At 66.1% G+C, this 223629-nt stretch carries 223 protein-coding genes and 6 pseudogenes (1 of these 229 only partly in view); 133 read left to right on the forward strand and 96 right to left on the reverse strand.

The genetic code is table 11. The features are described 5' to 3' along the window. The 5 genes and pseudogenes from J2X37_RS07475 to J2X37_RS07495 form a co-directional block, all read left to right on the forward strand. Window positions 1–150 (forward strand): annotated as a pseudogene (locus J2X37_RS07475) (phosphotransferase family protein); the annotation flags it as partial. Continuing rightward, window positions 147–938: an enoyl-CoA hydratase-related protein gene (locus J2X37_RS07480; protein ID WP_310019584.1), complete on the forward strand. Its 792-nt coding sequence runs from the start codon at window positions 147–149 to the stop codon at window positions 936–938. The pseudogene J2X37_RS07475 and the gene J2X37_RS07480, both read left to right, overlap by 4 nt. 2 nt (window positions 939–940) lie before the next feature. After that, window positions 941–2101, forward strand: a complete 1161-nt coding sequence (locus J2X37_RS07485; RefSeq protein WP_310019587.1) for an acetyl-CoA C-acetyltransferase — start codon at window positions 941–943, stop codon at window positions 2099–2101. After that, window positions 2101–3081 (forward strand): nitronate monooxygenase family protein, encoded by a 981-nt coding sequence (locus J2X37_RS07490; protein WP_310019590.1) that lies wholly within the window; start codon window positions 2101–2103, stop codon window positions 3079–3081. The genes J2X37_RS07485 and J2X37_RS07490 overlap by 1 nt, the downstream gene beginning before the upstream one ends. Before the next feature lie 3 nt (window positions 3082–3084). After that, window positions 3085–4167 carry a CaiB/BaiF CoA-transferase family protein gene (locus tag J2X37_RS07495; RefSeq protein WP_310019593.1) on the forward strand — a complete coding sequence of 361 codons (1083 nt, stop codon included), beginning with the start codon at window positions 3085–3087 and terminating at the stop codon, window positions 4165–4167. 1 nt (window position 4168) lies between these two features. Here J2X37_RS07495 and J2X37_RS07500 read toward each other — a convergent pair whose 3' ends face one another. From J2X37_RS07500 to J2X37_RS07530, 7 genes are all read right to left on the reverse strand, one after another. Beyond that, window positions 4169–4585, reverse strand: a complete 417-nt coding sequence (locus J2X37_RS07500; RefSeq protein ID WP_310019595.1) for a hypothetical protein — start codon at window positions 4583–4585, stop codon at window positions 4169–4171. After that, window positions 4582–5607, reverse strand: a complete 1026-nt coding sequence (locus J2X37_RS07505; RefSeq protein ID WP_310019597.1) for a phosphotransferase family protein — start codon at window positions 5605–5607, stop codon at window positions 4582–4584. Before J2X37_RS07505 ends, J2X37_RS07500 begins: the two co-directional genes overlap by 4 nt. Before the next feature lie 11 nt (window positions 5608–5618). Continuing rightward, a complete protein-coding gene (locus tag J2X37_RS07510; protein ID WP_310019599.1) occupies window positions 5619–6680 on the reverse strand; it encodes a zinc-binding dehydrogenase in 1062 nt (353 codons plus the stop codon). A gap of 123 nt (window positions 6681–6803) precedes the next feature. Continuing rightward, window positions 6804–7556: a LuxR C-terminal-related transcriptional regulator gene (locus J2X37_RS07515; protein ID WP_310019601.1), complete on the reverse strand. Its 753-nt coding sequence runs from the start codon at window positions 7554–7556 to the stop codon at window positions 6804–6806. Between the two features lie 124 nt (window positions 7557–7680). Next, window positions 7681–7974 carry a hypothetical protein gene (locus J2X37_RS07520; protein ID WP_310019603.1) on the reverse strand — a complete coding sequence of 98 codons (294 nt, stop codon included), beginning with the start codon at window positions 7972–7974 and terminating at the stop codon, window positions 7681–7683. Between the two features lie 13 nt (window positions 7975–7987). Continuing rightward, window positions 7988–9895, reverse strand: coding sequence for a hypothetical protein (locus tag J2X37_RS07525; protein WP_310019605.1), 1908 nt, complete (start codon window positions 9893–9895; stop codon window positions 7988–7990). 142 nt (window positions 9896–10037) lie between these two features. After that, window positions 10038–12455, reverse strand: coding sequence for a TonB-dependent receptor domain-containing protein (locus J2X37_RS07530; protein ID WP_310019607.1), 2418 nt, complete (start codon window positions 12453–12455; stop codon window positions 10038–10040). 364 nt (window positions 12456–12819) lie between these two features. Here J2X37_RS07530 and J2X37_RS07535 point away from each other — a divergent pair, with 364 nt between their 5' ends. From J2X37_RS07535 to J2X37_RS07580, 10 genes are all read left to right on the forward strand, one after another. Then, complete coding sequence (locus J2X37_RS07535; RefSeq protein ID WP_310019609.1) at window positions 12820–13515, forward strand: GntR family transcriptional regulator; 696 nt, start codon at window positions 12820–12822, stop codon at window positions 13513–13515. A gap of 329 nt (window positions 13516–13844) precedes the next feature. Beyond that, window positions 13845–15062: a hypothetical protein gene (locus J2X37_RS07540; RefSeq protein ID WP_310019611.1), complete on the forward strand. Its 1218-nt coding sequence runs from the start codon at window positions 13845–13847 to the stop codon at window positions 15060–15062. 4 nt (window positions 15063–15066) lie between these two features. After that, complete coding sequence (locus J2X37_RS07545) at window positions 15067–16044, forward strand: phosphotransferase family protein (RefSeq protein ID WP_310019613.1); 978 nt, start codon at window positions 15067–15069, stop codon at window positions 16042–16044. Window positions 16045–16265: 221 nt separating this feature from the next. Next, window positions 16266–17810, forward strand: coding sequence for a hypothetical protein (locus J2X37_RS07550; RefSeq protein WP_310019615.1), 1545 nt, complete (start codon window positions 16266–16268; stop codon window positions 17808–17810). Between the two features lie 2 nt (window positions 17811–17812). Next, the gene (accB, locus tag J2X37_RS07555) at window positions 17813–18298 is read left to right on the forward strand and encodes an acetyl-CoA carboxylase biotin carboxyl carrier protein (protein WP_310019618.1); all 486 of its coding nucleotides are present in this window, start codon (window positions 17813–17815) and stop codon (window positions 18296–18298) included. A 2-nt stretch (window positions 18299–18300) separates the two neighbouring features. Beyond that, a complete protein-coding gene (locus J2X37_RS07560) occupies window positions 18301–19659 on the forward strand; it encodes an acetyl-CoA carboxylase biotin carboxylase subunit (RefSeq protein WP_310019621.1) in 1359 nt (452 codons plus the stop codon). 3 nt (window positions 19660–19662) lie between these two features. Further along, window positions 19663–21120, forward strand: a complete 1458-nt coding sequence (locus tag J2X37_RS07565; protein ID WP_310019623.1) for a pyruvate carboxylase — start codon at window positions 19663–19665, stop codon at window positions 21118–21120. Window positions 21121–21151: 31 nt separating this feature from the next. Then, entirely contained in the window at window positions 21152–22699 is a 1548-nt protein-coding gene (locus J2X37_RS07570; protein ID WP_310019626.1) for an AMP-binding protein, read from the forward strand. After that, window positions 22696–23925: a thiolase family protein gene (locus J2X37_RS07575; protein ID WP_310019628.1), complete on the forward strand. Its 1230-nt coding sequence runs from the start codon at window positions 22696–22698 to the stop codon at window positions 23923–23925. The genes J2X37_RS07570 and J2X37_RS07575 overlap by 4 nt, the downstream gene beginning before the upstream one ends. Next, the gene (locus J2X37_RS07580) at window positions 23922–24527 is read left to right on the forward strand and encodes a DUF5134 domain-containing protein (RefSeq protein WP_310019630.1); all 606 of its coding nucleotides are present in this window, start codon (window positions 23922–23924) and stop codon (window positions 24525–24527) included. Before J2X37_RS07575 ends, J2X37_RS07580 begins: the two co-directional genes overlap by 4 nt. A gap of 9 nt (window positions 24528–24536) precedes the next feature. On the opposite strand, the gene surE is transcribed toward J2X37_RS07580, so the two are convergent. Continuing rightward, window positions 24537–25295 carry a 5'/3'-nucleotidase SurE gene (gene surE, locus J2X37_RS07585; protein WP_310019632.1) on the reverse strand — a complete coding sequence of 253 codons (759 nt, stop codon included), beginning with the start codon at window positions 25293–25295 and terminating at the stop codon, window positions 24537–24539. Window positions 25296–25480: 185 nt separating this feature from the next. On the opposite strand from surE, the gene J2X37_RS07590 reads away from it, so the two are divergent. The 6 genes from J2X37_RS07590 to J2X37_RS16535 are packed head-to-tail and all read left to right on the forward strand — an operon-like array spanning window position 25481 to window position 30019. Continuing rightward, the gene (locus J2X37_RS07590) at window positions 25481–26242 is read left to right on the forward strand and encodes a PEP-utilizing enzyme (protein ID WP_310019634.1); all 762 of its coding nucleotides are present in this window, start codon (window positions 25481–25483) and stop codon (window positions 26240–26242) included. After that, on the forward strand, window positions 26239–26850 hold the full coding sequence (locus tag J2X37_RS07595; RefSeq protein ID WP_310019636.1) for a hypothetical protein: 612 nt from the start codon (window positions 26239–26241) through the stop codon (window positions 26848–26850). The genes J2X37_RS07590 and J2X37_RS07595 overlap by 4 nt, the downstream gene beginning before the upstream one ends. A 6-nt stretch (window positions 26851–26856) precedes the next feature. Continuing rightward, window positions 26857–28584 carry a pyruvate, phosphate dikinase gene (locus J2X37_RS07600; protein ID WP_310019638.1) on the forward strand — a complete coding sequence of 576 codons (1728 nt, stop codon included), beginning with the start codon at window positions 26857–26859 and terminating at the stop codon, window positions 28582–28584. Beyond that, the gene (locus J2X37_RS07605) at window positions 28581–28979 is read left to right on the forward strand and encodes a biotin/lipoyl-containing protein (protein WP_310019640.1); all 399 of its coding nucleotides are present in this window, start codon (window positions 28581–28583) and stop codon (window positions 28977–28979) included. Before J2X37_RS07600 ends, J2X37_RS07605 begins: the two co-directional genes overlap by 4 nt. Window positions 28980–29002: 23 nt before the next feature. Then, entirely contained in the window at window positions 29003–29764 is a 762-nt protein-coding gene (locus J2X37_RS07610) for an SDR family oxidoreductase (protein WP_310019642.1), read from the forward strand. A gap of 51 nt (window positions 29765–29815) precedes the next feature. Then, entirely contained in the window at window positions 29816–30019 is a 204-nt protein-coding gene (locus J2X37_RS16535) for a transposase (RefSeq protein WP_404979603.1), read from the forward strand. A gap of 507 nt (window positions 30020–30526) precedes the next feature. Here the strand turns inward: J2X37_RS16535 and J2X37_RS07620 are convergent. Further along, complete coding sequence (locus tag J2X37_RS07620; RefSeq protein WP_310019644.1) at window positions 30527–30739, reverse strand: hypothetical protein; 213 nt, start codon at window positions 30737–30739, stop codon at window positions 30527–30529. 336 nt (window positions 30740–31075) lie between these two features. On the opposite strand from J2X37_RS07620, the gene gntA reads away from it, so the two are divergent. Both gntA and J2X37_RS07630 read left to right on the forward strand, forming a co-directional pair. After that, window positions 31076–31759, forward strand: a complete 684-nt coding sequence (gene gntA, locus J2X37_RS07625; RefSeq protein ID WP_310019646.1) for a guanitoxin biosynthesis heme-dependent pre-guanitoxin N-hydroxylase GntA — start codon at window positions 31076–31078, stop codon at window positions 31757–31759. After that, window positions 31756–32340, forward strand: coding sequence for an urea carboxylase-associated family protein (locus J2X37_RS07630; protein ID WP_310019648.1), 585 nt, complete (start codon window positions 31756–31758; stop codon window positions 32338–32340). Before gntA ends, J2X37_RS07630 begins: the two co-directional genes overlap by 4 nt. A 23-nt stretch (window positions 32341–32363) precedes the next feature. On the opposite strand, the gene J2X37_RS07635 is transcribed toward J2X37_RS07630, so the two are convergent. The 3 genes and pseudogenes from J2X37_RS07635 to J2X37_RS07645 form a co-directional block, all read right to left on the reverse strand. Continuing rightward, entirely contained in the window at window positions 32364–32639 is a 276-nt protein-coding gene (locus J2X37_RS07635) for a hypothetical protein (protein ID WP_310019650.1), read from the reverse strand. Between the two features lie 387 nt (window positions 32640–33026). Beyond that, window positions 33027–33774: pseudogene (arsH, locus tag J2X37_RS07640) on the reverse strand (arsenical resistance protein ArsH). Between the two features lie 16 nt (window positions 33775–33790). Further along, window positions 33791–34282: pseudogene (locus tag J2X37_RS07645) on the reverse strand (ArsB/NhaD family transporter); the annotation flags it as partial. 9 nt (window positions 34283–34291) lie between these two features. Here J2X37_RS07645 and J2X37_RS16540 point away from each other — a divergent pair. Next, window positions 34292–34375 (forward strand): annotated as a pseudogene (locus J2X37_RS16540) (IS5/IS1182 family transposase); the annotation flags it as partial. Between the two features lie 152 nt (window positions 34376–34527). Continuing rightward, window positions 34528–35007, forward strand: a complete 480-nt coding sequence (locus J2X37_RS07650) for a nuclear transport factor 2 family protein (protein ID WP_310019652.1) — start codon at window positions 34528–34530, stop codon at window positions 35005–35007. A gap of 229 nt (window positions 35008–35236) precedes the next feature. Here J2X37_RS07650 and J2X37_RS07655 read toward each other — a convergent pair whose 3' ends face one another. Then, window positions 35237–35902 (reverse strand): helix-turn-helix domain-containing protein, encoded by a 666-nt coding sequence (locus J2X37_RS07655; RefSeq protein ID WP_310019655.1) that lies wholly within the window; start codon window positions 35900–35902, stop codon window positions 35237–35239. A 189-nt stretch (window positions 35903–36091) separates the two neighbouring features. Here J2X37_RS07655 and J2X37_RS07660 point away from each other — a divergent pair, with 189 nt between their 5' ends. Beyond that, entirely contained in the window at window positions 36092–37453 is a 1362-nt protein-coding gene (locus J2X37_RS07660) for an aromatic ring-hydroxylating dioxygenase subunit alpha (protein WP_310019657.1), read from the forward strand. 104 nt (window positions 37454–37557) lie between these two features. Here the strand turns inward: J2X37_RS07660 and J2X37_RS07665 are convergent, their stop codons facing one another. Together J2X37_RS07665 and J2X37_RS07670 are read right to left on the reverse strand one after the other, a co-directional pair. Continuing rightward, the gene (locus J2X37_RS07665; protein WP_310019660.1) at window positions 37558–39786 is read right to left on the reverse strand and encodes a TonB-dependent receptor; all 2229 of its coding nucleotides are present in this window, start codon (window positions 39784–39786) and stop codon (window positions 37558–37560) included. A gap of 462 nt (window positions 39787–40248) precedes the next feature. After that, the gene (locus tag J2X37_RS07670; RefSeq protein ID WP_310019662.1) at window positions 40249–40614 is read right to left on the reverse strand and encodes an EthD domain-containing protein; all 366 of its coding nucleotides are present in this window, start codon (window positions 40612–40614) and stop codon (window positions 40249–40251) included. A gap of 324 nt (window positions 40615–40938) precedes the next feature. On the opposite strand from J2X37_RS07670, the gene J2X37_RS07675 reads away from it, so the two are divergent. After that, window positions 40939–41844, forward strand: a complete 906-nt coding sequence (locus tag J2X37_RS07675) for an MBL fold metallo-hydrolase (protein WP_310019664.1) — start codon at window positions 40939–40941, stop codon at window positions 41842–41844. A 7-nt stretch (window positions 41845–41851) separates the two neighbouring features. Here the strand turns inward: J2X37_RS07675 and J2X37_RS07680 are convergent, their stop codons facing one another. From J2X37_RS07680 to J2X37_RS07705, 6 genes are all read right to left on the reverse strand, one after another. Continuing rightward, window positions 41852–42199 (reverse strand): antibiotic biosynthesis monooxygenase, encoded by a 348-nt coding sequence (locus J2X37_RS07680; RefSeq protein WP_310019666.1) that lies wholly within the window; start codon window positions 42197–42199, stop codon window positions 41852–41854. Continuing rightward, complete coding sequence (locus J2X37_RS07685; RefSeq protein ID WP_310019668.1) at window positions 42196–43098, reverse strand: amidohydrolase family protein; 903 nt, start codon at window positions 43096–43098, stop codon at window positions 42196–42198. Before J2X37_RS07685 ends, J2X37_RS07680 begins: the two co-directional genes overlap by 4 nt. 2 nt (window positions 43099–43100) lie before the next feature. Further along, window positions 43101–43667, reverse strand: a complete 567-nt coding sequence (locus J2X37_RS07690) for a nuclear transport factor 2 family protein (protein WP_310019670.1) — start codon at window positions 43665–43667, stop codon at window positions 43101–43103. Continuing rightward, a complete protein-coding gene (locus tag J2X37_RS07695) occupies window positions 43664–44878 on the reverse strand; it encodes an aromatic ring-hydroxylating dioxygenase subunit alpha (RefSeq protein WP_310019673.1) in 1215 nt (404 codons plus the stop codon). Before J2X37_RS07695 ends, J2X37_RS07690 begins: the two co-directional genes overlap by 4 nt. A 120-nt stretch (window positions 44879–44998) precedes the next feature. Continuing rightward, complete coding sequence (locus tag J2X37_RS07700; RefSeq protein ID WP_310019675.1) at window positions 44999–46330, reverse strand: aromatic ring-hydroxylating dioxygenase subunit alpha; 1332 nt, start codon at window positions 46328–46330, stop codon at window positions 44999–45001. 303 nt (window positions 46331–46633) lie between these two features. Continuing rightward, a complete protein-coding gene (locus J2X37_RS07705) occupies window positions 46634–47272 on the reverse strand; it encodes a helix-turn-helix transcriptional regulator (RefSeq protein ID WP_310019677.1) in 639 nt (212 codons plus the stop codon). Window positions 47273–48054: 782 nt separating this feature from the next. Between J2X37_RS07705 and J2X37_RS07710 the strand changes: the two genes are divergently transcribed. Next, window positions 48055–50457: a TonB-dependent receptor domain-containing protein gene (locus tag J2X37_RS07710; protein ID WP_310020336.1), complete on the forward strand. Its 2403-nt coding sequence runs from the start codon at window positions 48055–48057 to the stop codon at window positions 50455–50457. Window positions 50458–50498: 41 nt separating this feature from the next. On the opposite strand, the gene J2X37_RS07715 is transcribed toward J2X37_RS07710, so the two are convergent. Beyond that, window positions 50499–51887: an aromatic ring-hydroxylating dioxygenase subunit alpha gene (locus tag J2X37_RS07715; protein WP_310019679.1), complete on the reverse strand. Its 1389-nt coding sequence runs from the start codon at window positions 51885–51887 to the stop codon at window positions 50499–50501. Window positions 51888–51982: 95 nt separating this feature from the next. Between J2X37_RS07715 and J2X37_RS07720 the strand changes: the two genes are divergently transcribed. Beyond that, a complete protein-coding gene (locus J2X37_RS07720) occupies window positions 51983–52795 on the forward strand; it encodes an SDR family oxidoreductase (RefSeq protein WP_310019681.1) in 813 nt (270 codons plus the stop codon). A 16-nt stretch (window positions 52796–52811) separates the two neighbouring features. On the opposite strand, the gene J2X37_RS07725 is transcribed toward J2X37_RS07720, so the two are convergent. Beyond that, on the reverse strand, window positions 52812–54017 hold the full coding sequence (locus J2X37_RS07725) for an alpha-hydroxy acid oxidase (RefSeq protein WP_310019683.1): 1206 nt from the start codon (window positions 54015–54017) through the stop codon (window positions 52812–52814). 81 nt (window positions 54018–54098) lie between these two features. Between J2X37_RS07725 and J2X37_RS07730 the strand changes: the two genes are divergently transcribed. The 12 genes from J2X37_RS07730 to J2X37_RS07785 all read left to right on the forward strand — a co-directional run bounded on the left by J2X37_RS07730 (window position 54099) and on the right by J2X37_RS07785 (window position 65094). Continuing rightward, on the forward strand, window positions 54099–54893 hold the full coding sequence (locus J2X37_RS07730; protein ID WP_310019685.1) for an SDR family NAD(P)-dependent oxidoreductase: 795 nt from the start codon (window positions 54099–54101) through the stop codon (window positions 54891–54893). An 83-nt stretch (window positions 54894–54976) separates the two neighbouring features. Further along, window positions 54977–55735 (forward strand): SDR family oxidoreductase, encoded by a 759-nt coding sequence (locus tag J2X37_RS07735; RefSeq protein WP_310019687.1) that lies wholly within the window; start codon window positions 54977–54979, stop codon window positions 55733–55735. Between the two features lie 13 nt (window positions 55736–55748). Then, complete coding sequence (locus J2X37_RS07740) at window positions 55749–56087, forward strand: hypothetical protein (RefSeq protein WP_310019689.1); 339 nt, start codon at window positions 55749–55751, stop codon at window positions 56085–56087. A 53-nt stretch (window positions 56088–56140) separates the two neighbouring features. Then, a complete protein-coding gene (locus J2X37_RS07745; protein WP_310019691.1) occupies window positions 56141–57544 on the forward strand; it encodes an aromatic ring-hydroxylating dioxygenase subunit alpha in 1404 nt (467 codons plus the stop codon). A gap of 2 nt (window positions 57545–57546) precedes the next feature. Beyond that, window positions 57547–58242 (forward strand): SDR family oxidoreductase, encoded by a 696-nt coding sequence (locus J2X37_RS07750; RefSeq protein WP_310019695.1) that lies wholly within the window; start codon window positions 57547–57549, stop codon window positions 58240–58242. A 97-nt stretch (window positions 58243–58339) separates the two neighbouring features. Continuing rightward, the gene (locus tag J2X37_RS07755) at window positions 58340–58942 is read left to right on the forward strand and encodes a TetR/AcrR family transcriptional regulator (protein ID WP_310019697.1); all 603 of its coding nucleotides are present in this window, start codon (window positions 58340–58342) and stop codon (window positions 58940–58942) included. A 160-nt stretch (window positions 58943–59102) separates the two neighbouring features. After that, window positions 59103–59663, forward strand: coding sequence for a VOC family protein (locus J2X37_RS07760; RefSeq protein WP_310019700.1), 561 nt, complete (start codon window positions 59103–59105; stop codon window positions 59661–59663). 66 nt (window positions 59664–59729) lie between these two features. Then, window positions 59730–61688, forward strand: coding sequence for an FAD-dependent oxidoreductase (locus tag J2X37_RS07765; protein ID WP_310019702.1), 1959 nt, complete (start codon window positions 59730–59732; stop codon window positions 61686–61688). Window positions 61689–61772: 84 nt separating this feature from the next. Further along, the gene (locus tag J2X37_RS07770) at window positions 61773–62255 is read left to right on the forward strand and encodes a VOC family protein (protein WP_310019705.1); all 483 of its coding nucleotides are present in this window, start codon (window positions 61773–61775) and stop codon (window positions 62253–62255) included. 4 nt (window positions 62256–62259) lie between these two features. Continuing rightward, on the forward strand, window positions 62260–63117 hold the full coding sequence (locus tag J2X37_RS07775; protein WP_310019707.1) for a TIM barrel protein: 858 nt from the start codon (window positions 62260–62262) through the stop codon (window positions 63115–63117). Window positions 63118–63142: 25 nt separating this feature from the next. Then, entirely contained in the window at window positions 63143–63706 is a 564-nt protein-coding gene (locus J2X37_RS07780; protein ID WP_310019709.1) for a peroxidase-related enzyme, read from the forward strand. A gap of 155 nt (window positions 63707–63861) precedes the next feature. Continuing rightward, window positions 63862–65094 carry a cytochrome P450 gene (locus J2X37_RS07785; protein ID WP_310019711.1) on the forward strand — a complete coding sequence of 411 codons (1233 nt, stop codon included), beginning with the start codon at window positions 63862–63864 and terminating at the stop codon, window positions 65092–65094. Window positions 65095–65153: 59 nt separating this feature from the next. Here the strand turns inward: J2X37_RS07785 and J2X37_RS07790 are convergent. After that, window positions 65154–65417 (reverse strand): annotated as a pseudogene (locus J2X37_RS07790) (transposase); the annotation flags it as partial. A gap of 241 nt (window positions 65418–65658) precedes the next feature. Between J2X37_RS07790 and J2X37_RS07795 the strand changes: the two are divergent. Further along, window positions 65659–67284: an MBL fold metallo-hydrolase gene (locus J2X37_RS07795; RefSeq protein ID WP_310019712.1), complete on the forward strand. Its 1626-nt coding sequence runs from the start codon at window positions 65659–65661 to the stop codon at window positions 67282–67284. Window positions 67285–67375: 91 nt separating this feature from the next. On the opposite strand, the gene J2X37_RS07800 is transcribed toward J2X37_RS07795, so the two are convergent. Further along, window positions 67376–67732: a hypothetical protein gene (locus J2X37_RS07800; RefSeq protein WP_310020370.1), complete on the reverse strand. Its 357-nt coding sequence runs from the start codon at window positions 67730–67732 to the stop codon at window positions 67376–67378. Here J2X37_RS07800 and J2X37_RS07805 point away from each other — a divergent pair. Further along, complete coding sequence (locus J2X37_RS07805) at window positions 67647–70061, forward strand: heavy metal translocating P-type ATPase (RefSeq protein ID WP_310020338.1); 2415 nt, start codon at window positions 67647–67649, stop codon at window positions 70059–70061. The genes J2X37_RS07800 and J2X37_RS07805 overlap by 86 nt on opposite strands. Before the next feature lie 39 nt (window positions 70062–70100). Next, on the forward strand, window positions 70101–70550 hold the full coding sequence (gene cueR / locus J2X37_RS07810) for a Cu(I)-responsive transcriptional regulator (RefSeq protein ID WP_310019714.1): 450 nt from the start codon (window positions 70101–70103) through the stop codon (window positions 70548–70550). Window positions 70551–70646: 96 nt separating this feature from the next. Here the strand turns inward: cueR and J2X37_RS07815 are convergent, their stop codons facing one another. Next, on the reverse strand, window positions 70647–71423 hold the full coding sequence (locus tag J2X37_RS07815) for a ferredoxin--NADP reductase (RefSeq protein WP_310019716.1): 777 nt from the start codon (window positions 71421–71423) through the stop codon (window positions 70647–70649). Window positions 71424–71514: 91 nt separating this feature from the next. Here J2X37_RS07815 and J2X37_RS07820 point away from each other — a divergent pair, with 91 nt between their 5' ends. The 5 genes from J2X37_RS07820 (at window position 71515) to J2X37_RS07840 (ending at window position 76832) form a co-directional block, all read left to right on the forward strand. Further along, window positions 71515–72420: a LysR substrate-binding domain-containing protein gene (locus J2X37_RS07820; protein ID WP_310019718.1), complete on the forward strand. Its 906-nt coding sequence runs from the start codon at window positions 71515–71517 to the stop codon at window positions 72418–72420. A 49-nt stretch (window positions 72421–72469) separates the two neighbouring features. Further along, the gene (locus J2X37_RS07825; protein ID WP_310019720.1) at window positions 72470–73627 is read left to right on the forward strand and encodes an alpha-hydroxy acid oxidase; all 1158 of its coding nucleotides are present in this window, start codon (window positions 72470–72472) and stop codon (window positions 73625–73627) included. Window positions 73628–73802: 175 nt separating this feature from the next. Continuing rightward, the gene (locus J2X37_RS07830; protein ID WP_310019722.1) at window positions 73803–75134 is read left to right on the forward strand and encodes an aromatic ring-hydroxylating dioxygenase subunit alpha; all 1332 of its coding nucleotides are present in this window, start codon (window positions 73803–73805) and stop codon (window positions 75132–75134) included. Window positions 75135–75485: 351 nt separating this feature from the next. Beyond that, window positions 75486–75671: a hypothetical protein gene (locus J2X37_RS07835; protein ID WP_310019725.1), complete on the forward strand. Its 186-nt coding sequence runs from the start codon at window positions 75486–75488 to the stop codon at window positions 75669–75671. A 66-nt stretch (window positions 75672–75737) separates the two neighbouring features. Beyond that, window positions 75738–76832, forward strand: a complete 1095-nt coding sequence (locus J2X37_RS07840) for an alkene reductase (RefSeq protein ID WP_310019728.1) — start codon at window positions 75738–75740, stop codon at window positions 76830–76832. A 60-nt stretch (window positions 76833–76892) separates the two neighbouring features. Here the strand turns inward: J2X37_RS07840 and J2X37_RS07845 are convergent, their stop codons facing one another. Continuing rightward, window positions 76893–77228 carry a hypothetical protein gene (locus tag J2X37_RS07845; RefSeq protein WP_310019729.1) on the reverse strand — a complete coding sequence of 112 codons (336 nt, stop codon included), beginning with the start codon at window positions 77226–77228 and terminating at the stop codon, window positions 76893–76895. A 97-nt stretch (window positions 77229–77325) separates the two neighbouring features. Here J2X37_RS07845 and J2X37_RS07850 point away from each other — a divergent pair, with 97 nt between their 5' ends. From J2X37_RS07850 to J2X37_RS07860, 3 genes are all read left to right on the forward strand, one after another. Further along, entirely contained in the window at window positions 77326–77823 is a 498-nt protein-coding gene (locus tag J2X37_RS07850) for a DUF6481 family protein (protein ID WP_310019731.1), read from the forward strand. A gap of 26 nt (window positions 77824–77849) precedes the next feature. Then, entirely contained in the window at window positions 77850–78521 is a 672-nt protein-coding gene (locus J2X37_RS07855; protein WP_310019733.1) for a spermidine synthase, read from the forward strand. Window positions 78522–78694: 173 nt separating this feature from the next. Next, window positions 78695–81016, forward strand: coding sequence for an FdhF/YdeP family oxidoreductase (locus J2X37_RS07860; RefSeq protein ID WP_310019735.1), 2322 nt, complete (start codon window positions 78695–78697; stop codon window positions 81014–81016). Here J2X37_RS07860 and J2X37_RS07865 read toward each other — a convergent pair. Together J2X37_RS07865 and ald are read right to left on the reverse strand one after the other, a co-directional pair. After that, window positions 81013–81870 (reverse strand): annotated as a pseudogene (locus J2X37_RS07865) (MipA/OmpV family protein). The gene J2X37_RS07860 and the pseudogene J2X37_RS07865 overlap by 4 nt on opposite strands. A gap of 174 nt (window positions 81871–82044) precedes the next feature. Next, window positions 82045–83157, reverse strand: a complete 1113-nt coding sequence (gene ald, locus J2X37_RS07870; protein ID WP_310019736.1) for an alanine dehydrogenase — start codon at window positions 83155–83157, stop codon at window positions 82045–82047. 128 nt (window positions 83158–83285) lie between these two features. Between ald and J2X37_RS07875 the strand changes: the two genes are divergently transcribed. Then, a complete protein-coding gene (locus J2X37_RS07875; protein ID WP_310019738.1) occupies window positions 83286–83792 on the forward strand; it encodes an Lrp/AsnC family transcriptional regulator in 507 nt (168 codons plus the stop codon). A gap of 32 nt (window positions 83793–83824) precedes the next feature. Here J2X37_RS07875 and J2X37_RS07880 read toward each other — a convergent pair whose 3' ends face one another. After that, window positions 83825–84430 carry a TlpA disulfide reductase family protein gene (locus J2X37_RS07880; protein ID WP_310019741.1) on the reverse strand — a complete coding sequence of 202 codons (606 nt, stop codon included), beginning with the start codon at window positions 84428–84430 and terminating at the stop codon, window positions 83825–83827. 43 nt (window positions 84431–84473) lie between these two features. Between J2X37_RS07880 and argH the strand changes: the two genes are divergently transcribed. From argH to J2X37_RS07900, 4 genes are read left to right on the forward strand one after another with little or no spacing between them, the layout of a single operon-like run. After that, window positions 84474–85868: an argininosuccinate lyase gene (gene argH / locus J2X37_RS07885; protein WP_310020340.1), complete on the forward strand. Its 1395-nt coding sequence runs from the start codon at window positions 84474–84476 to the stop codon at window positions 85866–85868. After that, complete coding sequence (locus tag J2X37_RS07890; RefSeq protein WP_310019743.1) at window positions 85865–86113, forward strand: hypothetical protein; 249 nt, start codon at window positions 85865–85867, stop codon at window positions 86111–86113. Before argH ends, J2X37_RS07890 begins: the two co-directional genes overlap by 4 nt. A gap of 18 nt (window positions 86114–86131) precedes the next feature. Next, window positions 86132–87388, forward strand: coding sequence for a diaminopimelate decarboxylase (gene lysA, locus J2X37_RS07895; RefSeq protein WP_310019745.1), 1257 nt, complete (start codon window positions 86132–86134; stop codon window positions 87386–87388). Between the two features lie 2 nt (window positions 87389–87390). After that, window positions 87391–88155: an NAD(P)-dependent oxidoreductase gene (locus tag J2X37_RS07900; protein ID WP_310019748.1), complete on the forward strand. Its 765-nt coding sequence runs from the start codon at window positions 87391–87393 to the stop codon at window positions 88153–88155. A gap of 277 nt (window positions 88156–88432) precedes the next feature. Here the strand turns inward: J2X37_RS07900 and ruvX are convergent, their stop codons facing one another. The 7 genes from ruvX to pyrE all read right to left on the reverse strand — a co-directional run bounded on the left by ruvX (window position 88433) and on the right by pyrE (window position 94080). Further along, a complete protein-coding gene (gene ruvX, locus J2X37_RS07905; protein ID WP_310019750.1) occupies window positions 88433–88906 on the reverse strand; it encodes a Holliday junction resolvase RuvX in 474 nt (157 codons plus the stop codon). Continuing rightward, on the reverse strand, window positions 88903–90126 hold the full coding sequence (locus J2X37_RS07910) for a DUF3089 domain-containing protein (protein WP_310019752.1): 1224 nt from the start codon (window positions 90124–90126) through the stop codon (window positions 88903–88905). Before J2X37_RS07910 ends, ruvX begins: the two co-directional genes overlap by 4 nt. After that, window positions 90126–91229, reverse strand: coding sequence for an AI-2E family transporter (locus J2X37_RS07915; RefSeq protein WP_310019755.1), 1104 nt, complete (start codon window positions 91227–91229; stop codon window positions 90126–90128). The genes J2X37_RS07910 and J2X37_RS07915 overlap by 1 nt, the downstream gene beginning before the upstream one ends. Next, window positions 91230–92153: a signal peptidase I gene (lepB, locus tag J2X37_RS07920; protein WP_310019757.1), complete on the reverse strand. Its 924-nt coding sequence runs from the start codon at window positions 92151–92153 to the stop codon at window positions 91230–91232. Window positions 92154–92161: 8 nt separating this feature from the next. After that, the gene (acpS, locus tag J2X37_RS07925; RefSeq protein ID WP_310019759.1) at window positions 92162–92587 is read right to left on the reverse strand and encodes a holo-ACP synthase; all 426 of its coding nucleotides are present in this window, start codon (window positions 92585–92587) and stop codon (window positions 92162–92164) included. Between the two features lie 128 nt (window positions 92588–92715). After that, window positions 92716–93486: a pyridoxine 5'-phosphate synthase gene (locus J2X37_RS07930; protein ID WP_310019761.1), complete on the reverse strand. Its 771-nt coding sequence runs from the start codon at window positions 93484–93486 to the stop codon at window positions 92716–92718. A 12-nt stretch (window positions 93487–93498) separates the two neighbouring features. Then, window positions 93499–94080: an orotate phosphoribosyltransferase gene (pyrE, locus tag J2X37_RS07935; protein WP_310019763.1), complete on the reverse strand. Its 582-nt coding sequence runs from the start codon at window positions 94078–94080 to the stop codon at window positions 93499–93501. Between the two features lie 282 nt (window positions 94081–94362). On the opposite strand from pyrE, the gene coxB reads away from it, so the two are divergent. From coxB to J2X37_RS08010, 15 genes are all read left to right on the forward strand, one after another. After that, window positions 94363–95394 carry a cytochrome c oxidase subunit II gene (gene coxB, locus J2X37_RS07940; protein ID WP_310019765.1) on the forward strand — a complete coding sequence of 344 codons (1032 nt, stop codon included), beginning with the start codon at window positions 94363–94365 and terminating at the stop codon, window positions 95392–95394. A 27-nt stretch (window positions 95395–95421) separates the two neighbouring features. Beyond that, window positions 95422–97116: a cytochrome c oxidase subunit I gene (ctaD, locus tag J2X37_RS07945; RefSeq protein ID WP_310019766.1), complete on the forward strand. Its 1695-nt coding sequence runs from the start codon at window positions 95422–95424 to the stop codon at window positions 97114–97116. Window positions 97117–97258: 142 nt separating this feature from the next. Continuing rightward, a complete protein-coding gene (locus J2X37_RS07950; RefSeq protein ID WP_404979604.1) occupies window positions 97259–98179 on the forward strand; it encodes a heme o synthase in 921 nt (306 codons plus the stop codon). Continuing rightward, window positions 98176–98340: a hypothetical protein gene (locus J2X37_RS07955; RefSeq protein WP_310019770.1), complete on the forward strand. Its 165-nt coding sequence runs from the start codon at window positions 98176–98178 to the stop codon at window positions 98338–98340. The genes J2X37_RS07950 and J2X37_RS07955 overlap by 4 nt, the downstream gene beginning before the upstream one ends. Next, on the forward strand, window positions 98337–98906 hold the full coding sequence (locus J2X37_RS07960) for a cytochrome c oxidase assembly protein (protein WP_404979605.1): 570 nt from the start codon (window positions 98337–98339) through the stop codon (window positions 98904–98906). The genes J2X37_RS07955 and J2X37_RS07960 overlap by 4 nt, the downstream gene beginning before the upstream one ends. Before the next feature lie 132 nt (window positions 98907–99038). Continuing rightward, entirely contained in the window at window positions 99039–99860 is an 822-nt protein-coding gene (locus tag J2X37_RS07965; protein WP_310019772.1) for a cytochrome c oxidase subunit 3, read from the forward strand. A 10-nt stretch (window positions 99861–99870) separates the two neighbouring features. Beyond that, window positions 99871–100308: a DUF983 domain-containing protein gene (locus J2X37_RS07970; protein ID WP_404979606.1), complete on the forward strand. Its 438-nt coding sequence runs from the start codon at window positions 99871–99873 to the stop codon at window positions 100306–100308. Then, a complete protein-coding gene (locus J2X37_RS07975; protein WP_310019774.1) occupies window positions 100305–100916 on the forward strand; it encodes an SURF1 family cytochrome oxidase biogenesis protein in 612 nt (203 codons plus the stop codon). The genes J2X37_RS07970 and J2X37_RS07975 overlap by 4 nt, the downstream gene beginning before the upstream one ends. Window positions 100917–100964: 48 nt before the next feature. Then, window positions 100965–102368 (forward strand): threonine synthase, encoded by a 1404-nt coding sequence (gene thrC / locus J2X37_RS07980; protein ID WP_310019777.1) that lies wholly within the window; start codon window positions 100965–100967, stop codon window positions 102366–102368. A gap of 7 nt (window positions 102369–102375) precedes the next feature. Then, a complete protein-coding gene (locus J2X37_RS07985; RefSeq protein WP_310019779.1) occupies window positions 102376–103275 on the forward strand; it encodes a class I SAM-dependent methyltransferase in 900 nt (299 codons plus the stop codon). Further along, window positions 103272–103643: a dihydroneopterin aldolase gene (locus J2X37_RS07990; protein WP_310019781.1), complete on the forward strand. Its 372-nt coding sequence runs from the start codon at window positions 103272–103274 to the stop codon at window positions 103641–103643. The genes J2X37_RS07985 and J2X37_RS07990 overlap by 4 nt, the downstream gene beginning before the upstream one ends. Then, window positions 103643–103966, forward strand: coding sequence for a Rossmann fold domain-containing protein (locus tag J2X37_RS07995; RefSeq protein WP_310019783.1), 324 nt, complete (start codon window positions 103643–103645; stop codon window positions 103964–103966). The genes J2X37_RS07990 and J2X37_RS07995 overlap by 1 nt, the downstream gene beginning before the upstream one ends. 19 nt (window positions 103967–103985) lie before the next feature. Next, entirely contained in the window at window positions 103986–104993 is a 1008-nt protein-coding gene (moaA, locus tag J2X37_RS08000) for a GTP 3',8-cyclase MoaA (RefSeq protein ID WP_310019785.1), read from the forward strand. Further along, window positions 104990–105235 carry a MoaD/ThiS family protein gene (locus J2X37_RS08005; protein WP_310019787.1) on the forward strand — a complete coding sequence of 82 codons (246 nt, stop codon included), beginning with the start codon at window positions 104990–104992 and terminating at the stop codon, window positions 105233–105235. The genes moaA and J2X37_RS08005 overlap by 4 nt, the downstream gene beginning before the upstream one ends. A 1-nt stretch (window position 105236) precedes the next feature. Continuing rightward, the gene (locus J2X37_RS08010; RefSeq protein WP_310019789.1) at window positions 105237–105692 is read left to right on the forward strand and encodes a molybdenum cofactor biosynthesis protein MoaE; all 456 of its coding nucleotides are present in this window, start codon (window positions 105237–105239) and stop codon (window positions 105690–105692) included. A 4-nt stretch (window positions 105693–105696) separates the two neighbouring features. Here the strand turns inward: J2X37_RS08010 and J2X37_RS08015 are convergent, their stop codons facing one another. Next, on the reverse strand, window positions 105697–106224 hold the full coding sequence (locus tag J2X37_RS08015; protein WP_310019792.1) for a hypothetical protein: 528 nt from the start codon (window positions 106222–106224) through the stop codon (window positions 105697–105699). A 258-nt stretch (window positions 106225–106482) separates the two neighbouring features. Here J2X37_RS08015 and rplU point away from each other — a divergent pair, with 258 nt between their 5' ends. The 3 genes from rplU to J2X37_RS08030 all read left to right on the forward strand — a co-directional run bounded on the left by rplU (window position 106483) and on the right by J2X37_RS08030 (window position 107744). Then, window positions 106483–106845, forward strand: coding sequence for a 50S ribosomal protein L21 (gene rplU, locus J2X37_RS08020; protein ID WP_404979607.1), 363 nt, complete (start codon window positions 106483–106485; stop codon window positions 106843–106845). Between the two features lie 34 nt (window positions 106846–106879). Next, window positions 106880–107149, forward strand: a complete 270-nt coding sequence (gene rpmA / locus J2X37_RS08025; protein WP_310019794.1) for a 50S ribosomal protein L27 — start codon at window positions 106880–106882, stop codon at window positions 107147–107149. Between the two features lie 226 nt (window positions 107150–107375). Then, window positions 107376–107744, forward strand: coding sequence for a hypothetical protein (locus tag J2X37_RS08030; RefSeq protein ID WP_310019796.1), 369 nt, complete (start codon window positions 107376–107378; stop codon window positions 107742–107744). On the opposite strand, the gene J2X37_RS08035 is transcribed toward J2X37_RS08030, so the two are convergent. Continuing rightward, the gene (locus tag J2X37_RS08035; protein ID WP_404979611.1) at window positions 107720–108574 is read right to left on the reverse strand and encodes a metal-dependent hydrolase; all 855 of its coding nucleotides are present in this window, start codon (window positions 108572–108574) and stop codon (window positions 107720–107722) included. The two genes, J2X37_RS08030 and J2X37_RS08035, sit on opposite strands and share 25 nt — an antisense overlap. Window positions 108575–108644: 70 nt before the next feature. On the opposite strand from J2X37_RS08035, the gene J2X37_RS08040 reads away from it, so the two are divergent. Then, the gene (locus J2X37_RS08040) at window positions 108645–109274 is read left to right on the forward strand and encodes a helix-turn-helix domain-containing protein (protein WP_310019800.1); all 630 of its coding nucleotides are present in this window, start codon (window positions 108645–108647) and stop codon (window positions 109272–109274) included. On the opposite strand, the gene J2X37_RS08045 is transcribed toward J2X37_RS08040, so the two are convergent. After that, a complete protein-coding gene (locus tag J2X37_RS08045) occupies window positions 109271–110047 on the reverse strand; it encodes a folate-binding protein (protein ID WP_310019802.1) in 777 nt (258 codons plus the stop codon). The two genes, J2X37_RS08040 and J2X37_RS08045, sit on opposite strands and share 4 nt — an antisense overlap. A gap of 44 nt (window positions 110048–110091) precedes the next feature. Here J2X37_RS08045 and J2X37_RS08050 point away from each other — a divergent pair, with 44 nt between their 5' ends. After that, window positions 110092–111420, forward strand: coding sequence for a dihydroorotase (locus tag J2X37_RS08050; RefSeq protein ID WP_310019804.1), 1329 nt, complete (start codon window positions 110092–110094; stop codon window positions 111418–111420). Between the two features lie 4 nt (window positions 111421–111424). On the opposite strand, the gene rarD is transcribed toward J2X37_RS08050, so the two are convergent. Next, on the reverse strand, window positions 111425–112327 hold the full coding sequence (rarD, locus tag J2X37_RS08055) for an EamA family transporter RarD (RefSeq protein WP_310019806.1): 903 nt from the start codon (window positions 112325–112327) through the stop codon (window positions 111425–111427). A 147-nt stretch (window positions 112328–112474) separates the two neighbouring features. On the opposite strand from rarD, the gene J2X37_RS08060 reads away from it, so the two are divergent. Further along, a complete protein-coding gene (locus J2X37_RS08060) occupies window positions 112475–112927 on the forward strand; it encodes a glycine zipper 2TM domain-containing protein (protein WP_310019807.1) in 453 nt (150 codons plus the stop codon). A 60-nt stretch (window positions 112928–112987) separates the two neighbouring features. On the opposite strand, the gene astD is transcribed toward J2X37_RS08060, so the two are convergent. Then, entirely contained in the window at window positions 112988–114391 is a 1404-nt protein-coding gene (astD, locus tag J2X37_RS08065) for a succinylglutamate-semialdehyde dehydrogenase (RefSeq protein ID WP_310019809.1), read from the reverse strand. Between the two features lie 54 nt (window positions 114392–114445). Then, the gene (locus J2X37_RS08070) at window positions 114446–115876 is read right to left on the reverse strand and encodes a protein adenylyltransferase SelO family protein (RefSeq protein ID WP_310019811.1); all 1431 of its coding nucleotides are present in this window, start codon (window positions 115874–115876) and stop codon (window positions 114446–114448) included. Window positions 115877–115958: 82 nt separating this feature from the next. Between J2X37_RS08070 and J2X37_RS08075 the strand changes: the two genes are divergently transcribed. The 4 genes from J2X37_RS08075 (at window position 115959) to J2X37_RS08090 (ending at window position 120370) form a co-directional block, all read left to right on the forward strand. Further along, window positions 115959–116894: an alpha/beta hydrolase gene (locus tag J2X37_RS08075; RefSeq protein ID WP_310019813.1), complete on the forward strand. Its 936-nt coding sequence runs from the start codon at window positions 115959–115961 to the stop codon at window positions 116892–116894. Window positions 116895–116906: 12 nt separating this feature from the next. Continuing rightward, complete coding sequence (locus J2X37_RS08080) at window positions 116907–118049, forward strand: hypothetical protein (RefSeq protein ID WP_310019815.1); 1143 nt, start codon at window positions 116907–116909, stop codon at window positions 118047–118049. 145 nt (window positions 118050–118194) lie between these two features. Next, window positions 118195–119004, forward strand: a complete 810-nt coding sequence (locus tag J2X37_RS08085) for a tetratricopeptide repeat protein (RefSeq protein ID WP_310019818.1) — start codon at window positions 118195–118197, stop codon at window positions 119002–119004. Between the two features lie 13 nt (window positions 119005–119017). Further along, complete coding sequence (locus J2X37_RS08090; protein WP_310019820.1) at window positions 119018–120370, forward strand: PQQ-binding-like beta-propeller repeat protein; 1353 nt, start codon at window positions 119018–119020, stop codon at window positions 120368–120370. A gap of 21 nt (window positions 120371–120391) precedes the next feature. Here the strand turns inward: J2X37_RS08090 and J2X37_RS08095 are convergent, their stop codons facing one another. From J2X37_RS08095 to J2X37_RS08110, 4 genes are read right to left on the reverse strand one after another with little or no spacing between them, the layout of a single operon-like run. After that, window positions 120392–120691 (reverse strand): putative quinol monooxygenase, encoded by a 300-nt coding sequence (locus J2X37_RS08095; protein ID WP_310019822.1) that lies wholly within the window; start codon window positions 120689–120691, stop codon window positions 120392–120394. Further along, window positions 120691–122064, reverse strand: coding sequence for a glutamate--cysteine ligase (locus J2X37_RS08100; RefSeq protein ID WP_310019824.1), 1374 nt, complete (start codon window positions 122062–122064; stop codon window positions 120691–120693). The genes J2X37_RS08095 and J2X37_RS08100 overlap by 1 nt, the downstream gene beginning before the upstream one ends. Before the next feature lie 43 nt (window positions 122065–122107). Beyond that, a complete protein-coding gene (locus J2X37_RS08105) occupies window positions 122108–122884 on the reverse strand; it encodes a 16S rRNA (uracil(1498)-N(3))-methyltransferase (protein WP_310019826.1) in 777 nt (258 codons plus the stop codon). Next, window positions 122884–123654, reverse strand: coding sequence for a class I SAM-dependent methyltransferase (locus tag J2X37_RS08110; RefSeq protein WP_310019829.1), 771 nt, complete (start codon window positions 123652–123654; stop codon window positions 122884–122886). Before J2X37_RS08110 ends, J2X37_RS08105 begins: the two co-directional genes overlap by 1 nt. A gap of 103 nt (window positions 123655–123757) precedes the next feature. On the opposite strand from J2X37_RS08110, the gene ubiA reads away from it, so the two are divergent. Both ubiA and J2X37_RS08120 read left to right on the forward strand, forming a co-directional pair. Beyond that, on the forward strand, window positions 123758–124666 hold the full coding sequence (gene ubiA / locus J2X37_RS08115; RefSeq protein ID WP_310019831.1) for a 4-hydroxybenzoate octaprenyltransferase: 909 nt from the start codon (window positions 123758–123760) through the stop codon (window positions 124664–124666). Between the two features lie 18 nt (window positions 124667–124684). Further along, complete coding sequence (locus tag J2X37_RS08120) at window positions 124685–125296, forward strand: SOS response-associated peptidase family protein (RefSeq protein ID WP_310019833.1); 612 nt, start codon at window positions 124685–124687, stop codon at window positions 125294–125296. Window positions 125297–125379: 83 nt separating this feature from the next. On the opposite strand, the gene J2X37_RS08125 is transcribed toward J2X37_RS08120, so the two are convergent. Next, window positions 125380–125757 carry a VOC family protein gene (locus tag J2X37_RS08125; protein ID WP_404979608.1) on the reverse strand — a complete coding sequence of 126 codons (378 nt, stop codon included), beginning with the start codon at window positions 125755–125757 and terminating at the stop codon, window positions 125380–125382. Window positions 125758–125884: 127 nt separating this feature from the next. Here J2X37_RS08125 and soxR point away from each other — a divergent pair, with 127 nt between their 5' ends. Continuing rightward, window positions 125885–126328: a redox-sensitive transcriptional activator SoxR gene (soxR, locus tag J2X37_RS08130; protein ID WP_310019835.1), complete on the forward strand. Its 444-nt coding sequence runs from the start codon at window positions 125885–125887 to the stop codon at window positions 126326–126328. 33 nt (window positions 126329–126361) lie between these two features. Here the strand turns inward: soxR and J2X37_RS08135 are convergent, their stop codons facing one another. From J2X37_RS08135 to J2X37_RS08150, 4 genes are all read right to left on the reverse strand, one after another. Next, window positions 126362–129787 (reverse strand): AAA family ATPase, encoded by a 3426-nt coding sequence (locus J2X37_RS08135; RefSeq protein ID WP_310019837.1) that lies wholly within the window; start codon window positions 129785–129787, stop codon window positions 126362–126364. Window positions 129788–129842: 55 nt separating this feature from the next. Then, window positions 129843–130634: a thioredoxin domain-containing protein gene (locus tag J2X37_RS08140; protein ID WP_310019839.1), complete on the reverse strand. Its 792-nt coding sequence runs from the start codon at window positions 130632–130634 to the stop codon at window positions 129843–129845. Window positions 130635–130742: 108 nt separating this feature from the next. Continuing rightward, a complete protein-coding gene (locus J2X37_RS08145) occupies window positions 130743–131435 on the reverse strand; it encodes a thioredoxin domain-containing protein (protein WP_310019841.1) in 693 nt (230 codons plus the stop codon). Between the two features lie 5 nt (window positions 131436–131440). Further along, entirely contained in the window at window positions 131441–132025 is a 585-nt protein-coding gene (locus J2X37_RS08150) for a DciA family protein (RefSeq protein WP_310019843.1), read from the reverse strand. Between the two features lie 18 nt (window positions 132026–132043). On the opposite strand from J2X37_RS08150, the gene J2X37_RS08155 reads away from it, so the two are divergent. Beyond that, window positions 132044–133090 carry an A/G-specific adenine glycosylase gene (locus J2X37_RS08155; protein WP_404979609.1) on the forward strand — a complete coding sequence of 349 codons (1047 nt, stop codon included), beginning with the start codon at window positions 132044–132046 and terminating at the stop codon, window positions 133088–133090. Between the two features lie 48 nt (window positions 133091–133138). Next, window positions 133139–134041, forward strand: a complete 903-nt coding sequence (gene nudC, locus J2X37_RS08160) for an NAD(+) diphosphatase (protein WP_310019848.1) — start codon at window positions 133139–133141, stop codon at window positions 134039–134041. Between the two features lie 4 nt (window positions 134042–134045). On the opposite strand, the gene J2X37_RS08165 is transcribed toward nudC, so the two are convergent. Together J2X37_RS08165 and mgtE are read right to left on the reverse strand one after the other, a co-directional pair. After that, entirely contained in the window at window positions 134046–134447 is a 402-nt protein-coding gene (locus J2X37_RS08165; RefSeq protein WP_310019851.1) for a DUF1489 family protein, read from the reverse strand. A gap of 40 nt (window positions 134448–134487) precedes the next feature. Beyond that, a complete protein-coding gene (mgtE, locus tag J2X37_RS08170; protein WP_310019854.1) occupies window positions 134488–135963 on the reverse strand; it encodes a magnesium transporter in 1476 nt (491 codons plus the stop codon). 305 nt (window positions 135964–136268) lie between these two features. Between mgtE and J2X37_RS08175 the strand changes: the two genes are divergently transcribed. Next, a complete protein-coding gene (locus tag J2X37_RS08175) occupies window positions 136269–136733 on the forward strand; it encodes a peptidylprolyl isomerase (RefSeq protein WP_310019857.1) in 465 nt (154 codons plus the stop codon). Window positions 136734–136774: 41 nt separating this feature from the next. Further along, on the forward strand, window positions 136775–137710 hold the full coding sequence (locus tag J2X37_RS08180; protein ID WP_310019859.1) for an alpha/beta hydrolase fold domain-containing protein: 936 nt from the start codon (window positions 136775–136777) through the stop codon (window positions 137708–137710). Here J2X37_RS08180 and J2X37_RS08185 read toward each other — a convergent pair. From J2X37_RS08185 to J2X37_RS08245, 13 genes are all read right to left on the reverse strand, one after another. Then, complete coding sequence (locus J2X37_RS08185; protein WP_310019862.1) at window positions 137707–138591, reverse strand: LysR substrate-binding domain-containing protein; 885 nt, start codon at window positions 138589–138591, stop codon at window positions 137707–137709. The two genes, J2X37_RS08180 and J2X37_RS08185, sit on opposite strands and share 4 nt — an antisense overlap. Then, the gene (locus tag J2X37_RS08190) at window positions 138591–139541 is read right to left on the reverse strand and encodes a hemolysin family protein (protein WP_310019864.1); all 951 of its coding nucleotides are present in this window, start codon (window positions 139539–139541) and stop codon (window positions 138591–138593) included. Before J2X37_RS08190 ends, J2X37_RS08185 begins: the two co-directional genes overlap by 1 nt. Before the next feature lie 59 nt (window positions 139542–139600). Continuing rightward, window positions 139601–140125 carry an rRNA maturation RNase YbeY gene (ybeY, locus tag J2X37_RS08195; RefSeq protein WP_310019868.1) on the reverse strand — a complete coding sequence of 175 codons (525 nt, stop codon included), beginning with the start codon at window positions 140123–140125 and terminating at the stop codon, window positions 139601–139603. Continuing rightward, complete coding sequence (locus tag J2X37_RS08200; RefSeq protein WP_310020348.1) at window positions 140122–141084, reverse strand: PhoH family protein; 963 nt, start codon at window positions 141082–141084, stop codon at window positions 140122–140124. Before J2X37_RS08200 ends, ybeY begins: the two co-directional genes overlap by 4 nt. 276 nt (window positions 141085–141360) lie before the next feature. Continuing rightward, window positions 141361–142260: a hypothetical protein gene (locus J2X37_RS08205; RefSeq protein ID WP_310019869.1), complete on the reverse strand. Its 900-nt coding sequence runs from the start codon at window positions 142258–142260 to the stop codon at window positions 141361–141363. Window positions 142261–142309: 49 nt separating this feature from the next. Then, window positions 142310–143650, reverse strand: coding sequence for a tRNA (N6-isopentenyl adenosine(37)-C2)-methylthiotransferase MiaB (gene miaB / locus J2X37_RS08210; protein ID WP_310019872.1), 1341 nt, complete (start codon window positions 143648–143650; stop codon window positions 142310–142312). Window positions 143651–143688: 38 nt separating this feature from the next. Continuing rightward, complete coding sequence (locus J2X37_RS08215) at window positions 143689–144411, reverse strand: hypothetical protein (RefSeq protein WP_310019874.1); 723 nt, start codon at window positions 144409–144411, stop codon at window positions 143689–143691. Continuing rightward, entirely contained in the window at window positions 144408–145130 is a 723-nt protein-coding gene (locus tag J2X37_RS08220) for a lysophospholipid acyltransferase family protein (protein WP_310019877.1), read from the reverse strand. The genes J2X37_RS08215 and J2X37_RS08220 overlap by 4 nt, the downstream gene beginning before the upstream one ends. Window positions 145131–145135: 5 nt before the next feature. Further along, on the reverse strand, window positions 145136–145555 hold the full coding sequence (locus tag J2X37_RS08225) for a Fur family transcriptional regulator (RefSeq protein WP_310019878.1): 420 nt from the start codon (window positions 145553–145555) through the stop codon (window positions 145136–145138). A gap of 160 nt (window positions 145556–145715) precedes the next feature. Continuing rightward, window positions 145716–146150, reverse strand: coding sequence for a MucR family transcriptional regulator (locus J2X37_RS08230; RefSeq protein WP_310019880.1), 435 nt, complete (start codon window positions 146148–146150; stop codon window positions 145716–145718). Window positions 146151–146360: 210 nt separating this feature from the next. Then, window positions 146361–146834 carry a GNAT family N-acetyltransferase gene (locus J2X37_RS08235; RefSeq protein WP_310019882.1) on the reverse strand — a complete coding sequence of 158 codons (474 nt, stop codon included), beginning with the start codon at window positions 146832–146834 and terminating at the stop codon, window positions 146361–146363. Continuing rightward, on the reverse strand, window positions 146831–147454 hold the full coding sequence (gene tsaB, locus J2X37_RS08240; protein ID WP_310019884.1) for a tRNA (adenosine(37)-N6)-threonylcarbamoyltransferase complex dimerization subunit type 1 TsaB: 624 nt from the start codon (window positions 147452–147454) through the stop codon (window positions 146831–146833). The genes J2X37_RS08235 and tsaB overlap by 4 nt, the downstream gene beginning before the upstream one ends. Before the next feature lie 42 nt (window positions 147455–147496). Continuing rightward, window positions 147497–148069, reverse strand: a complete 573-nt coding sequence (locus J2X37_RS08245) for a NifU family protein (protein ID WP_310019886.1) — start codon at window positions 148067–148069, stop codon at window positions 147497–147499. Window positions 148070–148219: 150 nt separating this feature from the next. On the opposite strand from J2X37_RS08245, the gene J2X37_RS08250 reads away from it, so the two are divergent. The 7 genes from J2X37_RS08250 to J2X37_RS08280 all read left to right on the forward strand — a co-directional run bounded on the left by J2X37_RS08250 (window position 148220) and on the right by J2X37_RS08280 (window position 157650). Beyond that, entirely contained in the window at window positions 148220–151153 is a 2934-nt protein-coding gene (locus J2X37_RS08250; protein ID WP_310019889.1) for an insulinase family protein, read from the forward strand. A gap of 171 nt (window positions 151154–151324) precedes the next feature. After that, window positions 151325–152698 (forward strand): class II 3-deoxy-7-phosphoheptulonate synthase, encoded by a 1374-nt coding sequence (locus J2X37_RS08255; RefSeq protein ID WP_310020350.1) that lies wholly within the window; start codon window positions 151325–151327, stop codon window positions 152696–152698. 79 nt (window positions 152699–152777) lie between these two features. Continuing rightward, window positions 152778–154046 (forward strand): ergothioneine biosynthesis protein EgtB, encoded by a 1269-nt coding sequence (gene egtB / locus J2X37_RS08260; protein WP_310019891.1) that lies wholly within the window; start codon window positions 152778–152780, stop codon window positions 154044–154046. A 14-nt stretch (window positions 154047–154060) separates the two neighbouring features. Further along, window positions 154061–155059, forward strand: a complete 999-nt coding sequence (egtD, locus tag J2X37_RS08265; RefSeq protein WP_310019894.1) for an L-histidine N(alpha)-methyltransferase — start codon at window positions 154061–154063, stop codon at window positions 155057–155059. Between the two features lie 157 nt (window positions 155060–155216). Beyond that, a complete protein-coding gene (locus tag J2X37_RS08270) occupies window positions 155217–156242 on the forward strand; it encodes an aspartate-semialdehyde dehydrogenase (protein WP_310019897.1) in 1026 nt (341 codons plus the stop codon). A gap of 13 nt (window positions 156243–156255) precedes the next feature. Further along, window positions 156256–156858, forward strand: a complete 603-nt coding sequence (locus J2X37_RS08275; RefSeq protein ID WP_310019899.1) for a hypothetical protein — start codon at window positions 156256–156258, stop codon at window positions 156856–156858. A gap of 42 nt (window positions 156859–156900) precedes the next feature. Continuing rightward, a complete protein-coding gene (locus J2X37_RS08280; protein WP_310019901.1) occupies window positions 156901–157650 on the forward strand; it encodes an alpha/beta hydrolase in 750 nt (249 codons plus the stop codon). Window positions 157651–157748: 98 nt separating this feature from the next. On the opposite strand, the gene J2X37_RS08285 is transcribed toward J2X37_RS08280, so the two are convergent. Genes J2X37_RS08285 through J2X37_RS08305 form a run of 5 tightly spaced genes read right to left on the reverse strand, consistent with a single transcriptional unit; the run spans window position 157749 to window position 164327 of the window. After that, window positions 157749–159188, reverse strand: coding sequence for an AMP nucleosidase (locus J2X37_RS08285; protein ID WP_310019903.1), 1440 nt, complete (start codon window positions 159186–159188; stop codon window positions 157749–157751). Between the two features lie 55 nt (window positions 159189–159243). Then, window positions 159244–159696: a MaoC family dehydratase gene (locus tag J2X37_RS08290; protein ID WP_310019905.1), complete on the reverse strand. Its 453-nt coding sequence runs from the start codon at window positions 159694–159696 to the stop codon at window positions 159244–159246. A 1-nt stretch (window position 159697) separates the two neighbouring features. After that, window positions 159698–161545 (reverse strand): biotin carboxylase N-terminal domain-containing protein, encoded by a 1848-nt coding sequence (locus J2X37_RS08295; RefSeq protein ID WP_310019908.1) that lies wholly within the window; start codon window positions 161543–161545, stop codon window positions 159698–159700. A gap of 14 nt (window positions 161546–161559) precedes the next feature. Further along, the gene (locus tag J2X37_RS08300) at window positions 161560–163161 is read right to left on the reverse strand and encodes a carboxyl transferase domain-containing protein (protein ID WP_310019910.1); all 1602 of its coding nucleotides are present in this window, start codon (window positions 163159–163161) and stop codon (window positions 161560–161562) included. Continuing rightward, window positions 163161–164327 (reverse strand): isovaleryl-CoA dehydrogenase, encoded by a 1167-nt coding sequence (locus tag J2X37_RS08305; RefSeq protein ID WP_310019912.1) that lies wholly within the window; start codon window positions 164325–164327, stop codon window positions 163161–163163. Before J2X37_RS08305 ends, J2X37_RS08300 begins: the two co-directional genes overlap by 1 nt. Window positions 164328–164419: 92 nt before the next feature. Between J2X37_RS08305 and J2X37_RS08310 the strand changes: the two genes are divergently transcribed. The 3 genes from J2X37_RS08310 to J2X37_RS08320 all read left to right on the forward strand — a co-directional run bounded on the left by J2X37_RS08310 (window position 164420) and on the right by J2X37_RS08320 (window position 166830). Further along, the gene (locus tag J2X37_RS08310; RefSeq protein WP_310019914.1) at window positions 164420–165295 is read left to right on the forward strand and encodes a LysR family transcriptional regulator; all 876 of its coding nucleotides are present in this window, start codon (window positions 164420–164422) and stop codon (window positions 165293–165295) included. A gap of 156 nt (window positions 165296–165451) precedes the next feature. Beyond that, on the forward strand, window positions 165452–165751 hold the full coding sequence (locus tag J2X37_RS08315; protein ID WP_310019916.1) for a putative quinol monooxygenase: 300 nt from the start codon (window positions 165452–165454) through the stop codon (window positions 165749–165751). Between the two features lie 29 nt (window positions 165752–165780). Beyond that, window positions 165781–166830 carry an NADP-dependent oxidoreductase gene (locus tag J2X37_RS08320; protein ID WP_310019919.1) on the forward strand — a complete coding sequence of 350 codons (1050 nt, stop codon included), beginning with the start codon at window positions 165781–165783 and terminating at the stop codon, window positions 166828–166830. A 79-nt stretch (window positions 166831–166909) separates the two neighbouring features. Here J2X37_RS08320 and rplI read toward each other — a convergent pair whose 3' ends face one another. From rplI to rpsF, 3 genes are read right to left on the reverse strand one after another with little or no spacing between them, the layout of a single operon-like run. After that, on the reverse strand, window positions 166910–167509 hold the full coding sequence (gene rplI, locus J2X37_RS08325) for a 50S ribosomal protein L9 (RefSeq protein WP_310019922.1): 600 nt from the start codon (window positions 167507–167509) through the stop codon (window positions 166910–166912). 12 nt (window positions 167510–167521) lie between these two features. Further along, a complete protein-coding gene (gene rpsR, locus J2X37_RS08330; protein WP_310019924.1) occupies window positions 167522–167746 on the reverse strand; it encodes a 30S ribosomal protein S18 in 225 nt (74 codons plus the stop codon). Beyond that, window positions 167746–168102, reverse strand: a complete 357-nt coding sequence (gene rpsF / locus J2X37_RS08335; protein ID WP_310019926.1) for a 30S ribosomal protein S6 — start codon at window positions 168100–168102, stop codon at window positions 167746–167748. The genes rpsR and rpsF overlap by 1 nt, the downstream gene beginning before the upstream one ends. Window positions 168103–168596: 494 nt before the next feature. Here rpsF and J2X37_RS08340 point away from each other — a divergent pair, with 494 nt between their 5' ends. Next, entirely contained in the window at window positions 168597–169046 is a 450-nt protein-coding gene (locus J2X37_RS08340; protein WP_310019927.1) for a hypothetical protein, read from the forward strand. A 57-nt stretch (window positions 169047–169103) separates the two neighbouring features. Here J2X37_RS08340 and J2X37_RS08345 read toward each other — a convergent pair whose 3' ends face one another. Continuing rightward, a complete protein-coding gene (locus tag J2X37_RS08345) occupies window positions 169104–170534 on the reverse strand; it encodes a glutamate ligase domain-containing protein (RefSeq protein WP_310019929.1) in 1431 nt (476 codons plus the stop codon). A gap of 65 nt (window positions 170535–170599) precedes the next feature. On the opposite strand from J2X37_RS08345, the gene J2X37_RS08350 reads away from it, so the two are divergent. The 7 genes from J2X37_RS08350 to J2X37_RS08380 all read left to right on the forward strand — a co-directional run bounded on the left by J2X37_RS08350 (window position 170600) and on the right by J2X37_RS08380 (window position 176172). Then, window positions 170600–171448, forward strand: a complete 849-nt coding sequence (locus tag J2X37_RS08350) for an LD-carboxypeptidase (protein WP_310019932.1) — start codon at window positions 170600–170602, stop codon at window positions 171446–171448. Window positions 171449–171487: 39 nt separating this feature from the next. After that, entirely contained in the window at window positions 171488–172018 is a 531-nt protein-coding gene (locus J2X37_RS08355) for a VOC family protein (protein WP_310019934.1), read from the forward strand. 69 nt (window positions 172019–172087) lie between these two features. Next, window positions 172088–173041 (forward strand): ACP S-malonyltransferase, encoded by a 954-nt coding sequence (locus J2X37_RS08360; RefSeq protein WP_310019937.1) that lies wholly within the window; start codon window positions 172088–172090, stop codon window positions 173039–173041. 26 nt (window positions 173042–173067) lie between these two features. Beyond that, the gene (fabG, locus tag J2X37_RS08365) at window positions 173068–173817 is read left to right on the forward strand and encodes a 3-oxoacyl-[acyl-carrier-protein] reductase (protein ID WP_310020352.1); all 750 of its coding nucleotides are present in this window, start codon (window positions 173068–173070) and stop codon (window positions 173815–173817) included. Window positions 173818–173846: 29 nt separating this feature from the next. Beyond that, complete coding sequence (locus J2X37_RS08370; RefSeq protein WP_310019939.1) at window positions 173847–174284, forward strand: VOC family protein; 438 nt, start codon at window positions 173847–173849, stop codon at window positions 174282–174284. 153 nt (window positions 174285–174437) lie between these two features. Beyond that, window positions 174438–175574, forward strand: coding sequence for a DNA polymerase III subunit beta (gene dnaN, locus J2X37_RS08375; protein ID WP_310019942.1), 1137 nt, complete (start codon window positions 174438–174440; stop codon window positions 175572–175574). 121 nt (window positions 175575–175695) lie between these two features. Beyond that, entirely contained in the window at window positions 175696–176172 is a 477-nt protein-coding gene (locus J2X37_RS08380) for a hypothetical protein (RefSeq protein WP_310019944.1), read from the forward strand. A gap of 13 nt (window positions 176173–176185) precedes the next feature. On the opposite strand, the gene J2X37_RS08385 is transcribed toward J2X37_RS08380, so the two are convergent. From J2X37_RS08385 to J2X37_RS08395, 3 genes are all read right to left on the reverse strand, one after another. After that, entirely contained in the window at window positions 176186–176674 is a 489-nt protein-coding gene (locus J2X37_RS08385; RefSeq protein ID WP_310019945.1) for a hypothetical protein, read from the reverse strand. A 161-nt stretch (window positions 176675–176835) separates the two neighbouring features. Then, window positions 176836–178152 (reverse strand): FAD-dependent oxidoreductase, encoded by a 1317-nt coding sequence (locus J2X37_RS08390; RefSeq protein ID WP_310020355.1) that lies wholly within the window; start codon window positions 178150–178152, stop codon window positions 176836–176838. A 76-nt stretch (window positions 178153–178228) separates the two neighbouring features. Continuing rightward, window positions 178229–179044 (reverse strand): alpha/beta fold hydrolase, encoded by an 816-nt coding sequence (locus J2X37_RS08395; RefSeq protein ID WP_310019947.1) that lies wholly within the window; start codon window positions 179042–179044, stop codon window positions 178229–178231. 209 nt (window positions 179045–179253) lie between these two features. Here J2X37_RS08395 and lepA point away from each other — a divergent pair, with 209 nt between their 5' ends. Then, complete coding sequence (gene lepA, locus J2X37_RS08400) at window positions 179254–181071, forward strand: translation elongation factor 4 (protein WP_310019949.1); 1818 nt, start codon at window positions 179254–179256, stop codon at window positions 181069–181071. Between the two features lie 211 nt (window positions 181072–181282). Then, entirely contained in the window at window positions 181283–181639 is a 357-nt protein-coding gene (locus tag J2X37_RS08405; protein WP_310019951.1) for a PilZ domain-containing protein, read from the forward strand. Between the two features lie 22 nt (window positions 181640–181661). On the opposite strand, the gene J2X37_RS08410 is transcribed toward J2X37_RS08405, so the two are convergent. Together J2X37_RS08410 and J2X37_RS08415 are read right to left on the reverse strand one after the other, a co-directional pair. Next, window positions 181662–182015 carry a YbaN family protein gene (locus J2X37_RS08410; protein ID WP_310020357.1) on the reverse strand — a complete coding sequence of 118 codons (354 nt, stop codon included), beginning with the start codon at window positions 182013–182015 and terminating at the stop codon, window positions 181662–181664. An 8-nt stretch (window positions 182016–182023) separates the two neighbouring features. Next, window positions 182024–184087 (reverse strand): transglycosylase domain-containing protein, encoded by a 2064-nt coding sequence (locus J2X37_RS08415; RefSeq protein WP_310019953.1) that lies wholly within the window; start codon window positions 184085–184087, stop codon window positions 182024–182026. A 149-nt stretch (window positions 184088–184236) separates the two neighbouring features. On the opposite strand from J2X37_RS08415, the gene J2X37_RS08420 reads away from it, so the two are divergent. From J2X37_RS08420 to J2X37_RS08435, 4 genes are all read left to right on the forward strand, one after another. Continuing rightward, window positions 184237–185055 carry an outer membrane protein assembly factor BamD gene (locus tag J2X37_RS08420; protein WP_310019955.1) on the forward strand — a complete coding sequence of 273 codons (819 nt, stop codon included), beginning with the start codon at window positions 184237–184239 and terminating at the stop codon, window positions 185053–185055. A 96-nt stretch (window positions 185056–185151) separates the two neighbouring features. Continuing rightward, complete coding sequence (locus J2X37_RS08425; protein ID WP_310019958.1) at window positions 185152–186369, forward strand: cytochrome P450; 1218 nt, start codon at window positions 185152–185154, stop codon at window positions 186367–186369. A 202-nt stretch (window positions 186370–186571) separates the two neighbouring features. Further along, complete coding sequence (locus tag J2X37_RS08430; protein ID WP_310019960.1) at window positions 186572–187375, forward strand: methyltransferase; 804 nt, start codon at window positions 186572–186574, stop codon at window positions 187373–187375. Between the two features lie 32 nt (window positions 187376–187407). Beyond that, window positions 187408–188226, forward strand: a complete 819-nt coding sequence (locus J2X37_RS08435; protein ID WP_310019961.1) for a transglutaminase-like cysteine peptidase — start codon at window positions 187408–187410, stop codon at window positions 188224–188226. A 22-nt stretch (window positions 188227–188248) separates the two neighbouring features. Here J2X37_RS08435 and J2X37_RS08440 read toward each other — a convergent pair whose 3' ends face one another. Together J2X37_RS08440 and J2X37_RS08445 are read right to left on the reverse strand one after the other, a co-directional pair. Next, window positions 188249–189349 carry a glycosyltransferase family 1 protein gene (locus J2X37_RS08440; protein WP_310019963.1) on the reverse strand — a complete coding sequence of 367 codons (1101 nt, stop codon included), beginning with the start codon at window positions 189347–189349 and terminating at the stop codon, window positions 188249–188251. Then, window positions 189346–190335 (reverse strand): UDP-2,3-diacylglucosamine diphosphatase, encoded by a 990-nt coding sequence (locus J2X37_RS08445; RefSeq protein ID WP_310019965.1) that lies wholly within the window; start codon window positions 190333–190335, stop codon window positions 189346–189348. The genes J2X37_RS08440 and J2X37_RS08445 overlap by 4 nt, the downstream gene beginning before the upstream one ends. 212 nt (window positions 190336–190547) lie before the next feature. Here J2X37_RS08445 and recN point away from each other — a divergent pair, with 212 nt between their 5' ends. After that, window positions 190548–192209, forward strand: coding sequence for a DNA repair protein RecN (gene recN / locus J2X37_RS08450; protein WP_310019968.1), 1662 nt, complete (start codon window positions 190548–190550; stop codon window positions 192207–192209). Here recN and J2X37_RS08455 read toward each other — a convergent pair. Continuing rightward, window positions 192206–192715 (reverse strand): DUF2165 family protein, encoded by a 510-nt coding sequence (locus J2X37_RS08455; protein ID WP_310019970.1) that lies wholly within the window; start codon window positions 192713–192715, stop codon window positions 192206–192208. The two genes, recN and J2X37_RS08455, sit on opposite strands and share 4 nt — an antisense overlap. A gap of 89 nt (window positions 192716–192804) precedes the next feature. On the opposite strand from J2X37_RS08455, the gene ligA reads away from it, so the two are divergent. After that, the gene (ligA, locus tag J2X37_RS08460) at window positions 192805–194868 is read left to right on the forward strand and encodes an NAD-dependent DNA ligase LigA (RefSeq protein WP_310020360.1); all 2064 of its coding nucleotides are present in this window, start codon (window positions 192805–192807) and stop codon (window positions 194866–194868) included. A 16-nt stretch (window positions 194869–194884) separates the two neighbouring features. Further along, window positions 194885–195469 carry a GNAT family N-acetyltransferase gene (locus tag J2X37_RS08465; protein ID WP_310019972.1) on the forward strand — a complete coding sequence of 195 codons (585 nt, stop codon included), beginning with the start codon at window positions 194885–194887 and terminating at the stop codon, window positions 195467–195469. 20 nt (window positions 195470–195489) lie between these two features. On the opposite strand, the gene J2X37_RS08470 is transcribed toward J2X37_RS08465, so the two are convergent. Genes J2X37_RS08470 through bla form a run of 4 tightly spaced genes read right to left on the reverse strand, consistent with a single transcriptional unit; the run spans window position 195490 to window position 198429 of the window. Then, window positions 195490–195861, reverse strand: coding sequence for a hypothetical protein (locus tag J2X37_RS08470; protein WP_310019974.1), 372 nt, complete (start codon window positions 195859–195861; stop codon window positions 195490–195492). A 44-nt stretch (window positions 195862–195905) separates the two neighbouring features. Continuing rightward, window positions 195906–196628 carry a TIGR02117 family protein gene (locus tag J2X37_RS08475; RefSeq protein WP_310019977.1) on the reverse strand — a complete coding sequence of 241 codons (723 nt, stop codon included), beginning with the start codon at window positions 196626–196628 and terminating at the stop codon, window positions 195906–195908. Continuing rightward, complete coding sequence (locus J2X37_RS08480; RefSeq protein ID WP_310019979.1) at window positions 196586–197506, reverse strand: 50S ribosomal protein L11 methyltransferase; 921 nt, start codon at window positions 197504–197506, stop codon at window positions 196586–196588. Before J2X37_RS08480 ends, J2X37_RS08475 begins: the two co-directional genes overlap by 43 nt. Beyond that, entirely contained in the window at window positions 197503–198429 is a 927-nt protein-coding gene (bla, locus tag J2X37_RS08485) for a subclass B3 metallo-beta-lactamase (protein WP_310019981.1), read from the reverse strand. The genes J2X37_RS08480 and bla overlap by 4 nt, the downstream gene beginning before the upstream one ends. A gap of 301 nt (window positions 198430–198730) precedes the next feature. Here bla and sdhC point away from each other — a divergent pair, with 301 nt between their 5' ends. From sdhC to creD, 7 genes are all read left to right on the forward strand, one after another. After that, window positions 198731–199120: a succinate dehydrogenase, cytochrome b556 subunit gene (gene sdhC, locus J2X37_RS08490; RefSeq protein ID WP_310019983.1), complete on the forward strand. Its 390-nt coding sequence runs from the start codon at window positions 198731–198733 to the stop codon at window positions 199118–199120. 12 nt (window positions 199121–199132) lie between these two features. Beyond that, window positions 199133–199510 carry a succinate dehydrogenase, hydrophobic membrane anchor protein gene (gene sdhD / locus J2X37_RS08495; RefSeq protein ID WP_310019985.1) on the forward strand — a complete coding sequence of 126 codons (378 nt, stop codon included), beginning with the start codon at window positions 199133–199135 and terminating at the stop codon, window positions 199508–199510. A 4-nt stretch (window positions 199511–199514) separates the two neighbouring features. Continuing rightward, complete coding sequence (gene sdhA, locus J2X37_RS08500) at window positions 199515–201335, forward strand: succinate dehydrogenase flavoprotein subunit (protein WP_310019987.1); 1821 nt, start codon at window positions 199515–199517, stop codon at window positions 201333–201335. Window positions 201336–201385: 50 nt separating this feature from the next. Next, entirely contained in the window at window positions 201386–202492 is a 1107-nt protein-coding gene (locus J2X37_RS08505; RefSeq protein ID WP_310019990.1) for a helix-turn-helix transcriptional regulator, read from the forward strand. A 385-nt stretch (window positions 202493–202877) separates the two neighbouring features. Continuing rightward, on the forward strand, window positions 202878–203273 hold the full coding sequence (locus J2X37_RS08510; RefSeq protein WP_310019992.1) for a BlaI/MecI/CopY family transcriptional regulator: 396 nt from the start codon (window positions 202878–202880) through the stop codon (window positions 203271–203273). After that, window positions 203270–204943, forward strand: a complete 1674-nt coding sequence (locus tag J2X37_RS08515; protein WP_310019994.1) for a M56 family metallopeptidase — start codon at window positions 203270–203272, stop codon at window positions 204941–204943. Before J2X37_RS08510 ends, J2X37_RS08515 begins: the two co-directional genes overlap by 4 nt. Window positions 204944–205047: 104 nt before the next feature. Continuing rightward, window positions 205048–206415 (forward strand): cell envelope integrity protein CreD, encoded by a 1368-nt coding sequence (creD, locus tag J2X37_RS08520; RefSeq protein WP_310019996.1) that lies wholly within the window; start codon window positions 205048–205050, stop codon window positions 206413–206415. An 11-nt stretch (window positions 206416–206426) separates the two neighbouring features. Here creD and J2X37_RS08525 read toward each other — a convergent pair whose 3' ends face one another. Both J2X37_RS08525 and J2X37_RS08530 read right to left on the reverse strand, forming a co-directional pair. Next, window positions 206427–206846, reverse strand: a complete 420-nt coding sequence (locus J2X37_RS08525; RefSeq protein WP_310019999.1) for a hypothetical protein — start codon at window positions 206844–206846, stop codon at window positions 206427–206429. 74 nt (window positions 206847–206920) lie between these two features. Next, on the reverse strand, window positions 206921–207775 hold the full coding sequence (locus J2X37_RS08530; RefSeq protein ID WP_310020001.1) for a neutral zinc metallopeptidase: 855 nt from the start codon (window positions 207773–207775) through the stop codon (window positions 206921–206923). Window positions 207776–207845: 70 nt separating this feature from the next. Here J2X37_RS08530 and J2X37_RS08535 point away from each other — a divergent pair, with 70 nt between their 5' ends. The 6 genes from J2X37_RS08535 (at window position 207846) to J2X37_RS08560 (ending at window position 213453) form a co-directional block, all read left to right on the forward strand. Then, window positions 207846–208631 (forward strand): 3-hydroxybutyrate dehydrogenase, encoded by a 786-nt coding sequence (locus J2X37_RS08535; RefSeq protein WP_310020003.1) that lies wholly within the window; start codon window positions 207846–207848, stop codon window positions 208629–208631. Window positions 208632–208696: 65 nt separating this feature from the next. Further along, window positions 208697–209797, forward strand: coding sequence for a M20/M25/M40 family metallo-hydrolase (locus J2X37_RS08540; RefSeq protein WP_310020005.1), 1101 nt, complete (start codon window positions 208697–208699; stop codon window positions 209795–209797). 68 nt (window positions 209798–209865) lie between these two features. Beyond that, entirely contained in the window at window positions 209866–211350 is a 1485-nt protein-coding gene (gene guaB / locus J2X37_RS08545) for an IMP dehydrogenase (protein WP_310020007.1), read from the forward strand. Beyond that, complete coding sequence (locus J2X37_RS08550; RefSeq protein ID WP_310020009.1) at window positions 211350–211682, forward strand: hypothetical protein; 333 nt, start codon at window positions 211350–211352, stop codon at window positions 211680–211682. The genes guaB and J2X37_RS08550 overlap by 1 nt, the downstream gene beginning before the upstream one ends. Then, a complete protein-coding gene (locus J2X37_RS08555; protein WP_310020011.1) occupies window positions 211679–212854 on the forward strand; it encodes an RsmB/NOP family class I SAM-dependent RNA methyltransferase in 1176 nt (391 codons plus the stop codon). The genes J2X37_RS08550 and J2X37_RS08555 overlap by 4 nt, the downstream gene beginning before the upstream one ends. Before the next feature lie 80 nt (window positions 212855–212934). After that, window positions 212935–213453, forward strand: coding sequence for a hypothetical protein (locus J2X37_RS08560; protein ID WP_310020013.1), 519 nt, complete (start codon window positions 212935–212937; stop codon window positions 213451–213453). 18 nt (window positions 213454–213471) lie between these two features. On the opposite strand, the gene J2X37_RS08565 is transcribed toward J2X37_RS08560, so the two are convergent. Beyond that, window positions 213472–213954, reverse strand: coding sequence for an RNA pyrophosphohydrolase (locus J2X37_RS08565; RefSeq protein WP_310020015.1), 483 nt, complete (start codon window positions 213952–213954; stop codon window positions 213472–213474). Between the two features lie 203 nt (window positions 213955–214157). On the opposite strand from J2X37_RS08565, the gene J2X37_RS08570 reads away from it, so the two are divergent. The 3 genes from J2X37_RS08570 to J2X37_RS08580 all read left to right on the forward strand — a co-directional run bounded on the left by J2X37_RS08570 (window position 214158) and on the right by J2X37_RS08580 (window position 218170). Next, window positions 214158–216086 (forward strand): 2-oxoacid:acceptor oxidoreductase subunit alpha, encoded by a 1929-nt coding sequence (locus J2X37_RS08570; RefSeq protein ID WP_310020017.1) that lies wholly within the window; start codon window positions 214158–214160, stop codon window positions 216084–216086. A 14-nt stretch (window positions 216087–216100) separates the two neighbouring features. Further along, window positions 216101–217135, forward strand: coding sequence for a 2-oxoacid:ferredoxin oxidoreductase subunit beta (locus J2X37_RS08575; protein WP_310020020.1), 1035 nt, complete (start codon window positions 216101–216103; stop codon window positions 217133–217135). A 72-nt stretch (window positions 217136–217207) separates the two neighbouring features. Continuing rightward, window positions 217208–218170 carry a metal-dependent hydrolase gene (locus J2X37_RS08580; RefSeq protein WP_310020022.1) on the forward strand — a complete coding sequence of 321 codons (963 nt, stop codon included), beginning with the start codon at window positions 217208–217210 and terminating at the stop codon, window positions 218168–218170. 15 nt (window positions 218171–218185) lie between these two features. On the opposite strand, the gene J2X37_RS08585 is transcribed toward J2X37_RS08580, so the two are convergent. Both J2X37_RS08585 and J2X37_RS08590 read right to left on the reverse strand, forming a co-directional pair. After that, on the reverse strand, window positions 218186–218941 hold the full coding sequence (locus tag J2X37_RS08585; RefSeq protein WP_310020024.1) for a phosphatase PAP2 family protein: 756 nt from the start codon (window positions 218939–218941) through the stop codon (window positions 218186–218188). Next, window positions 218934–219659, reverse strand: a complete 726-nt coding sequence (locus tag J2X37_RS08590; protein ID WP_310020026.1) for a phosphatase PAP2 family protein — start codon at window positions 219657–219659, stop codon at window positions 218934–218936. Before J2X37_RS08590 ends, J2X37_RS08585 begins: the two co-directional genes overlap by 8 nt. 82 nt (window positions 219660–219741) lie before the next feature. Here J2X37_RS08590 and J2X37_RS08595 point away from each other — a divergent pair, with 82 nt between their 5' ends. Then, window positions 219742–221118, forward strand: a complete 1377-nt coding sequence (locus J2X37_RS08595; protein WP_310020028.1) for a deoxyribodipyrimidine photo-lyase — start codon at window positions 219742–219744, stop codon at window positions 221116–221118. Window positions 221119–221217: 99 nt separating this feature from the next. Here J2X37_RS08595 and J2X37_RS08600 read toward each other — a convergent pair whose 3' ends face one another. The 3 genes from J2X37_RS08600 to purF form a co-directional block, all read right to left on the reverse strand. Further along, on the reverse strand, window positions 221218–221571 hold the full coding sequence (locus J2X37_RS08600; RefSeq protein WP_310020030.1) for a PilZ domain-containing protein: 354 nt from the start codon (window positions 221569–221571) through the stop codon (window positions 221218–221220). A 133-nt stretch (window positions 221572–221704) separates the two neighbouring features. Next, the gene (locus J2X37_RS08605; protein ID WP_310020032.1) at window positions 221705–222451 is read right to left on the reverse strand and encodes an SDR family NAD(P)-dependent oxidoreductase; all 747 of its coding nucleotides are present in this window, start codon (window positions 222449–222451) and stop codon (window positions 221705–221707) included. Continuing rightward, window positions 222451–223629, reverse strand: partial view of an amidophosphoribosyltransferase gene (purF, locus tag J2X37_RS08610; RefSeq protein ID WP_310020034.1) — the 3' portion only. Its footprint extends 300 nt past the window's final position; only the last 1179 of its 1479 coding nucleotides appear in the window; its start codon lies beyond the right edge, outside the window; it ends in the stop codon at window positions 222451–222453. Before purF ends, J2X37_RS08605 begins: the two co-directional genes overlap by 1 nt.

The raw sequence follows: 223629 nt of genomic DNA on the forward strand, positions 1-223629 counted from the left end.
TTCCAGTTCTTCCGGCTTGCCGCCATCTTCCACGGCATCAAGGGCCGCGTCATCCGCGGCACCGCCGCCAACGCCCAGGCTCAGGAGCGCGCCAACGCCTTCCCCCGCCTCGCAACTCTCGCCGCACAGGCCATGGAACGGTGTCGATGACCGACGCGCCCGTCCTCTTCGCGCATGACGGTGACATCGCGACGGTGACGCTGAACCGCCCGAATGCCGGCAACGCGCTGGACCGGGCGTCGGCCGAGGCCCTGCTCGACATCGCGATCCGCTGCGATCTCGATCCGGCAATCCGCTGCGTCGTGGTCAGGGGGGCGGGCAGGCTCTTCTGCGGCGGCGGCGATATCGCCGGGTTTCAAGAGGCGGGCGACGACATCGGCGCCTATCTCAGCAAGCTGGCCGGCGTCCTGCACATGGCCATCGCCCGCCTGATGCGCATGCCCAAGCCCATGCTGGTGGCCGTTCACGGGCCCGCGGCGGGTGCGGGGATGAGCCTGGCCCTTGCCGGCGACTACGTGATCGTCTCGAGATCGGCCAGTTTCAGCACGGCCTATGGCTCGATCGGATTGTCGGCTGACGGAGGCATGACCTGGCTTTTGCCGAGGCTGGTCGGCATGCGCCGGGCGCAGGACCTCTTGCTGACCAGCCGCAAGGTGGATGCCGAGGAAGCCGTGGCGCTGGGACTTGCGACGCGGCTTGTCGATGACGACGCATTCGACCGCGAGGTCGATGCCATGGCCCGCAAGCTGGGGGGCGGACCTGTCAACGCCTTCGCGCGCACCAGGTCGCTGCTGCTCGACAGCACGACCGAGAGCCTCGAGGGACAGCTCGAGCGCGAGGTGCGGATGCTCGCCCAATCGGGGCTCGATGCGGAAAGCAGGGAAGGGCTTGCCGCTTTCACGGACAAGCGCGAACCGCAGTTCAAGGGAGCAAGATGATCATGACCCAAGCCTACATCGTTGCCGCCGCACGCACGGCCGGCGGCCGCCGCAAGGGTGCGCTCGCCGGCGTGCACCCCGCCGATCTGGGCGCCACCGTGCTCGATGCGCTGGTGGCGCGATCGGGGATCGATCCCGCCGTGATCGACGACGTCATCATGGGCTGCGTCACGCAGGCGGGCGAACAGTCGTTCGCGTTCGGCCGCAATTGCGTGCTCGCCTCCTCGCTGCCCGACAGCGTTCCCGCCGTGACCATCGACCGGCAGTGCGGTTCCTCGCAGCAGGCCGTGCAGTTCGCGATGCAGGCGGTGATGTCGGGCACGCAGGACGTGGTGATCGCCGCCGGTACCGAGAGCATGACCCGCGTGCCGATGTTCTCCAACGCCGCGCTCCACGCCAAGGCTGGCATCGGCATCGGTCCGTTTCCGCCCTCGGTGCAGCAGCGCTACGGGGTCGAGACCTTCAGCCAGTTCGTCGGCGCGCAGATGATCGCCGACAAGTACGGCTTCAGCCGCGAGGACATGGACCGCTTCGCCCTTGCCAGCCACCGCAAGGCGGCCGCCGCGATCGAGGCGGGGGCTTTCGTGGACGAGATCGTGCCGGTCGAGACCGAGAACGGCACCTTCGCGCAGGACGAGGGCGTGCGGTTCGACGCGTCGCTGGAAAAGATCGGCTCGCTCGACCCCCTTGTCGAGGGCGGGTCGATCACCGCGGCCAACGCCAGCCAGGTCAGCGACGGATCTTCGGGCGTCCTGATCGTCAACGAAGGGGCGTTGAAACAATACGGCCTGACGCCGATCGCGCGCATCCTTCACGCATCGGTCAGCGCCGGCGATCCGGTCATTATGCTGGAGGAGCCGATTGCCGCGACGCGCAAGGCCCTCGCAAAGGCGGGCATGACGCTGGACGACATCGACCTGTTCGAGGTCAACGAGGCGTTCGCCTCGGTGCCGATGGCTTGGTTGCGGGCCACGGGCGCCGATCCGGCCAAGCTCAACGTCAACGGCGGCGCGATCGCGCTGGGCCATCCGCTGGGGGCGAGCGGGACCAAGCTGCTCACCACGATGATCCACGCGCTGAAGGCTCAGGGCGGACGCTATGGCCTGCAGACCATGTGCGAAGGCGGCGGCATCGCCAACGTCACCATCGTCGAGGCCATGTGATGGCCCTGAAGACGCGCATCACCGAGCTGCTGGGCATCGAGCATCCCGTCGTGCAGGGCGGGATGATGTGGGTAGGCCGGGCCGAGCTGGCGAGCGCGGTCTCGAATGCCGGCGGCCTCGGCATCCTGACCGCGCTGACCCAGCCGACACCGGACGATCTGCGCCGCGAGATCGACCGTTGCCGCGCCATGACCGACAAGCCGTTCGGGGTGAACCTGACCATCCTGCCCAGCGTCAGCCCGCCGCCCTATGCCGAATATCGCAAGGCGATCATCGACAGCGGCATCACCATCGTCGAGACCGCCGGCGGCAAGCCGCAGGAGCATGTGGACGATTTCAAGAGCCACGGCATCACCGTGCTGCATAAGTGCACGTCCGTGCGCCACGCTATCTCGGCGCAGCGGATGGGCGCGGACGTGATCTCCATCGACGGCTTCGAATGCGCCGGCCATCCGGGAGAGGACGACGTGCCGGGCCTCGTCCTGATTCCGGCCGCAGCCGACCGGATCACGGTGCCGATGCTGGCCAGCGGCGGCATCGGCGACGGGCGCGGGCTTGCCGCCGCGCTGGCGCTGGGCGCCGATGGCATCAACATGGGAACGCGATTCTGCGCCACGGTAGAGGCGCCGATCCACGACAATGTGAAGCAGTTCCTCGTCGCCAACGACGAGCGGGCCACCAACCTCATCTTCCGCAAGTTCCACAACACGGGCCGGGTCGCGAAGAACAGCGTCTCGGACGAAGTCGTGGCCATCTCCGCCGCGCCCGACGCCGAGTTCAAGGACATTCAGCCGCTGGTGTCCGGCGCGAAGGGCCGCGTGGCGCTGGAAACGGGCGACCTCGACGCGGGGCTCGTCTGGGCCGGGCAGATCCAGGGGTTGATCCACGACGTTCCGACCTGTGCCGAACTCGTCGCCCGCATCGTCGCCGATGCCGAGGCGATCATCCGCGCGCGGCTGTCGGGCATGCTGGCGGCCTGACCTGTGGCGGAGCGATCGGGACCGCTTGCAGGAATTCGCGTGGTCGAGTTCACCGGCATCGGGCCGGGTCCGCACGCGGCGATGATGCTCGCCGACATGGGGGCCGAAGTGCTGCGCATCGATCGCAAGGGCGGCAATGGCTGGCCCAACACGGTCAACGACCGGGGCCGCGCGGTGATTGTTCTGGACATTCGCAGCGACGAGGGGCGGGAAGCGTGCCTCGAGGTGCTGGATCGGGCCGACGTGCTGCTCGAGGGGTTCCGACCCGGCGTGATGGAGCGGCTCGGGCTGGGCCCGGACGTGGTTCTGGGGCGCAATCCGCGCATGATCTATGGCCGGATGACGGGCTGGGGCCAGGACGGACCGATGGCGCGGCAGGCAGGGCACGACATCAACTACATCGGCCTTTCGGGTGCGCTCGCCGCGATGGGCCGGCCAGGCGAAGCGGCACCAATCCCGCTCAACCTCGTCGGCGATTTCGGCGGCGGCTCGATGCTGCTGGCCTTCGGCATAGCCGCTGCCCTGTTCGAGAGGGAGCGGTCGGGCAAGGGGCAGGTGGTCGATGCCGCCATCGTCGACGGGGTCGGCACGCTGATGTCCTTTTTCGACGGGCTGCGCGACAACGGCACCCTGTCGATCGAGCGTGACCGCAACCTCCTTGGCGGGGCGGCGCCGTTCTACCGTTCGTACCTGTGCGCCTGCGGCGGCGAGATGAGCGTCGGCCCGCTCGAACCTGCCTTCTTCGCCGACATGATCCGCCTGCTGGACATGCCGGAGTTTGCCGACGGCCAGCATCCCGAACGCTGGGACGCGCTGGGCGACGCGTTGACCGCGAAGTTCGCCGGCGGAAGCCGCGCGCACTGGACCGCGCTCTTCGAAGGTTCGGATGCCTGCGTCTTTCCGGTCCTCACGCTCGACGAGGCCGTCGCCCACCCGCAGATCGGCGGGCGCGGCGCTTATGTCGATGTGGACGGCAAGCTCCAGGCCGCACCGGCGCCGCGTCTTTCGCGAACGCCTGGCCGGGCGGGCGGCGGGGCGACCGACGGGGCGGAATTGCTCGCGAGGTGGCGGGCCGGGCCCGGCTAGCTCAGAAGTTCGCCGAGGCGACGCGGCGCGTTTCCATCGTATCGCGCAAGACGGCCCAGATCTCGTCCTCGAGCGCCGCACCGCCCTCGTTTTCCTCGATCGCGGCGTGAAGATCGATGATCCGCGCACGCAGGACTTCGTTCGTGGCGGTCAGCGCCGAGACGCGCAGGTCCGACTGTTCGAGCGGCGCCGGTCCGGCCTCTCCGAGAAAGGCGGCGCACTTGCCAAGCAGGGCGTGCAGCGCCGCGTTTTCCGAATGGAGGCGCGAGGCCGCGACATCCCATTCGTCGGCCAGCATGTCGAGCATGGCGGCGGTCATCGCCGCGTTGCCCGCGCGAAAGTCGGTAAGGTGCGGAACGACATCGGTGCGCAGCATTCCGGCAAGGAAGCGGGTGGCGGCGGGAACGGCGGGCTTCATAGTTTTCCCATGAGTTCGAGGGCGGCACGGTCCTGCGCGTTGCGCAGCCACCAGGCGGCATAGGCGTGGATCACGGTCGGTTCGTCGACCGAAGACCAGGCGTGGACGCAGCTGTCCCAGATCGCCTGTCCCTTGACGCACATCGCCAGTTCCCACCAGCGCATGGCGTGCGGATCGACGGTGAGCCCACTGGCCGCTTCCCAGATGCGGATCGCCTCCTCGCGGGGCGCGACGCCGCTGCGCCGGTCGTCCTTCCCGAAGGAGAAGACGCGCGCCATGCTCCAGGCGAGGTCCTCTAGCGGGTCGCCCATGTGGGCCATTTCCCAGTCGAGCACGGCGATCAGCTTGCCCGCATCGTCGTAGAGGAAATTGCCCGCGCGGTAATCGCCGTGGACCATCGCCAGCTTCTGCGCGGGCGGGGGCGGGTTGCGCCGCAGCCAGCGGATGACGGCACGGATGATCGGTTCGGGGCCGACATCGTTGGCGTCGAGCTGGCCTTCCCAGTGATCGAGTTCCTGCATGGCCGTCGTGGCGGGCGTGGCGTGGGTCATGAACGAGAGGTCGAGATTCTCGCAAGGCACCGCGGCCAATCGGCCCAGCGTCGACCACATCTCGTCTGCGATGCGCGGCAGGCGATCGGCCCAGGCTGGCTCCTGCAACTGGTATTCGCTGTTGTGGAAGCCGCGCAGGTCTTCCGCCAGCGAGATCGCGCCGCCGAAATGCGCCGGGTCTTCTTCGAGCAGGATCATGCGCGGCACGGGAATGCCTTGGCCGTAGATGGCGCGATAGGATTCGTATTCGTGCCGCCGGTCGCTGTCGACATTGCTGAGCGGCGGATCGCGGCGCAGGATCACCCGTTCGCGATGCGCACCGTCGGCGTCGGTATAGGCAAGGTCGAAACGGAACGTTTCGCGCGAGGCGCCCATCGGCAGGCGTTCGAGGTTGCTGGCCGCCACGCCGCTCCAGTCGGGAAAGCGCGCGGCGAGGTAGCTGGAAAGCAGGTCTTCGGTAATCGTCTTCATGATGTGGTCCGTCAGGTCGGGGTGACGAGCAGCTTGACGTCGCCGCCGCCGCCCGACAGCGCGGCAAAGGCGCGGTCGACATCGGCCAGACCGACCTCGCCGGTGACCATCGGCGCCAGCGCCTCCGGCCGGTCGCAGACCATTGCGAAGGCGTCGGCGAAATCGGCCGGGCTGTAGGCGAAGACGAAGCGCACGCTCAGCGACTTCTGCAACAGGAAGGCAGGCTCGATCGGGTCGGTTTCCATGCAGGTGCCGACAGTCACGATCGTCGCGCCCACCGGGGCGGAGCGGGCGATGGCCATGGTCATGCCCGGCTTTCCGACGCAGTCGAACAGGACCGCGCGGTTTCGTTCCTTCGCCTCAGCCGCGCGGGCCATCGTGTCCGACAGGCCGATCGGCAGGCCTTGGCGGTCGAACCACTGGCCGGCGGCGGCCTCGTCGGGCGCGATCGCCATGTCGGCGCCCATGCGTTCGGCCATCGCGCGCCGCGCCGCGTTCGGCTCCACCGCCAGCACCGGGCCCAGGCCCAGCGCCTTCAAACGGGTGATGACGAACAGCCCCACCGGCCCGCAGCCATAGACGGCGATGGCGCAATCCCTGTTCGCGCCGCTTTCGGCCACGGCATGGACGGCAACCGACAGCGGCTCGGTCAGCGCGGCGATGTGGGTGGGAACGTGGTCGGGCACCGCCATGGCGGCATCGGCCTGCACGACCATGCGTTCGGCGAAGGCGCCGTTGTAGCGGTTCGAATACCCGACCAGCTCGACCCCCTGCGGCCCGGTGATGAAGGGAAGCGCGACGAGCCTCTGCCCTCGCACGAAGCCGCCGGAAGGCTCCAGCACCTCGCAGCAGAATTCGTGACCCATCACGACCGGTTTGTCAGGGTCCATGAAGCCACGGAAACCCGCACGGTGCAGCAGGTCGCACAGATGGCCCGAATGGTCCTTGGCATGAAGATCGCTGCCGCAGACCCCGCAAGCCAGCGGGCGGGTCAGCACCAGCCCTTCGGCCGGAACCGGCTCCGCTATATCGGCGAGAGCGAGCTTGCCCTCGGTCATCACCATTGCCTTCATCGACCCATCCCGTCTGGCGCGCTTTCGGCTGCCGTTCCAAGGGGAAAGAGTGGTCCGTCCGGTGCCCGGCGGACAGTGACGGGTTTCCGTTACTACCTTCCCCGCCGCGCCGGATCGGCCGGTCTATTGCCAGGTCGGGCGTTCCATCAACCGGGCCGTCATGGCGGTGCGATTGCGCACGTCGAGCTTGCGGTAGATGCTGCGCAAGTGGTTCTCGACCGTGAATTCGGAGATGCCGACGGTCCACGCGATCTGCTTGTTCTGCTTGCCGTCTCCGACCAGGAGAGCGATTTCGCGTTCACGAGGCGACAGGAGAGCCAGAGCGTCCTGCGCGCTGGCCTGGCAGGGGTTGAGCAGGTGATGCAGGACGTCGAAGCCGCCGCCGCTTTCCAGCACCCGCTGGAACAGTTCGCCGACCACCATCTGCGCGATCGCCCCGGTCTCGTGGGCCAGCCGCTCCATCGGAACGCGCGCGACGCGCTTGCCGACCGGCTTGCAATGCGCGCCGATCACCAGGAACAGGCCCGGCACGACCTGCTGCACCCATGCGCCGACGACGGCGACATCGTGGCTGGCGATGAAGCTGCGGTATTCGTGCGCATCGCCGGCAAGACGGGACAGGCGACGGTCGCCCCAGCGGATCAGGCTTCCGGTGCGATCGTTCGGCGCGACACCGCGGGTGAAGGGATCGTCGGCAAAGACCCGCCCGCTCATGTAGGCATCCTGCGCTTCCGGGCTGACGTTGTGGTGGTACAGGTAGCTCAGTTCGTCGCGGTCCCCGCCGGTGCGATCGCGGATGAAGATCGACATGGTGTCGAGGCCGCAATGATCGACCATGGCGAGACTGCGTGCTGCAATGTCGGTTGAAACCTCCATCGACGATCCTCTCCGCCCCGCATCGATGGGGCATGCCCTGCGCTTCGCTCTTTTTCTGGCGAAATCGTCAGACGATCTAAGCACTCTTACATGATCGACGCAAGGGCCTTGGCGTTCCCGGGCTTTACAGGCCGATCAGTTCGGCAAGACGCGGAACGCTGGATTCGCCGGTCGGATCAACCGACGCCGGGGCGTGCAGGGCACCCCCCGACCATGCGGCGACGAGGCCGGCCAGCAGCACGGTAACGACGACGGTCGACAAGGCCGGACCAGGCCCGCGTCCGCGCAAGTTGTCCACCAGGGTGGGGACCGCGCCATCGTATGGCCCGCGCCGCACCAAGCCCCAGTAGATGCCCCAGCGCCGCAGCACCGCGACCAGCCTCGCGTAGAGATATGCGGCGATGACGCAGCAGATCACGGCGGCGCTCCCGTCAGCCAGCCGGAAGGATCGTCAGGTCGCGACGTTCGGCCAGGGGAACGGAGAAGCGGGCCGTCCCGTCCAACCCGGCAACGAGTGTTTCGCCGGTCTGGATGACCCGATAGCCCTGTCCCGGGCGCAGTCGGCCCAGTCCGAGCTTTGCCTCGACCGGACCTTCGCCCGGCACGAGGACGAGATCGAGCCGCTGTCCATCGGACACCGCGCAGGTGACGACGACGTCGGGATAGGTCGCCTCTGTCAGCAGGGGGCCGGTGCGCCACTTCTCGGGCAGGCCGGTGTTGACCATGTCGCGCACCGTATTGGCGCGGGTCCAGCTGACCGCGTCGGCGACCCCGTCGCCGTACATCCGGTTCATCGTGCGGCGCGTGGCCTCGATCACCGGGTCGTCACCCATCTCCTGCGCCGCCCACAGGGTCATCGTCAGCGGGTTCAGTTCGGGCCACTGTTCGTAGGAGAAATTGGCCGGCTTGCGGGTGTCCCAGCCCAGCGGAAGCAGGTGGAAATCCAGTTCGCCCGCCTCGTTCACCCTGATGAAGTCGCGCTTCATGATCGCCCAGAGCCGCTCGGCCTCGTCGGGCGCATAGGGGGTCATGAAGCGGATGCCCCACGTCTCGCCGAAGAGGCCCGACAGGCTGGGCACGGTAAAGCCGAAGGTCGACGAGGTGCAGACGCGGATGCGCCCGTCGGGCAGCAGCATCTCGTCGCGCATCGTCTGGTCGAAGCGGTCGCCGATCTGGCCGATCATGTCCGTGCCGTGGCGCGCATCGTGCAGCGAAAGCGCGGTGCGGCCGACGAGATTGCACATCGAGTAGATCCAGCGCGGCTCGCACGGAAACCAGCCGTAGTCGTAGCGCTTGTAGTTCTTCACCACCTCGCGCAGCATCGTCTCGTGGTTGTATTCGGCGGCGGTATGCTCGTCGAACCGGAAGGTGAGGGAGCCCGGTTCGCTGAACGGCGAGGTGCCGCTCGACGTTTCGAACAGGCCCAGCGACACGCCGAGGAAGCCGGACAGCATGATGTTGTCGATCTCGACCGGGTTCTTGGAAACCTTGAGGTTGCCCCACAGGCTTTCCCAGTACCAGTAGTTCCAGGTCTTGCGGTCGATGTGCTTGCGGATCAGGTTTTCCTGCGCGGTGTTGAGATAGCCGTGGAACGCGGGAAGCTGGGTGTACTGGCCGAAGGCGAGGTTCCAGCTCATCGTGCAGATCTGGTAGCGCAGCGCGCCGTCCTGCCAGGTGTCGTTGAAGGCGAAGCCTTTCCATTCGTCCACCGGCTGCAGCGCGAGGTCGAGCATGCGGCGATATTCGCCGATCTGGCCCGCCGGCATTTCGGGCGACGCTTCGATCGGCGCCTTGCGCAGGACCGGTTCGATCTTGGCGATAGCAGCGTTGTGCTCGCTCGCGCGCCGGCGGGCAGCGGTGAACTTGCGCCGGCGATCGAGGGCAAGACCGGCATGCAGGCCGATGAAGGCGAGCGGGACGAGGTATTCCATCACCGGCAGGCCGCTGCCGCCTTCGATCCATGCGGCCGACAACAGGGCCGTGCCCACCAGCACGGCAGGCGGGCCAAGCACGACGCCGCGCGCCCACCAGATGAACATGATGACGGCAAAGACCGCGACCGACAGCGCGCCGAGCAGGATGCCCGCGAGACCGCCCGCGAAGAAGAACCCGCCGCCCGGCAGGACGATGCCGAGGCCGAAGGCCTTCCACTGGGCATTCATGCCCAGCACGACCGGCAGCATGCCGGCGATGAAGACCGCGGCCTGCATCAGGTAGAAACGGGCGAGGATCGATCGGGTGATCGGACCGTGCATGCGGCGTATGTCGGGAATGGGCGGGATGGCATCGACGATGCGAGCGCGCGCGATCGGTTGCACGTCCACGGGGGGTGCGGTCATCTGCGTTGCCAAGGCCATTCTCCCGAAAAACCGTTCATCTTCTGATGATTTCGTCAAACGATAGCAGGCGAGACCCTCCAATGCAAAAGCAAAGGGCGGCAGGGTCACCCGCCGCCCCGGAGAGAGCCATCCGTCCTGCGGTTCAGTACCGCCAGCTAACCTGCACGCCGTAAGTGCGCGGCATGCCGGTGAAGCGCGAGATCGAGGCAAGGTTGTCCTGCACGTTCGTCCAATAGAACGTATTCGTGACGTTGCGGACGTATCCGCCCACCCGGATCTTGTCGTCGTTGAAGCGTACGCCCGCCCGAAGGTCGAGGAGGGTATATGCCTTGATGACGTAGCGGTCGTCGGCCGTCACCGTGTCGGTGTCGGTGTTGCTGAGCGCGCTCGTCGTCTTGCTGTTGTAAGTGGCGGACGCGCCGACATATCCGTTGGCCGCCCCGATCGGGAATTCGTAGTTGATGTCGCCGATCGCGGTCAGGTCGGGCGCGTAGGGGAACTTCTGCCCGGCGAAGTCCCGTTCCACGCCCAGTGCGTCGAAGCCGGTGTATTCCTTGATCTTGGTGTCGATGTAGGTCGCACCCGCGCTGATGGTCAGGCCGTCGACGGGTCGCAGGTCGAGCTGGGCCTCGATGCCTTTCACCTCGCTCTTCGGGATCTGGACGAGCGCGTCCAGCGTCACGAAGACCGGATCGGGCTTGCGACCGCGCAGCTGCTTGTTCTTGTAGTCGTAATAGAACGCGGCAGCCGACAGGTTGAACAGGCCGTTGGCGAATGGCGCCTTGAAGCCGGCTTCGTAGGCGGTCACCGATTCCTGTTTGACCGGGGTGTAGCCGCTGTAGCTGGCGACAGACGCGGTCGGGAAGCTGCCCGACTTGTAGCCGCGCGAGACGCGAGCATAGAGCAGGGCGTTGGTGGCGGTCTTGTAGTTCAGACCCGCGTTCCACGAGATGTTGTTCTCGTCGAGTTCGTCGAACAGGGCGGGGCGGAATTGCTCGGGGAAATTCGGCGTGAAGGTCAGGCACTCGCCCTCCTGCACGTCGGTGCCGAAGATGAAGTTCCACCAGTAGGCGGTGCCGCCGCCGAAGTCGTTGGTGCAGCCTTCGAAGTCCCGCTTGCTTTCGGTGTAGCGGGCACCGGCCACGAGATCGAGACTGTCGGTCAGCGCGATCTCGGCGTTGCCGAAGACCGCGTAGTTCTTCACGTCCTGGTCGGAATAATTGAACGTCAGCTGCCCGCGGGGTGCGCCGGGGATGAAGTAGAGCGGGTTCGACGACGGACCCTGGCTGAAGTTGTAGAACAGCCGGTCGAAGGTCTTCGAACTGTCGTAGTTCGCGCCGAGGATGAAGTTGCCCCAGGCATAGTCGCCGGAGACCCGGACTTCCTGCGAGAAGGTCTTGATGTAACCGCTCGTGTTCGTGTCGACGGTGGCATAGATCGTGCCGTCGAAGTCCTGCACAGAATCCGTCTTGTAATCGGAGTAGGCGGTGATCGAGGTCAGGGTCAGCGCTTCGTTCAGATCCACGTCGATCCGCGCGCTGAGCTGGTAGAAGCGGTCGTCGCGCTGCAGCGGACGGCTTTCGGCGGTGCGCACCGAGTAGTCGCGCAGGCTGTAGTCCTCGGTCGCGTCGTACTGGCTGTAGTCGCGCAGGTTGCCGTAGCTCCAGTCGGCGGCGCGGGCGTTGCGCGGGGCGGGGGTGTAGTTGCGGAAGGCTTCGGCGTCGGGGCTGCTGCAGGTCGATGCGGTGTTGGTGCCGCAAGAATCCTCGATAAGCTGCGCCGCCTGGGTATCGCTCTTGTCCTTCCAACCGTTGGCATTGAGCATGACGCGGATCGCGCCGCCCTTGTCGAATTCGAGCTGCAGGCGGCCCTGCAGCTTGTCCTGCGAACCCAGCGTGTCGTCGCGGGTATAGCTGTACTGCCAGTCGTCGGACTGGATCGTGCGGGCCGACAGGCGGGCGTTGATGCCCTCTGCCAAGGGGCCCGAAATGAAGCCCTGCACATCGAGGGTGTTGAAACGCCCGAAGCTGAGGTCGACGCCCGCGTCGAACGTGTCGGTCGGCTTGTTGACGATGTAGTTGATCGCGCCGCCGGTGGTGTTCTGGCCGAACAGCGTGCCTTGCGGCCCCTTGAGCACTTCGACGCGCTGGATGTCGAAGGCGACACCGCGCGTCGTGGCACTGAAGGGAAGCGCGACTTCGTCGGTGTAAACCGCGACCGTCGGCGCCGCCGACAGCGTGGTTTCATAGAAACCGATGCCGCGCAGGGTATAGACCGGGGTGTTGAACGGCGAAGGCTGAACGGTGAGGCCCGGCACGATCTTGCCGAGGTCGGTCGGGGAATCGATGCCCTTCAGGGTCAGGTCCTCGCCCGACTGAACGGTGATCGAGAGGCCGACATCGTTGATGGCCTGCTCGCGCTTGTTCGCAGTGACGATGATCTCGTCGTAGCGGCCCGCCTGTGCGTCGCTTTCGGCAGCGGCATCCTGCGCCATGGCGGGCGCGGCCAGCATCGCAATCGCGGAAATCGCCGTGCACGCGAGCAGTCGATAGGTTTTCATCACCGATCCTCCCCTAATTCCGGGCGACGCGCGCAGATCGGCGCGGGTGCCGCCACGTACTGATCGTTCAAGTTGGAATGTCGGGGACAGCCCCCGCATCCTCTCTCCGCGAAGGCCGGCATATTTCTGGACGGTCCTTCGATCGAGGGGATAGGCCCAAATCGGGTCGCCCGTCAATATCGTCGGACGATTTTATCTCACTATCGCTGCACCCGCGCGGTCTGGTCAAGTCTTAAGCTGGCCACACTCGATACAAAAACGTTCGATGAAATCCGCGGGCGAGTTTGTTCATTGACCGGTGCAGGTGCATGAAGTTACTAGAAACGCGAAGCGACCGGCCAATCGGGTCGCCAGCGGGGATGCCGTGACACAAGTCCTGAAAGAGACCATCGACGCCGACACCGACAAGGGTTCGGCCAGCGACCGGGTAGCCGCCGCGATCGTCAAGGACATCAGGATGGGCCGGCTGGTTCCGGGTCAGCATCTTCTCGAACCCGAATTGACGGGCCGCCTGGGCATCAGCCGCGGTTCCCTTCGCGAGGCGCTGAAGCATCTCGCCGCCGACGGCATCGTCACGCTCAGTCGGTTTCGCGGGGCTTATATATCCACGCTCGACCGCAAAGCGGTCTACGACCTGCTCGACACGCTGGAGCCGCTGGCCCGATTGGCCGCGCGCAAGGCGGCGGAAAACAACCGCAGCGCCAAGATGTCGAAGGAACTGCGCAATTCGGCCATGCGGCTCGAGGAGTTGCAGGCATCGGGCAAGCGCGGCGATTACCTGACCGAACGGCGCTACTTCTATGACCTTCTGATCGAAATGGGCGGTAACGGCGAACTGGCGCGGGTCATCCCGCTGTCGCGCGCCGACCTTTTCCGCGCACAGGTCGAGACTCGTCAGAACGAGGCGCAGCGCCGCAAGCACGCCGAAGGGTATAGATTGATCGCCGAAGCGGTGACGGCGGGCAATGTCGGCGACGCGGATCGATTGATGGGCGAGCATTTCGCGGGAACGCGGGTGACCATGGACCAGTTGGCCGACGAGGTCTTCCCCGCCGCCTGAGCAGTGGCTGCGCAAAGCTCCGCTTCATCGAAAACCGAACAGCCCGGTCAGCGTAAAGGCCGGGCATTTTCGTGCGTGCCGCATGGTCGGTCCCGACTCGTGTTCGGCAGCGCAAGCGACTCGCGTTCGATTGCTTGCGTTCGAGACGATGCGGCGCTTCCGCGCATCAACCAACCCCGAATACCAAGTTCGCTCCAACGCCGCAGAAATCCGGCTTTGGCACTTCCAAAGGACATCACGCGCAATTTAGCTAGACGAAATCGTCCGACACATTTAAGCAGGCAGGCAAGAGGCGGCCGCCAGGCGGACCGCACCGATGGGAGAGCACCATGACTGTTTACAACGGGTTTGGCGGGAATCAGCCGATCAGGTTCATCCGCAACGAGATGGACGACATCGGCATGCTCACCGCGCTGGACGAGCTGCTGAACCACCAGATCGTCGATACCCACGCCACCGTCTCCACTTCGGAACAGAGCTGGACCGAGAAGATCTGGACTGCGATCGTGCGCAAGGACGGTACGATGGGCATCGATTTCGGCCTTGGCCGCTATCACAACCGCGGCGTGCTCGACGGTTGGGCGGCAGTGTCCCGCGGGTCTGAGCAGTGGACGGTGCGTGCCAATCGCGAACTGCGCGACGATCCCGGCTGCACCGAAGTCGGCCCGCTGCGCTACGAGATCATCGAGCCCCTGCGCAAGGTCCGCTACGTCTGCGAGAAGAACGACGCGCAGCCCATCGCCTTCGACATCACTTTCACCGCCGAAATGCCGCCGTTCTTCGAAAATCGCCACAAGCAGCGCGAGCGTGACGGTTTTCGCGTCGGGTCCGACGTGGTACGCTATCACCAGATCGGCGTGCCCAGCGGCTGGGTCGAGATCGAGGGCGAGCGGACCGAGATCAAGCCCGAGGAATGGACCGAATACCGCGACCATTCGTGGGGCACCCGCCTCGACGTCGGCGCGCACAATGCCGACGTGAAGCCCAGTTCCAACTTCGGCGACGTGAAGTTCGGCGAGGGCGAGTTCGTGCTGGTGTGGAGCCCGTTCATGCTGGTCCAGCCCAATGGCGAGAAGCACGCCTACCACTTTTACTACATGTCGAAGCAGGGCCGAATCTTCTACTCCTCGGGCTATCTCAACCGGCCCGACGGCACGCAGGAAACGGTAGCCCGCGTCACCCCCGAACTGCGCTACGACGACCGCACCCGGCGCCTGCTGGGCGGCAAGGTGCACTTCGACATGCTGCAAGGCGGCACCCGCACCGTCGACATCGAGGTCATGGGCACGTCGGGCGTCCACCTCGGTCCCGGCCTCTACCTTGGCTTCGACGGGCGCAAGCACGGTTCGTGGCACGGTCCGCTGACCATCGAGGGCGAATACTTCGGCGACACCATGGACCGCACCACGCTGGAGCGTATCCGCCAGCTGCGTGACTGTCCGATCCGGGTGACCGAGGGCGACGCGGTCGGCTACGGCATCATGGAGACTATCATCCATGGCGAGCACCCGGAACTCGGCCTGACCGCCGCGAACTCGCTGGTCTGATCCGGTGGCGCGCGATACGGAGCGGCTTGCCGCAGGGCTGCGCAGCTGGCTCGACCGGGGCGATGCGATCACCGGCGTCAGGGTGCTGTCCGCCGGCCATTCGAACGAAACCTATTTCGTCGAGGGCCTGAACGAGGTCCTGCGGATGCCGCCGTCGAAGGAAGGGCTGCTCCCTCCCTACGACATGGTACGCCAGCACGAGGTGATGTCCGCGGTGGCGGATCATTCCGCCGTACCGATGCCGCCGATGCTGGAACTGTGCACCGACCCCGATGTGCTCGGCGATCCGTTCTTCCTGATGGGCGCGGTTCCGGGCGAAGCGTTCGAATACGCCGTTCCCGAATGGCTCGCGTCCGATCCGGTGAACGGTGCGGACTCGGTCTGCCGGCAGTGGTTCGACGCGCTTGGCGAATTGCACAACATGGACCCGGCGCAGATGCCGCCGGGCGGACGCAGCGTACCCGGGGAAATCGCATACTGGCTCGACGTGGCACGCGGCAGCGAGGCAATGCCCTCGCTGATCGCGATCCTCGAGGATCTCGATCGCAATCCGCCGCGCACGACGGGGCCGGCAACGCCCGTCCACGGCGACCCCAAGCACGGCAATTGCCTGTGGTCGGACGGCAGGCTGACCGCCTTTCTCGACTGGGAAATGGCGCAGGTCAGCGAACCGATGCTCGATCTGGGCTACGTCCTGATGTTTCACGACCAGGGCGAGGCATCGCTGGCCGATGCCGGCTTCGACCTGCCCGGCTGGTGGTCCTGTGACCGCATGGTCGAGGAATGGGAAAAGCGCACCCGGCGCACCGCGGTCGACGTGATGCGCTACGCCGTGCTGGGCCAGGCCAAGGTCTCGGCCATCATCTCGGTCGGCGCTTTCCTGTTCCGTACCGGGCGCATCCAGGATCCCCGTTTTGAGGGGTTCGCCAAGGTTCTTCCGGCCTATGTCCGGTTGCTGGAACAACGGGCCGAACGCGCCTGAAATCGCTCCCCGCCCCTGCGGGCGGGGGGCCATTGACGGAAATCCACCAGATGCGCACCTGGCCAAATCCGGCCATGATCGCGTCGAAATCTGCACATTTTCGTCAGACGATTTTGATCTACCACCTATTGCGGGACGTGCCGGTTCTGGTATGACGAGACGAGACGACGACCGGGCGAAATGCACCGGCAACGGGATGGAAGAGAGGGTCTGGGTGCCGCATGCTTGATTATGTCCGCTTGTTGGAGGCGAACAACGCCATCCAGTCGATCGGCGACGACACCTACTGGCTGTGCGTCACCCGCACGGTGCAGGAATCGAAACTGTTCCCCGTGCCGTCCTACATGCTGCTGTCGTACCTGTGCTGCTACTACCGCTATCCCGAACTTCTGCGAAAAGTGGAGAGCAAGGTCCGCGCCGAGGAGCTCGGCGACCGCAGCCGCGCACTGGGCATGAAGCTCGGCAGCCTGCCGGGCTGGGGCCTGCCGACGTTCTACCTGCTGGGCCGCGAGATCCTCATCAACTTCGGCCTGCTGACCCCGGCGGACAATGCCGAAGACGTCGCCTATGTCATGGACTTCTGGCGCCGCTTCAAGCTCGCGCAGCAGCGAGAGGACGGGCACATCAACGCCCGCGAATTCGGCCAGCGGGTGCAACTGCTGCCCGAACACCGGATCAAGCGGTTCCACGCTGACCTGCACCGCTGCAAGGCGGGCGACCGGCTGCACGAACAGGCGCATGGGTTCCTGGCTGCGGTGTCGCAGTACGGATTTCTGGTGTCGTGCGAAAGCCGCTGCACGCTCAACAATTCGGGGCCGTACAAGCTGGGCGACGATCGCGAGATGATCGTGCGCGAATTCACCGACCTGTCGCGCGGCGACTATCCGTGGCTCGACGGCATCGCCGACGACATTCCGTTCAACAACCTGACCGTCACGATGGAAGCGACCGGCTGTCACTTCTACCTGATGGACGACTGGGGCAGCTTTGAAAGCCGCCCGGAATTCACCGCAGAGGCGGTCACCGGGGTCGGTCTCTACACCTCCGACGCGCTGTCCGACGGGTATGAACCGGTGGGCATGGGATCGGCCGAGGAACTGGCCGACACCTTCGAGAGCCTGACCGCGAAGATCCGCGCCGCCACGGTGGAGCTGTGGAAGAAGATGGCCGGCTGGTCGCGCGACCAGATGATGGACGCGGGCGCGCTGGTCTATTTCTCGCTGATCAAGGACTTCGCGCATCTCGCCGGGGTTTACGACGCCGACGACTGGATGAAGATCGACCCGCGCGCCGACCGTTTTCGTGCGCTGTTCAACGACCAGTTCGGGCGCGATTTCCTGGGCGAGATGGTGGGGCTGGTCAGCCTGCCCAGCCAGCGGCTGCACGACTATGCGATGATGCGCCATACGAACGAGCCGAAGCGCTACATCTCCCACATACCCTATTCGGTGCTCGATCGTCCGCCGCCGAGCGAAAAGCTGGAGCCGATCGGCGAAGGCGTCCTGCACATGCCGGAAAAGACGGGCGATTACCGCACGACGCAGGGGATGCTCTCGCTCCACGAATACAACCGCCGCGCCGCCGCGATGAGGCCGGTGCAGATGGAGCCGGACTTGCGCTTCACCTGCGACACGACGGTCAAGTGGGCGCCCGAGGGCGATTTTGCGGTGGAACGCATGGTGCGCGACGAATGGAAGAATTGCCCGGCGCTGAAGGACGCGCCGAGCACGATTACGCGCGACGAAATCGAACGGCGGAGGGGCTGAGCGTGGCCAAGGACAATTTCACCGATCTCGAACAGCTTCTGGCCGAGTTCGAGGCATCGGACCTGACCGAACTGCACGTCCGGCACGGGGATCTGGAAATCTTCCTGTCCAAGGACGCCGACGCGGCGGGCCTTGGCGGCGGGCCGGTGCAGGTTTCAACCGCGAAGGCTCCGGTCAAGGCAGGCAAGGCTGCGAACCCTTCGGCGGCAACCGCATCCGCGGCCCCGGCGGTGGAGATCCCCGAAGGTGCGGTTATCGTCCGCGCGCCCTATCTCGGCACCTTCTACCGCTCGCCCAAGCCCGGCGCGCCGTCCTATGTCGAGATCGGTCAGGACGTTTCCGACGAGACCGAGATGTGCCTTGTGGAGGTGATGAAGCTGTTCACCGCGGTCCGCGCCGGGTGCAGCGGCAAGGTGGCCGCGATCCTCGTCGACGATGGCGCGATGGTCTCGGCCGACCAGCCGCTCTTTGCCGTGATGCCGGCCTGACCATGGCCCTCAAGCGCGTCTTCGTCGCCAACCGGGGCGAAATCGGCCTGCGCATCGTGCGCGCCGCCCACGCCCAGAACATCGAGGCGGTCATCGGCGTGTCCGATGCCGACAAGGCCGGCCTCGGGGCCCGTGAAGCCGACCGCGCTGTCGTGCTCGGCCCCGGTCCCGCCGCGAAAAGCTACCTCGACGCCAAGCTTGTCGTGCAGGCCGCGCTCGCCACGGGCTGCGACGGGTTGCACCCCGGTTACGGCTTCCTGTCCGAACGTGCCAAACTTGCGCGTTTGTGCGCGCAGCACGGCATCGCCTTCGTCGGCCCTGAGGCGGACGTCATCGACGGGCTGGGCGACAAGCTGCGCGCCCGCGAAATGGCGCGCAAGGCGGGCGTGCCGCTGGTTCCCGGCACCGACGAGATCGCCAGCGCCGCCGATGCGGTGAAGGCGGCGGAACATGTCGGCTACCCGGTCCTGCTCAAGGCGTCGGCCGGCGGTGGCGGGCGCGGCATGGTGATCGCCCGCAACCCGGCAGAGGTCGAGGCGGGCTTCGCCAAGGCAAGCGCCGAGGCGCTGGCCGCGTTCGGCGACGGCACCCTCTTCATGGAACGCTTCGTGCCGGAGGCGCGGCACGTCGAAGTCCAGCTTATGGGCGACGGGCAGGGCGGCGTGCTCCACTTCGGCGAACGCGACTGTTCGGTCCAGCGCCGCTACCAGAAACTGGTCGAGGAAGCGCCTTGCGCGGCCATGCCCGACCACTTGCGCAAGCAGTTGCACAAGGCGGCCTGCGATCTTGCCGCCAGCGTCAAATATCGCAACGCCGGCACCGCCGAGTTCCTGTTCGATGTCGCGCGCGAGGAATTCTACTTCATCGAGGTCAACGCCCGCATCCAGGTCGAGCACCCGGTCAGCGAGATGATCTCGGGCGCAGATCTCGTGCAGGAACAGCTTCGCATCGCCGGTGGCGCGGCACCTAGCCTGACGCAGGACCAGATCGACCTCACCGGCCACGCCATCGAATGCCGCATCAACGCCGAGGACTGGCAGCGCGACTTCATGCCCGTTCCCGGCACCGTCACCCGCTGGCGACCGCCGTCGGGCGAGGGCGTCCGGCTCGACAGCCACATCTACGAGGGCGCGACGATCCCGCCATACTACGACAGCATGGTCGGCAAGCTCATCGTCCACGGCAAGGACCGCACGCAAGCGGTCGAGCGGCTGCAGAACGCGATCGCCGATTTCGAGGTGGAGGGCGTGCCGACGACGCTGCCGCTCCACGCCAAGATCGTCGCCCATCCCGATTTCATCGCCAATCGCATCCATACGCGGTGGCTCGAACAGACCGTCCTGTCGGACGGGACGGAGTAACCCATGGCCCATATCAAGTTCCTCGACGAGACCATGCGCGACGGTCAGCAGAGCCTGTGGGGCATGAAGATGCAGGCCGGGATGGCGCTGCCGGTCACCCCGATCATCGACCAGACCGGCTACGAGACGATCAGCCTGGCCGGTTCGTCGATCCACGAAGTGCTGATCAGGAAGTGCCAGGAGGATCCCTGGGCCAGCCTCGACATGCTGGTCGAATCGATGCCGGAAACGCCGATCCGCGCCGGTTGCCGGTCGAACGGCTCGGTGACCTTCGGTTTCACGCCCGACGCCCTGATGGACCTGTGGGTCGAACGCCTGTGCGTTCACGGCGTGCGCAGCTTCTGGCTCTACGACGTGCTCTTCAACATCGAAAAGATGCATCGGCTGGCCAGGATCGCGAAGGGTCACGGCTGCAAGGTGGCGGGCACGATGCTGTTCACCCTGTCGCCGGTTCACACCGACGAATACTACGCCGACAAGGCGGACAAGCTTTCGGCCCTGCCCGACGTGGACAGTCTCTTGCTCTACGACACCGGCGGCGTGCTCGACCGGGATCGCATCTCGAAACTGGTGCCCGCCATCGTCGCGAAATCGCGCGGTAAGCCGATCGAGATGCATGCCAACAACATGCTGGGCCAGTCGGCCAAGAGCTACATGGACGCGATCGAGTTCGGCGTGACCGTGCTGCACACCGCGGTGCGCCCGATGGCCAACGGGCCGTCGATCCCGTCGATCGAGATCATGACCAGGAACGTCGAGATGATGGGCCACACCCACAACATCGATGTCAGCAAGCTGAAGCCGGTGGCCGATCATTTCGAACGGGTCGGCAAGGCGGCGGGATTCCTCGTGAACCAGCACTTCGAGTACGACGTGACCGCGCTCAGGCACCAGATCCCGGGCGGCATGATGGGCACGCTGCGCACGCAGTTGAAGGAACAGGCCATGGAGGAGAAGCTCCCCGAGGTGCTGGCCGAAGTCGCCAAGGTGCGCCGCGAGCTGGGCTATCCCGGCATGGCGACCCCGTTCGCGCAGCTTGTCGGCACGCTGGCGGTGCTGAACATCGTGACCGGCAAGCGCTATTCGGTGATCCCCGACGAGGTGATCCAGTATGCCGCCGGTTTCTACGGCGATCCGGTGGCCCCCATCGATGAAAACGTGATGGACCAGATCATGTCGATGCCGCGGGCAAAGGAACTGGTCGCAAATCCGCCTGAACAGCCCGACGTTGCCGAACTGCGCCGCCGCCACGGCACGGGAGAGGACGACGACGAACTGATCCTGCGCGCGCTGGTGCCGGCATCCGACATCGAGCAGATGCGCAAGTCCGGCCCGCCCGCGCGCGACTATCCGATGCTGTCCTCGCCGGAACTGGAGCAGGTGTCGCGCCTGATGAAGATCGCGAAGACCCCGCTCGTCCAGCTCCGCTCGGAGCAGTTCGACCTCACCATGCGCCTGTGACCCGTGCGGTGCTGACGGGGCGGATGCTGCGATGCGGATGATCGACTTCTTCGACCGGGGTGCGCGCATTGCGGCGCATCGCCCTTGCCTCGTGACCGATGACGGCGCGCGCACTTACGCCGAAGTCGCCGCGCAGTCGCGGCGCATCGCCAACATGCTGGTTGCCGACGGCTTTGCCCCCGGTGCCCACGCCGCGGTGCTGAGCGGCAATGCCCCCGTCGCGTTCGAGGCGATCCTGGGCATCCTGCGCGCCGACGGGGTCTGGGCGATGGCCAATCATCGCGCCGGCGTGGCAGAGAACGCGTACCTGTTCGATCTGCTCGACATCGATACCGTGTTCGTCGCGCAGGAGGTGGCCGACCGGGTGCCGACCTTGCGCGAACAGTGCCCGCGCATCCGCCGTTTCATCGCGCTCGACGGGCCGGTGGACGGCTGCGACTACGAACTGGCGGTCCGCGCCACCGACGATGCGCCCGTGCGACAGCGGCGCGAAGGGCTGGACAGGGAGCTCGCCTTTCTCGCCAACACCGGCGGGACGACCGGGCGGTCGAAGGGCGTGATGCTGTCGAACGGCAACTGGCAGGCGCTCGTCTCCAGCCTCGTCGCGTCGATGCCGATGAAGGTCCCGCCGGTGAATTGCGTTGCCGCGCCGATGACCCATGCCGCCGGGCCGCTGGCGCTGGCCAGCATGGCGCTGGGCGGAACGGTGGTGGTGCTGCCCAGGTTCGAGCCCGAAGCGGTGCTGCGCGCGATCGAGGCACACCGCGTCACTTACATGTTCCTGCCGCCGACCGCGATCTACATGCTGCTCGACCACCCGGGGGTGGAGGACTTCGACCTCTCCAGCCTCGAATACATCTCTTACGCCGGGGCGCCGATGGCGCTCGAACGGCTGAAGCAGGCGATCCGCGTGTTCGGCCCGGTAATGAACGCCAGTTTCGGCCAGACCGAGGCGCCGATGTGCGTCACCGCCATGCCGCCGCACGAACACCTGAACGCGGCGGGCGAACTGGCGCATCCGGGTAGCTGCGGGCGGCCCAACCTGCTTTCCATCGTCGAGATCATGGACGACGACGGCACCATCCTGGGGCCGGGCGAGCGCGGCGAGATCGTCGTGCGCGGGCCGCTGGTCATGCAGGGATACTACAAGAACCCCGAGGCGACGGCGGAAGTATCGACCCACGGCTGGCACCACACCGGCGACGTCGGCGTGCGGGACGAGGACGGCTGGTTCTATGTCGTCGACCGCAAGAAGGACATGATCATTTCGGGCGGGTTCAACGTCTACCCCGCCGAGGTGGAGGACGCCCTGCTCGCCCATCCCGACATCGCGCAATGTGCGGTGATCGGCGTTCCGCACGAAAAGTGGGGCGAGGAAGTCGTCGCCTTCGTCGAGACGCAGGGCGGGCGCGCGCTTGACGATGCCGCCGTCGCCGCCTTTGCCCGCGACCGGCTCGGCCCGGTAAAAGCGCCCAAGTCGATCACCCGGGTCGACGCGCTGCCGCGCACCAATGCCGGCAAGATCAGCCGCGCCGAACTGCGCAAGCCATTCTGGGAAGGGCAGGGAAAGACGATATGAGCGCAAAGGCCCTGATCCTCGGCGTCGGGATGACCCCCTTCGGGCGGCACATGGACCGCACCCATACCGACCTTGCGCAAGAGGCTGCGCGGCTCGCGCTGGCCGATGCCGGGGTGGCGGCGGCGGATGTCGACAGCACCGTCTATGCGACCGTGGTGCAGGGCTTCTTCTCGGGCGAAATGTCGATTCCCAGCCAGTTCGCGCTGCGCCCGCTGGGCATTTCGGGCGTGCGCACGCTGACCGTGGAGGCGGCTTGCGCCAGTTCGACCATCGCGCTGCATCAGGCGATCCAGCAGGTAGAGGCGGGGATCAGCGATGTCGCGCTCGTGGTCGGCGTCGAGAAGCTCTACACCACCGACAGGGAAAAGCGTTTCGCGGTGTTCCAGCAGCCGCTCGATATCGCGCTGGCCAAGCAATACGTCGAGGAGACTAAGCCGCTGCTCGAACCGGCGCCGCCCGGCCTGGACGGACCGGGGCCGAATGCGCTGATGGACGCCTACGCGGCGCAGGCGCGGCTGCACATGAAGACATACGGCACCACGCAGCGCCAGATCGCGGCGGTGTCGGCCAAGAACCACGCGCATTCGGTCCACAATCCGCTTTCGCAATACCGCGAGGCGATGAGCATCGAGGAGGTGCTGGGCGCGCCGGTCGTGTCGTGGCCGCTGACCGTGCCGATGTGCGCGCCGATCAGCGACGGGGCGAGCGCGGCCGTGGTCGTGGCCGAGAGCTTTGCCAGGCGCATCGGCGAAGGCCGCGCCGTCCGGGTGCGAGCCTGGGGCTCGCGCACCGGCACGGACCGTGCGCCCGACGATTACGCGCACCACGTGACGAGGATCGTCGCGGCATCGGTGTTCGACCGGGCCGGCCTGTCGCCGGCGGACTGTCACCTTGCCGAAGTGCACGACGCGAGCTCGATCGGAGAGATCCTGCAGGTCGAAGGGCTCGGCCTGTGCGGCCCAGGTGAGGCGGGACCCGCGGCCGAACGCGGAGAGCTGTCGCTTGGCGGACGGATCCCGGTCAACGTATCGGGCGGGCTGGTGTCGAAGGGGCACCCCCTGGGCGCGACGGGAACGGGGCAGATCCACGAACTCGTCACCCAGCTGCGCGGCGATGCGGGCGCCCGGCAGGTCGACGGCGCGCGGATCGCGGTGGCCGAGAACTCCGGCGGCTTCTACGGCGTGGAGGATGGCATGTCGGCGGTCACGATCCTCGAAAGGGCATGACCGGCTCGCTGCCGTTCACGATCGTCTTCGCCGCTGCTGCGGCCTTCAGCCTTTACGAACTGGCCCGGCCTGCCGCGCGGGTGCGATCCTACTTGGCCGACAGGGAAGCGCATGCCGCCCACGTCCTGATGAACGCGTCGATGGCGGCGATGGCCGCGCCCTTCTGGGGCCTGGCGGCAGAGCGGGTGACGTTCTGGGTGCTGGTTGGCGGCACCGGCGTGTTGGCCGCTCGCTTTGCGGCGGCGCTGGCGCGGGGCAGGGCCGCCGAGGCGGGCGGTTCGGCCTATCACGCGCTGGCGATGGCGGCGATGATCTATGCCCTGTTGCTGATGCCCGCGGCTGGGGCGATGGATCCCTCGATGGCCGGGGACATGGCCGGCCACGCGATGCACCATGCCGCCCCGCAAAGAACACCGGTCGCCGCCATCCTTGCCGCCATCTTCGCGATCGATGCCGCGGCAACGGTGGTCTTCGCCTTCGCCATGCCGGGCAGGCTCATCGATCCGGACGCACCGGACTATGCCGCACAGAGGACCGAACTGAGGCGCTCGGCCATTCCGCACGTCATCATGGATGCCGGCATGATCGCGATGCTAGTCTAGATGCGCGCATCAGAACATGGCCTGCATGCGCGCATGTGCGGCGTGGTCGGTCATGTCGAGCTGAAGCGGCGTGATCGACACCTCGTTGTCCAGCGCGGCCTGCAGGTCGTTGCCCGGCGCGTTGCCGCCGTCGGGGAAATTGATCTTGATCCACCAGTAGGGAACGTGCCGTTCGTCCACCCGACCGACCGGGCGGAACGCGCCATCGGGCCGCTGGCCCATGCGGGTCACGCGCACGCCCTGCACATCCTCGGGCGGGCAGTTGGGGAAATTGACGTTCATGAACTGGCCCGGCGTCCAGTCCATCGCCAGCAGTTTTTCCAGGACCGTCGGCGCATATCGTTCGGCCGTGGCCCAGTGGATCGGGCTCTTGTAGCGGATGATCTGGCTGAGCGCGATCGCCGGGATGCCCAGCACCGCGCCTTCCATCGCTGCCGAACAGGTGCCCGAATAGGTCAGGTCTTCGCCGAGATTGGGTCCGCGATTGATGCCGGACAGGATCACGTCGGGGCGCTTGTCGGGGATCAGTTCGTGGATGCCCAGCAGCGCGCAGTCGGTCGGCGTGCCGCGCACCGCGAAATGACGTTCGTCGCGCTGGCGGATGCGGATGGGGTGCGAGATCGACATCGAGTGCCCGGCGCCCGAACGCTCTTCGTCGGGTGCCACGACCCATACGTCGTCGGAAAACAGACGGGCGACCTTTTCGAGAAGGATGATGCCCTCTCCGTCGATGCCGTCGTCGTTCACGATCAGAATGCGCTTGCTCATCGTCTCCCAAGCCTTCCTTCCCAAAAAGCCGTCTCGTGGCGGTGGCCGAAGCGGGAACCGTCATGTCCCGTCATTTTCCGGCTTGATGGGCATTGCATTATCGGTCAATATCGTCAAACGATTTCGCCAGCCATTGTCAACTTCGAGCAAGCTGCCATGGTGCCAGGCGAAACAGGACATGCGGAGTGGATGGATTGAGCAACCTGCCGATTGACGAGCTGCGCCATGCCGCGCCAGAAGCGACCCCGCTGGCCGAAGCCATGCTGGCGCTGGTGCGGATGAAAGTGCGCGAGGCGCGGGACGCTTCGGGGCAGGAGTGGTCGCACTTCGCCATGCGCGGCAACGATTCGCTGGTGGATGCGGCGATGATGCAGGACGTCGAGCGCCGCGTCCTGGCGAGCGGCTATCGCTTCGACTGGTCCGCCGCCGTTTCGGTGGGCGAGAACCCGGCGATCTACAAGCCCGGACCCGATGCGGACGGGCAGGGCGACGCCTTCATGTTCGAACACCCCGACGCCCCGACCGGAGAGCCCGACGCCGATGGCAAGGCGCTGTGCGGCGTCGGCGACAACGTCGTGCGCCACCCCGCGAACGTCACCGGCACGGCCCGTTACATCCGGTCGAACGAACGCGTGATGCAGTACCTGACCGATGGCGTGCCGCCCGGCACGATCGCGGTCATCGACGATTCCGGCGGTACCCTCACCGCCCCGATCATCGACCAGTTCGCGGGCGTGATCTGCGCCGGCGGCACGGTCCGCTCGCATCTCGGCATCCTGTCGCGCGAATACAACATCCCCTGCCTGATGAACGCCAAGGTCACCGGCATCCGCGACGGCGACACGGTCACGATCGAGGCGACGGCGGACGCGAAGACGGCGGAGGATTACCAGGACAAGGTCGAACGCACCGGCCGCGTCTGGCGCACGGTGGGAGACGCGGCATGACGGGAATGACCGGCCGGGAAACGGTGCTTCACGGCACCGCGCTCAAGCGCAATTCGACCGCCGCGGAGATCGCGGGCATCATCGGCATGCCGGTCGCCGCGGTGGAGGCCGAACTGGCCGCTGCCGTCGCCACGGGCCGCGTCATGGCCAACGCCGATCGCTTCATGGTCGCGCCGCTGACCGACGTGACCTTGCGCGCCCGTTATCCCCAGGTCTTCTCCGCGCTGCGCGGCGATCCCGGCTTCGTCCAGCCGTATGAGGCTTTCGAGCGGGTCAACGTGACGCTCAAGCAAGTGATCACCGACTGGCAGACGATGACTGTCGGCGGCAAGGCGGTGGCCAACGACCATTCGGACGAGGACTACGATGCCGATGTCATCGACCGGCTGGGCGCGGTGCACGAACAGGTCGAACCGATCCTTGCCAGGCTGGCGGCCAAGCTGCCCCGGCTGAAGATCTATTCCGAGAAGCTGCTGGAGGCACTGGAGAAATCCGAGGACGGCGACCACGAATGGGTCAGCGACATCCGGCGCGAGAGTTACCACACCGTGTGGTTCGAACTGCACGAGGACCTGCTGCGGATCATGGGCCGCGAGCGGGAGGAGTAAGCGGGCATGAGTTACGAATGGATCGTCCTTCTCGACGGGGAAGGAGTGCCCTCGCGCGAGCTGGTGGGCGGCAAGGCGAAGTCGATCGCCGACATGAAGGCGCTGGGCCTGCCGGTCCCGCCTGCCTTCGCCATCACGACGAAGGCCTGCCTGGCCTATCAGGACGGCGGCGACATGCCCGCCGGGCTGGAAGCGGAAGTCGACCGGGCTATGGCCTGGCTCGAGGCCGAGATGGGCCGCACATTCGGGCATGGCGATCGGCGGCTGCTGGTCTCGGTCCGTTCGGGTGCGGCGATTTCGATGCCGGGCATGATGGACACCGTGCTAAACCTTGGCATCGACGACGAGGGTGAAGCTGCGCTGGCGGCGGAAACCGGCATGGCCGATTTCGCGCGCGACACGCATCGCCGCTTCGTCGAACTCTATTCAGCCATCGTGCTGAAACAGCCGATCGAGGTGCATGCCGCGGACGCGCCCGCGACCTGGCGCGAGGAACTGGCAGGATATGGAACGCCGATGCCCGCGACCGTGCGCGAACAGCTCTCCGGTGCGATCCGCGCGGTGTTCGACAGCTGGAACACCCGCCGCGCCAAGCGCTATCGCAAGCACAACAACATTCCCGACGATCTCGGCACCGCGGTCACGATCCAGTCGATGATCTTCGGCAACCTCGACGAGCGGAGCGGCACCGGCGTGCTGTTCAGCCGCAATCCGCTGACTGGCGACACCGCCCCTTACGGGGAATACCTTCCCCGCGCGCAGGGCGAGGACGTCGTTTCGGGCAAGTTCACGCCGCTGCCGCTCGACGCGATGCGTGAAATGGCGCCGGCGGCGCACGCCAGGCTGCTGGAGGCGTCCGCGCGGCTGGAGAGCGAGAACCGCGACGTCCAGGACATCGAGTTCACCGTCCAGACCGGCGAGCTTTACCTGTTGCAATCCCGTTCGGCGAAGCGCGCACCGCAGGCGGCGATGCGCTTTGCCGTCGACATGGTGGAGGAAGGTCGCATCGACATTCCGACCGCGCTGTCGCGTGTCACCGCCGAACAGGCGAGCGCGATGCTGCTGCCGCGCCTTGCCGCCGACAGCGCCGATGCCCCGCATCTGGCCAAGGGTGAGGGCGCATGCCCGGGTGCCGCATCCGGCGTGCTCGTCGCCGATTCGGACGAGGCCGAAAGGCTTGCCGCCGAAGGAAAGCCGGTGATCCTGGTGCGCAAGACGACCAGCCCCGACGATGTCCACGGCATGATCGCCGCACGCGGGATCGTCACGGAACAGGGCGGCTCGACCTCGCACGCCGCGGTCGTCAGCCGCGCGCTGGGGCGCCCCTGCGTCGTCGGCACCGGCGACGGTCTTGTCGCCCGCGCCGGCGAAGTCGTCACCATCGATGGCGAGGCGGGCCTTGTCTTCGCGGGCGAACTGCCAACGGTGGTCCCATCCGAAAAGGACGATGCCTATCTCGGCCGCATTCTCGACTGGCTGCCCGAAACGGTGCTGTCGCGGGTGCTTGAACCGGGAGCACCGGGCAATTCAGCGGCGCTGGATCTCGACGCGCTGCTGGCCAGCGATGCCGAAGCGCTGGGCGATCGCGTCGCCGGGGCCGAGGCCGTGCGCGGTCAGGCGCTGGCCAATCCCGAAGTCGTTCGCACCGCGCTCGCGGCAGGCGTGCGCCATTTCTACGCCTCCCCGGTCTTGCCCGTGGCGCTGGCGATCTATGCCGAGGAGCGCACCGCATGAGCGAGGCCTACCAGTCGATCCGCGCCTTCCTGCGCGATTTTCGCCAGTCGCCCTGGCGCGAAATCCATGTCGCCGGACCGGGGTTCGAATATTTCATGAGCCGCGACCCCGACGCGGTCAGTCCGATGCTGCCCGACGAGGGAACCGCCGAGGCACGGGGCGAACACGTCGATGGTCCCATCGCCATGCTGCGCGCGCCGCATCTCGGCCTGTTTCGCTCGCTGGTGCCTGTCGGTTCGGCCGTCGGGAGCGGCGACCGGGTGGCCGAAGTCATGGTCCTCGACCGGCCGACCTACATCACCGCGCCAACGGACGGAGTGGTTGCGCACGTCGCCCACAACGCCGGCGATCTGGTCGAATACGATGCCGAGATCGTCGGCATCAGCCCCGCCTGACAGGCGGGCGAAAGAGAGCGGGCATGGAAATCGACCTCACCGGTCAGACGGTCATCGTCACCGGCTGTTCGCGGGGAGGACTGGGTCAGGCGATTGCCGAACGCTTTGCGGCGGATGGCGCGAACCTCGTTCTCACCGCGCGTGGCGAGGGTCCGTTGGCCGAAATCGCCGCGTCGCTGTCCGCAGCCGGTCCGGGGCGCGTTGTTACCGTCGCCGGGGAACTGGCCGAGGCGCAGCTTCCTGCTCGGTTGCGCGCGGCGGCGGACGAGCTGGGCGGGGCCGGCATCCTCATCAACAATGCGGGCCTCTTTCCCGCCATTCCGCTCGCCGAAACGACGCCGGAACGGATCGATGAGGTCATGGGCTGCAACTTCACCGGCATGGTCGCGCTGTGCCGCGAATTCGTGCCCGCGATGGTGGCTAGGGGCGGCGGGTCGGTTGTCAACGTAACCTCCATCGCGGCGCGCGTGCCGATCCCCGGCATGGCGCTCTATACCGCCAGCAAGGCGGCGGTCGAGGCCTTCAGCCGGTCCATCGCAGCCGAATTCGCGCCACGGGTGCGGGTCAACTGCGTCTCGCCCGGTCCGATGCTGACCGAGGAAACGACGCGAATGATGTCGGCCGACAGCGAGGGTGTGACCGACACCGTGACCAAGGGCATCCCGATGCAGCGGCTCGGCTCGCCCGCCGAGGTGGCCGAAGCGGTCCATTTCCTCGCCACGGAACGCTCCAGTTGGACGACAGGCGAAGTGCTCCAGGTGAACGGCGGCGGCTACATGGGCTGACGGTGTTGTCAGAGGGATCGCACCGTGAACTGCAGAGGGTAGGTCGGGGACATGCCACGTCCCGGAAAGCCCGCGTCGCCGTTCCGCAATGCCGGCGCCTCCTTCGGCCTCGTACCTGGGCGCCACCAGTCAGGCGAACTCGACTGGACGGACCGGATCACCAGGCAAGGTGACGGCACGGTGCGCAAGCTACTTTACGAAGCCGCCAACTCAATCCTTACCCGGAGCAGGGAAACGTTCTTGCTGAAGACCTAGGCCATGAAGATCGCCAAGCGTCGCGGCCTGAAGAAAGCCCCTGTCGCGCTCGCCCGTCGCCTTGCGGTTATCATGCATCCCATGCTGCGCGATGGCACTGTGTTCCAAGCATGAGGGAGGATAGAACCTGCTTGCCAGCGGTGAAGCGTCAAAGCTGATCCGAGGGTGGTGTCCCGAGAGGGAACGCAGGGACGAACGATCTGCGAACGTAATCAGATGGGCCGAAAAGCCCGCATCGAGTTAATGCAACGTTCGCCTCTGTGAGGCCCAATACAACACGACCGAGCTCTAGCCCGGCTAGTGCCGACAGATCCATGAAACCCTCAAGGGGTCTACACCGACAGCGTCCTGCAATTGCAGATCCGGACCCTAATCGGGATGCCCCGATACGCAGCCGACAGGACGTTTTTTGCACTTAACAACAGGGCGGCTCAATCTGGAGCCGATCGTGTCCTCACGCGTGATCTGATCGTCAACGTGGCCGCACGTCGCGGGTATCTGTGGTGATCAGCGTTCCGGGTCGACTGACCACACGCCCGGCCCACCACCATCTTTTGCGATCGTGCAGATGAAGTGACCATCCTCCCACAACTGAGCGCGCTTGACCGACTTGAAAGTCGAAAGACGGTTCAGGGCGCCCGCGGTATCCTGGCTTTCAAATTCGACTACCACACCGTCACTCTCGTGCCGGCCTGCGATCTTGAGTTGATAGTTGTGCATGTTGCGATCCCTCCGCCCGATCGAGCAACGATTGACCCGGAGAAGACCCCAAATCCCCAAGCTCGCGCCGATCATTCGTTGCATCGTAGATACCGGATTATTACCTGAGCTGCACGGCCTTGGCGGAAATTTCGGCTGCGAATACCGCCAGCCGCGCGAAAAAGCCGACGAAGCGAATTCATGGGGGCCTTTGAGATGCACGCTGCCCACGGGGGCAGTAGCGACCTAACCTGTGTTAACTCGGGATTTATCCGCACATCATGGCGTTAATTTCGGAACGGTCCGTCTCCCGAACGGTTCGCGACATAGTCCACCCGATAACAATCGAGAAGAAAGATGCTGGCAAACCCCGAACTTTCCCGAAGCCTCAATCAGAGGTTTCGCGAATTCATCGCCGACAATTCTTTCCCCTGTGTCGGGGCGAAGAGCGCGCTGGCTCGTGGCACGTTGAAGATCGTTTCGTGCGTCGCTATCGACAGCGCGTGGGACGATTTGCGCATACATCGCGAACTTCTCGAGTGGGCCTTCGATTATGCGGCAGGCCCGGGATTGTTTCGGTCAATCGCATTCGTCTTCGAAGGGCCAGCCGATCTGGACGAGCTGTCTTTCGAAGCGGCGATGTGGGCGCGCCTTCAATCGTTGGCCGACAAGGACGCCTGGCTTGAGCAGCCGCACGACGATCGGGTGAGTGCAGATCCCGCGGATCCCCATTTTTCCCTGAGTTTTGGTGGGGAAGCCTTTTTCGTCGTGGGCTTGCATCCAAATGCGAGCCGCCCGGCCCGGCGCTTCCGGGCACCTGTTCTCGTATTCAATCTTCACGATCAATTCGAGCAGCTGCGCGCGGAGAACCGCTACGAAACGATAAGGTCGAAGATATTGGAGCGAGACGAAATGCTCGCCGGATCGACCAACCCGATGCTGGCCCGGCATGGCGATATGAGCGAAGCCCGGCAATACTCCGGTCGTATGGTCGGTGATCATTGGGAATGCCCCTATGTCGATCCCAGGTCCAAGTCATGACGCGGAGACACAGGATTGAGCCACGCTCTGGCGTAGCGTTCGAATTGCTGAAGGGTCAGGCGCTTACGGTCATCGATGCGGAAGGCACCCAGGTTGCCGACCTGATAGCTTTTGCTCTCCACGACCCTTCCGAAATGCTGTCGAACGGGCGCACGTTCGATTACGAGGAGACGACGCGATTGACCACCGGCAATCGCCTCTGGTCGGGCCAATCGAACGCGATGTTGGTCATTGAACGTGACACCGTCGGCGTTCACGACTTCCTGCTGACACCGTGCTCGAAAGAGACCTTTCGCCATTTCTACCCCGATAAGCCGGTCCATCACGGCTGTTTCGGCAACCTGCGCAACGCGCTCATACCTTGGGGCATTCGGCTCAACCCGATGCACGTGGCATTCAATTGTTTCATGAACGTGCCAGCCGATGCCACTGGCCGCCTGAGCGTCGATCCGCCGGTTTCGAGGCCCGGCGACAGCATCGTGCTCCGAGCAGAAATGGACCTTGTCATCGGCCTGACGGCATGTTCGGCTTATGCCAGTAATGGCGGATCGTTCAAACCGATCGACTACGAAATGGCGTGATCGCGGCCACGCGGTTGCGCCGCCTAGCGATCCTTCTCCGATATTCTGCCGCGAGGATGGATGAGATGTCGCCACACACCGATCAGGTTGACTAAGAGCAAGCCCAGGTTTTGCCAGCCGATGCCTTGCCCTTCGTCGTTCAGGAAACCCCACCCGATCAGTGCGATCGAACTGGTTACGAAGAGCACGAAAGCCCACCCGGTTATCCGTTCGCCGAGATTGAGCGAAACGACGAAGGCAGCGATCAACGAAGCGCCAGCACCGTAATATTGGAGGACATTCAGCGTTGCTTCGTTCATTCCATCGACCCGTTTTGCTATTACGTCTTAACGATCGAACCAAGTCCTTGTGCCCTTGGACTTCCGACAGGGGCTTGGCTTCGAGCCTGATCTCGGCACAGTCCGGCGACCTGCCCAAGCCGCACGAAATCGCGGGCGAATAACCAGATTTTTCAGATGGCGCTTGGGACTGAAGGAATTGTCGATCGCGGAGTGGATGGACACGAAGCGCAGGACCTGACCTTGAAATTTTAGACCGCTGCATTTTTCACTCTCGCCGTCGGACCGGCAGATAGGAATTCTCGCAGCGCGGCAGGTGGAGACCGTTTACAGCTCCAAAACGTAGAGCAGCTAGCGCCTCAATCTCGGTCATTCGGGCCCCACGCGGCGAAGGCCCGAAAGCGGTCATCACGATGAGGATAGTGCGATCGCCGACACATCCTTCGTCGGATCGATTATGCGACCCGCCTCTTTGCGCTCGGAATATCGGTCGACAAGTTGCTCGGAGTGCGGGCGCAGCAGCACCGTGAACCGCACCAGTTCCTCCATGACGTCTACGATCCGGTCGTAGAGCGGGGAGGGCTTCATGCGGCCCGCATCGTCGAACTCCTCGTATGCCGTGGGCACGCTGGATTGGTTGGGGATGGTGAACATTCGCATCCAGCGGCCGAGGAGGCGCAGCGTGTTGACGCTGTTGAAGGATTGCGACCCGGCAGATACTTGCATTACGGCCAGCGTCCGCCCCTGCGTCGGTCGCAAGCCTCCGATGCTAAGCAGCAGGTGATCGATCTGTGTCTTCATGATGCCGGTAATCTGGCCGTGCCGTTCCGGGCTGCACCAGACCATGCCCTCGGACCAGAACGCATGCTCGCGCAATTCGTGGACGGCAGAATGATCGTCGCCGCCGAACTGATCGGGCAGCGGCAGATCGGACGGATCGAAGATGCGCGTCTCTGCGCCGAACAGTTGGAGCAATCGGGCAGCTTCTTCCACCGCAAGCCTTGAGTAGGAGCGCTCGCGCAACGAGCCGTAAAGAAGAAAAATACGAGGAGGCAATCGATCATCGCCTAGGCCGACAGCTGGGGTGGTTAAGAACAAATGCCGGGTCCAAGGCAGGGAAGGTGTCGGGATCGGGGAGTCGGCGTAGGCGGGACATGATTGAGCTCCGAGGATCAGACCAGGGTCAGGCGAAGGGCGAGCGCGGCCAAGGTCGCCAGCAGGATCGGATTGGTCAGGGCGATGTCGACGTAGAAGTAATAACCCCAGCCGATCTTAACGCCCTTCTGGCCCAGCACATGCAGACACAGCGGCGTTGCAAGCGAACCGATCGGGGTGATCTTGGGCCCGAGATCGCAGCCGATGACGTTGGCGTAGATCATGGCTGCGCGAACGGGTCCGGTGGCGCCGGTGGTTTCGATCGATAATGCGCCGAATAGGACCGTGGGCATGTTGTTCATCGCGGAGGAAAGCACGGCCGACATGATGCCTGTTCCGAAGGTACCCCCCACACACACACCGTCGTTTGCCGAGCGTTTGAGCAGTCCCGCTATTGCGGTGGCGAGCCTAGCGTTGCTCATGCTGTAGACGAGCAAGGACATGTCGAGCGAGAAGATCACGACTTGCCAAGGCGCCTGGCGGATCACGCGGCCGATCGAGATCGTATGAATGACTGCCGCGTGGCAACGCGAAATGACCGCTGCCCAACCATTTACCTTTCAGCACTCGCACTGGCCGCCACCCTGCTCTTCTGGCTCTAATCAGTGAGTCTTGCGCCTAGGGTCGGACAGAAATGGCCCTTGTGAGACAGCGGGGATGCAGAAACAGCTAGCATACGGCGCTCGCATTTCTGAGGGTTCGAAAACGAGCGCGCGCAATATAGTTTGCCATCGAGCCATTAGAGAGAGAATCCATGGATGCTGTCGAACGCCTGCTCGCGATCGAGGAAATCAAGCAACTCAAGAGCCGCTACTTCCGATACCTCGATACCAAGGACTGGATCGGGATTCGCAGCATTTTTGCCGACGATGCTGTGTTTGATGCGAGGATGTCCTTCAACGTGGATGGCCACGGTGAGAGTGGTCGCGCTGCGGAAAGCAACGATTGGATTTATGAGGGCGGCGACCGGATTGCTGACTTCATAAAAGATGCCGTCGGACATTCTCGAACCGTGCATCACGGTCATTGCCACGAGATCGAAATCCTCTCGGATGACGAGGCGCGGGGCGTGATCGCCATGGAAGATCAGATTTGGGACGCGGATGGACAGATTCTCACCCTCCACGGCTGTGGACACTATCACGAGACTTACCGACGGCTGAATGGTCGTTGGCAAGTTCAGACGTCGCGGATTAGCCGCCTTTATGTCTCCCTTGGTGACATGGCAGTTTGAGCCGCACCCGCGCCGGTACGATTGAACTCCCCCGTGACATCAGAAAGCCTCTGTGTCGGTGCCCTCGCCAAGAATCGCTAGTATCCTTTTAGAATGTTAACTTAGCCCTGCTCCAAGCGAAGGACTGTCAGTTTCAGCAGGCCGAAGGGGGCTGGCGTTGGAAAAGTCGAAAGGGCATCTGAAAAGCCGTTCACGGCTTGTCAGTCATCGTGCGGTCATTGACGTCTAGTCAATCGGCCTGTCCCGCTGGCCGGACATCCCCTTCGCGAACCAGGACATATAAGTCACGCAGCACCTTTTTCGCATTGGCCACTCGCTCTGCGGTATCATCTGCAAAGGTGACAAAAGTGGCTCCGTGAAGGACAAGGACAAAAAGATCGTCCAACGCCGAGTAAAGGCGAAGCCGTTCGGCGTCCGCGCCGGAATGGAAGATGTCGGCCAGCCGCAAATGGATTTCCTCGCGCAACGTGTTTCCCCGATCGACAATCGGTTTCAGGGAATCGTCGGTGCGCGCAGCGATGAGGAGTTCATTCCAGGCAACGAAATAACGGGAATCGATGTGATCGTGGATGATGTCGATCGCATCACCGTGGCTTGTGGGTCCGGACGGGAGAGCGAGAGATTTACGCAGTTCTTCGCCCCATATCTTGTCAACGAGATATTCCTGCAGAAGCAGAAGCAGGCTCCGCGTGGTGTCTGCGTAATATTGAATTGCGCTGCGCGTCATGTCGGCGCGCTGGGCGACGTTTTGCAACGTCAACTTGTGGAAGCCTTGTTCGTGCAAGCATGACACCGCAGCCTCCATGATCATGGCTTCGGTGTCGGCGCTTTTCCGATAGTTTTTTCCTCTGGCGCGTCGGCGCGACTGTGTCCGGTTCGACCTCATTCGGTCCATGGGCAGTGCTCATCGATTGGTTTTGCGGGCTCGCTTGCCTTGCCCATAACAGCAACCCAGATGCGTTGAAATCGCCGCATCCTTGCGGACGGAAAATTTCATCACGTGTAATTATTTTTATTGCTGTCCGCGAAGCAATGGCCTTATGGAAAATGTCACAAAAGGCATTGCCGGAAGGAGCGGAGGCATATGTGGCAGGAAAACAGATTCGTCGCTTTCGGTAGCGACGTGTCGCCGCAACCAGCCCATCGTGCGACGCTTAATCGCGAACACTACTCCGGCAGAGCCACCATGCAGAAGGAGTTCGACACGGTATGGACAAAGGCGTGGCTGATCGCAGGAATTGAGCGCGATCTCGAGGAACCGGGCGATTTCATAACGTTCGACATCGCGCAGGAATCGATCCTGATCACCAGAACCGAGGAGGGCGGTTTAAGCGCGGTCTACAATGTGTGCCAGCACCGCGGGAACAGACTGCACATCGAGACGTCCGGTTCGGTCGCGCGGCGGCACACCTGCCCCTATCACGGGTGGAGCTACGCACTGGATGGTTCGCTTCTGCACGTGCCTGATCGCGAACGGTTTTCCAAGGGCGTCGATTGTGCAGCGAGATCGCTGAAGCCCGTCAACGTAGGCGCAAGAAACGGGTTGGTCTGGATTAATCTTGCCGTCAATCCCCTGCCGCTGGATGATTTTCTCGGTTCGCTGGTCGGGGAGCTGACCCCTTATCGGCTTGAGGAAATGCACGTCGTGCGCGAGCAGACCTGCGAACTCGACGCGAACTGGAAAACCGTGATCGACAACTTTGCCGAGGTCTATCACGTCGACTTCATCCATTCCCAACACGCCAGCTTCGTCAATTGCCGCGATGCACGCGTCGACCTGTTTCCCTACGGCCATACGGTCTTTCGAGTTGACGGTTACGTCGTCAATCCGCGCTATCCCGTGCCGGACGAGCCGCCGCCGATCCTCTCAGGGGCATTAGAGGCACTGGGCCTCGATCCGCGGGATTTTCATGGTCGCGTGAACGATATCCGGCGCGCCGCGCAAGCGCGCAAGCGCGAACTGGGAAGGCGCGTCGGTTTCGATTATTCCGCGCTGACCGACGACCAGGTGTCGGACATCTGGCAGTACAATCTTTTTCCGAACGTGATCATGACGGTCAAGCCGGAAGAGGTCTGGATCATGCGGCCAAGGCCTCATCCCACGGATCCCCAGAAGTGCTTCTTCGACAAGATCACGCTGGCAATGCCGATCCGGCAAAGCGGTGACGACACCTCCCTGGTTCTGATCGGAGATCCGGAGGCGGCGAAGGCAATGCAGTCCGGTCGTCGCCCAGAGCGCGAAGTCTTCATGCAGGCCGATGTCACCAGTGGTTCGGTTAGCATGACCGAAACGGTTGATCAGGATATCTTCTACCTGCCCTACATGCAGGCCGGGATGAACTCCGCCGGTTTCGACACTGCCGTCCTGAGCGACGACGAGAACAGGATCCGCCACTTTCACGATTGGCTCTCGACATGGATGGCGGACCGGGTTCCGCGGCCTTGATGATCGGAACCAATCCTTCGCCAAACGTGGCCTGATCGCGACAGCACAGAACGGGAAGGGCGCCGGATCGCTCCGGCGCCCAATTGCTTCTGCCGGAAGTGATGTCAGAACTTGTAGCTCATGCTCGCCGTCACAACGCGCGGATGGCCCAGTGTGCCGATGATGAACGTTTCGGGCCCCGTCCCGGTCAGGCCGTCGATCCCGAAATTGGGAAAAGGCTCAAGATCTGTATAATATTCTTCGTCGAACACGTTTTGCACGTTGAGCAGCAATTCCCAAGGACCGCGGGCCACGCCGGTCTGGATGTCGACCATGGTATAGCTGGGATTTTCTACGTTGTTCCAGGGTTTGCCACCCTTCATCTTTCCTTTGTAGCTCACCTGCAGATCTGCAATGAAGTCCGTCTCGTCAGACAATGGTACTTCCAGATTTGCATTGAAATTCGCACTGGTGCCGATGACGTTCGGCGGCGTTTTTCCACTCAAGTCGAGACCGTCGATGAGCACTGTACCGTCGTCCCACTCCGCCTCGACGAGCCCGAATGCGCCAGACAGCGTCAGATAGTCCGCCGGCCTAACCGACGCGCTCAATTCGAAACCCCATTGTGTGGAATCACCGACGTTCGTGATACCTTCGATCAGGCCATCGCCGCCCGGATTGGGCACGATGAACTCGAACTGCCGGTTCTTGTAAGTCGTGTAGAATGCGGCCGCCGTCACTGCGCCCATCCCGCCCAGTATCTCGCTTTTCACGCCGATTTCGTATTGGGCCGACCTTTCCGGTTCGTATCCGACCAGGGTGGACTCGCCGTCAGGCCCAAAGATGAGGGGGGCGCCGTCGGCTATGCCATTCCATCCGCCAGGCTCGAGACCCTTGGAGTAGGTGGCGTAGACGATCGCGCCTCCGTTCAGGTCATAAGTCAGCGAAAGGCGCGGCAGGACCTCCGTTTCGGACTTGGAAGCGCAATGTCCGACGTCCAGCGCGCATTCCTGGGAGCGCCAGCGATCGACACGCAGTCCTGCACCAAATTCGATATTTCCAAGCTCGTAAGTGACATTGCCGAAGGCCGCAGCGTTCTTCTTGTTCTCCTCGCTTGTAACGAAAGGCACGGTTACGAAAGCGAAGGGATCGTCTGCCTCGATGAAGATCCAACCGAACTCGAGAGTCGAGTTCATTGTTTCCTTGAGGTCCCGGGCGTAGAGGCCGGCAATCCATTGCAGCGGTCCATCTCCGGTAGACGTGAAGCGCAATTCCTGAGTCACCACCTCGAAGGTCTGCGGCTGGATGGTGTTGAAAGCCCAGAGCTGAGTCAGGTCCACATCGGTGACGCGATCGCTCTTCGAATCGGTATAGGAACTGATCGAAGTGACGACGACGCCGCCCAGGTCCAGTTCCAGTTCGAGATTCGCGCCGAACGTCTTGCGCACGTTCTTGGGGTTGTGGTTGACGTCGAGTGTCTTGGGGTAGGTGAAATTGCCCTCGCCGCCAAGTTCACGCGACCAATTGTTGGCTGGACCGTCATACTCATTGTAGCGCATCGCGGCGTGGAGGGAGAAGCTGTCTGTCAGATCGCCGGCGATCGCCACACGGCCCCCGAATTCCTCGTAAGCGCCAACGTCGCGGGGCTGGTCGTAAGTCACCCCGAATACGGGGGATGGCGAATTGGGATTGTAGAGGAAGCCATCGTCGGTACGGCCGAAACCGAACACCCTCATGGCCCAGCTCGAACTGAGCGGAAGGTTGATCGCCGCTTCCCCGTCGAAGATGTTCTGCTCACCGGCCATGAGCTTGACCCGTCCCGAGACGCGATCGGGATCGGGTCGCTCGCTTACGTATTTCACGGCGCCGCCGATATTGCTGCCACCGTACAAGACGCCCTGAGGCCCCTTCAGCACCTCGATCCGGGCTAAATCGCCGAACCGTGAGGACGCGTCGCCGAAGAGCTGGACATCGTCGAGATAAAAACCGACCCCCTGCGTCAAGCCAAATGCACCGACCCCGCGGATCGACACATTGGGAAACCCGTCGGTCCGCATCGAGAGATTGAGGTTGGGCACGTTCTGACCGATTTGGTTCAGGCCCTTGATGTTCTGCCGCTGGATCTCTTCGGCTCCGATCGCGACGACCGATTCCGGAACGTCGAGGAGGCTCTCTTCGCGTTTCCGGGCGGTGACGATGATGGTGTTGCCTCTGGACGAAGCTTCGGTCGACGGCTCGGCATCCTGCGCCCGCACCTCGAGTGGAAACAGCGCGAAGCCGAGTGCGGCCAGCGATGCCGTTCCGGCAACCGCCCTGGGGCCCTCCGAAGTGCGCGAGTATCTCTCCTGTCGCATTTTCCTTCTCCCTAGCTTCGACGAACCGTAGCGGCAGCCCGTTTGGCTTTACCTGCGCAAAGCGATTTGTCGTCTCGACCCTTAGCCTCGTCCGTCCGAGACCCCTTCCAAGGATGATAATCAGGCCGAAGTCTGAACTTATCTAAATTGAACATGCGCTCAAGAAAAATTTGTTATGGGTAATGAAATCCGTCAATTGTTCGTAGGATCTTGCCTCGGTTTGATGGCGCTACGGCGAAACGCCGAAGCGGATTGCGCAAGCGGAGCGAGCGCACACCAGCGTGTTTGCCTCTGGCGCTGGCCGGGTCGGCCCAGCGTGGCGAGCAGGATCACGGGGCTGACTTTCCGCACCCACGCACCGCAGGCGGAAATCATCCCCATGCGCCGTCCGCAAGCCGATGCCATGCAGGCTCGGCCGGACAGGACCGCCAAGTCAGTCGCGGTCGCGAGCGCGCGACGACCTCAGCGTTGACGGGGAAACTCGGTCACATGTTCGTCGAGCGTCCCGAAACAGATCTTGCTTCGATCGAACAGCTTTTCCTCATCGGCCACTATTTCGGCCTGTGCTTCTGGCGAAGACAACACGGCCATTGCCTTCCGGAATGCCGCTTCATCGTCGAACCACATTTCGGTGATCACATCATATTCGAGCTCTGCCGCCTCGCCGGTTATTGGATTGATCAATGGCTGGATATAGCGCCGATGATACTGGCGTTGCGTGGGTACCCACTTGGCTGCGAGCTTGGCATGATGGTTTTCATAATAGTCCACGAATTCCTCGAAAGACATTCCAGGCCGGCGTTTAAGCAAGCAAACTGCCTTGAACATCGCTTGTCCCTTTTCGATGAATTGCCGTTCCTGCGTTCCCCTTGAGGCCCACTTCTGCGATCAAGAGGCGATGAGGTTCAAGAAAGCTGGCAGCGAGGCGGTTATCTGTCCAGCGAGTGCCAGGTCAAAGATGACGGGGCCTAGGGTAATTCTGCCCGAATCCGACGAGCGAAACCCGGATCCTTCGGTCGCGCTCATGCGGCGTTTACGGCGTGCGAAAGAATCTTCTCGATGGCAATTGTCCGCTTCACTCTCGAATCTCGGAGGTTTCATAAGATTCTGAGCGGAGCATAGTGGGCTGGTCGAAATTGATCGGACTTAGCCGTGATCCACGAATCCAAAGCTCCAGGTCGAAACCTTTCCTGGCATGTCGGGTGTGCGACGATAACCTGTATCGTCGAATCAACCTTCGATGGCGGGCTGGAAGACTTCATGCCTTTCGCAACGCCTGAGGCCGTTGGGCAGATCGCTTGGCTGGGACCCGAATTCGTCACTGCCGAAGGAAAGCTCAAATTCTCGATACACGCTCTCGTTATAGAGACTGAGGGGCGCCGCATATTGGTCGACACCTGCGTCGGGAATGAAAAGGACCGACCGGCTTTTGCGATTTGGCATATGCAGCAATACGCCTTTCTGCATGATCTGCTTCAAGCCGGATTTCCGCCGGAGACGATTGATGTAGTCCTGTGCACTCACCTGCATCTCGACCACGTCGGGTGGAACACAATGCGTGTCGGCGAGGAATGGGTGCCGACCTTTCCGAATGCGCGATATCTGATCGGAAAGGCGGAGTTCGCCGCGTTCGAGCGTGCCATCGTCGAAACATCGGGCGGAGACGTCATGCGCGATCTCGACCGGGCCGTTCTTGGCGATTCGATCGCGCCCGTCATCGAGGCTGGGCTTGTCGATTTCGTCGCATCCGATCACCGGATTTGCGACACCGTTCGCTTGCTTTCGACGCCAGGCCACACCGCCGGGCACGTAAGCGTCGAGGTGTCGTCCGATGGCGAAAGGGCCATCATCACCGGCGATTTCATTCACCATCCGTGCCAGCTCGCCCATCCAGACTGGTCCATCACCTCGGACTTCGATCCCGATCAGTCGACCCTCACCCGCGAACGAGTGTTTGCAGAGATAGCGGGTGGACAGACGCTGCTGATCGGGACGCATTGGCCCGCCCCGACGGCGGGTCACATCGATCGTGACGGTGCGGCATACCGGCTCAGATGAAAGGGGGTCAGCGGCGACTGTCGCGGATCTTTTCTTCAAGGGCCGGATCGCTCCAAACACCCACGGCGCGCGGATGGGTCAGGTCGTAGAGCTTCGTCTCTACCCGGTAGCGGTCATTCCATTTCGCCACGAGCCTCGCGATATGGGGCTGGCAGAGGTGATCGGCCAAGGCTGCCTCGTCGCGCCAGATCTGCTGGGTCAGGATATGCCCGGCTGCCTCGTCCTCAATGGCGAACGCGTAAAACAGGCAGCCCACCTCGTTCCTGGAGGGCAGAACCCCGGCGTTGAGATCGGACAGGAGCTCGCGCGCGAAGACCGGGTCGACGGCGATACGTCCAGCCACGAGCAGCATCATTCCTGCTCCATCGCGGCATGCCAGCCAAGCACGGTCCGCAGGGTCTTGCCCAGCAACCACGACTTCTCCTCCACCGTGAAGTCGGGGCAATCGCGCAGGCAGAACAGCAGTTCGGCCCAGCTTTCCCCCGTCTGGTTGCCGCCGTGGTCGCTGGCCCACATAATGCGGTATGCGCCGAAGGCCTCGACGGCTCTGCGCAATTGCGGCCAGAGGGGTGCAAAGGGATACTCCGGCGTTCCGAACATGCCCTGCGCGTGGCTCCATTTGAGGATGACGTTCGGCCATTCGGCCAGCTTCAGGACTTGTGTGAAATAGGAGACGTCCGGGCCGGGATGGTTGTCGCGGCCCTCGGGTCGATCCGCGTCGAGAAAGCCGATGCCGGCTTCTATCGGCATTCCGCAGTGGTCGACGACAAAGGTCAGGTCGGGGAATTTCTCGAGATAGCGCGGTATGAGATCGGCGCGACCCGGAATGTAGACGAAGCAAGGCAGGCGCTCCTGCTGCGCGATGGCAAACATCGGGTCGTAGGCACCGTCTGCAAAGGCGTCCAGTTCGGTCGCGGTCAAGCCCGGGAGGATGCGCATGGCGCGGGCGTGGGGGGCGGTCTTCACCATGCGGATCAGGCTGGCGAATTCCGGGTCGTTTCGGTCAATCCGCAGGACATAGGCGAACCGATCGGGGTGGAGCCACCCGGCCAGTTCCGCCGTTGGCGACGTTACCCGATAGGCGCCGTTGGTCAGCATGTAGCCCGGCCCCCAGGTGTCGAGACCCCAGAACTCGTCGGCCAGCACGGCCGCGATCCCCAGGGCATCCATGGCCGCGATGATCTCGCTTATGCCGCCCGGCCCAAAGTGGATCTGGGCATCGACGATCTCGATGTCGCTCACGGTCCCGGCCACGGCTAGAGCGTGTCCATCAGGCGCTGCACCACTACCGACGACGGGTCGGCTGGGCCCCATTTCCCCAGGGCGGCGTCGGGGCTGAGCGACAGGCCGCCGTCGGTGTAGTCCAGCACCTGGATCCAATCATATAGCCCGGCCCGCTGCGCGATGCGCCATTCGCCGTGCCGCCGTTCGAAGCGATCGACGTAACGGCCCCCGACGATGGCGACGTAACGCTCGCCCGGTCGATCGTAGAACAGGCCGTTGGTGTTAAGGCCGGCGGGATAATCGGCGGGAACGACATGATAGCCGTTCAGGCAGCTTTCGACGTGGGCAGTATCACCCTCGATCTCGATGATGACGTTGGACACCAGATGCTGTGTCGGTCCGAGCGGGTCGACGATGGACCTGGCGGCAGCGAGGAAATCGCGCCAGCTTCCCGCGATGTCGCCGAAGCCGTACTTGGCGTCGTCGTGGAATACCTTGTCGAGAAGCTCCCATCGGCGCCGGTCGAGGGCATGGGAGTAGAGCGCGATGACCCTGTTGATCTGGGATTCGGCATCGAGCCGGTCGAGAACACTTGTCATACGGCAGCCACTCCGATCGAGTTCATTCCCGCGACTTCGTCGTCTCGGCGGACCAGTCTTTCCATCCGCTTGTGGTAATTCTGGAGCGCGATCTCGTTACTGCCGTACAGCACGCGAAAGCCCTCGGGCGCGTGTTGCAGGTTCACCTGTCCATCGCGGGAGACGCTGTAATCCTCGTTGAGCACGATCTGCTCGATGTAGTCGTGAAGCGCGATCCACGGACCGTCGTCCACCTCGGATTGGGCGTGAGCGGGTCGATACGTGGTGGTCAGGGCGAAGGCACGGTCGACGCTGTCGCCCGGGAACAGGCGGTAGATCGAATAGGCGTGGCCTTCGGGAATCTGCCAGATATTGAGAATGACGTTCGGGAACAGCAGGTGGACGGCGTTGTAGTCCTCCTCCGGCCATTCCCCGGCGGGCTTGTCGGCATATTCTGCGACGTGAAGGTAGGGATAGGCGATCCGGTGATGCGGATCGAAATCGTCGTAGCACATGACATCGGTGAAGTGGGATCCGCCAATGGACGTGGGGTGGAGCGCCGTGAAGTGGTAGGCTTCTCCATACGTGTCTAGCGCGTACTTCCAGTTCGCTTCGATCGGCAGCGTCGTCTCCTTGATCCGCCGCATCGTCTCGAATTCAAGCTGGATGAGTTCGGGCGCGAAATCGCCCAGGAAGCCCTCGATATCGATCGGCTCTTCGCCGGGCTCGCACCTGACGAAGATCATGCCGTGCCATTCGGCCACCGGAACCCGGATCAACCCGCGATCGGCCTTGTCGATCCCGACGAAGCCGGCCTTGCCGGGAAGCCCGATCAGGTTGCCGTCGAGATCGAACGTCCATGCGTGGAAGCGGCAGCTCATCCGCATGGCGCTCGTACATTCGGTGACCAGCTTTGCCGCGCGGTGGGTGCACATGTTGAGGAAGGCGTTCACGGTCCCGTCCTTTGCGCGGACGATCAGGATCGGCGGGCCGGCGGCTTCGAACAGCACCTTGTCACCGGGGTTGGGCATGTCGGCGCTCATCGCGGCAAGCAGCGGCAACTTCATGAAGACCTGCCGCCGTTCCGCAGCGGCCCATCGCGGATCGGTGTAGACTTCGGAGGAATTGGTGACCGGGCCTACCGAACGATCGGTTTCCTTGTCCTTGAGCAGTTCGATCGATCGACGCTGATGATCGCGGGCAACGCTCCGCCGTCGCTCTTCGTGGCTCATGCTCCCGGATTCTTCTGAGCCGGACGGTGCCGCTTGTCGTTCGCGACTATCTGTTTCGATCATGGCGAGGGCATCCCTGTTGCGTCGGTGCTGGAGCCGGAGGCGCGAAGTCGCGGGCCTCTAGCGGGCGAGATACTTGTCGAGGGTCTGGTGGAAGTGACGGATCCGGATCTCCTGGTAATTGGCAAGCTGGACCTTGCCGGTCTTCGAAGCCTTCAGGCCCTTCTGGATTTGCGGCAGGTTCTCCATGTCCTGATCGAAGACCCCGCCAAGGGCACCCAGGGCCGCTTCGGACGCCCACGGCTGGTCATCGGGGATAATGGTCATCGGGACCGAGCGTGGCATCGGATCGTCGCGATGCGAACGCATCAGGATGCGCACTTCCATCAGTGTTCGATCCTGATCGGGCCAGGGACGCCAGCGATAGACGATGTTCGGCATGTAACCGCCCCATGGCGAGAAATTCGGAAAGACATTGTAGACGAGAGCATCGCAAAGCTCGGCGTCGGCAGCGGCACTGAGGTCGCGGCCGGACTGAGCACCTGCCGCCGCGCGCAGGCTTTCGCCCATCGCCTGTCTTGCGGACATTCCATCTGGAACCTGCACGTTGAAGTCGTCCTTGTCGGGATCGTAATTGTCCGCCGAACGACCGCTATATTTGACGAATTCGTCAACGATCCATTGCTGGGTGCGACCTTCCGGATCGAGGTGTGGCGACAGGACGGCAAAAGGAACGAGGTTCGCGTTAACGTGATCGCCCCATACGTTGTAGGCCGAGTTGGCGTCGCCGGTGAAAGGGAGGAGCTGCGGATGCGTGACCAGGCTGTGCCACGCTTCCATGAATGCCTCGGCCGTCACTTTCCAGTTGGCGGGAACGACTTTCGCGACCCAAAGCGCAGTGTAGCACTCGGCGTGATTCCAACCCTCGAAATGGGCTGGCAGCGGCGCGAGGTATTCTTCGAGCGAAGGGCCTTCATCGGCTTCGCGGATGAAAATGTACCCGCCCCATCGGCCGACGCTGATCTCGGGCAACCGCATCTCGTCGCGGTGGAGGTGCGAGAAGTCCCAGCTGCACGGTATCGACTTGAGCGACCCGTCGTTGTTCCAGGTGAAGCCATGGAACGGGCACTGCAGTTCCGCAGACCAGCCGCTTTCGTCCTTAAGGACACGGCCTCTATGAAGACAGACATTGTGGAACGCCCGGATCGTGCCATCCTCCTGCCGAACCAGGAGAAAGGATCGGCCCACATTTTCGTAAACGACATGATCGCCCGGTTCGGGCATCTCTTCTTCCCGCGCCGCGAATTGCCAGACAGCGGGCCACATTTTTTCGACTTCTCGCGCGAAGAATAGAGGTGAGGTGTAACGCTCAGCCTCGATCGGCTCGGAGCCAAGGTCCGTCGAGGCATTCTCGATCAGAAAGTCGGGAACAGGGTTGGTATCGGCGTTCATCAGGTCGTTCCAGGACACGCCGGGACAACGTTGCCGGACGACCCCGATCTCAAGATCGCTTTCAGCCATCAATGCCTCTCCTTCGGTCTAGCCGAGTCCGATTTTTCTTTAATGGCATTGGCATTTTGCGCCCCGTCTGCGGACGCGAGCCACTCCAACTTCTTATAGTAATTAGCGGCGCCGGTCATGTGCGTCGGCGCGAAGCCGGGCGATGGGGAGATCGAAACGCACCGGCGCGGCCGTCCCGATGTGGCCCACGTTGCAGTCACCGCGGGCACCGCCGATGCTCGAGAGCTGACAGGCCTAGGCATTGGTCACAGCAGCACTGCCCAGGAAGCCCAGTTGGGCCGCCTTGAAGATCGTCTGGCTTCTGTTGACCGCATCGAGCTTGCCGCGTGCGTTCTGAATGTGGAACCGAACCGTCGCGCAGCTACGGTGAATGATCTGCGCAATTTCGGCATCGGTCTTGCCGATTGCCGCCCAGCGCAGGCACACCACTTCGCGGTCGGTTAACCGGCAGTTCTGCGGAATCCGCGATCGGCGGCAGGTCAGGCGCGAATAGCTTGTCACGAAGCGTCGGCTGACACGCTCCAGACTGTCGGCATGGATTTCAAATTCCTTTGACAGGTCGAGCTGTTCGCTTTCGGGCCGCGAGAAGCTGACCGCGCCGATCTGGCCGAACGGCTGATGGATCGGGATGCAGATCACGGCGGGAGCGTGGACGAGCTTTTCAAAGTTTTTGAGCTCGATGGTATCCAGCATTGGGTTGTGGGTCCGCGAATGGAACCCGTGGATATTCGCCCAGAAGGGTTCGGACTCGTAACGACATGCGATGGGCAGCGGGGAATCGAGCGCAAGCTGAGGCTTGAGCCACCATTGGTTCCTGTTGGTCGGCCAGCCGAAGACAGTGCTGGCCAGAACATTGCCATCGGCATCCTGCATCGGGATCTTTGACGCTATATTGGCACATGCTGCGACCCGGAACCCGCCAATCTCGAATGCGAAATCGCGAAGCGCCGCAGCCTTCCTGCGAATTTCGCCTGCGTCCCCGATCGTCCAATTCGCCGATCGGTCGCTGGTGCAATCGCGGAGTCGTGAGTGGCGATCAGACACCGGCTGTACCGCGCCTTCTTGGAAGACCCTGCTCTGTGCAATGAGGGTTGGGCAGGGTGGCAACGGGTATTGCGCGCAAGTGCAGATGCATGGCTGGTATGCCGCAGCCTAGGGCCATCAGGCGATCGCTTGTCCCAGGCTCGACTCGTGGCTCAGCAGCTTTGGCGCGCTCTCCAAAGAGGCCATCGGATTTCGCGAATCGAAAAAGTTTTTATTGTGCATCTGTTGAATCTAAGATATTCCGGGGCATGAAAACAAGGGGCAACGCGTCATCTGAATGGCCAATCGATGGTTCGGCGACGCGGCTGCTTTGGGAGATTGATGTCTGATCGGGCGTTCAACCCGTCTCAGTCCGTCGTGTCGAACCTTTCCGAGCAGGTTGGCTCGGTTCGCGCCTCGTCGGCGGGGCCGTGCGAGCCAGCCGGCGACGGCAAGGCTTCCAGCGGACCGACGGCCCTCACGCCCATGATCCCGAATGAAACAAGGCGCCTCGCCGGAAATCCGGGATTGGCGTCGGGGCATAAATGAGGAGAGGGATGATGCTTCAGAAGAACTTCAATCGGCGACAACTCGCCGTCGGTTCCGTCTCGACAGCCGCGATCATCGCGGTGATGACCGCCTTCCCCGCAAGTGCGCAAGACGTGACAGATGGCGTTGTGCCGGCGCAGTCCCAGTCCAGCGGTCTCGAGGAGATCATCGTCACGGCCCGCAAGAGGGTGGAATCGGTTCAGGACGTGCCGGTTCTTGTGACCGCGATTTCGCAGGAAACGGTCCAGCGCTACGATCTCACATCGCTCGAAAAGGTTGCGGCCTTTTCGCCACAGTTCAACATCGGCCGGGCCTCGAACGGTTCGGGGGCGCAGATCACTTTGCGCGGCATCGGTTCACAGGCCACCTCCATCGGCCTCGAGCAATCGACCGCAGTGATCGTCGACGGTGTCTATTACGGTCAGGCCCGCGTGATCAACGAGGCGTTTTTCGATCTCGATCGCGTCGAGCTTCTGAAAGGGCCGCAGGCTCTTTTCTTCGGCAAGAACGCGACTGCGGGCGTGGTGTCGGTAACAACCGCCAATCCCACCGACACCTTCGAAGCGATGGGGCAAGTGGGCTACGAATTCCGATCGGAGAATCTTGTCGGGTCGGCATACGTTTCCGGACCGATCGCCCCGAACCTTTCGGCGCGCCTCGCGGTTCGCGTTTCCAACATGTTCGGTGGCTATTTCAAGAACAAGCAGGTCGATCCGCTGACAACCGCGACATTCGACATTGCGACGGGCAATCTCAATCCCCGCGTGCAGCTGCCGAGCCAGGGCGATCAGCCCGGAACCAACGAGAAGCTGATCCGCGGCACCTTGCAGTGGGAGCCGACCTCGCGCCTGACTGCCAATCTCAAGGCAAGCTGGCTCAAGTCGGACGATGAGAGCAACTCATGGAACATGGTGCCCTTCCGTTGCGCCCTCGGCGCTCCACAACCAAATCCGAACATCCCGTGCGAGAAGAAATTCAACGTCTACATGGTCAACGCGCCGGAAGGGCTTGGCGGCGCGACGCGCGAATCACGCGACGATGGCCAACCCTTCAATGCCTATCGTTCGTGGGCGGTGACGGGTTCCCTCAATTACGACGCCGATAATTACCTGATCACGTCGGTGACAAACTACAACTGGAACCGCAACCGCTGGGCCTTGGGCCAGAACGTGCCGGCCGAAGCGACGTTCATCGCCGCGACCGAGAACACCTCGTTCTGGGCCTTCTCCAACGAAACCCGTGTCCAGACCAGCTTCGACGGACCCGTCAACGCAATGGTGGGCGGCTACTACCAGAAGACTCGCCGCAATTTCCGCCAGCAGGGCGCCTTTGCTCCGCTGGAGGATTCGTCGCAGCCACTGGAGCGCAGGTTCGATTCGACGCAACGCTATTCGCGAACGGACGGGGAGACCATTTCCGCGTTTGGGCAGCTAAGCTGGAAGGTCGTGCCGACTGTCGAAATCGCCGGCGGCGTCCGGTACACCCACGAAACGAAGGACAGCATTCTCTATCAGGAATACGTGAACGCCGCGCTGCAGGGACTCTTCATTCAATACGATCCGAACGATCCTTCGACCTACATCCTGGGGGACCAGACCTTCAACAACTGGTCACCCGAAGCAACGATCACCTGGCAACCAAGCGATGAGGTGACCGTCTATGGCGCTTACAAGACTGCCTATAAATCTGGAGGATTCTCGAACAGCGCGCTGGTCACTGCGCTGACGACGCCGGCCGACATCGCGTTCAATCCCGAAAAGGCCAAGGGGTTCGAGGGTGGCATCAAGACGACGCTGCTGGATCGCCAACTTCGCCTCAACGTCGCGGCATATACATACAAGTACACGAACCTGCAGATCGACTATTTCAACTCGATCACCTTCCAGTTCATCACCACGAACGCCGGCTCCGCGACGACCAAGGGCGTGGAAGTCGAAACCGAGTTCGCGCCGCGCGCGATACCGGGTTTCAGTGCGCGGGCGGTGCTGGCCTACAACAAGGCGCGTTACAAGGACTACCTCGCCCCTTGCTACGGGGGACAGTCGACGACAGCGGGTTGCACGGAGACGTTCCAGGGTGGCCCCGGTCAGGATCTGAGCGGAGTGCCGACGGCGCTGGCGCCCGAGTGGACGGGCAGTCTTGGTTTCAACTACGAAAGCGACGTCAGCGACAGCCTCGTCTTCATGACGTCTGCGAATATGCGCTATTCGAGCAGCTATCTCGGCTCCAGCTTCGGCCATCCGCTTTCGCGCCAGAGTTCCTACGCCGTTCTCGACGGGACGATCGGGCTCAAGACAGCCGACGATCGGCTCGAATTCTCGGTCATCGGGAAGAATCTGACCAACAGGTTCTATATCTCAGGCGTGCAGGAACAGCCGAACAGCGGTAGCGGAACCGGCACGCCGAATGGCATCCCGTCTGATATCGTCGGGCTCGTCGCGCTGCCGCGCACGATCATGGCACAGGTAACTGCGCGCTTCAGGTGAGGGGGTGAACCGTCGGCGCAGAGCGCCGACGGATCCGGCCGTCAGGGTCGGCGCCCGGCGAGATAGGTGTCGACCGTCTGCTCCAGATAGCGGACGCGCACTTCCTGATAGTTGAGCAGGGTCTGTGCGCCCTTTTCGCTCGCATAGAAGCCTTCCTGCTGCGCGCGCACGTTGTCGGTATCCTGGTCGAAGACATGAGCTAGGGTCTTGTCGAACCCGGGAGCGAGCGCGAAACTGTCGTCCTCCTTCAGGCGGAAAGGCTCGGCAGGCTCGGGGCTGGAACCAACGTCGGGCTTCTGGCGGAGCATGACCAGTTCGAACAGTGATCGGTCCGGATCCTGTCCGATCGGGCGGAAGCGATACGCGACAGGCAATGTTAGCTGCGGATACAGGATCATGTTCGGGAAGAGGCCGTACTGCGCGACATCGATCACCTCGGTATCGGCAAAGCGCGACAGGTCGGTGCGATACTTGCGCGACAATGCGTCGCGCAAGGTTCGCGCCATGACCGTGCGAGCGGTTTCCCCGCTGTCCGAAGAATCGCCATCGATGAGATTGTCGCGGTCGCTGACCAGCATGCTGGCCAGCAGCTCGCGTTCGGAAAGCGGTCGGTCGAGGTGGGGGCTGGATACGCCGAAAGCATTGAGGAATCGGGACACATGCGGGCCGAGAATGTCGTACTGCGTCGGTTCGTCGTAAGCGGCGGCGAGCAGTTCGGGGTGGGTCGTCTGCGTGTGGTAGTTTTCGATAAAGGCCTCCTTCGCAGCCTTCCAGTTGCAGAACAGTTCTTTTTCGATGTGGATTTCCGTGAACCGTCCCGCCATGTCGAAATTCGCGAAGTGCTCGGGCAGGGGCGCGATGTATTCCTCGAGTGGCGGTGCATTGCCGTCGGGGTTGATGAAGACGAATCCGCCCCAAAGCCCGACCCTCACTTCCGGGAGCCGGAAATCCCGGTCCGCTATGTGCGTTGCATCCCATGCGCACGGTACGCGCACCAGTTCGCCTTCCAGGCTCCACGTCCAGCCATGAAAGGGGCAGGACAGTTCCTGCGCAGTGCCATCGCGATGGCCGCTGCGCAGCTTCGTCCCACGGTGAAGGCAGGAATTGACGTAGGCGCGCACGGTTCCGGAATTGTCGCGTAGGATGATGTAGGACTTTCGCCCGATCTCGTAGACGTAATAGTCTCCGTTTTCCGGGATCTGCTCTTCGCGGCACGCCCATTGCCAGACGCGTGGCCAGAGATCCCTGAATTCGCGCTCCATGAATTCGCGGCTGACGTATCGGTCGAAGTCGATGTCGTCGTCGCCCAGAAACCGAGGCGCCTCCAGTTCGAAGACCGCCGGTACCGGACTGCCATCGCGGTGCAGAATGTCCTGCGTGGTCGGGTTGTCCGGCTTCGCGAAGGCCTGCTCGGTCAGCGTTCGTGGCATGCGACTCTCTCCATGATGCGATTGATAGCTGTTCGTTTGACAGCACCGGCAAGGTGTTTATACAACACGTGCATAATAAAAGGAAGGATCGAGAGATGCGGCTGGAAGGCAAGAAGGCAGTGGTGATCGGTGCTGCCGAAAAGGGCAACATGGGTCAGGCGATCGCCCGCCGGCTCAAGGCCGAAGGATGCGAGGTCACCGTCTCGAGCCGCCGTGCAGCGATGCTGGAAGCGTTTGCCCAAGAGCTGGGCGGTCATGCTGTTGCCTGCGACCTGACCGATCGGGACAGCGTATTTGCACTGGCAGCAGAGGCCAAGGCGCGGATGGGTGGCCTCGACATTGCGATCAATTCGACAGGAGTGGCGCTTGGCGCTCCATTCCTCAAATTCGGCGAGGACGACCTCGACAAGATCATCGGACTTCAGTTCAAGGGTTCGTTCTTCTTCTTGCAAGCGATGGTGGAAGCGATGCAGGACGCGGGCGGATCGATCATCCAGATTTCTTCCGCCGTCGCCCAGCCGGGGACCACCGTTGATGGCGGGTACGAAGCCTACATGGGCACAAAGGCGGGGATTGATCACGTCGTTCGCGCCGTTGCCAATCAGTACGGACGCCTAGGCATTCGCGTGAACTCTATCGCAGCAGGCCATACCGACACGCCGATGCATCACGCCAACTTCGGCGGGGGCGACATTCCCGACTGGATGAAGGCCTGCTTCGCCGAATGCTACCCTTTGGGCCGCTACGGCACGAGCGACGATATCGCCGAGGGTTGCGTGTGGCTCAGCCAGGACAACTGCTTCATGACTGGGCAGGTGTTGCAGCTCAATGGCGGGCTTACCTTGCGCCGCAACCCGCTGGTGCAGGATCTCGAACGCGCCCAGCGCGAGTACGAAGCCAGGGCTTGAGGGCGCCCGCCGCGGGTCAGCCGACCTGCGGCGGGTTGTAAAGTATAGCGGGCGATGCGTCTTTCACATCGGCCAAGCCGACCAGACCGGTTGTTATCTGGAGCTGATTGCGAATGACATCCAGCGCCTTGACGACACCTGCCTCGCCCGCGGCACCCAGCCCGTAGAGATGGGCCCGGCCTATCAGGCATCCGCGCGCGCCGAGTGCCACGGCCTTCAGGATGTCCTGCCCCGAGCGGATTCCGCCATCCATGAGCACTTCGATCCTGGTACCGACCGCTTTGACGACGGCAGGAAGCATCAGGATCGTGGCACTGCATTCGTCCAGTTGGTTGCCGCCGTGGTTGGACACGACCAAGCCATCGGCACCAACGGATACCGCGCGTTCGGCGTCTTCCGGCTCGTTGATGCCCTTCAACACCAGTTTGCGGGGCCACAGATCGCGGAGCCAGGCAACGTCGTCCCAAGTTGTCGATGCGTCGAGCTGGCCAACGATCTCCACGATATCCCAAGGTGCGGCGCGATGCGCGTCGAAGTTCCGAAACCGGACACCGCGTCCGAACAACGTCGAGAGCGACCACGCGGGGCGGGCGGCATATTCGAGAAGCGCGCGCGAAACGATTCGGGGTGGCATCGACCACGCCGGGTTGTTGGTCAACCGGTCATGCTGCGAGTAAAAGGGCCAGGTGGTCGTCAGGACGAGGGCAGGGCATCCGGCAGCGTCCGCACGTTTGACCATTGCGGCGACGAGTTCGCGATCGCGCATCATGCACATCTGGAAGAAAGGCGGAGGCGCAACGGCGCACACATCCTCGATTGAACTCAGCGCCATCATGCCCAGCGTAAACGGAATGCCGGCAGCCGCAGAGGCCTTGGCCGCCAGCATTTCACCGCAACCGCCGCCGGCGAGGATGCCGCTGATCCCTGTCGGCGCGATGGCGAGCGGCATCGTCGCATTCTGCCCGAGCAACGTGGTCGCCAATGTCACCCGACTGACGTCACGCAGTGTCCGTTGCCGGAACCGGAGCTTCGCCAGCTCAGCCAGATTGTCGTCGCGGGTCACCTCGCGAAAGGCCGCCCCATCGATGAAGTCGAACAGGTGCCGCGGCAGCCTGTTGCGCGCGCGGGTGCGAAGATCTCCGATGTTGGCGACGGTCCGCAGGCTCACCATGGAATCGCGATTTCCCTCTTCTGGCGCCGTATCGTGCCTCGATCCGGTCATGAAATTTATAGGTCCGGAGACCTTGCATTCACAACATATTTTTTATACAACCGATGAACAATAAAAGATGGAATGGATGCTATGGGATCACAGATTCTCGAGGGCAAGGTTGCCTTGGTGACCGGCGCGGGGCGCGGCATCGGTCGGGCAATGGCGCTTGCCTATGGCGCGGCGGGTGCCAAGGTCGTTGTCGTCTCGCGCACCCCGTCGACGGTGGATGCGGTGGCCAAGGAAATCCGCGACGCCGGCGGCGAGGCGATTGGCGTAGCCTGCGACGTGGGCAAGCGCGACCAGGTCTTTGCCGCGGTGGACAAGGCCGTCGAAACGTTCGGGGCGCTCCACATCGTGGTCAACAACGCGCAGGGTTTCGGCACCGAGGCGAACCCCCAGCCGTCGACCGTCTTCATGGCTTGCGAGGATACCGACGAGGACGAATGGGAATACACCTTCCGCACCGGCGCGACCGCGTCGCTGTGGTTCATGAAGGCTGCGTTCCCGCACATGAAGAAGGCCGGCTACGGCCGAGTGATCAATTTTGCATCCTCGTCCGGCCAGGTCGGCTTCGAGGGCAATACCTGCTACAACACGACCAAGGAAGCGATCCGCGGCCTGTCGCGCACCGCCGCGCGCGAATGGGGTCAGCACGGCATCACCGTGAACATCATCAACCCAGCGCTGGAAACCCGCGCGTTCGATGCGTGGAAGACCGCGCGGCCCGAGTTCGTCGAGGAACTGAAGCAGAAGATCCCGGTGCGCCGACTGGGTGATCCCGAACGTGATGCAGGGCCGCTCGCCGTTTTCATCGCCAGCGAGGGGGCGGGCTACATTACGGGCCAGACCTTCATGCTCGAAGGCGGGATGCACACGTTCCCTTGAGGTTGCAGTTCGGCGGGTCATGAATTTTCACGCAAGGCGCGCAAGCACTCGCCATATCAAAATCATAGAAGCGGAGAGGATGAATGGGACAACTGGACGGCAAATCGGCGATCGTCACTGGCGGTGGCAGCGGGATCGGCCAAGCGGTGGCCATCGCCTTCGCGCGCGAAGGGGCCAACGTCATGATCTGCGGCCGACGCGAGGATTCGGGTGAAGAGACCCTCCGCATGGTCGAGGCAAGCGGAGGCACGTGCCGGTTCTTTCAATGCGACGTTTCGCAAGCCGTTCAAGTCGAAGCGCTGGTTGCCGAAACGGTGAACGCTTATGGCAGTCTCGATGTGGCGTTCAACAATGCCGGCGTCTTCTACGGCATGGGCCTGCTCGCCGACCTTACCGAAGAAGACTGCGTGAAGAGCTTCGACACCAACGTGCGCTCGACGTTCCTTTGCCTGAAGTATCAGATCCAGCAGATGCTGAAGCAGGGGAAGGGCGGTTCGATCATCAACAATGCCTCGGCACAGAGCCACATCGCATTGGGCTATTCGGCGCACTACACCGCCGCCAAGCATGCGATCCTCGGCTACACCAAGGCGGCGGCCGTCGACTACGCCAAGAACGACATCCGGGTGAACTGCATTTCGCCTGGTATCACGCTGACTCCGATGATGGCGGGTTTCGATCCCGACGCCCCGGAAAACGCGGTCCTCATGTCGCGCATGCCGGCGGGCAAGGTTGCCACTCCCGACATGATCGCGGGCACCGTCGTGTTCATGGCCTCGGATGCCTCGCCCTACATGCATGGCGCCTCGATCGCGCTCGATGGCGGATGGACCGCACACTGAAAAGGAGCATGCAATGGCTAAGCGATACAGGTTCGTGGCCCTCGTCGACGCTGCCCCGGGGCGGGACGAGGAATTCAACGATTGGCACACCAACGTTCACATGGGCGAGGTGCTGAAGGCGGCCGGATTTCAGTCTTCAGAGAGGATGAAGCTGGTCCCCGGCACCACCGGCGAAGGTACGCCCTACGGTTATCTGGTGACCATGGAAATGGAAACGGATGACCCGATGGCAGAGTTGGGAAAGATGGGTGCTGCCGTCCAATCCGGCGAAATCTCCCCGTCGGACTGCATCAGCCCGGTTCTATGGGCGGGGCTCTACGAGGAAATCGAAGGCGCCCGGCTCGAGGCATGACGTTTCCTGGGTGATGAGCGAGCAACAACACACGCGTGGCTCAGGATGGAATGATGACAGACGAAGCGAAGACCCACGAAAAGCCCGGCGAAGCCCGGTGCCCGGGTGTCAGCGTCCAGGATATCCTGGCCAACGATAGCCGTTGCGTCCCGCGGTATCTTACGGAGCAAAGCTACGAATTTCTGGGTGACGAAGACATCCCTGTCGAGCGCTACATTTCCCAGGAATTCTTTGACCGCGAGATAAAGGACATGTGGCCCCGGGTCTGGCAATGGGCCTGCAGGGAGGAGCACATCCCCGAGGACGGCGATTATATCGTCTATGATTTTGGACCCTATTCGGTACTCGTGGTCCGAACCGAAGACGGCGCGATCAAGGCTTATCGCAACGCATGCATGCATCGCGGCACCATGTTGAAGCCGCGCGAAAGCGAGGGAAGCGCAGACATCATCCGCTGCCCTTATCACGGCTGGCAGTGGAACCTGGACGGAACATTGAAGTCTCTTCCGTGCGAGTGGGACTTTCCCCACGTGAGGAAGGCCGACTATGCGCTGAAATCGGTGCGTTGCGAAATGTGGGGAGGGTTCGTCTTCGTCAATCTCGACGACGAGGCGGAGCCATTGCTCGAGTACCTTGCGCCGTTGCCGGATCACCTGGAGAGCGACGTATTCGCCAACCGATATGTCGCCATGCACGTCCAGAAGGAACTGAACTGCAACTGGAAGATCGCTTCCGAAGCCTTTCTCGAAGCCTATCACGTGATGGAGACCCACCCGCAATTGATGCGGACCAACGGCGATGCGAATACGCAATACGATTTCTACGGTGACAACGTCAGTCGGCTGATCAACGTGGCCGGATCACCCAGCGCGTTGCTGGACGAAGTGCCAAGCGAGCAGGAAATTCTCGACAGTTTCCTGATGGGCGACAGCGGCGATGTCGGCGAAAAGCTCGTCGTTCCCGAGGGCAGTTCGGCCCGGAAGATCATGGCTCAGTTCTTCCGCGATACCTCGCGCGCGAAAGGCATGCGCAACCTCGACGAGACGTCGGATTCCGAGATCGTCGATTCGATTGCCTACTTAGCATTTCCCAACCAGCAATTTTTCTCGGGCGTTGCCTTCCCTATCGTCTACCGCTTCCGTCCGCTGGGAATGAGCGTGAACAGGTCGCTCTTCGACCTCGTCATTCTCAAGCAGCGGCCGACCGATGGCAGCAAATGGGAAACGGCCGAGCCCTATCGGCTACGGTCCGAGGAATCCTACACAACGGTGCCCGGCATCGATCCCTACATCGGCAATGTCTATGACCAGGACACAGGCAACATGGAAGCGGCGCAGCTTGGCTGCGCGACTCTGGGCCGCGACGGGGTGACGCTGGCCAACTACCAGGAAATCCGCATCCGGCACATGCACCGGACGCTCATGAAGTATCTCGATCGCAAGGCGGGTTCGAATTGACCATGAAAAACATACTCATCACCGGCGCAGCACGCGGGCTAGGTTTCCAGATGGCCAAGCAGTTCGCGGAACAGGGCGAGCGCGTGCATGCGACCTGCCGCAATCCGGAGAAGGCGAGCGCACTGCGCGATGTGGCCGCCGCCAGCGAAGGGCGCCTCACCGTACATCGGATGGACGTGGGCGACATGGAGTCCGTCAAGGCTTGCGCAGAGGAATTGAAGGACGTCGACATTGACATCCTGATCAACAACGCCGGTGTCTGGGGAGGCCTTGAGACCCAGACTTTTCAAAACATGGATTACGACAACTGGGCGCATGAATTGAACATCATGCTGATGGGCCCTTTCCGGGTGATGCAGAATTTCCTGCCCCACGTGCGTCGCGGACATGACAAGAAGATCGTGTCCATCACAAGCCAGACGGCGGCGCATTCCTACGACCACCTGATCGGATACTCCTATGCGACGGCAAAGGCAGGATTGAACCGGGCGATGACCGCACTGTCGCAGGAGGAAGGGCACGAGGACCTGATTTTTTCGCTTCTCCATCCCGGCTGGATCAAGACCGAGATGGCGGGCGATGTCGCCGATCTCGAGCCTGCAGATGCCGCTCGTGACAATATCATCGCGATCCGCAATCTTACGCTGGAAGACAGTGGCAAGTTCAGGAAATGGGACGGAGGCATTCATGCATGGTAGACCGACTGTCGGGTCGCCGGTCGATAGCCCTTCAGTTCCGTCGAATTCCTGACTAAGGGGCCTGTCTTGTAACAACGGTGACTGATGGGTTCGAACGATGCCGCTTATTGTCGATCACGATAAACGCCGCGCAGTCATTGCCGACATCGTGAAGGAAATGATTGCGGAGACAGGCATCGATTCCGTTACGGTTCGCGCGGTCGCGCGCAAGGCGGGTTACAGTTCGACCATTCTTTCGCATTATTTCCGCGACAAGCAGCACCTTCTACTCTCCGCGTTCGGATCCGTGCTGAGCGAGACACCGGTTCGCGTGCAGACCGTGATGGATGCGGGCGGCGACCTGCTCGAATGCATTTCGGCCCTGTTGCCCATCACGGAATCCAACTTGCGTGACTGGCAGGCATGGTTCGGATTCTGGGGGAAGGTTACGCACGATCCCGCCTTGGCCGAAGAACGTCTGATCGGCATCGAGGAAACCAATCGCACCCTGATGACGATCCTCGACTATGCCGTGGAACGAGGCGAGCTGTCCAAGGACATCGACAAGGAATTTCACGCCAACGGGATCCAGATCTTCCTGAACGGCATCGCGGCAATGGTCACTACACAGCCCGATGTGTGGCCCAAGGAAACGCAGCAGGTATATCTGCGAAACCACATCCACATGATGAAGACGCTTCCGGCAGGCCTGCAGAAGTAGCAGCCCACAGCCACATTTTTATTGTGCACCTGTTGAATCTTAGCTAGCTTCGGGTTGCGAGCAGGGGGGCGCAGGTCGAAGTCCGCTCCGGTCTGGAACGTCGGTCCGGTCGCTGCCATCTTCTCGCGAACGCCAGGAAAACGCCGCGGGACGGGACAGCATGACCGGAAATCGACACCTCTTCCAATACGCCTACTACGTTAACAGCATCGACGAAGCTGCGCGGAAGTGGTCCGAGGCCTTCGGAGCCGGTCCCTTCTTCATGGTGCGCCATCATGAGTGTGATGAATTCACGTATCGTGGCACAGCCGAGGAAGCGGACGTGTCTTATGCATTCGGTTATCTTGGCGACACGATGATCCAGTTCATCGAGCAGCATGACGACAAGAATTCGATTTACCGCGACATGTATCGGCAAGGGGAGGAGGGGTACCATCACCTGGCCTACCTCGTCTCGGATTTCGACGCCGAGCGCAGGCACTGGCTCGACCTCGGCTATGAACTGGCCACCGAGCTTTATGCCGACGAGGTGAATGCCGCCTATTTCGACACGCGCAGCCTCAATGGCGGGTTCACCGAAATCCATGGTGACCCGATGCACATCATGGGGGTGTTCGGCTTGTGGAAGCGCGCGCACGAGGCCTGGAAGCCGGGCGACCCATGGAAGATCGAAGCCGAGGACATCGCAGACTACAAACGGGCCGCCCTGCTGCCGAAGTAGGCGGCGGTTTCCGAAGGACGGCACAGTGCGCAGCCTGAAGGGCGCGCATCCTTGGGAGAGGAAGCCATGAAACTGCTAGAACCCTTGCGCCTCGGCCCCACCGAGCTCAAGAACCGCGTCGTTATCACCGCCCACGCCGCCTATACCGACTTCTTCAGGCCGGACTGCGACGGCGAACGCTACATGGCCTATCTCGAACGCCGGGCGCGCGGCGGAGCAGGCCTGATGATGACGACGGCCATGCATGTCCACGAAGCCAGCCAGATGCTCAACCATTGGGTCTTCGACGCGGCGACGATGGGACCCAAGTTCAGGAAACTGAGCGATCGCATCCACAGTCACGGCGGCCGCATCCTGGCGCAGGTTTTTCATTTCGGCGTGATGGGCAAGGCAGAGACCCACGACGACTTCAAGCCGATCTGGGGTTTCTCGCCGCTGGAAAGCGCTGACGGCGAAGCATGTCACGTCATGACCGACGCCGAAATCGAAGAGGTCCTGGACGCGTTCGTCGCTGCTTCGGTCTGCGCGGTCGAGAACGGAATGGATGGTATCGAGTTGCACGGCACGCATGGCTATCTGCTGCAGCAATCCTGGACGCCGTTTTCGAATTACCGCACGGATAAATGGGGGCAGCGCACTTATTTCGCACACGAGCTTTCACGCCGCGTGCGCGAAGCAATCGGACCCGACAAGGTGCTGGGCATTCGCGTGTCGCTGGACGACTTCCGCGGACGGCAGCGCGGGGGCCTGGACTTCGACGATATCTGCGACATCGTCGACGAACTGACTGCGACGGGCCGCTTCGACTACGTCAACACATCCGAGGGCAGCGGCAACTTCGACTACGCGCAGGTCATCACCAATTATCGGCACAAGTTCGGCAAAACGCTGCCTGCGGTCCATGCCCTTCGCGAACGGATTGCTGCGCGCGTCCCCGTTATCGGCGTTAACAAGATGCCTACGGTCGACCTCGCCGAACAGGCGCTTCTCGACGGCGATTGCGACCTGGTCGGCATGACCCGCGCGCAGATCGCGGACCCTGACCTCGTCTACAAGCTGGAGCACGGAGAGGCGCCGCGCATCCGCACCTGCACCGGGGCCAACCAAGGGTGCATCGACCGTGTCAGCATGTACCCGATCACGTGCATCCAGAACCCCGAGGTCGGTGAGGAAAACCGCTTTCGCAAACTGGACGCCGAACCGGTGAAGCCCAAACGGGTTCTCGTCATCGGTGGCGGTCCCGCCGGCATGAAGGCGGCCGAAGTCGCGGCACGGCGCGGCCATCAGGTCACGTTGGCCGAATCCGGTCACCGCCTCGGCGGAAGGCTCAATCTCGTCGAGAGCCTCGGCAGCGCGTCGAATCTCTTGGCCATGACGTCCTGGCTCGAACAGGAACTCTCGCTTCTTCAAGTGCGCGTGATGTTGCAGACCACGGTCGATGAAAAGATGATCGAGGACTTGCGGCCCGACACCATCGTGCTGGCCAGCGGTGCCAAGGCGAAATCGCAGTTCGAACTTTCCAGCGATGGCAGCGTGCCCATCCTCGACATCGATTCCGCTGTTAAAGGCGAGATTGAGGGAAGCACGTTCGAGATGCGGGGAACGCACGCCGTCATCGTAGACCGCCGCGGCACTTACGAGACCAGTCTTTGCGTCGAAGCTCTCGTCAGGCGCGGCGCGAAAGTCACGGTTGTTACTCCGTTCCTCCATTTTGGCGCTAACCTGGGTTTCACGCACCTTGCCGACTACCTGCGGCTGCTTCCCGAGTGGGGGGTGACGGTCATGACGCAAAGCCAGGCCCGTTCGATCCGGAACGGCGAGCTACTGGTCCTTGATGGAACGACAGGCAAGGAAGTGGCGACAAGCTGCGATTTCGTCGTCGCTGGCGTACCCGCCCAACCGGTCACCGAACTGGTCGAGACGTGCGAGCGTCACGCGGCCACGAGGCTCGTGGGCGACGCCTATGCCCCCCGTTCGGCCCTGGAAGCGATCAGGGAGGGCGATCGGGCAGCGCGAACGCTTTGAACTGCATTACTCGACGCTCGTGGTGGGATCGCCCCCCACTACGGCGCACGATCATCGCGATGTGGCAAACACTATGAGGTACCGATGATTACAGGCATTCACCACGTTGCGATCCACACCGCGCAGTTCGATAGAATGCGGGAATTCTATGAACGCGCTTTTGGCTTTGTCGCCATCACCGAACCGGGCGGCTGGTCGAATTCACCGGAAATCGATCGCGCCATCGGTGTATCTGGATCGGCGGCGCGCACCGTGATGATGCGGGCGGGTCGGGTATGCATGGAAATTTTCGAATATGGCAGTCCACCGTCTCGCGAAGGCGCTCCGTTGCGGCCCAATGATCGCGGGTACACGCATTTCGCGGTCGATGTGACCGACCTTGACGCCGTTTACGATGAACTCGTCGAGGCGGGCATGCGCTTTGGTGACAATCAAGCCATCAGCGAGGGGGGGATTCGCGCAATCTACGGTTACGACCCCGATGGAAACGTGATCGAAATTCAGCAGCTGGCGCCAGATCATCCCTATCACCTCGATAATATCCGGCACGCGGGACAATCGGGTTGAGGTGATGCACAAACTCCATGCAGCCAACTGGACCCATGCGGGCGATATCCGGCCTGAACCGGGCCGCCTGGCAAGCCCGCTTGCCATTCGCGATCGGATCGAGGCCTGCGCGCGAGCGGGCTTTGCGGGCATGGGTTTCATCTTCGAGGATGTTTCTGCGGCCTTGCTTGACCACTCTGCTGCGGACATCCGTTCGATGCTGAGCGGCAACGGCATCGGCCAGATCGAGATCGAGGCTCTTACGGACTGGTTCTCGGAAGACGCCAGCCTGTGCGACGAGGCCTTGCATCTGGCCGACGCGATCGGCGCAACGCAGATAAAGGCCATCGGAGCATTCGAGGGCGATGTCGCACCTGACGAGATGGTGAGCGGCTTTGCACGCACGTGCGACCGCTTCGGCGAGTTGGGTGCGAAGGTCGTCATCGAGCTGATGAAGGCGTCGAACCTCAACACGCTAGAAAAGGGCCTTGCCGTCGTTGTCGGTGCAGGCCGGTCGAATGGCGGGATCCTCATCGACAGCATGCACGTCGTCCGCTGCGGCATGTCGCTGGATGCGATAGCTGCGATGCCGCGCGGAACCTTGCTCGCGGTCGAGCTGGACGGCGTCCCGGAGGGGCCGCCCGATCCCGACTTCTGGGCGGACATGGTCGACCATCGACTCCAGCCTGATCAGGGCCAGTTCGACAATGCGCTCTTGGTGAGGGCGGCAAGGTTGGCCGGTTTCGACGGTCCGTGGGGGGTCGAAATCGTCAGCAAGGCACATCGGGCGCTGACGTTGGACGAGGCCGTGAGGCGCAGCGCGTCGGCCACGCGGGCAGTTCTCGCCCGGGCCGATGCAATCGATGCGGTGCGACCATCTTAGAACGATCTGTTTAAGGGAGAGAGACATGCCGTTTCTGACTTACCTCAAGGGCGATGGCCTCGGGGAAGTGCTCGACAGGGAGCAGGAGCGATATGCGGGCTTCATGCTGATGGGGCAGCAGATCATGATCGAGGACGCGGAGATCCCCACCGCAGATCGCGAATTGATCGCAGCCTACGTATCGGCGCTGAACGGCTGCTCGTTCTGCTTTGGCACGCACGAGGCGATCGCGAAGGCATTTGGTGCCGATCCCGAAGTCCTTGCGACCATCATCGCCGATCCCGATTCCGACGTCGTGCCGCCAATGCTGTCGGCTCTGCTGGCCTATGCCAGAAAGCTGACGGAGACACCTTCGCGATTGACCCAGACCGACGCCGATCGGGTGACGTCCGCTGGATGGAGCGAGCAGGCTCTGAGCGACCTGGTGGCAGTCGTCGCGTACTTCGCAATGGCAAACCGACTGGCCGACGGTCATGGCATTGAGGGGCTGGACAAGGCAGGTAACCAGTCCGTCGCGAACTTCGTGAAGGAGAACGGTTATCCCATGATCCAACGCATCCTGGCGCCGATCGGCAAGGAGTCTGCGTAAGATAGGCGATCGGAGGTCGGAAGCGCTCACGCATGACGCATCGAATACATGTGCAGCATCGCAACGGAGCGTCAACGCGCTGACGCAAACCGGGCCGGATGAACCGGCGTGACCGCGCCAAGAGAGGTTCTCAGAAAACGCGGGAGGATGAGAAGATGGCGATCGAGGTGGTGAAAAGACCAGAGCACGTGCCGCCCTTCAGCGTGGTCGATTTCGACATCTACGCTCCACCGGGTGGGACGAAGGATTTCCATCGTGCCTGGCAGATTTTGCGTGAAGGCGTTTCGTCCGACCTGGTCTGGTCCGCCCGCAACGGCGGGCACTGGATTCCACTTGGCAACGCGACGATCAGGGAAATACTGGCCGACCCCGCACGCTTCGGCAACACCGCATCGATATTGCCGAAGACGGCTTATGGCGAACAGGGCCTGATCCCGGTAACGCTCGATCCGCCTCGGCACGGTCCTTACCGCGAGCTTCTGCGCGCCAGCCTCTCGCCACGTGCCGTGCGTGATCGCGAGCACGCGATACGCAAGATTGCCGTCGAACTTATCGAGAGCATGAAACCAGAAGGGCGCTGCGATTTCGTTGCAGACTATGCCACGCTATTCCCGGTCCGCGTTTTCATGAACATGGCGTCGCTCGATGCAGGCGACGCAAGCATGTTGCGCGAATGGACCGATCACATGCTGCGACCCGATCCAGAGGCCGACTGGGGTGATGACGTTTCCGGCTGGCGGCGCGGCATTCGTCTTTTCCGAGCCTATCTGGAGCCCGTCATCGAGGCGCGTCGTGGCCGTCAAGGGGAGGATATCCTTTCCCGGATCGTCAACGGCAAGATCGATGGAGAGCCGATCGAGCCCGACAAGGCCCTGCAGATGTCGGTGCTGGTGCTTCTTGCCGGTCTCGACACCGTGGTGAATTTTCTCGGCTTTGCGATGGAACACCTCGCCCAAGCCCCGAAGCTGCAGGCAAGCCTGGCCAACCATCCCGCCGATCTTCCCCGCATCGTCGAAGAATTCGTCCGTCGCTTTCCGGTCGTTACCATGGCGCGCGAGGTGATGGAGGATTGCGAGTTTCACGGCACTATTCTCAGGCGCGGGGACATGATCGCGATCCCAACACCGCTCGGCGGGCTTGACCCGACGGCCAACGCATGTCCGATGGATGTACAGGCTGAGCGCCGCGTGCGAGAGCATGTAACCTTCGGCCACGGCCCGCATCGCTGTCCTGGAGCCTTTCTCGCCCGCGCCGAGATTCGCATAACGCTCGAAGAATGGATGCGCCGGATTCCCCGTTTCCGCCTAGCACCGGATATCGGAATCAGGCACGCGCCGGGCGGCGTTGCCGGTGTTGAAGCCCTGCCGCTTGTGTGGTCGGCCGCCTGAAGGATTGGCGGCGCATGGCAACGCGCTATGACCGCTGCTCACGCTGATTGGTTCTGAGATGCGCTGGAGCAGCGGTGTACCTTGAGGTAGGTTACGTCGATCATGACGCACTGCGGGTCGGCTTTCTGGGTCCACCGTTTCCAGCGGTCATACGATGTCTCGTGCGGTCCATATTCCCTCGGCGCATCCCACCAGCGCAGGCCGTTCCGGTTGACGAAGATGATCCCGCTCAGGACCCGTCGGTTGTCAACACGGAGCTTGCCTCTTCCGTAAGCCAATACAAGGCACTCATATTCGGCCTCCTCGCAGAGCCTGAACCACATCGCAGCCTGCCACCCATTGGTTCTCAGCCTAGTGAAGTCCGAACTGACTCAGGCATAAAGGCGATGAGCCAGCCGGAAACGAGCCTTGGCCGGATTGGTCGGGCGATGTACGAACCGCAGTTGCGCCCGCCAACCTGACGTTCCTCGCGAAGAGCGATCTTCTGACCCGGCGGGCTTAAGTGAGAAGTTGGAGGCGCTCGAAGCGTATGGCGGCCTGTCAGACGAACATTATGGCAACGGCATGAGCGACACCGACCTGACCCTTCGCTTTCACGGCGCGGCGGGCACGGTGACGGGATCGTGCGCAGAATTCGGATATCGCGACAGCCGGATCCTGGTCGATTGTGGCATGTTCCAGGGTTCGCGCTCGCTGGAGCGACTGAACTTCGAGGACTTCGCTTTCGATGCCGGTCGGATCGATGCCGTGATTTTGACCCATGCCCACATCGATCACAGCGGCATGTTGCCCAAACTGGTCAAGGCCGGTTTTGCCGGACCGATCTGGTGCACGCTGCCGACCATGGACCTCCTGCAGCACATGCTGGCCGATTCCGGCAAGATCCAGGAGTACGAAGCCGAACGACGCAACAGGCGCCGCGATCGCGCCGGCGAGGATCCGTTCGTGCCGATCTACACCAGCGAGGATGCAATGAACGCCTGGCAGCAATGCCGCCCGGTCGAACTGGAAGAAACCTTCCACCCGGCGCCCGGCTTCAGCGCGCGCCTGTGGAATGCCGGGCACATCCTCGGCTCTGCATCGGCCGAACTGGAGGCAGGCGGCGTCCGGGTGATGTGTTCGGGCGATCTCGGCCCGGAAAACAAGTCCTTCCAGCTCGAGTCTGACGGGCCATGCGGATTCGATCACATGATCTGCGAGGCGACCTACGGCGATCGGCGTCGCGCTCCGGTGAGCATGGCCGAACGGCGCAAGGTGCTGGAAGCCGAGGTGAAGGCCGCCCTAGCGCGCGGAGGCAATCTCGTCATCCCGGCCTTTGCGCTGGAACGGACGCAGGAACTGCTGCTCGATCTGCACGGCCTGATCGTTTCGGACGCGATATCCAACCCGTCGGTCTTCATCGATTCGCCGCTGGCCGGCAAGGTGACCGACGTGTTCGAGCGCCATGCGGCCGAACTGGAGGATACCGGCGAGGTCAACATCTTCGAGCATCCGGCCTTCCACTTCGTGACCGATGTAACGGAATCGATCCGGCTTAATTCCATGTCGGGAGCGATCGTCCTGGCCGCGTCCGGCATGTGCGAGGGCGGGCGTATCCGGCACCATCTGATCCACAACCTTCACCGCAGGGATTCGACGATCCTGTTCGTGGGGTTCCAAGCGCAGGGCTCCTTGGGGCGGGTCATCCTGGAGGGGGCCGAACGCGTGCGCATCAGCGGCAACGATGTGCGGGTCCGTGCGCAGATCCGCCACATCGGCAGCTATTCCGCGCACGCCGACCAGCGAGAGCTGCTCGACTGGATCGCCGCGCGCTCTCCGGTTTCCGGCAGCCTGTTCCTCGACCATGGCGAGCCAGCCGCCCTGGAGGCCATGCGCCGGGAAATGCAGCGCGAGCAACCGCAGCTCGACGTGCGCTTGCCGCAGATTGGGGAACGTTATCGTCTTGGCCCGGGCACGCAGGCGAAGCGGATCGAGACCGGCCGGACCGACCTCGCGGAAGCGCTGGGCAAGGATTGGCAGAACACCTATGCCGATTTCGCGACGTCGCTGAAGTCTGAACTGGCGACGCTGCAAAGCGACAGGCAGCGGCAGGAGGCGCTGGAGAAGATGCGTGCAGTCCTCGCATCCTACAACCTGCATCGCCGGGCGGGCCGCAAGGGGCGGGACGGGGCCGATGATAATGCAGGTTGAGCCGGGCGGCGGTGCATCGCTATCCCCGGCCCATGCGGGTGAGGTCAGCGATGCAGCCGCAGCAGGATCGGTCGAGAGGCGATAGTCCGGATTACATGCTGACCACCGTGTAACCCTCGTCGGTCAACACGAGCGTGAAGAGATACTCGTCTTGTTCGCTATCCAGCTCGACGATCCGGCCCGGAGTGTCGCGAACAATCGGGCGCAAGGATGGATTTTTTGCTTTACCTTCCCACGATGGGAAGATGCAGATCGGATGGACGAAACGCTTCCATCCCAAGGTCATCGTCATGCAAGATACTGTAACTAGGAAACAAATCCGCGAAGGCGCCGATTCGCAACTGACCATCCCGATTGAGGGCATGACCTGCGCGTCCTGCGTCGGCAGGGTCGAAAAGGCGATTGCCGCCGTTGACGGCGTGCGGTCGGTCAGCGTGAATCTGGCCACGGAGCGGGCCACCGTCGTCGCCGAAGCCGATGTCGACATCGCTCGCCTGGCCGGCGCGGTCGAGCAAGCGGGCTATCGCGTTCCTGCAGAGCATTACGAGTTGGCGGTCGAGGGCATGACTTGCGCTTCGTGCGTGGGCCGTGTCGAGGCGGCGCTGCGCGGCGTTCCCGGCGTCACCACCGCTGGCGTCAACCTTGCCACCGAACGCGCCAGCGTAGTCGGCACCGCAAACCCCGACGCATTGATCGACGCCATCGCCAGGACCGGATATGCGGCCCGGATCATCGACGCTGGCGATGTCGACCGGAATGCCGAGGGCGAAGAGCGCAAGGCCGCCGAACTCGGGCAGCTCAAGCGCGACCTGACGCTCGCGGCAGTGCTCACGCTGCCGGTGTTCCTGCTAGAAATGGGCAGTCATGTCATCCCCGGCATCGATGACGTCATCATGTCGACGGTCGGAATGACGGCAAGCTGGTACCTCCAGTTCGCCCTCACCACCATCGTCCTCGCCCTGCCCGGAAGGCGCTTCTTCCGCCACGGCGTTCCCGCGCTTTTGCGCCTTGCGCCCGACATGAATTCGCTGGTCGCCGTCGGGACGGCGGCGGCTTATGGATATTCGCTCATCGCGACTTTCGCGCCAGGCGCGCTGCCTGCGGCTACCGTCAACGTCTATTACGAGGCGGCGGCGGTCATCGTCACCCTGATCCTGCTTGGCCGCTATCTCGAGGCTCGAGCCAAGGGCCGTACGTCCGAGGCGATCAAGCGGCTCGTCGGCCTTCAGGCGAAGACGGCGCGGGTGCGGCAGGGCGGCGCGATCGTCGAGGTGCCCGTTGCCGATGTCGCGGTGGGCGACATCGTCGAGGTGCGGCCCGGCGAACGGATCCCTGTCGACGGTACAATCGTGGAGGGCGAGAGCTTCGTCGACGAGGCGATGGTCACCGGCGAGTCGATCCCGGTTGCGAAGGCCGCGGGTTCGGACGTCGTCGGCGGCACCGTCAACCAGCAGGGCGGCCTCGCCCTTCGCGCCACCGCCGTCGGCGAGGCGACGGTGCTCGCCCAGATCATCCGCATGGTGGAGGAGGCACAGGGCGCCAAGCTTCCGATCCAGGCGCTGGTCGACAAGGTGACGATGTGGTTCGTGCCGGCGGTCTTCGCCGTGGCGGCGCTCACTTTCCTCGCCTGGCTGGCCTTCGGCCCGTCTCCCGCGCTCACCTTCGCGATGGTGAATGCCGTGGCCGTGCTGATCATCGCATGCCCCTGCGCCATGGGACTTGCCACGCCGACGTCGATCATGGTCGGCACCGGGCGCGGTGCGGAACTGGGCATCCTTTTCCGGAAGGGCGAGGCACTGCAATCGCTGAAGGACGCAAGGGTCATCGCGCTCGACAAGACCGGCACGCTGACCGAAGGCAGGCCGGCGCTTACCGACTTCACGGTCGATGCAGGGTTCGAACGCGGCGAGGTCCTGCGTTTGGTCGCGGCAGTAGAAGCGAAGTCCGAACACCCCATAGCCCGTGCCATAGTAAGCGCGGCCAAAGCGCAAGGGCTGGATGTGCCAGCGGCTACGGGCTTCCAGTCGAAGACGGGCCTCGGCGGAGAGGCGCAAGCCGGCGGCAGGTTCGTGCAGGTCGGGTCGCATCGCTACATGACCGGGCTGGGCATCGACGCTTCGGCTTTTGCCGATCTTGCCCAGACCCTCGGCACCCAGGGCAAGACGCCGCTTTACGCAGCCGTCGACGGCCGCCTTGCCGCGGTGATCGCCGTTGCCGACCCGATCAAGGCGAGCACGCCCGGCGCGATCAGGGCCTTTCACGCTCTTGGCCTGAAAGTGGCGATGATCACGGGCGACAACCGCCGCACCGCCGATGCCATCGCGCGCGAACTCGGCATCGACGAAGTGGTCGCGGAAGTGCTGCCGGAAGGCAAGGTGAACACGATCCGCCGGCTGAAGGCGGAGCACGGCTACACCGCCTTCATCGGCGACGGCATCAACGACGCGCCCGCACTGGCTGCGGCGGATATCGGCCTGGCCGTCGGGACCGGCACCGATATCGCGATCGAATCCGCCGATATCGTGCTGATGTCAGGGCATCTGCAGGGTGCGGCCACGGCCATAGCGCTGTCACGGGCGACGATCGGCAATATCCGCCAGAACCTGTTCTGGGCCTTTGCCTACAATGTCGCGTTGGTGCCCGTCGCTGCCGGCGCGCTCTACCCGGCCTACGGCATCCTGCTGTCGCCGATCGTCGCGGCGGCGGCGATGGCGATGTCCAGCGTGTTCGTGGTCGGCAACGCGCTTCGCCTCCGCCGCTTCCGCGCGCCCGAATGACCGACGTCGATCAACCCAACCCAGCAAAGGAAGATTGTCATGAATATCGGACAGGCTGCCAAGGCCTCCGGCGTGTCGGCAAAGATGATCCGCTATTACGAGCAGACCGGGCTCATCCCCAAGGCCGACCGGCGCGAATCCGGATACCGCGACTACTCGGCCTCGGACGTGCACATGCTGCGCTTCATCCGCCGGGCGCGCGATCTCGGCTTCGCGGTGGCCGAGATCAACGAGCTGCTCGGCCTGTGGCGCGACAAGTCCCGCCACAGTTCCGACGTGAAGCGCATTGCCCAGACGCACATCGACCGGCTGCAGGAGCGCGCCCGCAACCTTGAGGCGATGGCGGCGACGCTGGGCACGCTGGTCGCGTGCTGCAGCGGCGACGACCGACCGGACTGCCCGATCCTCGACGACCTCGAGGAGCCGACGCTGGGTAGGTGGGCAGACATCGAGACCGGCCCGGCAGGCGCGTTGCGGCACAGGCCTTAGGTTCGGAGCGAGACTGAAGAGCCCTTGCGCCGCAGCTCGCGCTTTCGTTCAACAACGACGGGCCGCTCCGCACCGGATCGCGCGGGCGAGGCAAGCTCACTTCTCCGCGAAGGCACGCTCGATGACGTAATCGCCCATTTCGCCCACGCCCGGCGAGATTTCGAAGCCCATGTCGTCGAGCACACCGGACATGTCGCGCAGCATCGCCGCGCTGCCGCAAATCATCGCCCGGTCGAGACGGGGATCGAGCGCCGGCAGGCCAAGTTCGGCGGGCAGCTTGCCGGCCTGAACCAGCCCGGTCAGCCGACCGGTATTCCGGAACGGCTCGCGAGTGACGGTCGGGTAGTAGTGGAGCCTGCCCGCGACCACTTCGCCGAGGAGCGGGTGCTTGAAAAGGTCGCGGCCCAGGAAGTCCGAGTAGGCCAGTTCGCCAACCGTCCGCACGCCGTGCGCGACAACGACGTTCTCGAACTTCTCGTAGGTTTCCGGATCCTGCACGATGCTGAGGAACGGCGCGAGGCCCGTGCCCGTCGCGAACAGGTAGAGCGTCCGTCCGGGGCGAAGGTCGCGAACGACCAGCGTGCCGACGGGCTTGTTGCTGACGATGATGTCCTGGCCGGGCGCGATGTTCTGCAATTGCGAGGTCAGCGGGCCGTCGGGCACCTTGATGCTGAAGAATTCGAGCTCGTCGGCATAGTGCGGGCTGGCGATGCTGAACGCGCGCATCAGCGGCTTGCCGCTCAGCTGCATGCCCAGCATCACGAAATGCCCGCTCTCAAACCGGAACGCGGGATCGCGCGTGGTCCGGAAGCTGAAAAGCCGGTCGTTCCAGTGATTGACGCTGAGGACGCTTTCGGTGCGCAGACTTGCCATCTTCATCTCCATTCGGGGCCTCTGGCATCTAGGCGTTCCTGAATCATCCAAAAAGCTGGTAATATTGATCGATAATATCTAGAAAATAGATATGAGATTCAGTCTGCGACATCTGGAGATTTTCGTTGCCGTGGCGCGGGCGGGGAGCATCTCGGTCGCAGCGACCGAGCTCGCCATGTCGCAATCGGCGGCGAGCACCGCTCTCATCGAATTGGAACGGAGATACGGCCGCTCGCTGTTCGATCGCAGCGGCAAGCGGCTGAAGATCAACGAGACGGGCCGGTCCCTGCTGGTCCCCGCGCTGGAACTGCTCAGCCGGGCGCAGGAGATAGACGGGCTCCTCGCCGGCAGGACCGGCCCCGGCCCGCTGCACCTCGGCGCGACGCAGACGATCGGCAGCTATGTCGCGCCGCGCCTGATCAACGCCTATACCCGTCAGCACGAGGGCTGCGCGCTGACCCTGGACATCGGCAACACCGCCGAAATTGCGTCCGGCATCATCGACTTCTCGCTCGATCTCGCGCTCGTCGAAGGTGTCCATGCGCACCCCGATCTCGTCGTCACCGACTGGCTCGATGACGAACTGGTGCTGATCTGCGCAGCCTCACACCGGCTGGCAGGTCGCAAGGCCTGGGGTGTCGACGACGTGCTGACCGAAGGCTGGGTCGTCCGGGAAAAGGGATCGGGGACGCGGCAGACGCTGGATACGGCGATGCGACCCTACTGGAGCCGCTGGCGCATCGAGCTGGAGCTCGAGCAGATCGAGGCCATTCTCGAAATGGTCGCAGTCAGTTCGCTGATCGGTTGCGTCCCCCGCGTGGCGGCGCAGCAGTTTCTGGCGCAGGGCCGGGTCGCCGAAATCGGCATTGCCGAACTCGATCTGCGGCGGCGCTTCTATATCATGATGCACAAGGGCAAATACCTGACCGCCGGCATCCGCGCCTTCCTCGCGATCTGCGAGGTGGCGCGTCAAGCCGCCGACGGGGCGGGGCCATAGCGACGAAGAATCGAATTGCGATCGGGGAGGGGGGCTTTAAACCTTGGTCATGCGCCTGACGGACTGCCACAACATCGACGACTTCCGCCGCCTCGCCAGGCAGCGCCTGCCGTGGCCGGTGTTCGACTACATCGACGGGGCGGCCGACGACGAAATCACCAAGCTGCGCAACACCGATGCCTTCGCGCAATGCGACCTGGTGCCCGATGTTCTCGCCGGGGTCGCCGAAGTCGATACCTCGGTCACGGTGATGGGACGCAAAAGCGCCTTGCCGCTGATCCTGTCGCCCACCGCGCTGCAAAGGGTCTTCCACTGGCAGGGCGAGCGTGCGGTAGCGCGCGCCGCCGGGAAATTCGGGCTCTGGTTCGGTATTTCCAGCCTCGCGACCGTGAGCATCGAGCAGATCGCGGCGATTGCCCCCACACCCAAGATGTTCCAGTTCTACTACCACAAGGATCGCGGGCTGAACCGCTCGATGATCGAGCGTTGCCAGGCGGCGAAGTTCGATGCGCTGACGCTGACCGTCGACACCATCGTGTCGGGCAAGCGCGAACGCTGTGCGCGCAGCGGGTTCACCTCGCCCCCGCGTTTCACGCCGTCTTCGTTGCTGTCCTACGCGATCAAGCCGCGCTGGGCGCTCGACTATCTCTTCCGCGAAAAATTCGCGCTGCCCAATCTCGACACGCATGTCGGAGAGGGTACCGGCAGGGCGGTTTCGATTGCCGAGTACTTCAACACGATGCTCGACATTTCGATGAACTGGAAGATGGCGGAGCAGCTGCGCGAGGATTGGGGCGGCACGTTCTGCCTGAAGGGGATCATGAGCGCGGCGGATGCCCGCCGGGCCGTCGAGATCGGTGCCGATGCCATCATGATCTCGAACCATGGCGGGCGCCAGCTCGACGGCAGCCGTTCGCCGTTCGACCAGCTTGTCGAGATCGTCGATGCCGTGGGGGGCGAGATCGAGATCATCTGCGACGGCGGCGTCCGGCGCGGCACCCATGTCCTGAAAAGCCTGGCGGCGGGCGCCGACTGCGCTTCGGGCGGCCGGCTCTATCTCTACGCCCTGGCCGCCGCCGGGCAGCCGGGCGTCGAACGCGCGATCGGCTTGCTGAAGGACGAGATCGAACGCGGCATGCGTCTGATGGGCGTGACCGGCGTCGCCCAGTTGACCCGCGATCGCCTGCGCTGGCGCGGCGTTTCGTAATCGGCCCAAGGCCACTTATCCTTTCTGATAATTGCCGGGCCTGCGGGGCGAGTCCTTATTTGCGACCGGCCACCCGATGAGGCGCCGGGCAAGATTCGCCAGGCTTTTTCCGCCATCGGCCGGGGCCGTGAGGTCGGCTGGGCCGATCATGACTCCGCTGGCGGGAGCAACAAGCGTGACAGGCGAATTTCAGGTCGACCCTTCTTGGTACTGGAGCAGGGAACGCGCCGAACAGGAATGGGAGCATGTCTGGACCCGGGTCTGGCACATGGGCCCGCGCGAGGAGGAGATCGCCGAGGAAGACGATGTCATGATCCATACGCTGGGCCGCGAGAGCCTGCTGTTCGTCCGCCTCGCCGACGGCAGCGTACGCGGCTATTTCAATGTTTGCCGTCACCGCGGCAACCGGCTGATGCTGGGCGCGGACGGCCCGGCCTATGCACCGCGCTTCACGTGCGCTTTCCATGGCTGGGCCTTCGGGCTCGACGGCGGGCTGGAACATGTGCCTTATCGGGAACGGTTCGATCCGGCGGTGATCGACGATCCGGCCTGCACCTCGCTGCGCACCTTTCGGGTCGAAAGCTTTGCCGGGTGGCTGTGGTTCACCTTGGACGATGCGGCGCCGGGCCTGCGCGAATACCTCGGGCCCATGGCCGACAAGCTCGACGCCTATCGCATGGAGCGGGCGCAGATCGTCGATTACAAGACGTTCGAGTTCGCCTGCAACTGGAAAACGACGCTGGACGCGTTCAACGAAAGCTACCATTTCCAGACGCTGCATTCCGAGATCCTCGCCTGGGGCAACGAGGATGCGCCGATCACTCTCGTCGGCATCCACAGCTACATGGTCAATGAGTATGGCCGGCCCAGCCCGTCCTATCCGGAACACGACAAGCTCAATCCCGCGCTGGAGATGCTGCTGACGGTGAACGGCATCGATCCTGCCGAATTCGCGGGGCGGGCCGACGACGTGCGCCGCGCGGTGCAGGACGCGAAACGGGCGAAGCAGGGCGAGGGCGTGTTCCCGTACGATACCCTCAGCAACAGCCAGCTCAGCGACGCCTACCACTACATGCTGTTCCCGACGACCCACCTCAATCTCTTCCCCGAATTCTACGTCGCGATGCGCTATCGCCCGCATCCCGATGGCGATCCGGAACGGATGTACTTCGACTTCATCATGTGCGCGCCGCTGGCCGAAGGGGAAACCGTTCCGCCCTACGAGCATCGGGTCGTGCGGGGCGGCGAGGAATCGATCGAGGACGTGCTCAAGTGGGGCGCGCGCCAGCATCCGGTCGTGAACGAGGTTCTGGGGCAGGACGTGGACCTCGTCGAACACGTCCAGAAGGGGCTGCGGTCTCAAAGCTTCACCGCGCCGATCCTGAGCAGCGACGAACGCCGCATCGGGCATTTCAATCAGACCATCGACGCGCTCATCCGCGGGCGTTCGATCCGCGACCTGATCGCGGAAAGCCCGGTGGAGACCGACGCGATTCCGGGCGACTGACACCGCAGGCGACAGGCGCATGGCCGCGGGGGCGTCTCTCCTCCTGCTGCATTCGCGTCACGCCCCCAGGCCGCAGTCCGGCGCACCTGATCGGGGCCGGTCTTTCGTTCAGGCTGCGACATGAGGCGGGCGGGTGCCGCGCGGCGACGGGTCGCAAGGAGTTTCTCGGAACCCCTCGCACGGCTCCGGGATTGATGGGGCAAATATCGCGGGCGATCGGCACCGCTTCCTTTCCATCCGGATCGTCCTGCGATCTTCCTTCACCGGTATTGCCGGAGGAGCCGGGCGAGCAGCGCCCGATGGATCGAGGCGAACGAACCGCTCGTCGATGCATCCATGGAGATTGCCCAAATGTCCGCTCACCAGATCGTTACCATCGACCCGCTGACCGAAGAGGTCATCGCGACACGCGAATACATGTCGGACGAGAAGGCCGCGGACGTCGTCGCTGCCAGCCACGAAGCTTTCCTCGACTGGCGGCTGCGCAGTCTCGAGGATCGCGCCGCCCCGAAGGGATCAAGGAATTCGTCAACGTGAAGTCGATCAAGATCGGCTGATCTCGCTCTCCCGGGTCGCGCCAACTCCCCCCGAACAGGAAACATCATGACCGAACAGGACGTTCTCTTCCGCCCCCTTGCCGCGGGCGCGCTGCACTTGCCGAACCGGGTGCTGATGGCCCCGCTGACCCGCAACCGCTCGCATCCCGACGGCACGCCCCGCGAAATGGCGGCCACCTATTACCGCCAGCGTGCATCGGCGGGGCTGATCGTGTCCGAAGCGACCCAGATCTCGGCCATGGGCAAGGGTTACAAGGACACGCCCGGTATCTACACCGACAGTCACGTCGAGGGCTGGAAGCCGATCGTCGAGGCGGTGCATGCCGGCGGCGGACGCATCGTCTGCCAGCTCTGGCATGTGGGCCGGATCAGCCACGTATCGCTGCTGCCCGATGGTCGACAGCCGGTTTCATCGAGCCCCATCCGCGCCAAAGCCCAGACTTTCACCGCGAACGGGTTCGAGGACGTGTCGGAACCCGTCGCCCTCGACCTCGACGGGATCGCGAAGACGCTCGACGATTACGCGACCGCCGCGAAATGCGCCAGGGCCGCAGGGTTCGACGGAATCGAGGTCCATTCGGCCAATGGCTACCTCCTCGACCAGTTTCTGCAAGACGGGGTCAACCATCGCGAGGACGAATACGGCGGCAGCATCGAGAACCGCACACGGCTCCTGCGCGAAGTGCTGGACAGGGTTTGCGACGTATTCCCCGCGGATCGGGTGGGCGTCCGCCTCTCGCCGCTGGGCCAGGCCAACGACATGAGCGACAGCGATCCCGAAGCGACCTTCGGCGCGGCCTATCGCCTGCTCAACGGTCGCGGCCTCGCCTATCTCCACGTCATCGAACAGTTCTTTGGCCAGGACACGGAGGAGGACGACAAGGCCCTGCTGCGCCGGTTGCGGGGCTTGTTCGACGGGGTCTACATCGGCAACGGCTCCTACGACGCGGCCACGGCGCGCCAGGCGATCGCGGCAGGCGAAGTCGATGCCGTGGCATTCGGCCGGCCCTTCATCGCCAATCCCGACCTGCCCGAACGCTATCGCATCGGGGCGCAGCTCAACACGCCCGACCAGGACACGTTCTACGGCGGCGGTAGCGAAGGCTATACCGACTACCCCGCGCTCGATCCGGCGCACTGAGCGCGCCCGGATGACCATGCGGGCCGGGGTGGAAGCACGCTCCGGCCCGTGCTGGTCTGGTCAGCGCGATTTCCTGGCTGTCGTCGCGTTGAAGTCGGGCGGCTTGTTGGCGACCCAGTCGACGAACTTGCGCACCGCCGGATTGGCCAGAAGACCTTCCACGTCCATGCCGTGGCGTTGCAGCTCCGAATTGGTGAAGTTGGCGATCAGCGTCTTCTGGCAGATCGGATGCATCGGCACGACATCGCGGCCGCCCCGGCTCTTGGGTACGGGGTGGTGCCACACGATCGTCGAGCCGGTCGGCCTTCCGCACAGCCAGCAGGGGACTGGCGGGGCTTCCTGCTCCTCGTCGCTGTCTTCGGGGTAGGGGCCGTGCTTGGGATGCTTGCGCGCCATGAGGTCTGCCGGATCTCGCCAGTTGCGTGGCCTTGGCCTTAGCCGTTATCCGTGCCGATACCAATGCGCCGGGCAGCATTATCCCGCCGCGGACCATATGATCGACAGTCCCATAAATGCGGCGACAAGGGCCGCCGATTGGTCTAGGCCGCGCCGACCGCCCGTCGGCTGCACCCTTCCGGCGCCGGGCGACAACCAGCCGCGGGCCTTGACGGCCCTTCGCGGCAGTTTTCTGAACAGAGGTTTTCAAGAGCACGTCATGGCAAAATATCAGGAACCGGGCTTTGCCGACAGGGCCGCCGCGTCGAGGAACGCCCGCGCCAAGGCTGTCGCCAAGCTGCAGGCCAAGCCGGCCCTCGATCAGGCCGAGCTGGCCGAACGCGCGGCCCGGGCGAAGGAGCGCGAAGCCGCGCTCGAGGAGAAGCGCAAGGCCGCGCTTGCCAAGCGCGAGGCCGAGCGTGAGGCGCGGCTTGCCAAGAAACAGGAACGGGCCGCCGCCGAAGCCAAGGCCGAGGCGAAGGCGCAATTGAGCGAAGAAGAGCGCAAGGCCGCCCGCGACGCGAAGTACGCGGCGCGCAAGGCTCGAAAGAAGTAGTCCTGGACATCGCCACCTCCGACCCGATGTTCGGGCACGAGTGGATCGGAACGGCGCATGTGCCCGACGGCGTGGAAATGCGCCTGATGCAGCGCGGCGACGAATTCACCATCCTGCTCGCCCGCAACGAGCTGATGAGCACGAGGGCCAGCGCCTCCGAAGAGGCGCTGGCGACGATGACTCATGCGCGCCTTGGTTCAAGAAGCGCGCAGCAATGGCTGATCGGCGGCTATGGCATGGGCTACACCCTTCGGGCGGCACTGGCATGCCTGGACAGTGCCGGCAGCATCGCGGTGGCCGAGATCGTGCCCGAGATCATCAAGTGGGCGAGAGGGCCGATGCATGCGCTTACCGCCGGCTGTCTCGACGACCGGCGCGTCATGCTGGTGGACGACGATGTCGCCGTGTTGATCGAGGCCGCGCACGAGGCTTACGACGCGATCCTCCTCGACGTCGACAACGGTCCTGACGGCCTGACCCGGCTGGCGAACGACGGACTCTACAGCCGCGACGGTCTTCTGAGCACGATGGTGGCCCTGTGCAGCGGCGGCATTCTCGCGGTCTGGTCCGCCTATCCGGATGTCGCTTTCGCGAACAGGCTGGCAAGCGTCGGCTTCGCGGTGGAAGAGGTGATCGTGCGTGAAGGCGCGAACGGTGCAGGGGCCGATCACCTGATCTGGTTCGCGCGCAAGCCCTGACGGCGCGCGGGCTGCGCGCCGGGACATGGCCGCCACGCAGCCCACGCCTGCCCCGGGTTTTTCGCCAAGCGGCCGGGCAAGCGGATAATTTGCATGCCCTGCGCGTTCCATCACCCGACGCTAGCCGTGGCCTCATGGGTCGCCCCGGCCCGAGGACGCCAACGGAGGCCGTGATGGCAGACGATACCGCACCCCCTTCCAAGGACCTTCCCCACTCGCCCGGCCCCGCCGGCGGCTGGGGGTCGATGCGGGGCATCGCCAGCATCTACGACGAGACCTGGGCCTCGCCCGGCGCGCTCGACAGCCTGCGACGGCTCAACAAGCCGAAAGGCGTGATGTGCATGTCCTGCGCCTGGCCGAAGCCGGCGAACTATTCCGCCTTCGAATTCTGCGAGAACGGCGCCAAGGCGACCTTGTGGGAGTTGACGCACGACCGTTGCACGCCCGCGTTCTTCGCCGCCGAGGGACACACGGTGACCGAACTGCGCGCATGGTCGGATCACCAGCTCGAAAAGGCGGGCCGCCTGACGCACCCGATGAAATACGACCCCGCCTCCGATCGCTACGTCCCGATAGATTGGGGCGATGCCTTCGCCGCGATCGGCACGACCCTGCGCGACTTGCCGCGCGCGGAGGTCGTGTTCTACGCATCGGGCCATGCCGGGCTGGAGGCATCGTATCTCTATGCCCTGCTGGCGCGGGCCTACGGCAACAACAACCTGCCGCAAAGCTCCAACATGTGCCACGAGACGACTTCGGTCGGGCTGACGAAGGTGATCGGCTCGCCCGTCGGCACCGTCACTTTCGACGACCTGGCCCAGGCCGACTGCTTCTTCCATTTCGGCCAGAACCCCGGCACCAACAGCCCCCGGTTCCTGCACGATCTGAAGGCGCTGAAGGACCGTGGCGGCAGGATCGTCACTTTCAATCCGGTGATCGAACAGGGCCTTGTGTCCTTCGTCGATCCTCAGAACCCCATGGCCATGCTGACCGGCAAGGAAACGGTCATTTCCGACCAGTATCACCAGATCAAGGCGGGGGGCGATGTCGCGGCCATTCTCGGCCTTTGCAAGGTGTTGGTGGAAGCGGACGACGCGGCTCGGAACGCGGGCGGGCGCGAGGTCATCGACCACGCCTTCATCGCGCAGCATACGACCGGTTTCGATGCCTTCATCGCCTGCTGCCGGGACACCGGGTGGACGGACATCGAAGACGCCAGCGGCCTGACCGAGGGGGCGCTGCGCCAAGCGGCGCAGGTCTACATCGAAGCGGAAAGGACCATCGGCGTATACGGCATGGGCTTTACCCAGCACACGCACGGCGCGCTCAACATCGCGATGATGGTCAACCTGCTGCTGCTCAAAGGCAATATCGGTCGCCCCGGCACCGGCTGCTGCCCTGTGCGCGGCCATTCGAACGTGCAGGGCCAGCGCACCGTCGGCATCGCCGAGAAGGCGCATCTCGTCCCGCTCGACAAGTTGAAGGAGCTGTTCGATTTCGACCCGCCGACCAAGGATGGCATGCACGTCGTCGATGCGGTGCAGGGCCTGATCGAGGGCAGGGTGCGCGGCTTCATCTCGCTCGGCGGCAATCTCGTGCGCGCGGTGCCCGACCAGAAGCGGATGGAAAAGGGCTGGGCCGGGCAGGACCTGGTGGTCATGGTCTCGACCAAGCTCAACCGCAGCCATCTCCACCCCGGTGGGGCCGCCTATATCCTGCCCTGTCTCGGCCGGTCCGAGATCGACCGGCAGGCCACCGGCAACCAGGCCGTGACGAGCGAAGACAGCTTCTCGATGATCAACGGGTCCCTCGGGCATCGCCCGCCGGCCTCCGAACACCTGAAAAGCGAGCTGGCCATCGTGACCGGGATCGCGAAGGCCACGCTCGACCCCCATCCGAAACTGAAGTGGGACGAGTGGACGGACGACTATTGGCTGGTCCGCGACCTGATCGAGGCGACCTACCCGGACGATTTCCACGACTTCAACAAGCGCATGTTCGAGGAGGGCGGCTTCTGGCGCGGCAATGCCGCCGCCCGGCGCATCTGGAAGACCGACAGCGGCAAGGCGGTCATCACCACCCCGCCGCAACTCACCTCGCTAGGCTTCGCGGACAAGCCGGGGCGCTATCGCCTGCTGACGATGCGGTCGAACGACCAGTTCAACACCACCGTCTACGGCTATTCCGACCGCTTCCGCGGCATCGAGGGCACGCGCGACGTGGTGCTGATGAACCCGGACGATATCGCCGAAGCGGGACTCGCCGATGGCGACACCGTGCGCCTGGTCACCGACTACGACGGCGACGATGTCGAGCGCGAACTGAGCGGGCTGAAACTGGTGGCTTACAGGCTGCCCCGCGGGACGATTGCCGGCTACTATCCCGAATGCAACGTCCTGGTCCCGATCACCCACCACGACGAACTGTCGAAGACCCCGGCGTCGAAATCGGTCCCCGTGCGGGTGGAGGCAGCATCGCGGCTGATGGCGGGTTAAAGACCGAAGCGGATGCCGTAGGCGACGCCGAGGGTAAACTGCCCGCGCCGCCCGCGCTCGCGAACCAGCGGCGAATCCGCGGCGACGTCGCCGAGCCGCCGGAAACTGGTGAACAGGGTCAACGCGCTTCGCCGATCGAGCGGGCGGACCACGGTTCCGCCAAGGCCATAGGAGACCAGCCCTCCCTTCGGCTCGTAGGGGGCGAGGCCTGTCGCAACCGCCTGATCGCCGCTAATCCCGAAATAGACGCGGGTGAAATCCGATGTCGCGAAGGTAGCGCGTGGTCCGACGCTGATCATCGTGCGGCCGCTTCGCATCCTTTAGGCGAGCGACAGGTCGGCCACGATGCCTTCGTGGCCGCCGGAGCCGCGCACCGTCTCGATCCGCCCGCTCCACTGCCGCGCCGCACCGAAGCGTTTTTCGACGAAGCCGCCCACTTCCTCCGCCGGATCGACGTCGCCCATCCCCGCCAGCGCATCGCTGCTCCCGGCAACGGCGAACGGCGATCCGCCACCGTCCTCGTCCCGCCCAAACCGCAGCTTGGCAATCGGACCCGCTTTCCAGCCATTGTCGTTGATCGCGTTCCAGCCGACGCCATCGGGTATCGAGGCGAAGATCGTGTCCCCGTAAGCGATGCGGACATCGGGAAAGATCGAGAGGATCATGTCGTCCGATCCCTCCCACGCGGGGCCTGCCATCGGGGCAACGCCGACGGTGACGCTCCATCCTTCCGCCGCGGTCGACTGCGGGCGCCCGCTCGTTCGCGTGGCCGGATCGGCGGGTTGCGCAAGGGCGTTCGCGCTGATCGCGAGGGGCAGGAAGGCGGCGACGATGCGGGTGGCAGCTTTTCGCATGGGACCGCAAGCCTAGCTCGTTGAGGACGCGCAGGCCATTGAAAAGGCGAGTCGTTTGCGAACGATCGATCCTGCGGCAGCCGTGTGCGGCGCGTCAGCGGTCAACGCGACGAGCCCGCCGCTCCCCCAATGCGGAACGGCGGGCTCCTTGGTTCGGCTTCTATCCTTGCGGAATCAGGCTGCCAGAACGTCCGCAGGGGCGGAGAAGCTGAGACCGAGCGCCTCGGCCACCGGCTCGCTGGTCAGCTTGCCCTTGTGGGTCGAAAGGCCGGCGCGCAGGCCCGGGTTCTGCAGGATCGCCGACAGCCCGCCGTCGGCAAGGGCGAGGCCGTAGGGCAGGGTCGCGTTGTTGAGCGCGTGGCTCGACGTGGTGGGGACGCAGCCCGGCATGTTGGCGACGCAATAGTGAATCACGCCGTCGACTTCGTAGGTCGGCTGTTCGTGCGTGGTGGCGTGGCTTGTTTCGAAGCAGCCGCCTTGGTCAATGGCAACATCGACGATCACCGAACGCGGGCGCATCAGGCCGAGCATGTCGCGGGTGACCAGCTTGGGCGCGCTGGCGCCGGGGATGAGCACGCTGCCGATGACCACGTCGGCCTGGGAAAGCTCGGATTCGAGCGAATCGATGGTCGAGAACAGGGTGCGCGCGCGTCCGGCGAAGAGGTCGTCGAGCTGGCGCAGGCGAGGCAGCGAGCGATCGAGGATCGCCACGTCAGCGCCGAGCCCGACGGCGATGCGCGCCGCCTGCGTGCCGACGACGCCGCCGCCAAGGATCAGGACGCGGGCCGGGGCCACGCCGGGCACGCCGCCCATCAGCAGGCCGTTGCCGCCGTTGAAGTTGCGGCTGGCGATGGCCGCCGCCTCGATCGACAGGCGCCCGGCCACCTCGCTCATCGGGGCGAGCAGCGGCAGGCTGTTGCCTTCGGTCACGGTTTCGTAGGCGACCGAAGTGACGCCGCTGTCGAGCAGGCCGCGGGCCTGGTCGGGATCGGGCGCGAGGTGGAGGTAGGTGAAAAGGATCTGACCTTCGCGAAGCTGCACCCACTCCTGCGGCTGCGGTTCCTTGACCTTCACGATCATCTCGGCCCTGGCGAAGACGTCGGCTGCGGTGGCGGCAATCTGGGCGCCGACCGCGATGTACGCTTCGTCGTTCGCCCCGATGCCGGCACCGGCGCCCGTCTCGACCAGCACCGAATGGCCGCGCGCGATATATTCGCGGGCCGCGGCGGGGGTCAGGCCGACACGGGCCTCCTGCTTCTTGATCTCCTTCGGAACGCCGACCAGCATCGTGAAATCCTCCTGTTGTCTTAAGGCTTTCACATAGCGGTTGCCGGCCGGAAAATCTGATCGATCTGAAGACGTTTCAGTGGTATGAAGGGACAAATGGAAAACAAATTCCCATAAGGTATTTCAAAATGGCGATAGACAGTTTCGACCGGGCGATTCTCGCGCATCTCGTGGAGCATGGGAACGCGACACAGGCGGAACTGGGGGAGGCGGCGAACCTGTCGGGTCCGGCGGCGGGGCGGCGGCAGCGATTGCTGGAAAGCCAGGGCTACATCAAGGGCTACAGCCCGCGGCTCGATTTCGGGAAGTTCGGCTTCGGCGCCCTGGTCATGGTGCTGATCCAGCTCGAGAAGCAGGCGACATCGATGCTCGAGGCGTTCGAACAGGCCGTCTGCGCCAGTCCGTCGATCCTGTCATGCCACCTGCTGTCGGGTTCGGAGGACTATCTCCTCTCGCTCCGCGCCCGCGACCTCGACGATTTCGAGCGGATCCACCGCGACGAATTGTCGAAGCTGCCGGGGGTAACCCGCATGCAGTCGCTGTTCTCCTTGCGCGAAGTGCTGTCGCGAACCGCGTCGCCCGCGATCCTTTCGGGGCACGACCGTCGCGCAGGAGGGCAGGGCGGGCGGGCCTGATCCCGCTGCCGCAGCACGACTGACCTTTCCGATCAGCGGGCCTTCGCCTGCGCCAGCAACACCTCGGCCTCCGCGCCGCTCCAGTCGTATTCGCCGACCACGCGCCAGACTTCCTTGCCCGCCGCGTCGTAGTAGATCGTCGTCGGCAGGACCCCCGTGTTGTAGCTGAAGGTCAGGTCGTTCTTCGGATCTAGCCAGGGCCGGAGATGCGCGAAATCCTTTTCCGCGAACCAAGGTTCGACCTTGGCCGCGCCTTCCATGTCCTGCGATACGGTCAGAACCTGTATCTCCGGATGTTTACCGGCAAGTTCGTCGAGCATCGGCATCTCGAGAACGCAGGGGCCGCACCAGGTCGCCCAGAGGTTGACCAGTGTCGGCTTGCCCTTGAACGCGGCGAGCGATTTCGACGTGCCGTCGGGCAGCGAGATCGCGATGTCGGGCGCCGCTTCCCCGTTGTGGGACGTGTCGATCTTGCCCGCCTGCTGCGCGCCGTCGGCAACCTCCCCGGCAGGCGGTGACGCTTCCGGTTGCCCCGCGCCTTCGCTTTGCCTATCGCACGCGGCGAGAGCGGGGATGGCGCAGACGAGCGCGATTCCGGCCAGGAACGGCAAGGACGGACGGTTTTCGATGACGGGCAAGAACGGCTCCGGCGCTGGTGCGATCGGCCAGCAGGCCAACCAGATGTGGGGCGGACGTTTTGCCGAGGGGCCGTCCGCGATCATGCGCGAGATAAACGCCTCGATCCCCTTCGACAAGGCGATGTGGCGACAGGATATCGCCGCGAGCAAGGCGCACGTCGCGATGCTGGGCGCGCAGGGCATCGTGGCGCAGGCCGACGCCGAGGCGATCGCGGCGGGGCTCGACCGGGTTGCTGCCGAATACGAAGCCGACGGCGTGCCCGAGAACTGGGATCTCGAGGACATCCACATGGTGACCGAGGACCGGCTGACCCAGCTGATCGGCCCGGTCGCGGGGCGGCTTCACACCGCGCGCAGCCGCAACGACCAGGTGGCGACCGACTTCAAGCTCTGGGTACGCGAGGCATTGGCGCAGGCCGATGCGGCGCTCGGCGCGCTGCAGGTCGCGCTGGTGACGCGCGCCGGCGAACATGCCGGCAGCATCATGCCCGGCTTCACCCATCTGCAGACCGCGCAGCCGGTGACGCTGGGCCATCACCTCATGGCCTATCATGAGATGTTCGCGCGTGACCGCTCGCGCTTCGTCGACGCGCATGCCCGTGCCGCGCAGTGCCCGCTGGGCAGCGCGGCGCTGGCCGGAACCGGGTTCCCGCTCGACCGGGAGGCGACGGCCCGCGCGCTCGGCTTTGCCGGGCCGACCCGCAACAGCCTCGACGCCGTATCGGACCGCGACTTCGCGCTCGACTTCCTGCAGGCCGCGGCACAGTGCGCGCTGCACCTGTCGCGGCTGGCGGAAGAGATGATCATCTGGGCCAGCCAGCCGTTCGGCTTCGTCCGCATGCCCGACGCGCTGTCGACCGGCAGTTCGATCATGCCGCAGAAGAAGAATCCCGACGCCGCCGAGCTGGTGCGCGGCCATGCCGGGCGCATCGTCGGCTGCCTGACCGCGCTGATGGTGACGATGAAGGGCCTGCCGCTCGCCTATTCGAAGGACATGCAGGACGACAAGCCGCCGGTGTTCGAGGCGGCGGGCCTGCTCGCGCTGTCGATCGCGGCGATGACCGGCATGGTGGCCGAGGCGACCTTCCGCACCGACCGGATGCGCCAGGCGGCGGAACTCGGCTACGCGACGGCGACCGACCTCGCCGACTGGTTGGTCCGGCAGGCCGACATCCCGTTCCGAGAGGCGCACCACATCACCGGCGCCGTGGTCAAGCTTGCCGAAAGCAAGGGCGTGGCACTCGACCAGCTGTCGTTGCAGGAACTGCAGGCGATCGATGCGCGAATCGACGAACGCGTCTATCCCGCGCTATCGGTCGAGGCATCGGTCGCGGCGCGGTGCAGCCATGGCGGCACCTCCCCGGCCGAAGTGGCCAAGCGAGTGGCCGAGGCGCGGGCCGCGCTGGGCCTTGGCGAGACGGGAGAGCAGGGCGCATGAAGCTGGCATCGACATTCGCGGCGGCGGCCATCGCCCTGTCGCTGGCTGCCTGCGCGCAGCGCACCGACCTCGAGCCGACGCCGGGTGCATCGCTGCCGCCGACACCTTATGGCGAGAACGAGCAGCCCGAGGCCGAGGACCTCCTCGAACGATCGACCCAGGCCGCGCCGCAACGCAACGTCGAACTGCGCACCCGTTCCGAAGAGCGCGAGGCCGACCCCTTCGACCTGCCTCCCGAAGGCTGAGCCCCAAAGGTTTCCTGGATGGACCATTTCCAGTATCGCGACGGCGTGCTCCATGCCGAAGACGTGCCGCTGCCCGCCATTGCCGAGGCGGTCGGCACCCCGGTCTACGTCTATTCCGAGGCGACCCTGCGCCGCCATGCCCGCGTCTTTCGCGAGGCGCTGTCGGCGGTGGACCGGACGCATTTCGCCTTTGCCGTGAAATCGAACCCCAATCTCGCCGTGCTGCGCGTGTTGCGCGACGAGGGGTTCGGCGCCGATGTCGTCTCCATCGGTGAAGCGCGCCGCGCGCTTGCAGCAGGGATGCCGGCGGCGGACATCGTCTTTTCGGGCGTCGGCAAGACCGACGACGAACTGGCCGAAGCGGTCGAGGCCGGGATCGGCCAGTTCAACCTGGAGAGCGAGGAAGAGGGCGTCGAGCTCGCTCGCATCGCGCACGCCAGGGGCCTGGTCGCGACGGCGGCGCTGCGGGTCAATCCCGACGTCGATGCCGGAACCCACGACAAGATCAGCACCGGCAAGGCCGACAACAAGTTCGGCGTGCCCTTTCACGAAGCGCCGGCGATCTTCACCCGGCTGGCCGCACTGCCGGGGATGAACCTGCGCGGACTGGCGGTGCATATCGGCAGCCAGATCAGCGACCTTGCGCCCAGCCGCGCCGCTTTTGCCAAGATGGGCGGCCTGATGCGCGACTTGCGCGCGGCGGGGCATGCGATCACCCATATGGACCTCGGCGGCGGCCTCGGCGTGCCCTATCGCGCGGGCGAGGAGTTGCCGACGCCGGCGGACTACGGCGCCATGGTCGCCGAAGTCACCGCGGACTGGGACGTGACCGTGATGTTCGAGCCTGGCCGGGTCATCACCGGCAATTCGGGCGTGCTGGTCAGCCGCGTCGTGCGGGTGAAACGGGGCGCGAACCATCCCTTCGTCGTCGTCGATGCCGCCATGAACGACCTTGCGCGGCCGGCGATGTACGATGCCTGGCACGATGTCGTCGCCGTCCTGCCGACCGGCGGGAAGACCACGGCCAATGTCGTCGGCCCGATCTGCGAATCGTCCGATACTTTCGCGAAGAACCGCGAGATGGATGCGGTGGCGACCGGCGATCTCGTCGCGTTTCGCACCGCCGGGGCCTATGGCGCGACGATGGCGAACACCTACAATTCGCGGCCCTTGGTGCCCGAAGTGCTGGTTTGCTGCGACCGCTATGCCGTGGTCGCCAGCCGGATCGACCCCGCGACCATCCTGGCTGCGGAGCAGGTTCCGGACTGGCTGTAATCATGCAGTCGCTGCCGCTCTTCTTCCGCATTCGGGGCCGCAAGGTGGTCGTCCTGGGCGAAGGAGAGGCGGCGGAGGCGAAGCGGCGGCTGGTCGAGCGGGCGGGCGGGGAGTGCGTCGGCGAGCCGGAGGCGCATCACGCGGTTCTGGGCTTTGTCGCGATGGACGACGCGAGGGATGCCGAAGCGGCGGCGATCCGGCTGCGCTGCAAGGGCTTGCTCGTCAACGTCACCGACCGGCCCGCGCTATGCGATTTCACCGTGCCGTCGATCGTCGATCGCAATCCGGTGCTGGTCGCGGTGGGGACCGGCGGCGCTTCGGCGGGGCTGGCCAAGATCCTGCGCCTTCGCATCGAGCGGCTCCTGCCGCAGGGGCTGGGCGGGCTGGCCGATGCGCTGGCGGCGGCGCGCGACGCGATGAAGTCGCGCTGGCCGTCCTCTGCCGAACGACGCCGCGCGCTGGACGCGGCGCTGGACGAGGGCGGCGCGCTCGATCTCATGGCAGGGCAGGACGGGGCCAGCGTGGCGGCGTGGCTCGGCGGAAAGGAGGCGGGCGCGCCCACCGGTGTCCACGAGATCGTCCTGCGCTCGAACGATCCAGACGACCTGACCCTGCGCGAAGCGCGCCTTCTCGGCAGCGCCGATACGATCATGCACGATTGTGCCGTGCCCGAATCGATTCTCGTGCGGGCGCGGGCCGATGCGGTGCGTCGCCCCATCGGTGAAAGCGGTGGCGACGGCCTGACCGTGTTGCTTAAATATCCTTGAAAACAGAGCGGTCTATCAACGAAAGTGGCCGTGAAAGCAAAAATTAAGACCTCTGACATACCCTGTCATCAAGTCGAACTTACAAGGAGACGTGACATGGTAGTAGCAGTTGCAGCAGTCGGCGTTGTGGTTTCGTTCGGTGCCTCGGTCCTGGCGACCAGGATGATCGCCAAGCAGGACGTGGAAAAGGCATCCGCCGAAGCCTGATCTTCGAAACGATTTCAAGTAAGGCCCCTCGTTCGTTGGCGAACGGGGGGCTTTTCTTTGTCCGCAAGCCTCAGTCGAGCCCATCCTGCGCCAGCGCGTCGATCGCGCATTGCAGGATGACCGCGGCGGCATGACTGTCGATGCGCTCGGCGCGGCGGGCGCGGCTCATGTCCTGATCGATCATCGCCCGCTCGGCACCGACGGTCGAAAGCCGTTCGTCCCATAGCAGGACCGGCAGGGCGAAGGCTTGTTCGAGGTTACGGGCCAGCGCCCGGGTCGCCTGCGCGCGCGGGCCTTCGCTGCCGTCCATGTTGCGCGGCAGGCCGAGCACGAAGCCCTTGGCCGACCGCTGCGCGAGGATCGTTTCGAGGGAAGCGCGCAGCGGGCCGAACTTGCCGCGCGGCAAGGTCTTGCCCGCGGTCGCGAAGCGCCAGCCCGCGTCGCAGGTCGCCACGCCGACGGTCTTCGTGCCGGGGTCGAGACCGATCAGCACGCCGCCATCGGCCAGGGCGGCACCGAATTCCCGGGCGTTTTCGGTGATCACGTCGTCGCGGGCGGGGCGGGGGCAGGCGTCGGCTGCGGCGATGGGGCCGCCTGGGGCAAAACGCCCGTTGCGGCCGGCGGCGTGTTCGCCGCCGGGGCGGAAATGCCCCGCATCGTCAGCCACGCGGCCTCCCGGCGGGCGAAATCCTGCCGCAGGTTCATCCAGAACAGCGGGATGTCGTAAACGTGGTAGTTGTTGCCCGGCAGCACCGCGTTGCCCATTGCCGGCGGATCGCCGATCAGCAGCAGGTGATCGGGCGAGCATCGTGCGGGGACCGCGCCGACGACCAGACGCCCGCTGGTCATGTCGGTATCGGGCACCAGCGTTCCGGTATTGGCGCTCGCTGGGGCCTGCGCGTCGATCGTTCCGGTGATCGGGTTGGTGCACAGGACATCGGTCTTTGCGATCGGTTTGCCATCGAGCGTGACCCCGGCATCATAGGCGTCGAACAATGCGGAGGCATCGGCCGGCTCGGCGTAGCTCTGCCAGCTCAGCACGCACCCCGGCTGGTTTGCCGTGGCGCAGGCGGGCAGGCCCATCATGGTCAGTTCGCGCTCCATCGAGACCGGCCAGCCGGCGATGTAGGCGGCGATGACGCGGTTCGCCATAGGCGTGCCCTTGATCCGCTCTGCCAGCAGCCGTTTCAGCAGGAGCGCGCCCTGGCTGTGGCCGACGAGCACGATCGGCTGGTCCTTGCCGATGCTGGCGGCGAAGAAGTCGAAGGCCTGCGCCACGTCGCGGTAGGCGAGGGCGACCGCACGGTCGCGATTGGCGCCGGGCGCGAAGAAGGCGCCGACCGCCGCCTGGCGGTAGCGCGGGGCCCAGATGTCGACCGACCGGTTGAACGGGCTGGCGAGCCCCCGAACGAAGGTTTCCGCGCCCGATCGCGCCTCAGCATCATCGATCGGCGCGTTCCAGCTGCTGCGCGAGATATACGACGTCGGATGAACGAAGAAGACCGCCGCACGTGACGGAACGGCATCTGCTGTCAGCGAGGGCGGACGCCACTGCGCCGGATCGGCATTGCCCATGCCGGGGCGGCTGAGCCACATCGCCGGATCTTCGTAGGCGTTGCCGGCCAGCGGGTCCTGTTCGACGAAGTCTCCCTGCGGTGTCAGCGCCAGTTCGGTCAGTTCGCGCGACCAGTATGTCAGCACGATGCCGCCGGCGATGACCAGAACGATGCAGAACGCGACGACGTAGAGGAATTTGCGCGCCATCAGTATGTCGTCTCCCGCACCTGTCCATCCGAGTCCCCGTTGCTCTCTTTTTCGGCATCGCGCGCGGCCTGTTTGCTGCGATGTTCGAGCATCACCTTGATCATCGCCACCAGCGGATCGGCGAGTGCGAGGCCGATGATCCCGAACAGGATGCCGAAGATCAGCTGCATGCCCAGCACCAGTGCGGGGGCGAGATCCACCGTCTTCTTGGCGATCATCGGGACGACGACGTATCCGTCGAACGTCTGCACGACGAGATAGACGCCTACGCAATAGAGCGCCATGTCCGGCCCGCCCGACAGGCCGACGAGCACCATCAGCAGCCCAGAGACGACCGCGCCGACATTGGGGATGAAGGCGAGAAGGCCGGTGAGGATGCCGAGCAGCGCCGCCATCGGCACGCCGTAGAGCGCCAGCGCCGCCCAGGTGATGATGCCTTCGAACAGCATGCCGACCAGCCGCCCGAACATCAGGCGGCGCAGCGCGAAGGCCATGCTGCCGGCCAGTTCGAGGAAGCTCTCGCGCTCGCCGTCGGGCAGCATCCAGGCCACGCCGCGTTCGTAAAGCCGCGGTTCGAGCGCGATGTAGATGCCGATGATGGCGATCAGGAAGGCGGTGGTGAAACCGCCGATGATCCCGCCGACCGCGCGGGTCAGCTGGCCGACGCCGCCCGCCGTCTTCTCGACCAGGTCCGCAATCCTGTCGCTGCCCAGCGCAAAGCCGTGCGAATTGAGCCAGGCGATCGCCTTGGCCGCCTGCGCCTGGATCAGTGCGGGAAATTCGGCCGCCTGGGTCGTGATCTGCGAACCGGCGAAGTAGACGACCCAGCCGACGAAGGCGAAGCCGAGCAGCAGGACGACGGCGATGCGGATGCCGCGAGCGACCGGCAGCACCCGGCCCAGCAGCCGCGCGCCTCCGTCGATGATCGCGGCAAAGACCATGCCGCCGAAGATGACCAGCAGCGCCTGCGCCATGTAGATCGCAGTGCCGACCAGAACGATTACGCCGACCCAGACGAGAGCGCGGCGGGCCTCGAAACGGAGCTGGGGATCGGCGATGGTGGTCGGGCTGTGTGAATGCGGATGCGGATCGTCGACGTCCATTCAGCTTGGCTCCCCTGTCTCCGCTCGCGCACGCATGGCTACTGTGGTGCCCGGCTCGCGGATCTCGGGTCGCAGACTGCGCCACGCGCGTCCCTTGCGCAAGGCGTCCCACCAGCTCAACGGGTTCCAATCCTCAGTTCCGTCGAGAGAAAACGTGATGAATTCCGCGCGCCCGCCGATCGAGGAGAGCGGTACCGGACCGTTCAGACCCTTGCCCGGCGTCATCTCGCGGCTGTCGGCGCTGTGATCGCGGTTGTCGCCCATCAGGAAGACGTGATCCTCGGGCACCACGATCTCGGCCATGTCGTCGAGCGGCTGGTTCTCGAGGTGGTCGATGACGACATAGCTGGCGCCGTTGGGCAGCGTCTCGCGGCGCAGCGGCAATTCGCAGACCTCGCGGCCCGAAGGGAGGCGGCGGCGAAGATAGGGAAAGGTGAAATCCTCGCAAGGCGCGTTGGCGTCGACCGGCAGATCGAGCGTGGGCTCCACCTGTTGCGGCACGAAGGCGCCGTTCAGGATAATCCGTCCACCCTCGACCGCGATCCGGTCGCCGGGAAGCGCGACGACCCGCTTGATCCAGTCCTCCTGCGCATAGGGCGGCACGACAATGACGATGTCTCCGTATTCGGGCGTGCGGCCCAGCACCCGCCAGTCGCTGCGCGGCAGGACATGGAAGCTGGCCGAGACCCACGACCAGCCATAGGGATACTTGCTGACGATGAGCCGGTCGCCGACCAGCAAGTTGGGCATCATCGAGATCGAGGGGATGTAGAACGGCTTGGCAACGAAACTGTGGAAGCCGAGCACGGCCGCCAGCATGACCAGAAGACCGACGATCTCGCTGAGCCAAGAATGGCCCGCATCGTCGTCGCTGATCGACCGGGGCGCGGGAGGAACGGTTTCCCGCTGACGGAAGAGGGGCATCGGAGGAGCTACTCGGCGGACATGGGGCGGCCGATGACGGGCCGCGCTTCGATCACCACGAAGGCCTGGGCCCAGGGATGATCGTCGGTGAGGGTGAGGTGGATGTGGGGCGCATGGCCGGACGGGACCAGCTCGGCCAGCCGGATCGCCGCGCCGCCGGCCAGCGCCAGCGTCGGAGCGCCGCTGGCCGCGTTGACGACGCCGATGTCCTTCATGAAGACGCCGCGGCGAAAGCCGGTGCCGACCGCCTTGGAGAATGCCTCTTTCGCGGCAAAGCGCTTGGCGTAGGTCCCGGCGCGGGTAAAGGGCCGGCGCTCGGCCTTGGCGCGCTCGATCTCGGTAAAGACGCGCAGGACGAATCGCTCGCCGAAGCGGTCCAGCGAATTCTGGATCCGCTCGATGTTGCAGAGATCGGAACCCATGCCGATGATCATGTTTTCAAGCCCTCAAACGCCGGGCGCGGGCCGTCCGGCCCGCTTGGCTACGCGCCAATAAGGCGCGGCGGCCGTTCGGCCTTGCGGGAGTCGCTGCGCGCCCCGAACGGTCTCGACCAACCAGTTCATCAACGCGCTTCATCCATCAGCTCGCGCATGCGGCGGACGGCGTTTTCTAGCCCGACGAAGACCGCTTCGCCGATCAGGTAGTGGCCGATGTTCAGCTCGGCGAGCTGCGGGATGGCTGCGACCGGGGTGACGTTCTCGTAGGTCAGGCCGTGTCCGGCGTGCGGTTCGATGCCGTTCTTGGCGGCCAGCGCGGCCATGTCGGTCAGGCGCTTGAGTTCGCGGGCGGTCCTCTCGCGATCGCCGTCGAGATGGGCGTGGGCATACTCACCGGTGTGGAATTCGACCACCGGCGCGCCCAGGCGCAGCGCGGCCTCGATCTGGCGCTCCTCCGCTTCGATGAACAGGGACACGCGGATTCCCGCGTCGGTCAGCCGAGAGACGATGGGCGCGAGGCGGTTGTGCTGCCCGGCGGCGTCCAGTCCGCCCTCGGTCGTGCGTTCCTCGCGCTTTTCCGGCACGATGCAGGCCGCGTGCGGCGCGTGGGCGAGGGCGATGGCGAGCATCTCGTCCGTCGCCGCCATCTCCAGGTTCAGCGGCAGGCCGGTCGCCGACTGGATCCGCGCCAGGTCGCTGTCGCGGATGTGGCGGCGATCTTCGCGCAAGTGCGCGGTGATGCCGTCGCCGCCCACTGCCGCGACGATTTCGGCCGCGCGCACGGGATCGGGATGGTCGCCGCCACGCGCGTTGCGGATGGTGGCGACGTGGTCGATGTTGACGCCAAGGCGCAGCCTGGCGGGAGAGGGGCGGTCGGAAAGGGGGCGCTCGGCCATCTCGTCAGGTCCTCAGGCCTTGCGGCTGCCGGGCTTGACCGCAGGCGTGGCGGCCAGCTCGGGCGGCAGTTCGTCTTCGGCGTAAGTCGGGAAATTGAGCGAGACGAGCGGGTGGAACGGCACGCCGACATCGAGATCGCCGCCGGTCCGGTCGACGAGGCAGGCAAGCGCGACGACCTTGCCGCCTTCGGCCTCCACCGCCTTGATCGCCTCGCGGCTGGACAGGCCGGTGGTGACCACGTCCTCGACCATCAGGATCTTCTCGCCCGGCTCTATGGTAAACCCTCGGCGCAGTTCGAACGTACCGGTCGGGCGTTCGACGAACACGGCGTCGACCTGCAGCGCGCGGCCCATTTCATGGCCGATGATCAGCCCGCCCATCGCCGGGGAGACGACCTTGTCGATCTTGCCGCGCAAATCGCGCGGCAGCCTTGCCGCGAGGGCGACGGCGAGCCGCCCGGCCCGGTCCGGGTTCATCAGGACACGGGCGCATTGCAGGTAATGCGCGCTGTGGCGGCCCGACGAGAGCAGGAAGTGCCCTTCGAGCAAGGCCCCGGCGGCGCGGAATTCGGAAAGGACATCTTCGTCGGTCATGGTCGGCAATCGTGGTCTGTGCGATCCGGCCCCCATGGCCGGAAAAGCGGTGGCAGGAACGGCGCAGCGACGGGCCGCGCCAAAGGTACGATGGACGGAACTTCTCGCCGCAGTGCAAAAATATCCCCTAGAGGTGCTTGAGGGAGGCCGCAAGCGCGCGTATAGGCCCCCTCGCAAGCGGACCTTCAGGGGGCGAGTGCGGCGACTTTCGACAGTCGCGCGGCATGCGCAACGGGGGTCAACCTGGTTCGAGAAGACGCAAGGGAAGGCGACAGACTGGTGATGGGTATCCGCCGTACTGTTCAGATCATCGCAGGGGCAGCCACCGCGCTCGCCGTCCTGCCGCAGGCGGCCTTCGCTGCCGTTGCCACCGCCGAAGCGCCCGTCGCCGAAGCGACCGCTGCCGCCGTGACGGCCGCGGCTTCGGGCGGCTACGTCCCGATGAAACCGACCCCGGGCAAGGGCATGCCGGTTGAGGGCGGCATCTGGTTCCAGGACCAGTTTTCGCCGATCGGCGATTACGGCCTGTGGATGCACGACGCGCTGCTGATGCCGCTGATCACCGTGATCTCGCTGTTCGTCCTGCTTCTGCTGCTGTGGGTCATGGTCCGCTATCGCCGCGGCAAGAACCCGGTCGCTTCGAAGACCAGCCACAACACGCTGATCGAAGTGATCTGGACCGGCCTTCCGGTTCTCATCCTTCTCGGCATCGCGGTGCCTTCGATCGACCTGCTGGCCAAGCAGTACGAATCGGCGCCCAAGGATGCGCTGACGGTGAAGGTCAACGGCTACCAGTGGTACTGGGGTTACGAATATCCCGACAACGGCGGGTTCGAGGTGATATCGAACATGCTGCCCGAGGAAAAGGCCATCGCCAACGGCGAGCCGTCGCACCTCGCGGTCGACAATCGCATGGTCGTTCCGGTCGGCGTGCCGATCCGGATTCAGACGATGGGCATGGACGTGATCCACTCGTTCGCGGTTCCCTCGCTCTGGTTCAAGCTGGACGCGGTTCCGGGCCGCCTGAACGAGAAGGTGCTCTTCATCAAGGAGCCGGGCGTCTATTACGGGCAGTGCTCGGAACTGTGCGGCGTTCGCCACGGCTACATGCCGATCGCGGTCGAGGCGCTGCCGAAGGACAAGTTCGAGGCATGGGTCCTGGCGCAGGGCGGTGAACTGAAGTCGGCGGACAAGCCGGCCGCGGTCACTCCGGCCGCCGCCGCGGCGCCCGCCGCCGGCGCCACCGACGCCGCTCCCGCAGAGGCTACCGCGCCCGCGGGCGAAGAGCCTGCCGCCGCCGCTCCGACGGCCTGAGCCAAAGATTTCGCATAGGGCAAGACCATGGCAACTACCGCAACCCCCGAATCCCTGCCGGTTCACGACGACCATGCGCACCATGCGCATGACGATCACGGCGCGCCGCCGTTCTTCCAGCGTTGGTTCATGTCGACCAACCACAAGGACATCGGCACCCTCTACCTGATCTTCGCCATCATGGCGGGCATCATCGGCGGCGGTGTCTCGGGCATCATGCGCGCCGAGCTCGCGGCGCCCGGCATCCAGTATCTGGGCTGGTGGACCACGTTCCTCGGCGGCGATGGCGCGAACTTCGACGAGACGCTGCACCTCTGGAACGTCCTGATCTCGGCGCACGGCCTGATCATGGTCTTCTTCATGGTCATGCCCGCGCTCATCGGCGGTTTCGGCAACTGGTTCGTGCCGATCATGATCGGCGCGCCGGACATGGCCTTTCCGCGGATGAACAACATCTCGTTCTGGCTGACGTTCTTCGCGTTCTGCTCGCTGATGATCTCGGCCTTCGTGCCGGGCGGCACCGGCAACGGCGCGGGCACCGGCTGGACGGTCTACGCCCCGCTGTCGACTTCGGGCTCGCCCGGGCCGGCGGTCGATTTCGCGATCTTCGCACTGCACCTTGCCGGTGCGGCCTCGATCATGGGCGCGATCAATTTCATCACCACGATCTTCAACATGCGCGCGCCGGGCATGACCCTGCACAAGATGCCGCTCTTCGTGTGGTCGGTGCTGGTCACCGCCTTCCTGCTGCTGCTCGCGCTGCCGGTCTTGGCCGCGGCGATCACGATGCTGATCACCGACCGCAACTTCGGCACGACGTTCTTCGACCCGGCCGGTGGCGGCGATCCGATCCTGTACCAGCACCTGTTCTGGTTCTTCGGCCACCCCGAAGTCTACATCATGATCCTGCCGGGCTTCGGCATCGTTTCGCAGATCGTCTCGACCTTCAGCCGCAAGCCGGTCTTCGGCTACCTCGGCATGGCTTACGCCATGGTCGCCATCGGCGTCGTCGGCTTCATCGTGTGGGCGCACCACATGTACACCGTCGGTCTGTCGGTGAACGAGAAGATGTACTTCACCGCCGCCACGATGGTCATCGCTGTGCCGACCGGCATCAAGATCTTCTCGTGGATCGCGACGATGTGGGGAGGCAGCCTCGAGTTCAAGTCGCCGATGTGGTGGGCCCTGGGCTTCATTTTCCTCTTCACCGTCGGCGGCGTGACCGGGGTCGTGCTGGCCAACGGCGGCATCGACGACAACCTGCACGACACCTATTACGTTGTTGCGCACTTCCACTACGTGCTGTCGCTCGGTGCGGTCACGGCGCTGTTCGCGGGCTGGTGGTACTGGTTCCCGAAGATGTTCGGCCGCATGCACAGCGAGTTTCTCGCCAAGCTGCAGTTCGTGGTGTTCTTCATCGGCGTGAACACCCTGTTCTTCCCGATGCACTTCCTCGGGATGCAGGGTATGCCGCGCCGCTACCCGGACTATACGCCGGCGTTCGAGCTGTGGAACAAGATCGCCACCGACGGCTACATGATCATGTCGGTCTCGATCCTCATCTTCTTCGTCAACGTCTTCTACTCGCTGGTTGCCGGCAAGAAGGCCGCGCCGAACTACTGGGGCGAAGGCGCGACGACGCTGGAATGGACGCTGACCAGCCCGCCGCCGTTCCACCAGTTCGAAACCCTGCCTGTCATCGACGACAAGGCCGCCCACTGATCGAGCGGGGCTTTCGACAGGCACTTCAATCGAACGCCCCGGGGTCACCAACCCGCCTCGTTCTGCTTTGCCGGCCACGCTTCGTCGCGTTCCGGCGCGCCAGCCCCTTCAACCGGGGGCCGGCTTGGTTCATAGGACGATGATGATCACCGCCGATCATTCCGTGGCCTTACCGGCAGAATGGCGCGATTTCCTCGCGCTGACCAAGCCGCGCGTGATGACGCTGGTCGTGTTTACCGGCCTGTGCGGGCTGCTTGCCGCGCCGGGGCACATCCACCCGGTCATCGGCGCCATCGTCATCCTGTGCATCGCGGTCGGCGCGGGCGGCGCGGCGGCGCTCAACATGTGGTACGAATCGGAACTCGACGCAGGGATGAAGCGCACCGCGCAGCGGCCCATCCCCGCCGGGCGCATGGATCGCATCAACGCGCGCGATTTCGGTATTGCGCTGTCGGCCGGGTCGGTGATGGTCATGGGCCTCGCTGCCGGCTGGTTGACCGCGGCCTTGCTGGCGATCTCGATCGTCTATTACGCGGTCGTCTACACCATTTGGCTGAAACCGCGCACGCCGCAGAACATCGTCGTCGGCGGCGGCGCCGGGGCCTTCCCGCCGCTGATCGGCTGGATCGCGGTGACGCAGGAGGTGACGCTGATGCCGATCGTCCTGTTCGCGATCATCTTCATGTGGACCCCGCCGCACTTCTGGGCGCTCGCCCTGTTCGTGAAGATCGACTACGCCAAGGTCGGCATCCCGATGATGCCGGTCGTCGCGGGAGAGACTTCGACCCGGCGCCAGATCCTGATCTATGCCATCCTCCTCGCGCCGGTGGCGATGGCGCCGTGGTTCCTGGGCGGTGCGGGAATGATCTACGCCATCGGCGCGACGCTGCTGTCGCTGGCTTTCGTCGGCTACTCGGTGCCGGTGGGCCTTCGGCAAAGCAGCGAGGGTGATGCCATGAAGCCCGAAAAGCGGCTGTTCCGCTTCTCGATCCTTTATCTTTTCGCGCTGTTCGGCCTTCTCGTGGCCGACCGGCTGGCCGCCAATGCAGGTCTGATCGCATGACCCCCGAAGAGCAGAAGCAGTTCCAGACCCGGCAGAAGTCGCGCAACAAGGCGCTCGGCCTCGTGCTCGTCGGCCTCGTCGTGCTGTTCTTCGCGCTCACCATCGTTCGCTTTCCCGACGCCGACGATCGCGCCGCCGCCGCAGCGGAGCAGGCGAAGTGACCGCCGCCGCGCATCCGGTGGGCGAGGGCCAGAACCGCAGCAACCTCAAGGTCGCGCTGATTGCGCTCGGCGTGGCCCTGGGCATGCTCGGCCTCGGCTACGCATCCGTCCCGCTCTACCGCATGTTCTGCCAGGTCACGGGCCTGGGCGGAACGACCCAGCGGGTCGATGCGGCGCAGGCCAGCAAGGTCGCCGTGCTCGACCAGACGATGTCGGTCCGCTTCGACGCGAATACCGCGCCCGGCCTCGCGTGGAAGTTCCAGCCCGAAAAGGCGACGACGACCGTCCGCATCGGCGAGCGGCAGATGGCGACCTATCTCGCGAAGAACAACTCGGACCGACCGATCACCGGCATCGCGTCGTTCAACGTGTCGCCGGCGCAGGCGGGCAAGTATTTCGACAAGGTGCAGTGCTTCTGCTTCAACGAGCAGACGCTGCAGCCCGGCCAGGAAGTGCGTATGCCGGTCCTGTTCTACGTCGATCCCGCCATCGTCGGCGATCCGGATGCCAGCGACATCGAGCAGATCACGCTCAGCTACACCTTCTACGAAAGTACGAAGAGCTAGGCAAAAGGCGACAAAACCCGCGCAAACCCTCTGGACCGTCTGCGCGGGCGGGGTTAAAGGCCCCGCATGAATCTGGGGCAGGGTGCGTTCCCTGCCGTGCATCAAGGCTGCTTTTTCAGGGGAAGACACGAAATGGCCGGCGCTAAGAACCACGACTACCATATTCTGCCGACCGACCCCTGGCCGTTCATCACCTCGTTCAGCGCGCTGGTGATGACCTCGGGCCTGGCGCTCTTCATGCACGACTACCCCTTCGGCACCTACCTGCTGATCGCGGGCCTGCTGGGCGTGCTGATCTCGATGTTCAGCTGGTTCACGAACATCATCAAGGAAGCTCACGCCGGCGATCACACCCCGGTGGTGCAGCTGCACCAGCGCTACGGCATGATCCTGTTCATCGCTTCGGAAGTGATGTTCTTCGTCGGCTGGTTCTGGGCCTTCTTCGACTTCTCGCTGTTCCCCTCGGCGCTCACGGAAGTGGTCGATGGCCAGTGGCCGCCCAAGGCGATCGAGGCGGTGATGGACCCGTGGGACCTGCCGCTGCTCAACACGCTGATCCTGCTCTGCTCGGGCACCACCGTTACTTGGGCGCATCACTCGCTGATTCACGGGGACCGCGACGGTCTGAAGAAGGGTCTGTGGGCGACGATCATCCTCGGCCTGATCTTCTCGGCGATCCAGGCCTACGAATATGCCCATGCGCCGTTCCCCTTCGGCGAGAACACCTACGGCTCGGCGTTCTACATGGCGACCGGCTTCCACGGTTTCCACGTCATCGTCGGTACGATCATGCTGATCGTCTGCCTGGTGCGCGTCTACAAGGGCCACTTCACGCCCAAGCAGCACTTCGGGTTCGAGGCGTCGGCCTGGTACTGGCACTTCGTCGACGTGGTGTGGCTGTTCCTTTTCGTCGCCGTCTATATCTGGGGCGGCTGGGGCGCGCCGGTCCACTAAGGGCCTTTCGATGAGCGATAGACCGGACGGCGGGATCACGGACGAAATCCGGGTCCCTGCCGCCGCGATGGTGATGAAGGCCGCAGCGAAGAGCGAATGCCCGCGCTGCGGCGCTCGCACGATGTTCAGGAGCTTCGTCAACTTCGCCGACCGTTGCGCCGCCTGCGGGCTGGACTATTCCCGCTTCAACGTCGGCGATGGTCCTGCCGCCTTCCTCACCCTGGCGATCGGCACGGTTCTCGCGGTCGCGGCGATCCTGTTCGACCAGGCGGTGCATCCGCCGTTCTGGGTCCACTTTCTGATCTGGGTCCCGCTGACCATCGTGATGGTGGTATACGGCCTGCGGGTGGCCAAGGGCGCCTTGCTGACCGTTGAATATCGCCGCGACGCGCACGAGGCGGGCAGCATCGACGTCGGCGACAAGCGACCGGACGACAGCAAGCCGTGAACCCGTCTGCTCCTGGGCGGCGCATCCCCTTCGTTGCGACCCTGATCGTGCTGTGCGCGGTGGCGACGATGATCGGGCTCGGCGTCTGGCAGCTCGAACGGCGCCAATGGAAGGAAGCGCTGCTTGTCCGCTATGCCGATGCCCTAGCCGACGACGCAGCCGTCACGTGGCCGACCGACCCCCGCCAATACGCGTCGACCTATTTTCGCCGCTCTACCGTGACGTGCGCGAGCGACGTGAAGCTTTCGGCCATGGCAGGCCGGAACGCTGCGGGCGAGGCGGGTTGGGTGCAGATTGCCGAATGCCGGAACGACGGCGGTGCGCTGGCCGCCGTCCAGCTTGGGTGGAGCCGCGACCCCGCTCCGGTCGCCTTTGCCGGTGGTGCCTTCGCGGGTCGCATCGCCCCTTACGGCTCCTCCGTCCGGCTCGTCGCCGATCCGCCCATGGCCGGGCTGGAGGCGAATGCCGCGCCCGACCCGCGCGAGATCCCGAACAACCACCTGGCCTATGCCGTGCAGTGGTTCTTCTTCGCCGCGACCGCGCTGATCATCTACGTCATCGCGTTGCGCCGCCGCACGCGGGATCGGGCAAGCCAGCCGACCGCGTAATGCGCAGGCGCTTGCACCCTGCGGCCAGCGGGGCTAGGCGCGCGGCCCATGGACTACGTTTCGACAAGGGGTAGCGCACGGGCGCTCGATTTTCGTGGCGCGACGCTGGCGGGCCTGGCCAGCGACGGCGGGCTCTACGTGCCGCGCGCGTGGCCGACATTTCCGGCGGACGAGATCGCCGCGATGGCGGGCCTGCCCTATGCCGAGCTGGCGGCAAAAGTCATGCAGCCCTTCGTCGGTGACTGCATCGCGCCCGAACGCCTGCTCGAACTGACGACGCAGGCCTATGGTCGCTTCGCGCACAAGGCCGTCACCCCGCTCAAGCAGTTCGACGAGACGCAGTGGCTGCTCGAACTGTTCCACGGCCCGACCCTCGCGTTCAAGGACGTCGCGCTGCAACTGCTTGGCCTGCTGTTCGAGGAGTTCCTGAAGGACGGCGACCAGCATCTCACCATCGTCGGCGCGACCAGCGGCGACACCGGCAGCGCGGCGATCGACGCGGTCGCGGGGCGTGAGCGGATCGATATCTTCATGCTCCACCCGCGCGGCCGCGTTTCGGAAGTCCAGCGCCGCCAGATGACCAGCGTCATCGCGCCCAACGTCCACAACATCGCCATCGAGGGCAGTTTCGACGATGCGCAGGCGATGGTGAAGCGGATGTTCAACGACACCGCGATGACCGATCGCTTCCGCATCAGCGCCGTGAACTCGATCAACTGGGCCCGGCTGATGGCGCAGGTGGTCTATTACTTCGCCGCCGCGCTGCAACTTGGCGCGCCGCACCGCAAGGTCGCCTTCAGCGTGCCGACCGGCAATTTCGGCGACGTGTTCGCAGGATACGTCGCGGCGCAGATGGGGCTGCCGGTCGAACGGCTGGTGGTGGCGACCAACGTCAACGACATCCTCCACCGCGCGCTGTCGTCGGGCGACTATTCGGCACATGGCGTGACGCCGACCGACGCGCCGTCGATGGACATCCAGGTCTCGTCCAATTTCGAGCGGCTGCTGTTCGATGCGGGCGGGCGGGACGGCGCGGCGCTGGCAGAACAGATGCGCGGTTTCGACGCCGCCCGGGCCATGCAGCTCACCAACGCACAGCGCGACGGGGCGGCGGCGCTGTTCGCCTCGGCCCGCGCCGATGCGGAGCAGACCGCCGCGGCGATGCGCTGGGCCTTCGACAACTGCGGCGAGGTCATCGACCCGCACACCGCGATCGGCCTCCACGCGGCGCTGGAAAGCCGCTTGCCGCAGGGCGTGCCGATGGTCACGCTCGCCACCGCGCATCCGGCGAAGTTCGGCCCCGCGGTCGAAAAGGCGATCGGCCAGAGCCCGGCGCTTCCGGCGCGGGTCGGCGATCTCTTCGTGCGCGAGGAACGCTACGACACGCTGGACGGCACGTACGAGGCGGTCGCCGCCTACGTCGCGGAGCGCGCCACCGAAAGCCGCCGCTGAGCCTGCCATGGCCCGCCTGATCGAACAGCCGATGTTGCTGACCGGCGAAGGCTGGGACGGCTACCGCCTGCTCGACAGCGGGCACGGGCGCAAGCTGGAGGAATACGGCCCCTATCGCTTCATCCGGCCCGAACCGCAGGCGATGTGGCAACCGCGCGAAAGCCACTGGCAGGCCCACGGCGAATTCGTGCCGGCGAGCGACGACGACGGCGGCGGGCGCTGGCATTTCGACGCGCCCGTGCCGAAGGACGGCTGGCCGCTGGCATGGCGCGAGGTTCGCTTCACCGCGCAGTGCACGCCGTTCCGTCATCTCGGCTTCTTCCCGGACATGGCGCCGGTCTGGGACTGGATGGACCGGCAGCTCGACGGGCTGGCCGATCCGCAGACGCTCAATCTGTTCGGCTACACCGGCGTCGGCTCGCTCAGCCTCGCTCGCCGGGGCCGCGTGACGCATGTCGATGCCAGCAAGAAATCGGTCGCCCAGGCGCGCGAGAACGCGGCGCTTTCGGGCATGGCCGACGCGCCGATCCGCTGGCTGGTCGACGACGCGGTCAAGTTCTCCGCGCGCGAGGTGCGGCGCGCGAAGCGTTATGACGGCATCATCCTCGATCCGCCCAAGTTCGGGCGTGGACCCAATGGCGAGGTCTGGCGCATCGAAGATGGCTTGCCCGGCCTCGTCACCGACTGCCGCAACCTCCTCGATGACGGTTCGCGGTTCCTGTTCCTTACCGCCTACGCCGTGCGGATGAGCGCGCTGGCCTTGGCCGGTCTCCTGTCCGAAGCCTTTGCCGCGATGCCCGGACGGATCGAGCACGGCGAACTTACCGTGCGCGAGAGCGGCGCCGATCCCCGTATCCTGCCCACCGCGATCTTCGCACGCTGGGTCAACGACGAAAGCGAGCGATGACCGACAGCCTCACCCTCCAGGTCGACGATCTCGTCGTCGACGTGCTGACCGGCATCTATTCCGAAGAAACCGGCAAGCCGCAGCCGCTGCGCATCTCGATCGCGGTCGAACTCGACATGCCCGAGCGGTTCGAGCCGGACACGCACCTTTCGGCCAGCAAGAACTACATGGACCTCAAGTTCGCCGCGACCGACGCGCTGCCGCCGGGCGTGCATTTCAAGCTGATCGAGGCAGTCGGCGACCATATCTGCGACACGCTGTTCCTGCAGGACGAGCGGGTGCGGCGGGTCACGGTAAAGATCGTCAAGCTCGCCATTGCCGAAGAGGACGAGAAGATCGGCATGACGCTGGTGCGGAACCGCCGCTGATGCCGGTGCGGGTGGTCATGGCCGAACTGGCGGGTATCGACCCGCTGTCCGCCGCGACCCTGTTCCACGCCTCGCTCCTTCCCGCGCTGACGGCGGTTCTCGAAGCCGGCGATTCGCTGATCGTGCGCTTCGACCATGCCGAAGACAAGCCGCACCGCTGGCGGCGCGAGGCGATCGCCGCGCTCGCGTGCGCCCATGCCCCGTTGCGCGTGAATGCCGTCGCCCCCGCCACTGCGGAGCCGGACGAGGCAAAGATGACGGCAGCCATCGCGTTTCTTTCCGCCAACGAAGGCGTCACGGGGCAATTGCTCATTGTCGGCTGATCTGCCACCCTCGGCAATCATGGCACCCGGCAAGTCCCCGCTGATCGACGGCTTTCAGCGCCGAATCACCTATCTGCGCCTTTCGGTGACGGACCGGTGCGACTTGCGCTGCCAGTACTGCATGCCCGAACGGATGCAGTTCCTGCCTCGCACCGAAGTGCTGACGCTGGAGGAACTGCACCGCATCGCGCTCGCCTTCATCGCGCGCGGTGTCACCAAGATCCGGCTGACCGGCGGCGAGCCGCTGGTGCGGCGCGACATGATCGACCTGGTGCGCGCGCTCGGTCGCGAAATCGGCACCGGGCTGGAGGAGCTGACGCTCACCACCAATGGCACGCGGCTCGCCGAATTTGCCGACGACCTCGTTGCCGCCGGGGTGCGGCGGGTCAACGTCTCGCTCGACACGCTTGATGCCGATCGTTTTGCCGAACTGTCGCGGCGCGACCGGTTGAGCCAGGTTCTCGACGGCATTGCCGCTGCCCGTGAAGCCGGGCTCAGGGTCAAGATCAACACCGTCGCGCTGAAGGGCGTGAACGAGCAGGAAATCGCCGACCTCGTCGCCTGGGCGCACGGACACGGGCACGACATGACCCTGATCGAGGTGATGCCGCTGGGCGAAGTGGATGGTGAGCGGATCGACCACTACTTGCCGCTGACTGCGGTTCGTGCCGACTTGGAACGACGCTGGACGCTGACGGCGGAGGACCACAGCACCGGTGGCCCGGCGCGTTACGTGCGCGTGGCCGAAACCGGCGGGCGGCTCGGCTTCATCACGCCGCTGACCGGCAATTTCTGCGACGGTTGCAACCGTGTCCGCGTGACCACGACCGGGCAGCTCTACGCCTGTCTCGGCGGGCGCGAGCAAGTCGACCTGCGCGCCGCGGTGCGATCCGCCGATCCCGGCGCCGCCATCGACGCCGCCTTGACCGAGGCGATGACCATCAAGCCCCATCGGCACGCCTTCGCCATTCGGGAAAAGGGGGAGGCGCCGGCGCTGGCGCGGCACATGTCGGTTACTGGCGGATGACGTTGACGCTGCTGTTCCTCGGCCCGCTCGAAGACGTGGCGGGGGTGCCGGAAATGAGTCTCGACGTGGCGGGCGCGGCGACACTGCCCGACATCGCCGAGCGGCTCGATCCCGCGCTGGCGGTGGCGATCACTGCGCCCCGTGTGCGGATCGCTCTCAACGGCCAGCTTGTCGCACCAGCCGACGTGCGGGCGGGCAACGGCGACGAACTCGCCTTCCTGCCCCCGGTAAGCGGCGGCTGAGATGCGCCGCGTCCGGCTCGCGCCCGAACCGTTCGACCCGCACGAGGAGCTGCGCCGCTTTGGCGAGACGCGCACCACGGCCGGAGGCATCGTCAGCTTCCTGGGGCAGGTCCGGCAGGAGGAGGGCGACCCGGTCGAAGCGCTCGAACTGCGCCATTACCCGCCGCTGACCCTGCCGGGCATGGATGAACTGGCACTGCGCGCCGAAACGCGCTGGCGGCTGATCGCGACGCTGGTCATCCACCGCGTCGGCATCATGGTGCCCGGCGATCCGATCGTGCTCGTCGCCTGTGCCGCCCGTCATCGCCGCGACGCGTTTGAGGCGGCGGACTTCCTGATGGACCACCTGAAGAGCAGCGCCTGGTTCTGGAAGCGGGAAAAGACCGCGGAGGGCTGGCGCTGGATCGAGCCGCGCGGGCAGGACCACGCCGACCTTGCGCGCTGGGCCGAGAGCTGAGCGGCTAGAGCCCGCGTACTTCGGCCAGCACCGCGTCTTCGGCGGCGACCAGGGCGGCGACCCGGTCGCGCAGGGCGGCGATCTCGGGCAGGCCCGCGTTGACGCCGCTATCCGCCTGCGACACGGCGCCGAGCGCAAGCAGCGAGTCGAGATCGGCCAGCGCGAACATCGTGTCGCTGCGGGCCGATTCGAGGCTCGACAGCGCGACTTCCGCCTCCGACCACGCCGTAGTGCCGAGCGCGGCGCCGGCAGCGGCGCGAGCGCGTGTACGGGCAAGGCCGGCACGGTCCAGGAACAGGGCGTGGGACTTTGCCGCCGCAGCGTCGATCGCGGCCAGCCGGCCGGGAAGATCCGCCGGCGGCGGCGCCGGGATGGCAGGGGCAGGCTCGGTCGGTGTCGCGACCGGAGCGCTGCCCACCATCCGCTCTGCATCGCGGCGGGCGAGGGACGGGTATTGCGAAGTGTCGGCGGCGCAGCCAGACAGCGTCGTGGCAGCGCCAAGCGCGACCAGAAGGGAAGGGCGCAGGATCATCGCGCCTCTCATAGCAGCTTGATTTCGCACCGCCAGCACCCAGCTTGGCGAAAGGTGGAACGGCGCAGGCGTTCACGGCGGGGCTGCGGGCACTTGTCCGTTGACATCGCGGGGTCCAGCCAGTAACGGGCAGCGCTCAATCCGGCATCGGGCGACATTGCGCGTCCCGCCGGAATAATCGTCCGCAGATCGGCACGGATCTAACATCGGCGCATCGACGCCGGGTCGTGGCATCGCGGCAGAACAGACAGGTGAACAATGTTCGCAATCGTGCGCACGGGCGGCAAGCAGTATCGCGTCGCCGAAGGAGACAAGATCGCGGTCGAGAAGCTGGCGGGTGAAGCCGGCGACACGATCACGCTGGGCGACATCTTGCTTGCCGGCGAAGGTGACAAGCTGGAAGACGTCTCCAAGGTCGTCGTTTCGGCCGAGATTATCGCCCAGGCGAAGTCGGAAAAGGTGATCGTCTTCAAGAAGCGCCGCCGCCACAACTATCGCCGCCGCAACGGCCACCGCCAGCAGATGACGCTCCTGCGCATCACCTCGGTCGGCGCCGCCAAGAAGGCCGCGAAGAAGGCCGATGCCGCTCCCAAGGCCGAGAAGGCCGAAGACGCGGCCTGAGCCGCTCCTGTCTCATTCGAAGAGGTTTTGAACCATGGCACATAAGAAAGCAGGCGGTTCGTCGCGTAACGGTCGCGATTCGGCCGGTCGTCGCCTTGGCGTGAAGAAGTTCGGCGGCGAAGCCGTCATCGGTGGCAATATTCTCGTGCGTCAGCGCGGCACCAGGGTCTATCCGGGTGCCAACGTCGGCATGGGCCGCGACCACACGCTCTTCGCGCTCGCCGAAGGCAAGGTGCGTTTCCATGACGGCAAGCTTGGCCGCAAATACGTGTCGGTAGACATGATGGCAGAAGCTGCCGAGTAACGGATGGTCGACAAAGGGCCATCCTGACGGGATGGCCCCGCTGGTCCTTCACGGGTCCGGCCGCAAAGGGAGAGGGGCCCAAGGCCCGTCTCCCTTTTTCATTTGCTCTCCCTGGCCGCACGCCCCGCCGCGATTTCGGACCGAGGTTCGAAACGGCATGGCGTGCCACGCTTTTGCAACGCTCCGGCATTAATGCCCGGATGCCTGATGGGATTATCGAGCAGCCATGTTCATTCGTAGCGAGAACCTGTTCTTCCGCCCGGCCTGGCCGGAGGACCGCCCCCGGCTGGAGCGGCTGGACGTGCCTGTCCGGCATGACCCGCTGTGCCCGGACCTGGTGCCGCAAGGCTTCGTCATCACCATGCCCGGAACGTCGGGCACCAAGCTGATCGGGACCGCCGGCTTCCGACCCGTTCGGCGCACGTGGGAGCAGCGGATATGGCTCGCCCCCGCGTGGCGCCACCTGGGCCTGTTCGCGGAGGCCGAGGAAACGCTGGCCGAACTGGCCGGGAGCCTGCCGGTTCTGGGCGATGGCGGCGTGATGCCGCAGGCCAGAACCGAAGACCGGCGTCAGCGTGAACTGGTGGCGGCCTGATCGGATTGGGGAAGGGCGACCGCGGCGATGAGCGCGCGGTCGTCCACCTTCCAGGGATGAAAACCCGGAAGGAAATAGGCGATCCACTGCGGGATGACACGGCGCAGGATGCCCGGTGACAGGAGGGCGTAGCGCAATACGCCCCCATGCGCCCGCCAACCGGTAATCCCGTCCTGTCGCAGCAGTTCAATCGCGCCCTGATAGCGCAGGCGCAGGAACGTGCGGGTGGCGAGCAGCATCATGATCGCCTTCACCTTCCGCCGCTTGCCACGCGGCCATTCACGAGTTGCGAAGAGCCAGGTGTCGTAGGCGACCGATTTGTGCTCGATCTCCTCGACCGAGTGCCATTGCCACAGGGCCCGCAGATCGGGATCGGCTCCGGCGAGGATCTTCGGGTCCGACAGCACCTCGTGCGCGAACATGGCGGTGAAGTGTTCGAGCGCGATCGTGGCGGCGAGGCTGACGATGGGCGGTCTCTTGCGGGCGAGATCGAGGACATCGCGCACGACCGCATCGAGTTCGTCGGTGCAATAACCGGCATCGGTCATGGCCCGGTTGAAGGCGAGGTGTTCGCGGCTGTGATTCACTTCCTGCGAAATGAACGCGCGGATCGCCTCGGCAAGCGGGGCGGGGACGCCATCGCGAAAGGCGCGCACCGATTCGATGAAATAGGCCTCTCCGCGCGGAAAGCTGAGCGACAGAGAGTTGAACACCGCCGTCGCGATGGGATCGTTATCAAGCCACCATTTGCAATTTCGATTGCTGCACGCAAACCGCAGATTCCGCACGGTAATTTCTGCCGCAGAAACATTCTTTGTGCGATGCAGCATGGGGCCGATTGATGATTTTGCCGGGATCGTGCTATCCATCATGCATCAAGGGTGGAGATCACTGACAACCATGTCAACAAGGAAGCGCCTCAGTCCCGCCGACAGTCGGCGCGTGGCATTGCAGGCTGCGCGCGAGATCCTGATCGACTGTGGGCCCCAGGCTGTCACGCTGAAGGCCGTGGCGGCGCGCGTCGGGCGTACCCACTCCAATCTGCTGCACCATTTCGGCAGCGCCGCCGGCCTTCAAAAGGCGTTGGCCGGGCATCTCGGCCAGACCGTTTGCGCCACGATAGAGGATGCGGTCAGCGCGCGGCGCGCCGGGATCGGCAGCGCGCGCGAGATCGTGGATCTCGTCTTCGACGCATTCGACCGTGAAGGCGCAGGCGCACTGGCCAGCTGGATGACCATTTCCGGCAACGAAGATGCGCTCGACCCGATCTTCGATGCGATCCACACCCTTGTCGAGCGGATCGGTTCGGACGACAACGAGTGCGTCGTGCTGCGCGAAGCGACGATGCTGCTCGTTCTCCAGGCTCTGGGTCAGGCGACGATCGGCACCAGCCTTGCCGATTCGCTGGACCTGCCGCCGGGGCATGCGCGCGATCTGGCGACGCGCCAGCTGGAGCTGCTGCTGCCGCGCGGCAATGGCCAGAGCGAGATGCGCGAGCGCGAAGTCACCACATCGGCGGCAGGCGTCTAGTCTTCTCCACCCGGCGCGGCGATGCGAAGGGCCGGGGCAAGCCACTCGGGAAAGACATCGATCGCCACGTCGGCCACGCGAAGGCGTTCGACGGCGACGTCGTGTTCGGGATAGGCGATGCTTCGCCCCGCCTCTGTCGATTGCGCCAGCGGCACGACCGCCAGCCGGCGGTTCACTTTCTGCCGCCAGTTCATCCGCGCCGTGTTTTCCTGACCGACGTAGCAACCCTTGCTGAAGCTGACGCCGTGCAGTTCAGCGGCATTGCATTCGAGCCACAAGGTCCTGTCATAGCCCAGTTCGGCGCGCCCCTCGGTCACCCCCAGCGCGAGGCGGTGGGCAAGATAGGCATCGTCTACGCATTCGCCGGCGGCATCGAGCGGCGCGAGCCAGCGCTGCCCCATCGCGGCCAGGCGCGGATCGTCCGCACCGCCGTCGCCGGGATGCGCGGTCCAGTGCACGGCAACGCTATCGTCGACGGCGATGGCGATCGGGCGGCGCAGGCGATACATCGAAAGCCGCTTCACCAGGTCCTCGGCATGATCCTTCTCGCAATCGACCAGCAGCGCGTCGCGCGCCGGCCAGACGAAGAAATCGAACAGGACCTTGCCCTGCGGCGAAAGCAGCGCGGTCCACACCGGCAGCGCGCCGGCCACGTCGTTGGTGACCAGGCCCTGCAGGAAATCGACGACATCGCTGCCGCCGCCACCCTCGGCACCGCTCAGGCGGATCAGGGCGCGCGAGCAAAGTCTGGTCGCGCCGGGCTTCATCGTCATCACATCACCTTTGCATTTCTCTCGGCTCAGCCTAGATCGAGAGCATGAACGAAACGCAGCAAGCCCCGGAGTGGGTCCTGAGCGGTGGCACCGTCCACACCCCGTCCGGTCCGGTCATCGCCGATGTCGGCATCGCCGACGGTCGCATCGTGGGAATTGGGCACTATCCGGGCGTTCGCAAGGTGGATGTCACCGGGCTCGACGTTTTGCCGGGCGTCATCGACAGCCAGGTCCATTTCCGCGAGCCGGGGCTGGAGCACAAGGAGGACCTCGAAAGCGGCAGCCGCGCCGCGGTGCTGGGCGGAGTGACGGCGGTGTTCGAGATGCCGAACACCAATCCCAATACCGATACCGCCGATCGGGTGCACGACAAGCTGGCCCGCGCGCATCACCGGATGTGGTGCGACCATGCGTTCTATGTCGGCGCGACGGCGGAAAACGCCCCGAACCTTGCCGAGCTGGAACGGATTCCGGGCACCGCCGGGGTCAAGATCTTCATGGGCGCATCGACCGGCAGCCTGCTGGTGGCAGAGGACGAGAACCTCGCCCGCGTGCTGGCCAGCGGTCGCCGCCGCGTCGCGATCCATGCCGAGGACGAGGAGCGGATGAACGCGCGCAAGGATTTCCGGGTGGAGGGCGATCCCGCCAGCCACCCCGTCTGGCGCGACGACGAATCCGCGATGCTGGCGACGCGCCGCATCCTGCGCCTTGCGCGCGAGGCGCGGCGACCGATCCACATCCTGCACGTTACGACCCCCGCTGAACTGGCCGTGATCTCTCGGCACCGCGACATCGCATCGTGCGAAGTGACACCGCAGCACCTGACGCTGGCGGCGGAGGATGCCTACCCCCGGCTCGGCACCCATGCGCAGATGAACCCGCCGATCCGCAGCCAGGCGCACGTCGACGGTCTGTGGTACTGGCTGCAGCAGGGCGTGCCCGACGTCATCGGTTCGGACCACGCGCCGCACACCCTCGAGGAAAAGGCGAAGACCTATCCCGCCAGCCCCAGCGGAATGCCCGGCGTGCAGACGCTGCTGCCGCTGATGCTGAACCACGTGGCCGAAGGCCGCATGACGCTGGAGCGGCTGATCGACATGACGAGCGCAGGCGTGCAGCGCATCTTCGGGCTGGTCGGCAAGGGCCGGATCGCGGCGGGCTACGATGCCGATTTCACCATCGTCGACCGCAAGGGCCGCTTTACCGTCACCGAGGACTGGCTGGCGTCGCGCTGCGAATGGTCGCCGTTCACGGGCATGGACCTGAAGGGCCGCGTCGTCGGCACGGTGATCCGCGGGCATACCGCGATGTGGGAAGGGCAGCTCGGCAACGCCGCCGTCGGCGAACCCCTGCGCTTCGCCGGCGCGCTCTGACCCGTCAGGCAGGCGCGGTCGTCGCGGCCCGCCTGCCGCGCAGGACGATGTCGGCGCAGAACACCGCAATGGCGATCCAGATCAGCACGAAGCACAGCCCCTGGGCCGGTTTCAGCGGCTCTCCGAACAGCACCAGCGCCTGGATGAAGACGACCGTCGGCGTCAGGAACTGCACGAAGCCCAGCGCCGAGTAGGTCATGCGCCGCGCCGCTTCGGCAAAGAGCATCAGCGGCAGTCCGGTGATCGGGCCCGCCGCCACGAGCAGGAGCGATATTCGCCATCCATCACCGAAATCCTCCTTCCCCGCGGGCACGATCAGCAGCGCGGCGATGGCGGGCAGGGTGAGGACGAGCACTTCGACCGACAGGCCGGGGAGGGCGTCCACCTTCACGCGCTTGCGCACGAGGCCATAGAAGCCGAACGAGAAGGCCAGCGTCAGGCTAATCAACAGCGTGTCGCGTGCCTCGAAGGCCAGGACAGCGATGCCGCAGGCCGCGATGGCGACCGCCAGCCATTGCAGGCGCGACAGGCGTTCGCGCAGCAGCACCGTGCCCAGCAGCACGTTGACCAGCGGGTTGATGTAATAGCCGAGGCTCGCGGCATAGAAGTGCCCGGCCTGGACGGCGGCGACATAGGTCACCCAGTTCACGCTGATCAGCGCCGATGACAGCAGCAGCAAGCCCAGCGCCCTGCGATCGGCGAAGGCAGCCGTCAGCTTGCCGAGGCTTCCGCTGATCGCGAGCGCCGCAAGGCAGATCGGGACAGTCCACAATACGCGCCAGGCGACCAGGTGAAACGGATCGACCGTGTTCAGAAGAACGATGTAGAGCGGCAGCACGCCCCAGATGACGTAAGCGCCCAGAGCGTAAGGCAAACCCCCGGCAGTTTTCGGATCGGAAACGGTCATGCGCGCTCCCTTAGGCTCAAGTCCAGCCGCCGGATAGAGCGTGGCGAGGCGACGACGAAATTTCCGATCCATTCCTCAAATATTCAGGTTGTGACCCCTATTCCTGAATGGGTGACCAGAAACATTCGAAATACCGGAGTTCTCCCGATGGCCCATTCCACCCTTCTTCGCACCGGTTTGCTGGCCGTTGCCGTTCCCGCCCTGACGCTCGGCGCTCCCGTTGCGCAGGCCGCCCATTATTCCTCGCCCGTCGCCGTCGCCTACGAGCAGGACAGCGCCGCGCATGGCCGTGATCGTTACGAGCGGCGCGACCGCTACGATCGCTATGATCGCTACGACGATCGCTATGGCCGCTACGGCTCGCGCGATTACTATCGCGGCGACCGGGTCACTCGCGACACCCGCGTGTGGCGCGGCAACGACGGGCGCTATTACTGCAAGCGCGACAACGGCACGACCGGCCTGTTGATCGGCGGCGCGGTCGGGGGTCTGATCGGCAACGAGGTTGCCCGCGACCGGACGCTCGGCGCGATCCTCGGCGCGGCTGGCGGTGCCCTGCTCGGGCGTGAGATCGACCGCGGCAATTCGCGCTGCCGCTAATCCATAACCTACAGCGGAGAGACGCCGCGTCGGGATCGTCCCGGCGCGGCGTCTTTCGTTTCAGCGCAGGCCGATGGCCATGCTGCCCTCCGGCATGTCGCCTTCCGCCGATGCGACCGGATAGGCGCAGTAGTCGGCGGCATAATAGGCACCGGGCCGATGGTTGCCCGACATCCCGGTCCCGCCGAAGGGTGCGGCGGACGAGGCGCCGTTGGTCGGGCGGTTGCGATTGACGATGCCGGCGCGGCTCTCGCGCCAGAATCGCTGCCAATCGTCCTCGCTGCCGCCGACGAACGAGGCGGAAAGGCCGTAGGCGGTGTCGTTGGCCGCCGCGATCGCCTCGTCCATGTCGGCGACGCGGCGCAGTTGCAGCACCGGACCGAACAGTTCGCGGTCGGGCAGGCCGGAAAGACCGGTAACATCGATCAGGGCCGGGGTGAGGAACGGCTTGCCTGCATCAGGGCGCTCCAGCGGGCGCACGACCTTTGCGCCCATTTCGACGAGTTGGGCATAGCCGCGTTCCAGCCCATCGGCGGCGTCGTTGTCGATCACCGGGCCCATGAACGGCTGCGGATCGTCGAAGGCGGAGCCGACGCGGATACGGTCGATCAGCGGCAGCAATTCGCCCATCAGCGGATCGGCGACCGAATCCCTGACGATCAGCCGCCGCGCCGCGGTGCAGCGCTGTCCGGCGGTGGTATAGGCCGACTGCACGATTATCGCGGCAGAGTCGGCTAGCCGGTCGGTGTCCCAAACGACCAGCGGATTGTTCCCGCCCATTTCGAGCGCGCAGATCGTGCCGGGCCGTTCCGCCAGAGCCTTGGCGATGGCGACGCCGGTGGTGCTCGACCCGGTGAAGAGCACCCCGTCGATGCGCGGGTCGGACGTGAGCGCGCGGCCCTCTGCCGCCGTGCCGACGACGAGCTGTACCGCATCCGCCGGCACGCCGGCCTCGTGGTAATAGCGGACCAGCCGTTCGCCCACGGCGGGAGTCTTCTCCGACGGCTTGAAGAGGCAGACGTTGCCCGCGATCAGTGCCGGGACCATGTGCCCGTTCGGCAGGTGCGCGGGGAAGTTGTAGGGGCCGAGCACCGCCATGACGCCATGCGGCTTGTGGCGCAGGGCAAAGCTGCCGCCGGGCGCGGCGTCCACCCGCTCTCCGGTGCGTTCGGCATGGGCGCGGACCGAGATCGCGACTTTCGCGGCAACGGTGGCCACTTCGGTCTTCGCCTCCCACAACGGTTTGCCGGTTTCCCGCGCGATCAGGGCGGCAAAATCGTCGGTGTCTGCTTTGACCAGTTCGGCAAATCGCTCGAGGATGGCGATCCGTTCGGCCAGCGGTCTTGCCGCCCAGGCCGGGAAGGCCGTGCGCGCGCGCGTCACCGCATCCGCGACGTCGCCGTGCGCGCCGCTCCACACCACTTCGCCGGTCGCGGGATCGTGGGAAACGAGTGTCTGGCTCATCGTCGCTACCTCTTTCGGCGGCCATCGGGCCGCGCCTTGCAAGTGTGGCCCGCTCTAGGCGATTCCGGTTGCAATGGAAACGGGTTCGTGGCCTGCCGGGACGGGCGCGGGGCCATGGGCCTCGCCCAACCGGCGCAGCGCGGCGACCTTGGCGTGAAGCGGCTCCCAATCGTCATCGCGGTCGATCTGCGCCCAGATGGCCTCGACCTCCTCGATCAGCATCGCCTGCGGCGCATCGTCGTGCCAGTAGGGGTGATCGTGGGCAGAGTTCGGGCCTTTGGCGAGCAGGTCCGCGACTTCGGCCGCTTCCTCGCCCAGCCTGCCGGTGCGGGCGGCATGGAAGAAGGCGTCCGGTTGCACGCCGGTGGCGGCCATCGTCCGTTCCGATGCGTCGACCAGTTTCGCGGCCAGTTCCGCGCTCGCCCCTTCGGCGCCCAGCCGCCATGCGAAACGCCGCGCGACGTTGGCGGTGAAGAGCGCGGGAAACAGCTCCAGCGCGAAGACGAGCGGAGGCGCTTCGCAGATCGGGCGCAGCGCGATTGCCAGTCGCGCGCAGTTCCAGTGGATCGCCTCTGCCTGTCGGCCAAAGGCATAGAGGCCGGAGTGGTCGAAGTAGGCGGCTGTGAAGCCCGGCTCCCAGCGCGGCAGCCAGCGCCACGGGCCGTAGTCGAAGCTTTCGCCCGATACGTTCATGTTGTCGGTGTTGAGCACGCCGTGGACGAAACCCGCCGCGACATAGCTGGCGGCGAGGTCGGCGAGCCGCTCGACGACCAAGTGCGCCAGCCGGACCGGGGGCAGGTCGCGGCCCGGCGCATCGGCGGGCGGCGGCGGGCCGGGATAGAGTTCGAGCGCGTAGTCGACCAGCGCGGCGAGGTGATCGTCCTCGCCCAGCGCGGCGAGCCGCTGGAAGCTACCGATCCGGATGTGCCCGTGGCTCAGCCGCACCAGCACGGCCGAGCGTGTCGGCGAAGGTTCGTCGTTGCGGTCGAGCGCCTCGCCCGTCTCGATCACCGAGAAGGTCTTCGAGGTGTTGGCGCCCAGCGCTTCCAGCATTTCGGTGGCGAGAATCTCGCGCACCGCACCCTTCAGCGTCAGCCGCCCGTCGCCGAAACGGCTGTAGGGTGTCTGGCCCGAACCCTTGGTGCCCAAGTCGAGCAGCCGCTCCGCCCCGTCGCGCATCTGCGCGAAGAGAAAGCCGCGGCCGTCGCCGATATCGGGGTTGTAACTGCGGAACTGGTGGCCGTGATAACGCAGCGCCAGCGGTTCCGGCAGGTTGCCCGGCAGCGCCTCGAACCGGCCGAAATGCTGCGTCCAGGCGGCATCATTCAGATCGGCGAGACCCACGGTCTTGGCCCAGCGATCGTTGCGGAAGCGCAGCCTTGTCTGAGGGAAGTCGGCCGCGCGCACCGGATCGGCAATCCATTCGGCAATCCGGGCAATCGGCGTGTCGGGACGATAGGGGGACGGTTGCGGTTCGCCGATCATGACGCGATAGTGGGGAGCGAAGGCCCCGGGCGCAACCCGCGCGGCCCGCGCCATGACCGGCTTACCACGGGGCAATGCACAGATGATCGAAGCCAAGGCCGCCGCGGCAGCCGCCAACAACGCGTGGCACGACCGCACCTGGCAGAGCGCCGACGGGCTGGCGCTGCACTTCCGCGATTACCCGGGGCCGGACGGGTCTGCCGAGATCCCGGCGATCTGCATCCCGGGCCTGACCCGCAACGTCCGCGATTTCGACGAGCTGGCCCGTCACCTCGCCATGCGGCGGAGGGTGATCAGCGTCGACCTGCGGGGACGGGGCGACAGCGAATATGCGAAGGACGTCGCCACCTACAACCCGGTGCAGTACGCGCAGGACATGCTGCTGCTGTTTCCCGCCGCGGGCATCGAACGCGCGGTCATGATCGGTAGCTCGCTGGGCGGACTGGTCACGATGCTGATGGCTCGCATCGCCCCCGAACGGATCGCCGGGGCGGTCATCAACGACATCGGGCCGGTTATCGAACCGCGCGGCTTGCAGCGGATCGGCGAGTATGTCGGCATCCAGCGGACCTACCCGACATGGATGCACGCCGCCCGTGCGCTTCAGGAAACGCGCGGCGCAAGCTATCCCGAATGGACCATGGCCGATTGGCTGGCAGAGGCGAAGCGCGTGATGGAGCTCGGCAACAACGGGCGGATCACCTTCGATTACGACATGCGCATCGGTGACGGGTTTGCCAGCGGCCCCGGCAAGACCGCCGTCGCCGACGAAACGCAGGCCGACCTCTGGGCCGGCTACGACGCGCTGGCCGGCAAGCCGGTGCTGGTGGTGCGGGGCGAGAACTCCGACATCCTGTCGGCGCGCACGGCGCTGGAAATGGCGGGCCGTTTCCCCGGCGCGGAGCTGGTCGGCGTGCCGCGGGTCGGGCACCTGCCGCTTCTGACCGAGCCGGAGGCCGTTGCCGCGATCGACCGACTGTTCGAAGAGCGGCTTTCCAGCAACCGCGCCGCCCGCTAGAGGCTGGGCGCAATGGCCGACAAGCAGAACAAGACCGCCGCGAAAGCCGGCGCGACGAAAAAGCCGATCCGTGTCCTGCGCCGCCGCAAGGTGCTGCACATGGGCATCGACCTTTCCCGGGCACCGTGGATCCGCACGCTCGTTCGGGCGCTGCCCGCCAACGTCGAGAACCACGCCAGCCACGCCGACGATGCGACCGCGTCGCTCCTGCAACTGCACCGGCCGAAGTTTCCCGAGATAAGGCCGGGCGCGGGGCCGGGGCTGATGAACCGGATGGCACGGGTGATGAAGGGGTACGAGCTCACCCTTTCGTATGGCGACCGCGTGTTTCCCGCGACGATGGCGCACACCCTGTTCGGGCAGGCGCTGAAACTGCCGCCGCATGTCCATGTGCACGACGGCGTCGATGTCGTGCCCCCGGGCTTCTGGCCCCGTTTTCGTCACAAGCTGGGTCTGGCCCGGTCCACGATGGTTCTGGTGCCGACCATGGCCGCGGCCGCCTCGGTCCGCGCCGACTGGCAGGTTCCGGCCGCGGCGCTGCGCATTCTGCCGCCGCCGTTTCCGGGCAAGCCGAAGCCGGTGAAGCCCGACACCATCCCGCGGCTGGTCAAGCGGGCCGGCGAACGCTGGATCGCCATTCGTGCCGATCACGCGCTCGCACTGGAGGCGGAAGTCATCAATCTCCTGCTGGCGGTTGACCCCGAATGGCATCTTGTCGTCTTCGGCGAAGAGGCGAAGACAGAACCGCTGCGCAAGGCTGCCGATGCCGCCGGGTTGATCGCACGCTTCCACGCCACCTCGCGCCTGGCCGGTCCGGCCAGCGTCGCGCCCTTGTTCGACCTTGCCGTCATCGACGCGCGCGACGGCCTCGTCCCCGCCGACCTGCCGTCGCTGATGGCGGCGGGGGTGGCCGTCATCGCCTGCGGCCCCGCCGGACTGGCCGACCTGATGCCCGCCGACAATGCCTCGCAGCGGGTCGACCCCGCGGCACGGGGCCGCATCGTCGACGAAGCGATCGCGCTGTGCCGCAGCGACCGCGCGCTCGATCAGGCCGGCGCCGCCAACGCCGCATTCGCCGCTGCCCGCGCCGACCCCGCGCCATGGCTGGCGGCGCTGGCCGACGCCATGGGCCTTTCCTCGCTCGAGGAGCGATGAGCCGGCCTTTCAGCCACGGTTAACGGCCGGTCTGCTTGATCGCCGGGGATGGCTGCTGCGATGGCTCGGCTTTCCCGTTGAAAAGGTGCCTGTCCGCCCCTAAACCGCACGCGTTTACGACTGTCACAGCCTGAAAGGCCCCGCTTTGGCGCTTCGCCCCGATCGTTCGAACGACCCCGCAGCCAGGAAAGTCGCGCTTGAAGAGGCGCGGCAGGACGTCTTCCTGCGCGAAGTGGACGATGCCGTCCGGCAGGACCAGATGGCGATCGCCGCCCGCCGCTACGGCAAGATTGCGCTTGCCGTGATCGTGCTGGGCCTTGCAGGGCTGGGCGGATACCTGTTCTGGCAGTCGCAGCAGCACGCCAAGGCGGAGGCCGAGACGGTGGAGCTGACCTTGGCGATGGACCGGCTGGAGGCGAACCAGCCCGAGGCCGCGCTGGAAAAGGCGAAGCCGCTGACCAGCAGCCAGTTTGCAGGCGTGCGCGTGCCGGCGCAGCTGCTCGAGGCCGGGATCGCGCAGGGCCAGGGCGATGCGGTGAAGGCGGCAAAGCTCTACGGCGCGATCGCCGCGGACGAGGATGCGGCTCAGCCGATGCGCGATCTGGCAACGCTGCGCCTCGTGCTCCTGCAATACGACACGATGAAGCCGGAAGACGTGATCGCCAGGCTTAAGCCGATGGCCGAACCCGGCCACGCCTTCTTCCCCGCCGCGGCCGAGCTGGTCGCGATGGCCTATGTCGAGCAGGGCAAGGAAAACCTCGCCGGGCCGCTCTTTGCCGAAATCGCGCGCGACAAGACCGCGCCCGACGGCATGCGCGCCCGCGCCCGCCAGATAGCGGGCCTGATGGGCACCGACGCCATCGACGACGTCAAGGAAGTGGTTGAACAGATCGAGCGCAACAGCGCTGCACGGCAGGCGGCCATGCAACAGGCTGCCCAACAGGCCGGGCAATAGGGAGTTGATCCAGATGAAGCATGAACGGGTTTCGCGCGGCGGCCTGCTGCGCACGGCTGTCGCCGCCGCGGCGATGGCGACCCTCTTGTCGGGTTGCGGCGCATTGAAGGGTGACGGACCGGAAAAGACCCCCACCATTGGCGAGCGCAAGCCGATCCTGTCGAACGTGGCGACCGGCGTGAAGGTCGATCCGGCGCTGGCCGGGATCCCGGTCACGCTGCCGGCTCAGCAGGTCAATGCCGAGTGGGCGCAGGCCGGTGGCTCCGCGTCGAAGAGCTATGGCAACCTGTCGCTCGCCGGAAGCCCGGTGCGGGCGTGGACCGCCGACATCGCCGGATCGTCGAGCAAGCAGCGGCTGGCCGCGGCGCCGGTGATCGGCGGCGGCCGGGTCTATGCCTACGACACCGATGGCACCGTCCACGCCTTCAGCGAACAGAACGGCGCCAAGGTGTGGTCGCGTTCGCTCAAGGTAAAGGGCGACGGCTCCAGCTCGGTCTACGGCGGCGGGGCGAGCTTTGCCGACGGCAAGCTCTACGTCACCACCGGCACCGGCACCGTCGCCGCCATGGACGCGGCGACCGGGGACCAGATCTGGGAAATCCAGACGCCCGGTCCGCTGCGCGGCTCGCCGACCATCGCGTTCGGCGCGCTTTACGTGATGACGCAGGACAACAAGGTCATCTCGCTCGATCTCGCGACCGGTGCCACGCAATGGACCGAGGCGGGTTCGCAGGGCCAATCCGGCCTGTTCGGCGTGGCTTCGCCGGCGGCGGGGCAGGGCACGGTGATCGCGGGCTTCTCCTCTGGCGAACTCATCGCCTATCGCTACGAAAACGGTCGCAACCTGTGGGCTGACGCCTTGGCGCGAACCAGCATCTCCACTTCGGTCGGCACGCTGACCGACGTCGATGCCGATCCGATCATCGATTCGGGGGCGGTCTACGCGCTCGGCCAAGGTGGGCGCATGGCAGCTTACGAACTGGTCACCGGCCAGCGTATCTGGGAACTCAACATCGCGGGCATCTCGACGCCGGCGGTCGCGGGACCGTGGATCTTCGTGCTGACCGACGATTCGCAGGTTCTCGCCATCGCGCGCAGCAATGGCGGCGTGCGCTGGATGACCCAGCTTCCGCAGTATCGCGACGTCGAGGACGAGAAGGGACCGCTCTACTGGTCGGGTCCGGTGCTGGCGGGCGACCGCCTGTGGCTGACCAATACCGATGGGCACGTCTACACCGTGGATGCGGCAACCGGCGCGGCCACGCCGTTCGCCGACCTCGACAAGCCGATCAGCCTTGCGCCGGTCGTTGCCAACAACACGCTATACGTGCTCGATGATTCGGGCCGGATCACCGCGTACCGCTGAACGAATGCGCGGCGGGGCGGTTCAGATCGTCTCGCCGCCGCCCGTTTCGTGAACGCGGATCGCGCGGGCGTGAAAGCCGAGAGCGGCGCGCGTTTCCTGCCAGCGTTTCATGTGCGCGCTGGCGAAATGCGCGTCGAGCGCGGCGCGGCTGTCCCATTTTTCCAGCACGATGAAGAGACCGGGGTCGCTCGCATCGGCGCCGTAGGCGTATTCGATGCACCCGGCTTCGGCTCGCGATGCCGCCACGACGAGGGCGATCGGGGCTTCCGCTTCGGCCAAGCGCTCGGGTGGTAGGCGGAAGCTGCCCTCGACCAGGATCATCAGAAGCTCTTGGTCTCGTAGATCCGCGTCACGTCACCGTTCCAGTCGCCATGGTAATGGTCGAGGCAGACCTCCGCCGGGGTCTTGCCCGCCGCGACAATGTCCTGAAGCGGCGCGAGGAAGCCGGTCTCGTCGTCGCCCGCCGAATTGAGCTCGCCCCGCGCGGCAAGGCCCGCGCGGGCAATCTTCAGGACTTCTCCAGCGATGTCCTGCAGCGTGCCGCCGCCCGGGATCGGCGCGCGCAGGCCGAGCTCGGGCACCTTGTCGCGAAGCGTTTCGCGCCCCGCCATGTCCCATCCCTTGACGAGATCCCACGCCGCGTCGAGCGCGCCCTGGTCGTAGAGCAGGCCGACCCAGAAGGCGGGAAGCGCGCAGATGCGGTTCCACGGGCCGCCATCGGCACCGCGCATTTCGAGGAAGCTCTTCAGTCGCACTTCGGGAAAGGCGGTCGACAAGTGGTCCTGCCAGTCGCTTTCCAGCGGCTTTTCCCCCGGCAAGGCGGGGAGTTCGCCGTTCAGGAAATCGCGGAACGACTGGCCCGATGCATCGATGTACTTCCCGTCGCGGAAGACGAAGTACATCGGCACGTCGAGCATGTAGTCGACATAGCGTTCGTAACCGAAGCCATCCTCGAACACGAAGGGCAGCATGCCGGTGCGGTCGGGATCGGTGTCGGACCAGATATGGCTGCGGAACGAGAGGAAGCCGTTGGGCTTGCCCTCTGTAAACGGCGAATTGGCGAACAGCGCGGTCGCCAGCGGCTGCAGCGCCAGGCCGACGCGGAACTTCTGCGCCATGTCCGCCTCGCTCGAATAGTCGAGATTGACCTGGATCGTGCAGGTGCGCAGCATCATGTCGAGGCCGAGATTGCCGACCTTGGGCATGTAGCTGCTCATGATCGCGTAGCGGCCCTTGGGCATCATCGGCAGTTCGGCGCGGGTCTTGTCTGGCCACATGCCGGCGCCGATGAAACCGATACCGAACTTCTCGCCGATCGCCTTCACTTGCGTCAGGTGGCGCCCGGTCTCGGCGCAGGTCTGGTGGATGTTGACCACCGGCGCGCCCGAAAGTTCGAGCTGCCCCGCAGGTTCGAGGCTGACGGTGCCGTCGGGCCCGGCCATGGCGATGACCTTCCCGTTCTCCTCGACAGGGCTCCAGCCATATTCGGTGAGCGCCATGAGGATGTCGCGGATGCCGCCGGGTTCATCGTAGCTGGGCGCGTGGAAGTCGCTCTTGGCATAGACGAACTTCTCGTGCTCGGTGCCGATGCGCCAGTCGACCTTGGGCTTTTCGCCCTTTTGCATCGGGCGGATCAGCTGCTCGCGGCTCTCGATGACGGGATCGGTCCTGGCCGACTGGGTGCGCGTGCTCATGTGCCGCCCGTTAGGCCCGCCGGAAAATCTTCGCCAGCAAATTTTATGCGGCGGGCGGCTCGCGCCAGTCGCCCGTGGTTCCCATCCACAGCGCCGTCGCCGCGATGGCCGCCGTTTCGGCGCGCAGGATGCGCGGGCCAAGGCTGACCGGGCGGGCTTGGGGAAGGGCGCGGACCTGCGCGCGCTCGTCCTCGTCGAACCCGCCTTCGGGGCCGATCAGGACGCCGGTCGGTCCGGTATGGCTGGCAAAGACGCTGCCGGCGGCAGGAACGGCCGGGTCATCGGGCCCGTGCTCGTCGGCGAACCACAGCACCGCTTCGGCAGGCCACTGGTCCAGCAGCCGGGCGAGCGTGACCGGCGCAAAAATCTCTGGAAGCGCCGTGCGCGCACACTGTTCGGCCGCCTCGGTCATGACGGTGCGGGCGCGGTCCATGTTCAGCGCGTCGGCGACGCAGCGACGGGTGATGACCGGACGTATCCGTGCCACGCCCAGCTCCGTCGCCTTTTCCAGCACCTGGTCGAAGCGCGGCTTCTTGAGCAGCGCGGCGCAGAGCGTGAAATCGGGCACGTCCTCGCGCGGTCGCATCCGTTCGACGACTTCGACGGTGACGTCGCGCTTGCCCGCCGCAAGGACGCGGGTCGCCCATTCGCCGGTCACGTCGTCGCACAGGATCACCGCGTCGCCCGGAGCCACCCGCATGACGCGGGCGAGGTAATGCGCCTGCGGCCCGTCGATCACCCGCTGTTCCCCGGTCGCCAATGCAGGAGAAACGAACAGGCGCGGCGCGCTGCGCGGCGGCCAGGCGGGGGTCGCAGGCATCAGGCGGGCAGGATCGCGCGGGTCGCGATGAACGGCTTGTAGACCGCAGCGATCGGGTCGGGCCGGCCCCAGTCGTCCTCGAACATCGCGGTCAGGTGCAGTCCGGCGGCAAGCTGCCCGCCGATCTGGTCCTCGAGCGTGTGGCTGAACTCCATCATCGGATAGTGGGTGAAGAGTTCGGTACGCTCGTCCTCCGGCAGGTCGAAGTGGCTGTAGGGCAGGGCATGGCGCACTTCGAGACGCCCGGCATCGAGCGCCTTCCAGTCGAAGATGAAATTGACCGGGTTGTTGAACCCCGCCAGCAGCGCGCCGCCCGGGCGGAGCACGCGCGCGCATTCGCGCCAGACGGGCAGGATTTCCGGCGCGAAGCAGTTGGAGCAGGGGTGGAAGATCAGGTCGAAGCTGTCGTCGGCGAAGGCGGACAGGTCGTGCATGAAGCCCTGCACGGTGGCGATCGCCAGCCCGTCGCGGTCCGCGACGAAGCGGTCCTGCGCCAGTTGCGCGTCCGACGCGTCGAAACTGGTGACGCGCGCGCCGGCTGCGGCCAGCACCGGCATCTGCTGCCCGCCGCCCGACGCCAGGCCGAGGATGTCGCGCCCCGCGATCTCGCCGAACCAGTCGCGCGGCACGGCCTTGACCGGGGTCAGGATCACCGACCAGTCCCCCCTGCGCGCCCGCGCGATGGTCTCGGCATCGACCGGCACCGTCCAGCGGTCACCTTCGGCGACTTGCGCGTTCCACGCTTCGCGGTTGTGCTGCCCGATATCCATGCCGGCGCCTTCATAGCATCGACGCTGCGATGCGCCAGCCATCCCGCCGACATGCGGCGGCATCGGCTGGCGCTCCGGCGGCCGAGCGATTAGGAACGGCATCATGACAGAGGCCATCGTTCCCGACAGCGAGCATCGCGGGCTCGTCGCGCGCCTGCCGCAGACCTTGCGCAACTACGCGCTGCTCGCCCGGTTCGACCGGCCGATCGGCTGGTGGCTGCTGTTCTGGCCGGGCGCCTGGGGCGTGTGGCTGGCGGGCGGGCTGGAGCGGTGGGGGCTGGTGCTCTGGCTGCTGCTCGGCTCGGTTGCGATGCGCGGCGCGGGCTGCGTCTACAACGACATCCTCGACCGCGATCTCGACCGACAGGTCGCCCGCACCGCCGCGCGCCCGCTGGCGAGCGGGGCCGTCTCGCTGAAGGCGGCTTGGACCTGGCTGCTGGTGCTGTGCATGGTCGGGCTGGTCGTGCTCCTGCAATTGCGCTGGCAGGCGCAGCTGGTCGCCTTGGCCAGCCTCTTGCCGGTCGCCTGCTATCCCTTGATGAAGCGGATTACCTGGTGGCCGCAGGCGTGGCTGGGCATGGTCTTCAGCTGGGCGGCGCTGGTCGGCTGGGTGGAAATCGGCAACCCGCGGCTGGAGATGCTCGCCGCGCTCTATGCGGGCGCAATCGTCTGGGTCGTCGGATATGACACGATCTACGCGCTGCAGGACCGCGAGGACGACGCGCTGGTCGGCGTGCGGTCGAGCGCGCGGGCTCTGGGCAGCCACGTGCGCGGCGGGGTGGCGGCGTTCTACGCGCTCGCAGTGGCCTTTTGGGCGTTCGCCTTCTGGCTCCTTCGCGCCGACTGGCTCGCGCTTTGCGCGCTGTTGCCGGTGGCGGGTCATCTCGCCTGGCAGGTCGCGACGCTGGAGGACGGCGACGGCGGCAATGCGCTTGCCCGCTTTCGTTCCAACCGCACGGCAGGCCTCTTGATGGCGCTGGCCTGCCTCGTGGTCGGCAACGCGGGCCTGTAACGGAAAAGTCTGCCAGCCATGTGCAACCTCTACCGCATGACCAGGGCCGCGGACGAGGTCGCGAGGCTGTTCGGAGTGGAGGCTCCCGCGCCGGCCAATGCGGGGGGCGAGGTCTATCCCGGCTATCCCGGCTGGGTCGTGGCGCAGGGGCGCATGACCAGCATGGCGTGGGGCTTCCCGCTGGTGCTGAAGGGGGCGAAGGGCCAGCCGCTGAAACCCAAACCGGTCAACAACGCGCGGACCGACAAGCTGGCATCGCCGTTCTGGCGCCACGCATTCGAACATGGCCGATGCCTGATCCCGGTCGAGGCCTTTGCCGAAGCGGCGGGAGAGAAGGGCGCCAAGACCCGGACGTGGTTTTCCGTGCACGACCAGCCGGTCTTCGCCGTGGCGGGGTTATGGCGCAATTCGGCCGAATTTGGCCCCTGCTACACGATGGTGATGACAGAGGCCTGCATTGAGATCGGCGATCTGCACGACCGGATGCCGGTCATCCTCACGCCAGCGGAAAGCCGGCGCTGGGTGGAAACCACGGACCGGGAGGAGGCGCTGGCGTTCTGCCGCTCCTGGCCGCACGGACTTGCCGTTGCGCATACGCAAGAACCGTGGACAGCCAGCCGCGCTTCGTGACGGAGCGGGTATTCGGGCAAGGGCATGCCGAGGGTGCGCGCGGCGAGGCCGAATGGCGATAGAGCGGCGGGCGATCCAGGATCTCACGCATAGCTGACCACCTCCCACTCGGTGCCGTCCCAATCGAGGAAGTAGAAGCGGCGTCCGGGTTCGTAATCGCCATGGTTGAATGGGATCAGCCCTGCCTCGGACACGATGGCTTCCGCCGCGTCGATGTCGTCGACCTCGATGCCGATGTGGTTGAGCGGCGCGCCCTTCTCGAAGGTGGCCGGCACCCCCTCTTTCGGCGTGTAGAGCGCGATGTAGTCCCTGTCGGAGCCGAAGTGGATCGAGCGGCCACCGCTCAGCGACGGACCATCCCACCGGCGATGCCAGCCGCAAAGCCTGGCGAGCAAATCCTCCATCCGGGCCGCGTGGAAGGTGGTGAGGTTGACGTGTTCGATGCGGGCGGAGCCAACCATGGCATTCTCCTGTTCAACGTAATCGGATCGGCCATCCGCGCTTTTCGCGAATCGCCGCTTGCCCCAATCTGCAACCTTAAGCTAACTTGAGCTCAAGAGATTTTTTGCGGATGATGGGAGCTTTGCCGTGGAGGACGGTAACCGGCTGATTTCGATCGGATTGCTGGCGCAAAGGACGGGCGTGGCGGTATCGGCGATCCGTTTCTATGAAGAGAAGGGACTGCTCCAGTCGCTGCGGACAGGCGGCAACCAGCGGCGTTTCCTGCGCTCCGACATCCGCCGCATCAGCTTCATCCTCATCGCGCAGAAGCTGGGCCTCGGCCTTGCCGAGATCGAGCGCGAGCTCGCCTGCCTGCCGCAGGGGCGCACCCCGACGAAGCGCGACTGGGAACGGGTCAGCCGCTCGATCCGCAAGGGTCTCGACGAGCGGATCGCCATGCTGGAACGCACGCGCGACAAGCTTGACGGGTGCATCGGCTGCGGTTGCCTGTCGCTCCGGAAATGCCGCCTCTACAATCCCGATGACGAAGCGGGCGAGGGCGGCAGCGGCCCGCGTTTCGTGCTGGGTTAGGCCGGGTTGGGCTGGGTTGGGCCGGCGGGGAGGCTATTCGGCGGCCAGCAGTTCCTCGGCCCCGCCCAGATCGACCGAGACCAAGCGCGAGACGCCCTGTTCGACCATCGTCACCCCGAACAGGCGGTGCATCCGGCTCATCGTCACGGCATTGTGGGTGACGATCAGGTAGCGGGTGTCGGTCTGCTTGCTCATCGCGTCGAGCAGGTCGCAGAAGCGTTCGATGTTCGCGTCGTCGAGCGGGGCGTCGACTTCGTCCAGCACGCAGATCGGCGCCGGGTTGGTCAGGAACAGCGCGAAGATCAGCGCGACCGCGGTCAGCGCCTGCTCTCCGCCCGACAGCAGGGTGAGCGACTGCAGCTTCTTGCCCGGCGGCTGGGCGTAGATTTCCAGCCCCGCCTCCAGCGGATCGTCGCTGTCGATCAGCGCCAGGTGCGCCTGTCCGCCGCCGAAGAGGGTGGTGAAAAGGCTGCGGAAATGGGTATCCACCGCGTCGAAGGCCGCGCGCAGACGCTCCCGCCCCTCGCGGTTGAGGCTGCCGATCGACCCGCGCAGCCGGCTGACCGCTTCGGCCAGTTCCTGCTGTTCGGCCAGCGACGTTCCGTGCTGGCCTTCCGCCTCGGCCAGTTCGTCGGCGGCGACGAGATTGACCGGGCCCAGCCGCTCGCGCTGCGCCGTGGCGCGGTCGAGCTCCTCGCCCTCCCGCTCCGCTGTGCCGACATTGTCGGCGGTGAATTCGAGGCGTTCGGGCAGGAGCGGCGGCGGGCACTGGAAGCGGTCACCCGATTGGCGCGCAAGTTCGCCGCGCCGCGCTTCCTCGTTGTCGGCGCGGGCGCTGGCCCCGGCACGCGCTTCGCGCGCGGTGGCGAGTGCTTCGTTGGCGGCGGCGAAGGCTGCGTCCACCTCCTTGCCGTCGGTCTCGGCGGCGCGGTGGGCGACTTCCGCCTCGGCCAGTTCGCCGGCCAGCCGATCGCGCGCCTTCTCGGCCATCTCGATTTCGCGCATGAGGGATTCGGGGCGAGCGGCGACGACGGCACGCTCTTCCTCGATCTCCTCGCGCCGGCGGGTCATGTCGGCCAGCCGCTTGGCGGCATCCCCGGCGCGCGCCTGCCAGCCCTTCATGTCGCCCTGAAGCGCCTTGGCCCGTTCGCGTCCCACGGCCAGTCCCTGGTCCAGCGCCGCGAGCTCGGCCATCGCGGCCTGCAACGCGGTGCGGGCGGCGTCGTTGCGCGTCTTTGCCGCTTCCAGTGCGGCTCGCTGGGCCGAAGGATCGGGCAGCGCGCGGCGGCGCTCTTCCGCCTGCATCACCTCGTTCTGGGCCAGCGCGAGCCGTCCGTGCAGGTCTTCCAGCCGCTCGGCCAGTTCTTCCCGTTGGCGGGAAAGGCGGTCGAGCGCCGTCTCGGCCTGGTCGCGGGCGCGCAGGGCGGCGCGTTCCTCTTCCGACGCGGCGTTGACCGCGCGTTCGGCGGCGATGCGCGCATCGGTCGCGGCGGACAGCGCCGTGTTGGCGGCAGCCACCTCGGCCTCTGCCACGGCCACGGCCTCGCGCAGGGTGGGCAGGATTTCGGCCAGCGCCTCCAGCCGGTTCGCCGCTTCCAGTCGCGCCGCTTCCGCTGCGCCTTCGCCGCGCGCTACGAAACCGTCCCAGCGCCGGAGCGCGCCTGCCCTCGTCACCAGCCATTCGCCGGGCGCAAGGGCTTGCCCTTCGTCGGCGTCGACCACCCGCACCAGTGCCAGCCGCGCCGCCAGTTCCGCAGGCGCTTCGCGGACATGCGCGGCAAGGCTGCCGTCGACGGGGGCGGGAGGCGTGGCGCCGGTCCAGAACCGGCCGTCCTGACCAGCGACGGCCTCGCCCACGGGGGCGGCGGCATCGCGGCCCAGCACCGCCGCCAGCGCGCGTTCGTAGCCGGGCGCGGCCTTTACCGTATCGATGGCGCGGGTCCGGCCCTTGCTGCCCTTGTCGGCCTTTTCGCGCGCGCGGCGGTCGCGGTCGAGCGCCTCGTGCTCGCGTTCAACGCCAGCCAGTTCCGCCTTGGCCGAGGCCAGCGCGCTTGCCGCCTCGTCGCGACGGATCGAAACGGTTTCGCGGGACGTGCGTGCCGCCTCCAGCGCCTCTCGCGCCGTGGTTAGCGCCCGTTCCGCCGACCCGCAGCGGGCCTGCGCTCCGGTCAGGGCCAGTTCCAGTTCGCGCGGATCGCCCAGCGCCTCGCCTTGCGCCTCGCGCGTGGCGAGCTCCTGTTCGAGCCGGGCCAGCGCCCCGCGCGCCTGGCCGACCGCCGCCTCGGCGACTCGCCAGTCCGCTTCGACCCTCGCCAGTTCGGCGGTGGCCTGGGCCATCGCGAGTTCGCCGCCCCGCTGCGCGCGCTCGGCATCGTCCTGCCTTGCCACCAGCGCAGGGCGCTGCGCTTCGTCATCGCTCAGCCGCTGTTCGGCCTGTTTCACTTCCCGCTCCAGCCGGGCGAGGGCGTCGGCGGCATCGCGCGTCGTGCGGTTGGCATCGCCCTCGTCGGCGTCGAGCCGGGCGCGCTGGCGGTCGAGGTCGGCGAGCTTCTCTTCCGCCGCTTCCAGCTTGCCGGTCAGCACCGCCATCATGTTGGCCTGGGCATGGAGGTCGTCGCGCCGGTCGGCCATTTCCTCGCGCGCGGCGGCGAGCGCCTCTGCCGACTTGCGCTGGCGGGCCTGCGCCTCGTCCGTACGGGCCTGCATCGCGGCGACGGCCGCCTCGGCATCCTTCGCCTGCTTGCGGGCAGCATCGGCGGCGGCGGCGGCCTCGCGCCAGCGGGCATAGAGCACGCGCGCCTCCGCGGTCCGGATCTGCGCGGACAATTCCCTGTATTTCTCCGCCGCCTTCGCTTGCCTTCGAAGCGCACCGATGCGGGTGTCGAGTTGCGCGAGCAGGTCGTCGAGCCGGGCGAGGTTCGCCTCCGTCGCGCGCAGCTTCTGTTCGGCATCCTTGCGCCGCACGTGCAGGCCGGCGATGCCGGCCGCTTCCTCCAGCATGGCGCGGCGTTCGGTCGGCTTGGCGGCGATGACGGCGGCAATGCGGCCTTGCGATACCAGCGCCGGGCTGTGCGCGCCGGTCGCAGCGTCAGCAAAAACCAGCGCCACGTCCTTGGCGCGCACGTCGCGGCCGTTCAGGCGATAGGCCGACCCCGCGCCGCGTTCGATGCGGCGGGTGACCTCCATCTCCTGCCCCGCATCGGTCTCAGCCGACAGGACGACTTCGGCAAAGGCGCGGGCGGGGCGGGTCGCGGTGCCGGCGAAGATCACATCTTCCATGCCGGCGCCGCGCATCGACTTGGCGCTCGATTCGCCCATGACCCAGCGGATCGCCTCGAGCAGGTTCGACTTGCCGCAGCCGTTGGGGCCGACCACGCCGGTCAGGCCCGGTTCGATCAGCAGGTCCGCCGGCTCGACAAAGGACTTGAATCCCGAAAGGCGCAGCCGCCGGAACCGCATCAGGCCACCGTCCGGCCCAATCGGCCAAGGTGACTGGGTTCGAGGCGGCCGGGCATTACCGGGCGCCGGCTCGCTGCAACGCGGCCTCGACCTGCGGCCAGCTGAGCGCGTCGATCTTGGTGTTGTTGATCAGGAAGGTCGGCGTGCCGGTGATCTCGTATTCGCTGCTGGCGGTCTCGGTCCCCTTGGCCAGCTTCTCCGCCTCGGCCGAATTGGCGAGGCAGGTCGCCGCCTGGTCCTTGCTCACCCCGCGCGCGGCGAAGAATTCGGTGAGGCCGGCCATGCCGGCGACCTGCCCGAAACGCTTGTCCATCGGGGCATTCATCGCAGCCTTGTAGGCGGGTTCGCCGGCGGCCTGCACGTTCTGGAACATGGTGGCCTGGTTTTCGAACACCTGCCCGGTCAGCGCAAAGAAGCTTTCGGGCGCCGAGCAACGGGTCATCATCGCGGCGGTGATGTCGATCGGGTCGCGCACGAAGTTGCGGAACTCGAAACTGACGCGGCCGCTGTCGACGTACGTCTCGATCAGGTCCTTCTCCGCCGTTTCATAGAACTCGGCGCAGTGGGGGCAGGTGAGCGAGGCGAACTCGACAAGCTTGATCGGGGCGTCGGGGTTGCCCATCAGGTAACCGTCGGCGTCCGTTTTCACGATCTTTTCCGACCAGCGGGTGCCGGCGGGCGCGGCAACGGCGGCGACCGGTGCGGCAGAGGGGCCTTCGCCCAGGGCGGTCGCGGCGTCATCCGCCTTGTCGCCACAGGCGGCGAGCGCGAGGACGAGCGGCGCGGCGGCGATGGCAAGCGCAAGGCGCATGGGGCGGCGGGCGGTGAAGGCGCGGGTCTTGGTCACTGAAAACTCCTATGAGATGTCAGGCTAGCGCAGGGCGGCCCCGCGCGGGGAGGGTCGGGCGAATCTTTTACACAGTCGCGCGCGGGACGCGCCGGGGGCAGCAGCCGCTCAGAGCCGGGCGTCGAGCTGCAGCTTGAGGCTTTCCCAATCGCTGGTGCCGGCAAGCACGACATCGTCGATGGCAAAGCTGGGCGTTCCCTGAATGCCGGTCTGGTTGACATAACGGGCGGTGGCGTCGGCCAGCGCCTTGGCCATGGCATCGTCCGCGAGGCAGCGATCGACCTCGACCCGGCTGTACCCGCGGGTCACCATCATCGGGTAGAAGCCCGCATCGGTGGCGATCGCCATGCGCCGCTGGGTCATCGTGCCGGTGGTGTAGCGGGCGCGCTGTGCCGGGGTGGTCTTCATCAGCTTGCCCAGCCAGGTCGGCTGCGCCTTCATGAAGACGGCGTGGTTGCGGTCGAACCTGGCGGCGGGGCCGCAATTGGTCAGCATCGCGGCGGTTAGGTCGAAGGGATCGCGCACGAGGTGGCGCACTTCCAGCTTCACCTTGCCGGTGCTCATGTAGAACAGGCGCAGCTTGTCGCCGCCCTCGGTCTCGAAATGCGAGCAGTGGGGGCAGGTGTAGCTGACCCACTCGGTCACCTTCAGCTTCGCCTTGGCAAAGCCGATCTGGTGCACGCCGGGCGCGGGCACGGTCACCGACAGCGGTCCTTCGGCAGCGCCAACCGGCGCGGCAAGCGCAAGGACGCCGACAAGCGCGGTCAACAGGGCGACCAGCCGGTTCGCGACATGGGTCATCGTCGTCAATCCTCTTTCCTGCTGCCCAGCGAACGGGCCAGCGATTCGAGCACGGTCCGCAATTCCGGATCGCCGATGTCCCGCAGCGAATCGCCCAGTTCCATCGGGATCGGCTTCAGCGAGGGAGGCGCCTTGGGCCGGTCATCACCACGTTGCGACTGAATCTGCCCTTGCCGCATCTTCACCTTGGCCACGGCCCGATATCCGAAGAAGCGGTTCACCCGCTCGATGATTTCGGGGATCACGTGCTGGATCAGCGGCGCATGCGCGGGCATCACCACGAGGTTCAGCGTCCCGTCCGACTTCTCGCCCTGCGGGAAACGGATCGATTCGGGGGCGGAGACGCGGGCGTGATGCGGGCCGACGATCTCGGCCCAGCGCGTCACCACGCTCGATTGCACGAAACCGAACCGGCGAAAGGCGGTGCGCCCGACTTGCGGCATCAGGTCGCCAATGGCCTTGGCCTCGCCGCCGCGCGGGCGCTCGTAGGGCTTGAGCGCAGGCTTGCCGCCCTTCGCGGCCTTGCCGGTCGCGGGCTGCTTGCCCTCGGTCGTATCCTTGCCGGTGCTTCCCATGGTGACCGGTCCCATGCCATAGGCGCGGGCGTGGTGGCGAGTGCAAAGATCGCGGATGTGGGGAACAGCCTGCTGGGCTGGTACGACGCCCATGCACGAACCCTGCCGTGGCGGGCGCCGCCAGGCAGCGATGCTGTGCCCGATCCCTACCGCGTCTGGCTGTCCGAAGTCATGTTGCAGCAGACCACCGTGGCGGCGGTGAAGGACTATTTCGCACGTTTCATCGAACGCTGGCCGACGGTCGAGGCACTCGCGGCGGCAGAGGACGCGGAGATCCTCGCGGCCTGGGCCGGGCTCGGCTATTATGCCCGGGCCCGCAACCTGATCGCCTGCGCCCGCGCAGTGGCGGCGGCGGGCGCGTTTCCCGATACCGAGGATGACCTGCGCGCCCTGCCGGGGCTGGGCGCCTATACCGCGGCGGCTGTCGCGGCGATCGCCTTTGGCCGCCGCGCGGTCGTGGTCGACGCCAATGTCGAGCGGGTCGTCGCCCGGCTTTTCGCCATTGCCGAGCCCTTGCCCCCGGCGCGCGCCGCAATCCGCGCGGCGACGGACCGGATCACCCCCGAACGCCGCGCCGGCGATTTCGCGCAGGCGATGATGGACCTTGGCGCGACGGTCTGCACCCCGCGCGAACCGCGTTGCCTGCTGTGCCCGTTGTCCGATGTCTGCGAGGGACGGCGACTGGGCATCGCGGCCGAACTGCCGAAAAAGGCGGCGAAGAAGCCGCGGCCCGAGCGGACGGGCACCGCCTTCTGGATCGAGCGCGACGGGCACGTCCTGCTGGTGCAAAGACCGGGCAACGGGATGCTGGGCGGAATGCGCGCCTTGCCCGACGACGGCTGGAGCGCGAAAGCCGACGGCACGGGAAACGCGGCCTTTCCGCTTGCGTCCGGAACCGCGCTCGGCGCGGTGACGCACGGTTTCAGCCATTTCGGCCTGACCCTGACCTTGCGCACCGCCAGTCTTGCCGGCGGCCCGCCCGATGGCGAATGGTGGCCGGTGGCGCGGATCGGCGAGGCGGGGCTGCCCACGCTGTTCGCCCGTGCCGCCGATCTTGCCATGGCGTCGCGGTCCGACTGACATTTGCCGCGTTGCGCGCCGGCCTTGCCCGGCGTAGGTCCGTGACCCATGAGGACCACAACCACGACCCCGATCACGCAGCTCGACCGGGCCGACCATGTCCGCGCCGATCCGGAGGCACTGGCCAGCTACATGGGGCTGCGCGCCCGCCTGCTTCACATGCACGGCCTCCTGCCCTCGCTCACCGACGAGGGCGACCTGATCTGGGTTTCGCTGAGCGAGGCGGACGAAGATGCGGAGCTGGTCTTCCTCGGCATCGATGGGGATCGCGGTTGCTTCGCCGCCGTCCCGCGCGAGCCGGTGCGCGAGGAGCGCGGCCAGTTCATGCGGTTCATGACCGCGGTGCGCGACGAGCAGTTCGGGATCTTCGCCACGGCGCGTTCGCTGGTCGACTGGCACAGCCGCCACCGGTTCTGCGCCCAATGCGGGTCGCGCACCGCCGTTGCCAAGGGCGGGTGGCAGCGGGCCTGCCTGAACGATGCCTGCGGCGCGCAGCACTTCCCGCGCACCGATCCCGTGACGATCATGACAATCGAGCATCGCGGGGCCGACGGGCAGCGCCGCCTCCTGCTGGGGCGCGGGCTGGGTTTTCCGGACGGGCTCTATTCGGCGCTGGCCGGGTTCGTGGAGCCGGGCGAGACCATCGAGGAGGCGGTGCGCCGCGAGGTGATGGAAGAGGCAGGTTTGCCGGTGGCGCAGGTCCGCTACATCGCCAGTCAGCCCTGGCCGATGCAGTCGCAGCTGATGATCGGTTGCGCCGGGGTCACGTTTCACGACCGCATCGTCGTCGACCGGACCGAGCTGGAGGATGCCCGCTGGTTCGACGAGCGGGACGTGCGCGAGGCCATGTCGGGACGCGCAGTCGGCTGGCGCCCGCCGCCGCGCTACGCCATCGCCCACCGCCTGATCCGCCAGTGGCTCGACGACGTGAGAAGCGAGGAGCGGGCCTGACCGCTCAGACCAACCCCAGTTTCGACAGCTTGCCCAGCAGGCGGCCCGGCAGAACGTCGCCGCCTTCCTCGCCCTCCGCCAGGTCGGGAGGGGCATCCTTGTCGGCCAGGTAGCGCCAGCCCTGGTGCGCGCACTTGGGCCGCGACTGGACCCGGATGAGCCGCGGTTCGAGATCGATGGACCAGCGTCCGCTCTCGAGCTGCGCGAAGCCGATGATCGGACTGCGCGCGACGATAGCGTGTTCGTGAATCCAGTAGAGCGAGCCGCCGGCAAGCTCATCGACCCGCTTGGGGCAGTAGCGGGTCGTCAGCGACACGCGCGGGCGATTGGCGAACCAGCCTTCGATGTCGGAATAGCTTTTCGCGCCGAAAGCGATCTTGGTTAGGTGAAGCGGCCCGGAAGTCATGGGACCGATATGGGGCGCCGATGCCCGCTGAAAAGACCGTTCAGCCGACCAGCCCGGATGCGACGGCGAGGCCGAGGAAGCAGAAAAAGCCCATCGAATCGGTGATCATCGTCACGAAGACCGAGGACGCGACCGCCGGATCTTGGTCCAGCCGGTCGAACAGGACCGGCACCGCGACCCCGGCCAGCCCCGCGGTGATGATGTTGATGACCACCGCACAGGCGATGACGACGCCCAGCATCGGCTGGAAGATGAAGGCCGTTGCCCCGCCGATCAGCGCCGCGACGGTGACGCCGTTCAGCAGCGCGACCCGCATTTCGCGCCACAGAACGCGCAAGGTGTTCGACTGGGTCAGCTGGTTCATCGCCAGCGCGCGGACCGAGACCGCCATCGTCTGCGTGCCCGCGTTGCCACCGATCGAGGCGACGACCGGCATCAGCACCGCGAGCGCCACCAGCTTCTCGATGGCCGCGCCGAAGGCCGCGATGATCAGCGAGGCGATGAGCGCGGTCCCCAAGTTGGCGATCAGCCAGCGCACGCGTTCGGAATAGGACTGACGGATCGGCTGGTTGATGTCGCCTTCGCCCGCGCCGCTCATCAACAGCGCGTCCTCGCTCGCCTCTTCCTGGATGACGTGGACGACGTCGTCCGCCGTGATCTGGCCGATCAGGCGACCGGCGCTGTCGACCACGGCGGCGGAGATGAGAGCGTATTTCTGGAAGCGCAGCGCCACCTCTTCCTGATCCATCGTCGCCTGGATCAGGGTCTGGTCACGCTTCATCACGTCGCTGATCGGGATGTTGCGAGGGGTCCGCAGGATCCACGATAGCTGGCAGGTGCCGACTGGGCGATGCGCCGGATCGACGACGAAGACTTCCCAGAATTCGGTGGTGAGGTCGCTGTTTTCGCGCAAGTAGTCGATGAGGTCGCCGACGGTGATGTGCTCGGGCACCGCGACGAGGTCGCGCTGCATCAGGCGACCGGCCGATTCCTCCGGGAAGGAGAGCGCGTCCTCGATCGCGGCGCGGTCCTCGGGGTCGAGTTCGGCGAGAACGGCGCGCTGCTCGTCCTCCTCCAGATCCTCGATCAGCGCGACCGCGTCGTCGGTTTCCATCTGCTCGGCGATCTGCGCCACCGCGTCGGCGGACAGGTCCTCGAACAGTTCGTCGCGGACGTGTTCGTTGAGCTCGGAAATGACCTCGCCGGTCATCAGCTCGGCAATGGCCTTGCCCAGCGCCGGGCGTTCCTCTGCCGGGATCAGTTCGACGAGGTCGGCGATGTCGGCGGGATGCAGCGGCTCGACCAGCGCGTGGACGCGGTCGTCGTCGCCCTCGTCGACCGCGTCGCGGACCGCCTCGACATATTCCCGGGTCAGGCGGTCGTCTTCGTCGAGGTGCGCCCGTTCCGCCTTCGCATCCTCGCGCCGGTCACGCGCTTCGGTTCCGCGCGCCTCCGCCTCGCGAAGCTCTTCTTCGCGGGTGCGCTGGTCCAGCAGGGTCGGATCTTCGCGGTCCATGGTGCCCTTTGCGCGGCGGTCTATCCGGGGGGCCGGGCGGAGATGCTCCCTCCGGCGCCCCCGTGTCTAGTTTGCTGCGCCGCAAAAGCAACCGCGGAGGACGCGGTGTCAACGAAGCGGGGCGAGTTTCGCGAGGCGAGCAGGCGCTGGGGACAACGTGTGGATAACCTTGTGCGCAAGTCTGGGGAGCATTCCGGCACAGCGCGGGGATGACTTTGCGAAGCCAGACCCTATATCCGCCCGGCAGAGGGTGTCGCGGTCGTTCGGGCCGGGTGCCTGTCAACATCACAGCCAACGGAGCACCCATGGCCGACGAAACTCTTACCCTTTCCATCGACACCGGCGACGGCGCGCCCAAGGACGTCGTCATCAAGCTGCTTCCCGACATCGCCCCCGGCCATGTCGAGCGCATCAAGGAACTGGCCAGCGAAGGTTTCTACGACGGCGTGAAGTTTCACCGCGTCATCCCCGGCTTCATGGCGCAGGGCGGCTGCCCCAACGGCACCGGCATGGGCGGGTCGAGCAAGCCCGACCTGAAGGCCGAGTTCAACGACCACCCGCACGTCCGCGGCGTCTGCTCGATGGCGCGCACCAGCGCACCGAACAGCGCGAATTCGCAGTTCTTCATCTGTTTCGACGACGCCCGCTTTCTCGATCGCCAGTACACGGTATGGGGCGAGGTCGAGAGCGGCATGGACGTGATCGACGCCCTGCCCAAGGGCGAGCCCCCGCGCGAGCCGGGCAAGATCGTCAAGGCCACCGTCGGCTGATTCAGGATTTCCTGACGATGCGGGGGCGCGGATCGCGGGCTTTGCAGCCAGCGATCCGCGCTCTTTTCGTTGCGGGTTGCGCCGCATTGCTGGCCGGCTGCGCCCACGACATCACCCGGCTGTCGCACGATTGCGAAGGTGCAGGCGGCTGGTGCCCACAAGCGCGCGAAGTGGCGGGCGCAACGTGGCAATATGCCCAACTGGCGCAGAACGCCTACTGGCAGAATGTGGACGACCGGAATCGCTACGTCGACCGGCTCTACGTGTTGCCACCGGGGGTTTTCGAACGGCACGCGTCGGTCGACGACCGCTTCGGCTACGCCTACTCCGTCTATGACCGGATCGACCAAAACGGCCGATTGCGCGAGGTCGTGCTGGCCTATCGCGGCACCGAAGGGCCGAAGGACTGGTGGCACGGCACGCTCCTCGGCCGGCAGGGCCCGCGCGGGCTGGCAACGTACCGGCACGTGCGCGCGGCGCTCGACGCGGCGGGCTATGACAGCGTGCCGGTGACGCTCGTCGGCCATTCGCTGGGCGGGCGCATCGCCGACCACGTGACCAAGCGGCTGCGCGCCGAGGAGGGCGAATTGCCGCCCGTGCTGTCCGTCTATCTGTTCAATCCGAATGCGGGTGGCAGCCTGCTTGCCCCGCTGCCGACGGACCGGGAGGCGCCGGTGCGAACCGCGGTATCGGAACAGGGAGAAATCGCGGGCTGGGTGCGCGCGGCGGCGATCGACCGGGCATGGGACGGCTATGTCATCGACTGCCAGACGACGGTCGATCCCATTCGGCGCCACTACATGCGGCGGCTGGCCGACTGCCTGACCTGGATTGCGGCGACGGACGATGCCGATGCCGCATATTCGATCGGCCGCAACCAGATCGCCCCGCCGCCGGTCGCAGCCGGGATCTCGGCGCAAGGTGATCCGGCGAGCCAGCACGACGCTGCTCGCTCCGCGGCCGCAGCAGGTGGCTAGAGCCCCGCGCTGACCAGCCAGTCGTGGAAGATGCGCACCGGTCGGCTTTCCAGCGCCCGGGGCTTGCAGACGAACCAGTAGCTGTAGGGGCTTTCGACGTTGAGGTCGAAAACCTGCGCGATGCGGTCGTCGTTCGAACGGGCGAGATGGTCGCCGTGCATGATGGCGATGCCCAGCCCCTGTGCCGCCGCTTCCATCATCAAGGGTCCGCTGTCGAAATGATCGATGGTCGGCTCGTAGCGGGCGTCCATGCCCGTTGCGCGGCGCCAGGCATCGAAGCTGAGCTCCATCTCCGAATGAATCATGAAACTCTGCTTGGCGAGCAGGGCTGGATCGGGCGTATCGCCCAGTTTCTCGGCCAGTTCGCGCGAAGCGATCGCGTGGACGCGGTTGTGATCCAGCCGCACGCAGTGCAGCCGCGGATCGGGATCGTCGGACAAGGTGATCGCCGCATCGAGAGTGTCGCCCAGCCGGGGCATCGGGTGGGGCGAGGAATCGATGTCGATATGCAGGGTGGGATAGATCTTGCGCAGTTCGGGCAGGCGCGGCACCAGCCGCTGTCCGCCGAACAGCGGCATGACGCCAAGCCGCAGGCGCATGATCTTGCTGTCGGCCATCTGGTTGCCGATCTTCTCGGCAAGTTCGTCGAGGATCGGCGCGACCGCTTCGTAAAGGGAGTGTCCATCCTCGGTGAGGCCCATCGCCTGGTGCTTGCGACTGAACAGCTTCTTGCCTGTGAAATCCTCCAGCGCCGACAGCCGGCGCGACAGGGCCGACGGGCTGAGTGCCAGTTCCTCCGCCGCGGCCTTGGCCGAGCCAAGGCGTGCGATACGTACGAAGGCCTCGAGCGAGCGCAGGGGGGGCAGGCGGCGGGCGGGCATCAGTCGACCTGTTCCGCCTCTTCCATGTCGGGGGCGACCGGCGGGTGCAGGCGCAAGCGTTCGACGTGCCGTTCGTTGCCGGCCAGCACTTCGAGCTTCCACCCGCTCTCATGGTCCATGATCTCGCCGACGCAGGGCACCTTCTCCGCCAAGACGAAGGCAAGACCGCCCAGCGTGTCGACCGCTTCCGCGACTTCGCCCAGGCGCGGATCGACCCGGCGGGCGACGTCCTCCAGCTCGACCCGGGCGTCGGCGTCCCACATCCCGGCGTCGAGCGGCACCAAAAGATCGACCGGCGCGTCGTCGTGCTCGTCCTCGATGTCGCCGACGATCTCTTCGACCAGGTCCTCGATGGTGATGATCCCGTCAGTGCCCGAATATTCGTCAACGACAATGGCCAGGTGCACCCGGCGCGAGCGCATGTCTGCCAGCACGTCGAGCGCGCCGCGCGCCTGCGGCACGTAAAGCGGCTGACGCATCAGCTTGGTCCAGTCTGCCGGCGGTTCCCTGCGTTGGGCGAGGTAGGGGAACACATCCTTGATGTGCATCATGCCGATGACGTGATCGAGCGATTCGGAATAGACCGGCACGCGCGAGTGGCCGTGTTCGGCAAACAGCGCGACCAGTTCGTCCCAACCCGCGGAGCGATCGACGGCGATGATCTCGCCGCGCGGGATGGCGACGTCGTCGGCGTCGTGTTCGCTGAAATGAAGCAGGTTGCGCAACATCTGGCGCTCGATCGCGGAAAGATCGCCCGATCCGCGCGATGCGCCGTCACGCTCCTCGTCGTGTTCGTGCTCGTCGATCGCTTCCTCGATCTGGGCGCGCAGCGACTGGTCGCCGTCGCTCCCTTCGAAGAAATCGCGAATGCGGTTCCACAAAAGACGCTTGTCTCCCCGTCGCTCAGGCTCCGGGTTGCGCGGGTCACCATTGAAATCGCCGTCCGACATCGTCGGCTCCGATTCTCCATAATCCGGGCTTTCCGGCATCGTGCCGGGCTATAACCCGCCTATTCGCGATCTCCGTAAGGATCCGCAATGCCGAGGCGTGCCAGGATGCGCACTTCGAGCGCCTCCATCTCCTCAGCATCGGCTTCGCTCGTCTCGTGGTCGTAACCGGCGAGATGGAGAAGACCGTGGACAAGGAGATGGGTCGCATGCTTCGCAAGTGCAACAGATTTTTCGTCCGCCTCGCGCAGGCAGACGCCGTGCGCCATCACGATGTCGCCCAGCATGATCGGCATGGCATCGCCGATATCGGCCAGTTCATCAGCGTCAAGCATCGGAAAAGAAAGCACATTCGTCGGCCTGTCTCGGTCGCGCCATTCCTTGTTGAGCGCGTGCACCTCCTCGTCATCGCCCAGCACCAGGCTGACGAGCAGGTTGCGACGGGCGATCGGCGGCACCTCCGCGGCCGCGGCGGCAGCGGTCGTCTGGGCCCAGGCGTCCCAATCGGCATAGGGCGGCCCCGGCGAATCGCCCCAGGCCGGGTCGATATCGAGCTCCAGCGTGGGGCCCTTGGCAGATCCGGTCATGATCCCGGCGATTTCTCCGCGTTCGGGCCCTCGTAGGCATCGACGATGCGGCCGACGATGGGATGGCGCACGACGTCGGCGGCGGTAAAGCGCGAGATGGCGATGCCGTCGATGCCCTCCAGCCGCCTGACCGCGTCGGCAAGGCCGGAGAAGGCGTCGCCGCCGGGAAGGTCGACCTGCCGCGGGTCGCCGCAGACGACCATGCGGCTGTTCTGGCCGAAGCGGGTCAGGAACATCTTCATCTGCGCCGGCGTGGTGTTCTGCGCCTCGTCCAGGATGACGAAGGCGTCGCCGAGCGTGCGCCCGCGCATGAAGGCGATCGGCGCGATCTCGATCTCGCCGCTGGCGATCCGCCGCTCGACCTGTTCGGCGGGCAGGCAGTCGTAGAGCGCGTCGTAGAGCGGGCGCAGGTAGGGATCGACCTTGTCTTTCATGTCGCCGGGCAGGAAGCCGAGCCGTTCGCCGGCCTCCACCGCAGGACGCGAGAGGATCAGGCGCTGGACACTGCCGGTGATGAGTTGCGCCACCGCCTGTGCGACCGCGAGGTAGGTCTTGCCGGTGCCTGCCGGGCCGAGGGCGAAGATGATCTCGTTGCCGGTCAACGCGCGCATGTAGTCGATCTGCGCGGCGGAACGCGGGACGATCGTCTTCTTGCGCGTGCGGATCATCACCGGCGGGCGCTTGTCGTCCCCGGTGATGATGCCTTCGAGGGTGGGCTCGTTCGACATCGCGATCAGCGATTCGACCGCGCCCTGGTCCAGCTCGAAACCCTGCTTCAACCGGGTGTGCATGCCGCCAAGGACGTCGCGGGCGCGGGCCACGGCCTCTTCCGATCCCTCGATCTGGATGCGGTTTCCGCGCGCGGAAATATAGACACCCAATCGGTTTTCGACCTGCACCAGATTGGCGTCGAATTGCCCGAACAGGGCGCCTAGAACCTCGGGATTTTCGAATTCCATCTCGGTTCGCGCTCTTTGCGCGCCGCCGCCTGCCTGGGCGGAATGGCCGAATGTGCCATATGCGGGATGGGTGGCATCGGACGTCATGTCGTTGCCGGGAAGATTGGGTACGCGCGCGTGCTTGCGGCTCACTCGGTTTCCTTTGGCAGCGCCGGGCGGGGAAGCCCCCGCGCGACTCGGGTATGACTTGAAGATAGGACGCCGCCGTCCGCTGGCAAGACGCTGCGCGCCGCTATGCCCGGCTGTCGCGCCCGGTGGATGGCCGCCCCGCCCGCATCACTTCGCGGCGGTGTGGCGGCAGGGCGATGGGTCGGGATGGCATTGCCGGCCGCGGATCACTTCGTCCCCGTCGCTCAGCAGCAGTTCGCCGTTGGGTCCGCGCGCGATGGCGGGGCCATGCTCGAAGAAGGCGGCGAGGGCGCCGGTCGCGGTGGGGCGGTGGGTATCGCACGGCGTCTGCACGACGGCGGAGGTTATCAGCCGTCCTTCGCGCTCCTCGACCTTGCCCGATATCGCGGCGGGACAGTCCATCCAGATCGCGAAGCTGCCGTTGGCGAAGCTGAGGACCGGCGGCTGCGACCCGCCGTCGGCGACAGAGAGGCGGAACGGCGCACGCTCCAGCGGCGGGGGCGGCACGTCGGCGGGGCGGGCGTCGATCTGCGAGAGGGTGAGGGTGTGCGCCTTGGTCGCCAGCATGATCTTGCCCTCGGCATTGGCGCCGATCACCGGCCGGCCGTTGAGGACCGATCCGACGATGCCGTCAGGCGCCTCCGGGGGACAGGCGACCAGCGTGGAGATCGACGAACCCTGCGTGACAAAGCTGGCACCGCTGCGGACGTAGAGCGAGGAATGCGAATTGCAGCCGCCCCATTCGAGCGAGGACCGGCCGAAGAAAATGCGGACCGGATCGCTCCACCGATCGCCAAGCGGCTTGCCGTCGATCGCGACGACCAGCCAACCCGTCCCGTCGAGGTCGAAGGCGACGGGAGCAAAGCCCTCGGCCAGTTGCGTGGCGGAGGCCGGGAGCGCGACCGGCGGCACGGGCACGCCGATTTCGGCCGAGCCGGAATCGGGAGGCGCAATCGGCTCTGACGTTTCGGCTGACGGCGGCGAACCGCATCCGGCGAGGAGCGCAGGCGCGATCAGAACGATTGCGAGAGCGAGACGGGCGACCATCGCGCGACATTCACGATAAACGCCGCCCCATGCAAGGCCGATCGCGCGCCTAGGTCAGTGCGCGAGCCGCCAGCGAGTTGGGCCCGGCCTCGACCAGTTCGACCCGGACGATGTCGCCCACCGCGTGATCGGCGGCTCCTTCGGAAGCGGTGAAATGGGCCGATTGCAGCCACGGCGTCTTGCCCAGCCACTGCCCCTCGCGCCGCCCAGTACGCTCGACCAGCACGTCGCAGGTCCTGCCGACGCTGGCGGCGTTGAACGCGTGGCTGTCGCGGGTGATCGCGGCCTGCAGGCGCTGCAATCGGTCGTCCATCACATCGACCGGAACCTGCCCCTCCATCGTTGCGGCCGGGGTGCCGGGTCGCGGCGAATACTTGAAGCTGAAGGCAGCGGCGTAGCGCACCTCGTCGACCAGCGCGAGCGTGGCGGCGAAGTCGGCCTCGCTCTCACCGGGGAAGCCGACGATGAAGTCGCCGCTGATCGCGATGTCGGGCCGGGCGGCGCGGACCCGTTCGATCACGCGCAGATAGCTTTCGGCGCTGTGGCTGCGGTTCATGGCCGCCAGGATCGGATCGCTGCCCGCCTGCACCGGCAAGTGCAGGTAGGGCATCAGCTTGTCCACCTCGCCATGCGCGGCGATCAGCGCGTCGGTCATGTCGTTGGGATGGCTGGTGGTGTAGCGGATGCGGGCGAGGTCGGGCAGGGCGGCCAGTTCGCGGATCAACCCGTCGAGCCCGATCGCGCGGCCTCTTCCATCCTCCCCGTCCCACGCGTTGACGTTCTGGCCCAGCAGCGTGATCTCGCGCGCGCCCTGGTCGACCAGCCGCTTCGCTTCATCGAGCAGATCGGCGAAGGGGCGGCTGATTTCCGCGCCGCGGGTATAGGGCACGACGCAATAGGTGCAGAACTTGTCGCAACCTTCCTGCACCGTCAGGAACGCCGAGGGCGCGCGCTTGCGGCGGGCGGGCAGGGCGCCGAACTTCGCCTCTGCCGGCATGTCGGTATCGGTCACCCGCTCGCCGGCACTGGCGCGAGCGATCATGTCGGGCAGACGGTGATAGGCCTGCGGACCGACGACCATGCGCACGTCCCGGGCGCGGCGCATGATCTCGTCGCCCTCTGCCTGCGCGACGCAGCCGGCGACGGCGATCAGCGGCGCCTTGCCGTCGCTGTCCTTCACGATACGGCCAATGTCGGAATAGACCTTTTCCGCCGCCTTCTCGCGGATGTGGCAGGTGTTGAGGACGACGAGATCGGCATCCTCGCCCTCTGGCGCAGCCTCCATGCCCTGCGTCGCGAGCAGTTCGGCCATGCGTTCGCCGTCGTAGACGTTCATCTGGCAGCCGAAGCTCTTGACGCGGAAGCTCTTGGGTGTGGGTACCTTGTTCATGCGCGCGCCCTTACGCTCTTTTGCCGGGGAAATGAAGATCAAGCGGGATCGGCGAAACCGTGATCGCGCATCCACGCCGCCTCTCGTGCAAAACGTTCGCGGTTTACCTTGCTCTCGCCGCGCTGCACGACGAAGCTGTCGAACGGACCCTCGAGGAAGTCCTCGCAGCAGATCTGCATGACGCCCGGCATTTCTTCGGCCCAGTTTCCGGTCAGCGCATCGCGGCGGATGCGGATGGCCCGATCGGGGTCGAAGCGGACGAGTTCGCCGGGCACGATGGTCAGCGAGGTGAGGGCGGTGAACCTTGCCTCGGTGATATCGAGCGCCCAGTCCGCCTCAAGGTTGCGGCTTCCGCTCCGGTAATATGCGGCCATTTCGGCGCGCCACCTGTCCTTGAAGTCAGGCCCCCCGCCGGTGCCCGAGAACGGATGCGGATCGAAGCGGAACAGCATCGTCGTCAGCCTGCCGCGCATTATCACGCGGCGGAACACGCAGGCATCCAGCGTCAGGTACATCGGCCCTGCCTGCCCCATCGTGTCGAGCAGGCAATCCTCGATCGCAGTGCCGGCGAGCGAGCAATTGTACTGTCGGCACCCCACCGCCTCGCAATGGCGGATCGTCCGCCATTCGCCGGGGTGCGGGCTGGCGAGCATCGTGCCCATGACCTCGCATTCGACCAGCCGGTGGTCCGCGACGTGTGCGGGATGATCGCGGCCCGAAATCTGCCACAGGTCGAGAGCCTGTCCGCTGGTCTCGATCACGACGCGCCTATCGCTCCCAGCGCGCGGCGGGTCGCCTCGGCAATCCGCTTGCGGCCGGCGAGGTCCTCGCCTGCGAGCGGCGACAGGAAGTGGACGTTGACCGGCAGCTCTCCGGGGCGGCCCAGGATGCGCAGAAAATTCTCCAGCCCCGGCTCGTCGCCGAACCACGCGATGTCGCGCGCGTCGGGGCCATAGTCGAGATAGACGGGCTGCACCTGCACGTCGCGCGGCGGCGGATCGATTGCGGAGAGCAGGCTGCTCTTCAGCGGCAGCAGCCCGGTGCCGTCGTTTGTCGTCCCTTCGGGAAACAGCACCAGGACGTGCGCGTCATCGAGCGCGGCGCGGACCTGTTCGACCTGCCTTGCCACGGTCGCGCGGCGGGTCCGGGCGATGAAGACGGTGTCGTTCATCTCGCAAAGCCACTTGAGGAAGCGACTGTCGGCCAGCCCGTCGTGCGCGACGAAAGCTGCGCCGCTGGCGGCCGCCAAGATCGGGATGTCGAGCCAGGTTACGTGATTGGCAAGAAGGATCGCGCGGGGGCGGGCGAGCGTGCCCGTCCGGGTCAGCCGCACCCCGATGATGAAGGCGATTCCGGCAAGGAAGATCGGCGGCACGACCCGCCGCCTGAACAGCGTGTGGGTGACGAGATGTCCGGGTACGCAGGCGATCAGCCAGGCGACCATCGCGGCCAGCCTGAGGCCGATCCGCAAGCGGCGCATCCGCGTCAGTCCCGTTCCAGCTTGACGCCGTAGAGTTCCATCCGGTGGTCGACGAGGCGGAAGCCCAGCCGTTCGGCGATCTGCCGTTGCAGCGCCTCGAGTTCCGGGTCGACGAATTCGACGACCTTGCCGGTCTCGACATCGATCAGATGGTCGTGGTGCGCTTCCGGCGAAGCCTCGTACCGGGATCGCCCGTCGCCGAAATCGTGGCGGTCGAGAATCCCTGCCTCCTCGAACAGGCGGACGGTCCGGTAGACGGTCGCGATCGAAATGCGCGGGTCCACGGCCGAGGCGCGCTCGTGCAGTCGCTCGACATCGGGATGATCCTCGCTGTCCGAGAGCACGCGGGCGATGATCCGGCGCTGTTCGGTTATGCGCAGGCCGCGTTCGGCGCAGACGGCTTCGATGTCGATACGGTTGGGCACGCTAGGGAACGACTTTCAGGTAACGGACAATGTCGGGCGATGGCTCGATCATAGAAGGCCCGGCCAATATCGCAACCATGCGTCCCCGACGATGCCCGGATCGAGGTACGGCCGTTCCCGGCACCCGTGAAGTCGGGGTGCCGGTGCGGCCGGGCGTCGATCAGCCCTTCTTCGCGGTCTTGCGACTACCGGGCTTGCGACCCAGGCCGATCTTCTTCGCCAGCTCGCGGCGCTTTTCGGCGTAGTTGGGAGCCACCATGGGATAGTCCGCGGGCAGGTTCCAGCGCGCGCGATATTCGTCGGGCGTCATGTTGTAATGCGTCATCAGGTGGCGTTTCAGCATCTTGAGCTTCTTGCCGTCTTCGAGACAGATGATGTAATCCGGCTTCACCGACGAACGCACCGAAACGGCCGGTTCCGGCGGCAGTTCGGGTTCACTCGCCACGGTGCCGAGACCTGCGAGCGCGTTGTAGATGTTGTGGATCAGGGTGGGCACTTCATCGACGGCAACGGAATTGTTGCTGACGTGGGCCGCGACTATGTCCGAAGTCAGGGTAATCAGGGTTTCCGACATGTCCGTGGCAGACTGTTCCATTGTGTTGAACCTCTTGCAATTCGCCAAGGTCGCCGTTCGCCGGGAGGCGAATTGGGGGACGGGGGAGCGTACACTTGGGCGAAATCGAGTATAGAAAGCGATTTCAATCGCAACAAGCCCCTCATTTCGAACAGGTAATATTCGCTAAGATCGAACGCTTGTCGCAGTTGTTCGTACAAGCGACTGGTTTCCTGAGGCGGTTTTATGAAATTACGCGAGCTTGCGCGACATCGTTACCGCATTGCGCAAGAGGCCGTCGGCTCCACGGTAATAGTCGCGGCGTAAACCAACTTGCTGAAAATCAAGTCTTGAATAGAAGTGCCGAGCATCGTTGTCTTCGCGCATTTCGAGGAAGACGCGCTTGACGCCATGGTCTGCTGCGGCAGCGAACAGATGCTCCATCAAGCGGGTCGCAAAGCCGTGTCGGCGGTATTCCGGCGCCACCGCAAGAAGCAGCAATTCCTCTTCGTCGAAGATCGTGCGGGCCAGGTAGAACCCGGCTGTCGGCACCTTTCGGGCTGGCGGACCCATGACTCCGGCGGCGTCGATCATGGCGAATCGAGTTCCGGGAATGAGCATGGATGATGCCAACTGACGCTCATTCCATGCTTCTCCGAACGCGGGGTCGAAGGCCGTGTGCATGACCTCCATCATCCCGTCGAGTTCCGCGCGGGTCGCGCTCATCGCGATTGCCCCGGCAGGCTCGCATCGGGTCCGCGTCCATAGAGCGGGCGGACATCGCGCGTGAGCGACTCTTCCGGCAGCAGGTCGAACCGCCGTGCGTCGGGCAACATCGAAAGGCTGCGCCCGCTGCCGCGCCTTGCCACGAGGGCTTCGGCCTGGCTGCCGACGACCAGTTTGCTCCGCACCCGTTCAACCGCCTTGTCGGGTTTGAGCGACGCGACCGGCCCACGGCTCCGACCACCTGCGTCGAAGTCCTCCATGAACCATTCGCCGTGTCCGCCGGTCGTTGCAACCGAAAGCTCCTGCGGCCCGAGCTCGGCCCGCGCCTGCGAGGCGATCAGCGCGAGCGTCGGATAGCCGACAAGCTCGGCATTCCACGCGAGTGCCAGCGCCTTGGCAGCGGCGAGGCCGACGCGGATACCGGTGAAGCTGCCGGGCCCCAGGGCGACCGCGATCCGATCGGCCCTGCCACGTTCGGGCATGGCCGCGATCATCGGGACCAGCCGTTCGGCATGGCCGCGGCCGAGCAATTGCCATTCGCCATCGATCAGAGTTGCATCGTCGAACACGGCCACCGAACAGGTATCGGTCGCGCTGTCGATGACGAGAGTGCGGCGCATGACCTTGTCCGGGCGTGTCGTGCGGTGGGTTGCGGCGGCGGATCAGGCCGCGCGAACCTCGTTCACTTCGGGCACGTAATGCTTCAGCAGCCCCTCGATACCCTGCTTCAGTGTGGCCGAGGACGAGGGGCATCCGGCGCAGGCACCCTGCATGGTGAGATAGACGACGCCATCGCGAAAGCCGCGATAGATGATGTCGCCGCCGTCGTTGGCCACCGCGGGACGGACCCGCGTCTCGATCAGGTCCTGGATCTGCGCAACGATGTCGGCGTCGGCGGGATCGTCCTCGAACGCGTCGTCGGCGGGAATGGCGATCGCCGCCGCGTCGCCGCCAGTGAACAGCGGAGCCTCGGACACGAAATGGTCGAGCAGCACGGCAACGACCTGCGGCTTGAGGTGGGCCCATTCCACCCCGGGCGCGGCACTGACCGAGATGAAGTCGCCGCCGAAGAAGACGCCGGTGACGTCGCCGAGGGAGAACAACGCGGACGCCAGCGGCGAGGCCTCCGCCGCATCCGGGTCGGTGAATTCGCGCGTGCCGCTAGCCATGACCTGCCGGCCGGGCAGGAACTTGAGCGTGGCGGGGTTGGGCGTCGTTTCGGTCTCGATGAACATGGTGCCGATGTAGACCCATGTCGGCGCGGTTCAAGCCATCATTTGATGAGCGCCCGGTCTGCGACGCCTGGCGCGGGAAATCTCGCAAAAGCGAAGCCATGACGGCCATGTTCACTGGTGCTTCACCGGGGGCCACCATATATGCCGGGCATGACCGTATTCTCCCGCGTCGCGCCCGCCGGCGCGCTCATCCTCGCCACGCTCGCCCCCGCCTTCATCGCACAGCCCGTGCTGGCGCAGCCGGCGCCCATGGCGGAAGCCTTGCGGGAATGGCCGAAGGTCGAGATGGATCGCCCGTGGATCTACCGCGGCAGCGACGTTCCCCCCGACACCGAATGGCAGTTTGGAGAGCTTTCGAACGGCATTCGATATGCCGTCCGTTTCAACGAGGTGCCGCAGGATCAGCTTTCGATCCGCGTTCGCATCGACGCAGGATCGCTCCACGAAACCGACCAGGAGCGCGGCTTTGCGCACCTGATCGAACACCTGTCCTTCCGGGAATCGAAGTACCTCAAACCGGGCGAGACGATCCCGCGCTGGCAGGAACTGGGCGCCACGTTCGGATCGGACACGAACGCCGAGACGACGCCGACCCATACAGTCTACAAGCTGGACGTGCCGAACATGAACCCGGCCAAGCTGGACGAGACGTTCAGGCTGCTGTCCGGCATGATCGAAGCGCCGACGCTGACCGAGCAGGGCGTGCGGACCGAAGTGCCGATCGTGCTGGCTGAAATGCGCGAAGTGGGCGGTGCGAACAAGCGCATGGCCGATGTGACGCGTGAGACCTATTTTGCCGGGATGCGGCTGGCCGATCGCTCGCCCATCGGCACTGTCCCCACGCTCAATGCCGCCGACCAGGCCAGCGTGCGGGCATTCCACCAGCGCTGGTACCGGCCCGACAATACCGTCATCTCGGTGGCGGGGGATGTCGATCCGGCGGTGATGGTGCAGATGCTGGAGAAACACTTCGGCGGCTGGAAGGCGAGCGGCCCCGCGCCGGTCGCGCCCGATTTCGGCAAACCGGTTCCGGGGCCGAAGGCGGTGCAGGCCGCGGGTGCGCTGGCGCCGGTCGACAAGCTCGACGTGCGCGTCGAACCCGATCTGCCGACCGCGGTCAGCTATGTCGTGATGAGGCCCTGGGAAAAGGTCGCGGACACGATCGCCTTCAACCAGGCGCGATTGACCGACCAGCTGGCCATGGCGATCATCAACCGCCGCCTCGAAAGCCGGGCGCGGGCGGGCGGCAGCTATCTTGCCGCGCAAGTCGGACAGGACGAGGTGAGCCGTTCGGCCGACATGACGTTCGTGACGGTGCGCCCCATCGGCAACGACTGGCGCGCAGCGCTGAAGGAAGTGCGCGCGGTCATCGCCGACGCGCTCGCCACGCCGCCGAGCGAGGCCGAGATCGCGCGCGAGTTCGCCGAGTTCGAGAACGCCTTCGCCATCGGCGTCGAGACGCAGTCGGTGCAGCAGGCGACCGACCTTGCCAACACCATCATCGAGGCGGTGGACATCCGCGAGACCGTGGCCGCGCCCGATGCGGTGATGAAGGTGCTGGCCGGCATCAAGGGCAAGGTGACGCCCGCCATGATCCAGGAGCATACCCGTGAGCTGTTCACCGGATCGGTGCTGCGCGGCCTGCTCAACGTGCCTGCCAAGGCTGACGGCGACATCGCTGCCTTCCGCGAGGCGATGGTCGCGCCGGTCGCCGCCGACGGTTCGGCCCGCGTCGAGGACAAGTCGATCTCGTTCGCCGACCTGCCGTCGCTCGGTACGCCGGGCAAGGTGGTGTCGGAACAGCCGTCGGGCATCCTCGCGGTCGAGACGGTCGAGTTATCGAACGGGGTCAAGGCGCTCGTCTGGGCCAGCGATGCGGAGCCTGGGCGGGTGTCGGTCCGCGTCAGGTTCGGGAACGGCTACGGCGCGTTCAAGGCGGAAGATGCGCCCTACATCTCGCTCGGCGAATTCGCGCTGATGGGAACAGGTATTGGCGATCTCAGGCAGAACGATCTCGACCAGCTTGCGGTCGGCCGCAAGCTGGGGCTCGATTTCTCCATCGAGGACCGGGAATTCGTGTTCGGCGCCGAGACCCGCGCCGCGGACCTTGCCGACCAGCTCTATCTCTTTGCCGCCAAGCTCGCCACGCCGGGCTGGGACGCCGCGCCGCTGGAGCGGACGAAGGCCGGGCTGATCAGCGGCTACGACAGTTTCGGGACCAGCCCGCAAGGCGTGATGCAGCGCGATCTCGATTCCCTCCTGCGCGGTGGCGACCCTCGCTTCGCGACAGCAACGCCGGACCAGATCGCGAAGACCGACATGGCCGGTTTTCGCAACGTCTGGGAGCCGATCCTTGCCAGCGGGCCGATCCAGGTCGAAATATTCGGCGACTTCAAGCGCGAGGATGCGCTGGCGGCGCTGAACAGGACATTCGGCGCGTTGGCCCCGCGCCAGGCGGTGCCGCTCACGCCCGAACTGTCGCGCGTACCTGCGGCGTCCACCAAGCCAACGGTGCTTACCCATCGCGGCGACGCGACGCAGGCGGCCGCGATCATCGGCTGGCCGACACCATCGGGCCGGTCGAAGGTGCGCGTCTCGCGCCAGCTCGCGATCCTGACCGAGGTGTTCAACAACCGCCTGTTCGACGCGATGCGCGAGCGGCTTGGCGCCAGCTACATGCCCACCGTCGGTTCGCGCTGGCCGATGGACCGCGAGAACGCGGGCGTGGTGCTGGCCTACGCGACGGTGCAGCCCAAGGACGTGCCTGCCTTTTTCGAGGAATCGCGCAAGATCGCCGCCGACCTGGCCGCCAATCCGCCAACGGCGGAGGAACTGGCCCGCGTGACCGAACCGCTGCGCCAGATGATCAGCCGATCGTCGTCGGGCAACGGCTTCTGGTTGCGCGAACTGGCTGGCGCCGCGCGCGACCCGAGCCGGTTCAACGACGTGCGCACGATCCTCAACGATTATTCGCAAACCACGCCCGAAGCGATGCAGCTGCTGGCCAAGGCGTTTCTCGATAATTCGCGCGCGTTTGAATACGCGATCCTGCCCGCCGGATCGAAGGGTGCGCCGAAGAAGTAGGGGACCGGAGGCGGGTCGTTTCCGATCAGCCTGATCGGAAATGTTTGCGGCTGAAACCTTTGCAATGGCCGGTGCGGTGGCGTAATGGCGGGCGCATTCCGACAATTCGGACGAATGGACACGCCGCCCGACGGGATGGCGGCGATCAAGAACTCATGCGGAGCAGGTAACGTGGCGAGCAACTGGACCCCCGACAGCTGGAAGTCGTTCGAGGGACGGCATCTGCCGCAATATGCCGACAGGACGGCCCTGGCCGAAGTCGAGCAGCGTCTTTCGACCTATCCGCCGCTGGTTTTTGCAGGCGAAGCGCGCGCGCTGAAGCACGACCTTGGCGAAGTCGCCAAGGGGAGCGGCTTTCTGCTGCAAGGCGGCGACTGCGCCGAGAGCTTCGCCGAGTTCCATCCCGACAACATCCGCGACACCTTCCGCGTGTTGCTGCAGATGGCGGTCGTGCTGACCTTCGCCAGCAAGCAGCCGGTGGTGAAGGTGGGCCGCATGGCGGGTCAATTCGCCAAGCCGCGTTCCGCCCCGACGGAGGCGATCGACGGCGTCGAACACGCCAGCTACTTCGGCGACATCATCAACGACATCGCCTTCGACGGCGAAGGGCGCAAGCCCGATCCGGAGCGGATGGCCCGCGCCTATGGCCAGTCGGCCGCGACGCTGAACCTGCTGCGCGCCTTTGCCACGGGCGGTTACGCCAACCTGCGCCAGGTGCACCAGTGGACGCTCGACCACATCGGTCGCAGCCCTTGGGGCGAACGTTTCGCGCAGACCGCCGACCGCATCGGCGAGGCTCTCGATTTCATGGAAGCCTGCGGCGTCGATCCGCAGACGGTGCCGCAGCTCCAGGGCACCAGCTTCTACACCAGCCACGAGGCGCTCCTGCTTCCTTACGAGCAGGCCATGACCCGGCGCGATTCGCTGACCGGCGACTGGTACGACACCAGCGCCCACATGCTGTGGATCGGCGATCGCACCCGGTTCGAGGGTTCTGCCCATGTCGAGTATCTGCGCGGCGTCGGCAATCCGATCGGCATGAAGTGCGGACCGTCGCTGAGCGCGGATGCGCTTTTGAAGATGCTCGACACGCTCAATCCCTCGCGCGAAGCGGGCCGGATGACGCTGATCAGCCGTTTCGGCCACGACAAGGTGGAGGCCGGGCTGCCCGCTCTGGTCCGCGCCGTGAAGCGCGAAGGCCATCCGGTGGTGTGGTCGTGCGATCCGATGCACGGCAACGTCGTGAAGGCCGCGTCGGGCCTGAAGACCCGGCCGTTCGACCGGATCCTGGGCGAGGTGAAGGGGTTCTTCGCCGTGCACCGGGCCGAGGGCACGCATGCAGGCGGCATCCATATCGAGATGACCGGCCAGGACGTGACCGAATGCACCGGCGGTGCCGTCGCCATCACCGACGAGGGCCTGTCGGACCGCTATCGCACGCATTGCGACCCGCGCCTCAACGGCGCGCAGTCGATCGAGCTGGCTTTCCTGCTGGCCGAGGAACTGAACGCCGAGGCCGCCGTGCGCAAGGCGGACGCCGCCTGAACTTCGTGCTTTGCGGCTTGATGCCAAGTTAATCGGCTATCTCGCGCAACTGTAACGAGTTTGGTGCATTGTAGGGGGCATGGAAGCTGCCCCCCGCAATGCCGGGTCCCGCACCGACGCCTTCGAGTCTCCGGCTCGGGACAGTCTCGCCGCCCGGTTTCGCGCCACCCGCGCGTTGAGCGAAGCCTTGGCCGCGCCGCTCTCCGACGCCGACGCGACGATCCAGTCGATGGAAGACGCCAGTCCTGCCAAGTGGCACCTGGCGCATACCACCTGGTTCTTCGAGACCTTTCTCTTGCGCGACCGCGCGCCCGGTTACGTTCTTCACCACGAACGCTACCCGTTCCTGTTCAATTCCTACTACGAAGCGGAAGGCGAGCGGATTGCGAGGTTTGCGCGCGGCATGCTGTCGCGCCCGTCTCTCGACGAGGTGCTTTCCTATCGCCGAGCCGTCGACGCCGCGATGGAAGACCTGCTGGATCGCGAAGATTGCGCCGAATTCGTCGCGCTCGGGATTGCCCATGAGCAGCAGCACCAGGAACTCCTGCTGACCGATATCAAGCATGGCCTGTTCCAGAACCCTCTGGGGCCCGCGATGTTCGAGCAGGGTCAACGGTTCGCCCATGAATTCGTCGAGGGCTGGATGGAACACCCCGGCGGGATCGCCCTGATCGGCCACGACGGCGGCGGCTTCGCCTTCGACAACGAAGGTCCGCGCCACCGCGTTCTTCTCGAACCCTATGCGCTCTCCCGCCGTCTGGTCACCAACCGCGAATGGGATGCGTTCATGGCCGATGGCGGTTATCGGACGGCGTCGCTGTGGCTTTCGGACGGCTGGGCATGGGTCAACGGCGCCAACGGTGAGGGCGGGCGGATCGACGCGCCGCTCTACTGGCATGGCGAGGAGCAGTTCACGCACGCCGGCTGGCAGGCTCGCGATCCCGATGCGCCGGTCACCCACATCTCCTATTACGAGGCCGACGCGTTCGCATCCTGGGCGGGGCACCGGCTGCCGACCGAATTCGAGTGGGAGGCGCTCGGTCAGCAAGAGGATGCGTCGGGCGGTGACCAGCTGGACGGCGGGACTGCCGTGCTGCCGCGCGGCACGCCGTCGCTGTTCGGGTCCTGCTGGCAATGGACCCGCAGCGCATATCTTCCCTATCCGCGCTTCCGCCCGGTCGACGGTGCGGTCGGCGAATACAACGGCAAGTTCATGTCGGGGCAGTTCGTGCTCAAGGGCGCGTCATGCGCGACCCCGCGCGGCCATTCGCGGGCCAGCTACCGCAACTTCTTCCATCCGCATCAGCGTTGGCAATTCACCGGCCTGCGCCTCGCCAAAGACATCTAGGCAAAGGAAACCGCATGCCCGTCACCGAAGCACTGCGCATTATCGACGAAGACGACAGCGGTATCGACCGGGCCTTTCGCAACGACGTGCTCACCGGTCTGGCGCAGCGGCAGAAGGCGGTGCCGGCCCGCTGGTTTTATGACGAACGCGGGTCCGAACTGTTCGAGGACATCACCCGGCTGGAGGAGTATTATCCGACGCGCGCCGAAACCGAGATACTCTCGGCTCGCGGGGCCGAATTCGCCGAAGCGGTCGGCGAAGGAGCAGCCGTCGTGGAGTTCGGCTCCGGCAGCTCGGCCAAGACGCCGCTTTTGCTGTCGGCCATCTCGCCGGCGGCCTATGTGCCCATCGACATCTCCGGCGATTTCCTGCGCGCATCGGCGAACGCGCTGTCAGAGAAATTTCCCGGCCTTCCCGTCTGCCCGGTGGAGGCTGATTTCACGCGCCGGGTGACGATGCCCGAAGCGATCGCCGGCCTGCCGCGCCTCGGCTTCTTCCCGGGTTCGACCATCGGCAATCTCGTCCCGCGCACCGCGGTCGACATGCTGCGGGAGATGCGCGAGACGCTGTGCGACGGGGCCGAGCATCGCGCGAGGCTGCTGATCGGCATGGACCGGGTCAAGGACGCCGCCGTGCTCGAAAGGGCCTACGACGATGAGGCGGGCGTGACGGCGGCGTTCAACCTCAATCTGCTCCACCGGATCAACCGCCAGCTCGACGGCACGATTCCGGTCGAATCGTTTCGCCATCGCGCGGTCTGGAACGACGATATCGCGCGGATCGAAATGCACCTTGTCGCCACGCGCGACATCGCCTTCACCGTGTGCGACCGCCGGTTCACCATCCACCGGGACGAGACGATCCATACCGAAAACAGCCACAAGTATACGCGGCGCAGCGCCAACGCACTGCTGCTTGCCGGCGGTTGGACGCCGCTTCGTCACTGGCGGGACGCGCAAGATCGTTTCATGCTCATCCTCGCCGAGGCGAGCGAAATGCGCATGGCGCCCTGATCGGCGCAACCTCCGCCACACCCGCGCGGCGATCTGGACTTTTTTGCAGGTGCGAAGACTTGCAGAAATAATGCCACGGGGGTAACGGCACCGCTCCATCAGCGGCACCGCAATCGGGCGGGCGTGTCCGCGCGTACAATGGCAGCGAGAAGTCGAAATGGGATACCGGGTAGTCGTAGTCGGTGCGACCGGAAACGTCGGTCGCGAAATGCTCACCATCCTGGCAGAGCGCGAGTTCCCGATTGACGAGATCGCCGCCGTCGCTTCGCCCCGCTCGACCAACACCGAGATCGAGTTCGGCGAGACCGGCAAGATGCTCAAGTGCAAGAACATCGAGCATTTCGACTTCGCCGGATGGGACATCGCACTTTTTGCCGCAGGATCGGGCCCGACCGCCGAATACGCGCCGAAGGCCGCCGCCGCGGGCTGCGTGGTGATCGACAATTCTTCGCTCTACCGCATGGATCCCGACGTGCCGTTGATCGTGCCCGAGGTGAACCCGGACGCCATCGACGGCTACACGAAGAAGAACATCATCGCGAACCCCAACTGCTCCACCGCGCAGATGGTTGTCGCGCTGAAGCCGCTGCACGATGCGGCGAAGATCACCCGCGTCGTCGTCGCGACCTACCAGTCGGTTTCCGGCGCGGGTAAGGCCGGCATGGACGAACTGTTCGAGCAGAGCCGCGCGATCTTCGTCGGCGACCAGGTCGAGCCGCGCAAGTTCACCAAGCAGATCGCGTTCAACGTGATCCCGCACATCGACGTCTTCCTCGACGACGGTTCCACCAAGGAAGAGTGGAAGATGGTCGCCGAGACCAAGAAGATCCTCGATCCCAAGATCAAGGTCCACGCCACTTGCGTGCGCGTGCCGGTCTTCGTCGGTCACTCCGAGGCGCTGAACATCGAGTTCGAGAATGAGATCTCGGCCACCCAGGCGCAGGACATCCTGCGCGAGTCGCCGGGCGTGATGCTCGTCGACAAGCGCGAGGACGGCGGATACGTGACGCCGGTCGAATGCGTCGGCGACTACGCCACCTTCATCTCGCGCGTTCGCGAGGACTCGACCGTCGACAACGGCCTTGCGCTGTGGTGCGTCTCCGACAACCTGCGCAAGGGTGCGGCGCTCAACGCGGTGCAGATCGCCGAATTGCTGGGCCGTCGGCACCTGAAGAAGGGTTGAGCGTTGGGAGGGCATGAAAACCCTCCTGCCTCTCCTCCGCTCCGCCTCGTTGACCGCATTGCTGGCACTTGCCGCGTGTGGCGGCGAAGCGCCCGCCGACAAAGATCCCGAAGCTGCGACGACCCGGCCTTCGGTCGAAGGCGGCGCTGTGCCCGAAGCCGCGGTGCGTGCGGACGCTCCGCGGCTCACCCTTATGGGCGACGGCCTGATGATCGGCACTGGCGAGGGCACGACGCTGCCGTTCGGCATGGCCCAGGATGCGGCCATCGTCGCGATGCGCCAAGCGCGTGGCATGCCACAGATCACGCGCAACGCCGAATGCGGTGTCGGCACGATGGATTCGGCGAAATTCGGCCCGGTCACGCTCAACTTCACCGACGGCAAGCTCACGGGCTGGCATGTCACCGAAGGGGGCAACGCGGTCACCGTCGATGGCATGAGCCCGGGGCTGAAGCTGGACGATGTGCGGAGCGAGCGGTCGGTCGAGATGATCGATTCCACGCTTGACGGAGAGTTCACCTACGGCCTTCCCGATGGCACCGTCATCGGAGGCTTTGCCGCCGCCGACGGCCGGATCACCTCGCTGCATACTGGCGAAACCTGCTTCTTTCGCTGATCGCCTCTTGCCTCGGCCCATGGTTCGGGTGAAAGGCCGCTGATGAGCAAAGCCACTACGGTCACCGTTACCGCGCGCGACGGAACGAGACTTGCCGTGCATCGGATGGGTGCAGGCAGGCCGGTGGTGCTGCTGCACGGGCTGTTTTCCGATGCCATGGTCAACTGGATCAAGTTCGGGACCGCTCAGCGGCTGGTCGACAGCGGCTTCGAATGCCTGATGCCGGACCTGCGCGCGCATGGGCAGTCGGAAGCGCCGCACGAAGACTACCCCGATGGCGTCCTCGTCACCGATCTTGAGGATGTGATCGGGCATTTTGCCCTTTCCACATTCGACCTCGCCGGTTTCTCGCTCGGCGCACGCACGTCGCTCAACGCGGTGCTGGCCGGGATGAAGCCGCGGCGGCTCGCGCTCGTCGGTATGGGCTGGGAAGGGCTCGTCGGATGGGACCAGCGCATCGGCTTCTTCATCGATGCCATCGACCGCTTCGACGAGATCCGGATGGGCGACAGGGCGTTCTTCGCCAAGAGCTTCATGAAGAGCCAGAACGTCGACCGCGTCGCCGCGCGGGCGCTGCTCGCCTCGGTGCGGGGGACGGACCTGTCCGACCTGTCCGCGGTGATGATGCCGACGCGAGTCATCAATGGTGACAAGGATCACGACAACGGCTCTGCCGTCACGCTGGTCGAGCACCTGCCCAACGCCACGTACGGCGAGATACCGGGCACGCACATGAGCTGCGTGTCGGAACCGGCGCTGGGCGAAGAACTGGTCCGCTTCTTCGCGGACTGAACGTGGCGACGCGGCGGATCGCTGCCGAAGCCGTTCAGCGGAACGGCGGTTCCTTGCCCAAGCCGTTCAGCGGAACGGCGGTTCGTTGCCCAAGCCGTTCAGCGGAACGGCGGTTCGTTGAACGCGCGCAGCTTGCGGCTGTGCAGGCGTTCGCCCTCGGCTTTCAAAAGCTCGCATGACCGGATGCCGATCTGCAGGTGGCTGGCGATGGCTTCCTCGTAGAAACGGTTGGCCTGTCCGGGCAGCTTGAGTTCGCCGTGAATGGGCTTGTCCGAAACGCAGAGCAGGGTGCCGTAGGGCACGCGAAAGCGGTAGCCCTGCGCCGCGATCGTCGCTGATTCCATGTCGATGCCGACGGCGCGGGAAAGCGAGAGGCGGTGGCCGGTCTTGGTCACGCGCAGCTCCCAGTTGCGGTCGTCGGTGGTGACGACGGTGCCGGTTCGCATCCGCTTCTTGAGGTCCGCGCCCGCCGTGCCGCTGATCTCTTCCGCCGCAAGGGCCAAGGCCTGCTGCACCTCGGCGATGGCGGGGAGCGGGATTTCCGGCGGCAGCACGGAATCGAGCACGTGATCGTCGCGCAAGTACGCATGGGCCAAGACGTAATCGCCGATCTTCTGGCTGGGGCGAAGACCGCCGCAATGGCCGATCATCAGCCACGCCTCGGGCCGGAGAACGGCAAAGTGATCGGTGATCGTCTTGGCGTTGGACGGGCCCACGCCGATGTTGACGAGCGTGATACCCGTCCGGTCCGGTGCGACGAGGTGGTAGGCCGGCATCTGGTGCCGCCGCCATGCGGTGTCGGACAGGCGCGCGCGGGCATTCTTCGTATGCTCGGTCAGCATCAGCCCCCCTGCGCCCGCCAGCGCCGTGAACTGGCCGGTGCCCAGCTGTTCGCCGGCCCAATCGACGAATTCGTCGACGTAGCGGTGGTAGTTGGTGAACAGCACGAAGCGCTGGCAGTGATCCGGATTGGTGCCGGTATAATGTTCCAGCCGGGCGAGGCTGAAATCGGTGCGCAGCGCGTCGAACAGCGACAGGGGCATCGGGTCCGACATCGCGAACGCGTCGACGCCGTCGGCCAGCTCGTCGCCGATCAGCGACAGTTCGGTCGCCGGGAAGTGGCGTGCCAGTTCAAGCGGACTGACACCGGCGAGGACCGCGCCCGCCTCGCCATCGACGACGTAGGGAAAGGGTATCTCCTGCCGCGACTTTCCGACCTCTATCTCGACGTCGTAGTCGGCGATCAGCAGCGACAGCTGCTCGGCCAGGTAGTCGGCAAAGAGACGCGGACGGGTGATGGTGGTGGCATAAGTACCCGGGCGCGACAGCCGGCCGAAGGCGCGGCTGACGGGTTCTGGCGCATCCGTTTCACGGTATTTCAGCCGCACTTCCGGATAGGCGTAAGTCCCGTCGTGGCGGCTCGACGCGGCGGGCAGGGTGCCATTCGTGGCGAAGGCGAGGAGGTCGGAGCGCAGCGCAGCCCGCGCCTCGTCGTAAAGGCGGGCAATCTCCGAAATGATTTCGTCTGTATCTTTCATGGCGCGGGAAATAGCGCCCGGCGCATGACAATTCAAAGGCGGATTCGTCACGCCATCAGGCCGGAGCCTTCTTGAGGAGCGCCGAACGCAGGCACCGGCACACCACTTGGTCGCGCTGGTTGAGCAGTTCGTGCGTGAAGGTCACGATCCCGGCGTCAGGTCGCGATTTCGATTCCCTCAGTTCCACGACCTCGCTCGTCGCGCGCATCGTGTCGCCGATGAACACCGGGGAGGGCATGACCAGCTTTTCGTAACCCAGGTTCGCCACCAGCGTGCCGAGGGTCGTGTCACCCACCGAAAGGCCGACCATCAGGGCAAAGGTGAAAGTGCCGTTGACGAGGATCTGGCCGAATTCGCTGGCCCTGGCCGCCTCGAGATCGATGTGCAGAGGCTGGGGGTTGTGGGTCATGGTCGAGAACAGGAGGTTGTCGGTCTCGGTCACCGTGCGGCGGATCTCGTGCGCGATCCGGTCCCCGGTCTGCCATTCGTCGAAGTAGCGCCCGGCCATGTCAGCTTTCCCCCTCGTCCTCGATGCGCGCCAGCAGGGCGTCGACCTGCACCTGCGCACCAGCCGTCGCATTGATCTCGGTAACGGTGCCGTCGAACGGCGCTGTCAGCGTATGCTCCATCTTCATCGCTTCGAGCGTGAGCAATTTTTGGCCCGTCGTGACGACATCGCCTTGCGCGACATAGACCGCCGTGATCTTGCCGGGCATCGGCGCGACGATGGCTCCGTCGCCCGCCGCGGCGCCATGAGCGCCCTGCTTGCGCCAGGGAGTCAGCAACCAGGCCTGGCCGTTTTCCGTGACCAGCGCCGACGTCGCCGGCGGCTCGCGCCCGTGGCCGCTGATTGCGATCTCGATGGCTTCGCCGTCGAGCAGGAAGCGGCTGCGGCACCGCGGTGCGGCGTTGAGCCGGAAGCCGGGAACGCTGCTTTTCGGAACGAGCCGTGCGGCGGCCCGCGACAGCGCGGCGTCGGACGGAACCGGCGGCTGCGCCATCGCCACGCCGTCGCGACCGATCAGGCCGGTGTCGACCTTGCCCGCCGCGAATTGCGGATGGGCCAGCGCCTTTACCAGGAAGGCGGCGTTGGTCTTGACCGGGTATACGGCAGTATCCTTCAGCATCGCGCCCAGCCGCTCGCTCGCCTCGGCCCGCGTGCTACCGTGGGCGATCACCTTGGCGATCATCGGATCGTAGAACGGCGACACCTCGCCATCTTCGGTGACGCCGGTATCGATCCGGCCGCCCGCCGCCTTGCCGAACCGCAGGACGTCGAGCCGGCCTATCGAAGGCAGGAAGCCCTTGGCCGGATCTTCGGCATAGAGCCGAGCTTCCATCGCCCAGCCATCGATGGCCAATTCGTCCTGCCGCTTGGGCAAGGGTTCGCCGGAAGCGACGCGGAGCTGCCATTCGACCAGGTCCTGCCCCGTGATCTCCTCGGTCACCGGGTGCTCGACCTGAAGGCGAGTGTTCATCTCCATGAACCAGATGCGATCGGCGCGCAGCCCTTCCGAGCCGTCGGCAATGAACTCGATCGTGCCCGCGCCCTCGTAGTCAACCGCCTTGGCGGCGCGCACGGCGGCGGCACAGACAGCCTCTCGCGTGGTTTCGTCCATACCGGGGGCGGGGGCTTCCTCGATTACCTTCTGGTGGCGACGTTGTAGCGAACAGTCTCGCTCGAACAGGTGGACGACATTGCCGTGGCTGTCGCCGAAGACCTGCACTTCGATATGGCGGGGAGAGAGGATGTACTTCTCGATCAGCACAACGTCGTTGCCGAACGAAGCGGCGGCCTCGCGGCGGCACGAGGCGAGAGCGTCGGCGAAATCCTCCGGCCTCTCGACCAGCCGCATGCCCTTGCCGCCGCCGCCCGCGACGGCCTTTATCAGCACCGGATAGCCGATTTTCGCAGCCTCTGCCGCAAGGTGCGCCGGATCCTGGTTGTCGCCGAGGTAGCCGGGCGTGGTCGGCACGCCGGCGTCCTGCATGAGCTTCTTGGCCGCGTCCTTCAGGCCCATGGCGGTGATGGATCGGGGCTTCGGCCCGACCCACACCAGCCCCGCATCGAGCACGGACTGCGCGAATTCGGCGTTTTCGGACAGGAAGCCGTAGCCCGGGTGGATCGCCTCGGCACCTGTCGCCTTGGCCGCCGCGAGAATCCTTTCGCCCAAAAGGTAGGATTCGCGCGTCGGGGCCGGGCCGATTCGGACGGCATCGTCGGCGCTGCGCACGTGCAGCGCGTCGGCGTCCGCGTCGGAATAGACCGCGACGGTCCGGATGCCGAGCCGCCGTGCGGTGCGGATGACCCGGCAGGCGATTTCGCCGCGATTGGCGATGAGGAGAGACCTGATCATCGATTTCTCTCCCGTCACATCCGGAACACGCCGAAGGCCGGACGGTCCGGTATCGACACTTCGAGACAGGCTTCGAGCGCGAGGCCGAGCACGTCGCGCGTCTGGACCGGATCGATCACGCCATCGTCCCACAGGCGGGCTGTCGCGTAATAGGGGTTGCCCTCGTCCTCGTACTTCTGCCGGATCGGCGCCTTGAACGCGTCCGCTTGCTCCGGCGTCCACGACGCGGCGTCGCGGTGCACGGTGGCGAGGACGGAGGCCGCCTGTTCGCCGCCCATCACCGAGATGCGCGAATTGGGCCACGTGAACAGGAAGCGCGGCTGATAGGCGCGGCCGCACATGCCGTAGTTGCCAGCCCCGAACGATCCGCCGATCAGCACGGTGATTTTCGGCACCGTGGCGGTGGCAACCGCCGTCACCAGCTTGGCGCCGTGCTTGGCGATGCCTTCGGCCTCGTACTTGCCGCCGACCATGAAGCCCGAGATGTTCTGCAGGAACAGGAGCGGAACGCGCCGCTGGCACGCAAGCTCCACGAAATGCGCGCCCTTCTGCGCGCTTTCGGAAAAAAGCACGCCGTTGTTGGCGAGGATGGCGACCGGCAACCCGTGGACATGCGCGAAGCCGCAGACGAGCGTGTTGCCGTAAAGCGGCTTGAATTCGTGGAATTCGGACGCATCGACAAGGCGCGCGATCACTTCGTGGACATCATAGGGCGCACGCACGTCCTCTGGCACGATCGCGTAGAGGTCTTCGGCGGGGTATTTCGGAGCGCGCGGTTCGCGTCGCGCGATGCCGGCATCCAACGGTGGGCCGAGATGACTGACGATGTCGCGAACGATGGTCAGCGCGTGTTCGTCGTTTTCGGCCAGGTGATCGACCACGCCGGACTTGCGGGCATGAAGGTCGCCGCCGCCGAGGTCTTCGGCCGAGATGACTTCGCCCGTCGCGGCCTGGACCAGCGGCGGCCCGGCGAGAAAGATCGTGCCCTGTTCCTTCACGATCACGGTCTCGTCCGACATCGCCGGGACGTAGGCTCCGCCGGCGGTGCACGATCCCATGACGCTGGCGATTTGCGGAATGCCGCGCGCCGACATGTTGGCCTGGTTGTAGAAGAACCGGCCGAAATGATCGCGGTCGGGAAAGACCTCGGCCTGGTTGGGCAGGTTGGCTCCGCCCGAATCGACGAGATAGATGCAGGGGAGGCGGTTTTCCGATGCGATCTCCTGCGCGCGCAGGTGTTTCTTCACGGTCATCGGGAAATAGGTCCCGCCCTTCACCGTGGCGTCGTTGGCAAAGATCATGCACTGGCGCCCGGAAACGCGGCCGATGCCGGCAATGATGCCCGCGCCGGGCACCTCGTCATCGTACATGCCGCCTGCCGCGAGCTGGCCGATCTCCAAGAAGGGCGACCCGGGGTCGAGCAAGGCTTCGACCCGGTCGCGCGGAAGGAGCTTGCCGCGCGACACGTGACGGTCGCGGCTGCGCTCGTCGCCGCCAAGCGCGGCCTTCGCGACCCGATCGCGCAGTTCGGCGGCAAGGGCGCGGTTGTGGGCGGTGCGGGCCTGTGCCTCGGGACTGGCGAGGTCGATGCTGGTGGAAAGGACCGGCGCGCTCATCACGCGGCCCCGATCAGTTCGCGGCCGATCAGGATGCGGCGGATCTCGTTCGTGCCCGCGCCGATGTCGAGCAGCTTGGCATCGCGCAGGAATCGCTCGACCGGCCAGTCCTTCGTGTAGCCGGCCCCGCCGAGCGCCTGGACTGCTTCACCCGCCGCGCGAAAGGCGCTTTCCGAGGCGAGGAGGATTGCCCCGGCGGCATCGAAGCGGGTGGTCTGCCCGGCATCGCAGGCACGGGCGACCGCGTAGATGTAGGTGCGCGCCGATTGCAGGGCGACGTACATGTCGGCGACTTTGGCCTGCATCAGCTGGAACGCGCCGATCGCCTGGCCGAACTGCTTGCGTTCTCGCACATAGGGGATGACGACATCGAGGCAGGCCTGGATGATGCCGGTCTGGATGCCGGAGAGGACCACGCGCTCGTAGTCGAGGCCGCTCATCAGCACCTTCACCCCGCCGTTCAGCGGTCCCATGACGTTTTCGTCGGGCACGAAACAGTCGTCGAAGACCAGTTCGGCGGTGGGGGAGCCGCGCATGCCCATCTTGTCGATCTTCTGGCCGATGGCGAAGCCGGGCATGTCCTTTTCGATGATGAAGGCGGTGATGCCTTTCGACCCGCCGTCGGGCAGGGTCTTCGCATAGACGACCAGCGTGTCGGCATGGGCCGCGTTGGTGATCCAGAACTTGGTGCCGTTCAACCGGTAGCCGCCAGCGACCTTGTCGGCCTTGAGCTTCATCGAGACGACGTCCGAACCGGCATTGGCTTCCGACATCGCGAGGCTTCCGACATGCTCTCCCGAGACCAGCCTGGCGAGATATTTCGCCTTCTGGTCCGGATTGCCCCAGCGTCGGATCTGGTTGACGCACAGGTTCGAGTGGGCACCATAGGACAGGCCGACGGAGGCCGAGGCGCGGCTCACTTCCTCTACCGCGACGACATGTTCCAGATAACCGAGGCCAAGGCCGCCGAACTCCTCCTCCACCGTGATGCCGTGAAGGCCGAGCTCGCCCATGGCCTGCCACAACTCGTCGCGCGGGAACCAATCCTCCGCATCAATCCGCGCGGCCAGGGGCGCGATCTTCTCGTCAGCGAAGCGTGCCGTCGTTTCGCGGATCATCATCGCGGCCTCTGACAAGCCGTAATCGAATTCCGGGGTTGCACGCATCTCGGCATCTCTCCTCGTTTCCGCAACCGATAGCACAATCGAAAATCACGATGAAAATTGATTTATGCGCAGCCCGAGGATAGATTTTATCAATGTTGAAGCGGACGCACCTGCGGCATTTCATCGCGCTTGCCGAAACGGGCGCGGTCACGGCCGCGGCTCGGCGACTCAATCTCACGCAACCGACGCTCTCGGCAAGCCTGGCCGAGATGGAGCGACTGCTCGGCACGACGCTGATCCTGCGGGTGAGGGAGCGCGGTCGGCGCGAACTGCGGTTGACCGATGCAGGCCACCGGCTGCTGGCACAGGCACGCTCGATCGAAAGCCGGTTCCGGGCGGCGGAAACCGAGCTCGCATCCGGACAGGTGCCAGCCCAGCCGCTGACCGTCGGCATACTCTCCTCGCTGCCCACCGGCCTCATCGCGGGGCTGCGCAAGAGCTTGGGCGACGAGCGGCCGCTGATCCTGATTGAGGGCAGCGACTCCGACCTGCGCCGACGGCTGGGCGAACGACAGATTGATGGCGCGATATGCCTGATGCGGCACGGCGAAGCCGACGAGCCGGCGCTCGACGAAGGTTACGCCGTGCTCCTCTCGTCGCGCCATCCGCTGGCAGGCCGCGACGAACTGGAAGCGGAAGAACTTTCAGGCGAGACGATGATCGCGAGGCGGTCCTGCGAACTGCTGACCGAGACCAGCAAGTTCTTCACCGCACGCGGGATCAGGCCGCACTTCCTGATGCGAAGCGCCAACGAGGACCGATGCCTGGCGATGGTGCGGGAAGGGTTCGCCGTTACCACCGGGCCCGTTTCCCTGGCGGGCGATGGCGTCGTGGCGATCCCGCTGCGCGATTACGACTTTCGCCGGACCGTCGGTTTGGCGATGCCGGACAGCGAGGGGCGTGCCGCGCTGGCGGCGGCGTGGGCCGAAGCGCTCACCGCCGATCTGCCCGGTCGCCAGCCCGACTGAAGGTGGCGGGCTCGCGCGGCCGGCGCGCGCGCCGTGCGCGCAAGGCCTGTGCAATCTCCTAGTCGATGTATGGGGCGGGCGCGCTAACGTGCCGGAAACGCACGAGCTGTCGGAAGGCGCATCGCCGGTCCCGACCCTGGAAGAGGATTGCATGCCATGATCGTCGTCGCCGGCCACATCCAGACCGACCCCGCACAAGTCGAAGCGCTCTACGACGCGCTGTGCGCGCTGCGCCCCGCGACGCTGCAGGAAGAGGGCTGCATCGATTACCACTTCGCCATCGACGACCGGGCCAAGGGAACGATCCTCGCCTTCGAACGGTGGGCCACGCAGGATGCACTGACCAACCACCTGTCAACACCGCATGTCGGCAAGCTGCTCGAAAGCTGGGGCGACAAGGTCGCGATGGACGTGACCAAGTTCGATGCGGTGAACCCGCGCGGACTGATGGATTGAGCGAGCCCGACCCGGACGGAGAGAGACACATGAAGAACCGACGCATCGTACTCGCATCGCGCCCGACCAACGTGCCGGTCGCGGCCAATTTTTGCAGCGAGGAAGTCGATATCCCGGAACTGGGCGAGGGCGAGGTGCTCATCGAGAACCTCGTCTACGCGATCGATCCCGCGATCCGTGGCATGATGGACGACGTGAAAAGTTACATGCCGCCGATTCCCATCGGCGGACTGATCCCGGCGATGGCGCTGGGCCGCGTCATCAAGTCCCGCAATCCCGGTTTCCGCGAAGGGGACTACGGCCGCGCCTTTCTCGGCTGGGAATCGCATTCGATCCTGAAGCCCGACACCGTCGGGTTCGAGAATGTCCGCGTGTCGTCCGATCTTCCGCTGACGCCGTACATGGGGGCGATCGGCTGGTCGGGGATCACCGCCTATGTCGGGCTCAAGAAATACGGCGAGATGCGCGACGGCGACGAAGTGCTGGTCAGCGCTGCGGCGGGTGCGGTCGGTTCGGTCGCGGGGCAGATCGCGAGGCTGTCGGGCAACCGCGTCGTCGGCACTGTCGGCTCGCCCGACAAGGTCCGCACGATCATCGACGAACTCGGTTTCCAGGGGGCCATCGACTATCGCAACTGCGATGATCTCGGTGCCGAGATCGACCGGCACTTCCCGAACGGCATCGACCTCTATTTCGAGAACGTCGGCGGCGCGACGCTGGATGCGGTGCTGCCGCGGATGAAGGCGTTCGGGCGCATCCCGGTCTGCGGGATGATCGCCAACTACAACAACCAGACCGAACAGTATCCCATCCGCAACCTGTGGCAGGTGCTGGTCAACCGCATCACCATGCGCGGCTTCCTGGCCTACGAGGCGATGGACATGCTGCACGAGGCGGAGGATGCGCTGGGCGACTGGGTGCGCCACGGCAAGCTGGTCGCGACCGAGAACGTGTCGACCGGGCTGGAGAGCGCGCCCGATGCCTTCATCCGGTTGATGAGCGGGCAGACGCAGGGCAAGACGCTGGTCCGCAGCGACGCCACGGTGACGACGATGGACGACTGGAAGATGCCGGCCTGATCGGCTGGCCCACGAAAAAAGGGCGCGGCGGGTTTCCCTGCCGCGCCCTTTTTCGTTCGGGCCGTCGCTGGCGAAAGGCTTACGCCTCGTCGCCTTCGACTTCGTCCTCGATCAGGATCTCGCCGGGTTCGGCGTTCGGATCGAAGGCTTCGGTGAAGCCGCCCTTGTCCTGTGCCTCTTCCTCGAACATCGCGGCCAGCACGTCGACGCCTTCGCTCTGCAGCGTGGCCTCGTCGTCCGAACGGGCGACGTTCGCCTTGATCGTCACGCGCACTTCGGGGTGCAGCGCGAGGGTCACGTCGAACATGCCGATCGTCTTGATCGGCGAGCCCATGACGACCTGCTTCTTGTCGACGTCGAAGCCCTTGTCCTTCAGCGCGGCGGTGACGTCGCGGACGTTGACCGAGCCGTAGAGCTGGCCGGCGTTCGAAGCGGCGCGGATCAGGACGATCTCGGTGCCGTTGATCTTCTCGCCCGCCTTCTCGGCGTCGCTGCGACGCTCGGCGTTTTCGGCCTCGAGACGGTCGCGGTTGGCTTCGAAGACCTTCTTGTTGGCAGCGTTGGCGCGCAGGGCCTTCTTCTCGGGAAGGAGGTAGTTGCGGGCGTAGCCGTCCTTCACGGTGACGACGTCACCGATCGAGCCGAGCTTCTCGATGCGTTCGAGCAGGATGATATCCATGATGGCCGCTCCTTACTTCACGACGTAGGGCATGAGGCCGATCTGGCGCGCGCGCTTGATCGCCTTCGACAGCTCGCGCTGCTTCTTGGCGGACACGGCGGTGATCCGGCTCGGCACGATCTTGCCACGCTCGGACATGAAGCCCTGCAGCAGGCGCACGTCCTTGTAGTCGATCGCGGGGGCGTTCTTGGCCGAGAACGGGCAAGACTTGCGGCGGCGGAAAAACGGGCGGGCCATCAGCGCTGCTCCCTCCGACCGCGGCGTTCGCGATCGTTCTTGCGCATCATCACCGAGGGACCTTCCTCGTGTTCGTCGACACGGACGGTCATGTAGCGAATGACGTCTTCGTTGATACGGGTCTGGCGTTCGAGTTCCGCTACGACACCGGCGGGGGCGTCGATGTTCAGCATCACGAAGTGAGCCTTGCGGTTGCGCTCGATCTTGTAGGCGAGGTTCTTCAGGCCCCAGGTCTCCATCTTGGTGACCTTGCCCTGGTTGGCCTCGACGATTTCGGTAGCGGTGTTCGCAAGCGCATCGACCTGAGCCTGGCTCAGGTCCTGACGCGCAAGGAACACATGCTCGTAAAGCGGCATGTGCTTCGTCCTTGTATTCCTGCCGATCGGCTGACCTTTGCACCGGATGTGCAAGGCCCCTCCGGCCTTCTGCTTTCCCCGCGGGACGGCAGGGAAGGTGCGGCCCATACAGGTTCCGCCCGCAAATGCAAGCGCGAGCATCGGCCCCGGACACGCTGAGGGTGACAAAGGCGACACCATGTCACCTGGCGCACGGCGCGACGAACCGCGCGTTTGCGCCATGTACGGGCGCAGGCGACAGGCGACACCGGCCGCCCGCCGGCAAGAGCGCTTCGGGCAAGGGACGGGAGGGCAAACCGGTGTCGCATCAGCCGGTTGTTAGCAACGGCAGCAGGAGTAGGAAAATAACTTGATCGCTTCGCAACTGCAAAATAACGCAAAGTAGAAAGTCATGGTATTACAAGTTGATGTGAAATTGCTCCTGAATTGCTTGGTCCGACTCGCCGAGATGTGGTCCATTCACGCCACCGTTAGGGACTGAAGAGGGGCTTATCATGACAAAGCAACGACTTGTGCCGATCTTGGGGATCATCGCGGGGCTGTGCCTTGCAACGGCAAGTCCGGCCACCGCGCAGACCAAGGTCGAAGCCGATCCGGCGCGCCATTCGGTGCGCGTGGTCTACCTGAAGCTGGAGGACGGGAAGTTCGACCGCTTCTCCGAGATCATGAAGACCTACGACGAGATCACCGCCTCGGCCGGGCAGAAGCCGGTGCAGCTGTACCACATGATGTCGGGCGAATGGCCGATCATGGCGATCATCCCGCTCGAAGGCGGCATGGCCGAACTCGACTTCAAGACCTCGTCCGGCGAAGCGAAGTGGATGGACGCGGCGATCAGGAAGATGGGCTCGAAGGAGGCGTTCGAAACGCTCGACAAGGAATTCAACGGGCTGATCGAGGATTCGACCAGCGACCTTGGCCACTGGCACGAAGCGGGCAAGTGACGCGCGAGCCGTGACGTTCGGGGGCGTCCGGCAAGGGGCGCCCCACCCGCTTCCGCGTCACAGCCGGTCGAGGATGCCCCTGGCAAAGGCGGTCAGGGTATCGTCGCGCGCGCCCATCACCGCGATCCGGTCGCCGGGCCGGGCGAGGGCGACGATGCGGTCGGCGCAGGCTTCCCGGTCCGGCACGTGTTCGGCGTGTCCGCCCGCGCTTTCGATCCATTGGGCGAGGTCCGCGCTGCCGACCGACTTGTCGACGGTGCCGCCGAAATAGACCGGGTCGCACAGGATCACGCGGTCATCGGGAAGCAGTTCCTCGGCAAAAACCTGCGCCAGTTCCTGTCCCATCTGCCGGATCGGCCCGAAGCCGTGCGGCTGGAAGAAGGCGATGACGCGGCCCGGATGCATCCGCAAGGTGCGCAGCGTGGCGCGGACCTTGTCGGGGTTGTGGCCGAAATCGTCGATCACCGCGATGCCGGAGGTGCTGGTGCCGACCACGTCGAACCGGCGGGCCAGCCCGGAAAAGCCGGCCAGCGCCGCCACCGCGTCGCCGACCGCAACCCCCGCCGCGACCGCGCCGGCGATGGCGGCCAGCGCGTTCGACAGGTTGTGGCGGCCCGGCACATTGAGGACGAGGGGGTATTCGCGCCCGTCGTGCCGGTCGACCAGCGTCGCCGCCTGCCGCGTAGGGCCGTCGGCGATGGAGCCGGGGACCACGCCGATCTGCGCCTTTTCCTGCGTGATGCCGAACGTCAGCGCCCGCTTCGCGCGGGGCAGCAGGGCCAGCGCCTCCGGATCGTCGGCGTTGATCGCGGCGACGTCGCTGGCCGCGAGGAAGTCGCTGAACAGGACGCGCAGTTCGTCCATCGACTTGTGGTCGAGCGTGACGTTGAGCAGCACGGCCACCGTGGGGCGGTAGAGCGCGATCGAGCCGTCGCTTTCGTCCACTTCGCTGACGAAGACCTTGCCCCGCCCGGCGCGCGCGCTGGCGAAAGGGACGTCGTCGGCGACGAAGTTCTTCATCACCGCGCCGTTCATGATGGTCGGGTCGGTGCCCGCCTGCGTCATGATCCAGCCGGTCATGCCGGTCACCGTCGACTTGCCGCTGGTGCCGCCGATGGCGATGGAGGTGGGCGCGGCGTTGAACAGGGCGGAGAGCAGCTCGGCCCGGCTCGCGCGCAGGCAGCCCAGTTCCCTGGCCCGCGCGACTTCGGGGACGGTATCCTCGATCGCGGCGCTGGCGACGAGGACCTGTTCGGCGTTGGTCACGCCGCTGCCGTCCTGCGGGAAGAGCGCGATGCCCTGCGCTTCCAGCCAGGCGAACTTCTCGGGCGTGCGGCCTTGGTCGCGGCTGCGGTCCGAACCGGCGATCTTCGCCCCGCGCGCGTTGAGGATGCAGGCAAGCGGCAGCATGCCCGATCCGCCGATGCCGCAGAAGAAGAACGGGCGGCCGGAAACGTCGGGGGCGATCGGTGGGGTCTGGGCGCTCATCGAAGGTGTGGCTATTGCCTCTGCCCGCGCTTGGCAATCGGGGGACGGGGGGATAGCCACCGGTGATGACCATCCGCGTCGCCATCTGCGCTCCGTCCGCCTCGTTTCCGCGTGAACTCGTCGCCCCGGTCATGGCAGTGGCAGGCAGGTTTCCCGGCATCGAGCTGATCTTCCACGACCAGTGCTTTGCCGAAGCGGGGCATTTTGCCGGGACGGACGAGCAGCGGCTGCACGCCCTGCTCGACTGCGCCAACGATCCGGGCATCGACGCGGTGTGGTTCGCGCGCGGCGGCTACGGGTCGAACCGCATCTGCGAGGCGGCGATGCAGTTCCTCTCGAAGGAAGCGGACCGCAAGGCGTTCCTCGGCTCGTCCGACGGCGGGTATCTGCTCGGCTCGCTCTACAAGGCGGGGATCGGCATGCCGGTCCATGCGCCGATGCCGCTGGATGTAAAGCGCGATCGGGGCGAGGAGGCGATCGCCCGCGTGCTCGGCTGGCTGAGCGGAGAGGATGCCGCGATCGAACCGTCGATGCTCGAACCCGGCTTCGACAAGGATCCGACGGTCGCGTTCAACCTGACCACGCTGGCCATGCTGGCGGGAACGCCGCTGATGCCCGATCTGTCGGACCATGTCGTGATGGTGGAGGAGGTGAGCGAGCATCTCTATGCCGTGGACCGCTTGTTCTTCCACCTGATGCAGGTGATCGCGCCGATGTGCATCACCGGCCTCAGGCTCGGCAATGTCAGCGACGTGCCAGAGAACGACCGCCCCTTCGGCACCGACGCGCTGGGCATCGCGCGCGACTGGTGCGCGCGTTCCACCATCCCCTTTTTAGGCAGGGCACAGATTGGCCACGATCATGCAAACAGGGTCGTCCCCTTCGGCCGCAGGCGCCGCTTCGACGAGCGCTGACGCGAAGGGCAGGACCAGAGCCGAGAGGATGCCCAGAGAATGAGCCACGACCTTCCGATCCGCCAGATCGCCTATTTCGTGCCCGACGTGCGCGCCGCGGCGCAGCGGCATCACGACCTGTTCGGTTCCGGCCCCTATTTCGTGGCCGAGCACATTCCGCTTGCCCGCGCCGTTCACCGCGGGGTGGAGCGCGAACTGGATCACACCAGCGCCTATGGCCAGTGGGGGCCGGTGATGGTGGAGTTCGTCCAGCAGAACAATCCGGGGCCCAGCGCCTTTCACGACGTCTATCCTGAAGGATCGGGGCGCGAAGGCATCCACCACGTCGCCCTGTTCGTCGATTCGGTCGCCGAGGAGATCGAGCGGTTCAGCGCCGAGGGGTTCGCCATCGCGCTCGACGCGGCGATGAACGACGGGTTCCGCTTCGCCTTTGTCGATACGGTTGCGAAGTACGGCCACATGCTCGAACTCTATCAGCCGGTGGATTCGCTGACCGGCTTCTACGATTTCGTCGCGAAGAAGGCGGGCAAGTTCGAGAAGGGTGTCATCGTCGACATTTCGCTGGGCTAGGACGCCTTCGCGGGGCTTGCCCTTCGCGCGCGGTCTGCCTAACCGCTCCGGCCAAGAGGAGACTATCGGATGAGAGCTTTCGTATTCCCCGGCCAGGGCAGCCAGAAGGTGGGCATGGGCACCGATCTCGCCGCCGCCAGCGCCGCCGCCCGCGAAGTGTTCGAGGAAGTGAACGACGCCTTGGGGCAGGACCTTGCGAAGATCATGGCCGAAGGGCCCGAGGAAACGCTGACCCTGACCGAGAATGCGCAGCCTGCGATCATGGCCAACGCCATGGCCGTGCTGCGGGTGCTGGGCCGCGAATTCGGCGTCTCGCTGGCAGAGAAGGGCGAATACGTCGCGGGCCACAGCCTTGGCGAATACACCGCGCTGTGCGCCGCGCGCTCGTTCTCGGTCGCCGACACGGCGCGGCTGCTGAAGCTGCGCGGGCAGGCGATGCAGGCGGCGGTGCCGGTTGGCGTCGGCGCGATGTGCGCACTGCTGGGCGCAGACATCGACAAGGCGGCGAAGCTGGCCGAAGCGGCGGCGACCGACCCGGCGACCGGCGCGAAGGAGGTCTGCACCGTCGCTAACGACAACGACCCGACGCAGGTCGTCCTGTCGGGCCATGCCGCCGCGATCGACCGGGCCATCGCCATGGTCAAGGATTTCGAGATCAAGCGCGGCGTCAGGCTGCCGGTCTCGGCCCCGTTCCACTGCCCGCTGATGGGCCCGGCGGCAGAGGCGATGGACAAGGCTCTGACCGCGACTCCGCCCGGCGTGCCGATCCTGCCGGTTTTCGCCAACGTCACCGCGCAGCCGGTCGCCGATCCCGAACAGATCCACCGCCTGCTGGTCGAGCAGGTGACCGGCCGCGTGCGCTGGCGCGAAAGTGCGATCGGCATGGGCGAGGTCGGCGTCACGCATTTCGTCGAACTTGGCGGCAAGGTGCTGGGGCCGATGATCAAGCGGTCTTTCCCCGACGCCACCGTCACCAGCGTGGTCTCGATGGAAGAGATCGAAGCGCTCGCCAAGGAACTCTGAGCTAGGGGGCTCTCACGATGGAAAAGATGTTTTCGCTCGACGGCATGACCGCGCTCGTCACCGGGGCCAGCGGCGGGATCGGCTCCGCTATCGCGGTGGCCCTGGCGCGGCAGGGCGCGCGCATCGCGCTGTCCGGATCGAACGGGGCAAAGCTGCGCGCCTTTCGCGAACAGTTGCAGGACGAGGTCGGCGGCGATCACGTCGAGATCACCTGCGACCTGTCGAACACGACGCAGGTCGAGGAACTCGTCCCCGCCGCGATCGACACTTTCGGCAAGCTCGACATCCTGGTCAACAACGCCGGCATCACCCGCGATGGGCTCATGATGCGGATGAAGGACGACGACTGGCAAAGCGTGCTCGACATCAACCTGTCGGCCGCGTTCCGCCTGATGCGCGCCGCGACCCGCCCGATGATGAAGGCGAAGTTCGGCCGGATGATATCGATCACCAGCGTTGTCGGCACCACCGGCAATCCGGGCCAGATGAACTATGCCGCGGCCAAGGCGGGCCTTGTCGGCATGAGCAAGAGCCTGGCGCAGGAACTGGCCAGCCGCAACATCACGGTCAACTGCGTCGCCCCCGGCTTCATCCGCACCGCGATGACCGAGGTGCTGCCCGAAGACCAGAAGGCGGCGCTCAACGGCCGCATCCCGATGGGCCGCATGGGCGAGGGCGAGGACATCGGCGCGGCGGTCGCCTACCTCGCCAGCCGCGAGGCGGGCTACGTCACCGGGCAGACGCTGCACGTCAACGGCGGGATGGCGATGGTGTAGGGGGCGACGGTATAGAGGGCGACGGTGTGATGGCCGATGGTCCGCCCGCGCTGCAATCGCTGGCGGTCGTGACCCTCGGCACCGCCGATGCCGCGCGCTCGCGCCGCTTCTACGGCGAAGGGTTTGGTTGGCGTCCGGTGTTCGAACAGGCCGACATCGCATTCTACCAGATGAACGGCTTCGTCCTCGGCATCTGGGACCGGGCGGCCCTGGCCGAGGACATGCAGCGGCCCGATGCCGCGCCCGGAGCGGTGGCGCTGGCCCACAACGTCGCGACGCAGGACGCTGTCATTCCCTTGCTGGATCGGCTGGTCGCGGCGGGCGGCACGCTGCTGCGCCCTGCCGATGCGCCGCCCCACGGCGGTTTTCGCGGCTATGTCGCCGATCCCGACGGCCATGCGTGGGAAATCGCGTGGAACCCGGCCTGGCCGATCGACGATGCGGGGCACGTCACTTTCCGACTGTAACGCACCCGGCGGTCGACGTTTTATCCCCAGAATCGACCTGTTCCCGATCCGTTCGCCTTGTCCGGCCAAGGTCATCCGCTAGGAAAGTTCGACCGTATTTCTGCCCGGTCGGATTCCTTCGGATCGCGTCCGGCACAGGGGGATCTGATTGAAATGAAGGCGACGATCGAACGGGCGACCCTGCTGCACTCGCTGAGCCACGTGCAGTCGGTGGTGGAACGCCGCAACACGATCCCGATCCTGTCCAATGTCCTGATCGAGGCGAAGGCCGACGGCACCGTGCGCGTCATGGCGACCGACCTCGACCTGCAGGTGGTGGAATCGATGCCCGCCGCATCGGTGGAAAGCCCCGGCGCAATCACCGTTTCGGCGCACCTTCTGTTCGACATTGCACGCAAGCTGCCCGACGGATCGCAGGTCAGCCTGGAGACCGCCGACAACCGCATGGTGGTGAAGGCCGGGCGCAGCCGGTTCCAGCTGCCCACCCTGCCGCGCGACGATTTCCCCGTCATCGTCGAAGGCGACCTGCCGACCAGTTTCGAGGTGCCCGCCGCCACCCTTGCCCAGCTGATCGACCGCACCCGTTTCGCGATCAGCACGGAAGAGACGCGCTACTACCTCAACGGCATCTTCTTCCACACGACGGAGGACGGCCCCGGCGGCCAGCCGCTGCTGAAGGCGGCGGCGACCGACGGGCACCGCCTGGCCCGCTTCACGCTGCCCCGGCCCGAAGGCGCGCAGGGCATGCCCGACGTGATCGTGCCCCGCAAATGCGTTGCCGAACTGCGCAAGCTGCTGGAGGAATCGCTCGACACCAACGTGCAGGTCGACCTGTCGGCCAGCAAGATCCGGTTCACGCTGGGCGGCGCGGGCGGCATCGTGCTGACCAGCAAGCTGATCGACGGCACGTTCCCGGATTACAGCCGCGTTATTCCGACGGGCAACGACAAGCTCCTGAAGCTCGATCCCAAGTCGTTCTTCTCGGGCGTGGACCGCGTCGCGACGATCGCCACCGAAAAGACCCGCGCGGTCAAGATGGCGGTCGACAACGACCGGGTGACCCTGTCGGTCACATCGCCCGACAACGGCACGGCGGCCGAAGAGATCGCCGCCGCCTATGCGAGCGAGGGGATGGAGATTGGCTTCAACGCCAACTACCTCAAGGACATCCTGGCGCAGATCGATGGCGACAACGTCGAACTGCACCTTGCCGATGCCGGCTCGCCGACGCTGATCCGCCAGAACGACCAGAGCCCGGCGCTCTACGTGCTGATGCCGATGCGCGTCTGACCCGAATCGAGGAACGGCCGGGCGGCCGCTTCATCCTGTAGCAATCATCGCTGGCCCAAGCCGCCGCCGGGACAGACCCACCTGCGCCATACCCCGCACAGGGTAACGGGAGACTATTTTCATGACGTTCAAGAACGCAATCCTGCTCGCCGCCGCGACCGTGACGGTCGGCACCATGCCCGCCATCGCCACCGCCCAGACCGCCAAGCCTGCCGCCGCCAAGCCTGCCGCCGCCGCTGTCGCGACCGATCCCGACCTGCGCTGCGCGACCTGGGCGATGGTCGCCGGCGCGCAGGAAAAGGACGCGGTCAAGAAAGAGCGCATGGGCATCATGATGAGCTACTTCATGGGCCGCTACGAAGCGCGCACCGGCGGCAAGATCGAGACGCAAATCAACCGCAAGTCGGTGCCCGTCCTGCTCGGCAACATCGACGACACCAACAAGACCTGCATCGCCGCGGCGCGCGGCTTCGGCATGCGGCTGGGCACGACCCTGAAGGGCATGCAGCCGCCGCAGGCCGCGGGCACCCCCGCCGCCGCCACGGCCAAGCCCGCCGCCGCGCCCAAGGGCAACGCCCAGGCGACCGGCGGACGCTGAACCGACGGAGGCGCTACGCGGCCTTTCGCGCCGCGTAGCGCCGGTTCAGCAGCATGAGCGTGATCGCCGCGCCGGTCGCGACGCTGGTCCAGAAGCCCGTGTCCGCGAAAGAGACCACCTCAGCCCATCTGGCGTTTTTAGCGGCCGCCATCGCCGCAAGGAACGTGGGCAGGAAGACGATCCAGCCGGGCAGGTCCGCGAACGTCCGCCGTGTCGCCTCGGCCCGCGTGATGCCCGGTGTCGCGACGGGAAGACGGGCCATCTGCGCGTCCATCATCTTTAGGCTTCGGCTGTTGAGGAACCAGGCGACCGGTCCCAGAAAGACGACCATCGCCGGAGCGAGGAAGTCCAGCATGTCCTGGCGCAGGGCAAGCCCACCGAAGGCGAAGGCCCAGAACAGGAACCCCGTCATCGCCAGCACCGCGCCAAGAAATATGGCGGTGTAGATCCGCGTGGAGCGGCGCTGCGCCGCGCGGCTCTCGCGATATCGTCCGTGCGCCATGCGATAGGCCGGGCCATCGCCCCACGGCTGGTAGAGCCAGTCGCGACCGTCCCGCCGGAAGCGGGCATCGATGAGTTCGCCCGCTTGCCGGAACTATCGCTGGAACATCGCGGCACACCTCCTCGCGAAGGGGCTGCCTGTCCGCGATCAAATTGTCGTTATCACCGCAGCGCCCGGATCATCGCCTCCACGTCGGCGAACTTCTCGCGCGGGGCGCCGCTGCGCGCGGCGGCGGATTCGGCTTCCTCGATCTTCTTCCAATCGCGGAACGTGACCACGTCCAGCGCCCGCTGTTCGGCGAGTGCGTCGAACCCGGCGCGGCCCTGCTTGCCGCCGTGGCCCAGCCGTCCCGCCGCAAGATCCTCGGCGATCTTCTCGACGATGGCGAAACCGTCGGGCTTGTTGGTGCCGATGGTCCCCGTCGGGCCGCGCCGCGCCCAGCCGACGCAATAGAGGCCGTTGAGGATGCGCCCCTCGTCGTTGGCGAAGCGGCCCAGGCGTTCGTCGAACGGCACGCCGGGGATCGCCGCCGACTGGTAGCCGATGCAGCTGACGACGAGGCTGCACGGGATCGTGTAGGTTTCGCCCGTACCCACCGCGCGGCCCGCCCTGACCTCCGTCCGCTCGACCTCGATCCCCTCCACCCGGTCGGTGCCGACGATGGCTCTGGGGCTGGCGTAGAAGTCGAACTCGATCTCGATCGGTTTTTCGCCGTGGATGTGTTCGGGGATCGCGGCAAAGCTGCGCAAGTGATTGACCGACTTGCGCAGGCCCGGCTCCAGCAGAGCGTCCTCGCCCTCTTCGGGAAGGTCGGCGGCCTCGACACGCGGACTGGCCCGTTCGAGCCGCGCCAGTTCGCCCAGTTCCTTGGGCGTCATCATGATCTGGTGCGGCCCGCGCCGGCCCAGCACGACGATCTTGCGCAGCTTCGAGGCCTTGAGCCTTTCCAGCGCGTGGGCGGCGATGTCCGATCCGGCGAACTCGGCCTCTGTCTTGGACAGGATGCGCGCAACGTCGAGCGCGACGTTGCCCATGCCGATGACGACTGCGGTGTGGCCCGACAGGTCGGGATCGAGGGTGCGGAACTGGGGGTGCGAATTGTACCAGCCGACAAAGGCGGCGCTGCCGTAGACGCCCTTCAACTCCTCTCCGGGAATGCCCAGCCTGCGATCGTGCGGCGCGCCGGTGGCGATGACCACCGCGTCGTAGAGCCGCTGCAACTCTTCCACCGTAACGTCCGGGCCGATCGACACGTTGCCGACGAAGCGGACATTTTCGGTCAGCGCGGTCCTTTCATAGCGGTCCGACACCGCCTTGATCGTCTGGTGATCGGGCGCGACGCCGGTGCGGATCAGGCCATAGGGGACGGGCAGGCGGTCGAAAACGTCGACCCGGACATCGTCGCCCCACTGCTTCAGCGCGGCTTCCGCCGTGTAGTAACCTGCCGGACCCGAACCGATTACCGCGATGTGACGCAAAGCCATCTCCCCCTGGCAGATCATCCTGATGTCGGACGCTATCGCCTGGGGTGGAAAAGAAAAGGGGGCGTTTTCGTTAGGCGGGGGACGACGCGGTTTCGGGCGAGAGGAAACGGGCCAGTTCCGGGCCGACCCGTTCCGGAACGGCGAGCGGCAGGAGGTGGCTGCCGGGCCGGATTTCCAGCGTCTCGGCCTGCGGGATCAGGCAGGCGAGGGCGCGCTGGTGGGCGATGGTGACGATCTGGTCCTCCGCCATACCGGCCAGCAGCACCGGCATGCGCAGGAAGGGCAGCAACGGCGCCGCGGTCCAGGCGGCCAGCGCGCCGACCTGGCAACCGACGCCGCGCGGGCTGGGCATGGTGAACCGGCGCAGCAGCCCTGCGCTGGCCCCGCCTTCGCTGAGCAGCGCCATGAAGTTTTCGGCCAGCGTATCGGGTCGGGTGTATTCGGCCGGGTTGAGCAGACGGCGCATCGCCTCGGCGCTGCCGAAGGGCAGGGGCAGGCCCGACGTCGTCGCCACCAGCAGCAGCCGCTCGACCTTGCGCGCCGCGGTCACCGCGATCTGCTGCGCCACCGCGCCGCCCCACGAAAAGCCGAGCACGTCGTAGCTGCGGCCCGGAAACTCGCGTTCCATCATCGCCACCAGCCCGCTGGCGAGGCCGGGGATCGTGTAGGGCACGACCGGATCGGGCGAATCGCCGCATCCGGGCATGTCGGGGCAGACGATCGGGCGCTTGCCGAAGTGGCGGGCCAGCGGCTCCATCAGTTCGGCGTTGAAGCCGATGCCGTTCAGCATCAGCAGCGGCACCGAATCGGCGGGGGCCCTCGCCCCGCTCTGCCCGACCCGCAGGGTCAGCCCCTCGAACGTGAGCTTGCGATAGGTGAATGACATGAGCCAGCGGCTATCAGGTTTGCGGGCGGGCGGACAGCGAACTTTTGGGCAGGTCGGGCAGCCGCCGCGTTGCGCCGCGAAGGCCGGGGCGGGGCCGGCCGCGGGGGCGGGGTCATGGACTTGGGTAGGGACGGGGGTAGGGACGGGGGCAGGGACGGGGCGAACGTTCCCTGCTGACATCATCCCTGCCACCCGCTAATGGCGCGCGCATGACCGACCTCGCGCAGATCCGCAATTTCTCCATCATCGCCCATATCGACCATGGCAAGTCGACGCTGGCCGACCGGCTGATCCAGTTCACCGGCGGCCTGACCGAGCGCGAGATGAGCGCGCAAGTGCTCGACAACATGGACATCGAGAAGGAGCGCGGCATCACCATCAAGGCGCAGACCGTGCGCCTCGACTACACCGCGAAGGACGGCAAGACCTACGAGCTGAACCTGATGGACACGCCCGGCCACGTCGACTTCGCCTACGAGGTGAGCCGCAGCCTCGCCGCGTGCGAGGGCGCGCTGCTGGTGGTCGACGCGGCGCAGGGGGTCGAGGCGCAGACGCTGGCCAACGTCTACCAGTCGATCGAGCACGACCACGAGATCGTGCCGGTGATCAACAAGATCGACCTTCCCGCCGCCGAGCCGGAGAAGGTCAAGACCGAGATCGAGGACATCATCGGCATCGACGCATCCGACGCGGTGCTGGCCAGCGCCAAGTCGGGCATCGGCATCGAGGAAATCCTCGAACAGATCGTCGCCAAGATCCCCGCACCGGGCGGCGACCGCGCCGCGCCGCTGAAGGCGATGCTCGTCGACAGCTGGTACGACCCCTACCTCGGCGTCGTGATCCTTGTCCGCGTCATCGACGGGGTCATCAGGAAGGGCCTCAACGTCAAGTTCATGCAAGGGCAGACCGAGCACCTGATCGACCGGGTCGGCTGCTTCACGCCCAAGCGCGTCGAGCTTCCCGAACTCGGCCCCGGCGAAATCGGCTTCATCACCGCGCAGATCAAGGAGGTCGAGCAGGCCAAGGTCGGCGACACCATCACCACGGTAAAAGGCGGCGCGACCCAGGCGCTGCCGGGCTACAAGGAAGTGCAGCCGGTGGTCTTCTGCGGGCTGTTCCCGGTCGACGCCAACGACTTCGACAAGCTGCGCGAGAGCATCGCCAAGCTGCGCCTCAACGACGCCAGCTTCTCCTTCGAGATGGAATCGAGCGCGGCGCTCGGCTTCGGCTTCCGCTGTGGGTTCCTCGGCCTCCTGCACCTCGAGATCATCCAGGAACGGTTGAGTCGCGAATACGACCTTGACCTCATCACCACCGCGCCGTCGGTGGTCTATCGCATCCAGCTGCGCGCCAGCCGCACCGACGACGCGGGCGAGATCTACCTGCACAACCCGGCCGACTATCCCGATCCCAGCCGGATCGAAACGATCGAGGAGCCTTGGATCAAGGCGACGATCTACACGCCCGACGAGTATCTCGGCTCGATCCTGAAGCTGTGCCAGGACCGGCGCGGCATCCAGCGAGACCTGACCTATGTCGGCGGGCGCGCGCAGGTGACCTACGAACTTCCGCTCAACGAAGTGGTGTTCGATTTCTACGACCGGCTCAAATCGATCAGCCGCGGCTATGCCAGTTTCGACTACGAACAGATCGGCCTGCGCGAAGGCGATCTCGTCAAGATGAGCATCCTCGTCAACAACGAGCCGGTCGACGCCTTGTCGATGATCGTCCACCGCGCGGTGGCCGAAGAGCGCGGGCGCGGCATGTGCGAGCGGCTGAAGGACCTGATCCCGCGCCACTTGTTCAAGATCCCGATCCAGGCCGCGATTGGCGGCAAGGTCATCGCCCGCGAAACCATCGCCGCGCTGCGCAAGGACGTGACCGCGAAATGCTACGGCGGCGACATCACCCGCAAGAAGAAGCTTCTGGAAAAGCAGAAGAAGGGCAAGGCGCGGATGCGCGAATACGGCAACGTTTCGATCCCGCAGGAAGCCTTCATCGCCGCGCTGAGGATGGGGGAGGAGTGAGGCCGCAAGGGTTAAGTCGAGCATCGCGCCAGCGAGCGCAGGCGTAGGCTTGAGCGGGCCGAATTCCGGCCAGGGGCCGGGCGGCCCCAAGCCGCCCCGAGCCCTTCGACGACGCGGCCTTGCCGCTGCGTTTCTCCGCTGCCCGACCTTTGCCAAAAACACCCAAAATTAATCACTTGCCGCGATACTGGCCTGCAGGAGGCCCAAGACGATGAATCGCCGCGAGAATCAGAGACTGGACTCCGACCGCATGGCCGAGTGCCGCACCGAGGGGCGCACCTTCAAGGCCGTGCTCTACAACGTGTCGACCACCGGCTGCATGATCGAGATGTCGTTCTGCCAGGTGAGCGAGAGCGACCGCATCTACCTGAAGGTGGAGGGCAACATCCGCGTCGGCGGGGTGATCGTCTGGCTCGACGGCAAGAACGCAGGGATCCGCTTCGACGAGCCGCTGCACGAGGCGGTGGTCCGCTTCCTCGGCTATGACCCGGCGAGCCGCATCCTGATGCTGCCGACCGACCGCTTCGGAAGGCCGTTGCCCAAACTGCCGAAATACGTCCGGGCCTGATCGGCCCACATCGAGCCGCCCGTCAGCCTTCGGGCCGGGTCCAGATCCATGTGCCGAGGATGGCCGCCGCCGCCACGGTGATGAGCGGCGCGGGCATCGGTGCGAAGACGAAAGCGATGACGGTGCTGACGGCAAAGGCGGCGAGGGCAGCGCGCTTGCCCTTGCGGCTGATGGCGCCCCTTTCGCGCCAGGCCAGGATGTGCGGACCGAACCGGGGATGACCCGTCAGCTTCGCCTCCAGCCGCGGGCTGGAGCGTGCGAAGCAGAACGCGGCGAGGATGACGAAGGGTACCGTCGGCAACAGCGGCAGCACGGTGCCGACCGCGCCCAGCGCCAGCGATACGACGCCGCCCGCGAGCCAGGTCGCGCGCCGGATGCCGCCGATCACGGGGACTGGGGCTGCGCAGCGCCGGCAGGGCCGGGCTGGCTTTGCGGAGCCGAGGGCGGTCCGGCGGGGCGGGCATCGGGCTGGCCGGGCGGCGGCAGGTCGGGATCGGTCGCCGGTGCGCCGTCGGGGAAACGGGTGCCGGGCAGCAGGATCTCGTCGCCGGGGGGAAGGTCGGGAATGCCCTCCGGCAGGTCCATCGGAAAATCCTCCATCGGGATGTTGCCGATCTCGATCTCGCTCATGTCGCTCGACGGCTCGGTCGGGCGCGCCGCCACCGGACGCTGCATCGCGGCCGCCTTGATCGGCAGTTCGAGCGGTGCGAGGTCCACCCCGCTCATGAACTGGCGCCAGATCTGCGCGGGGTTGCCGCCGCCGCTGTTGCCGGGGATCGGCGCATTGTCGTCGCGCCCGACCCAGACGGCGGTGATCATGTTGCCGGCAAAGCCGACGAAGAGCGCGTCGCGTCCTTCCTGCGACGTGCCGGTCTTGCCGAACACCGGATGCCCCTCGATCAGCGCGGCGCGGCCGGTGCCGCGATTGGCCGCGCCGTAGAGCAATTGCAGCATCGGCACCCATTCGCGATCCCGGTCGAGCCGCCAGCGCGCCGTCGTGCCCCTGTCGGCGATGCCGAAGGGGCGGACCGGGTAGCGCCCGCCGGCAAAGGCGGCATAGGCGCCGACCAGTTCCTTTAGCGTCAGGGTCGCGGTGCCCAGCGCCATGCTGGGGCTTTCGGGTATCTCGCTCTCGACGCCGAGGTCGCGGGCGGCCTCGATCACCTTGTCGGGGCCGACCATCTGCGCCAGCCGGATCGCGACCGTATTAGAACTGATCGCAAACGCGCGCGACAGCGGCATCGGGCCGTAGAAGCCGCGATAGGCGTTGGTCGGCTTCCACCCGTCGATGTCGATCGGGCTGTCGCCGACCATCGTCGTGGGCGTCATGCCGCTGCGCATCGCGGCGAGATAGTCGAACAGCTTGAAGGTGGAGCCGGGCTGGCGCCTGGCGGTGGTGGCGCGGTTGAACGCCTCTGGCGTCCACTTGCGCCCGCCGACCATCGCCGCGATCGAACCGTCGGGCCGGATGGCGAGCAGGGCGACCTCCGCCCCGTTCAGCCGCGCGTTGCGCACCACCCGCTCGGCGCGGGCCTGCGCCTCGGGCTCCAGCGTGGTCTGGACGGTGCCGTGGTAATCCTTACCCAGATCCTGCATCAGCCAGTCGACGAACCAGGTGCCGGTCGGCCCCTCGTCCTCGTCCTCGCCGCGGGTCACGCGCGGGTTCCTCACCGCCTCCGCCTCGTCCTCGGTGATGAAACCGGCGTAGGTCATGGCCGAAAGAACCACGCGCATGCGTTCGACCGATGCGTCGTAGTCGACGGTGGGCGAGAGCCGCGAGGGCGCCTTCACCATGCCCGCCAGCAGCGCCGCCTGGCCCAGCGTCAGTTCGGCGGGCGTCCGGTCGAAGTAGAAGCGGGCGGCGGCGGTGAGGCCGTACTGCCCCTCGCCGAAATAGCAGAGCTCGAGATAGCGCGAGAGGATCTCGTTCTTGCTCATCCACAGCTCGGCCCAGTCGGCCAGCAGCATTTCCTTGCCCTTGCGGACCAGCGTGCGGTCCTGCGTCAGGAAGGCGTTCTTGACGTATTGCTGGGTGATCGTCGACCCGCCCTCGGCCACGCCGCCCGCCTGCACGTTGGCGAACAAGGCGCGCAGCAGCCCCTTGGGGTCGATGCCCGAATGTTCGTAGAAGCGCCGGTCCTCGATCGCCAGGAACGCCTCGCGGACATGATCGGGCAGGGCGGCGGCGTCGATGGGCTTGGCCGTCTTCGGCCCGCGATGGGCGATGAGCGTGCCGTCCCTGGCCAGGAAATCGATCCCCTGCGGCGGCGGCGGCCCGCCCAGTTTCCACGGCGGCGCGGCCCAGGTCTGCCACGCGACGAGCACGACCAGCCCGGCCATCAGCACCTGGAACCACCAGGGCCAGCCGCGCACGAGGGTCCACCCCTTTCCCGCGGCGGTTCCGGCGGTGGCGGCAAATGGCTGGCGGCGGGGGACCGTGTCTTGCATCTGGCCGCGCTGATAGAGCGTTTGCGGGCCGGATGCATCCCCCAACGACGCCTGCCCCCAACCAGGCGAACAGTTGTCCCCGACGCGTCCGGGGGATTGCGGCGCAAGCTTCACTTGGCGTTCACGAGGGGCGAGGTTATAGGCGGCGCATGACTGCGCATCCTCGTCCGGCGAACTCGCCGCTCCGCCGTTCCGTCCGCATCCTTTCGATCGCCGTCGCGGCCGGCGCGATGTCGCTGACCGCGGGCTGTGCCGGCGGTGCCAAGGTGAAGGACACCGCCTACGTCGCACGCGACGTGGAATCGCTCTACGCCGCGGCCAAGGCGCGGCTCGACAACGGGCAGGTCAAGCAGGCCGCGCAGCTGTTCGACGAGGTGGAGCGTCAGCATCCCTATTCGCCGTGGGCCCGCCGCGCCCAGCTGATGAGCGCGTTCTCCTATTACGCGGCGCGCGATTACACCCAGGCGATCAGCTCGGCGCAGCGCTTCCTTTCGATCCACCCCGGCAACAAGGACGCGCCTTACGCCAGCTACCTGATCGCGCTGTCCTACTACGAGCAGATCAGCGACGTGGAGCGTGACCAGCAGACGACCGCGCTGGCCAAGACCGCGCTGACCGACGTGATGCGCCGCTATCCCGAAAGTGCCTACGCCGCCGACGCGAAGCTCAAGCTGGACCTCGTCAACGATCACCTTGCCGGCAAGGAAATGACCGTCGGTCGCTTCTACGAGAAGACCGGCAAGTGGCTGGCCGCGACGATGCGCTTCCGCAAGGTCGTCGACGAATACCAGACCACCAGCCACACGGCAGAGGCGCTCTATCGCCTGACCGAGACCTACTTGGCGCTCGGCCTGCCCGAGGAAGCGAAGAAGAGCGCGGCGGTGCTGGGCGCCAACTATCCGGGCAACGAGTGGTACGAGCGCGCCTACGAACTCATGCAGAAGAAGGCTGCAGAGCAGGTTTCCTGATCGGCGCGGCCCCGCGTGGGCCGGGCCTTAGCGCATTGGTCAGGTGAGGCGGCGCGGCCGTCATCCTAAGCTCCCCTGCGACAAGGAGAGACCAGGATGGCCACCAGCGCAGACCCCGCCACGATCCCGGATCACGTTCCGGCGGACCGGGTCATCGACTTCGACATCTTCGCGCCGCCGGGCGCGGACCGCGATTACTTCGCCGCGTGGCTGGCGTTGCGGGACCCGGCGATCCCGGCGCTGGCGTGGACGACGGCCAACGGCGGGCACTGGCTGCCGACCCGCGGCGATCTCGTGCGCGAGATCTGGGGCGATGCCGGCCGTTTCTCCAGCGAATCGCTCGCCGTCGTGCCGGGGCTGGGCGAAGTGATGGAATTCATCCCGCTCCAGCTCGACCCGCCCGAGCACAAGCCTTTCCGCAACGCGGTGATGCGCGGTTTCGGCAACAGCCACATGGTGGCGATGACCCCGCTCGTGCGCGCGGTGACGCGGGAACTGATCGCCGGGCTGAAGCCGCAGGGCGCCTGCGAATTCATGCAGTCCTTTGCCGAGATCGTGCCGATCCACGTCTTCCTGACGCTGATCGACGTGCCGGTGGAGGACCGCGCCCGCCTGCGCCCGCTGGGCCAGCAGCTGACCCGGCCCGACGGCAGCATGACCGTGACGCAGCTGCGCGATGCCGCCGACGAATACCTGCGCCCTTATGTCGAGGCGCGGCTGGCCGATCCCGGCGACGACCTGTTCAGCCGCATCCTGTCGGTGCCGATCGAGGGGCGCGCCTGGACCTTTTCCGAAGCGCAGCGGATGTGCCGCAACCTCCTGTTCGGCGGGCTCGACACCGTTGTCGCGATGTTCGGCAGCATCGCCGCGCACCTTGCCCGCAACCCTGACGACCAGGCGCTGCTGCGCGCCGACCCGGCGATCATCCCGGCGGCGGCGGACGAGCTGATGCGGCGCTATCCCACCGTGGCGGTCACCCGCAACCTCACCTGCGATGTCGAGATGGACGGGGTGACGATGAAGGAGGGCGATCTGATCTACCTCGCCAGCGTGCTCCACAACCTCGACCCGGCCAGCTTCGAGGATCCCGAACGAGTCGATTTCACGCGCGAGCTGAACCCGGTGCGGCACACCACGATGGGCAACGGCGTCCACCGCTGCGTCGGGGCGGGGCTGGCGCGGATGGAGGCCATCGTCTTCCTGGAGGAATGGCTTTCGGCCATGCCCGAATTCCGGCTCGATCCCGACCGCCCGGCACGGATGCGCGCGGGCAATGTCGGCGCCTTTACCGAACTGCACCTGCGCTGGGACTGAGCGTGGCCAGCCCTTGCGCCTGTTGATGGCGCCGGGGGGTGGTTGCCAACCGGCGCCGGCGGTGCGACAAACCGCCGCGGGGGCCACGACGGGAAGGGAACCGGATGACCGGGACACAGCGATGATCGGCATTTCCAGCGAACCATCCATGCGCCGGAGAGGCCTGCGGCGAACAATTTCTTCATCGGTTACGCTCCCATCCATGGCTGCTCTGCTGCTGGCCGGATGCACCGCCGAAGGGCCGGACCAGGCGCCGCCCCTCGAAAGCACCGCACGGCAAAGTGCCGCTCGCGCCGCGGCCAGCCCGGCCGACTACGCCGCCATCGTCGCCTCCACCGGCCGGACCGAGGCCGACATGGCCGCCGATCCGCTGCGCAAGCCTGCCGACATGCTGGCCTTTGCCGGGATCAGGCCGGGGATGTCGGTGGTCGAGATGATGCCCGGCGGCGGCTATTTCTCGCGCCTGTTCGCGCCCGCGCTGGGGTCGGGTGGCCAGCTCGCGTTCTACGTGCCGGAAGAGATGGCCGGCAACCGCTACGCCCCGCTCGAAGGTGCGCGCAAGCTGCAGGCGGCGCTGTCCGGCCCTGCGCTTTCGGGCCCTGCGCTTTCGGTGGCGAGCTATCCGCTGGCGGGTCCTGTTCCCGCCGATATGGCCGAACGGTTCGACGTCGTCTGGACCTCGCGCAACTATCACGATTTCCACAACCTGCCCGGTTTCGACGGGCGCGCCGCCAATGCCATGGTGATGGACCTCCTGAAGCCGGGGGGCGTCTACGTCGTGCTCGACCATTCGGCCCCCGACGGCAGCGGCGCTTCCGCCACCGACACCACCCACCGCATCGATGCCGACCTCGTCCGGCGCGAGGTGGAGAGCGCGGGCTTTCTCTACGACGGATCGAGCGCGGTGCTGAAGAACGCGGAGGACGACCGCACCGGCAGCGTCTATTCCGGGCCGATGAAGGGGCGGACCGACCAGTTCGTGATGCGCTTCCGCAAGCCGGGCTGACCGCGGGTGCGCATGGCGCCGGATCCGATGACGTGTCGCTGATCGCGCTGGTTATGGCCGGGGTCGGGGTCGGGGCCGGGGTCGGGGTCGGGGTCGGGGCCGCGCCGCTGGTGGCCGATCCCTTTGCGCCCGACGCGCCGCCGCCCTGTGCCGCGATGGTCGATGGCGTCCTCGAAGCGACGCTGGCGCTGCCCGCGACCGGTTTCCGCTTCGTCGTTCCCGGCGGCGAGGGCGATGCGGCCCCGCCGCTGCCCCCTTGCGCGCCAGAGCCGATGCGGCCCGACGACCCCCACCTTTTTGGATTCTATGCCCTGCCGGTCGGCAACGGGCCGATCGCGGCGCGCTGGCGGCAGGGCGGGTTGCTCGATCTCGAGGAGGGCGATGGGGCGGTGCTGTCGCTGGCGCACGGGCTTGCCGGAGGGGCCAGCCCGCTCGGCCTCGTCAACGCCCGCGTCAATGCCGAGGTGCGCTATGTCGACGATGCCGGCGGCGATGCCTGGGCCGGGGCGATGGAGACGCTGCGGCGGCGGCAGGGGGACTGCGAGGATCTCGCCATCCTGAAGCTCGCGCTGCTGGCCCGCTCGGGCTTTGCCATTGACGACCTGTTCCTGCTGGTCGTGCGCGATACGGGGCGGCAGATCGACCACGCGGTCGCGGTCGTGCGGCACGAGAACCGGACCTGGATTCTCGATAACCGCATCGACGCGCCGCAGGGGGCGGAACGGGTGATGGACTACGTTCCGCTCCAGGCCTTTTCGGGCCGCTGGGCGTGGACTTACGGGTACAAGGGCGGCACCCGCGCGGGCCGCGTCGCGCGCACCGCGCTGCCGCAGCCCGGCACTCTCCGGTAACCAGCGGGGCCGACCGGGCGGCTCAGGCCGCGATCAGGTCCTCGTTAGCCATCGCGGCGGCAAGCGCGCCGACGAACTGGTCGGTCGCCGCATCCCAGCTGAAGCCGCGACCATGGCGGGCACAATGCTCGCGCTCGCAGGTCAGCGCGCGGGCGATGGCCGCGTCGAGATCCTCGTCCAGCGCGCCGACCGGATGGGGCAGTTCGCCGCGCCCGCCGTGACCGTCGCTGCCGACGATGTCGATCGGGCCCTGCACCGGGTAACCTGCCACCGGCACGCCGCATGCCAGCGCCTCGACCATGACGAGGCCGAAGGTGTCGCTGCGGCTGGGAAAGACGAAGCAGTCGGCGGCGGCGTAGGCGCTGGCCAGCGCCTTGCCGGTCAGCCGCCCGGCGAAGACCGCATCGGGATAGCGGGCCTTCAGCGCGGGAAGCGCCGGGCCGTCGCCGACGATGACCTTCGTGCCGGGATGCCGGCAGCGCAGGAAGGCATCAAGGTCCTTTTCCGGGGCGACCCGCCCGACGTAGAGCAGGACCGGGCCGGGCAGCGCGCGGATCGCCGGATCAGGGCCGGCCTCCATGTTGAACAGGCCGCCGTCGATGCCGCGCGACCATGGCACGACCGGGCCGATGCCGCGCCCGATCAGTTCGCGGCGCAGGCTGGGCGTGGCGCAGAGCACGGCGCGGCTGTGCGCGTGGAAGCGGTGCATGACCGGCCAGAACCGCTCGGGCGAAAGCCCGGTGCGCACCGCGGCATAGTCCGGGAAACGAGTGTGGAACGCCGAAGTGAAGGGCACGTCGCGCTTGAGGCAGAAACGCCGCGCCGCCCAGCCGATCGGCCCTTCGGTCGAGATGTGGACGATGTCGGGCGCGAATTCGCGCAAGGCCCGGCCCACGCCGCGCGTCGGCGCGATGGCGAGGCGGATCTCGCCGTAGAACGGCATAGGCACGCTGGCGAACTGGTCGGGCGAGAGCACCAGCACCTCGTGCCCGCGCGCGATCAGGCGGACGATGGTTTCCTCCAACGTGCGGACGACGCCGTTGACCTGGGGCCGCCACGCGTCGGTGGCGATGGCGATGCGGCGGGGAAAGGCGCCGCCGGGCGCGATGGTGCGGACGCTCATGCAGGTTCCCTTTCGGCGTTGATGGCAGGCACGGCGGGCTGGAAGGCGGGCCCGGCCTTGCGGGCACGGACTTCGGCGGCCCAGTCGAGGATGGTGAAGGTGCCATGCGCGTCCTCGACCAAGGCGGTGCAGCTTTCGACCCAGTCGCCGTCGTTCATGTATTCGATGTCGCCGATCCGGCGGATCTCGGCGCAGTGGATGTGGCCGCACACCACCCCGTCGACGCCGCGTTCGCGGGCCGCGTGGGCGACCGCCTCCTCGAAGTCGCAGACGAACTGGACGACGTTCTTGACCCGGTGCTTGAGGTAGGCGGACAGCGACCAGTAGGGCAGTTTCAGCACCCGGCGCGCGGCGTTGAACCAGCCGTTGGCGCGCAGCAGCAGATCGTAGGCCTTGTCCCCGGCAAAGGCGAGCCAGCGATGATAGAGCACGACCCCGTCGAAGGCGTCGCCGTGCGTCACCAGCAGGCGGCGGCCGTCGGCGGTGACGTGCACCGCCTCCAGCGCGGTCTCGATCCCGCCGAAGTGCATGCCGGCATAGTGGCGCAGCATCTCGTCATGGTTGCCCGCGATCAGGATCACACGGGTGCCGCGATGCGCCAGTTTCAGGATGCGGCGGACCACCTCGCTGTGCGCGTCGGGCCAGTACCAGCCCTTCTTCAGCCGCCAGCCGTCGACGATGTCGCCGACGAGGTAGAGCGTCTCGCACTCGATCGCGTGGAGGAAATCGAGGAGCAGTTCCGCGTTGCAGCCGCGCGTGCCGAGGTGGATGTCGGAAATGAACACGCTGCGGAAGCGACGCTTCGGCACGAAGCCGCGCGGCCCCCCGCTTTCGGGCGAGTCGCTGTCGGGCAGGTTGAGCCAGTCCGGGGCGCGGCCCGGCAGGGAAAAGGCGGCGGCCTCGCGGCCGAGGTGGGTGAAGATGCCCTTGCGACCCAGGGGATCGTGCCGGGAAATGACGCTGTCGTTCAGGGAATCGAATTTCATGTCCGCTTGCCCCCATGCATTCCGGATCGTTTCCGTTTCCATCGAGGCGCGTTTCGCACGGCGGCGTTACGGTTGTGCGTCGCTGTGACGGACTTGTGACACGCCTGTGCAGGAAGCTGTGGACAAGCGCGGGACCGGCTGTGCGGCAACGGGGAGAAGCGGTGGAAACGGGCTGACTGGCGCCGGCCGCGCGGCTAGGACATAGAGCGAACATGCTAACCCAACTGGCCATCCGCAACGTCGTGCTGATCGAGGCGCTGGACCTTGCCTTCGCACGCGGGCTTGGCGTGCTGACGGGCGAGACCGGGGCGGGCAAGTCGATCCTGCTCGACGCGCTGGGGCTGGTGCTGGGCAATCGCGCCGATTCGGGCTTGGTCCGCAATGGCGAGGAGCAGGCGAGCGTCACCGCGACTTTCGAGTTCGAGACCCTGCCCGCCGGGATGGCGGACACGCTGGAGGAGGCGGGGGTGGAGATCGAGCCGGGCGAGGCGCTGGTCCTGCGCCGGAACGTGAAGGCGGACGGCGGGTCCAAGGCCTTCGTCAACGGGCAGCCGGTCGGCGTGGCGACCTTGCGCTCTCTGGCGCCGTTCCTCGTCGAGTTGCACGGGCAGCACGACGATCGTGGGCTGGTCAACGCACGCGGCCACCGCGCGCTGCTGACCCGCTATGCCGCGGCGGACGAGGCGGGCGTCGCAGACGCCTGGCGCAAGTGGCAGGCGGCCGAGGCAGCGCTGGCCGAGGCGCGCGCGGCGGCGGACAATGCCGCGGCGGAACAGGAACTGGCGGCGGCGCATCTCGCCGAACTGGAACGGCTCGCGCCGGAGGAAGGCGAGGAGGAAACGCTCGCCGGAGAGCGGGCCGACATGCAGAAGGGCGAGCGGCTGGCCGACGACCTTTCCAACTTGCAGCACCTTTTTGCCGGGTCCGACAGCGCGCTGGCGCAACTGCGCGCGGCGGCGCGGCGGCTGGACCGGATCGCGGGTGAGCACACGGCGCTGGCCGATGCGCTTGCCGCGCTCGACCGCTGTTTGATCGAGGGCGGCGAGGCGGAAGCGGCGGTCGATCGCGCGCTGGATGCCTTGAGCTTCGACCCCGCCCGGCTGGACGCGGTGGAAACGCGGCTGTTCGACTTGCGGGCGGAGGCGAGGAAGCACGGCTGCACGGTCGACGAATTGCCCGCCAGGATGGCCGCCCTGCGCGCTACGCTGGAAGCGATCCACGGCGGGGAGGCGCGGATCAGGGCGCTGGAGGCCGCCGCCTTCGACAGCGGCGCGCATTACCGGGCGCTGGCCGAAACCCTGTCGGCGCAGCGGGTGGAGGCGGCCAAGCGGCTGGACCAGGCGGTCGCGGCGGAACTGGCCCCGCTCAAGCTCGATGCCGCGAAGTTCAAGACGCTGGTCACCCGCACGGGCGAGGACAAGTGGGGTCCGCACGGCATGGACGCGGTGGAATTCCTGATCTCGACCAATCCCGGCGCGCCTTTCGCGCCGCTGGCCAAGATCGCGAGCGGGGGCGAACTGTCGCGCTTTATCCTCGCGCTCAAGGTCGCGCTGGCCGAGGAAGGCGGCGCGGCGGTCATCATCTTCGACGAGATCGACCGCGGCGTCGGCGGCGCGGTGGCAAGCGCCATCGGCGAGCGGCTGGCGCGCCTTGCCTCCGGCGGGCAGTTGCTTGCCGTCACTCACAGCCCGCAAGTCGCGGCGCGGGGCAATGGCCACTACATGATCGCGAAATCGAGCGAGGGCACGGTGACGCGCACCTCGGTCGGCCTGCTCGACGCGGACGGGCGGCAGGAGGAGATCGCGCGGATGCTGTCGGGCGCGGAAATCACGCCGGAGGCGCGCGCGCAGGCGGAGCGGTTGCTGGAAGCTTAGGCCGATGCCGCGGCGGCGGGGCGGTCTTCGGGAAGCGAGAGATAGATCAGCGTCATCATTGCCATCGCGCCGTAGATCCACGATCCGGTCGTCGGCCCCGCGCCCTGCGGCATCTGCCACAGCTGGTATCCGGCGACGGCCACGCCCTGGAACAGGCCCCACCAGTTGAGCACGGCGCAGCCCATGCCGATCTTCGCCCACCGGCGCGCGTGAAAGAAGGTCGCAGCGTCGGCGCGCCGCGCCCGCCACATCGCCCATGCCCCGAACAGGCCGAGCAATCCCGCCGCCGCCTCCAGCGCGAAGACCGCGGCCATCGCCACTGCGATTAGCGGCGCGGGCGGCACGGGCAGCAGGGTGACGGGATAGGCGACCTGGTCGGCGTGGCTGGTGGTGTAGATGAAGAAGGCCTGTGCCGCGCCGAGGTTGGCGATGTTGTGCGCGACATAAAACAACGCCATCAGCCCGATGGCCGCGCTGGCCATCGCTTTGAGAATCCTGTCGGTCACCGCTCCGGTCCCCCTGTATTTCCGCGCCCCGGCGGCTAGATACCATGCATGTTGCTGACAGGACGATGCGCGTGACCGATCCGGGAGAGATGAGCGAGGCCGAGGCCGCGAACGAGCTGATGCGGCTGGCCCGGCAGATCGCGCGGCACAACCGGCTCTACCATGCCGAGGATTCGCCCGAGATCTCCGACGCGGACTACGACGCGCTGGTCCGCCGCAACGCCGCGATCGAGGACGCCTTTCCCCATCTCGTGCGCGATGACAGCCCGTCACGCGCCGTGGGGCACGAGGTTGCCGCATCGCCGCTGTCGAAAGTAACGCACGAGGTTCGCATGATGAGCCTCGACAATGCCTTCGCCGACGAGGAAGTGGCCGACTTCGTCGCCCGCGTGCGCCGCTTTCTGTCGCTGCCGGAAGGTGAGCCGGTGGCCTTTACCGCCGAGGACAAGATCGATGGCCTGTCGTGTTCGCTGCGCTACGAGGGCGGGCGACTGGTGCGCGCGGCGACGCGCGGCGACGGTCAGGTGGGTGAGGACGTGACCGCCAACGTTGCGCACATCGCCGACATCCCGCAGCAGTTGGGCGGCGCGGACGTGCCCGAAGTCTTCGAGATTCGCGGCGAGGTGTTCATGGCCAAGGCCGATTTCCTCGCGCTCAACACGGCGCAGGAGGCGGCGGGGGGCAAGATCTTCGCCAACCCGCGCAATGCCGCCGCCGGCTCGTTGCGGCAGAAGGACGCCGCCGTCACCGCGCAGCGCCCCTTGCGTTTCTTCGCCCACGGCTGGGGCGCGGCCAGCGCGGTGCCCGGCAAGAGCCAGTTCGAGGTGATGCGGGCCATCGCGGACTGGGGCGTGCCGGTTTCCGCCGCGCTGGTGCGGTGCGAGACGCTGGAGGCGATGCTGGCGCATTACCGCGCGATCGGGCGGACGCGGGCGGACCTGCCCCATGACATCGACGGCGTTGTCTACAAGGTCGACCGGCTGGATTGGCAGCAGCGGCTGGGCTTCGTGGCCAAGGCGCCGCGCTGGGCGCTGGCCCACAAGTTTCCCGCCGAAAGGGCCGAGACCACGCTGGAGGCGATCGACATTCAGGTCGGGCGCACCGGCAAGCTGACCCCGGTCGGGCGGCTGACCCCGGTGACGGTGGGCGGGGTGGTGGTGTCCAACGTGACGCTGCACAACCGCGACGAGATCGCCCGGCTGGGCGTGCGGCCCGGCGACCGGGTGGTGGTGCAGCGCGCCGGCGACGTCATCCCGCAAGTGGTCGAGAACCTGACCCGAGACGAGCCGCGCGGCGGATACCGCTTCCCCGACCATTGCCCGATCTGCGCCAGCGAGGCGGTGGCCGAGGAAGGCGAGGTCGACGTGCGCTGCACCGGCGGGCTGATCTGCCCGGCGCAGCGGACCGAGCGGCTGAAGCACTTCGTCAGCCGCGCCGCGCTTGACATCGAGGGGCTGGGCGAGAAGACCATCGACGAATTCTTCGCGCTCGGCTGGCTGGAAAGCCCCGCCGACATCTATCGCCTGCGCCGGCGGCGCGACGATATCCTCAGGCTGGAGGGCTGGAAGGACAAGTCTGTCGATAACCTGTTGGCGGCGATCGAGGCGAAGCGCAGGCCCGATGCCGCGCGGCTTCTGTTCGGCCTCGGCATCCGCCATGTCGGCGCGGTCACCGCACGCGACCTGATGAAGCATTTCACGACCCTGCCCGCGCTGCGCGAAGCGGCCGAACAGGCGCGCAACGCCGGCGGCGAGGAGGCTGGTGTGGCGGTGGCCGAACTGACCAGCATCGATGGCGTCGGCCCGGTGGTGGTGGAGGCGCTGGGCGACTTCTTCCACGAGGATCACAACAAGGCGGTCTGGGACGACCTGCTGTCGGAAACCGATCCGCCGCCCTACGTGATCGAAACTAAGGACAGCGCCGTCGCGGGCAAGACGGTGGTCTTCACCGGCAAGCTGGAAACGATGAGCCGCGACGAGGCCAAGGCCCAGGCCGAACGGCTGGGCGCGAAGGCGGCGGGTTCGGTCAGCCCGAAGACCGATCTCGTCGTCGCAGGGCCGGGTGCAGGTTCCAAGTTGAAGAAGGCGGCGGAACTGGGCATCGAGGTCATCGACGAGGCGGCCTGGGCCGAAATCGTCGCGGCGGCGGGATAGGGTTCGGGGAGAGGGCATGCCCAAGGAGACCGGCGATTACGACATCGTGCCGCTGACGCCCGAACGCGCCGGGCTGTTCATGGGCCTGTTCGATGGCGAAGGCTTTGCCGACAATCCCGAGTGGGCCGGGTGCTATTGCCGGTGCTATCATTTCGACGACAGCATGGGCGAATGGGACGAGAGCGACGGGGCGACCAACCGCCCGGCGGCCTGCGCGCTCATCGCGGAAGGCACCATGCGCGGCTGGCTCGCGGTGCGGGACGGGCGCGCGATCGGCTGGCTCAACGCGGCGCGCAAGGACAGCTATGCCGCGTTCCGGGGCGACGACATTCCGGGAAAGCCGGGCGAGAGCACGGGCATGATCACCTGCTTCCTCGTCGCTCCGGGCGTGCGGGGGCAGGGCGTGGCGCGCGCGCTGCTAGAACGGGCGATTGCCGGGTTTCGCGAGGACGGGCTGGAATGGGTGGAGGCAAAGCCCGCCCGCAACGCCGCGGGACCGGCCCGCAACTATCACGGCCCGCTCAAGCTCTACGTCGACCTGAACTTCGCCCTGGTCGGCGATTTCAGCGAGCGCCAGCACCTCGTCCGGCTGGCGCTGTAGACCAACCTGGTCTTGCGGAGTCAGTCGCGGTAGTCGCGCTCGTCACGGAGCTGACCCTCGTCGGCCATGCCCGGCTCCTCGTCCTGCGGCACCTCCTGCGGCGCGCCCATGGTCATTTCGCCGTCGAGCGCGCGCGGATCGTGCTCGCTGCCGCAGATCCGCTGCGAGCTCAGGCCCTGCCGGTTCGCGGCCCGGCGCACGGTGACGGCGGCGATGCGCATCTGTTCCATCGACGCGGCGTTGTTGTTGAAGCTGGGCGCGATGGCCTGGGGCAGGACGCATCCCTCGCGGCTGGCGTAATCGGCGGCGGCGTCGCCCCGATCGTCGCGGTCCTGCGCGATGGCAGGCGTGCAGATGGCGAGAAGGGCGAGCGGGAGGATGATCTTGCGCATGGCCCGGATTGCGCCCGGCGCGGTGAACCGGTGTTGAATGGCGATCAGTCGTCCGACGCGTCGGAAATCGGCGGCACCCATTTCATCACGCCGCCGGGAAACGGCGTCCACGCGCCGGTCCTGATCCCGGCCATCCGCAGGGTTTCGCCGATCCATTCGTTGCAGGTTGCATAGGCGGTGTAGCGGCCGTGCGCGTCGTAGAAGACGTCGTGTTCGGCATAGCCGCGATAGGCCCGCCGTCCTGGCCCCGGCGGCGGCAGGTCGCGCACGATCGCGCGGACGAGGCGGCGATACTGTTCGCGGCTGATGCGCAGCGGGCGGAAATCGGACGATGGCGCGGGGCGCACCCAGAACTCAACGTGGTAGAGCGGTTCGCCGCCCAGCCCGACGATCCGCAGCACGGTCAGCGGCGACAGGTCCGCCCAGGTCGGCGTGTTCAGGAACACCGCCTTTTCGCCCCAGCTCACCGCGACGTGGGTATAGGGCCGGAACGGGTCCGCCGTGTCGGTGGTGGGAAAGGTGCCGCTCCAGTCCATGTCCGGGCCATGCAACGGCATCGCGATGGTGGTGTGGACGCCGTTGGTGGCGACGATGACGGTGACGGCGTCGGGCGCGTCCGAAGGCACAAAATCGCGATTGACCGGAACCGACGAGCCGACCCACCCGGCCGCGAAATAGAGCCCGACGGCCAGCGCCAGCCAGCCGAAGAGCGCGCGGATCGCCCTCAGCGACCGGGCCATGATCGGTCGGGTCGGCGTCGCAGCCACAGGATCGACCAGTCGCCGTTGGTCATCCGGCGGGCAAGGCGGAAACCGGCGCGGAAGCAGGCTCGGCGCACCGCCGCCTCCTGCGTCGTCAGGAGCCCGGCCAGCAGCAGGTGACCGCCCGGCAACACGGCCCGTCCGAAATCGGGCGCCAGTTCGACCAGCGGCCCGGCCAGGATATTGGCGATGAGCAGGTCGTAGGGCGCGCGCCCCGCGATCACCGGGCTGTCAGTGCCGGCGGCGACGGTCATCACCAGTTCGCCCGCGCCGCCGCCCAGCGGCACGCCGTTGCCGGCGGCGTTGTCCTCCACCACCGAAACGCAGACCGGGTCGATGTCGCTCGCCGTGCCGAACGCCATCGGCCACAGGTCGCGCGCGGCAAAGGCGAGGAGGCCGGTGCCGGTGCCGATGTCGGCATAGTTGCGGATCACCACGCCCGCCGCCTTCATCTCGGTTAGCATGGCAAGGCAGCCTGCGGTCGTCTCGTGCTGGCCGGTGCCGAAGGCCTGGCTGGCGGGGATGACGAAATCGGTCGTGCCGTTCTCTCGCATGGCCGGAAAGTCCGGAGTGTGGACGTGGAAGCGGCCCGCGCGGATCGGCGTGACGTCGGCCTGCGACAGCGTCACCCAGTCGGCATCGGGCAGCTTCCGAGCCTCGATGGCGGGTGCCTCGCCGCCGAACAACGCGGCCAGCGCCGCCTTGTCGGCCTTCGTCGGGCGGCGCGGGTAATATGCCTCCAGCACCCAGTCCTCGGGCCTGTCCTCGGCGATTTCGGAGCCGGTGAGGACGACTTCGGCATCCCAGTCCCACGCTTCCTCGTGCGCGACGAGCGCGGCCTGCACCACATCCCGGTGGGCGAAGGCGGTCAGTTTCCAGCTCACTTCGCCGCCTCCGTTGCCAGGCGTTCGTCGAGCGCGCGACCGACCTTGGCGGCGTAAGACCGGCAGGCGTCGCTGTCGACGAGGCTGCCCGAAACGATGCGGGCGCGCATCTCGCTGGCGCTGGGGTGCGGGGTGAGGAGAATGTCGCAATCGAGCGCGGCCAGCGCGGCGATGCCCTGGCGGAACGTGTCGACATAGTCGGGATGGTCGCTGAACCGGTAGTCGTCGCCGCTCACCGCCGAAAGGCTGTCGGCATAGACGATGGTGCGGCAATCCGCCCCTTCGCACGAGCGCCACTGCCAGCTTGTCGCGCCCATCGTGTGGCCCGGCGTCGGCACCATGGTGACGCGGATGTCGCCGAGCGCGACCGGCTGGCCGGGGCCGATCACCTCCGCCTTCGCCACCGGCTGCATCGCCGGGTGGATGTCGGCCTGCGGATCGTCAGGCGCGACATTGCCGCGCAGCATGGCGGCCGCGGCAACCTCGCTCGCCTTCAGCGTGGCGCCGGTCGCGGCCAGCAGCTTCGCCGCGCCGCCGACGTGGTCGTGATGTTCGTGCGTCATCAGCAGCACGCGGATGTCGGCGGGATTGAAGCCGAGCTTCGCGACATTGGCGAGGACGACATCGGCGCCCTTTTCGGTGCCGGTATCGATGAGGACGTGGCCCGCCCCGTCTGCGTCGCCCGCGATCAGGATCGCGCCGATGCCGCACGTGCCGACGTAATAGCTGTTGCCGTGGATGCGGAACGGCGGGCCGGGCTTGTCCCATTCGTCCCAGTCCTCGCAGGCGGCGGGCCAGGCGCTGGCGGCGAAGCCGGCGGCGGGGGCGGGTCGCTCCTGCGGAGTCGCACATGCGGCAAGCGATAGAAGCGCGAGCGCCGTAGCGGCAAGCGGGAGGCGGGGGGCGTGGATGGCGGGGAACATCGTCACCGCGACTACGCTGCCCTTGCGCGAACGGCAAGACGGGCTGCGCCGGGCCGGGCGGGCGCGGCGACCGGCCTGAAACGGAAACGGTGGGCGCAGATCCTGCCATTGCGAGCCGCGCAGGTGCCCGGCGATGCCGCGGCGGGCTGCGCACCTGACACAAATGACTCCAAATCCCCTCTTGCCTCCGCCGCCGCGGACTGCCATTCGCGCCCGCAGCACGCTGTACAGTGGCAATGGCCGGCCCGGCCGACCGTCGCCGCGCAGCGCAAGGCGAATGCATAACGGGGACCCGCACCAAATGGCTCAGGCATCGAACAGGCCGCTTTCTCCGCATCTCTCGATCTGGAAATGGGGCCCGGCGATGGCCGTCTCCATCCTGCACCGCGTGTCGGGCAACGGCCTGGCCGTCGCCGGCCTGCTGGTCCTGCTCTGGTTCGTCGGCGCGGTCGCGGGCGGGCCGGAAAGCTACGCCACCTTCGCCGGGCACATGGGCAGCTGGTACGGCATGGTCGTGCTGGTCGGCATCTCGTGGGCGTTTTTCAACCACCTTTCCAGCGGCTTGCGGCACCTCGTGCTCGACGTCGGCGCCGGGTTCGAGGTGGACAGCAACAATTCCTGGTCGGTGATCACGATGGTCGCCGGCGTGGTCCTGACGGCGGTCTTCTGGGCCGTGGTCCTGCTGGTCTGAGGGGACGGCATCATGGGTAACGGTACTCACATCGGCCAGGTTCGCGGCCTCGGCTCTGCCAAGCACGGCGCGCATCACTGGCTGGTCCAGCGCTTCACCGCGATCGGCAACCTCGTCCTCGTGCTGTGGCTGGTGTTCAGCCTCGTCATGCTTCCCGACTTCTCGTTCGCGACGGTCAAGGCCTGGCTTTCGGCGCCGTTCGCGGCGACCGCGATGGTGCTGCTCATCGTCTCCACGTTCTGGCACGCGCGGCTCGGCATGCAGGTGATGATCGAGGACTATGTCCACGGCGCCAACCGCTTCGCCGCGATCGTGCTGCTCAACCTCGTCTTTGTCGCCGCCGGTGTCTTCGGCGTCGTTTCCGTCATCCGCATCGCGCTGGGAGCCTGACCCCATGGCTGAAGCCACTACGCAGCCCGCCTACAAGATCATCGACCATACCTACGACACCGTCGTCGTGGGCGCGGGCGGTTCGGGCCTGCGCGCCACCATGGGCAGCGCCGAAGCGGGCCTGAAGACGGCCTGCATCACCAAGGTCTTCCCGACCCGTTCGCACACCGTCGCGGCGCAGGGCGGCATCGCCGCCAGCCTTGGCAACAACACGCCCGATCACTGGACCTGGCACATGTACGACACCGTCAAGGGGTCGGACTGGCTGGGTGACCAGGACGCGATCGAATACATGGTCCGCGAAGCGCCGCAGGCGGTGATCGAGCTGGAGCACGCGGGCGTCCCGTTCAGCCGCAACCCCGAAGGCACGATCTACCAGCGCCCGTTCGGCGGCCACATGCAGAACATGGGCGAAGGTCCGCCGGTGCAGCGCACTTGCGCCGCCGCCGACCGCACCGGCCACGCGATGCTCCATGCGCTCTATCAGCAGAGCCTGAAGTACGACGCCGACTTCTATATCGAGTACTTCGCGATAGACCTCATCATGGTCGACGGCGAGTGCAAGGGCGTCATCGCCATGTGCATGGACGATGGCTCGATCCACCGCTTCCGCGCCCACGCGGTCGTTCTGGCGACCGGCGGCTACGGCCGCTGCTACTACACCGCGACCTCGGCGCACACCTGCACCGGCGACGGCGGCGGCATGGTGCTGCGCGCGGGGCTTCCGCTGCAGGACATGGAATTCGTGCAGTTCCACCCGACCGGCATCTACGGCGCGGGCGTGCTGATCACCGAAGGCGCGCGCGGCGAGGGTGGCTACCTCACCAACTCCGAAGGCGAACGCTTCATGGAGCGTTACGCTCCGTCGGCAAAGGACCTTGCCAGCCGCGATGTCGTGTCGCGTTCGATGGCGATGGAAATCCGCGAAGGGCGCGGCGTCGGGGCGGAGAAGGACCACATCTTCCTCCACCTCAACCACATCGACCCGAAGGTGCTGGCAGAGCGGCTGCCCGGGATCACCGAAAGCGGCAAGATCTTTGCCGGCGTCAACCTCACCAAGCAGCCGCTGCCCGTGGTGCCGACGGTGCACTACAACATGGGCGGCATCCCCTGTAACTACCACGGCCAGGTCGTGACCATCGGCGCTGACGGGAACCCGGAAACGGTCGTCCCCGGCCTCTACGCGGTGGGCGAAGCCGCCTGCGTGTCGGTGCACGGCGCGAACCGCCTCGGCTCGAACTCGCTGATCGACCTCGTCGTCTTCGGCCGGGCCACCGGGCACCACCTGCGCGACAGCATCAAGCCGCAGTCGGCCCACGCCAACCTGCCCAAGGACAGCGCCGACTTTGCCCTGTCGCGGCTCGATCACTTCCGCCATGCCAAGGGCGGATCCTCGACGGCGGAGATCCGCACCGAGATGCAGCGCACGATGTCGGGCCACGCCGCCGTGTTCCGCACCGACGAGCTGATGGCCGAGGGCAAGGAGAAGCTTGCCGCCACCTACAAGCGGATGGAGGACATCCACGTCACCGACCGCTCGCTGATCTGGAACAGCGATCTCATCGAAACGCTGGAGCTGGACAACCTGATCAGCCAGGCGACCGTGACGATGCATTCGGCCTTCAACCGCAAGGAAAGCCGCGGCGCCCACGCGCACGAAGACTTCCCCGAGCGCAACGACGGCGAGTGGATGAAGCACACGGCGAGCTGGTTCGACGGCTGGGGCGGCAAGGGCGGGGCGGTTCGCCTCGACTATCGCCCGGTCCACGAATATACGCTGACCGATGACGTCGAGTACATCAAGCCGAAGAAGCGCGTCTACTGATCGCGCCAATGCGCTGATGCCGGCTTCGCCCGTGCGAGGCCGGTAGCGGCGTGCGGCTCGAACGCTTCAGCGACCTTGTCGGCGGCATCTACGCCGCCGCACAGGATGCCAGCCGCTGGCAGGGCGTGCTGACCGATCTGGCCGACATCACCGGAAGCGACGGCGCGGTGATGATGCTGCCGCTGGCGGACGGGTGGCCGACCACGATCGCCGCGCGGTTCTCGCCCGAATCGTGCATCGAGTACGACCGCGACTACGCCGCGATCTGCCCGCGCATCGCGTTTCTGGGCGCGCGGCCCGACATCCCGGTTCACTACGACAACCTCGTCATCTCGGACGAGGATGCCCGCCGCGATCCGACCTATGCCTTCTACGCGCGGCAGGGCTTGCGTTATTACGCCGGCTGCGCGGTGTTCGAGCACGACGCCCCGGCATTTGCCTTCAGCATCCAGCGCACCTTTCGTCAGGGCCATGCCGACCGCGAGCAGATCGCGATCGTCGGCATGATGCGCAGCCACATGATCCAGTCGCTGTCGATCACCCGGCGCATGACGGCGGTGGAGAACCATGCCGCCTTTTCGCAGGCGGGCCTGATGGGCCAGCCCCACGCGATCTTCGTGCTCGACGCGCGGGGCCGGGTGCTCAGCCGCAACCATGCCGCGGAATGCTTGCTAGCTGCCGCCGACAGCCTCGTCGTCAAGGACGGGATGCTGAGGCCGGCGCGCCTTTCCGAACGTCACGCGCTAGACGCGATCGTCGGGCGGGCGCTGGCGACGCAACTTGCCGCGCCGGCCGGGTGGGCGTGGATCTCGCGCCGGGATGGCGGGCCGCGACTGGCGGCCACCGCGATGCCCTTGCCCCTGCCAGACGCTGCGCTGCTACCGGGCGAGGCCCGTGCCATGGTGATGATCGTCGATCCCGCCCGCCGCCTGACGCCGGACCGTGCGGCCCTGCGCGAGCTTTTCGGGCTGACCGAGGCGGAAATCCGGGTCGCGACGCTTCTCGTTGGCGGCTACGACCGGCCCGCGGCGGCGCGGGTGCTGGGTGTTTCGGAGCAGACCTTGCGCAGTCATGCCAAGGCGATCTTCGCCAAGATGGGCATCCATAGCCGATCAGACCTGGTCCGCGTCATCTCCTTGTTTCGGGGCGATTCCTGAAAAGCGAACCTCTCACCCGATCGGGTGATGGAGCGGGCTGCCGGCAGATTGTAACAGGTGTCACTGCCCTTGCTTCGGTGAGGGTCGGGTCGATGGTCGCTCGCCCGGAATCATGTCCGAGATTCTCGCCGAATGCGTCCGATCGGCCCGGAAGATGGGTGCTGCTGGCCTGCCGGTCGTGTTGGGGGATGCGCCGGCCCCGCCGAAGTCCCGAAGGGGTCCGGATCGTGTCCGGGCCCCTTTTTCGTCTTGGGCAGCCCGTTTCCCGATGTCGTTGGTCGGCCACGGATGGCCGTTTGTCGACCGCTTGGCACGCCATTGTTTACAGCTGTAATCGCATCGTCTACGCCTGTAATCGTAATTCGAGCCTTCGACCGGATCGCACATGACCATCCCGACCGACCCCGCGCAGCTTTCCGAACGCATTTCCGGTGCCGAACAGGCGGTGATGGAGGCCTTGTGGACGCGTGCCCCGCTGACCGCCGCCGAAGTGGCCGATGCGGTGGGCGAGGAGCAGGGCTGGAGCCTGGCGACGGTCAAGACCCTGCTGTCGCGGCTGGTCGGCAAGAACGCCATCGCCGCCGAGCCTGACGGGCGGCGCTTTCTCTATTCCCCACTGCTCGCCCGTGCCGATTTCGTCGGGCAGGAATCGCGGCGGCTGGTCGACCGCCTGTTCGGGGGGCGGGCGGCGTCGCTCGTCGCCCATCTGGCCGAGGCGGAGGCGCTGACCGAACGCGACCTCGCCGAGATCGAGACCCTCCTCAAGGAGTTGCGCAAATGATCGGGGACTTCACGAGCGCCAGCCTGTTCGCCGGGCTGACCGGCTGGGCCGTCGATACGGCGATCTGGACCGGGGTGCTGATCGCCGCCGTGCTGGTGCTGCGGCGCCCTGTCGCCAGGCTGTTCGGTCCGCGCATCGCCTATGCGCTGTGGCTGCTGCCGCTGATGCGGTTCGTGCTGCCGCCGATCGTGCTGCCGGCGTGGATGAAACCCGTGGACGCCGCGGCCGCTTACGTCACGCCAGTCACGCCCGTAGGGCAGGATGCAGCGGCCCTGCCGATCACCCCGGAGCCGGTGGCGCAACCACTGGTCGATTGGGCGCTGGTCGATTGGACGCTGGTCGCCGACGGGGCGGTCGTGCTCTGGTTGGTCGGCGCACTGGTCTTCCTTGCCTGGCGGCTGGCCTGCTATCGCGCCATGACGCGCCACCTCCTGGCCCGCGTGCGGCCCGTGGGCGAGGTGGGGACGATCCACCTGGTCGAGAGCGATTGCGTCTCCGCGCCCGTCGCCTTCGGCGTGCGCTGCCGGGTGATCGCGCTGCCGTCGGGCTTCATGGCGCACGAGGATGTGACCGCTCGCGACCTCGCCATCGCGCACGAGATCGCGCACCACCGCGGGCACGACCTCGCCGCGAACCTCGCGGCGCAGCCGCTGCTCGCGCTGCACTGGTTCAATCCGCTGGCCTGGGCGGCGTGGCGCGCAATGCGCCGCGACCAGGAGGCAGCCTGCGACGCGCGGGTGATGCTCGGCCGTTCGCAGGCGGAACGGGCCCGTTACGGCGAAGTGATCGCCGCCTGCAGCATCGACCGCAACCTGGCACCTGACGATCACCGGGGCCGTTTCATCCTGGCCGCGCCGATGGCCGGTTTCCGCGAGATCGGACCGGTGCTGGGCGAAAAGGCCATCGTTCACCGCCTGAGGAGCCTTGGCATGACCACGACAACCCGCCGCCACCGCGCCGGCCTTGCCTTGCTGGGCGCTGCAAGCCTGCTGGCGCTGGGCGCCACAGCCAGCGTCACGTATGCCGAGGATGCGGCGCAGGGCGAAGCCGCGGCCGCGCCGGTGTCCGGGCACTCCGAAAAGAAGGTCGAGATCCGCAGGATCGTGCGCACCGACGTTCCCGCCTCCGATGCCGAAGGGACGGATGCGACGATCCACATGCACGTCAAGGACGACAAGGGCGAATTCGCCTGGCATTCCGATGGCAAGCCGATGTCCGCAGACGAAGAGGCGCGGTTCGCGGCGGAAATCGAGCGCGCCACCGCCGAGGCCGACCGCGCCTCTGCCGAAGCGGAGCGGGCCGGTGCCGCCGTCGAACGCGCCATGGCGTCCCAGTCCCGCGCGCTGGCCGAGGCCGAGCGCATTCACAAGCGCTTCGCATTCGTCGGCACACCCGAAGTCGAGGAAAAGGTCTCCGCCGACGGACGCGTGCGCACCGTGCGGGTCTTCGAACGACGCGAGGGCGGGAAGCGCGAACTGGTTCAGGAAACGATCGTCGATGAAAGGAAGATCGAACGCGATGCGATCGCCGCTGCCATCACCGGCATCGAGCGCGCCCGTTCGGCCATCGCGAAGGACAGCAAGCTTTCCGCCGATACGCGGGCCGAAGTGCTGCAGGAACTCGATAACGAGATCGCCGAACTGCGCGCGGAACTGAAGGATCTCAAGTAAGCGATTAACACTCGGTTCATCGCACGAGGGGCACGATTCGTCGCTGCGTTGAATCGGGGAGATCGTCCGTGGACATCATCGGCAGGCGCGCCAGATCGCCGGGCATGAAGCTGCTGATCGTCGTGCTCGTGGCCGCCGCGCTCGCCGTGCCGCTGTTCATGACGTACGCCCTGCTGTGGGACCGGCAAGAGCAGTCGCGCACCGCCCGTGCCACGATCACGCAGGGTTGGGGCGGGCCGCAGGTCGTGACCGGGCCGGTCCTCGTCATCCCCTATAGCGAGGACGTGACCGAAACCGTGGTGCAGAACGGCCGCTCGGTCGAGACGGTGCGCCGCGTTACCCGCGACATCTTTCTCTCGCCCCGCGCGCAGAAGGTCGAGACGGTGCTGTCGCCGCAGCGCAAGCACAAGTCGATCTACACCTCCAACCTCTACGAAGGCGCGATGCAGGGCACCGCGACCTTCGCCCTGCCGGCCGATGCCGCGCGGTCGGGGTATGACCCGGCGCGGATGGATTTCGCACGGGCGGAGCTGCACTTCGGGGTTGCCGACCCGCGCGGGCTGCAGAGCGCGACGCGGGTGATCGCGGGCGGCAATACGCTGCTGACGCGCCCGGGGGGCAAGCTGGGCAACACCAACAATTCGGGCTTCTTCGCCTTTGCCGACTGGGACGGGCAGGCGCCTCTCGATGTCACGTGGTCCTATGGCTTGCGGGGCAGCGAGACGCTGAGCTTCGTGCCGCGTGGCGGCAACAGCGAATGGCACGTGCGCTCGACCTGGCCGCACCCGAGCTTTTCCGGCAGCTTCCTGCCCAATGCGAGCAAGGTCGGCGACGAGGGTTTCGACGCGACCTTTGCGGTATCCGACCTCGCGCTGGGGCAGGAATTGCTGACCCGGGACAACGCCGGTCCGCCGATGGTCGGCAACGGGATCGCGCCGATGCCGCCGGTGACAGCGGAATACGGCGGCAATCGGGGCGGGCCGGCCATGGCAGCCACCGTCGGGCTGGTCGAGCCGGTCGATCTCTACAGCCGCATCGACCGTTCGGTGAAATACGGCTTCCTGATCATCGGCTTCACCTTTCTCGCCTTCTTCATGTTCGACGTTGTCGCAGGGGCGAGCGTCTCCGCGCCCGAATACCTGCTGACCGGGGCCGGGCTGGTGCTGTTCTTCGTCCTGCTGCTCGCCTTTTCCGAAGTCATCGGCTTTGCCGCGGCCTACGCGGTGGCCAGCGTGGCGATCATCGGTCTCGTCACCAGCTACAGCGCCGCGGTGCTGAAGAGCTGGGGCCGGGCGCGCGTCATCGGGGCGCTGCTGGTCGGCCTCTACGCGCTGCTTTTCGTGCTGCTGAACCTCGAGGCGTGGAGCCTGCTGATCGGATCGGTGCTGGTCTTCCTGGCGCTTGCCGGCGTGATGTATGCCACCCGCAACGTCGACTGGCAGGGGTTGGACCGGACGGCGGAGGCGGGCTGAACCCGTTTGGATCAGGCCCGGGTCACAATTGCGGTGCGGAACGTCTCGATGACCGGTACTTCCCACGGGTGCTCGGCAAGGATGGAGGCAACGGCGGCCTCGACGGCATCCTCTTCTGCGTCGGCCGGGATGTAGAGCGTCAGGACGGCGGTCGGCGAAGCGGTGTGGCGACCTGCGCTGCCCAAGGTCGGGCGAGCGTTGGACGAGGGTGTGAACAGCTCCCACCCACTCGCCAGTTCGATCACGGAGCGGTAGATGCCGAAATGGCCCAGCGGACCATCTTCGCGCACGATCGCGATCATCCGGCCGAGTGGACAATGCGGGTCGATTGCGTCGAGCTCACCGGTATGCAGCAGGCGAAATGTCGCCAAGTCCGTTGGGCAGTGAATCTTGAGGGCGATCACCGGGCGGGTCGCGTGCTTGACGGACAATTCGGTCTCCTGTCAGGCGCGTCGTGCCAAGCCGTGCCGGACCGCGCATGGGCACGCGGTCGGTACGCGGCGGATCACCTCCGCACGTCGGCGAACGTGTCGCACTGGTCCTCGTCCCCGGTCTTCAACCCCTTCTGCAGCCACTGCATGCGCTGCTGGCTGGTGCCGTGGGTGAAGTTGTCGGGAGAGACCCGGCCCTTGGTCAGCGCGTCGTCGCCGATCGCGCTGGCGGCGGTGAGGCCTTCCTCGATGTCGCCGGGTTCGATCAGCTGCGGGTTCTTGGCGGCCCAGACCCCGGCATAGCAGTCGGCCTGCAATTCCATGCGGACCTGCAGCTGGTTGGCCATCTGCGGGTTCTGCTGCTGCATCTGGCGGACCCAGTTCGACGTGCCCGTCAGGGTCTGTACGTGGTGGCCGTATTCGTGGCCGATGACATAGGCGCGAGCGAAGTCGCCGCCTGCGCCAAGCTGCTGGTCCATCTGGTCGTAGAAGCTGGTATCGATGTAGATGCCCTGGTCGGTCGGGCAATAGAACGGTCCCATCGCCGATTGCGCCGCGCCGCAGCCGGACTGGCCGCGCCCGTCATAGAAGTTCAGCACCGGCTGCTTGAAGGCGATGCCCGCTTCCTGGAACAACGGCTGCCAGGTGGCGTCGAGCGAGGACAGGGCGGCGCAGGTCTCGCGGCTGTACTGGTTGACGCTGCACGATTCCTCCACCGTCTTGCCATTGCCCTGGCCGGTGGGAGCGCCGCCCTGCTGCACGCCTTCGACCACGCCCAGCGTCGTCATCGGGTCGATACCGAAGAAGACCGCGCCGATCAGCGCGATGACGATGGCGCCGCAGCCGACCTTGCCCCCGCCGCCAAGCCCGCCGCCCATGCCGCGCTGGTCGTTGACGCGAATATTCTTGGAAAAGTCGTTGAGCCGCACCTTCTGCCCTCCATATATCGGGCGACGCAGGCCCCATCCACTTACTCCCCAAAATCGCAAGGAGACGCAAATGTTCCTCACCGGCAAGACGGCCCTCATCACCGGTTCGACTTCGGGCATCGGCCTTGCCTATGCGAAGGCGCTGGCTGCCGAAGGGGCGAACGTGGTGATCAACGGTTTCGGCGACGCCGCCGAGATCGAGAAGGAGCGGCAGGCGCTGGCCGAGGCGAGCGGGGCGGATGCGATCTACGTCAACACCGACCTCACCACCGAAAAGGGGTGCGAGGAGCTGATGCGGGCCGCCTTCGACAAGTTCGGCGCGGTCGACATCCTGATCAACAACGCCGGAATGCAGCACGTCGCGCCGATAGACGAGTTCCCGGTCGACAAGTGGGACAAGATCATCGCGCTCAACCTGTCGAGCGCGTTCCACACCAGCCGCCTCGCCATTCCCAAGATGCGCGAGAAGGGCTGGGGCCGGATCATCATGACGGCCAGCGCGCATTCGCTGACCGCCTCGCCGTTCAAGGTCGCCTACGTTTCGGCCAAGCACGCGCTGGCCGGCATGGCCAAGACCATCGCGCTGGAAACGGCGGAGCAGAACATCACCTGCAACTGCATTTCGCCCGGCTATGTCTGGACCCCGCTGGTCGAGGACCAGATCCCCGACACGATGAAGGCCCGGAACATGACCCGAGAGCAGGTCATCAACGACGTGCTGCTGGAGCGCGAGCCGACCAAGAAGTTCACCCAGCCCGACGACTTGGCTGCGCTGGTGGTGTTTCTGTGCCGCGATGTCGCGGCAAACATCACCGGATCGAACATTTCCGCTGACGGCGGCTGGACCGCGCAGTAAGGGCACAAAGGCGGGGGGCAGGGGGCCCGTCCGCAGGGGGAGCGCGATCCGCTGGCGCGATGCGAATGGGGGGCACACGGTCGTTGGCATGGTGCGGCGCGCTCGCGCTGCTGGCGGCCTGCGCGCCCGCCAACCCGGTCCGGACTGCACCGCCGGTCCTCGGCAGCGAGGAACGGGCGCTGCTCGCCCACGTCGAGGTGCTCGCCTCCGACGCCTTTGCCGGGCGCGAGGTCGGCACCATCGGCGAAGGGCTCACGCTCGACTACCTGGAGCGCGAGCTCGAGGCGGCGGGGCTGCAATCGGGCACGCACGATCCCGGCAATCCGTGGCGCGAACCGGTCCGCTACGATCGCGGGCAGCAGTCGGTCGCGACCTACAACCTGATCGGGCGCCTGCCGGGGACCGAGCCGCGGGCGGGCGCGGTGCTGCTGATCGCGCACTGGGACCACCTGGGCTTCGGTTCGCGCTGCCCGGCAAAGGGTGCGGACCGGATCTGCAACGGCGCCGTCGACAACGCGACCGGCCTTGCCATGATGATCGAGATTGCGCGCAAGCTGGCCGAGGGGCCGCGACCGCGCCGCGACATCTACGTGCTGGCAACGGGCGGCGAGGAGGACGGCCTGCGCGGCGCGCTTGCCTTCGTGCAGGATCCGCCGGTGCCGCTGGGCAAGTTCGTCGCGGTGTTCAATCTCGATACTGAGGGCGTCGCCCCCGCCGGCGCGCCCGCGGTGGTGCTGGGCACGCCCGGCCCGCCGGGCATCGCCGCACTGACCGAGCTGATCGAACGAACCGCCCGGGACGAGGGCGTTCGGATCGTTTCGCCCGACAGCGGCAACCTGCAATTTCTCAAGCGGCAGGACGGGTGGGTGTTCGACGCCGTGGGCGTGCCCGCGGCCATCGTCAGCGCCGCCTTTGCCCAGCAGACTCGCCTCACCGAATACATGCGCAAGCGATACCACCGGGCCAACGACGAAGTGTCCGGGGTCGAGCTGGGCGGCACGGCGGACATGGTGCGGCTGCACGTCGCGCTGCTGCGCCGCGCCGCCGATCCGGCGCGGTTCGCCGGCACGATGACGGAAGCTGCGGGACCCGGATGGAACGCCGGCAGAGCGCCCGGCGCTGCCATCGCCCCGCCGGGCCCGGAAAATAGCGAAATCGCCCCCTAGCCCAACCGGGGCGGGGTGGTTACATGGGCCGCCACGAATCCCCCTCAACTTTCGCGACGGCAGGGCCCATGGCAAATCGATTCTCCGCATCCGACATCCCGCTGGGCCTGACGTTCGACGATGTCCTGCTGCGCCCCGCCGAAAGCGCGCTGGTGCCGTCGCAGGCCGATACCCGCAGCCGCATTTCGCGCGACATCGCGATCAACATCCCGGTGGTGTCGAGCGCGATGGACACCGTGACCGAGGCGGACATGGCTATCGTCATGGCGCAGATGGGCGGCGTCGGCGTGCTTCACCGCAACCTCACCATCGAACAGCAGTGCGCCGCGGTGCGGCAGGTCAAGCGGTTCGAGAGCGGAATGGTCGTGAACCCGATCACCATCGCGCCCGACGCGACGCTGGGCGAGGCGCGGGCGATCATGGAAGCCAACCGCATCTCCGGCATCCCGGTGGTCGAGGCGGGCGGCAGGCTGGTCGGCATCGTCACCAACCGCGACGTGCGCTTTGCCATCAACGACGCGCAGCCGGTGCGCGAACTTATGACCAGCGAGAACCTGGCCACCGTTCACGCCGGGATCGACCAGGACGAGGCGCGCCGTCTGCTTCACCAGCGCCGGATCGAGAAGCTGCTGGTCGTCGACGACGCCTATCGCTGCGTCGGCCTGATCACGGTCAAGGACATCGAGAAGGCGGTGACCTACCCCAACTCGACCAAGGACGCTTCGGGCCGCCTGCGCGTCGCGGCGGCGAGCACGGTGGGCGACAAGGGGTTCGAGCGGACCGAGGCGCTGGTTGATGCCGAAGTCGACCTCATCGTCATCGACACCGCCCACGGCCACAACCGCGACGTCGCGCTGGCGGTCGAACGGGTGAAGAAGCTGTCGAACTCGGTCCAGGTCGTGGCGGGCAACGTCGCTACGGCGGAAGCGACGAAGGCGCTGATCGGCGCGGGGGCCGACGGCATCAAGGTCGGCATCGGCCCCGGCTCGATCTGCACCACCCGCATCGTCGCGGGCGTCGGCGTCCCGCAGCTGACGGCGGTGATGGAATCCGCAGAAGAAGGCGACAGGCACGGGGTTCCGGTGATCGCCGACGGCGGCATCCGCACCAGCGGCGACGCGGCCAAGGCGATCGCGGCGGGCGCATCGGCGATCATGGTCGGCTCGATGCTGGCCGGGACCGAAGAAGCGCCGGGCGAGACGTTCCTCTACCAGGGACGCGCCTACAAGTCGTATCGCGGCATGGGCAGCGTCGGCGCGATGGCGCGCGGCAGCGCCGATCGCTATTTCCAGCAGGACGTCAAGGAACAGATGAAGCTCGTCCCTGAAGGGATCGAGGGCCAGGTTCCCTACAAGGGGCCGGCGCGCGACGTCATCCACCAACTGGTCGGCGGGGTGAAGGCGGCGATGGGCTATACCGGCTGCGAGAACATCGACAGCCTGCGCAAGGACGCGCAGTTCGTGCGCATTACCAATGCGGGCCTTCGCGAAAGCCACGTCCATGACGTGACCATCACCCGCGAGGCACCCAACTACCCGACGAGCGGCGGCTGATGCCGCCGGCACCCATCGACGTGCGCGCGGCGCAGGACAGCCTGCGCCTTGCGACCAGCGCCTGGTGGCTCTGGGCCGAAAGCTGCTACGTCATCTGGGCGCGAAGCTGGATGATCATGGCCGGTGCGCCGGGTGCGCAGGCGGAAAGCCGGCGCATGGTCGCCGAGAAGATCCAGGCGGGCAACGAACTGACGTGGCAGGCGATGACCGGCTCGCTCGGCACCGGCATGGGCGCCGCGCAGAAGAGCGTCGACCGGCTGGGCCGCACCGTCAGCGCCAACCGCCGCCGCCTGTCGGGTGCTCCCGCCAAAAAGCCCGCGAAAACGCGGTGACCCCGGCCGCGCGCGTCCAGGCCGCGATCGAGATCCTCGATACGGTGATCGCCGCCGCCAATTCCGGCGGGGCCAGCGCCGACAAGCTGGTTGCCGAAGGGCTGAAGCAGCGCCGCTACGCCGGGTCGAAGGACCGCCGCGCCATCCGCGAGACGATCTACGCCGCGATCCGCGCCTGCGGCCCCGTGCCGGCCAGCGGACGCGCCGCGCTTCTGCGGCTGGCGCAGGATGATCCTGAACTGGCCGCTCTGTTCGACGGCTCCGGCTACGGCCCCGCCGCGATCGTGCCCGGCGAGCCGGTGGCCGAGGGCGGCGTCGCGCCCGTTTGGCTGGCGCGGCTCCTGGCCGACAGCGGGGTTGCGGATGCCGCCGCCCTGCTGGAACGCGCCCCGCTGGACGTTCGGGTCAATGCGCTGAAGGCCGATCGGGCCACCATCGTCCTGCCCGAGCGCGGCGAGCCCCTGGCCGCGCCGCAGGGCCTGCGATTTGGCGCGGGCACGCCGGTCGAAAGCTGGGACGCCTTTGCCGAAGGGCTGGTCGAGGTTCAGGACGGCGGCAGCCAGCTCGCCTGCCTGGCCGTGGCCGCGAAGCCGGGCGAAACGGTGATCGACCTGTGCGCCGGGGCGGGGGGCAAGACCCTCGCGCTCGCCGCCGCGATGGCCAACGAAGGCACGCTGATCGCCGCCGATACCAATCGCGAAAGGCTGCGCCGGCTCGCCCCGCGTGCGCAGCGGGCAGGCGCGCGAATTGCCGAGACGCTGCTACTCGATCCGGGGTGGGAGATGGAGGTGCTCGGCCCCTGGCGCGGTGCGGCCGATGCGGTGCTGGTCGATGCGCCGTGTTCGGGCACCGGCACCTGGCGCCGCAATCCGGAGGCGCGCTGGCGGCTCTCTCCGACAGAGATCGCGCGCTACGCCGAGGTGCAGGGGCGCCTGCTTGGCCTTGCGGCGCAACTGGTGCGACCCGGCGGACGCATCGTCTTCGTCACCTGCTCGCTGCTCGATGCCGAAGGAGCAGAGGTCGTCACCTCCTTCCTCGCCGGGCATCCCGACTTCGCGGCCATGGACGCCGCGCTGCCCGCGGGCGCAGCGCAGGGACCCGGCTGGCGGCTCTCGCCCGCGCTGAGCGGGACTGACGGGTTTTTCATCGCGCGTATGGGAACGACCTGCTAAACAGGCGAATTATGGCAGTCGTCGCCCTTGAAAGCTCCCCTGCCGACCCCCGGCCGACAAGCCGGCCCATGGAGTTGCTGATGCGCTATTCGCCCCTTGCCGCCGCCATCTCCCTCGTCGTCGCGCTGACTGCCAGCACCTCGTTTGGGCAGGCCCCGGCCCCGGTCGATCCGCGTGTCGCGAACCTGCTCGACACCGGGCACACCGCGCTGGCCGCGGGCGATGTGGACGGCGCGACCGACAGGTTCGAGGCGGCGCTGGCGCTGGCTCCGGGCAGCGCACCCGTGCTGCTGGCGCTGGGCGGCCTCGCCCGCGAAAAGGGCTTGCAGGGGCAGGCGATCCATTACTTCCGCGAAGTGCAGGAGGCCGAGCCCGGCAACCTTGCCGCGATCGCCGGCGAAGGCGCGGCCATGGCCGAGAAGGGCGCGACCGCCAAGGCGGAGCGCCAGCTGGCCAAGCTGAAGTCGATGTGCGGCAGCAACTGCGCCGAAGCGACGAAGCTGTCCGCCGCGATCGCGCGCGGGCCTCTGCCGCAGGTGAAGAGCGCCGAGGCCGCGCCCGCCAAGACGCCGCCGCTGCCGCAGGTCGAAAGCAACTGAGCGGACAGGCGTTCGCCGTCACAGGTGAGGGCGGAACATCTCCAGCACCGCTTCGTAGACCGGGCGCTTGAACGGGATGATGAGATCGGGCAGCCGCGCCGGCTCGATCCAGCGGAACGCGTTGAATTCGGCCGGATCGTGCGCCGCGAGGTCGATGTCGGCATCCTCGCCCGCAAAGCGCATCAGGAACCACGACTGGCGCTGGCCGACGTAGCGGCCGCCCCAGAGCTTTCCCTTCAGTTCGGGCGGAAGATCGTAGAACAGCTCCCGCTCGCTTCGGGCGAGGATCTCGGCCTTGTCGCGGGCGATGCCGGTCTCCTCGAACAGTTCGCGCCAGGCCGCCTCGGTCAGGTCTTCGCCCGGATCGACGCCGCCCTGCGGCATCTGCCACCAGTCGCCTTCCTTCGTGTCGATGCGCTTTCCGACGAAGACGCGGCGCTCCTCGTTGATGATCATCAGCCCGGCGCAGGGGCGGTAGAGGGCGGGGTCGGGCGTGGTCATCTGGAATATCCTGCTGCTGGAACCGCCGCCTGAAACCGGGGCGCAAGGAAGGCAAGGGCCATATCATCCCCAATAGATTTTCTGAATTGAATGCATCAAGTCAGAGTTCTAGTTGCCGCAGCATAATTCGGCCCATAGCGTGCACCATGCGTTCGCAACGCGGGACAATTTCGGCACGACAGCGGCCAGGCAAGGATAGATCGATGGCGTCTGCACCCAACCTTCAACCCGATGCGGCTCCGGAGGCCGTCGTCGTCCGCTTCGCCGGCGATTCCGGCGACGGCATGCAGTTGACCGGCGGTCAGTTCACGCTGTCGACCGCGCTTGCCGGAAACGACCTTGCCACGTTCCCCGACTTCCCTGCCGAAATCCGCGCGCCGCAGGGCACCTTGTTCGGCGTCTCCGCCTTCCAGATCAACTTCGGATCCACTGCGATCGAGACCGCGGGCGATGCGCCCGACGTGCTGGTCGCGATGAACCCCGCTGCGCTCAAGGTGAACCTTGCCGCGCTGAAACCCGGCGGCCTGATCATCGCCGACACCGGCGAATTCTCGAAGCGAAACCTCGACAAGGCGAAGTACGAGACCAACCCGCTCGAAGACGGCAGCCTCGCCAAGTGGGACGTGCTGGCCTTCGACATCAGCGCGATGACGATGGAATCGGTGAAGCCCTTCGGACTGGGCAACAAGGAGGCGCTGCGCTGCAAGAACATGTGGACGCTGGGCCTCGCGCTCTGGATGTTCGACCGTTCGCGCGAGCCGATCCACGCGTGGCTGAAGCAGAAGTTCGCCAAGTCGCCGGACCTTGCCGCGGCCAACATCGCCGCGCTCGACGCGGGGCACGCCTATGGCGAGACGGCGGAGCTTTCCGGGCCGCTGCGGCAGCTCCACGTCAACCCGGTCGTGACCGAACCGGGCCTTTACCGCACGATCACCGGGGCCGAGGCGATCAGCCTGGGCCTCGTCGCCGGGGCGCGGCTTGCCGAACTGCCGATGTTCTTCGGCGGCTATCCGATCACGCCGGCCTCCGCGATTCTCCACCACCTCGCGCGGCTCAAGGAATTCGACGTCCAGACCTTCCAGGCCGAGGACGAGATCGCCGCGATCTGTTCGGCGATCGGTGCGAGCTATGCCGGGCAACTGGGCGTCACATCGTCGTCCGGCCCGGGCATCGCGCTTAAGGGCGAGGCGATGGGTCTTGCCATCATGACCGAGCTGCCGCTGGTCATCGTCAACAGCCAGCGCGGCGGCCCGTCGACGGGCCTGCCGACCAAGACCGAACAGTCCGACCTCTACCAGGCGGTCTATGGCCGCAACGGCGATGCGCCGATGCCGGTGATCGCCGCGCGCAGCCCGGCCGATGCCTTCGACTGCGCGATCGAGGCGTGCCGCATCGCGGTGGGATACATGACCCCGGTCATGCTGCTGACCGACGGCTACATCGCCAATGCCGCCGAACCCTGGAAGGTGCCCGATCCAGCTTCCTACAAGCCGTTCCCGGCGCATTTCCTGACCGAGAGGAATGACGGTGACAACCTGCTCCCCTATGCCCGCGACGAAAAGGGCGCGCGCCCGTGGATCAAGCCGGGCACGCCCGGCCTGATGCACCGCATCGGCGGCATCGAGAAGGCGCAGGGCACCGGCCACATCGACTATTCGCCCGCCAACCACCAGGCGATGACCGATCTGCGCAAGGCGAAGATCGACGGCATCGACGTGCCGGACCAGGAGGTCTGCCTCGGCGAAACCTCCGGCAAGCTGGTGCTGGTCGGCTGGGGCAGCACCTTCGGCCCGATTCACCAGGCCGTGCGCCGCGCCCGCAGGAAGGGCCGCGACGTCAGCCACGTCCACGTCCGCAACATCTGGCCGCTGCCGCAAAACCTCGGCCCCCTGCTCAAGGGGTTCGAGAATTTGCTGGTGCCCGAAATGAACACCGGCCAGTTCAAGACCGTGCTGCGCGACCAGTTCCTCGTCGATGCCCGCCCGCTGACCAAGACCAGCGGCCAGCCTTTCGCCATCGCCGAGATCGAGGCGGCGATCGAAGCCTATTTCGACAGCGTCGAGGGCAACGAGGGCGGGGAGGTCGAAGCCAACGACACCCAGCTTCCCAGCCCCGAAGCGATCAATCCGTAAGAAGGTCTGACCCCATGAACGACATGACTCCCGTGCAGACCACGATCAAGGACTGGGAAACCGACCAGGAAGTGCGCTGGTGCCCCGGTTGCGGCGACTACGCGATCCTGAAGGCGGTGCAGCGCACCTTGCCGCAGCTTGGCAGCGATCCGGCCAACACCGTCTTCGTGTCGGGCATCGGCTGCTCCAGCCGCTTTCCCTATTACATGGAGACTTACGGCTTCCACACGATCCACGGCCGCGCGCCCGCCTTCGTCACCGGCATCAAGCTGGCAAATCCCGCGCTCGACGTGTGGATGGTGACCGGCGACGGCGACGGCATGAGCATCGGCGGCAACCACACGATGCACATCCTGCGCCGCAACCTCGACGTGCAGATCCTGCTGTTCAACAACGAGATCTATGGCCTCACCAAGGGGCAGTATTCGCCGACCAGCCGCATCGGCACCAAGAGCCCGTCGACGCCCGCCGGTTCGGTCGACCGCCCGGCGCAGCCCTGCGCCTTTGCGCTGGGCTCGGGCGCGCGCTTCGTGGCTCGCGGCTTCGACGTGTCGAAGAACTTGCCCGACGTGCTGAAGGCCGCTCACGCCCACAAGGGCGCGGCCTTCGTCGAGATCTTCCAGAACTGCATCGTCTACAACAAGGACGTCTTCAACGACTTCGCCGCGCCCAAGGGGGCGGAGGACCAGCAGCTCTGGCTCGAAGACGGACAGCCGATGCTGTTCGCGAAAGGCACCAAGGGTCTCGCCCGCGACGTCGCGAACATGACGCTGAAGGTCGTCGATGTCGTGGATGGCGACTGGCAGGCGGCGGACGTGATGGTCCACGACGTCAAGAACCGCGCGCTGGCGCACATGCTGGTCGAGCTGCCGTTCGGGTCGTTCCCGATGGCGCTCGGCGTGATCTACGACGATCCCCGCCCGGCCTATGACGCGGTCGTGGCGGAGGATCTCGCCAGGGCGCGCGAAGGCAAGACCGCCAACCTCGCCGCGCTGCTCGCCAAGGGGCAGACGTGGACGGTCGACGGCACCGTGCAGGATCCGGTCTAGGCGCGTCCCCATCGGGCGCTGCCGCTCGCCATCATCCGAATGGGGCACGCCTGACGGCTCGCGCATGATACCATGGACAATCTGACGCACAGCCTTGTCGGCGCGGTCCTGGGGCAGGCGGGGCTGAAGCAACGGACCGGGTTGGCGATGCCGGCGCTGATCGTCGGTGCCAACCTGCCCGATATCGATGCGGGCTGCGTCGTCTACGGCATCGAGAGCCTCGCCATGCGGCGGGGGCTGACGCACGGGCCGATCGCGTGGATCGTGCTGCCGTTGCTGCTCGCGGCGTTCCTGTGGTGGTTCGACCGGTGGCAGTCCCGCCGCGGCACACGGCCCGATGCGCGCCTGCCGGTGCGCTTCGGCTGGCTTTGGGGGCTGGCGACGCTGGGCTGCCTGACCCATCCCGCGCTCGACTGGCTCAATTCCTACGGCATTCGCCTGCTCGAACCGTTTTCGAGCCGTTGGTTCTATGGCGATGCGCTGTTCATCGTCGATCCATGGCTCTGGGCGGCGCTCGCCCTCTCGCTCTGGCTCTCGTTCTGGCGGGAGACGGCGGGCGCGGCGCATTGGCGCAGACCCGCGCTGGTCGGGTTGGCGGTCATGCTGGTCTACGTCAACGCCAACTTGGTCCTCAGCGCCAGCGCGCGGGCCGCAGCGCCGCAGCGCGATGCGATCGCCGTGCCGGTGCCGCTCCAATTCTGGCGCCGCGACCTGATCATGGAAGCGGACGGGGTCGTCTATCAGGGCAAGGCGTTGCTTGGCTGGGGATGGCCCGCCGGGCTGGATGCGAAGGTACGCCTGCTGACAAACCGCACCGCCTGCCTCCACCCGTTGCAATTGCCGCAATTCGCACCCGACGACCGCGCGCTTGCGGCGTTCCTGTTCTGGTCGCGCGCTCCCTATATAGAGCCGGTCGAACGCGACGGGCAGACGGTCGAGGTCCTGCGCGATGCGCGCTTCACCGGTGCCGCCGCCGCGCGTTTTACGGTCGAGATCGCGGTTCCGGCCGAAGCGGAAGCCTGCGCGTTCGATTGAGCGCTTCGGGGCCGGTCAGTGCAGGGTCGGTCTAACCGGCTTCGGCGCGGCCTCCCCATGCGCCGCAGCCGGCGGCTCGATCTTCCGCCTCTTCTGCAGCACCAGCCCGACAAGGCCCATCGCCAGCGCCCATGCGCAGCCGACCAGCCAGCCCGCGATCATGTCGCTGGGCCAGTGGACGCCCAGATAGACCCGCGTTGCTCCGATCGTCAGCGTGGCCAGCAACGCGAGGACGACGATGAAGACGCGCGTGCTCCGTTCCTCATATCCGCGAGCGACCAGCACCGCGATGGTGAGGTAGACGATGGCGCTGTTCATCGCATGCCCGCTGGGAAAGCTGCCGGACGAGGCATCGACGAGGTGAGGCACGATATCGGGGCGCGGGCGGGCGAACTGGTTCTTCAGCAGCCCGCTGACGATCGCCCCGCCGCCGACAGCGACGGCGAGCAGGGCCGCCTGATGCGCGCGCTTGCGCAGCAGCAGGAAGGCAACCGCGATCAGGGTCACCAGGGTGAGGATCGTCTCGCTGCCCAGCGCGGTCAGGTCGATCGCGGCGGTCTTGAGAAAGGCTGGGCCGATCGGAACGGCCAGGTCATCCTTGTGCCGCAGCGCCAGTTGGATGGCGCGATCCCACGTGCTCGTCTCGCCTTCCGTCATCTCGCCGGCAAGGCCGCCGAAGCCCATCGCCAACGCCATGACGACGAGAAGCCCCAGCAGGGGCAGGAACTCGCTGGCGATCCGACCCCGCAGCCGGTTCAACATCTCAGTCATCCCTTGCTGCCGCGGCAGCCGTGCTGTCGGCAACCTTGTCTGCGGGGCGCTGCAGCAGCGCGGCGGCGATAAAGGCCCAGCCCGCGCCGCCAAGCCAGCCGGCCATGACGTCGCTGGGCCAGTGCACGCCAAGCCACACCCGGCTCCACGCGATGGCGAGCGAGGCGACGATCGCGATGCCGATCACCGTCAGGCGCACCGATTGCCGCGCCGAAAGCGTCGTGAAGGCCAGGGCCATGGCGATGTAGACGACCGCCGAGTTGAAGCTGTGGCCCGAGGGAAAGCTGGCGCCGCCCGCTTCGGTCAGGTGCGGCACGATTTCGGGGCGGGCGCGGCCGACCAGGTTCTTGATCGCCGAATTGACCAGCCACCCGGCGATGACGGTCGCCGCGAACAGCACCGCCTCGCGTCGCAGCCGCACGAACAGCAGCGCGACAACCGCACCGAGGGCAAAAAGATTGCGCAGCAGCACGCCGCCGAGCGCGGTCACGTCGCGAACTGCCTCCAGCAGCATCTTGGGCCCGCGTGGCACCAATCCGTCGGCCCCGCGCCAGAAGAGCAGGCCGGTATCGTCGATCCCGCGCGTCCGCCCGGTTTCCACGGCCCAGACAAGGGCGGCGAAGCCCAGCCAGCACAGCGCGCCGACGATCAGCGCGCGGGTCCGGTTGATGCGCCAGCCGCGCGCGGGAAGCTGGACTGTTTCGGCAGGTACGGTCATGCCAGCGGGAACCCGCTCGCGGCACGCTCCGTTCCCGAAAGGTGACCTCGATTATCCCAATGTCGACCATCCCGGAGAACGAATGACTGCCCCCCAGATCGTCTGGTTCCGCCGCGACTTGCGCCTTGCCGACCAGCCCGCGCTTTGCGCCGCCGCTGCCGCCGGGCCGGTCATCCCGGTCTTCGTGCTGGACGACGAGGGTGCGGGCGAGCGCCGGATGGGCGCCGCCTCGCGCTGGTGGCTGCACCATTCGCTGGCCAGCCTCGACGCCGCGCTCGGTCGGCACCGGTCGAAGATGGTGCTGCGCCGTGGCCGGGCAGAGGATGTGCTGGCCCGACTGGCGGAGCAGACCGGGGCGGCATCGGTCCACGCCATCCGCCATTACGAGCCGTGGTGGCAGGCGGCGGAAGAGGCGCTGGCGAAGACGGTCGACCTGCAGCTTCACGACGGCAACTACCTGTTGCCGCCCGGCGCGGTGACGACCGGATCGGGCGATCCCTACAAGATCTACACCCCTTTCGCGAAGGCGGCGCGCCAGCAGTTGCCGGCGCGCGATCCGTTCGACGAACCGGCGCTTGCCAATCCCGACGACTGGCCCGACGGCGACGACCTGGCCGACTGGACGCTGTTGCCGACCAGGCCCGACTGGGCGACCGGTTTCGCCAAGGCCTGGAAAGTGGGCGAAAGCGCCGCGCACGAGCGGCTGGACGCCTTTGCCGACCAGGTCTCGGACTATGGCGAGGCGCGCAATCTCCCCTCGCAAGACGGCTCGTCCCGCCTGTCGCCGCACCTGCATTTCGGCGAGATCAGCCCCGTGCAGGTGTGGGATCGCCTGTCGCGGCACGGCGGGGAAGGGGCCGATACCTTTCGCGGCGAGCTGCTCTGGCGCGACTATGCGCAGAACGTCATCTGCCAGTTTCCCCGATATCCCGAGGAGAGCTACCGCGACTATAGCAGCGGGCTGTGGCGCAATCCCGATCGCGGACACCTGATCGCAGAAGATTTGGAGGCGTGGCAGCAGGGGCGCACCGGCTATCCGATCGTCGATGCCGGGATGCGGCAGCTCTGGGTCACGGGATGGATGCACAACCGGGTCCGGATGATCGCGGCGAGCTTCCTGGTGAAGCACCTGCTGATCGACTGGCGGCATGGCGAGCAGTGGTTCTGGGACTGCCTCGTCGATGCGGATTACAGCAACAACGGCGTCAACTGGCAGTGGATTTCAGGGACCGGCGTCGACAGCAACATGTTCTCGCGCATCATGGCCCCGCTGACCCAGTCGGAGAAGTTCGACGCCGCCGGGTATATCCGCGAATGGGTGCCCGAACTGGCCGATCTTTCCGACGAGCAGATCCACGACCCGGAGGGCATGTTCCGCCCCGCCGGCTATCCCGAAAAGATCATCGGCCACAAGGAAGCGCGCGAGCGGGCGCTTGCGGCCTGGCGCGAGGTGAAGTGATTGGCGCAAAGGCGATAGAAACGCAAAGCGCGCGGCAGCGAGAGGGGTGGCTGCCGCGCGCTCGTTCGGCCCGGAAGAGACAGGCCGTGGGAAAGGCGTTCAGACCCGGCGGGTCGTGCGCACGCTGCCGCGATAGCGGTTGACGATGTCGTCGTAGACGATCGGGCTGAGCAGGTTCTGGAAAGCGCAGCCGACGAGGTTGTTCTGCCACCAGATCACCTCGCACTGCAGCGCGGCGAGACCGGGCAGCTTCAGCCAGCACAAGGTGCCGACGGCAAGCCGGTTGACGCACACCGCCGAGAAACCGCCGAGCGAGAGATCCTGGACCTCGCTCGAAAAGCCGTGCCCGCCCGCCGGGCGCAGGGTCACCGGGATGGTGAGCTGAAGACGCGGCGAGCTGCGGTCTTCCTGCGAAGCCTGGAAATATCGGTCGGACATGAAGTACTCGGTCATGGCGCAAGCTCCGGCATGAGGAACCCAACATGGTCCCGTTCCACGGGGACCCATGGCCGAATATCGCGGGTTGGCGCGGGACTCGGCCGTTCTTGAACCAGCCCAGTGTGCCCCAAACGCGGTTAAGACGAAGTTACCGCGCGTCCTTAACGGAAATAATCTCGCCGTTTGGAAACGGTTCACCAATCATGTTGGCCATGAAGGTGGCGACGTTTTCGGGCGGCTGGACCGTGGCCGGATCCTCTCCCGGAAAGGCGCGGGCGCGCATCTCGGTGCGGGTGCCGCCGGGGTTGACGACAGCGGCACGGATCGCCGTGGTGTTGGCGTTTTCAAGGGCGTAGCTGAGCAGTAGGTTGTCGAACGCCGCCTTGGTCGAGGCATAGGCCGCCCAATAGGCCCGGGGGCTTGCCCCGACGCTGCTGGTAACCCCGATGACGCGGCCCGCCTCGGCCCGCTTCAGCATCGGGTGGAAGGCGGCCAGCAGGTTTTGGGTCGCCGCGACGTTAACCGTGAGCGCGCGGCTGAAGGCGCGCGGATCGATGTCCTGCACCGGGGTCAGCGGCACGAAGACCGCGGCGTTGATGACCAGGATGTCGAGCGCATCCCAGCGTCCGCCGATGGCCGTGGCTAGTCGCGCGATCGAGTCGGGCTCTGCCAGATCCATCGGTGCGATCGTCGCGGTGCCGCCGGCGGCGTGGATCGTGTCCTCCACCTGTTCCAGCTTGCGGTCGTCGCGCGCGGTCAGGATGACGTGCGCGCCGCGCCGGCCCAGTTCGATCGCGGTCGCCGCGCCGATGCCGCGGCTTGCCCCGGTGACAAGCGCCAGCTTGCCCGCCAGGCCCTTGTCCCGGGCCGGCTGCTGCGCCGAATTGTCGTCCATCACGCGGCCTTTTCGCCGATCAGCGGCAATTGCGGGGCTTCACGCTCCGACAGGTCGGTCAGCGATGTCGGGTATTCGCCCGAGAAGCAGGCGTCGCAGTATTGCGGGCACTTGGCCTTGCGCTCGCTTTCCCCGACCGCGCGATAGAGCCCGTCGATCGACACGAAAGCAAGGCTGTCGGCCTGGATGAACTGGCGCATGGCCTCCACCTCCATCCGCGCGGCGAGCAGCTTGGAGCGTTCGGGCGTGTCGACGCCGTAGAAGCAGGAATGCATCGTCGGGGGGCTGGCGATGCGCATGTGCACTTCGCTGGCGCCGGCATCGCGCATCATCTGCACGATCTTGAGGCTGGTGGTGCCGCGCACGATCGAATCGTCGATCAGGATGATCCGCTTGCCCGCGACCAGCGCGCGGTTGGCGTTGTGCTTGCGCGCGACGCTGGAGTGGCGCTGCCCGTCGCTGGGCTGGATGAAGGTGCGGCCGACATAGTGGCTGCGGATGATGCCCAGTTCGAACGGAACGCCCGATTCCTGCGCATAGCCGATGGCGGCGGGCACGCCCGAATCGGGCACCGGGATGACGATGTCGGCGTCGGCCGGGCTCTCGATGGCGAGCTGCTGGCCGATCGCCTTGCGCACCGAATAGACCGAGCGGCCACCGGTCACCGAATCGGGGCGGCTGAAATAGACGTGTTCGAAGATGCACGGCCGCGCCGCAGGCGTGCCGAAGGGGCGGTGCGAGCGGACCGTTCCGTCGAAGTCCACCTCGACCAGCTCGCCCGGTTCGATCTCGCGGACGAATTCGGCGCCGACGATGTCGAGCGCGACGGTCTCGCTGGCGAACACGGTCGCGTCGCCGAGCTTGCCCATCACCAGCGGGCGGATGCCCAGCGGATCGCGGCAGGCGATCATGCCGGCATTGGTCATCACGATCAGCGAATAGGCGCCCTCGACCAGGCGCAGCGCATCGACGAAGCGGTCCAGCATCGTCGGATAGCGGCTGGTGGCGACGAGGTGGATGATCACCTCGGTGTCGCTGGTCGACTGGAAGATCGCGCCCTTGCGCACGAGATCGGCGCGAAGGTGCATGGCGTTGGAGATGTTGCCGTTGTGCGCGATGGCAAAGCCGCCGCTGGCAAGATCGGCGTAGAGCGGCTGCACGTTGCGCAGGCCCGCGCC

The sequence above is a fragment of the Croceicoccus sp. BE223 genome (assembly GCF_031457155.1).
In the GTDB taxonomy this organism is placed as follows: domain Bacteria; phylum Pseudomonadota; class Alphaproteobacteria; order Sphingomonadales; family Sphingomonadaceae; genus Croceicoccus.

Coding starts and splice junctions, on each gene's coding strand:
- J2X37_RS07480 (WP_310019584.1), top strand. CDS start 147: ATGACCGACGCGCCCGTCCTCTTCGCGCATGACGGTGACATCGCGACG.
- J2X37_RS07485 (WP_310019587.1), top strand. CDS start 941: ATGACCCAAGCCTACATCGTTGCCGCCGCACGCACGGCCGGCGGCCGC.
- J2X37_RS07490 (WP_310019590.1), top strand. CDS start 2,101: ATGGCCCTGAAGACGCGCATCACCGAGCTGCTGGGCATCGAGCATCCC.
- J2X37_RS07500 (WP_310019595.1), bottom strand. CDS start 4,585: ATGAAGCCCGCCGTTCCCGCCGCCACCCGCTTCCTTGCCGGAATGCTG.
- J2X37_RS07505 (WP_310019597.1), bottom strand. CDS start 5,607: ATGAAGACGATTACCGAAGACCTGCTTTCCAGCTACCTCGCCGCGCGC.
- J2X37_RS07510 (WP_310019599.1), bottom strand. CDS start 6,680: ATGAAGGCAATGGTGATGACCGAGGGCAAGCTCGCTCTCGCCGATATA.
- J2X37_RS07515 (WP_310019601.1), bottom strand. CDS start 7,556: ATGGAGGTTTCAACCGACATTGCAGCACGCAGTCTCGCCATGGTCGAT.
- J2X37_RS07525 (WP_310019605.1), bottom strand. CDS start 9,895: ATGACCGCACCCCCCGTGGACGTGCAACCGATCGCGCGCGCTCGCATC.
- J2X37_RS07530 (WP_310019607.1), bottom strand. CDS start 12,455: ATGAAAACCTATCGACTGCTCGCGTGCACGGCGATTTCCGCGATTGCG.
- J2X37_RS07540 (WP_310019611.1), top strand. CDS start 13,845: ATGACTGTTTACAACGGGTTTGGCGGGAATCAGCCGATCAGGTTCATC.
- J2X37_RS07550 (WP_310019615.1), top strand. CDS start 16,266: ATGCTTGATTATGTCCGCTTGTTGGAGGCGAACAACGCCATCCAGTCG.
- J2X37_RS07560 (WP_310019621.1), top strand. CDS start 18,301: ATGGCCCTCAAGCGCGTCTTCGTCGCCAACCGGGGCGAAATCGGCCTG.
- J2X37_RS07565 (WP_310019623.1), top strand. CDS start 19,663: ATGGCCCATATCAAGTTCCTCGACGAGACCATGCGCGACGGTCAGCAG.
- J2X37_RS07570 (WP_310019626.1), top strand. CDS start 21,152: ATGCGGATGATCGACTTCTTCGACCGGGGTGCGCGCATTGCGGCGCAT.
- J2X37_RS07575 (WP_310019628.1), top strand. CDS start 22,696: ATGAGCGCAAAGGCCCTGATCCTCGGCGTCGGGATGACCCCCTTCGGG.
- J2X37_RS07580 (WP_310019630.1), top strand. CDS start 23,922: ATGACCGGCTCGCTGCCGTTCACGATCGTCTTCGCCGCTGCTGCGGCC.
- surE (WP_310019632.1), bottom strand. CDS start 25,295: ATGAGCAAGCGCATTCTGATCGTGAACGACGACGGCATCGACGGAGAG.
- J2X37_RS07595 (WP_310019636.1), top strand. CDS start 26,239: ATGACGGGAATGACCGGCCGGGAAACGGTGCTTCACGGCACCGCGCTC.
- J2X37_RS07600 (WP_310019638.1), top strand. CDS start 26,857: ATGAGTTACGAATGGATCGTCCTTCTCGACGGGGAAGGAGTGCCCTCG.
- J2X37_RS07605 (WP_310019640.1), top strand. CDS start 28,581: ATGAGCGAGGCCTACCAGTCGATCCGCGCCTTCCTGCGCGATTTTCGC.
- J2X37_RS07610 (WP_310019642.1), top strand. CDS start 29,003: ATGGAAATCGACCTCACCGGTCAGACGGTCATCGTCACCGGCTGTTCG.
- J2X37_RS16535 (WP_404979603.1), top strand. CDS start 29,816: ATGCCACGTCCCGGAAAGCCCGCGTCGCCGTTCCGCAATGCCGGCGCC.
- J2X37_RS07620 (WP_310019644.1), bottom strand. CDS start 30,739: ATGCACAACTATCAACTCAAGATCGCAGGCCGGCACGAGAGTGACGGT.
- gntA (WP_310019646.1), top strand. CDS start 31,076: ATGCTGGCAAACCCCGAACTTTCCCGAAGCCTCAATCAGAGGTTTCGC.
- J2X37_RS07630 (WP_310019648.1), top strand. CDS start 31,756: ATGACGCGGAGACACAGGATTGAGCCACGCTCTGGCGTAGCGTTCGAA.
- J2X37_RS07635 (WP_310019650.1), bottom strand. CDS start 32,639: ATGAACGAAGCAACGCTGAATGTCCTCCAATATTACGGTGCTGGCGCT.
- J2X37_RS07650 (WP_310019652.1), top strand. CDS start 34,528: ATGGATGCTGTCGAACGCCTGCTCGCGATCGAGGAAATCAAGCAACTC.
- J2X37_RS07655 (WP_310019655.1), bottom strand. CDS start 35,902: ATGGACCGAATGAGGTCGAACCGGACACAGTCGCGCCGACGCGCCAGA.
- J2X37_RS07660 (WP_310019657.1), top strand. CDS start 36,092: ATGTGGCAGGAAAACAGATTCGTCGCTTTCGGTAGCGACGTGTCGCCG.
- J2X37_RS07665 (WP_310019660.1), bottom strand. CDS start 39,786: ATGCGACAGGAGAGATACTCGCGCACTTCGGAGGGCCCCAGGGCGGTT.
- J2X37_RS07670 (WP_310019662.1), bottom strand. CDS start 40,614: ATGTTCAAGGCAGTTTGCTTGCTTAAACGCCGGCCTGGAATGTCTTTC.
- J2X37_RS07680 (WP_310019666.1), bottom strand. CDS start 42,199: ATGATGCTGCTCGTGGCTGGACGTATCGCCGTCGACCCGGTCTTCGCG.
- J2X37_RS07690 (WP_310019670.1), bottom strand. CDS start 43,667: ATGACAAGTGTTCTCGACCGGCTCGATGCCGAATCCCAGATCAACAGG.
- J2X37_RS07695 (WP_310019673.1), bottom strand. CDS start 44,878: ATGAGCCACGAAGAGCGACGGCGGAGCGTTGCCCGCGATCATCAGCGT.
- J2X37_RS07700 (WP_310019675.1), bottom strand. CDS start 46,330: ATGAACGCCGATACCAACCCTGTTCCCGACTTTCTGATCGAGAATGCC.
- J2X37_RS07705 (WP_310019677.1), bottom strand. CDS start 47,272: ATGCAGGATGCCGATGGCAATGTTCTGGCCAGCACTGTCTTCGGCTGG.
- J2X37_RS07710 (WP_310020336.1), top strand. CDS start 48,055: ATGACCGCCTTCCCCGCAAGTGCGCAAGACGTGACAGATGGCGTTGTG.
- J2X37_RS07715 (WP_310019679.1), bottom strand. CDS start 51,887: ATGCCACGAACGCTGACCGAGCAGGCCTTCGCGAAGCCGGACAACCCG.
- J2X37_RS07720 (WP_310019681.1), top strand. CDS start 51,983: ATGCGGCTGGAAGGCAAGAAGGCAGTGGTGATCGGTGCTGCCGAAAAG.
- J2X37_RS07725 (WP_310019683.1), bottom strand. CDS start 54,017: ATGACCGGATCGAGGCACGATACGGCGCCAGAAGAGGGAAATCGCGAT.
- J2X37_RS07730 (WP_310019685.1), top strand. CDS start 54,099: ATGGGATCACAGATTCTCGAGGGCAAGGTTGCCTTGGTGACCGGCGCG.
- J2X37_RS07735 (WP_310019687.1), top strand. CDS start 54,977: ATGGGACAACTGGACGGCAAATCGGCGATCGTCACTGGCGGTGGCAGC.
- J2X37_RS07740 (WP_310019689.1), top strand. CDS start 55,749: ATGGCTAAGCGATACAGGTTCGTGGCCCTCGTCGACGCTGCCCCGGGG.
- J2X37_RS07745 (WP_310019691.1), top strand. CDS start 56,141: ATGACAGACGAAGCGAAGACCCACGAAAAGCCCGGCGAAGCCCGGTGC.
- J2X37_RS07750 (WP_310019695.1), top strand. CDS start 57,547: ATGAAAAACATACTCATCACCGGCGCAGCACGCGGGCTAGGTTTCCAG.
- J2X37_RS07755 (WP_310019697.1), top strand. CDS start 58,340: ATGCCGCTTATTGTCGATCACGATAAACGCCGCGCAGTCATTGCCGAC.
- J2X37_RS07760 (WP_310019700.1), top strand. CDS start 59,103: ATGACCGGAAATCGACACCTCTTCCAATACGCCTACTACGTTAACAGC.
- J2X37_RS07765 (WP_310019702.1), top strand. CDS start 59,730: ATGAAACTGCTAGAACCCTTGCGCCTCGGCCCCACCGAGCTCAAGAAC.
- J2X37_RS07770 (WP_310019705.1), top strand. CDS start 61,773: ATGATTACAGGCATTCACCACGTTGCGATCCACACCGCGCAGTTCGAT.
- J2X37_RS07775 (WP_310019707.1), top strand. CDS start 62,260: ATGCACAAACTCCATGCAGCCAACTGGACCCATGCGGGCGATATCCGG.
- J2X37_RS07780 (WP_310019709.1), top strand. CDS start 63,143: ATGCCGTTTCTGACTTACCTCAAGGGCGATGGCCTCGGGGAAGTGCTC.
- J2X37_RS07785 (WP_310019711.1), top strand. CDS start 63,862: ATGGCGATCGAGGTGGTGAAAAGACCAGAGCACGTGCCGCCCTTCAGC.
- J2X37_RS07795 (WP_310019712.1), top strand. CDS start 65,659: ATGAGCGACACCGACCTGACCCTTCGCTTTCACGGCGCGGCGGGCACG.
- J2X37_RS07805 (WP_310020338.1), top strand. CDS start 67,647: ATGACCTGCGCGTCCTGCGTCGGCAGGGTCGAAAAGGCGATTGCCGCC.
- cueR (WP_310019714.1), top strand. CDS start 70,101: ATGAATATCGGACAGGCTGCCAAGGCCTCCGGCGTGTCGGCAAAGATG.
- J2X37_RS07815 (WP_310019716.1), bottom strand. CDS start 71,423: ATGGCAAGTCTGCGCACCGAAAGCGTCCTCAGCGTCAATCACTGGAAC.
- J2X37_RS07820 (WP_310019718.1), top strand. CDS start 71,515: ATGAGATTCAGTCTGCGACATCTGGAGATTTTCGTTGCCGTGGCGCGG.
- J2X37_RS07825 (WP_310019720.1), top strand. CDS start 72,470: ATGCGCCTGACGGACTGCCACAACATCGACGACTTCCGCCGCCTCGCC.
- J2X37_RS07835 (WP_310019725.1), top strand. CDS start 75,486: ATGTCCGCTCACCAGATCGTTACCATCGACCCGCTGACCGAAGAGGTC.
- J2X37_RS07840 (WP_310019728.1), top strand. CDS start 75,738: ATGACCGAACAGGACGTTCTCTTCCGCCCCCTTGCCGCGGGCGCGCTG.
- J2X37_RS07845 (WP_310019729.1), bottom strand. CDS start 77,228: ATGGCGCGCAAGCATCCCAAGCACGGCCCCTACCCCGAAGACAGCGAC.
- J2X37_RS07850 (WP_310019731.1), top strand. CDS start 77,326: ATGATCGACAGTCCCATAAATGCGGCGACAAGGGCCGCCGATTGGTCT.
- J2X37_RS07855 (WP_310019733.1), top strand. CDS start 77,850: ATGTTCGGGCACGAGTGGATCGGAACGGCGCATGTGCCCGACGGCGTG.
- J2X37_RS07860 (WP_310019735.1), top strand. CDS start 78,695: ATGGCAGACGATACCGCACCCCCTTCCAAGGACCTTCCCCACTCGCCC.
- ald (WP_310019736.1), bottom strand. CDS start 83,157: ATGCTGGTCGGCGTTCCGAAGGAGATCAAGAAGCAGGAGGCCCGTGTC.
- J2X37_RS07875 (WP_310019738.1), top strand. CDS start 83,286: ATGGCGATAGACAGTTTCGACCGGGCGATTCTCGCGCATCTCGTGGAG.
- argH (WP_310020340.1), top strand. CDS start 84,474: ATGTGGGGCGGACGTTTTGCCGAGGGGCCGTCCGCGATCATGCGCGAG.
- J2X37_RS07890 (WP_310019743.1), top strand. CDS start 85,865: ATGAAGCTGGCATCGACATTCGCGGCGGCGGCCATCGCCCTGTCGCTG.
- lysA (WP_310019745.1), top strand. CDS start 86,132: ATGGACCATTTCCAGTATCGCGACGGCGTGCTCCATGCCGAAGACGTG.
- J2X37_RS07900 (WP_310019748.1), top strand. CDS start 87,391: ATGCAGTCGCTGCCGCTCTTCTTCCGCATTCGGGGCCGCAAGGTGGTC.
- J2X37_RS07910 (WP_310019752.1), bottom strand. CDS start 90,126: ATGGCGCGCAAATTCCTCTACGTCGTCGCGTTCTGCATCGTTCTGGTC.
- J2X37_RS07915 (WP_310019755.1), bottom strand. CDS start 91,229: ATGGACGTCGACGATCCGCATCCGCATTCACACAGCCCGACCACCATC.
- lepB (WP_310019757.1), bottom strand. CDS start 92,153: ATGCCCCTCTTCCGTCAGCGGGAAACCGTTCCTCCCGCGCCCCGGTCG.
- acpS (WP_310019759.1), bottom strand. CDS start 92,587: ATGATCATCGGCATGGGTTCCGATCTCTGCAACATCGAGCGGATCCAG.
- J2X37_RS07930 (WP_310019761.1), bottom strand. CDS start 93,486: ATGGCCGAGCGCCCCCTTTCCGACCGCCCCTCTCCCGCCAGGCTGCGC.
- pyrE (WP_310019763.1), bottom strand. CDS start 94,080: ATGACCGACGAAGATGTCCTTTCCGAATTCCGCGCCGCCGGGGCCTTG.
- coxB (WP_310019765.1), top strand. CDS start 94,363: ATGGGTATCCGCCGTACTGTTCAGATCATCGCAGGGGCAGCCACCGCG.
- ctaD (WP_310019766.1), top strand. CDS start 95,422: ATGGCAACTACCGCAACCCCCGAATCCCTGCCGGTTCACGACGACCAT.
- J2X37_RS07950 (WP_404979604.1), top strand. CDS start 97,259: ATGATCACCGCCGATCATTCCGTGGCCTTACCGGCAGAATGGCGCGAT.
- J2X37_RS07955 (WP_310019770.1), top strand. CDS start 98,176: ATGACCCCCGAAGAGCAGAAGCAGTTCCAGACCCGGCAGAAGTCGCGC.
- J2X37_RS07965 (WP_310019772.1), top strand. CDS start 99,039: ATGGCCGGCGCTAAGAACCACGACTACCATATTCTGCCGACCGACCCC.
- J2X37_RS07970 (WP_404979606.1), top strand. CDS start 99,871: ATGAGCGATAGACCGGACGGCGGGATCACGGACGAAATCCGGGTCCCT.
- thrC (WP_310019777.1), top strand. CDS start 100,965: ATGGACTACGTTTCGACAAGGGGTAGCGCACGGGCGCTCGATTTTCGT.
- J2X37_RS07985 (WP_310019779.1), top strand. CDS start 102,376: ATGGCCCGCCTGATCGAACAGCCGATGTTGCTGACCGGCGAAGGCTGG.
- J2X37_RS07990 (WP_310019781.1), top strand. CDS start 103,272: ATGACCGACAGCCTCACCCTCCAGGTCGACGATCTCGTCGTCGACGTG.
- J2X37_RS07995 (WP_310019783.1), top strand. CDS start 103,643: ATGCCGGTGCGGGTGGTCATGGCCGAACTGGCGGGTATCGACCCGCTG.
- moaA (WP_310019785.1), top strand. CDS start 103,986: ATGGCACCCGGCAAGTCCCCGCTGATCGACGGCTTTCAGCGCCGAATC.
- J2X37_RS08005 (WP_310019787.1), top strand. CDS start 104,990: ATGACGTTGACGCTGCTGTTCCTCGGCCCGCTCGAAGACGTGGCGGGG.
- J2X37_RS08010 (WP_310019789.1), top strand. CDS start 105,237: ATGCGCCGCGTCCGGCTCGCGCCCGAACCGTTCGACCCGCACGAGGAG.
- J2X37_RS08015 (WP_310019792.1), bottom strand. CDS start 106,224: ATGATCCTGCGCCCTTCCCTTCTGGTCGCGCTTGGCGCTGCCACGACG.
- rplU (WP_404979607.1), top strand. CDS start 106,483: ATGTTCGCAATCGTGCGCACGGGCGGCAAGCAGTATCGCGTCGCCGAA.
- rpmA (WP_310019794.1), top strand. CDS start 106,880: ATGGCACATAAGAAAGCAGGCGGTTCGTCGCGTAACGGTCGCGATTCG.
- J2X37_RS08030 (WP_310019796.1), top strand. CDS start 107,376: ATGTTCATTCGTAGCGAGAACCTGTTCTTCCGCCCGGCCTGGCCGGAG.
- J2X37_RS08035 (WP_404979611.1), bottom strand. CDS start 108,574: ATGCTGCATCGCACAAAGAATGTTTCTGCGGCAGAAATTACCGTGCGG.
- J2X37_RS08040 (WP_310019800.1), top strand. CDS start 108,645: ATGTCAACAAGGAAGCGCCTCAGTCCCGCCGACAGTCGGCGCGTGGCA.
- J2X37_RS08045 (WP_310019802.1), bottom strand. CDS start 110,047: ATGACGATGAAGCCCGGCGCGACCAGACTTTGCTCGCGCGCCCTGATC.
- J2X37_RS08050 (WP_310019804.1), top strand. CDS start 110,092: ATGAACGAAACGCAGCAAGCCCCGGAGTGGGTCCTGAGCGGTGGCACC.
- rarD (WP_310019806.1), bottom strand. CDS start 112,327: ATGACCGTTTCCGATCCGAAAACTGCCGGGGGTTTGCCTTACGCTCTG.
- J2X37_RS08060 (WP_310019807.1), top strand. CDS start 112,475: ATGGCCCATTCCACCCTTCTTCGCACCGGTTTGCTGGCCGTTGCCGTT.
- astD (WP_310019809.1), bottom strand. CDS start 114,391: ATGAGCCAGACACTCGTTTCCCACGATCCCGCGACCGGCGAAGTGGTG.
- J2X37_RS08070 (WP_310019811.1), bottom strand. CDS start 115,876: ATGATCGGCGAACCGCAACCGTCCCCCTATCGTCCCGACACGCCGATT.
- J2X37_RS08075 (WP_310019813.1), top strand. CDS start 115,959: ATGATCGAAGCCAAGGCCGCCGCGGCAGCCGCCAACAACGCGTGGCAC.
- J2X37_RS08080 (WP_310019815.1), top strand. CDS start 116,907: ATGGCCGACAAGCAGAACAAGACCGCCGCGAAAGCCGGCGCGACGAAA.
- J2X37_RS08090 (WP_310019820.1), top strand. CDS start 119,018: ATGAAGCATGAACGGGTTTCGCGCGGCGGCCTGCTGCGCACGGCTGTC.
- J2X37_RS08095 (WP_310019822.1), bottom strand. CDS start 120,691: ATGATCCTGGTCGAGGGCAGCTTCCGCCTACCACCCGAGCGCTTGGCC.
- J2X37_RS08100 (WP_310019824.1), bottom strand. CDS start 122,064: ATGAGCACGCGCACCCAGTCGGCCAGGACCGATCCCGTCATCGAGAGC.
- J2X37_RS08105 (WP_310019826.1), bottom strand. CDS start 122,884: ATGCCTGCGACCCCCGCCTGGCCGCCGCGCAGCGCGCCGCGCCTGTTC.
- J2X37_RS08110 (WP_310019829.1), bottom strand. CDS start 123,654: ATGGATATCGGGCAGCACAACCGCGAAGCGTGGAACGCGCAAGTCGCC.
- ubiA (WP_310019831.1), top strand. CDS start 123,758: ATGACAGAGGCCATCGTTCCCGACAGCGAGCATCGCGGGCTCGTCGCG.
- J2X37_RS08120 (WP_310019833.1), top strand. CDS start 124,685: ATGTGCAACCTCTACCGCATGACCAGGGCCGCGGACGAGGTCGCGAGG.
- J2X37_RS08125 (WP_404979608.1), bottom strand. CDS start 125,757: ATGGTTGGCTCCGCCCGCATCGAACACGTCAACCTCACCACCTTCCAC.
- J2X37_RS08135 (WP_310019837.1), bottom strand. CDS start 129,787: ATGCGGTTCCGGCGGCTGCGCCTTTCGGGATTCAAGTCCTTTGTCGAG.
- J2X37_RS08145 (WP_310019841.1), bottom strand. CDS start 131,435: ATGACCCATGTCGCGAACCGGCTGGTCGCCCTGTTGACCGCGCTTGTC.
- J2X37_RS08150 (WP_310019843.1), bottom strand. CDS start 132,025: ATGGGACCGGTCACCATGGGAAGCACCGGCAAGGATACGACCGAGGGC.
- nudC (WP_310019848.1), top strand. CDS start 133,139: ATGAGGACCACAACCACGACCCCGATCACGCAGCTCGACCGGGCCGAC.
- J2X37_RS08165 (WP_310019851.1), bottom strand. CDS start 134,447: ATGACTTCCGGGCCGCTTCACCTAACCAAGATCGCTTTCGGCGCGAAA.
- mgtE (WP_310019854.1), bottom strand. CDS start 135,963: ATGGACCGCGAAGATCCGACCCTGCTGGACCAGCGCACCCGCGAAGAA.
- J2X37_RS08175 (WP_310019857.1), top strand. CDS start 136,269: ATGGCCGACGAAACTCTTACCCTTTCCATCGACACCGGCGACGGCGCG.
- J2X37_RS08185 (WP_310019862.1), bottom strand. CDS start 138,591: ATGCCCGCCCGCCGCCTGCCCCCCCTGCGCTCGCTCGAGGCCTTCGTA.
- J2X37_RS08190 (WP_310019864.1), bottom strand. CDS start 139,541: ATGTCGGACGGCGATTTCAATGGTGACCCGCGCAACCCGGAGCCTGAG.
- ybeY (WP_310019868.1), bottom strand. CDS start 140,125: ATGACCGGATCTGCCAAGGGCCCCACGCTGGAGCTCGATATCGACCCG.
- J2X37_RS08200 (WP_310020348.1), bottom strand. CDS start 141,084: ATGGAATTCGAAAATCCCGAGGTTCTAGGCGCCCTGTTCGGGCAATTC.
- J2X37_RS08205 (WP_310019869.1), bottom strand. CDS start 142,260: ATGGTCGCCCGTCTCGCTCTCGCAATCGTTCTGATCGCGCCTGCGCTC.
- miaB (WP_310019872.1), bottom strand. CDS start 143,650: ATGAACAAGGTACCCACACCCAAGAGCTTCCGCGTCAAGAGCTTCGGC.
- J2X37_RS08220 (WP_310019877.1), bottom strand. CDS start 145,130: ATGCGCCGCTTGCGGATCGGCCTCAGGCTGGCCGCGATGGTCGCCTGG.
- J2X37_RS08230 (WP_310019880.1), bottom strand. CDS start 146,150: ATGGAACAGTCTGCCACGGACATGTCGGAAACCCTGATTACCCTGACT.
- J2X37_RS08235 (WP_310019882.1), bottom strand. CDS start 146,834: ATGAGCGCGACCCGCGCGGAACTCGACGGGATGATGGAGGTCATGCAC.
- tsaB (WP_310019884.1), bottom strand. CDS start 147,454: ATGCGCCGCACTCTCGTCATCGACAGCGCGACCGATACCTGTTCGGTG.
- J2X37_RS08245 (WP_310019886.1), bottom strand. CDS start 148,069: ATGTTCATCGAGACCGAAACGACGCCCAACCCCGCCACGCTCAAGTTC.
- J2X37_RS08250 (WP_310019889.1), top strand. CDS start 148,220: ATGACCGTATTCTCCCGCGTCGCGCCCGCCGGCGCGCTCATCCTCGCC.
- egtB (WP_310019891.1), top strand. CDS start 152,778: ATGGAAGCTGCCCCCCGCAATGCCGGGTCCCGCACCGACGCCTTCGAG.
- egtD (WP_310019894.1), top strand. CDS start 154,061: ATGCCCGTCACCGAAGCACTGCGCATTATCGACGAAGACGACAGCGGT.
- J2X37_RS08270 (WP_310019897.1), top strand. CDS start 155,217: ATGGGATACCGGGTAGTCGTAGTCGGTGCGACCGGAAACGTCGGTCGC.
- J2X37_RS08275 (WP_310019899.1), top strand. CDS start 156,256: ATGAAAACCCTCCTGCCTCTCCTCCGCTCCGCCTCGTTGACCGCATTG.
- J2X37_RS08280 (WP_310019901.1), top strand. CDS start 156,901: ATGAGCAAAGCCACTACGGTCACCGTTACCGCGCGCGACGGAACGAGA.
- J2X37_RS08285 (WP_310019903.1), bottom strand. CDS start 159,188: ATGAAAGATACAGACGAAATCATTTCGGAGATTGCCCGCCTTTACGAC.
- J2X37_RS08290 (WP_310019905.1), bottom strand. CDS start 159,696: ATGGCCGGGCGCTACTTCGACGAATGGCAGACCGGGGACCGGATCGCG.
- J2X37_RS08295 (WP_310019908.1), bottom strand. CDS start 161,545: ATGATCAGGTCTCTCCTCATCGCCAATCGCGGCGAAATCGCCTGCCGG.
- J2X37_RS08300 (WP_310019910.1), bottom strand. CDS start 163,161: ATGAGCGCGCCGGTCCTTTCCACCAGCATCGACCTCGCCAGTCCCGAG.
- J2X37_RS08305 (WP_310019912.1), bottom strand. CDS start 164,327: ATGCGTGCAACCCCGGAATTCGATTACGGCTTGTCAGAGGCCGCGATG.
- J2X37_RS08310 (WP_310019914.1), top strand. CDS start 164,420: ATGTTGAAGCGGACGCACCTGCGGCATTTCATCGCGCTTGCCGAAACG.
- J2X37_RS08315 (WP_310019916.1), top strand. CDS start 165,452: ATGATCGTCGTCGCCGGCCACATCCAGACCGACCCCGCACAAGTCGAA.
- J2X37_RS08320 (WP_310019919.1), top strand. CDS start 165,781: ATGAAGAACCGACGCATCGTACTCGCATCGCGCCCGACCAACGTGCCG.
- rplI (WP_310019922.1), bottom strand. CDS start 167,509: ATGGATATCATCCTGCTCGAACGCATCGAGAAGCTCGGCTCGATCGGT.
- rpsR (WP_310019924.1), bottom strand. CDS start 167,746: ATGGCCCGCCCGTTTTTCCGCCGCCGCAAGTCTTGCCCGTTCTCGGCC.
- rpsF (WP_310019926.1), bottom strand. CDS start 168,102: ATGCCGCTTTACGAGCATGTGTTCCTTGCGCGTCAGGACCTGAGCCAG.
- J2X37_RS08340 (WP_310019927.1), top strand. CDS start 168,597: ATGACAAAGCAACGACTTGTGCCGATCTTGGGGATCATCGCGGGGCTG.
- J2X37_RS08345 (WP_310019929.1), bottom strand. CDS start 170,534: ATGAGCGCCCAGACCCCACCGATCGCCCCCGACGTTTCCGGCCGCCCG.
- J2X37_RS08350 (WP_310019932.1), top strand. CDS start 170,600: ATGACCATCCGCGTCGCCATCTGCGCTCCGTCCGCCTCGTTTCCGCGT.
- J2X37_RS08355 (WP_310019934.1), top strand. CDS start 171,488: ATGAGCCACGACCTTCCGATCCGCCAGATCGCCTATTTCGTGCCCGAC.
- J2X37_RS08360 (WP_310019937.1), top strand. CDS start 172,088: ATGAGAGCTTTCGTATTCCCCGGCCAGGGCAGCCAGAAGGTGGGCATG.
- fabG (WP_310020352.1), top strand. CDS start 173,068: ATGTTTTCGCTCGACGGCATGACCGCGCTCGTCACCGGGGCCAGCGGC.
- J2X37_RS08370 (WP_310019939.1), top strand. CDS start 173,847: ATGGCCGATGGTCCGCCCGCGCTGCAATCGCTGGCGGTCGTGACCCTC.
- dnaN (WP_310019942.1), top strand. CDS start 174,438: ATGAAGGCGACGATCGAACGGGCGACCCTGCTGCACTCGCTGAGCCAC.
- J2X37_RS08380 (WP_310019944.1), top strand. CDS start 175,696: ATGACGTTCAAGAACGCAATCCTGCTCGCCGCCGCGACCGTGACGGTC.
- J2X37_RS08385 (WP_310019945.1), bottom strand. CDS start 176,674: ATGGCGCACGGACGATATCGCGAGAGCCGCGCGGCGCAGCGCCGCTCC.
- J2X37_RS08395 (WP_310019947.1), bottom strand. CDS start 179,044: ATGTCATTCACCTATCGCAAGCTCACGTTCGAGGGGCTGACCCTGCGG.
- lepA (WP_310019949.1), top strand. CDS start 179,254: ATGACCGACCTCGCGCAGATCCGCAATTTCTCCATCATCGCCCATATC.
- J2X37_RS08405 (WP_310019951.1), top strand. CDS start 181,283: ATGAATCGCCGCGAGAATCAGAGACTGGACTCCGACCGCATGGCCGAG.
- J2X37_RS08415 (WP_310019953.1), bottom strand. CDS start 184,087: ATGCAAGACACGGTCCCCCGCCGCCAGCCATTTGCCGCCACCGCCGGA.
- J2X37_RS08420 (WP_310019955.1), top strand. CDS start 184,237: ATGACTGCGCATCCTCGTCCGGCGAACTCGCCGCTCCGCCGTTCCGTC.
- J2X37_RS08425 (WP_310019958.1), top strand. CDS start 185,152: ATGGCCACCAGCGCAGACCCCGCCACGATCCCGGATCACGTTCCGGCG.
- J2X37_RS08430 (WP_310019960.1), top strand. CDS start 186,572: ATGGCTGCTCTGCTGCTGGCCGGATGCACCGCCGAAGGGCCGGACCAG.
- J2X37_RS08440 (WP_310019963.1), bottom strand. CDS start 189,349: ATGAGCGTCCGCACCATCGCGCCCGGCGGCGCCTTTCCCCGCCGCATC.
- J2X37_RS08445 (WP_310019965.1), bottom strand. CDS start 190,335: ATGAAATTCGATTCCCTGAACGACAGCGTCATTTCCCGGCACGATCCC.
- recN (WP_310019968.1), top strand. CDS start 190,548: ATGCTAACCCAACTGGCCATCCGCAACGTCGTGCTGATCGAGGCGCTG.
- ligA (WP_310020360.1), top strand. CDS start 192,805: ATGAGCGAGGCCGAGGCCGCGAACGAGCTGATGCGGCTGGCCCGGCAG.
- J2X37_RS08465 (WP_310019972.1), top strand. CDS start 194,885: ATGCCCAAGGAGACCGGCGATTACGACATCGTGCCGCTGACGCCCGAA.
- J2X37_RS08470 (WP_310019974.1), bottom strand. CDS start 195,861: ATGCGCAAGATCATCCTCCCGCTCGCCCTTCTCGCCATCTGCACGCCT.
- bla (WP_310019981.1), bottom strand. CDS start 198,429: ATGTTCCCCGCCATCCACGCCCCCCGCCTCCCGCTTGCCGCTACGGCG.
- sdhC (WP_310019983.1), top strand. CDS start 198,731: ATGGCTCAGGCATCGAACAGGCCGCTTTCTCCGCATCTCTCGATCTGG.
- sdhD (WP_310019985.1), top strand. CDS start 199,133: ATGGGTAACGGTACTCACATCGGCCAGGTTCGCGGCCTCGGCTCTGCC.
- sdhA (WP_310019987.1), top strand. CDS start 199,515: ATGGCTGAAGCCACTACGCAGCCCGCCTACAAGATCATCGACCATACC.
- J2X37_RS08510 (WP_310019992.1), top strand. CDS start 202,878: ATGACCATCCCGACCGACCCCGCGCAGCTTTCCGAACGCATTTCCGGT.
- J2X37_RS08515 (WP_310019994.1), top strand. CDS start 203,270: ATGATCGGGGACTTCACGAGCGCCAGCCTGTTCGCCGGGCTGACCGGC.
- creD (WP_310019996.1), top strand. CDS start 205,048: ATGAAGCTGCTGATCGTCGTGCTCGTGGCCGCCGCGCTCGCCGTGCCG.
- J2X37_RS08535 (WP_310020003.1), top strand. CDS start 207,846: ATGTTCCTCACCGGCAAGACGGCCCTCATCACCGGTTCGACTTCGGGC.
- J2X37_RS08540 (WP_310020005.1), top strand. CDS start 208,697: ATGGGGGGCACACGGTCGTTGGCATGGTGCGGCGCGCTCGCGCTGCTG.
- guaB (WP_310020007.1), top strand. CDS start 209,866: ATGGCAAATCGATTCTCCGCATCCGACATCCCGCTGGGCCTGACGTTC.
- J2X37_RS08550 (WP_310020009.1), top strand. CDS start 211,350: ATGCCGCCGGCACCCATCGACGTGCGCGCGGCGCAGGACAGCCTGCGC.
- J2X37_RS08560 (WP_310020013.1), top strand. CDS start 212,935: ATGCGCTATTCGCCCCTTGCCGCCGCCATCTCCCTCGTCGTCGCGCTG.
- J2X37_RS08565 (WP_310020015.1), bottom strand. CDS start 213,954: ATGACCACGCCCGACCCCGCCCTCTACCGCCCCTGCGCCGGGCTGATG.
- J2X37_RS08570 (WP_310020017.1), top strand. CDS start 214,158: ATGGCGTCTGCACCCAACCTTCAACCCGATGCGGCTCCGGAGGCCGTC.
- J2X37_RS08575 (WP_310020020.1), top strand. CDS start 216,101: ATGAACGACATGACTCCCGTGCAGACCACGATCAAGGACTGGGAAACC.
- J2X37_RS08580 (WP_310020022.1), top strand. CDS start 217,208: ATGGACAATCTGACGCACAGCCTTGTCGGCGCGGTCCTGGGGCAGGCG.
- J2X37_RS08585 (WP_310020024.1), bottom strand. CDS start 218,941: ATGACTGAGATGTTGAACCGGCTGCGGGGTCGGATCGCCAGCGAGTTC.
- J2X37_RS08590 (WP_310020026.1), bottom strand. CDS start 219,659: ATGACCGTACCTGCCGAAACAGTCCAGCTTCCCGCGCGCGGCTGGCGC.
- J2X37_RS08595 (WP_310020028.1), top strand. CDS start 219,742: ATGACTGCCCCCCAGATCGTCTGGTTCCGCCGCGACTTGCGCCTTGCC.
- J2X37_RS08600 (WP_310020030.1), bottom strand. CDS start 221,571: ATGACCGAGTACTTCATGTCCGACCGATATTTCCAGGCTTCGCAGGAA.
- J2X37_RS08605 (WP_310020032.1), bottom strand. CDS start 222,451: ATGGACGACAATTCGGCGCAGCAGCCGGCCCGGGACAAGGGCCTGGCG.